The organism is Dyadobacter sp. CY351 (genome assembly GCF_021502625.1).
Classification (GTDB): Bacteria; Bacteroidota; Bacteroidia; order Cytophagales; family Spirosomataceae; genus Dyadobacter; species Dyadobacter chenhuakuii.
On the sequence record NZ_JAKFFU010000013.1, the window covers coordinates 57,672 to 228,534 of the forward strand.

Annotated in this window: 142 protein-coding genes and 1 tRNA gene (1 of these 143 running past the window's edge); 77 read left to right on the plus strand and 66 right to left on the minus strand. The window is 46.1% G+C overall.

The features are described from left to right. From L0660_RS22180 to L0660_RS22210, 7 genes are all read left to right on the plus strand, one after another. Window positions 1–841: the 3' portion of a T9SS type A sorting domain-containing protein gene (locus L0660_RS22180; protein ID WP_235161361.1), read on the plus strand. 1,208 nt of this gene lie to the left of the window's left edge; 841 of the gene's 2,049 nt are visible here — the last part of the coding sequence; its start codon lies beyond the left edge, outside the window; it ends in the stop codon at window positions 839–841. 87 nt (window positions 842–928) lie between these two features. Beyond that, the gene (locus tag L0660_RS22185; RefSeq protein ID WP_235161362.1) at window positions 929–1,987 is read left to right on the plus strand and encodes an endonuclease/exonuclease/phosphatase family protein; all 1,059 of its coding nucleotides are present in this window, start codon (window positions 929–931) and stop codon (window positions 1,985–1,987) included. A gap of 131 nt (window positions 1,988–2,118) precedes the next feature. Then, entirely contained in the window at window positions 2,119–2,901 is a 783-nt protein-coding gene (locus tag L0660_RS22190) for an EcsC family protein (RefSeq protein ID WP_233796078.1), read from the plus strand. Between the two features lie 48 nt (window positions 2,902–2,949). Continuing rightward, entirely contained in the window at window positions 2,950–3,738 is a 789-nt protein-coding gene (locus L0660_RS22195; RefSeq protein ID WP_233796077.1) for an ABC transporter permease, read from the plus strand. A 1-nt stretch (window position 3,739) separates the two neighbouring features. Further along, the gene (locus L0660_RS22200) at window positions 3,740–4,504 is read left to right on the plus strand and encodes an ABC transporter ATP-binding protein (protein ID WP_233796076.1); all 765 of its coding nucleotides are present in this window, start codon (window positions 3,740–3,742) and stop codon (window positions 4,502–4,504) included. 95 nt (window positions 4,505–4,599) lie between these two features. Next, window positions 4,600–5,517, plus strand: a complete 918-nt coding sequence (locus L0660_RS22205) for an MlaD family protein (protein ID WP_233796075.1) — start codon at window positions 4,600–4,602, stop codon at window positions 5,515–5,517. Between the two features lie 70 nt (window positions 5,518–5,587). Continuing rightward, a complete protein-coding gene (locus L0660_RS22210; protein WP_233796074.1) occupies window positions 5,588–5,959 on the plus strand; it encodes an Hpt domain-containing protein in 372 nt (123 codons plus the stop codon). Window positions 5,960–5,997: 38 nt separating this feature from the next. Here the strand turns inward: L0660_RS22210 and L0660_RS22215 are convergent, their stop codons facing one another. Both L0660_RS22215 and L0660_RS22220 read right to left on the minus strand, forming a co-directional pair. After that, entirely contained in the window at window positions 5,998–7,170 is a 1,173-nt protein-coding gene (locus tag L0660_RS22215; RefSeq protein ID WP_235161363.1) for a glycosyltransferase family 2 protein, read from the minus strand. 3 nt (window positions 7,171–7,173) lie between these two features. Then, window positions 7,174–8,091: a glycosyltransferase family 2 protein gene (locus L0660_RS22220; RefSeq protein ID WP_235161364.1), complete on the minus strand. Its 918-nt coding sequence runs from the start codon at window positions 8,089–8,091 to the stop codon at window positions 7,174–7,176. 186 nt (window positions 8,092–8,277) lie between these two features. Between L0660_RS22220 and L0660_RS22225 the strand changes: the two genes are divergently transcribed. Genes L0660_RS22225 through L0660_RS22240 form a run of 4 tightly spaced genes read left to right on the plus strand, consistent with a single transcriptional unit; the run spans window position 8,278 to window position 10,898 of the window. Next, a complete protein-coding gene (locus tag L0660_RS22225; RefSeq protein ID WP_235161365.1) occupies window positions 8,278–8,823 on the plus strand; it encodes a hypothetical protein in 546 nt (181 codons plus the stop codon). Continuing rightward, complete coding sequence (locus L0660_RS22230) at window positions 8,820–9,977, plus strand: SpoIIE family protein phosphatase (protein ID WP_235161366.1); 1,158 nt, start codon at window positions 8,820–8,822, stop codon at window positions 9,975–9,977. The genes L0660_RS22225 and L0660_RS22230 overlap by 4 nt, the downstream gene beginning before the upstream one ends. Window positions 9,978–9,983: 6 nt before the next feature. Further along, complete coding sequence (locus L0660_RS22235; RefSeq protein ID WP_026630339.1) at window positions 9,984–10,322, plus strand: STAS domain-containing protein; 339 nt, start codon at window positions 9,984–9,986, stop codon at window positions 10,320–10,322. A 3-nt stretch (window positions 10,323–10,325) separates the two neighbouring features. Next, window positions 10,326–10,898 (plus strand): anti-sigma regulatory factor, encoded by a 573-nt coding sequence (locus tag L0660_RS22240; protein ID WP_235161367.1) that lies wholly within the window; start codon window positions 10,326–10,328, stop codon window positions 10,896–10,898. Here the strand turns inward: L0660_RS22240 and L0660_RS22245 are convergent. From L0660_RS22245 to L0660_RS22260, 4 genes are all read right to left on the minus strand, one after another. Then, window positions 10,895–12,100 carry a glycosyltransferase gene (locus tag L0660_RS22245; RefSeq protein ID WP_235161368.1) on the minus strand — a complete coding sequence of 402 codons (1,206 nt, stop codon included), beginning with the start codon at window positions 12,098–12,100 and terminating at the stop codon, window positions 10,895–10,897. The genes L0660_RS22240 and L0660_RS22245 overlap by 4 nt on opposite strands. A gap of 92 nt (window positions 12,101–12,192) precedes the next feature. Continuing rightward, window positions 12,193–13,008: an alpha-1,2-fucosyltransferase gene (locus tag L0660_RS22250; RefSeq protein WP_235161369.1), complete on the minus strand. Its 816-nt coding sequence runs from the start codon at window positions 13,006–13,008 to the stop codon at window positions 12,193–12,195. Between the two features lie 27 nt (window positions 13,009–13,035). Next, window positions 13,036–14,388, minus strand: coding sequence for a flippase (locus L0660_RS22255; protein WP_235161370.1), 1,353 nt, complete (start codon window positions 14,386–14,388; stop codon window positions 13,036–13,038). Beyond that, window positions 14,388–15,344, minus strand: a complete 957-nt coding sequence (locus L0660_RS22260) for a hypothetical protein (protein WP_235161371.1) — start codon at window positions 15,342–15,344, stop codon at window positions 14,388–14,390. Before L0660_RS22260 ends, L0660_RS22255 begins: the two co-directional genes overlap by 1 nt. Window positions 15,345–15,521: 177 nt before the next feature. Between L0660_RS22260 and L0660_RS22265 the strand changes: the two genes are divergently transcribed. Next, the gene (locus L0660_RS22265) at window positions 15,522–16,328 is read left to right on the plus strand and encodes a glycosyltransferase family 2 protein (RefSeq protein WP_235161372.1); all 807 of its coding nucleotides are present in this window, start codon (window positions 15,522–15,524) and stop codon (window positions 16,326–16,328) included. 5 nt (window positions 16,329–16,333) lie between these two features. On the opposite strand, the gene L0660_RS22270 is transcribed toward L0660_RS22265, so the two are convergent. After that, window positions 16,334–17,197 (minus strand): glycosyltransferase family 2 protein, encoded by an 864-nt coding sequence (locus L0660_RS22270; protein ID WP_233796063.1) that lies wholly within the window; start codon window positions 17,195–17,197, stop codon window positions 16,334–16,336. Window positions 17,198–17,215: 18 nt separating this feature from the next. Further along, window positions 17,216–18,556, minus strand: a complete 1,341-nt coding sequence (locus L0660_RS22275) for a lipopolysaccharide biosynthesis protein (RefSeq protein ID WP_235161373.1) — start codon at window positions 18,554–18,556, stop codon at window positions 17,216–17,218. Between the two features lie 160 nt (window positions 18,557–18,716). Here L0660_RS22275 and L0660_RS22280 point away from each other — a divergent pair, with 160 nt between their 5' ends. Both L0660_RS22280 and L0660_RS22285 read left to right on the plus strand, forming a co-directional pair. Then, window positions 18,717–19,493, plus strand: coding sequence for a glycosyltransferase (locus tag L0660_RS22280; RefSeq protein ID WP_235161374.1), 777 nt, complete (start codon window positions 18,717–18,719; stop codon window positions 19,491–19,493). Between the two features lie 35 nt (window positions 19,494–19,528). Then, complete coding sequence (locus L0660_RS22285; RefSeq protein ID WP_235161375.1) at window positions 19,529–22,135, plus strand: ATP-binding protein; 2,607 nt, start codon at window positions 19,529–19,531, stop codon at window positions 22,133–22,135. Here L0660_RS22285 and L0660_RS22290 read toward each other — a convergent pair. The 5 genes from L0660_RS22290 to L0660_RS22310 all read right to left on the minus strand — a co-directional run bounded on the left by L0660_RS22290 (window position 22,130) and on the right by L0660_RS22310 (window position 29,000). Further along, the gene (locus L0660_RS22290) at window positions 22,130–23,305 is read right to left on the minus strand and encodes a glycosyltransferase (protein ID WP_235161376.1); all 1,176 of its coding nucleotides are present in this window, start codon (window positions 23,303–23,305) and stop codon (window positions 22,130–22,132) included. The genes L0660_RS22285 and L0660_RS22290 overlap by 6 nt on opposite strands. Window positions 23,306–23,334: 29 nt before the next feature. Next, entirely contained in the window at window positions 23,335–24,834 is a 1,500-nt protein-coding gene (locus L0660_RS22295) for an O-antigen ligase (RefSeq protein ID WP_235161377.1), read from the minus strand. 142 nt (window positions 24,835–24,976) lie between these two features. Continuing rightward, window positions 24,977–26,158, minus strand: coding sequence for a glycosyltransferase (locus L0660_RS22300; protein ID WP_235161378.1), 1,182 nt, complete (start codon window positions 26,156–26,158; stop codon window positions 24,977–24,979). Continuing rightward, complete coding sequence (locus tag L0660_RS22305; protein WP_235161379.1) at window positions 26,155–28,335, minus strand: lipopolysaccharide biosynthesis protein; 2,181 nt, start codon at window positions 28,333–28,335, stop codon at window positions 26,155–26,157. The genes L0660_RS22300 and L0660_RS22305 overlap by 4 nt, the downstream gene beginning before the upstream one ends. Beyond that, on the minus strand, window positions 28,332–29,000 hold the full coding sequence (locus L0660_RS22310; RefSeq protein WP_235161380.1) for a TolC family protein: 669 nt from the start codon (window positions 28,998–29,000) through the stop codon (window positions 28,332–28,334). The genes L0660_RS22305 and L0660_RS22310 overlap by 4 nt, the downstream gene beginning before the upstream one ends. A 319-nt stretch (window positions 29,001–29,319) precedes the next feature. Between L0660_RS22310 and L0660_RS22315 the strand changes: the two genes are divergently transcribed. Then, on the plus strand, window positions 29,320–29,727 hold the full coding sequence (locus L0660_RS22315; RefSeq protein WP_275978149.1) for an acyltransferase: 408 nt from the start codon (window positions 29,320–29,322) through the stop codon (window positions 29,725–29,727). A gap of 45 nt (window positions 29,728–29,772) precedes the next feature. Here the strand turns inward: L0660_RS22315 and L0660_RS22320 are convergent, their stop codons facing one another. The 4 genes from L0660_RS22320 to L0660_RS22335 form a co-directional block, all read right to left on the minus strand. Beyond that, window positions 29,773–30,990, minus strand: coding sequence for a sugar transferase (locus L0660_RS22320; protein ID WP_235176576.1), 1,218 nt, complete (start codon window positions 30,988–30,990; stop codon window positions 29,773–29,775). A gap of 13 nt (window positions 30,991–31,003) precedes the next feature. After that, window positions 31,004–31,393 carry a response regulator transcription factor gene (locus tag L0660_RS22325; protein ID WP_026630356.1) on the minus strand — a complete coding sequence of 130 codons (390 nt, stop codon included), beginning with the start codon at window positions 31,391–31,393 and terminating at the stop codon, window positions 31,004–31,006. Between the two features lie 420 nt (window positions 31,394–31,813). Next, complete coding sequence (locus L0660_RS22330) at window positions 31,814–32,824, minus strand: energy transducer TonB (protein WP_235161382.1); 1,011 nt, start codon at window positions 32,822–32,824, stop codon at window positions 31,814–31,816. Further along, complete coding sequence (locus tag L0660_RS22335) at window positions 32,811–33,401, minus strand: RNA polymerase sigma factor (protein WP_235161383.1); 591 nt, start codon at window positions 33,399–33,401, stop codon at window positions 32,811–32,813. Before L0660_RS22335 ends, L0660_RS22330 begins: the two co-directional genes overlap by 14 nt. 136 nt (window positions 33,402–33,537) lie before the next feature. On the opposite strand from L0660_RS22335, the gene L0660_RS22340 reads away from it, so the two are divergent. After that, on the plus strand, window positions 33,538–35,391 hold the full coding sequence (locus tag L0660_RS22340) for a von Willebrand factor type A domain-containing protein (RefSeq protein ID WP_235161384.1): 1,854 nt from the start codon (window positions 33,538–33,540) through the stop codon (window positions 35,389–35,391). Window positions 35,392–35,404: 13 nt separating this feature from the next. Here L0660_RS22340 and L0660_RS22345 read toward each other — a convergent pair whose 3' ends face one another. From L0660_RS22345 to L0660_RS22360, 4 genes are all read right to left on the minus strand, one after another. Continuing rightward, complete coding sequence (locus L0660_RS22345) at window positions 35,405–35,989, minus strand: DUF4202 domain-containing protein (RefSeq protein WP_235161385.1); 585 nt, start codon at window positions 35,987–35,989, stop codon at window positions 35,405–35,407. 28 nt (window positions 35,990–36,017) lie between these two features. Further along, entirely contained in the window at window positions 36,018–36,491 is a 474-nt protein-coding gene (locus tag L0660_RS22350; protein ID WP_235161386.1) for a hypothetical protein, read from the minus strand. 68 nt (window positions 36,492–36,559) lie between these two features. Continuing rightward, window positions 36,560–40,771, minus strand: a complete 4,212-nt coding sequence (gene treY, locus L0660_RS22355; protein ID WP_235161387.1) for a malto-oligosyltrehalose synthase — start codon at window positions 40,769–40,771, stop codon at window positions 36,560–36,562. Window positions 40,772–40,845: 74 nt separating this feature from the next. Further along, the gene (locus tag L0660_RS22360; RefSeq protein ID WP_233796047.1) at window positions 40,846–41,223 is read right to left on the minus strand and encodes a response regulator; all 378 of its coding nucleotides are present in this window, start codon (window positions 41,221–41,223) and stop codon (window positions 40,846–40,848) included. 294 nt (window positions 41,224–41,517) lie between these two features. Between L0660_RS22360 and L0660_RS22365 the strand changes: the two genes are divergently transcribed. From L0660_RS22365 to L0660_RS22385, 5 genes are all read left to right on the plus strand, one after another. Continuing rightward, a complete protein-coding gene (locus tag L0660_RS22365; RefSeq protein ID WP_235161388.1) occupies window positions 41,518–43,506 on the plus strand; it encodes an alpha-1,4-glucan--maltose-1-phosphate maltosyltransferase in 1,989 nt (662 codons plus the stop codon). Beyond that, window positions 43,499–46,852, plus strand: coding sequence for a maltose alpha-D-glucosyltransferase (gene treS, locus L0660_RS22370; RefSeq protein WP_409013458.1), 3,354 nt, complete (start codon window positions 43,499–43,501; stop codon window positions 46,850–46,852). Before L0660_RS22365 ends, treS begins: the two co-directional genes overlap by 8 nt. Window positions 46,853–46,862: 10 nt before the next feature. Beyond that, window positions 46,863–48,794, plus strand: a complete 1,932-nt coding sequence (gene glgB, locus L0660_RS22375) for a 1,4-alpha-glucan branching protein GlgB (RefSeq protein ID WP_235161389.1) — start codon at window positions 46,863–46,865, stop codon at window positions 48,792–48,794. A 30-nt stretch (window positions 48,795–48,824) separates the two neighbouring features. Beyond that, the gene (locus tag L0660_RS22380) at window positions 48,825–49,622 is read left to right on the plus strand and encodes an SDR family oxidoreductase (RefSeq protein ID WP_233796044.1); all 798 of its coding nucleotides are present in this window, start codon (window positions 48,825–48,827) and stop codon (window positions 49,620–49,622) included. Window positions 49,623–49,838: 216 nt separating this feature from the next. After that, on the plus strand, window positions 49,839–50,630 hold the full coding sequence (locus L0660_RS22385) for a LytTR family DNA-binding domain-containing protein (protein ID WP_235161390.1): 792 nt from the start codon (window positions 49,839–49,841) through the stop codon (window positions 50,628–50,630). A 1-nt stretch (window position 50,631) separates the two neighbouring features. On the opposite strand, the gene L0660_RS22390 is transcribed toward L0660_RS22385, so the two are convergent. Together L0660_RS22390 and L0660_RS22395 are read right to left on the minus strand one after the other, a co-directional pair. Beyond that, on the minus strand, window positions 50,632–51,018 hold the full coding sequence (locus tag L0660_RS22390) for a DUF3037 domain-containing protein (RefSeq protein ID WP_310589065.1): 387 nt from the start codon (window positions 51,016–51,018) through the stop codon (window positions 50,632–50,634). Then, window positions 50,993–51,790, minus strand: a complete 798-nt coding sequence (locus L0660_RS22395; RefSeq protein ID WP_235161391.1) for a HipA family kinase — start codon at window positions 51,788–51,790, stop codon at window positions 50,993–50,995. The genes L0660_RS22390 and L0660_RS22395 overlap by 26 nt, the downstream gene beginning before the upstream one ends. A gap of 174 nt (window positions 51,791–51,964) precedes the next feature. Here L0660_RS22395 and L0660_RS22400 point away from each other — a divergent pair, with 174 nt between their 5' ends. Further along, complete coding sequence (locus L0660_RS22400) at window positions 51,965–52,339, plus strand: hypothetical protein (RefSeq protein ID WP_235161392.1); 375 nt, start codon at window positions 51,965–51,967, stop codon at window positions 52,337–52,339. 73 nt (window positions 52,340–52,412) lie between these two features. Here the strand turns inward: L0660_RS22400 and L0660_RS22405 are convergent, their stop codons facing one another. Next, the gene (locus L0660_RS22405) at window positions 52,413–52,814 is read right to left on the minus strand and encodes a DUF1801 domain-containing protein (RefSeq protein WP_235161393.1); all 402 of its coding nucleotides are present in this window, start codon (window positions 52,812–52,814) and stop codon (window positions 52,413–52,415) included. 155 nt (window positions 52,815–52,969) lie between these two features. Between L0660_RS22405 and L0660_RS22410 the strand changes: the two genes are divergently transcribed. The 3 genes from L0660_RS22410 (at window position 52,970) to L0660_RS22420 (ending at window position 57,527) form a co-directional block, all read left to right on the plus strand. Then, window positions 52,970–53,863, plus strand: coding sequence for a LysR substrate-binding domain-containing protein (locus tag L0660_RS22410; protein ID WP_026630372.1), 894 nt, complete (start codon window positions 52,970–52,972; stop codon window positions 53,861–53,863). 121 nt (window positions 53,864–53,984) lie between these two features. After that, on the plus strand, window positions 53,985–56,636 hold the full coding sequence (locus L0660_RS22415) for a c-type cytochrome (protein WP_235161394.1): 2,652 nt from the start codon (window positions 53,985–53,987) through the stop codon (window positions 56,634–56,636). A 42-nt stretch (window positions 56,637–56,678) separates the two neighbouring features. Further along, window positions 56,679–57,527: a hypothetical protein gene (locus tag L0660_RS22420; RefSeq protein ID WP_235161395.1), complete on the plus strand. Its 849-nt coding sequence runs from the start codon at window positions 56,679–56,681 to the stop codon at window positions 57,525–57,527. A gap of 26 nt (window positions 57,528–57,553) precedes the next feature. Here L0660_RS22420 and L0660_RS22425 read toward each other — a convergent pair whose 3' ends face one another. Continuing rightward, window positions 57,554–58,801, minus strand: a complete 1,248-nt coding sequence (locus L0660_RS22425; protein ID WP_235161396.1) for an ATP-binding protein — start codon at window positions 58,799–58,801, stop codon at window positions 57,554–57,556. A 160-nt stretch (window positions 58,802–58,961) separates the two neighbouring features. Between L0660_RS22425 and L0660_RS22430 the strand changes: the two genes are divergently transcribed. The 4 genes from L0660_RS22430 to L0660_RS22445 all read left to right on the plus strand — a co-directional run bounded on the left by L0660_RS22430 (window position 58,962) and on the right by L0660_RS22445 (window position 64,026). Then, window positions 58,962–59,912, plus strand: coding sequence for a DUF1080 domain-containing protein (locus L0660_RS22430; protein WP_235161397.1), 951 nt, complete (start codon window positions 58,962–58,964; stop codon window positions 59,910–59,912). Between the two features lie 517 nt (window positions 59,913–60,429). Then, window positions 60,430–60,960 (plus strand): gluconate 2-dehydrogenase subunit 3 family protein, encoded by a 531-nt coding sequence (locus tag L0660_RS22435; RefSeq protein ID WP_235161398.1) that lies wholly within the window; start codon window positions 60,430–60,432, stop codon window positions 60,958–60,960. Between the two features lie 40 nt (window positions 60,961–61,000). Further along, entirely contained in the window at window positions 61,001–62,716 is a 1,716-nt protein-coding gene (locus tag L0660_RS22440; RefSeq protein ID WP_235161399.1) for a GMC oxidoreductase, read from the plus strand. A gap of 173 nt (window positions 62,717–62,889) precedes the next feature. Beyond that, on the plus strand, window positions 62,890–64,026 hold the full coding sequence (locus L0660_RS22445; protein WP_026630378.1) for an MFS transporter: 1,137 nt from the start codon (window positions 62,890–62,892) through the stop codon (window positions 64,024–64,026). Between the two features lie 13 nt (window positions 64,027–64,039). Here L0660_RS22445 and L0660_RS22450 read toward each other — a convergent pair whose 3' ends face one another. Continuing rightward, window positions 64,040–65,173: a BamA/TamA family outer membrane protein gene (locus tag L0660_RS22450; RefSeq protein ID WP_235161400.1), complete on the minus strand. Its 1,134-nt coding sequence runs from the start codon at window positions 65,171–65,173 to the stop codon at window positions 64,040–64,042. A gap of 149 nt (window positions 65,174–65,322) precedes the next feature. Between L0660_RS22450 and L0660_RS22455 the strand changes: the two genes are divergently transcribed. Both L0660_RS22455 and L0660_RS22460 read left to right on the plus strand, forming a co-directional pair. Further along, complete coding sequence (locus L0660_RS22455) at window positions 65,323–67,425, plus strand: family 10 glycosylhydrolase (protein WP_235161401.1); 2,103 nt, start codon at window positions 65,323–65,325, stop codon at window positions 67,423–67,425. 67 nt (window positions 67,426–67,492) lie between these two features. Beyond that, window positions 67,493–67,966 carry a group II truncated hemoglobin gene (locus tag L0660_RS22460; RefSeq protein ID WP_235161402.1) on the plus strand — a complete coding sequence of 158 codons (474 nt, stop codon included), beginning with the start codon at window positions 67,493–67,495 and terminating at the stop codon, window positions 67,964–67,966. Here L0660_RS22460 and L0660_RS22465 read toward each other — a convergent pair. From L0660_RS22465 to L0660_RS22485, 5 genes are all read right to left on the minus strand, one after another. Then, window positions 67,956–69,512, minus strand: a complete 1,557-nt coding sequence (locus tag L0660_RS22465; protein ID WP_235161403.1) for an SMP-30/gluconolactonase/LRE family protein — start codon at window positions 69,510–69,512, stop codon at window positions 67,956–67,958. The two genes, L0660_RS22460 and L0660_RS22465, sit on opposite strands and share 11 nt — an antisense overlap. A gap of 70 nt (window positions 69,513–69,582) precedes the next feature. Next, the gene (locus L0660_RS22470; protein ID WP_235161404.1) at window positions 69,583–70,773 is read right to left on the minus strand and encodes a DUF1624 domain-containing protein; all 1,191 of its coding nucleotides are present in this window, start codon (window positions 70,771–70,773) and stop codon (window positions 69,583–69,585) included. A 100-nt stretch (window positions 70,774–70,873) separates the two neighbouring features. Further along, window positions 70,874–71,773 carry an ROK family protein gene (locus tag L0660_RS22475; protein WP_255699033.1) on the minus strand — a complete coding sequence of 300 codons (900 nt, stop codon included), beginning with the start codon at window positions 71,771–71,773 and terminating at the stop codon, window positions 70,874–70,876. A gap of 81 nt (window positions 71,774–71,854) precedes the next feature. After that, the gene (fucP, locus tag L0660_RS22480; RefSeq protein ID WP_235161405.1) at window positions 71,855–73,099 is read right to left on the minus strand and encodes an L-fucose:H+ symporter permease; all 1,245 of its coding nucleotides are present in this window, start codon (window positions 73,097–73,099) and stop codon (window positions 71,855–71,857) included. A 65-nt stretch (window positions 73,100–73,164) separates the two neighbouring features. After that, the gene (locus tag L0660_RS22485) at window positions 73,165–73,998 is read right to left on the minus strand and encodes an alpha/beta hydrolase family protein (RefSeq protein ID WP_235161406.1); all 834 of its coding nucleotides are present in this window, start codon (window positions 73,996–73,998) and stop codon (window positions 73,165–73,167) included. Window positions 73,999–74,165: 167 nt separating this feature from the next. Here L0660_RS22485 and L0660_RS22490 point away from each other — a divergent pair, with 167 nt between their 5' ends. Continuing rightward, on the plus strand, window positions 74,166–74,330 hold the full coding sequence (locus L0660_RS22490; RefSeq protein ID WP_157486687.1) for a lmo0937 family membrane protein: 165 nt from the start codon (window positions 74,166–74,168) through the stop codon (window positions 74,328–74,330). A 94-nt stretch (window positions 74,331–74,424) separates the two neighbouring features. On the opposite strand, the gene L0660_RS22495 is transcribed toward L0660_RS22490, so the two are convergent. Further along, complete coding sequence (locus L0660_RS22495) at window positions 74,425–75,108, minus strand: arylesterase (protein WP_409013465.1); 684 nt, start codon at window positions 75,106–75,108, stop codon at window positions 74,425–74,427. A 108-nt stretch (window positions 75,109–75,216) separates the two neighbouring features. Between L0660_RS22495 and L0660_RS22500 the strand changes: the two genes are divergently transcribed. From L0660_RS22500 to L0660_RS22515, 4 genes are all read left to right on the plus strand, one after another. Continuing rightward, window positions 75,217–75,885, plus strand: a complete 669-nt coding sequence (locus L0660_RS22500) for an ABC transporter ATP-binding protein (protein WP_233796029.1) — start codon at window positions 75,217–75,219, stop codon at window positions 75,883–75,885. Beyond that, the gene (locus L0660_RS22505) at window positions 75,882–78,428 is read left to right on the plus strand and encodes an FtsX-like permease family protein (protein WP_310589640.1); all 2,547 of its coding nucleotides are present in this window, start codon (window positions 75,882–75,884) and stop codon (window positions 78,426–78,428) included. Before L0660_RS22500 ends, L0660_RS22505 begins: the two co-directional genes overlap by 4 nt. Before the next feature lie 332 nt (window positions 78,429–78,760). Then, complete coding sequence (locus L0660_RS22510; protein ID WP_235161408.1) at window positions 78,761–81,844, plus strand: SusC/RagA family TonB-linked outer membrane protein; 3,084 nt, start codon at window positions 78,761–78,763, stop codon at window positions 81,842–81,844. 10 nt (window positions 81,845–81,854) lie between these two features. Next, window positions 81,855–83,549 (plus strand): RagB/SusD family nutrient uptake outer membrane protein, encoded by a 1,695-nt coding sequence (locus L0660_RS22515; protein ID WP_235161409.1) that lies wholly within the window; start codon window positions 81,855–81,857, stop codon window positions 83,547–83,549. 78 nt (window positions 83,550–83,627) lie between these two features. On the opposite strand, the gene L0660_RS22520 is transcribed toward L0660_RS22515, so the two are convergent. The 3 genes from L0660_RS22520 to L0660_RS22530 all read right to left on the minus strand — a co-directional run bounded on the left by L0660_RS22520 (window position 83,628) and on the right by L0660_RS22530 (window position 85,608). Beyond that, window positions 83,628–83,918 (minus strand): helix-turn-helix domain-containing protein, encoded by a 291-nt coding sequence (locus tag L0660_RS22520; RefSeq protein WP_235161410.1) that lies wholly within the window; start codon window positions 83,916–83,918, stop codon window positions 83,628–83,630. A 7-nt stretch (window positions 83,919–83,925) separates the two neighbouring features. Then, window positions 83,926–84,264 (minus strand): type II toxin-antitoxin system RelE/ParE family toxin, encoded by a 339-nt coding sequence (locus tag L0660_RS22525; protein WP_235161411.1) that lies wholly within the window; start codon window positions 84,262–84,264, stop codon window positions 83,926–83,928. 312 nt (window positions 84,265–84,576) lie between these two features. Then, window positions 84,577–85,608, minus strand: coding sequence for a LacI family DNA-binding transcriptional regulator (locus tag L0660_RS22530; RefSeq protein ID WP_235161412.1), 1,032 nt, complete (start codon window positions 85,606–85,608; stop codon window positions 84,577–84,579). A gap of 127 nt (window positions 85,609–85,735) precedes the next feature. Between L0660_RS22530 and iolB the strand changes: the two genes are divergently transcribed. The 8 genes from iolB (at window position 85,736) to iolE (ending at window position 95,666) form a co-directional block, all read left to right on the plus strand. Then, window positions 85,736–86,602, plus strand: a complete 867-nt coding sequence (iolB, locus tag L0660_RS22535; protein WP_235161413.1) for a 5-deoxy-glucuronate isomerase — start codon at window positions 85,736–85,738, stop codon at window positions 86,600–86,602. Between the two features lie 28 nt (window positions 86,603–86,630). Further along, entirely contained in the window at window positions 86,631–87,638 is a 1,008-nt protein-coding gene (gene iolC, locus L0660_RS22540; protein WP_235161414.1) for a 5-dehydro-2-deoxygluconokinase, read from the plus strand. Between the two features lie 78 nt (window positions 87,639–87,716). Then, window positions 87,717–89,183, plus strand: a complete 1,467-nt coding sequence (locus tag L0660_RS22545; protein ID WP_235161415.1) for a CoA-acylating methylmalonate-semialdehyde dehydrogenase — start codon at window positions 87,717–87,719, stop codon at window positions 89,181–89,183. A 41-nt stretch (window positions 89,184–89,224) separates the two neighbouring features. After that, a complete protein-coding gene (iolG, locus tag L0660_RS22550) occupies window positions 89,225–90,253 on the plus strand; it encodes an inositol 2-dehydrogenase (RefSeq protein WP_235161416.1) in 1,029 nt (342 codons plus the stop codon). A 50-nt stretch (window positions 90,254–90,303) separates the two neighbouring features. After that, the gene (locus L0660_RS22555; protein WP_235161417.1) at window positions 90,304–91,917 is read left to right on the plus strand and encodes a sodium/sugar symporter; all 1,614 of its coding nucleotides are present in this window, start codon (window positions 90,304–90,306) and stop codon (window positions 91,915–91,917) included. Between the two features lie 8 nt (window positions 91,918–91,925). Next, entirely contained in the window at window positions 91,926–92,870 is a 945-nt protein-coding gene (locus L0660_RS22560) for a class II fructose-bisphosphate aldolase (RefSeq protein WP_235161418.1), read from the plus strand. Between the two features lie 24 nt (window positions 92,871–92,894). Then, entirely contained in the window at window positions 92,895–94,760 is a 1,866-nt protein-coding gene (iolD, locus tag L0660_RS22565) for a 3D-(3,5/4)-trihydroxycyclohexane-1,2-dione acylhydrolase (decyclizing) (RefSeq protein WP_235161419.1), read from the plus strand. 3 nt (window positions 94,761–94,763) lie between these two features. Next, window positions 94,764–95,666, plus strand: coding sequence for a myo-inosose-2 dehydratase (gene iolE / locus L0660_RS22570; RefSeq protein ID WP_235161420.1), 903 nt, complete (start codon window positions 94,764–94,766; stop codon window positions 95,664–95,666). Between the two features lie 13 nt (window positions 95,667–95,679). On the opposite strand, the gene L0660_RS22575 is transcribed toward iolE, so the two are convergent. Together L0660_RS22575 and L0660_RS22580 are read right to left on the minus strand one after the other, a co-directional pair. Continuing rightward, window positions 95,680–96,003 carry a DUF5615 family PIN-like protein gene (locus tag L0660_RS22575; RefSeq protein WP_235161421.1) on the minus strand — a complete coding sequence of 108 codons (324 nt, stop codon included), beginning with the start codon at window positions 96,001–96,003 and terminating at the stop codon, window positions 95,680–95,682. Beyond that, entirely contained in the window at window positions 95,987–96,226 is a 240-nt protein-coding gene (locus L0660_RS22580) for a DUF433 domain-containing protein (protein ID WP_233796015.1), read from the minus strand. The genes L0660_RS22575 and L0660_RS22580 overlap by 17 nt, the downstream gene beginning before the upstream one ends. Window positions 96,227–96,400: 174 nt before the next feature. On the opposite strand from L0660_RS22580, the gene L0660_RS22585 reads away from it, so the two are divergent. Next, window positions 96,401–97,855, plus strand: coding sequence for a S41 family peptidase (locus L0660_RS22585; protein ID WP_235161422.1), 1,455 nt, complete (start codon window positions 96,401–96,403; stop codon window positions 97,853–97,855). 237 nt (window positions 97,856–98,092) lie between these two features. Beyond that, window positions 98,093–100,084, plus strand: coding sequence for a gliding motility-associated C-terminal domain-containing protein (locus tag L0660_RS22590; RefSeq protein ID WP_235161423.1), 1,992 nt, complete (start codon window positions 98,093–98,095; stop codon window positions 100,082–100,084). 83 nt (window positions 100,085–100,167) lie between these two features. Here the strand turns inward: L0660_RS22590 and L0660_RS22595 are convergent, their stop codons facing one another. Next, on the minus strand, window positions 100,168–101,151 hold the full coding sequence (locus L0660_RS22595) for an acyl-ACP desaturase (RefSeq protein WP_233796012.1): 984 nt from the start codon (window positions 101,149–101,151) through the stop codon (window positions 100,168–100,170). 140 nt (window positions 101,152–101,291) lie between these two features. Between L0660_RS22595 and L0660_RS22600 the strand changes: the two genes are divergently transcribed. Both L0660_RS22600 and L0660_RS22605 read left to right on the plus strand, forming a co-directional pair. Continuing rightward, complete coding sequence (locus L0660_RS22600; RefSeq protein WP_233796011.1) at window positions 101,292–102,029, plus strand: 1-acyl-sn-glycerol-3-phosphate acyltransferase; 738 nt, start codon at window positions 101,292–101,294, stop codon at window positions 102,027–102,029. Between the two features lie 130 nt (window positions 102,030–102,159). Further along, the gene (locus L0660_RS22605) at window positions 102,160–102,558 is read left to right on the plus strand and encodes a hypothetical protein (protein ID WP_235161424.1); all 399 of its coding nucleotides are present in this window, start codon (window positions 102,160–102,162) and stop codon (window positions 102,556–102,558) included. A gap of 145 nt (window positions 102,559–102,703) precedes the next feature. Here the strand turns inward: L0660_RS22605 and L0660_RS22610 are convergent, their stop codons facing one another. After that, complete coding sequence (locus L0660_RS22610) at window positions 102,704–104,062, minus strand: acyl-CoA dehydrogenase family protein (RefSeq protein WP_235161425.1); 1,359 nt, start codon at window positions 104,060–104,062, stop codon at window positions 102,704–102,706. A gap of 168 nt (window positions 104,063–104,230) precedes the next feature. On the opposite strand from L0660_RS22610, the gene L0660_RS22615 reads away from it, so the two are divergent. Further along, window positions 104,231–104,443, plus strand: coding sequence for a hypothetical protein (locus L0660_RS22615; protein WP_233796008.1), 213 nt, complete (start codon window positions 104,231–104,233; stop codon window positions 104,441–104,443). Window positions 104,444–104,447: 4 nt separating this feature from the next. Here the strand turns inward: L0660_RS22615 and L0660_RS22620 are convergent, their stop codons facing one another. After that, a complete protein-coding gene (locus L0660_RS22620; protein WP_235161426.1) occupies window positions 104,448–106,217 on the minus strand; it encodes a glycoside hydrolase family 9 protein in 1,770 nt (589 codons plus the stop codon). Window positions 106,218–106,241: 24 nt separating this feature from the next. Next, window positions 106,242–106,655 (minus strand): Dabb family protein, encoded by a 414-nt coding sequence (locus tag L0660_RS22625; RefSeq protein WP_235126062.1) that lies wholly within the window; start codon window positions 106,653–106,655, stop codon window positions 106,242–106,244. Window positions 106,656–106,826: 171 nt separating this feature from the next. Here L0660_RS22625 and L0660_RS22630 point away from each other — a divergent pair, with 171 nt between their 5' ends. After that, window positions 106,827–107,267: a cupin domain-containing protein gene (locus tag L0660_RS22630; RefSeq protein WP_235161427.1), complete on the plus strand. Its 441-nt coding sequence runs from the start codon at window positions 106,827–106,829 to the stop codon at window positions 107,265–107,267. Window positions 107,268–107,286: 19 nt separating this feature from the next. Here the strand turns inward: L0660_RS22630 and L0660_RS22635 are convergent, their stop codons facing one another. The 8 genes from L0660_RS22635 to L0660_RS22670 all read right to left on the minus strand — a co-directional run bounded on the left by L0660_RS22635 (window position 107,287) and on the right by L0660_RS22670 (window position 117,880). Continuing rightward, window positions 107,287–107,442 carry a hypothetical protein gene (locus L0660_RS22635; protein WP_233796005.1) on the minus strand — a complete coding sequence of 52 codons (156 nt, stop codon included), beginning with the start codon at window positions 107,440–107,442 and terminating at the stop codon, window positions 107,287–107,289. 33 nt (window positions 107,443–107,475) lie between these two features. After that, entirely contained in the window at window positions 107,476–107,958 is a 483-nt protein-coding gene (locus L0660_RS22640; protein ID WP_235161428.1) for a DUF6934 family protein, read from the minus strand. A 93-nt stretch (window positions 107,959–108,051) separates the two neighbouring features. Further along, the gene (locus L0660_RS22645) at window positions 108,052–109,089 is read right to left on the minus strand and encodes a PmoA family protein (protein ID WP_409013466.1); all 1,038 of its coding nucleotides are present in this window, start codon (window positions 109,087–109,089) and stop codon (window positions 108,052–108,054) included. 21 nt (window positions 109,090–109,110) lie between these two features. Next, window positions 109,111–110,451 carry a Gfo/Idh/MocA family protein gene (locus L0660_RS22650; protein WP_026630409.1) on the minus strand — a complete coding sequence of 447 codons (1,341 nt, stop codon included), beginning with the start codon at window positions 110,449–110,451 and terminating at the stop codon, window positions 109,111–109,113. A 123-nt stretch (window positions 110,452–110,574) separates the two neighbouring features. Continuing rightward, on the minus strand, window positions 110,575–111,942 hold the full coding sequence (locus L0660_RS22655; RefSeq protein ID WP_235161429.1) for a DUF1080 domain-containing protein: 1,368 nt from the start codon (window positions 111,940–111,942) through the stop codon (window positions 110,575–110,577). Window positions 111,943–112,127: 185 nt separating this feature from the next. Next, the gene (locus tag L0660_RS22660) at window positions 112,128–113,789 is read right to left on the minus strand and encodes a RagB/SusD family nutrient uptake outer membrane protein (protein ID WP_233796001.1); all 1,662 of its coding nucleotides are present in this window, start codon (window positions 113,787–113,789) and stop codon (window positions 112,128–112,130) included. Between the two features lie 41 nt (window positions 113,790–113,830). Next, window positions 113,831–117,013, minus strand: coding sequence for a SusC/RagA family TonB-linked outer membrane protein (locus L0660_RS22665; protein WP_409013463.1), 3,183 nt, complete (start codon window positions 117,011–117,013; stop codon window positions 113,831–113,833). Window positions 117,014–117,490: 477 nt separating this feature from the next. After that, window positions 117,491–117,880, minus strand: a complete 390-nt coding sequence (locus tag L0660_RS22670; RefSeq protein ID WP_235161430.1) for a hypothetical protein — start codon at window positions 117,878–117,880, stop codon at window positions 117,491–117,493. A 286-nt stretch (window positions 117,881–118,166) separates the two neighbouring features. On the opposite strand from L0660_RS22670, the gene alaS reads away from it, so the two are divergent. Next, window positions 118,167–120,824, plus strand: coding sequence for an alanine--tRNA ligase (gene alaS / locus L0660_RS22675; RefSeq protein WP_235161431.1), 2,658 nt, complete (start codon window positions 118,167–118,169; stop codon window positions 120,822–120,824). Window positions 120,825–120,884: 60 nt separating this feature from the next. On the opposite strand, the gene L0660_RS22680 is transcribed toward alaS, so the two are convergent. The 6 genes from L0660_RS22680 to L0660_RS22705 form a co-directional block, all read right to left on the minus strand. Then, entirely contained in the window at window positions 120,885–121,754 is an 870-nt protein-coding gene (locus tag L0660_RS22680; protein ID WP_409013467.1) for a lysophospholipid acyltransferase family protein, read from the minus strand. A gap of 77 nt (window positions 121,755–121,831) precedes the next feature. Next, a complete protein-coding gene (locus tag L0660_RS22685; protein ID WP_235161433.1) occupies window positions 121,832–122,932 on the minus strand; it encodes a hypothetical protein in 1,101 nt (366 codons plus the stop codon). A 153-nt stretch (window positions 122,933–123,085) separates the two neighbouring features. Beyond that, window positions 123,086–124,909, minus strand: a complete 1,824-nt coding sequence (locus L0660_RS22690) for an STN and carboxypeptidase regulatory-like domain-containing protein (RefSeq protein WP_235161434.1) — start codon at window positions 124,907–124,909, stop codon at window positions 123,086–123,088. A gap of 15 nt (window positions 124,910–124,924) precedes the next feature. Beyond that, window positions 124,925–125,917, minus strand: a complete 993-nt coding sequence (locus L0660_RS22695) for a FecR family protein (protein WP_235161435.1) — start codon at window positions 125,915–125,917, stop codon at window positions 124,925–124,927. A 12-nt stretch (window positions 125,918–125,929) separates the two neighbouring features. After that, on the minus strand, window positions 125,930–126,499 hold the full coding sequence (locus L0660_RS22700) for an RNA polymerase sigma-70 factor (protein ID WP_235161436.1): 570 nt from the start codon (window positions 126,497–126,499) through the stop codon (window positions 125,930–125,932). A 117-nt stretch (window positions 126,500–126,616) separates the two neighbouring features. Beyond that, window positions 126,617–126,937: a hypothetical protein gene (locus tag L0660_RS22705; protein ID WP_235161437.1), complete on the minus strand. Its 321-nt coding sequence runs from the start codon at window positions 126,935–126,937 to the stop codon at window positions 126,617–126,619. A 172-nt stretch (window positions 126,938–127,109) separates the two neighbouring features. Between L0660_RS22705 and L0660_RS22710 the strand changes: the two genes are divergently transcribed. Further along, window positions 127,110–127,940: a KilA-N domain-containing protein gene (locus L0660_RS22710; protein WP_235161438.1), complete on the plus strand. Its 831-nt coding sequence runs from the start codon at window positions 127,110–127,112 to the stop codon at window positions 127,938–127,940. 123 nt (window positions 127,941–128,063) lie between these two features. Next, window positions 128,064–128,996 (plus strand): hydrogen peroxide-inducible genes activator, encoded by a 933-nt coding sequence (locus L0660_RS22715; RefSeq protein ID WP_235161439.1) that lies wholly within the window; start codon window positions 128,064–128,066, stop codon window positions 128,994–128,996. Between the two features lie 100 nt (window positions 128,997–129,096). Here the strand turns inward: L0660_RS22715 and L0660_RS22720 are convergent, their stop codons facing one another. Beyond that, a complete protein-coding gene (locus L0660_RS22720) occupies window positions 129,097–130,818 on the minus strand; it encodes a DNA polymerase/3'-5' exonuclease PolX (RefSeq protein WP_235161440.1) in 1,722 nt (573 codons plus the stop codon). 172 nt (window positions 130,819–130,990) lie between these two features. On the opposite strand from L0660_RS22720, the gene L0660_RS22725 reads away from it, so the two are divergent. From L0660_RS22725 to hslV, 13 genes are all read left to right on the plus strand, one after another. Then, the gene (locus L0660_RS22725; RefSeq protein WP_235161441.1) at window positions 130,991–132,265 is read left to right on the plus strand and encodes an AGE family epimerase/isomerase; all 1,275 of its coding nucleotides are present in this window, start codon (window positions 130,991–130,993) and stop codon (window positions 132,263–132,265) included. A gap of 141 nt (window positions 132,266–132,406) precedes the next feature. Then, window positions 132,407–132,604 carry a CsbD family protein gene (locus L0660_RS22730; protein WP_026630426.1) on the plus strand — a complete coding sequence of 66 codons (198 nt, stop codon included), beginning with the start codon at window positions 132,407–132,409 and terminating at the stop codon, window positions 132,602–132,604. Between the two features lie 129 nt (window positions 132,605–132,733). Then, window positions 132,734–133,717: a 3-hydroxyacyl-CoA dehydrogenase family protein gene (locus tag L0660_RS22735; protein ID WP_235161442.1), complete on the plus strand. Its 984-nt coding sequence runs from the start codon at window positions 132,734–132,736 to the stop codon at window positions 133,715–133,717. 130 nt (window positions 133,718–133,847) lie between these two features. Beyond that, a complete protein-coding gene (locus tag L0660_RS22740; protein ID WP_235161443.1) occupies window positions 133,848–135,161 on the plus strand; it encodes a cytochrome ubiquinol oxidase subunit I in 1,314 nt (437 codons plus the stop codon). 96 nt (window positions 135,162–135,257) lie between these two features. Then, the gene (locus L0660_RS22745) at window positions 135,258–136,280 is read left to right on the plus strand and encodes a cytochrome d ubiquinol oxidase subunit II (RefSeq protein WP_235161444.1); all 1,023 of its coding nucleotides are present in this window, start codon (window positions 135,258–135,260) and stop codon (window positions 136,278–136,280) included. Between the two features lie 123 nt (window positions 136,281–136,403). Further along, window positions 136,404–137,153: a LytTR family DNA-binding domain-containing protein gene (locus tag L0660_RS22750; protein ID WP_235161445.1), complete on the plus strand. Its 750-nt coding sequence runs from the start codon at window positions 136,404–136,406 to the stop codon at window positions 137,151–137,153. 100 nt (window positions 137,154–137,253) lie between these two features. Continuing rightward, window positions 137,254–138,507 (plus strand): L-fucose:H+ symporter permease, encoded by a 1,254-nt coding sequence (fucP, locus tag L0660_RS22755; RefSeq protein WP_235161446.1) that lies wholly within the window; start codon window positions 137,254–137,256, stop codon window positions 138,505–138,507. A 33-nt stretch (window positions 138,508–138,540) separates the two neighbouring features. Further along, complete coding sequence (locus L0660_RS22760; RefSeq protein WP_235161447.1) at window positions 138,541–139,329, plus strand: SDR family oxidoreductase; 789 nt, start codon at window positions 138,541–138,543, stop codon at window positions 139,327–139,329. A gap of 38 nt (window positions 139,330–139,367) precedes the next feature. Further along, on the plus strand, window positions 139,368–140,384 hold the full coding sequence (locus L0660_RS22765) for a zinc-binding alcohol dehydrogenase family protein (protein ID WP_235161448.1): 1,017 nt from the start codon (window positions 139,368–139,370) through the stop codon (window positions 140,382–140,384). Window positions 140,385–140,578: 194 nt separating this feature from the next. Next, window positions 140,579–142,366: a translation elongation factor 4 gene (gene lepA, locus L0660_RS22770; protein WP_233795976.1), complete on the plus strand. Its 1,788-nt coding sequence runs from the start codon at window positions 140,579–140,581 to the stop codon at window positions 142,364–142,366. A 137-nt stretch (window positions 142,367–142,503) separates the two neighbouring features. Next, a complete protein-coding gene (locus tag L0660_RS22775; RefSeq protein WP_235161449.1) occupies window positions 142,504–144,213 on the plus strand; it encodes a pyruvate dehydrogenase complex dihydrolipoamide acetyltransferase in 1,710 nt (569 codons plus the stop codon). A gap of 33 nt (window positions 144,214–144,246) precedes the next feature. Then, on the plus strand, window positions 144,247–144,720 hold the full coding sequence (locus tag L0660_RS22780; protein WP_235161450.1) for a hypothetical protein: 474 nt from the start codon (window positions 144,247–144,249) through the stop codon (window positions 144,718–144,720). A 101-nt stretch (window positions 144,721–144,821) separates the two neighbouring features. Beyond that, window positions 144,822–145,361: an ATP-dependent protease subunit HslV gene (hslV, locus tag L0660_RS22785; protein WP_026630438.1), complete on the plus strand. Its 540-nt coding sequence runs from the start codon at window positions 144,822–144,824 to the stop codon at window positions 145,359–145,361. A 1-nt stretch (window position 145,362) separates the two neighbouring features. On the opposite strand, the gene dacB is transcribed toward hslV, so the two are convergent. Continuing rightward, window positions 145,363–146,835, minus strand: coding sequence for a D-alanyl-D-alanine carboxypeptidase/D-alanyl-D-alanine-endopeptidase (gene dacB, locus L0660_RS22790; RefSeq protein WP_235161451.1), 1,473 nt, complete (start codon window positions 146,833–146,835; stop codon window positions 145,363–145,365). A gap of 120 nt (window positions 146,836–146,955) precedes the next feature. On the opposite strand from dacB, the gene L0660_RS22795 reads away from it, so the two are divergent. The 5 genes from L0660_RS22795 to L0660_RS22815 all read left to right on the plus strand — a co-directional run bounded on the left by L0660_RS22795 (window position 146,956) and on the right by L0660_RS22815 (window position 152,798). Beyond that, window positions 146,956–148,380: an MBL fold metallo-hydrolase RNA specificity domain-containing protein gene (locus L0660_RS22795; RefSeq protein ID WP_235161452.1), complete on the plus strand. Its 1,425-nt coding sequence runs from the start codon at window positions 146,956–146,958 to the stop codon at window positions 148,378–148,380. A 34-nt stretch (window positions 148,381–148,414) separates the two neighbouring features. Continuing rightward, window positions 148,415–149,368 (plus strand): acetyl-CoA carboxylase carboxyltransferase subunit alpha, encoded by a 954-nt coding sequence (locus tag L0660_RS22800; protein WP_233795971.1) that lies wholly within the window; start codon window positions 148,415–148,417, stop codon window positions 149,366–149,368. Window positions 149,369–149,376: 8 nt separating this feature from the next. Next, on the plus strand, window positions 149,377–150,012 hold the full coding sequence (locus tag L0660_RS22805; RefSeq protein WP_235161453.1) for an HAD family phosphatase: 636 nt from the start codon (window positions 149,377–149,379) through the stop codon (window positions 150,010–150,012). Then, window positions 150,002–151,204 (plus strand): site-2 protease family protein, encoded by a 1,203-nt coding sequence (locus tag L0660_RS22810; protein WP_235161454.1) that lies wholly within the window; start codon window positions 150,002–150,004, stop codon window positions 151,202–151,204. The genes L0660_RS22805 and L0660_RS22810 overlap by 11 nt, the downstream gene beginning before the upstream one ends. Before the next feature lie 556 nt (window positions 151,205–151,760). Continuing rightward, window positions 151,761–152,798, plus strand: a complete 1,038-nt coding sequence (locus L0660_RS22815; protein WP_235161455.1) for a phosphotriesterase — start codon at window positions 151,761–151,763, stop codon at window positions 152,796–152,798. A 22-nt stretch (window positions 152,799–152,820) separates the two neighbouring features. On the opposite strand, the gene L0660_RS22820 is transcribed toward L0660_RS22815, so the two are convergent. From L0660_RS22820 to L0660_RS22855, 8 genes are all read right to left on the minus strand, one after another. After that, entirely contained in the window at window positions 152,821–154,116 is a 1,296-nt protein-coding gene (locus tag L0660_RS22820) for a PAS domain-containing sensor histidine kinase (protein WP_235161456.1), read from the minus strand. Beyond that, a complete protein-coding gene (locus tag L0660_RS22825; RefSeq protein ID WP_235161457.1) occupies window positions 154,113–155,486 on the minus strand; it encodes a sigma-54 dependent transcriptional regulator in 1,374 nt (457 codons plus the stop codon). Before L0660_RS22825 ends, L0660_RS22820 begins: the two co-directional genes overlap by 4 nt. A gap of 64 nt (window positions 155,487–155,550) precedes the next feature. After that, entirely contained in the window at window positions 155,551–156,717 is a 1,167-nt protein-coding gene (locus tag L0660_RS22830; protein WP_235161458.1) for an ABC transporter permease, read from the minus strand. A 17-nt stretch (window positions 156,718–156,734) separates the two neighbouring features. Next, window positions 156,735–157,979: an ABC transporter permease gene (locus tag L0660_RS22835; RefSeq protein ID WP_235161459.1), complete on the minus strand. Its 1,245-nt coding sequence runs from the start codon at window positions 157,977–157,979 to the stop codon at window positions 156,735–156,737. 78 nt (window positions 157,980–158,057) lie between these two features. Further along, window positions 158,058–158,720, minus strand: a complete 663-nt coding sequence (locus tag L0660_RS22840) for an ABC transporter ATP-binding protein (protein WP_235161460.1) — start codon at window positions 158,718–158,720, stop codon at window positions 158,058–158,060. A gap of 3 nt (window positions 158,721–158,723) precedes the next feature. Next, a complete protein-coding gene (locus L0660_RS22845) occupies window positions 158,724–160,169 on the minus strand; it encodes a TolC family protein (protein ID WP_235161461.1) in 1,446 nt (481 codons plus the stop codon). 5 nt (window positions 160,170–160,174) lie between these two features. Next, window positions 160,175–161,419: an efflux RND transporter periplasmic adaptor subunit gene (locus L0660_RS22850; protein WP_233795960.1), complete on the minus strand. Its 1,245-nt coding sequence runs from the start codon at window positions 161,417–161,419 to the stop codon at window positions 160,175–160,177. 176 nt (window positions 161,420–161,595) lie between these two features. Next, entirely contained in the window at window positions 161,596–162,858 is a 1,263-nt protein-coding gene (locus L0660_RS22855) for an asparagine synthetase B (RefSeq protein ID WP_235161472.1), read from the minus strand. Window positions 162,859–162,964: 106 nt separating this feature from the next. Between L0660_RS22855 and L0660_RS22860 the strand changes: the two genes are divergently transcribed. Together L0660_RS22860 and L0660_RS22865 are read left to right on the plus strand one after the other, a co-directional pair. Continuing rightward, complete coding sequence (locus L0660_RS22860) at window positions 162,965–164,209, plus strand: ABC transporter permease (RefSeq protein WP_233795959.1); 1,245 nt, start codon at window positions 162,965–162,967, stop codon at window positions 164,207–164,209. 116 nt (window positions 164,210–164,325) lie between these two features. Beyond that, window positions 164,326–164,409: transfer RNA gene (locus L0660_RS22865), tRNA-Leu, on the plus strand. A gap of 301 nt (window positions 164,410–164,710) precedes the next feature. Here L0660_RS22865 and uvrA read toward each other — a convergent pair. After that, window positions 164,711–167,257: an excinuclease ABC subunit UvrA gene (gene uvrA / locus L0660_RS22870; protein ID WP_235161462.1), complete on the minus strand. Its 2,547-nt coding sequence runs from the start codon at window positions 167,255–167,257 to the stop codon at window positions 164,711–164,713. Window positions 167,258–167,535: 278 nt separating this feature from the next. Between uvrA and L0660_RS22875 the strand changes: the two genes are divergently transcribed. The 4 genes from L0660_RS22875 to L0660_RS22890 all read left to right on the plus strand — a co-directional run bounded on the left by L0660_RS22875 (window position 167,536) and on the right by L0660_RS22890 (window position 170,348). After that, window positions 167,536–167,829: a putative quinol monooxygenase gene (locus L0660_RS22875; protein WP_019945777.1), complete on the plus strand. Its 294-nt coding sequence runs from the start codon at window positions 167,536–167,538 to the stop codon at window positions 167,827–167,829. Window positions 167,830–168,053: 224 nt separating this feature from the next. Beyond that, entirely contained in the window at window positions 168,054–168,176 is a 123-nt protein-coding gene (locus L0660_RS26250) for a hypothetical protein (protein ID WP_310589641.1), read from the plus strand. Between the two features lie 92 nt (window positions 168,177–168,268). Beyond that, the gene (locus L0660_RS22885; protein WP_235161463.1) at window positions 168,269–169,975 is read left to right on the plus strand and encodes a PAS domain S-box protein; all 1,707 of its coding nucleotides are present in this window, start codon (window positions 168,269–168,271) and stop codon (window positions 169,973–169,975) included. 4 nt (window positions 169,976–169,979) lie between these two features. Further along, window positions 169,980–170,348, plus strand: a complete 369-nt coding sequence (locus L0660_RS22890) for a response regulator (protein WP_235161464.1) — start codon at window positions 169,980–169,982, stop codon at window positions 170,346–170,348. Window positions 170,349–170,863: the final 515 nt, after the last annotated feature.

Genomic DNA, 170,863 nt, shown 5'->3' on the forward strand with positions numbered 1-170,863 from the left:
GGTCTTCGATGAAGGTCAAGAGCTGGTGTATCCTGAGCCTTACAAGCCCAATGGCCAAGTTACCCTGGACATGAAGGATTTTTTCTATTTCAATGGTGAATCCGGTTCTGTTGCCTCTGCAAAAGCAGATGGTAACCGCATAATCCTGGAATTAAAAGCTCCTCAGCAAGCCACAACCATGGACCTGATGCCTATGTACACGCCTGAAAACGGCCCTTACTATCCGCTGAATGGTCCATTTATCAAAAATCAATTGGGCATGCGCGCTTTCACTTTCTTCAAGGTGCCGATTGGCGAAAGTCTGGCAACACCCGAGCTGGCAGCCGAAATTGAATCCACCGGAGGCAGCGTAAAACTCTCATGGAAAAAAGTGAATGCGGTTGCTCAATTTGTGCTGGAAAGAAAACGCGACGACGAGCCTGATTACGAGACAATTGCAACATTGGACAGCGCAACTTATATTTATCTTGATAAAAATACCGCTGAGGCAAAAAAAATAAATTACAGATTAAAGGGTGTAAGCAGCGCTTCTGAATCAGCAGATTACGGTTATGCAGAAGTTGAATACGAACTGATAACCGGGGTTGAAAAGGATGATGAAGCCATGTTCACAGTGTTTCCTAACCCTGCCCGTAAAGGCGAACAAGTGACGGTCAGAATGAAAAAGCCGGTCGATGGAACATTGTCATTAATCAATGTTAATGGCCAGTCACTGAGCGACGAGCGTATCTTGCAAAGTGATGAAGCATTCATCCGCATTCCCGAAAATGCAGCAGGCAACCATATCGTCAGATTGAAAGCCGGGGACAAAATCTGGTCCAAAAAAGTGCATGTGCGATAGCAAGGCGTAGAAAGGGGCATAACAGGCCGAACAATTTGTTTGTGGGAAATTAAAAACGATATTTAGAAAATTTTTTTGCACCCATAAATGCACTCTTTTAAATACGCACTGGAAATCTTCGGCGCTATAATCGTCTTGTTTTCCGTTATCCCGCTCATTCGCAACGACTTCTGGGCATTCCGGGTTTTTGAATATCCCAGGATTCAAAAATTATTCATCAACCTGTTGATCGTCATCCTTTACATTTCGCTGTTCCGGATGGGCGGCACTTTTGAAAAAATTTTTACAGCTGTCATCATTGCGAATGCGCTTTATCTGATGTATCAGATCTTTCCATTCACATTCCTGGCAAAAAAAGCGCTCCTGAAAGTTTCCAAACAGGATCCGGATAACCAGATCAGCATCATTTCGTCCAATGTTTTTCAGGACAACAAAAACACAGCCGGATGCATTGCTATGCTGAAAAAGCACGATCCTGATCTTATCCTGCTGCTTGAAACAGACCAGTACTGGAACGATGGCGTTCAGGAGCTTAATGAGAAATATCCGCATCAAGTGCTTGTGCCTCTGGAAAATACCTATGGTATGCTGCTGTATTCCAAACTGGAACTGGTGGGCGCAGAAGTCCGCTATCTTGTTGATGAAGAGATCCCTTCCATTAAAACGCAGGTAAAACTTGCCTCCGGAAAACTGATCCAATTGTACTGCGTACACCCTACTCCGCCAGTGCCGGGAGAAAATATGTACTCCACCGAAAGGGACAAAGAATTGCTGCTGGTTGCCAAGGAAGTAAAAGGCAAAAATGCCCCTATCATTGTCGTAGGAGACCTGAATGACGTCGCGTGGTCGTATACGACGAATTTATTTACAAAAATCAGCGGATTACTGGATCCGAGACGCGGAAGAGGCTTTTTCAATACTTTTCATGCCAAATATCCTTTCCTGAGATTCCCCCTCGACCACGTTTTTTGCTCCACCGATTTCAAGCTGCTGCAACTGAAAAGGCTCGAAAACTTTAATTCTGACCACTTCCCTATCCTCATTGCATTGCAGTATGAAGAACTGGCGGATCTGCAACAGGAAGAACCGGAAGCAGATCAGGAAGAAAAAGAGCTCGCGGAAGAAAAGATTAATAAGGTTACCTGATAACGTGGCTGTACATCGCAGGAGTAAGTAAATCCTGCTTGCAGCGGGATTGGAATGATTTTTGTAACAACGCTTCATGATTACATGAAGTATTGATTCCCTTCTATCCCACTTTAATCTTTTGTTTAAATATGCATTACCAGACATATGAGGAAACAATAACGCCTGAATTGCATAAATGGCAGCAAAAGATGCAAAAGCGGCCAAATCTGGTAGATAGGACATCGAAAGCGGTTCAGGACAAAATCAATGACATTATTCCGGATAAGGTTCATGCCGTTATCACTTCTACAATCAAACAAATGACGCGTGCGGTGCTCACCGGAGCAGAATTTACCACAGCGCTGCCGGCACCCAAGAACTCACTGGAAGAAATTGAACGAGAGGTTTCCAGGCGCATTGAATTTTATAAAAAAGCAGGAGCCGCAGAAGGCGGCATCATCGGCGCAGGGGGATTTGTACTTGCACTGGCAGAATTCCCGATCCTGATCGCCATTAAAATGAAGCTTCTGTTTGAGATTTCCGCATTATACGGGCATTCAGCGGAAGATTACCGGGAACGACTTTTTATCCTCCATATTTTTCAGCTGACATTTTCCAGCCAGAAACAGCGCCAGAAAGTGTTTGAGCAGATCATTCAATGGCAGGAGAAAAGCCAGGGGCTTCCTTCCGACATTCACCAGTTCGACTGGAAAACATTTCAACAGGAATACAGGGATTACATTGATCTCGCGAAAATGGCGCAGCTGATTCCCGGGATCGGTGCAGCTGTGGGCGTCATTGTGAATTACCGGCTCCTGAATCAATTAGGCAAAACAGCGATGAATGCTTACCGCATGCGCTGGTTTGAAGAGCGGACGTTACCGGCTGCGAGAAGACAAGAACAATTGCCGTCACCGGCTCAGAACCAATAAAGTATACCAATAAGAGTTACCCTTTGATCCACTTTGCATAAAAATTGAATGAGCGCCAATCAAAAGGAAAAAGTTTATACAAAAGGCCTGGATTCGGCTTTACTGGCAGTTTACAACGGTTACATGTTTTTCCTGCGGTTTTTCAGGGAAGCCTTTCGCGGCCGGATGGAATTTCAGGAACTGGTCAAGCAATGTTACGCGATCGGCAATAAATCATTGTTGCTGATCGGGCTTACAGGCTTCATTACCGGGATGGTATTTACCAAGCAATCCCGCCCGTCACTGGCCGAATTCGGCGCCGTGTCCTGGCTGCCGTCATTGGTTGCGATCGCCATTGTGCGCGCCCTGGCCGCATTGGTTACGGCGTTGATCAGTGCGGGGAAGGTTGGATCCAGCATTGGTGCCGAGCTGGGTTCCATGCGCGTGACCGAGCAGATCGACGCTATGGAGGTTTCGGCTGTTAACCCTTTCAAATTTTTGGTCGTGACCCGCGTGCTCGCATCTACGATCACGATTCCGATCCTGATGTTTTATTGTACGGGCGTAGCGCTTATGGGTGCTTTTCTGAACGTCACATTGAACGAGGGCACGAGTTTCAGGGCGTTTTTTGAAAATGCTTTTGAACAAATCACTTTCCTGGATGTAGGAACCTCACTTGTAAAAGCGATTGCTTATGGCTTCACAATCGGGATTGTGGGTTGTTACCAGGGTTACAATGCGAGCAAAGGAACGGAAGGTGTGGGTAAGGCTGCGAATTCGGCAGTCGTAATTTCCATGTTCCTGATCTTCATCGAGGAGGTCATTATTGTTCAGGTATCGAATTATTTCAGAATATAAAATGGCAGAAATCAACCAAAACGAAGAGCCGGTCATTGAGATCAAAGATCTTTACAAATCATTTGGTGATCTGCACGTGCTTCAAGGTGTCAATTTGAAGGTGGATAAAGGCGAGAATGTTGTGGTCCTCGGCCGGTCGGGAACGGGTAAGTCAGTTTTGATCAAAATCATTGCAGGGTTATTAAAACAGGACAGCGGCGTTTGCAATGTCCTGGGCCGGGAAGTTGCTGAATTAAATCAGAAGGAGCTGACAGACATTCGCCTGAAAATCGGTTTTTCATTCCAGAACAGCGCATTGTACGATAGTATGACGGTGCGGGAAAACCTGGAATTTCCGCTGGTAAGGCATGTTAAGAATCTTTCAAAAGCGGAAATCAACGAACAGGTGGAATATGTGTTGGACGCTGTTGGCCTGTTGCAGACCATTAACCAGGTTCCTTCGGAGTTGTCGGGCGGACAGCGGAAGCGGATCGGCATTGCCAGGACACTGATCCTGAAACCCGAAATCATGCTTTACGATGAGCCTACCGCGGGACTTGACCCTATAACCTGCCTGGAAATTAACCAGCTGATTAATGAGGTGAAGGAAAAATATCACACAAGCTCTATCATCATTACCCACGACCTGACCTGCGCCCGCGAAACCGGAGACCGGATCGCGATGCTGCTGGATGGCAAGTTCCTGAGACAGGGCACATTTGAAGAAGTATTTGCCACAGACGAAGAAAGAATCAAAAGTTTTTACGATTATAATTTTATTCAATAATGGAAACATCAGCCAGAAAACGCTCCATAACAGTCGGACTTTTTGTTATAATAGGCTTAGTCATCTTCATAGTAGGGATCCTTACGATTGGAAGTATGAAGAAAGTATTTTCTTCAACAATCTCCGTCAAAACGTTGTTCGATGACGTGAACGGGCTGAAACAAGGCAACAATGTCTGGTATTCGGGGGTAAAGATCGGGACAGTGAAGACCATTCGCTTTTTGTCTAATTCCAAAGTCGAGGTTATCCTTCACATTGAGGAAAAGTCGCAGGAATTTGTCCGCAAAAATGCGAAGGCCAAGGTTAGCACAGACGGACTGATCGGTAACAAGATCATTGTCATTTACGGCGGAACGCAAAAGGTGCCTTCCATTGAAGATGGCGACGAGCTGGTGGTTGAAAAAATGGAAAGCACGGAAGAGATGCTGGCCGTTTTGTCTGAAAACAACAAAAACCTGCTGGGCATTACGAGCGCGTTCAAAACGATCAGCAAGAATATTCTTGAAGGAAAAGGAACGGTGGGAATGCTGCTGAACGATGAGCGACTATATAATGATGTGGATCAAACGCTCGCCGCACTGAAAAAAGCATCTGTGAATGCACAGACCATGACAGCTTCCTTGTCCGGATTTACAGAAAAACTAAATCAAAAAGGCGGTCTGGCAAATGATTTTGCAACCGATACAGTCATCATGCGGGACCTGAGGACCACTATTGGCAGACTGAACGAAACAGTAACTTCTGCAAACGGAATGGTCGACAACCTCAAAACGGCGAGTGAGAACCTTAATTCTAACAGGACAAGTCCGTTAGGCGTATTACTACACGACGAGACGACGGCGAGCAATTTGAAAGGAACATTGCAAAACCTCGAAAGCAGCACCGAAAAGCTTGATGAAAACATGCAGGCGCTCCGTTCCAATTTCCTATTCCGCAGGTATTTTAAGAAAAAAGCCAAGGAAGAGGCGAAACAACCTGAGAAAGAGGCAGTAAAAGATTCAGTGAGCCAGTAAATAATTTCATATTTTTGTAAATATATTTCGTAAACCACAGCTCAATTGAAACAACTATAACCTCTAATTAATGGACTTACAACTTAACCCTGCTCTGGATCTTACTTACATTGACCAAGTTTACGGAGATGACCCTGTAATTCTTTACATGATTTTTGATGCTTTTATGAGCGATTCGGTGCCGCGGTGGCATTCGCTCCGCAATGCATTGGAAACTGAGGATATGAAGGAGGCGGCGAGCATTGTACACGGACTGAAACCGTCGTTCACCATGGCTGGACTTACGTGGATAAGGCCGAAAGTGGAGGTGCTTGAAAAAGCGATTAAAGATGACGAAACGCCGGAACAGCTGATGCACATGTATCAGACAATTTCAGCAGAACTGAATGAATTGCTGCCGATCATCGAACAAGAATCGGAGCGTTTGAAATCACTTCAATAAGACAACAAAAATGATAAGAAGCGAGCGTGTGGCATTAGCTACACGCTTTTTCTTTTGGATTTATCCCAGGCAGCACTCTGATTTCCTTTGTAAAAGCGGATAATCCCTGCCATTACCGCATAGTTCATCACACAGAAATAGTAAGGAACGAACAATGCCTTCACCTTGATCTTTCGTTTTTCCAGAATCCATCCCGCAAGCGCGGCACCGTAAAAAGCAACCTGCGCGAAAAGAATCAACCCATACAATGCATTCCCGTCATTGACCACAATGATAATGTTCAGCAGGAATACTAGGATCATTAAAAAGGGCGTAATCGTCCACCGCAGCACCCGGTGGCTAATGTATTGAAATGATAAAAGCGGATAATTGAATGGGTTAAGGAGCTTTTTAAGCCGTAAAATCGACTGGATCCCGCCTGCTGCAATCCTCACCTTCCTTTTCAGTTCCTCCTTAATGTTCTCCGACGAAAGTTCCGATGCATAAGCCTCGGGTTCATAAATAATGCGGTAACCTTGCTGCGCAATGAGCATGGAAATCATAAAATCGTCGAGGATCGTATCTGGCTCCACCTGCCGGTAAAGTGAGTGCCTGACGCTGAAAAGCTCTCCCGCTGCGCCCACCACCGAGTAAAGCTCCGAATCCCACTTTTTAAGCGTCGATTCGTATTTCCAATAGAAGCCCTCCCCCGCCGTGGCGTCGGACACGGCATCCTGCATCACCCGTTTCTCTCCTGATACTGCCCCCACTTTTGGGTCGGCGTAATGCCTGGCTATGAGCAATAGTGCATCCGGGTTCAGATAGGTGTTGGCGTCTGTGAATACAACTACTTCTGTGTTAACCTCATACATTGCGCGGTGCATAGCCAGGATCTTTCCGCTTCGGACGGGCGTGTGCAGCAGCTTGATCTGGCTGTAAGCGCTCACGAGCTCTGGTGTACGGTCGGAGGAACCATCGGTAACAAAAATCAGGCTTAGCTTGCCGTGCGGATAGGAAAGCGCAAGCGTGTTCTGAATTTTTTCTTCAATGATGCTTTCCTCATTGTAGGCAGCAATGACGAGCGTTAATGTTGGCATATCCTGATCAAGCGACGGAACGGGCCGTTTCCCTTTTACGGCACGCCGTATCCTGACCAAAACGTACAGGATGATCCCATAACCAAGGAATGTATAAAAAACGATGAAGAGACTGAGCCAGAAGAGTATTTCCATAAATTATCGTGACAGGGGGAAGCCAAGGTTATTGCTATCCGCCTTATTGGTGAAATGCCAGGTGATTGCTTTCAGAAAAACAGGGATGAAATTGTATTCTTTATTTTTTATGTATTGAATAAGATTCCTGGGCACCACTGCCAGCAGGAAATAGCAGCAGAAGATCAGAAATTGCATGGGGGAGCCATTTTTTCGGATAAATAAAATGCGGTTCCGGTTCATAAAAAACTCCTTCAATGCGGACCTTTTGCCTACCGCAACGGATTCTTTATGGTATATCAAAGCAGAAAGATCAACGTGGATTTCATAACCTGCATTTCTGATCCGCTCACACCAATCCAGTTCTTCATAATATAAAAAGTAATTTTCCGCCATCCCGCCCGCCTTTTCGAGCGCTTCCCGGCGGATCATCATAGCGGCCCCATGCGCGTAGCCCGTAATGCCACTCAGTGAATCATACTGGCCTTTGTCCTGCTCAAACTGACCAATACAAGCATTGCGTGCGGTGTAGTAGTTCATGGGCGTATAACCAGTATACTGCAACATTCCCGGCTGGTCGTAATAATGTATTTTAGGCGAAATCATCCCGATTTTCGGGTTGGCATCCATTGTGGCGACCAATGTGCCGATTAGCTCCGCGGTAACTTCGGTGTCGTTGTTAATCAGGAATAAATACTCACCCGTAGCATGTTTCAGGCCGATGTTATTGCCGCCTGCAAAGCCCGTGTTTTTCTCCGATCTGATGAATTTAATGTGAGGATAGCGTTCTACCCAGCCTGGCACGGGATCGGGTTTGCTTCCGTTATCCACCACCACGATTTCAAGGTTCGGATATGTATTGACTTCTTCCAGTGACCTCAATAAATCTTCTGTAATCTTAGGCTGATTAAAATTGACAGTTACAATGGAAACACTTTTCATCGGTTCGGAGCTGGGCACTGGGAAAGTCTGAAATGAGGGAATTTTTTTATTGGCTTGTAGAACTATTTCAAAATTAACAATTTAAATATAGCTTTAAACAAAATGTAGTTTTTGCGGTTATAAAATGTTCGCAGCCCTGCTAAAAGCCTCTACTATCTGACTAAAATCTAATTCGATATTTACAAAGTGAAAATACCGCGTCTGCTAGATATTAAAAAAGTTTCCCGCATCCCGGACGCTGCCAAACTTTCTCCCGAAATGCCCCTCATCAGAAAAAAGGTAGATGAACTCATTGAGATCATCGCACATTCAGCCGTTAACAGCACACAGGCGAGCGCCTACCAGCAGGAAATTGAAGAAGCATTCAGGCGCTCAGCGCTTAAAGCAAAAGCGGCTGCGCCTTTCCGGGCACTGGACCAGGATAATAATCTTTCGCGGGAAGAGCTTCTGGAAGGGTTGGAAAAATTGCTTTCCGAAAACAAAATCGACAGCAAGATCAGCAGCTCGAAAGGGCGGAGCAATGCAGCTCAAAAAGCAGTAATGTTCATTCTGGCTATTTTATTGATCGTTGTTGGCTTCGCTATGATCATTATGCCGGCACCGCCCAGCTTTGAAATCTTCACCGTTTATTATTTCAATGCAAATGACGGTGTTACGATCATGGATCTGGTGTCATTACTCATTATTTTTGGGGGAGTGCTTTTATTCGTGCTAAACTTCAATAAAAAATGATCTCGTTTCCGGAGCCGCCGACCAGTGTTAAAAAAATCTTGCTGGTAGAGGATAATCTCATGTTTCGAAGGGTGTTTGAAGCGTCCCTCATTAAAGCAGGATACAGCTGCGTGGCTTGCGAGTCGGGCACGGAAGCACTGGCTTTGCTGGCAGTCGAAACGCCGGACCTGATCCTTTCCGATTATGATATGCCTGTCATGAACGGTTTTGATTTCCGGCAGGCGATTTTGCTTAATCCCAAAATCAGTGACATTCCGTTTGTGTTCCTCACTTCCTTTACGGATAACTCCCTGATACTGCAAGGTTTGAGCATGTATGCCATTGATTTCATCAATAAGGAAACACCTATTCCGGTGATTATTTCCAAGCTGGGCAACATCATTAAATCACTCCAGAATGAACACGTCAGGTCCGTCCGTGAGTTGCGGGTAGCAGCCGAGACGCTCAATGTCAAATCTATACCCACACACAGCCCGGTCCTTCCCGGCTTCCGCGTCCATTTTTGGCATAAAGGATATCTGGGTTACCCCGGTGGCGATTTTATCGATTTTGTACAGGCAGATCAGCGGTTTTGCTTTGCATTTCTGGGGGATATCATGGGAAAAAAGTGGACCGCGTGGTTCTTTACTTTCGGCTTCCTGAGCTATATCCGTGCCGCTATCCGCTTTTGCGTACTCGATAATGACCTGACGATAGACAACATTGTTCAGAAGATTAACAAGCTGATCTGTATGGACGAAAGTTTACAAAATATCCTATCCAGCCTCTCGCTCCTCTTGTTGGACAGTGAGACCGGTGAGGTGCATTACACAGGAGCGGGCGACCTGCCCCTGATCAGTTTCAGCTCGGAAACAGGCAAACCCGTAACCGTCCTTTCATCCGGATTGCTGCTTGGCCTGATGGAAGAAGGATTTTATGACAAGCAGGTTATTAAAATGAAAACGGGCGATCAGCTGGTCATCTTCACCGATGGCATGATCGATATTCCGTCTGCTGGCTCGAAGAAGAGCGACTATCCATTTTTTGTTTCCAAAATCACACCTTATCTCGGCGGGCAGGACAGCTTTGGCAAGATCAAGACCCACGTACTCGAAAGCATCAATGACAGCAATCAAATGGATGATGCAAGCATTATTTTTATTGAAAAAACATAATCCCTCATGATACTAAAAGTAAACGAAATCAACCACGTAGCACAGGCAACGATCTTGCCGCAGGAAGCAAGCCTTGCCAACGCCGAAATGTTCAAAGAAGAGATGATTACCCTTGTAGCCAATGGCGCACGGCTAATTGTAGTGAACTTCGAAAATGTAAATTATATCGATAGTTCATTTCTCGGCAGCCTCGTGGTCGCGCTGAAATATGCAATGCCCAGAAACGTCGATATATACCTGGTTTCCCTGAAGTCTGATGTAAAAGACCTGCTTACACTGATCAGGATGGATAAAGTTTTCAAAATCTTTAAAGACTTCGACGAAGCAATGGAAGCATCACAATAATTTATGGAGCACGATCGGATAAGAATTCACTTTACCAGCAACCGGGAAGAAATTCCCGGCATATTAAAGATCTGCCTGGACCATGTCGTGCAAAACACAAAAAACGCATCCCCATCCCCAGATACATTTTCAAAAATTAAATGGGTGATTACGGAGTTACTGACCAATGCGGTAAAGCATTCAGGAACAAGAGATTGCACATTAAACATTAAGGTAGACAACAACCGCCTTTTTCTTGAAAAAGAAGATCGTGGAAATCCGTTGTCACTTATCGGGCAAGACACGGGTAAAATATTTACCTGGCCCATCAAGGGGTTCACCAACAGGGTCGAATTTCAGATCTATCATAACGGCGTCGATTCGCTGATCGTGAGATCGGACGATGCACATTCAGCTAAATTCTATGTAAAAGAAATGACGGGCCCGGACATGCCGCGACTGCTGAATGATTCCAGCGAACATTTCGGTTTGCTGATCCTGACAAAAGCTTCTCACGAATTTTATTACGAATATGATCCCGAAACGCAAACCAACAGGTTTACCAGTGTTTTTCTATTCGCTGAAAAAACCGGTTAAGCGGGTTTGAGATTCTGGAAAATGATGTCGGCAATGGTGTCAACTCTTTTTTCCCATGTATTTTCAGCCGCAATGGCCAGACGCCGCGATTGTAATGCTTTGCTATCCGTTGCCAGCGCTTCTTCGATCGCAGCCGTAAAACCTTGTGCGTCTGTGCAGAAAGGCACAATGTCTTCGGTGAATTCTTTCAGGTCAGGATTGAAGTCAATGGCAACAACCGGCTTGCCTGCGCCGAGATATTCGAATAGTTTGAGCGGGAAAATGCTGCTGCTCACCTCATCTTTTTTGAAAGGGATCAGTGCAACGTCGAATCCTTTGATAACGGCAGGCATATCTGCATAGTCGATGGCACCCAGGAAGAAGACATTGGGAGCCGTAAAAAACCAGTCGGGAACAAATTCCTTCGCTACCGGCCCCACGAAAACGAAGCTCTTATCAGCATTATGAGTAATTACTTCTTTGAGGAGGTCGTAGTCAATGCGCCTTTCTATGGCGCCCAGGTAACCTATAATCGGCTTTTTGATTTCCAATAATTTCGGAAAAACAGGCAGCTCGGGTCTCAATGCCTTGCTGCTATGCGTGACATCAGCTGCGTTCGGCACAAAATAGGACTTGGGATTGAACTGCTTTTTTTCAAGATACAGCGCACGGCTGCTGCAAATCACCACATCGCTTTTCCGTACGAGAATATCTTCGGATACAACGCCATGCCGCTGGTTAAATGGCAGGATCATCGGATCGAGACAATGGTAAACCGTTAAAGCAGGCGACAGCCCGTTGACTAATGTAGGATAATGGAAGTTGAAGGAATTAATAAAAATGTAGTCCTTAATGTTATGCGCCTCAATGATCGTCCGCAATTTCCGCCGGATCATCGATTCATTGATCTTCAATATTGACCTGAAAAAACCGCTTTCGGGTAAAAAATTAATGGATAGCAGCAGCGGCGGGATAACAATTTTAAGATTCGGTGTGTCCGTATCAATCAGCTTTCCGCTCCAAACAGACAAATGATTTTTCCGGACTTTGAATTCAGGGCCTTTTCTCAGCTTAAAATAATCTCTTACTGTAAATGGGTTTTCGACGTAGTACACCTTATTTTCCCTGGCCAGTAACCTCGCCGTGGTGTAATTTGTAGATTCAATGGTCGAATCAAATCGGGGTAAGCCAAAGACGATGATTTGGTGTCCTTTCAGTTTCATTGATCAAATAAGAATGCGGGTATTGCTGTTACGATAGAGGTCTTTTTAATAAAAGTGGGGGTAGCCGTCTTGGTTATTCAAATATATGTGAATCAGTCGGTAATAACCTCTTTCCATTCAAATTTGTCCGTCATAATGCCTTTGGGATGCTCGCGGCCGATCCGGAAACCGAACCAGTTCTTTGGGGCAATCACACGATTCTCTTTTTCGCACAGGTAAGCTGCCCACCAGGCAAATGTACTGTTTGATATAATCGCAACGTCAGCATTCATAATCAGCTGAAAATCAATAATTTCAGAATTCTGAGAAAAGATAAAATTGGGTTTTTGAGGAAAAGATTTTTTAACAAAATCCATATCATCGCTCACAAAAAACACCTGGTACTGATCCAGATCGTGAATGGCGTAAAGCTCTCGCTGGAAGTATTCGACGGGAAGGGAAATGTCCCTTTTTCCGTAAGCCAGGTAATCCGTGCGGCGAATGTGCACTACAATGGTCTTATGCTTTTTGAAAACGGCTCCGAACTGCTTTTCAAACTGTTCCTTGAATTCACGGTGAAGGCGCGGCTTGGAAGTTTCGGGTAAATGTTTGATATAATAATCTGACTGAAAATAGCCATTGTAGATCGTGCCGTTCTGTGGTGTAAATTCTTTGGGACTGAAAAAATTTTGCACGTAAATGTCCTTGAAACTAAAAACCTTCGGCAGCATTCTGGCGAACACCGAATAGAGTTTGGACTGCAATGTTACATTATGAAATGCACCGAGATCGAAATATCTGGCCAGATATGCATGGTGTGGATTCGGAAAAAAATAGGTCAGCTTGCTGTTTCTGCTTTTGAGATACATTAAAAAAAAGTACTGAAAAAGCTGATTACCCAGTCTGCCGGAAAACTTTACGCCAACCATAATGCACCATTATTAAAGTGATTCTTCTTATTTCAAGGCCCTGTTTTTCAAAAAAGGCTTAATGTACTTTTCGAGGAATTCGGGATAAAACCGGAACATATACATCCATGTGTTCCCTATGCTCACATCAATCTCTCTTTTCAGGATCACCTGCGCTATAATAAAGCCGACCACATTGGAGCATAATGTTGCATAAGCCGCGCCCATTACACCAAAAGATTGGATAAAGAAATAGTTAAGGACAAGGTTCAATGTGGCTGTAACGACTACAACAAAGAAAGTAACCTTCGTTTTGCCGATGGAATCGAGGATCGTGCCGAACTGGCGACCGTAGGGAATCAGCAAACAATACAAGAGCGTGATTTGCAGCAGCGGAATGGAATCATTGTATTTCTCTCCTGCTATCAGGTGGATTACAATGTCCGAAAACAGATATAAGAATACAACCACGGGAACAACCAGCGCGAGCGTTGTGCCAACCGACTTTTCATACAAATACTTTATGGCCGATTTCCCCTCCGTTTCCATCCGCTTGGCACTTTGCGGAAAAACGATCGTCGCCACCGCATTGCCAGGAATGTCGATCAGGTTCGTGATCCGGACTGCGATGTTGAAAGCCCCGGAAGCAGCAGGAGACAGGAGCGCACCCAGCATCATCTGGTCAACGGTCCCCGAAAGCAGTGAGCTGATCAGTGTTCCGAATGCGTATTTGCCATAGCCAAACAGCTTCTTAACCCACATTTTACTGACCTCGTACGATATCTTCAGATGTCTGCGACAATAATAGAACGCCAGTGACATGCCCAAAATGGCACTTATGATCTGCACCCAAACCAGATAGATCAATTTCACTTCTACCGAAAACAAGTAGCACACAACTACAAATGTGAAGAAGGAACCCTGCCTGATAATGGTCGTCAGGAATATGCCGTTGAAGCGCAGATTGGCCTGTTCAATGCCGTTGAATTGTGCCTGCAAGCCAGAAAAAAAATAGATTGCTATGTATAAATACAGCATCTGAACTAGCTCGGGAGAGTCCCAAAGCCTGCTCAGAAACGGCGCGAAGATCAGAATGGCGGCGATGCAAAAGATGGATACAAGCCCGCTTATGGCAAATGAAGCCGTAATAATGTCAGGATGCTCGCGCTCATCCGAAGCAGAAATAAACTTAACCAGCGCGTTCTGAAGCAAACCGCTCCGAATGGCTTCTAGAATGGTGGTGGTAGAAAGGAACAGCGTCCACACCCCGAAATCGTGCTTGGAAAGTAATCTTACCAGCACGTAAAATCCGGCAAAGCCAAAAAAGACCCCCGAGAAATTCTGGAGAATATTGATAAAACCTGACTTGATCCAGTAATGATCCTTCGGCTTGTCGCTCATTATCTTTTGACAAAATATGCCTCCACGAAATTTTTCACCTCATCATCCGTCTTTGCATGCAGGATTTTGGCACCGGAAAACTTCGGATACAGGTTTTCAAAGCAGTGAAAGTGATGTTCCGGGCCTTTTTTAGACAAGATCAGATTGGTGCCGCCGAAGTAACTTGCCAATGTTGCCGTGCCGCCATGAATCGATATAAATTTGCTTGCATTGGCATAAACCATCAGCTGCAAATGATTGAAATTGTTGGCTTTACCTTTGTTTTCCTTGAAAAGATCTTCCATCAGGATCACATCCGGATGCACTCTTGCAAGCCATTCATATTCGTCCATATCATAAATATCACTGTTATCCATCGTGATATTGTGTGGCTTAGGGCGGTTGTAGATAATGGTATAATCGTTTTTAAGTTTACCAACGATGAATTCCAGCAATTCCATGCTGTAAAAGCTCACCGGTGGTCCGTCCCACTCCATGTTGTAGCGGTTGGCAATGATCAGGATCGGCTTCTCGAACTGGTAAACCGGGTTGGCGAATGTTTCTTTTAAGGGAACAGGCAGCCATTTTTCGATGTCGTAATCCTGGCTGTACAGGATCCGTGGCATTTCAAAATTGAAGTTCCCTTCGTTGGACCTTGTTTCAAAAGACTCTTGATGGTCCGGTGAAAAAAAGTAAAGCTCCCGGGTATATTTGGATGATTCGGTGCTGAGAAGCGTTCCGTTTTTATAGTGCCAATAGGCAAAGGGAAGCACAAATTGGAGCTCCGGCGCAAACTCTCCCTGAAAGGACAGGCGTTTATACTTTTCCTTTGTTACATAATCCTTCACAACATATTTCAGTTGTTTGAGCTGGCAATAATAGGTGTGCCTGTAATAATATCTGACGTCAATGGTTAAATCTCCATATCGGGCCCTGACGACAAAACTAAGAATTTTGTTAAGTAGTGTTTTTACCATTCGTTTACAAAAACAACTTGAAACTTCCTTTCGGAATGCTAGCGGCGCAGTAGCACTTTGTGAAGGTGTATTTCAGGACAAAAGATTTAACCGTTTCAAATGTAGAATTAATTTTGCACTAATTTCACGCCTCAAAGAGATATAACTTGCCAAAATAATTAATTTGCATCGACCTTAATGTTAGATAGAAAGATGGCAGAATCGAACCTGTTCAGTGATGTTTCCCTGTTGATTACCCATTACAATAGAAGTAGTTCCCTCGAACGACTGCTCCAAACGCTGAAAGACCAGCAGATCAGCTTTGGTGAAATCATAGTTTCTGATGATGCGAGCCAGCCTTTGCATTTGGATTACATTAAATCATTGCACAATAAGTTCGACTTTACCCTCATCACCACGCCTGTCAACAAGGGCCTGGGAAACAACATTAACAAAGGTCAGGCGGCTGTCAAAACACCTTATCTCCTTTATATCCAGGAAGATTTTGTTCCGCTTCCTAAATTCCTCGGTGCATTCAAAGACGCCCTGCAATTCATGCGTGAGCGCTCCGAGCTGGACATTGTCCGTTTCTACGCCTATTCCTCTTTTCCATATCTGAAACCTTTCCAAAAAGGCTTTTCTGAAATGTTATATCAACCTTGGTATCTCGAAACGCAGAAAATTTACATGTACAGCGATCATCCGCATTTGCGCAGAAGCACCTTTGCAGAGCGTTTTGGCACATATACCGAAGGCATCAAGTCTGACAAAACGGAATATAAAATGTGCGTTTCCTTTATTCAAAACAATGGTAAAGGGCTGTTTTATAATGATTTCAGCAGCTTACTCAGCCAGGAAAATTCATCCGCCGAACCCAGCACGGTAAAACGCGCAAACTGGCGTCAAAGCTCAAATCCACTCGTCGCCATGGTCAGGTCTGTTTACAGGGTTTTCAAATACAATTACGACCTGCACGTCGACACGAGGTTTAAAAGACCCCGATAGGCCGATCAGGACGGCTTTTTGTAGGAACCTTCCTCCGGCAAGCGGGAGTTGAAATTGGCCAAAAACCTTTTCCGCTCCTTATTGATCCGCGCCATGAACACTTTGGTAAATGTGTCACCGTCGCGCTGCAATGTGCGGATTCCCGTCCAGGCCCTGGCCTTATTGGACCTCACCTGCCTGATCTTGCCATATTTCATCAAACCCAGGCACAGCTGTCCGTCATCTCCCCAGAAATTGTCATTGATAAAACCCACTTTCAGGCCCAGCTCGCGAATGTAGCCCATGCTGATACCGTAGGCGTTGTAATAAGGGCGGTTGATCTGCCTTACCTCCGAGATAATGTCTTTTCCCGTTTCCAGCAGCCCAAGTTTCCATCTCGGGAATCCCTGCTCGCTGATGAACGAATAACGCCCGTAAACACAAACAACATCGGGTTTGCTCAGCACACGGATCATTTCCTGCACCCAGCACGACGGGTAAAAACAATCAGCGTCAGCCAGCAGCACGTATTTCCCCTTGGCATTCAGCTGGCCGTGCTGCCGTGCCGGGCCGCATCCCTGCTTTTGCTCAAAAAGGCCCTTAACAGCCAGTTTGTCGATCGTGTCCTGCGTCCGGTCCTTGGAATTGTTGTTCACAACAATGATCTCTAACGGATAATCGCAAACAGTTTTGGAAAGGCTTGAAATACAGTTCAGAATGTTGATCTCTTCATTCCAGGCCGCAATGAGCACAGTCACTACCGGCTCGTCGCTAATGATCTTTTTAAGGTCCTTGTTAATGGAATCGAACACATGCTGGGGTATTTCTTCAAACTTTTTATAGCTTTTGCTATAATCGGTCAGCCACTCCGGATTTTCGCTAAGATTCATACAGTTATAAGTTATCATTCACCTTGCGGCGAATTTGAGCCAATACGTTTTAACAATGCCAGCCGCTTCCGCGTAACCGGTTGTGATCACGCTGCCGATCGAGAAAGGATGAAACCGGTTCAATCCCCAGTAACCCACGCCAACGCCTATTAATGTGGGTATAATGCCTGCAATGGCAACCCCATACACATTATGCGTGATGGCAATGCCCAGAAAAGACGAGCAAACGCTCGCAATGAGCATGACGACCACTTTTATAAAATTGATTTTCGGCTGATGGATTACGTCCAGGGTAAGCGCAAAAAATCTGTCCATGGGATACAAAAGGGCGAAAGTCATGAACAGCCGCATGATGTTGGCAGCTTCGGTATCCATGTATTTTTTGCCTCCGATAATGCCGATCGCTACATCCGCCAGCAGCAATGCCCCAATGCACACCGGCACAAGCGCGCAGGTAAGCAAGCCCGTATATCTTTTCATGATCTCGATCACCCGCTCTTTGTTGCCTGCGTTGTATGCCGCAGAAAGTTCCGGCATCCCGGTTGCCGCAAAGCTGCGCAGGGGAATTTCGATAATTTCCATCAGGCGCTGGCCCAGGTTATAGACTGCGAGCGCGGCAGGCCCGAGCGTAAAGTTAATGATCATCGTGTTGGACGTGCCAAACAGGTTGGAACTGAGCGTTGTGCCCACGCTGTATTTTCCAAAATGAAACAGCTCACTGATCCCAGCTTTCGTACGGGAGCCAAATGCAGCAATGCGTGACCAGCCCATGAAGATGGAAAACAGGCTCGTTGCGATGGCTGCGGTAAGGTAAGCGTAGATAATGTTTTGCAGACTGGCCGTTTTTGTAACGGCCATAATGATGACCAGCAGGATAAAAACACCCTGATTTACAAACCGGATATATAACAAATGATCAAAGCGCTGCTCTGCCTGGACCACACAAGTGGCGATAAAGTAAGGAAGTGAAGCAACATAAATAACGCCAAACCATTCTACAAACAGGATCAGCGAAGGATTTTCGAGATAAGGCGAAAAGAAATAAGCAGGAACATTCAGGACAACAAGGATGGCCGTGATGGCGCCGGCTATAAACCAGGTTGAACCCACCACTTCGGCTTTTCTTTCCGGCGTTGCGCCCGCGTAAAACTTAATAAATGCGGTGGTGATAAAACCCGAACGGAAAGTGTCAACAAGCAGTAAAACAGAGAGAAAGAAAACCCACATCCCTATGCTGGCCACCGAAAGCGTCCTGTACAGGATAATCATATTCAGCATACCCAGAACGGACATAATGCCGTTTCCCGCCAACGATAGAAAGTGCTTGTTTTGTACTTTTTGTAAAAGTTCGAATCCCATTTAATAATGACTGAGGAAATCGGTATGGCCGGGTTGTGTAGACACAAATATGGAATTTATTTAATAATATATTGTTGATTTAGCGAATTAATTTTACAGATAAATTAACTAATTTTCCACCTTGTAAGGACCGCATGTGACAACATAATACACATCTTTTATGCAACATAATTTTCCAGAGACTACTTTGCTGATAACCCACTACAACAGAAGCGGTTCGTTAGAGCGATTGTTAACAACATTCCAGAACCTGGGTTGTCAGTTCGCCTCTATCGTAGTGTCTGATGACGGAAGCAAGCCCGAACATCTCAACAAACTTGTTGCATTAAAGGACCGTTTCACCTTTGAGCTGGTGACCACGCCGGTAAACAAAGGCCTCGGTGATAACATTAACAAGGGCCAGGATGCAGTAAAGACGCCTTATACCCTTTATGTGCAGGAAGATTTTGACCCGACGGAAAAATTTCCGGAGACTTTCAAGGACGCGCTGCAGTTTATGAATGAGGACAAAGGGCTCGACATTGTCAGGTTCTACGCGTATTTTGCCCATCCCAAACTGAAACCTTTCAAAAAAGGATTTTCGGAAATGATATTTTCTTACTGGGACCCGAGCCACCTCAAATTTTACATTTACAGCGATCACCCGCACCTGAGACGCAGCAATTTTCTTGAAAAATTCGGACGCTATCCCGACAAGGTAAATATCAACCTCAGCGAATATACCATGGCCATCAATTTCTTGCATAAGAAAGGCAGAGGCCTGTTCTACAACGAGTTCACGACCATTTTTGAACAAAAAAACACTGCGCAGGAGCCCAGTACGCTGGACCGGAGGAGCTGGAAGCTAAGTGAAAATCCACTGGTGCTGCTTACGCGCTTTTTTTATCTGCGTTATCGCTGGCTGAAAAACAGCATGGATCTTGCGTTGAAAAAGTAATTTAGGAATCGATCGAGGAGGCAATAATCCAATTTATGTTAACCAGTCCGGCTACAAAGTATTTTAGGTTGTATTACGCAGGCATTTATCTTGGATTAGCCCTGATATTCGGCTCTCAATACTTTACTTACCGGAATGTCAAGGACCTGTCCCTGAACAACGAAAGGCTCAATGTCACGATCGGCGTTTTGAACCAGACGGCGAATTTTGGGCTGGTTACCAAGGACTTTCAGTCCAATATGCGGGGATTTCTGATCACGGAAAACAAGGATCTGCTGGCCGACAATTATAATAAAAAAGTGCAGCTGGTAGAGATCAGCGACACGCTTTTTAATCTCGTCAAATCCAATCCGGTTCAGACGCAACGGGTTCAGGAATTATTAAAGATTTCAGGTGATATTGTCGCCTATACCCAGAACATTATCACAATTTACAGGACTGTCAGCGCAGATTCTGCGTTCAGCGAGATCAAAAAGGGAGAAGGAATCCGGCTTAACAGCCTGCTGAACAATCAAATCAGGCAGATTGAACAGCACGAACATTACAACCTGAACAAGCGCCGGCAGCTCGTTTCCACTACGCAGAAGAATTCAGAATTTTTCATTTTCGCAACCAGCGGTGTCGGATTTTTGCTGACATTGTTTGCCATTTTTTTCCTGAACAGAGACAAGCGCAAGCAGCATCTTTTGCAAAAGGAACTGAATGAAAAGGAGCGCCTTTTGAACCAATATCTTGAAGCGATTCCCGATGGCGTAATGGTGGTGAACCAGCAAAAGGAAATTGTGCTGCTCAACCAGTCGGGGATGGAAATATTAGGGATCAAATCGCGCAAGATTGAGACCCTCGAGGAGGAAGTGCAGCAGCTCGTGCTGCGTGACCCAACCAATTACCACGTTCAGTTTACGGCTGAAACCTTACCCGTTGCAAGAGGCCTGGCCGGAGAAAAGCTGACCGGCAACAAGATTGACCTCATCAAAGCAAACACCATTTACCACCTCGAAAGCAATGTGCAGCCGGTGGTAGGCATTGACGGTGAAATCACAAGCGCCATTACCGTGTTTCGCGACATTACCGAACGCGCGAATTACGAAGCTACGCTGGAAAAAGCGCGGATACTTGCGGAAAAGTCGGTAAGGGTGAAGGATATATTCCTCTCCAATGTGAGCCATGAGATCCGGACCCCACTTAATGCGATAACCGGGTTCACCAACCTGCTGGTTAGCGAGCTTACCGATCCCAAGAGCCTGGAATTTCTTGGTTACATTCAATATGCCAATAAAAATCTGCTGGAATTGATCAATGATATTCTCGACTTTTCCAAAATTGAAGCCGGACAGGTGCATCTTGAAAAAGGATCTGCCTCAATCAGGGATTTGATAAAGTCCATATCAGCCATTATGAGGCAACGGGCTGGCGAAAAGGGCATTTCCTATGAAGCTATCCTGGCCGATAATGTTCCGGAATTCATTGAAACTGATAAACTCAGGCTCACGCAGATCTTGTTGAATGTTTGTGGAAATGCAATCAAGTTCACGGAAACCGGCGGTGTAAAATTACGCGTAACCCCTGTGAGCGATCTGGTTAATGGCGTTCAGACGATCCGGTTCCAGGTGGAGGACACAGGGATAGGGATTGAAAAGGATAAGCTGGCAAGCGTTTTCAATCGGTTTGTACAGGCTACGGAAAGCACAACCCGCATTTTTGGAGGAACTGGGCTTGGGCTAAGCATTGTAAAATCACTCGTTGAGCTGTTCGACGGAAAATTGACGCTGCAAAGTGAGGTAGGAAAAGGCTCTGTTTTTACCATTGAAATCCCACTTAGAATAGCCGAGCACGCCGCTCCTGAGGCGGAGATCGAAAATGTGGATGACATCAGCAAGACGGTGTCATCACTACATATACTCGCAGCCGAAGATAACTTATTGAACCAAAAATTGCTTTCCGCTATATTTGAAAGAATGAAGATCCCGCTGACCATTGTCAACAATGGCCTGGAAGCAATCCAAAGCCTGGAAAAGGGCGGTTTCGACATTGTGCTGATGGACATTCAAATGCCTGTAATGGACGGATATACGGCGATTAAGGAAATCCGGCAGTCCATTTCGAAGACAATTCCGATAATCACCATGACCGCACATGCCATGATTGGTGAAAAAGAAGAATGCCTTAGCATCGGCGCAAACAGCTATATTTCGAAGCCTTTCAAAGAAAGCGAACTGTTGTACACGATTGCCCATTTGGGAAATAAAGAAAATAATAAAAAAACAGCACCTGCTCACGACCAGCCTCTTACTAATAACACAATGACCAACAGTATCCTAAATCTCGAATATCTAGCCGAAATAACCGGAGGTGACCGCGAACTCCGCGACGAACTCATAAGCATGTTCGAAAATGATAGTAAAATACAGCTGAGCGCTATCCGGGAGGCGTCAAAAACGCGTGATCTGGAACAAATGAGACAGGCCATTCACAAATTCCGGTCGTCACTGTTCTCTGTGGGGCTGCTTACCACTGCCAATCAGTACAAAGATTACGAAGCGAAGTTAAAACAGGGGATCTGGGACGAAGAGGACAACCGCAAATTATTGCAACTGGAGGCCGATTCCACGCAAGGCCTGGCGGAACTGAAAATGTTATAATGCGTTGATCGCCTTGTAGATTTCAGCAACGCTGTTTTCCCAGCTATGTGAATGGGCAAAGGCCTGCCGCTTTTCCGCTTTGGCGCCTGAATCTTCGGCCAGAGCTTTTTCTATCATTACAATATATTCTTCCTTGTTTTCGGCCAGATACACGTAGTCGCTGAAAACATCCATCGCATTAGTCCTTGTGGCTACAACAGGCTTACCGAGAGCAAGATACTCATCTATTTTCCTGGGATAATTGCCTATGGTAAGCTGGTTGAGGAGCTGGGGATTAAGGCATACGTCGAATGAATTGATATAAGCCGGAAGTGTTTCTGCGTTTTTTGAGCCCGTAAAGATTACATTGTCAAGTTGGTGCAGCGTGCTTTCCTTAAACACATCATCCTCCGGTCCAACGAGCACAAGCTGCCACGCCGGGCGTGAAACAGCGATATAATGCAGCAGTTCCAGGTCCAGCCGTAAATTTTGCAAAGCCCCCACATAACCGATCCTTGGCCCTGGAATAGATGCAATGTCAGCTGGTTCGTCAGCGCCTATACCGGAGCTGAAAAGTTCGAGGTCACAGCCCTGCCCTACGTAAAAAGTATTGGGATTATATTGTTTGCAGTAAGCGGCCAAATACGTGGAGTTAGCAACACAGATGTCGCTTTTCGCGATCAGCTCCGGTTCAAGCTTAGCGCCGTGCTTAGCCCAGTACTCCACCCCTATCATGTAATCACGCGAGTAATATACGGACAGCCGTGGTTTGAGATAATCCTTTATGTAAAAACTCCGGAAAATATCATTGTCATTAAAATGTATGACATTCTCGAATCCAAGCTTTTTGAGCGCCCTGGCAATCGAATCGACAAAAATCCGGTTGTTCCTGGCATTGAACATTTTAAAGATATCGTCGAAAGAGATCCAGTTTATCGACTCGATCATGCGATCGGGATACAGCACCCAGAGATTTTTTTCTACTTCTTCCAGGCCACCCTCCTGCTTTTGAAGCACGCGCAGGCGCCTGACGATTTTCGGATCGGCACTATGCCGCATGGCAGTAATGCGGTCCAGCGGCGCATTGACATATAAAACCCGGTGCGACTTACTGAATTCCAGTGCGATATTTTTACAGTTACTGCCAATCTCCACATCCCATGCCTGCTGTCCCGTGATAACGATATCCATATCTGATCGTAGTGAGTGAAAGAATCTGGTTAGGATGTGAGCCTTTTTCTCTCCCGCTGATCCAAAATCCTGGTCACCGAAATAATGGCAATGGTTAACGAAAAATAAATGTTGGCAGGAAATTGCACAAGTGCTTCCTGCGGGTAATTCCCTAAGTTATATGCAAATACAATCAGAAGCATGCACAAGCAGTACGTTTTTAATTCCGGGTTACGGATCTGGAAATAATTATCGATCCCGACCTTCAGGATGGTGAACATCAGGCAACAGAATATAAAGAGTCCTACCCACCCCAGCTCCACGGCAACGCGGACGTAACCGCTATCCGGCGGGAATTTGGCCAGATAAGAATTGGGAGCAAACCGCACGCCCCAGACACCCGTCGCCCCCAGCCCGCCGCCAAACGGATGCGATTGAATGAAGGGCTGAATGCGTTTCTGATTGATTGCGCGTGTATTGAATGAAGCATCGTCCGAAGGCTTGAACGCCGACTGAAAGCGAAACAAGGTTGGATCGGATGTGGGCATAAGCACAAGCACCACGGTCAGCGAAAATGCGAAGACCGCAAATACGAGAATCTTCTTGCTGAATTTAAGAATACAAAACATGATAAGCCCTCCGGGAAGGAGCACATAAGCACCACGTGTGCCGGAATAAAGCATAGCCATCACGAAAATGACAGCCATCACACCCAAAACCACTTTTTTCCACATTTTAAGATCCCCCGAAATCAGGCCTACGCATAGCAATGTGCTCACCACCATGTGATAGGAAAACGCAACCGGATCCGAAAAGATGGAGAACTTACGCCAATGTCCGTTGATAAAGAGCAGATCGGAAATCAGGGGATCAGAATATAAATACTCATTTTCTGCATCCGAAAAGCCGATGAATTCCTGCTTGAAGCCATATAAAGCTCCTATAACCGACAATCCAAGCCAGAGTTTCAGGATCAACCTCAGAAACTGGATCGTATTGATCTGATACACGAAGACGAAATATGTAAGCATGACAATAGCAACCGACCGGATCGTATACACCCACGCAAGGCGCGATTCGGCCGTAGGATTCCCCACCTGAAGAAAGTTATAAAACACCCAGATGACAATGATGGTGCTTACCGGCCCTTTCAGGATCTTCCAGTTAGGGTTTTTCTTTTGCGAGATAAAAAAACCAAGCATTAACAGAATTTCGACGCCGTCGACAGCCGTTCCCCACGGAAAGTTAATGCCCAGCCGGATAATTGAAAAGACAAAAATGGCGAGCATGAGCAGGATAATGATGCCGAATTTGGGATACGCCACAATTCCGTACAGCACGAGCACGCCAACAAGCGCGGCAATGATCAGCACACCAACTTTAAGTCCGAACACTGCATTTGCCCAACCAAAACCGACAGAGAAAAGCAGCAAAAAGAGCATTCCTGGAATGTTCTGCAACTTTTCGTCCCAAAAGATCCGGCGCAGATATCTTCTAACAGGACCGGCAGAATCAGGGCTGGAAGGTGTTGATATTTGATGAATTTCCACTAAAAGAAGACTATTTTAAACAAGAAAATGAACACGCTTACGAACGCCAGAACCAATGCAGCCTGCCGTACTTTTTGTTCAAAAGGGGGCAGCTCATCGAAACTTTCCTTTCTTTTCTTGCCGAACTTAGATGGATAGATTTTCATAATGTTCGCTCTTGCGATCCTGAACCATGTTTTGTGGCAACAGAAATCTGATTGGCCTTACCTGCTTTCAATAGTGCGAGTATCTGAAAAGATATAAACTTCGGAATATTCACGAGCGACTGATAGATCCGCGGGTCCGTTGCTGAGCTTTTCAACGAGATGTAAAACCCAATCACAAATGTGCAAAGCGCGGCAAACCAGGCTAATGCAATGCCGGGCGCTATAAACAAATTGATCAGCATAAACAGCACGGAAAGCAACAGGAAAATAAACAAAGGCGGTCGCAACAGCACCAGGCCAAACAGCGTCTGGTTCCAGTTGAAATTCGCCAATCCTCTGAAAAAGACGCCGAAACCCAGCGCAAAATACTTGAACCAGGTGTTGATCCACCTTGCCCGTTGCTTCACCAACTGGTCTGTACCCGTGGTTTTCTCATCGTATACAACGGCCCGTTCAGCAAATGCAATCCGGTATTTCCTTCGTACAATCGCCTCCTGCAGCACTTTATCAAAACCGGCCCCGGTAACATCCAGATGTTCCAGACATTCCCTGTAAAGCGGAACCGTAAATGCCATTCCCGAACCTGCCAGCGTTGCCGAAGAGCCAGCCCCAAAAAGCACTTTTCCATCATAAAAATGATAGTAAATGTCCCTGGCAGCATCCAGACACGCATAAGTGCTATCCAGGTTCTTAGCATCCCGAACACCTTGCACTGCATGGAAACCCCGACTGAAATAAACATTCAATTCGTCGAGATAACCCGGATCGGTCAGGTTGTCGCTGTCGATAATGGTCAGGTGAGAATGCGGCCGGATGAAGTTCCTGATCGCGTAAAAATGGGAACGGGTGTTGCTGCCGAGGACCGTTTCCGGCCGGAGCAACGAAACCTTGTCCGAGCCAAAATGCAGATTGCTGATATCGCATTTATCTGCAACCACATAAATATGGAAATTGGGATAACGGACCTTTAAAAATGCGCTCACAACTGCCGGCAGCTGTTGCGTTTGCTCATAAGCCGTCACAATCACAGCGTAGTCGGGGCTCGTGGTCACCGTGTTTTTCGAACGCCCTTTAACCGACCTGCGCACCGTGTAAATCAGCAGCAATGTAACCGGAAAGATCAGGTTGAAGCCAATAACGCATTGGATAAGCAGCCATATGTATCCAATGATCATCATACTTCTACGGGTTTGTCAATTTTGCCTGCCTGCTCCGGAATGTCTTCTGTGTTGGTCAAAACCCATCCTGAGAACTTTTCTTCCAGGCTGTTCAGATACTGGATCTTGGATTGATCCTCGCCTGAAATCGTTTCCCCGGCGGAGAATACAGCAACCACGCGATCCGTAAAGCTGATCCACTCCTTCGCCTTGTTCATAGAAGTAAGCGCATCGGTTTCGATGAGGACAATGTCAAATTGGGTTTTCAAAACCTGGATGCGCTGCGCGATCATCTTCTCATCCGAAAGTTCAAGTAATGAGACATCTCCGCCTTTATTTCCCAGAATGCTGATTTGTCCCGGGACCGCTTCCAGCAAGTCGTTTTGTTTCAGATAATTTTCAAAAAGCCTCGATTCCGGATTCAGCTTGGTAATGTCGGGCTGGTTAAAATTGCCGTCAATGATCAGGACCGTTTTGTTGATCTTGGAAAACGCCCAGGCCAGTGCGACCACCAAGGACGTTTTACCAACATCATTAGAAAGGCTTGTTACTGCAATGATTTTCGGATCGCTCAGCTCGCTGTCCAGTTCGTAGCGGATAGAACGAACGAGGTTTTTATACAACCGGATCGCCTTGCCGTCGGAGGAATTCATGCCCGAAAAGCTCAGGCCGGAGTCCTTACCCAGCGAATTGAGATAACCCAATACAGGCCGGTCCGTCGTGTTCGCCAGTTGGAGCGGATATCTGATGGATTTGTCGAGATAAAAAAGGATGAAGAAAACAAACACGCAGAATGTAAAGCTGATAACACCTGAAAGCACGATCAGCACCATCTTTTTAGAAGCCTGAACCGTTCCCGGCATCGCTTTCTCGATAAGCCTTAAATAAACCGGAAAACTGAATTCCAGACTCGCATCATTATATCGCTGCAAAGCTTCAATGTATTCTTTGCTCGCAATGTCGATACTGGTTTCGTATTCCTGGATCGTGGCTTCATTTGGCACAAGTCCGTCAAATTTTTTGTTCAGCCGGTTCAGCTCGCCCTGGATGGAAGCCACACTGTTTTTAGCCATTTCCAGCGAAATTTCCATAGTCAGCTTCTTCCCTACAAGATCCTGCTTAGTCACCATCGGATTGTAAATGTATTTATCCGAGGCCGCATCTATCTCAGCCGAAAGAATGTTCCTGACCGAGTCCATGCTGGCTTTCAACTTCGGGTTGAAATTGCTCGCGATATAGCGTTCATTCAGGTCTCTCAGCGCCCGTTTATCGCTCACAATGCTTTGATTAATGCTCGTTAACGCACTTTCAAAGTATTTTCTGTCCGCAGGATTAAATTTGTTGTCAATGTTCTTGATAGCAGCATCGTATGCGATAATTTCCTTCTGGGCAACTTCCCTTCTGGTTTCATAATCTGCCATTTGACCGTAAATGCTTCTGGCCTGCTCATTCAGGTTCATCACCCGGTTCTTGATCTTAAAATCCCGGAGCTTGTTCATCCTTTCATTCAGAGCGACCTGCTTTGCAAGCATAAAGCTTTGTAGGAAATCAATCGTTTTCTTGTTGTTTTCAACCACGCGTGACGAATTGAAACCAATGGACTCCTGGCTCACTGCGTTCACCACATAAGCAGCAAGATCCGGATGTTCTGCTTCGTATTCAATATCGATATAGTCACTGTTCCCTGCGCGGTAAACGACCAGCTTCTCGCGGATTGCGGCAGCATCATAGCCCATGTCTGTGATGATGTTGTTAAGGCTGTTTTCATAAGCTTTTGAGAGATCAAGGCCTTCGCGCGCTTTGTATTTTTTGGTCAGGAAGTTGATGGCCTTCGCCTTATCCGCCTTACTCATGCTTTCAAGCTGGTCCACAGGCTCCCGCCATGTCGAGTCTTTCAAATCTTTCAAATCGTTGATCATCAGCCGGTAAGATACCAGATCGAGATTGCGTTTCAATGTCATCATCTGGATAAGGCTCTCAAACTTGCGGTTGATCTGAGACTCCTGCTCGTCCTTTTCCTTCGTAACGACCTGATCGGTTTTATCAATAAGGCCCGTTGCAATCCGTGCACGCGACTCGAAAGTGTCGGGCAGCTTCTGGACCAGGAAATAACAAATAATAACCGTAATCAGCGGAACCAGGATGAGGGTGATCTTATTCCGTTGTAGTAATCTTAAAAATTGCAGCACTTCGCTCATTTGATATCTTCCAGTTTTTGTCCAATGATTTCTTCCAAACTACTTTTCGCCACCAGGACCTCGCCCTCCGCATTCACAATGTTCTGACTGTAATCCGATTGTACGATCAATGCCTGGTTGTAGTTCTGTAATGTTTCTTCACCTTTTTCAAACCGGTGTCTGGCGTTGGTAACCGCATCATTGATATCCAAAATAGACGACGACCTTATCCGCAGCACGGCAACCTTCTGCATATAAGTGAAATAGCGCTTTTTTACTTCTGCCTCCATGTTGAGATCAAAAGCCTGTTTGTCGTATTCGGCCGCTTTGAATTCACTCTTGGCTTGTTTTACCTGATTAGGCTTTTGCAGGATAGAACCAATGTTGGCAAAAAAACCAAACTGGTAACCGCTCAGTAAATCAGGCGAAACAGAGCGGTTATTATTGTTAGGACTGTACAGATATGAAAATGAAAAGATGTCAAAATAAGAAAGCTTGGCCTTCTTGATGCCGTTTTCAGCAATGTTGACCCGCGCTTCGTACATTTTGACCCGCGGATAATTTGTCTTGCAGGCGGCGATTAACTTTTCGAGATAAGCATAGTCCACATCTTTGCTCAAAGACTCCTGTGCGTGCGTTGTGAGGGTAATCAAAAACAAAGGAATTAAAAACACTGCGTATCTCATTGACATCAATTTTTAAAAAAATAACTTATTTAAAATGAATATTGCTTGATTATGTAGTTATAAAAAATACATTTGACTAAAATTACTTCTACTTTTCCTGCCTTAACAAATGGCCTTTTCTGACCGAATCAAGAGTAACCCCCGTCTAAAAAAGTTCTTTCACTGGCTTCTTATCCCTACTAATCAGGCTCGTCCGAGGCTTTGGGTGAGAGTGATACTGAACCGGTTTTATCATCGAAAAGGTAAAAATGTCATCATCAGGAGCTGGGTAAGAATGGATGTATTGCCATTCAATCCCTTCTCAATCGGAGACAATTCTATGGTTGAAGACTTTACGACGATCAATAATGGTGTGGGAGAAGTTAGGATCGGCAATAACTCGCTGATTGGGCTGGGTAATGTGATCATCGGCCCGATTACGGTTGGGAACAATGTGATCCTCGCGCAGAACATTGTCGCCAGCGGATTGAACCACAACTACGCCGATATCAGACAACCTATTCACCAGCAAGGCGTTAGCGTAGCGCCAATTGTGATTGAAGACGATTGCTGGATCGGCGCCAACACCGTTATCACGGCCGGGGTAAGGATAGGAAAACATTGCGTAATTGCCGCCGGGGCCGTTGTCACTAAAAATATCCCTCCCTACTCTGTGGCTGTGGGCAACCCTGCGCGGGTTATCAAGCAGTACGACGCGTCCAGCGATGAATGGATCAAGACCATTTAACATAAGCGTGTAAAAGTAATTTCGATAATGTTATGATAAGGAGGGTTATACGTTTTCTGATTGCAAGAGGGCCGGGAATGTTTTCAAGATAATCTGCATATCCATTTTAAAGGAAAATTCCTTGGCATAGGTAATGTCCAGCTGCGTCCTTTCTTCTTCCGACATGTCCGCCTTCCCTTTTCCGCGCTTGGTCACCTGCCATAAGCCGGTAAGACCTGCCGGGCCGGCGAAGCGGAGGATTTTATCGTCGGTCGTCATTTTTTCGGCTTCGTAAAGCGGAAGCGGACGGTTACCCACCAGCGACATATCGCCTTTCAGAATGTTGATCAACTGCGGAAGCTCATCCAGACTGCTGTTTCTTAGAAACTGTCCGAAACGCGTGATCCGCGGATCATTCTGGAACTTCATAAATGCTGCTTTCTGATCTTTCTGAAAGTGATAAAGCTTTTCACAAATTTCTCTCCCGTCATGGAACAATAAGCTTTTGCATTGATTTCCTGCTACGCATTCGTCGCATAAACCGTTGCTTTCTATCTGATTGGCCGCTGGCTCGGCGACCTTATTGTACATACTTAATGCAGCCATCTTCCGGATGAGCTGGTCGGCATCTGTACGCATGGTGCGGAATTTGTAAAGGTCAAAGATCTTGTAGCCGCTCCCTACTCTTTTTGATTTGTAGAAAACAGGGCCTTTTGAATCCAAACGAATCAGAAGTGCAATTAACAGGAACACGGGAAGCAGCAGGAGCACCGCACCACCGGTCGAAATAACGTCGATCGACCTTTTCCACAACGGCGTGCGCGTGTTTTCCGCGCTGATTTTTTGCGAAGCTTTGCTGGCCACATACCATTGCCGTTTTTTGAAATAACGGATGCGGGTAATGAGGTCGCCATCATCGAACCGGACCGAGAAAACGTCGTCGGCGTGATGCTTGCGGGCCGTTTCGATCGCCTCGCTGCTGAGCTTATCCACCATCAGCACGAAAGGAATGTTACCGAAACCAGCCGTGTTCCGGATCGTGTCCAGCAGTTCAAGGCCGCCGCTCTCGCTGTGCGCGAGAATGATATCCGCAGGATAATTTTCTTCGAGGGCATGCAGAACGCCCTCTTTTGAATCGAAATATTCAACCTGCAGCGTATCCGAATATTGTTCGGAAAATTTCAGATACTGTTCCAGATCCTTGTTCAGATAAATTACCCTGAACAAAGCAACATAGGATTTTGACTCAACAACCATTCCTCCGGACGTGCTTGCCAATTCCATATAATATTATTGATTAAGAGTAGCGTTTACTTCGGCGGAGGATCGCGTTGATCTTGGCATGAACCTCCATAGGATTGAATGGCTTTAACATAAAGTCGTCGGCACCCAGGTTGAGGCACTGGATACGTTCGCTGCTTTCATCAGATCCCGAAAGGATGATCACAGGGATATCAGCATACAAATTGCTGGCTTTCGCGACCTTTAAAAACTCTTTCCCGCTCAGATTCGGCATATGCAGGTCCGCGATGATGAGGTCGGCCTGGTTTCCCTCTTCCAGCCACAGCATCCCTTCGGACCCGTCATTTTTAATTACAACATTAAAGTCCTTTTTCAAAAAATGCTCCAATATCTTGGTAATACTGGGTTCGTCATCTAAAATCAAAAGATTTCTTCTACTGCTCATAGGTGGGTACAAATTATTCAAATTATCAAGGCCTGTTAAGGTGTTTCGGATTATGGCTTTCGCCTGGGTTGGGATGGTTGCCTCCTAAACCTATAAAATAATAGCTAATTATTCCGTAGAATTAATAATAATACTTTCCATTGCAAAATCTATCCGGAAATATTATCAGGAGACCCTTATTTCTGCGCATCAGATCATATTAAAAGCATCAAATTTTGGTGTTATCAATCGATTTCCAGAAATTATTATACAGGGTAAATGTATGAAGGGGCGTGATGATGCTGATAGTAAAATTAAGTACTACAATCGAATTCACAAAAGATAAAGGTTCTAAATTAGAAAATATTGCAAAGTAGTTCTACGACAGGCTTGTAACCGCTATATCGCCAGGGATTTACAAGTCAAATTTTGAAATTTTACCTATTTTCTGAACTGCAACCGGAGCGTTGCAGCCGTGCTGACGGCGGAATCATTTTGTTGGGCAGGAAACCATAGCGGCCCTCCGCTGATGATGCGGATAGCCTCAGGTTGTAAAGGTTTTTTCCCTTGGGCTGTGAAGTCGGTTAATGAGCCATCCGCATTTATTTTAAAACTGACGATCACCTCACCATTGCGCCGGGCAGCGCGGGTTTGCTCGTCCAGGTAAGCATTGTAAGCATCCCAGCCCATTAGCGGACGGGCCTTTACCGGATAAATTGATTTGAATGCTGCAACTGATGGTGCCGTTCGCAGCGTGGATGCAGTTTCGGGCACAACATGATTGCTCTTTTTATACTTGGGTTTGTCACTCAGGCTGTTGGCCGCAGATGACCTGAGCGGGTCGCGGGCCGAATAGCTGAATGCCTGTTCCTCCGGCGCAGCCGATGCGGGAACGCTCACCTGATCAGAATGCTCTGCAATCCTTACTTCCTCATTAAGATTAACTTCAACCTCAGCAACAGCCGGTTCCAATTCTTTGGCACGTCTCGGTTTGGACTCAGCCTTCGGTGTGGATTTTGAAGCTGAAACAGCAACCTCGGGTGTATTGGACAAACTCGGTTGAGCTTCCGGAGTGGGCTTGGTCAACGGCTTTTCCACTGGCTTTTGACTGATTTCACGGATTATTTCTTGTTTTAGGTCTGAAACAAATACAAGCCAGCAGGCGCCCAATGTAATGATCAGCGATGCTGCAGCGCCATAAGCCCAGAGCGGCACCGTTCTTTTACGGCTGGCAGAAGTTCTGTTTTCTAATCTTTCACGGAGCTCTTTGTTAATGTTGGCAAAATCGATCTGATTATTTTGCAGTAAGAGAAATCCCTCATAGGCATCTGCAAGCAAGCGATTTTCAAGCATTTCCTTTTCCAGCAAATGCCGCTCACGGGAAGACATCTCGCCGTTCTGATAGCGGCGAAAATCTTCGAATCCTGATGTATCGGACCTATTTGCTTTCATTTTTTTCAATGCAAATTTTCAGGTTACGCTTACCATTCTGAATATAACTCTTCACCTTGCTGGCTTCGAAACCAGTCTCTTCGCTGATTTCTCTGTAACATTTTTCCTCTATATAAAACAGCTGGATTGCCTTCCGCTGAGCGGCCGGCAATGTGCCCAGACACGTTTCCAGTGCCTCGAATTTCCTTTCTCCAAAAAGTGGCTCGTCCTCTTCATATGAAACCATTATGGATTCAACATCCTCACTGTCAGCCTGATCTGCCGTCACAAATGTCCTTCTAGCCCGCAGCTGCATCAGGCAGAAATTCCGGGATACGCTGTGAAGCCAGCTTTTGAAATTTTCCACTTCATGACTTTTTAATTCAACCAGCAACTTTTCAAATATCTGCATAACCGCATCCTTGCTCGCATCTTCGTCCTGCAAATACTTGTAACACAATGCAAAAACCATATCCATATAAGGCTCGTAAAGCTTGCCCAATAAGCCAGCGTCCCCCGAGCTGCGGTAAGCAGCGAGTTGCTGAGCTTCTGAAAGCGGTGCTACGATGTCTCTTTTGAATATCTTTAAAAACTTCACATGAGTCGAAAATAGAATGACCTCCGTTTGTTAACCCTTAGATGCAGCTTTTTTAAAATTCCATAAAAAAAACTGAAAAACTTTTATGGAATCGTCCTGGTGCGTGCATCCAGCTGATAAACAAAATCTATTAGCCATGAAAATCAAAATTGTATTGCTCCTCATTGCCGCCCTGAGTGCATTTTCAATGCTCCAGACCAGGAAGATTTCCGGAGTTGTAACGAATGAAAACGGAATACCACTGGCAGATGTCATGGTTATGGTGGAAAAAACATTGCCGCACACTAAAACCGATTCGCTAGGAAGATATGAAATTCAGGTTCCGGCTTATGCTGCCTCGCTTACGTTTGTAATACCCGGCTATACATCCAAAAAAGTAACATTAGGGACTTCAAATGTTGTGAACATAACCTTTGCAACCGGCAAAACGGACTTGACGGATGTTTTGACCAAAAGCCGTTATCCTAAGCATAAGGTTACCGGCATTGTTGCCAATATGGAAATGAGCACGGCCACCTTCGCAGTGCCTGCCCAGCGCCACCAGCCCCTGGAAACGGAAAATTATAATCCGGTTAATGAAAACGGCTTCCAGATTGCATCCCAAACGCCCGTCACCGCATTCTCGGTTGATGTGGACAGGGCTTCATATAGTAACACACGCCGGTTCCTGAATTCAGGCCAGATGCCTCCCGTAGACGCGGTGCGGATCGAAGAAATGATCAACTATTTTGATTACGAGTATGTGGGTCCATCCGGGGCTCATCCCATCGCTGTTTCGACCGAAATGACCGAGTCGCCATGGAATCCGGGTCTTAAACTGCTGCATATCGGCTTGCAGGCGAAGCATATTCCCATGAAAGAGCTGCCTGCCTCCAACCTCGTTTTTCTTATCGACGTGTCCGGTTCCATGTCGGACCAGAACAAGCTTCCCCTTTTGAAACAAGCTTTCAAGCTACTCGTTGACCAGCTGCGGCCGCAGGATAAAGTTTCGATTGTAGTATACGCTGGCGCGGCCGGTGAGATTTTGAAACCTACATCCGGAAGCGAGAAAATGACCATCAAGGAAGCGCTCGACGGACTTGAAGCGGGAGGATCAACGGCTGGCGGCGAAGGCATTGAACTGGCCTACAAACTTGCAAAAGATAACTTCCTGAAAAATGGCAATAACCGGGTTATCCTGGCAACGGATGGCGATTTTAATGTGGGTGTTTCCAGTGAAGCAGCATTGCAGCGGCTTATCGAAGAAAAACGCAAAGAGGGCATTTTTCTAAGCATTATGGGATTTGGAATGGGAAATTACAAAGACAGCCACATTGAAACCCTGGCTGATAAGGGCAACGGAAACTACGCTTACATCGACAACATTCAGGAAGCCAGGAAAGAATTTATCCAGGAATTCGGTGGGACGTTGTTCACGGTTGCTAAGGATGTTAAAATCCAGATAGAATTTAATCCAAGGCATGTAAAAGCTTACCGGCTGATTGGTTACGAAAATCGCGCGCTTAAAAACGAAGAGTTTCATGACGACAAAAAGGACGCAGGCGAAATGGGCTCGGGACACACGGTAACAGCATTGTATGAAATCGTTCCAGCAGGCTCCGAAAGCCATTATCTCGCTAAAAACGACCCGCTGAAATATCAGAAAACGGATGCTTCGGAGATAGGCAAGACGGATGAAATGCTAACATTGAAGATCCGCTACAAAAAGCCCGATTCGGAAGTAAGCACACTGTTCGACCTGCCTGTCAAAAATGCTTCCAAACCCTTTGCTTCCTGTTCTGAAAATCTCCGGTTTGCCAGCGCAGTGGCGGAGTTTGGCTTGTTACTGCGCAACTCTGAATTTAAGGGGAAGGCTGATTATAAAGATGTGCTTGCCCGTGCGAAAACGGCACTTGGAAAGGATGAGGAAGGCTATCGCGCGGAATTTATCCAACTGGTAAAAACTGCAGAAGCACTGGACGGCAGGAAAGAGGTTGTCAGGCGGGATTAATTATGACCTTGCATCAGGCGGCGCCTAATGCAAGGCCTATAAGGCGCTTTCCTTCATCACTATAATGGAGAGAAAGCGCCATATTTCTTCCCTGATCACTCATTTTTGCCCAGGTTTTCTGTAAAATATTGACCATTTTTTCCTCGCTGGTTTTCGCGATCAGGTCGTCGTATTGGAATTGCAGGAAAACAAGGCACAGTGCATTCTCCATGGTTTGCACTTCCTCATCGTCTTTGATGCGCTGCTTGCGGATGATCTGCTTCACGCGCTGGATGATTTCATCCTCATAACCGACGGATTCCAGTATTTCTGCTGCCTTTGCAGCGTGAAATTTAGATAAGTCAGTGCGCCATTTGAGATAACCTACCCTACCCTCCGGATAACTGCTGCGTGCGATTTCCCAGCGCCCGATATGCTGTGCGCGGGATGCGAGTAACAGGCTTTCGCTCGCTTCGGGGTCCAGTTTCGTAACCCATTCATGCAATTTCAGCGCATAAAAATATTCTGACGGATAACCAGTTCCGTCATAGGTCAGATGTTCGGGGGCATTACGGTTATAATCGTCAAAAAGCGTGAATGCTTTTTCCAGGTTTGTCATTTCAAAATGTGTTTCAGAGGTGGTGGGTCTACTTTACAGCTTTAAATTTCAGTGAAATCCGGGTCATTCTTGGGTAATCGTAAGCGGTGCTCTGCGTTTTCATGGTAAAAAACTCATTGCTTGCGTCTTTTGGATCAATGGTCCATTCACCACCCTTCACATTTCCATCAGCGGCTCCTACTGTCAGGTTTTTGTCAGTTTGCCTCCATTTCAGGATAAATGGTTTGGTATCACCCTTAAATACACCCGAAAATGTGCCGTCCTTACGAAGCTCAACCATTTCCATATAGCGCTCGAAATCAATTCCGCCAAATTGCTTGGTCATTTTTCCGTCCTTGAAAGTAACCGCGTCATTGACCGCGATCTCATCGATTTGCCACTGTTTCACCTCCGTGAGCAATGCAGCCGCATCCGCAGGACTATCCGCTCCGCTTTTGCAGCTGCTGAAATTGATCAAACAAAACCCAACAAGGATTGAGAAAACCGCTTTTTTTAAATACATAGAAACACCTGATTGCTGTATTTCACAAATATAGCCACAACACAACATTCACAATCATTTTCCTGAACCTAGTCCCGGTTATACATGGTTGTCAGGTTCAGCAAATACTGTTGGTGCTCGTCTGTGATCTGGCCTGGTGTAAGCCGCCATGACCAGTTATTCTCGTTGGAGCCGGGAATGTTCATAATTGCAGTCTCATCCAGCCGCAGCACGTCCTGCAAAGGCAGTATGGCCGCTTTTGCCACTGAGGAATAAGTAAGACGCGCCAATACATCACAAATGTTTTCTTCTGTTACCTCATAACCAACGTATTGCCCGATCAGCTCTTTGATATCATCGTCCTTCGCCGCCTTAAACCAGCCTAATGTGGTGTTGTTATCATGCGTGCCCGTGTAGGCATAAAAATTAGCGTTGAAATTGTGCGGAATGTGATCCGACTGCGCCAAGTTTTCACCAAAAGCAAATTGCAGCACTTTCATCCCCGGCAGCTTGAATTTGTCCCGCAGTTTATAAACCTCCGGACTAATTTCTCCCAGATCCTCCGCGACAAAAGGCAAATCCCCTAGTGCGGATTCTATCTTTTTGAAAAATTCCTCGTCAGGGCCCAGCTTCCATTCTCCATTTACGGCTGTTTTTTCATCACCCGGAACTTCCCAATAGTCGGCAAATGCACGGAAATGATCCAGTCGCACAATGTCAAACATTTCAATGTTTTTGGCCAGGCGGTCCACCCACCATTTGTAATCTTGCTTTTTCACCGCACCCCAGTTGAATACAGGCATTCCCCACAGCTGCCCGTCATCCGAGAATGCGTCAGGCGGCACGCCTGCAATGCCGGTGATCTTGCCCTCTTCGTCCACGCAGAAAAGCTCAGGGTTGGCCCAAACGTCCGCCGAATCATAGCTTACATAGAAAGGAATGTCACCCAGGAGTTTGATATCCTGTTCATTACAATAGGATTTCAGCTCTTTCCACTGCTTATCAAAAATGTATTGCTGCCACTTGATAAATTCAATTTTATCCCGGTCAATTCCGGCCAGCGCATTTGCGTCACGCTTTCTGAACTCTTCCGGCCACGTATACCAGGGCTTGCCATCGTGCTTTTGTTTGAGGGCAATATAAATGGCAAAATCTTCCAGCCACTCTTCATTTTTTTCACAAAAAGCCTGAAATGCTTCCTTCGCCTCAGCAATGTCCAGCGAAAGGAATTTCTCATAAGCTTTTGACAGGAAGTCATGTTTTAATTTCCCTGCCTGCTCGTAATCGGCTTTGCCATTCTGCGGAAGCACAAATTCAGTCAGACTATCCAGTTCCAGAAGTCCTTCATTCGCCAGCATTTCCGGGCTGACCAGTAGCGGATTTCCCGCGCGGCTGGAAAGTGCGCTGTATGGCGAATTGGATTGCGCCGCTTCTACCGGATTAAGAGGCAAAATCTGCCATAATTTCTGTCCGCTTTTCGCAAGGAAATCGGCGAATGCATATGCCTCAGATCCAAGGTCTCCGATCCCGAATGGGGAAGCAAGGGATGTAATATGCAGCAAAACACCTGCCTTACGCTCATTATCGGGCTTCTTCCCTTTCAAAACCGCAATAGGCAGACCATTGAATATTTCTGCTGGGGTTAGTTTCCCTTCATAGTTGGCTTCCTTTCCGGTGAGCATTTCTGTCCAGGCGGCCTCCATATTATCCGGCAGCACTATGGACGTATCCTTCCAGTCGAGGTCAAAAAACGCCTTTCCCTGCTCTTTGCATAGCATTGCACTGTGCAGCGGAATGGCTACAACCAGGAATTCTTTTTTATGTTTCCGGGCAAAAGCCAGAATATGATCTTTATAGGCACCGCGGATTTTCAGCGGCACATACTCCCCTTCTGAGAAAAGGACAGGATTGGTTTTTCTGAGATTGTAAAGCTGGTGTGTAAGCCATAGTTTGATCTGCCCCGAATTTCTTGTTTCCCACAACTTTTCCAGCAGTCTTTCGGTATCATAATCCTCAAATTCCTTTAACCAGGTTTTGCGGATTTCATAGTCAAACGGCCTGCGATTGTCAGGATCCACAAGACTCAAATCCCAGAGTTCGGTTCCCTGGTAAACATCCGGAATGCCCGGACATGTAAATTTCAGCAGCACCTGCGACAAGGAATTCACTATTCCTGCATCGGTAATCGTTTTTAAATACTCCTGGAAATCCTGAAAGAACGGCGACTGCGGATCGAGCAGGGCAAGTGCAAACTCCTCCGTACTTTTCTCATAGGCCTCATTGGGCTCAGCCCAGGTTGTATCTGTTTTGGCTTCGCGAAGTGCTTTTTTTAGATAATCGCCCAACCGTTCGGCAAAGTCGCTTGCATCCTCGCCTGGCATCGGATAAGCTCCCACCAATGTCTGATAGATCAGATACTCGTCATTATCCGTTGGTCCGTCCGCCTTTTTCAGCGGGGCATTTAGTTTCCGCCATTCGTTGACTTTGGCGATCCACTCTTCGGGCAGGTCGGTGAGCACATTGAGCCTCGCTCTTACATCCTCACCCCGCTTCGTATCATGCGTGGAAGTGGTGTTCATTGATAATGGCCATTCCTTCCGGCGCACCCGCATTTTGTGATGGAAATCCTTTACCGACATCCCAAAGCGGTCTGGAAAATCTCCCACATCATTATGTCCGATGAAGCGGTTATAAGTATACATTAATGTATCCTCTCCCCCTTTGGCCATCAGCGGCCCGGAGAACTGCATCCAGCGCTGATAAAATTCCAGCGCTTTGGCATTATACGCATCATCATTGTCAACCGTTTTCTTCAAAATAGCCTCATCAAGCATTTCTGCTGCGTCCGCCAGATCGGGATGATGCTCCTTAACCTCGGTCAACACAGCCCTTACTGCTTCGATTTCAGTCTGTGATAAAGGCATTTCCTTACCATAATAACGGTAAATAGGGCAATGGATCAGAAATTCGCCAATGGCTGCTTTAACATTGTCTTTACCAACAGTTTCCAGTTCGTGCAGATCGACCAATTCCAGATCCGTAAACAGTTGGTAGAGATTATCCAGCTCCCCGCCCATGTGGTTGTTCAGGATTCCAGACTTTTTTTCCAATAACTGCTCCCTGATGGTGTCATCCGTTTCGGTAAGTTCGTGGTAAAAATCAGAGAAGAGCTCTTCCGCCCCGGCATTGGTAAGAACATTGTTCACATCGGCCAGAAACTCATAGCCCGAAGTGCCTTGAATCGGCCATTGCACAGGCATGGACTCATCTTTTTCAAGAATTTTTTCAACAATAAGATAGGTGTCCTGGCCTGCGAGTTCGCGAAGCTTATCCATATAGCCCGCGGGGTCGTAAAGCCCGTCGATATGGTCTACGCGCAAGCCCTGGAAAATACCTTCGTCTACAAGTTGCCTGATAAATTGGTGATACTTTTCGAAAACGTCATCCCGCTGCATATTAAGGCATATCAGGCCGTTTACAGTAAAAAATCTACGGAAATTAATTTTCGAATCGGTTTCCTGCCAGAAGCAAAGTAAGTATTCCTGCCCTTTGGCAATCGAAGTCAGTTTCTCCTTATCCGCATTGACCGAGGCTATGACCTGATCGATCCAGCCTTTGATCTTTTCGTTTTTCATCAGAGAAGAAAGTTGAAGCAAAAACTCACTCCAACGCTGCGAAAATACTTTGGCATCCTCGGCCTCGTGAATTTCGTTCAGCTGGGTGACCAATTGCTGGATCGTCTCAGGAGCATTCTCCTGATCTGTGCCGAGCAGGTTCATGTAAGAACGGATATTCAATGGAAATGTCGCCCCTTCGTAATTGATAACCAGCTTGTTTCCGGCATATTCCAGTTTTAGCTGCTCATTTTCAATCACTTCTTCGAGCGTAGCGCCCAGAAATGGGACCATTAACTTACCCTGAAACAACTTACTATTCCAGGCAATATCAAAAAACGAAGCATATTCCGACTGCTGCCCTTTTTCGAGCACATCCATTAACCACTCATTTTCTGAATGGAATGCCATGTGATTGGGAACAATGTCCTGCAACCAGTCTATATCCAGTTGCTTCAATGTTTCGCTTATTTTTTTTAATTGCTCGATAGTTCCTATTTCCGGATTGATGATTTCGGGGCTGATGCCGTCGTAACCGTGCGTGCTGCCCTTTGTCGCAGCCAAAATAGGAGAAGCGTAAATCGTCCGGACGCCCAGTTTCTGTAAATAAGATATCTGGTTCTCGAAGTCTGAAAAGGAAAAATCTTTATGAAATTGTAACCGATAAGTAGCTGTTGGATTCTTCATAATGGCTGAATGTTATTTTTCCATCCGCATTAAATATTGTGCCACCCAATTTACTTACGGGCTATCAACCCAATTTACTGCCCCAGCAGTGCCCTCAAAACAGGAATTTCCAGCGGTTTGGAAAGCAGGTGCATTACGTAGGGATTCGAACGGACTCTGGCAATGTCGTCTGTGTCCACGGTTGAAGAAATCATGTAGATCCTGATCCTGCGTCTCAGGCTTTCGGGGAGATGTGCATATTGCCGGGTAAACTCGAATCCGTTCAGGCCGGGCATCTGGATATCGAGCAGAATGATGGTTTCTGGAAAATGTTCTGTTTGATTTTCAAGAAAATCCATGGCAGATTGGGCAGAACTGAATGCTTTGACGGCATGCGCAAGACCACTCTTTAAAAGCAGCTTTTCTTGCGTAAACAAGTCAAAAGCACTGTCGTCTATCAAAATAAACTCCATCGGTCCGGCTGGGAAAATTATGGATCTGAATAAGCTATAAACACTAATTCGTGTAAAACTCAAAAAAAAATAACTAAATACAATCAGCATCTACGGCCAGATTGCGTCGGGCCGGAACTTGAATTGATGAAATTGTGGCGGTATAAATTGAGAAGTCGCTGAAATTTACGCGATTACAAAAATTAATCCAAACCGGAAACTAGAAAATAACTGCAATATTAGCGGCTATTGACCTCAATTATAAGCTTCTGGACATTTCTCCAGGCATGGTTTTGATTGATTCAACAGGCATTCATGAACGGAAAACTAAAAATCGGATCGATGCATATTCAGGACGGCAGAAAGCGGGTCGTGATTTCCAACGTTACTCCCCAGATTGAAAGTGGCAGATTTCCTGCTAAAAGAGCCATAGGAGAAAAAGTGGTTCTGACGGCAGACATTATCGGGGATGGCCATGACGTGGTAGCGGCAAGCGTAATTTACAAACACGAATCAGCAACAATGTGGGACGAAGTTCCCATGAAATACATTATCAACGATCAATGGGAAGCAACCTGGAAACCAGAAAAAACGGGTTTCTACGAATATCGTTTTACTGGCTGGATCGACCATTTTACAACATGGAAAAATGGCCTGGTTAAAAAATACGATGCAAACCAGGACATTTCGGTTGAAATACTGATAGGCGCAGAACTGCTTGAAGAAGCGATGCAACTCGCTGACGAAACCGACAAACCTGCATTCACTAAATGGATCGAAGCGCTCAAAACAGGCCAGAACCCCGAAGCTGCGGTAAATTTGTCGGTGAGTGACGAGGTGGCCGATGCCATGAAAAAGATCCGCTACACGGATCGGATCACGGTGTACGAGCATACTTACAAACTGGAAGTGGAGCGCAAAAAAGCCGCTTTCAGCAGCTGGTATGAGCTTTTCCCAAGATCTGCCTCCGCATTGCCGGACACCCACGGAACATTCAAAGACGTAATCAACCTGTTGCCGCTGGTTTCGAAAATGGGTTTTGATACGCTTTATTTCCCGCCGGTTCACCCGATCGGTGAAATGAAAAGGAAAGGAAAGAACAATTCACTTACACCATCCGAAACGGATCCGGGTTCGCCCTGGGCAATCGGTAACCGGCTTGGCGGGCATAAAGCGATCCATCCGGAGCTGGGCACAATCGAAGATTTTGTGGAGCTGGTCTCGGAGGCAAAAAACCTGGGCATCGAGGTTGCTATGGACATTGCTTATCAATGTGCCCCGGATCATCCTTATGTGAAAGAACATCCACAATGGTTTAAATGGAGACCGGACGGGACGGTTCAGTATGCCGAAAATCCCCCCAAGCGATATGAAGATATCCTGCCTTTCGACTTCGAAACACAGGATTGGCAGAACCTTTGGATAGAATTGAAAAGTGTCATTGACTTCTGGATCGGTAAGGGGGTTAAAGTTTTCAGGATCGATAATCCGCATACAAAAGCATTTGCATTCTGGGAATGGATGATCGGGGAAGTGCGGAAAGTAAACCCCGAAATCATTTTCCTTGCTGAGGCATTCACCAGGCCGCGTGTGATGGAACGGTTGGCAAAAATCGGTTTTAACCAGTCATACACCTATTTCACATGGCGTAACAGCAAATGGGAAATAGAAAAGTATATGGAAGAGCTTACCAAAACCGATCAACAATACTATTTCCGTCCCAATTTCTGGCCGAATACACCGGACATTCTGCCGCATCATCTGGCAGAAGGTGGCGAGAATGCGCACATTATGCGTCTGATTCTGGCTGCTACATTATCATCCAATTACGGATTATATGGACCTGTGTATGAATATGGGGTTAACAAGCCGCATCCGGGAAAGGAGGAATATACCGACAATGAAAAATACGAGATCAAGCAGTGGGATTGGAAACAATACAGCCGCACGCGCGAGATCATAACGCGTGTTAACAGGATCCGCAAGGAAAATCCGGCATTGCAATCCACCTGGAACATTGATTTTGCGGAGACCACCAATGAAATGGTGATCAGCTATATCAAGCAGGACGAAGAGTCGAACAATGCATTGCTGATATCCGTGAATCTGGACGTCTTCAACACGCAAGGCGCCCACGTTAAGGTGCCTATTCATCGCTTCGGCATTCATCCTGATCAGACTTACCTGGTCAGCGATATGCTTAGCGGTGAAAAATATTACTGGCGGGGAGAATACAATTTTGTTCAACTGAACCCATACGAAATGCCTGCACACATATTTAAAATTGAAACGCTCAATGGATAAAATAATGGAAGACAAAAACGGAATACTTGATAAGAACCTGCATTGGTATAAAGATGCCATTATATATGAATTGCACATTAAAGCATTTAAAGACGGCAACTGCGACGGGATCGGAGATTTCAAGGGGCTTATGGAGCAACTTGATTATTTGCAGGACCTTGGCGTAACGGCCATCTGGTTATTGCCTTTTTATCCATCACCGCTCCGCGACGACGGTTACGATATCGCTGATTATTATTCGATCAACCCATCTTATGGCGATCTGACGGAGTTCCAGGATTTCCTGAAAGAAGCTCATCAGCGCGGCTTGAAGGTAATTACCGAGTTGGTTATCAACCACACTTCTGATCAGCATCCCTGGTTTCAGCGTGCAAGAAAAGCACCGAAAGGGTCGCCGGAACGCGAGTTTTATGTTTGGACAGACGATCCTAAGCAATTCAAGGATGCCCGGATCATTTTCCAGGATTATGAAAAATCCAACTGGACGTGGGATAGCGAAGCAGAACAATATTACTGGCACCGCTTCTTCCATCACCAACCGGATTTGAACTACGACAGTCCCCTGGTACAGGAAGAAATCCTGAAAATACTGGAATTCTGGTGTGAAATGGGTGTGGACGGTTTCCGTCTGGATGCTGTTCCTTACCTGTTTGAACGGGATGGAACAAACTGTGAAAACCTTCCTGAAACGCATGAGTATCTTAAAAAACTGAGATCTTATGTAGACGAGCGCTATCCGGGTACATTGCTGTTGGCGGAAGCGAATATGTGGCCGGAAGATTCAGCTGCGTATTTTGGCGACGGTGATGAATGTCAGATGAACTATCATTTTCCAATCATGCCGCGCATGTTCATGTCGCTGCAAATGGAGGACCGCTATCCTATCACTGATATCTTTGACCAAACGCCTGAAATTCCTGAAAACTGCCAGTGGGGAATATTCCTGCGGAACCATGACGAGCTGACGCTGGAAATGGTAACCGACGAGGAACGTGACTATATGTATAAAGTATATGTCAAAGATCCGAAGGCAAGAATCAACCTGGGAATCAGGCACAGACTTGCTCCTTTGATGGAGAACAGCCGGAAGAAGATTGAGCTGCTTAACTCGCTGCTTTTCACATTCCCAGGCACACCTATCATTTACTATGGTGATGAAATTGGTATGGGCGATAACTTCTATCTCGGCGACCGCGATGGAGTAAGAACGCCTATGCAATGGAACCCCGACCGTAATGCAGGCTTTTCGCAGGCCAACCCGCAGCGGCTTTACTTACCATTGATCCTGGATCCGCAATATCATTATGAATCAGTGAATGTGGAGTTGCAGGAGCGTAATTCATCCTCACTATTGTGGTGGATGAAAAGGGCTATAGCTACCCGGAAAAAGTACGATGCATTCAGCCGCGGGGATATTAAGTTTCTCAATTCAGAGAACTCAAAAGTGCTGGCTTTCACCAGAACTTTCAAAGACGAAACTATGCTGGTGATCGCGAACCTGTCGCGATTCCCGCAACCCGTGGAGCTGGATCTGGACGCATATAAAGGTTTCCAGCCGGTGGAAATATACAGTAAGAACAAATTCCCTTCGGTTAAGGATAACACACCCTATTTCTTCACATTGGAGGCATATGCTTGTCAATCCTTTGTAATGCAAAAAACGCATCCGGAAATTGATCAGAACGAGGAGCTTCCGCTGCTTGAACTGAAAGACTGGAGCGATTTGCTTAAACCAGAGGTTCTTGAAAAGCTGGAAAACAAATTCCTGCCTTCCTACCTGATGAAAATGAGGTGGTTTGGCGGAAAAGGAAAAGGCTTGGACAGCATTAAGGTGGTTTCGCAGGCTACAATCCCGTTGGGACAAAACCCGCCGGCTTACATCCTGTTGCTTGAAATGGCTTATCAAAATGATCTGCCTGAAATGTATCAGCTTCCTGTGGCTTATGGCAAAGAGCAATTCTCAAACCGTGTGAAGGAGGACTGTCCGCAAGCTGTAATCGCCAGGATTAAGATCGGTGGCGAAGAGGAAGGCGTGCTGTTCGACGCCATTTACGGACTGGAAATGCAGCAGGCCTTGCTTGTTAATATGGGTGAAAATGTAAAACTGAAAGCCAAAAACAGTGAGATCCATTTCACAGGAAATGCAGATCTAGCTGCGCATATTAAGGAGAATGACAAGTTTAAACCACGTGTGCTTTCAGGAGAGCAGAGCAATACTTCCATCACCTTCGACGGCAAGTATTTCTTCAAACTGTATAGAAAAGTGGACCGGGCGATCAATCCTGATATGGAAATCACTCATTTCCTTACGCATGAGGCGCAGTTCAAAAATATCCCGGCATTTGTGGGCGCAGTGGAGTGGAAACACAAGAACGACAGCATGGTGCTGGGTATGATGCAGGAGATGGTTGTCAACAGCACCGACGCCTGGGGCAACATGCTGGACAGACTGGATAGCTTCAACGAAAAAATCCTTTCGACCAGCGAAATACAGCTGCCTACCGAACTTGTGGGCACATTGACAAACCCGGTGGGTTACGAAGACATTCCGGAGGCATTGAAGGACTTGCTGGATGTTCCCGTAGCGGAACAGGTTGCATTACTTGGAACCAGAACGGCTGAAATGCACCTGGCGCTGGCATCAGGCAAAAACAATCCGGATTTCAAACCAGAAGAATTTTCGCTGCATTACCAGCGCTCGGTTTATTCTTCGTTGCAATCACTTGTCCGCGTTGCATTCCAGAGTCTTAACCGCAACACCAAGAAACTTACGCCGGAAGCACAGCAGGAAGCTGCGGACGTGTTACAAATGAAAGACGAAATCCTGACGGAACTGAAAAAAGTATATAGCCGCAAAATTGACACGGACAAGATCCGGATCCACGGTGATTATCACTTAGGCCAGGTCTTATTCACAGGAAAAGACTTCATTATTCTTGACTTTGAGGGCGAACCAGCGCGTAGTTACAGTGAAAGAAGGCTGAAACGCTCCGCATTGAGAGACGTTGCGGGCATGTTGCGTTCGTTCCATTATGCGGCTTATGGCAGTTTGCATCTGGACAATCAGGTACGTAAGGAAGACATTACGAAACTGCTTCCTTTTGTGGAACAATGGTATCATTACATGAGTGGGTTTTTCATGAAAGCATATCTGGAAACGGTTAAGGACAGCCCGATCATCCCGCAGAAAAAGGAGGACCTGGAAGTGCTGTTGCAGACATTCCTGTTGCAGAAGGCCATTTACGAACTGAATTATGAGGTCAATAACAGGCCTACATGGGTGATGGTGCCGTTAAGTGGCATAAAGTCACTCATGCACAAATCCGAACCTCAGGTAACAGCTTAAAATTTTGACCATGACAGATCAGCGCAGCGATGCATTGCCAATGCTTTCCGGATTTGACATTGACTTGTTCAAGTCCGGAACACATTATCATATTTATAATAAACTTGGCTCCCACATTATCGAACGGGACGGGGTCAAGGGGACGCATTTTGCCGTTTGGGCACCTAATGCGCAGCAGGTTTCAGTGGTTGGAAATTTCAATGGCTGGAACAGGGAATCACATCCCTTAAATGGCAGAACGGACGGTTCCGGCATTTGGGAGGGCTTTTTACCGGGAATTGGCCGCGGAGAATATTACAAATATTTTATCCGCTCCAATAATGGTTACGAAGTAGAAAAGGGAGACCCTTACGCATTTCACTGGGAAACCCCACCCCACACTGCCACCGTGGTATGGGACCTTGATTACCAATGGAATGACGCGCAATGGCTGGAAAAACGCCGTAGCGCACCTCCGCTCAGCCAACCTATTTCTGTTTACGAAATGCACATTGGCTCCTGGCGGAGGGTAGATGAAGAAGAGGGCCGTTTCTTAACCTACCGCGAACTGGCAGCCGAGTTACCGGAATATTGCAATTACATGAATTTCACACACGTGGAATTTATGCCGGTGATGGAACACCCGTTTTACGGATCGTGGGGTTACCAGCTCACTGGTTACTTCGCTCCCAGCAGTCGTTTTGGAACACCTCAGGATTTCATGTTCCTTGTTGACTCGCTGCACCAGGCCGGCATCGGTGTGATCCTGGACTGGGTGCCTTCCCACTTCCCGACCGACGAGCACGGGCTGGGCTATTTTGACGGAACGCATCTCTACGAGCATGCCGATCCTAAAAAGGGCTTTCATCCGGACTGGAAGAGTTTCATCTTCAACTACGGCCGGAATGAAGTGAAGGCATTCCTGATTTCAAATGCTATTTACTGGCTGGACAAATTCCACATCGATGCCTTACGGGTTGATGCCGTTGCATCTATGCTTTACCTCGATTATTCCAGAAATGAAGGAGAATGGATCCCTAACCAGTATGGCGGACGCGAAAACCTGGAAGCACTGGATTTTTTAAGGGAATTCAACAATGCGGTGCATACCAATTTCCCCGATGTTCTCACCATTGCAGAAGAATCCACCGCCTGGCCGGGCGTTACCAGCCCCACAAACAATGGTGGCCTGGGCTTTGACATGAAGTGGATGATGGGCTGGATGCACGATACATTGTCGTATTTCCAACTGGACCCGGTTTACCGCTCCCATCATCAGGGACAGCTTGCATTCAGCATTCATTATGCGTTTTCTGAGAAATTTACTTTGCCGCTTTCACACGATGAGGTGGTTTATGGTAAAAATTCGATGATCAATAAAATGCCTGGCGACCATTGGCAGCAGTTTGCCAACCTGCGTTTGCTTTATGGCTACATGTTCGGTCATCCGGGTGCAAAGCTGCTTTTCATGGGCGCGGATTTTGCACAACGGCACGAATGGCGACACGATTTCAGCCTGGACTGGAACGAAAACAACAATCCGTCCCATACAGGCATCCAGCTCTTGCTAAAAGATCTGAATGGTTTCTATAAATCGCAACCGGCTCTTTACGAAAATAATTTTTCACAAGAGGGTTTCGAGTGGATCGATAACCAGGATGGTGTAAACAGCATCATGAGCTGGATCCGGAAAGGAAAAAATGAAGAGGACGATCTGATTTTTGTCGGAAACTTCACGCCGATTGTTAAGAGCAATTACCGGATTGGAGTTTCGAAGCCTGGATACTATCAGGAAATCTTTAATACGGATGATCTGAAATATGGCGGATCTGATGTGGTTAACCGGGAAGAACAGGAAAGTTATCCTGTTCCAAAACACGGAAGAATTCACTCACTACCGCTCGTTTTACCACCCCTTGGCATTGTTGTATTAAAATATGTCCGGGGTTTTGACTGGTTGTAATTTAATCTTCATCAATAAACTACTTTAATTATGTCATCTAATGGAAAATATGCGCTAATCACAGGCGCAACAAGCGGCATAGGCTACGAGTTGGCCCTGCTGTTTGCAAAAGACCAGTATAACCTGGTGATCGTATCGCGCGACGAGCAGCAGCTGGAAGTGAAGGCGCAGGAGTTCAGGCAGCATGGTGTGGAAGTGATCACAATTGCGAAGGACTTTTTTAACCGGGAGGAAACCTTGTCAGTCTATGACGAAGTGAAAAGCAAAGGGATTACCATTGATGTGCTGGTGAATGATGCCGGCCAGGGCGTTTACGGATTATTCCAGGATAATGAGCTGGACCGCGAACTGGACATTATTGAGCTGAACATTTCAGCTGTAGTGATCCTTACCAAGCTTTTCCTGAAAGATATGCTGGCAGCGAATTCCGGTAAAATCCTTAACCTGGCCTCTATTGCCAGTAAAACCCCGGGCCCATGGCAAGCGGTTTATCACGGGACAAAAGCATTTGTGTTGTCGTTCAGTCAGGGGCTGCGTGAAGAATTGAGCGAGACGGATATAACCGTAACCGCATTGTTACCAGGCGTTACCGACACCGATTTCTTTAACAAAGCAGACATGAACAGCAGTAAAGCTGTGCAGGACGAAGATTCCAAAGCTGATCCCGCGGGCGTGGCCAAGGATGGTTACGACGCATTGATGTCGGGCAAGGATAAGGTGATATCCGGGCTTAAAAATAAATTACAAATGGGTATGAGCAATGTGACGCCCGATAGCATGGTCGCGCATAACATGAACGAAATGCAAAAGCCTGTTACTGAGGATTAATTTCCAACATTTCGACTTTACGGCCATATCATCGCAGGGTGATATGGCCTTTTTGCGTTTAGCCTTTAAATAAATCTCACCGGCCTTTTAATGGTTGAAAAAGCACATTCTTCTTCTTTTCTTTTAATTATACTTCCGGTTAAAAACAGATCAGCGTTTCCATGATAATCACCTGGCCTCACCGGGTAATGCCTGGCCAAGCGTCGATCAGTTTATGTGTCCCACGTCACCCTTTACAACATTAAAGACATTATGATAAACGCGCTGATTATCGATGATGAAATCAAAGCCCGTCACATTCTTGCCAATTATCTGGAAACAATGATCCCGGAGGAAATGACCATCAGGCAGGCACGATCGGTGGATCAAGCAGTGGAAGTGATGAAAACATTCAAGCCCGGACTCATATTCCTGGATGTGGAGATGCCGGGAAAGTTTGGTTTTGAATTGCTGGCCGGCCGAAAGAATCCTGACTTCGATATCATTTTTATAACCGCATTCAATAAATACGCCATCCAGGCAATCCGGTTCAGTGCGCTGGATTACTTACTAAAACCCATTTGTGTGGAAGAATTGAGATCTGCCATTGAACGGCATATCGAAAAAGTGAAGGAGAAGAATGCCCGCCCGAGTCAGGTGCTTCTGGACAACCTGATGGACAATATTAAGAAGAAGGAAATTAAAGATTTTCGTCTGGCCGTCCCTTCCAGCGAAGGCGTTTTCTTCTTTATGCTGGACGAAATCCTGAGGCTCGAAGCAGACAAAAATTATACATCCATACATTTGGTTGGTAAAAGACCGTTCGTTTCCAGCAAAACCTTAAAGCACTTTGACGAAATGCTGGCCGACTTTAATTTCATCCGCACGCACAAATCACACCTCGTTAACTCCCGGTACATTAAGCAAGTGTCGCACAACAGTCAGTATGTGCTCCTTTCCGACGGATCGCAGGTGGAAGTATCAAGAAGAAAGAAGGAAGAAGTCCAACAGCAGCTGAACCTGCGCTAAGTTATCTGACCATTTGATCAAACAATTTATCCAAACTCACTTCCGGTTCCCGGCAAAAGCCCGGATGCACTTTTGATGATTGTACAACAGTGCTTCGCGTGGCGGTAAGCCAGCGGAAACGCGATGCAGGCGGCAGCCCAGCAATGGTGCCGCCTTCTTTTTTGCCCAAACAAATCAACTTCAATGCATTCAGGTAAGCACTTACCTCATCGAGGTCCAGGCTTTCGGACAGTACACGCAACTTGGCAGCATTCAGCTCAATGGTGCATTCCAGAAAACGCTTTGACGGACAAAATAAAATAACACCCACATTCACAAATTCTTCGCGCTCGACCCTGGGCACGACGCGAATTACGGCGTACTCAAATAAGTGCTGCTCTTGCATCATTAGCTCCTTTAACAAATACATCCGACACGGAGAGCCGCGACGCTAAAAATTTCACATAAGCCTGCCGATGTTCTTCGTCAGTTTCAAAAGGCGCATCGCGCAGCAGCCAGTCATCCGGGATCAGCGATACAACGGCCTCAATTTTCTCAACATCTAAAATGGACTTGAATTCGGCATCAACAGACTCGATATCAGCAGCGTAACGAAGCAGCACATGATCTTTTACTTGTGCAAACGGCCGCTTAGCCTGCTCTTCCCAATTATCCCACGAATGATGAAAATACAATGCTGCGCCATGGTCTATAAGCCATAACTCTTTGTGCCACATGAGCATATTGGTGTTCCTCGCCGTGCGGTCTACATTGGTAATGAGGCTGTCGAGCCATACGATTGCGGATGCAAGCCGTGACTCCACGTCGGTTACCACGGGATCAAAAGTAATGGCGCCGGATAAATAATGGATGGCCAGATTCAACCCCGTGCTGGCGCGAAGCAGATCCTGAATTTCTTCGTCGGGCTCTGTCCTTCCGAACGCCTCGTCGAGATTGGCAAAAACGATTTCAGGAACTTTCAAACCCAGCAATCGCGCAATTTCCCCTCCTATCAGCTCTGCAATCAGCGCTTTTGTTCCTTGCCCGGCCCCGCGGAATTTCAGGACATATAAAAAATCGTCGTCGGCCTCGGCAATAGCAGGCAGCGATCCGCCTTCCCGCAGCGGGGTAACATATCGGGTAACATTTACAGTTCTGGGTTGAAGTTGTTGACCATTCATTACATTATACTAACGGTTCAAAGCTGTCAATATAGAGATTTTTCATTAAACAAGTCCATTTCAGCCATCACCTGCGCCATCAGAAGGAGGCTTTACTCACATCCGCTCAGGTTGGAACGGTATTTGATACTTCTCTTAATATTAAACAAACTGGCAACCCAAACGACCAAGCGCATGAGACGGTTAAAAATATTAATGATTTTGATGGTGTTAGCTGCACCAACGATTGCCTTTTCACAATCGCGGGATAACAAAACGGAATCAAAACGCTCTGAGCGAACATTTCAGAAAAAATCTTCGAGGCTGAGCTCTTCGACAGACACATCCGATGTCTCCGCAATCGTCAAGGATTCGTCCAACGCCGAGAGCGGACCTATCCTTAATGACAACGGAACCGTGAGCACAAACGGGACGATCAACGGAAGAAGCAGCACCGGTCGCCCCGATGCCGACACCACGACATCTTATTCAGTAAAACGCAATAAGAAAACGATCCGAAGCGGTGGCGCCGCAATGCCCGACACGACCAAGAGAAGAAGCAGGCCTTAAAAAAGTTGACCATAACCCCGATCCAGCGTCGGGGTTTATTTTTGCCTTTGTATCAAAAAACCGCAAAACATTGCTAGCCGGCAAGCTTCGTATAGGTTTTCAAAATTTCCTCCAAATCACCTTTTTTAGCCTCCACATCGGCCATATCAGTAAAGTACATCATTCTCCGGTCTTTGTAATCCCCTTCCAGAAGTGCTGACTTAATTTGTACAATGGCAATGTGATGAAAGATCAAATGGACTTTTGTTTGCAGTCTATGATTAAATGTAAGCAGATCGGCCGATGTATAATAGCTGGGCGCATTCCATTTAATCCTTTCTTTGATTTCAGGATCAGCGTTTTTTATAATGTTGCGGACCGCTTCGATTTCCGCTTTCAACGGATGCTCCAACTGCTCCATATACGCCTCCACCTGCGCTGCGTCGCTTAATTTTACAGGTTTCGCTTTCGCTTCTTGATCTGTTTTTTTGGCCATGGTCGCAGGTTAGATTAAGGTTACTGCAATTACGGCAATTGCTTATTTTTTGCAATGCTTTATCCAAACAATTAACACCTTCCAGTGCGGCACATGCCTCGAATGAGGCATCTTTGCTGTCTTTGAATTTGTAATTTTAACAGCGAACTTGCAGCATGGTCTTCGATTTTCGGTTACAGGTTTTTAACACGGTCGCCCGCCGGCTCAACTTTACAAAAGCGGCTGCGGAGCTTTATATCACACAACCAGCCGTAACAAAGCACATTCATGAACTTGAAAATCAGCTAAATACCAAGCTTTTTGAGCGTAACGGCTCACGTGTGAAGCTTACCCAGGCTGGCGAAATTCTCCTGCACCATAGCGAACAGATCTTTGAGATTTACCGTAACATTGAGTTTGAGATTAACAACCTGGCACAGCGCCAGGGCGGAAAGCTGCGGCTCGGCGCCAGCACCACGGCCGCGCAATACATTCTCCCTCCTATCCTGGCGGCTTTTCACAGGAAGTTTCACAACATTCAGGTAACCCTCACCATTAAGAATACCGAAGAGATTGAGCAAGCCCTGCAAAACAAAGAGATTGACCTGGGCGTAATTGAAGGTTTTTCCAAAAACGCTGCTATAAAGTATATCGAGTTTTTAAAGGACGAAATTGTTCTGGTGGCTGCCAGTAAAAACCCGACTGCCATGACCGGCACCGTTTCACCCGAAAAGCTCAAAACCATCCCGTTGCTCATGCGCGAACCCGGTTCGGGGACATTGGAAGTGATCGCCCATGCCTTAAAGACGATTGGCGTCAGCATTGCCGAGCTGAACATTGAAATGCAGCTGGGCAGCAGCGAAAGCATGAAACTATATATGCTGCATTCGGATTCCATGGCGTTACTATCCGTTCATGCCGTGCTGAAAGAGCTGCAAAGCAAGGAATGCCGCATTGTGGATGTGGAAGGGCTGAACATTGAGCGCTACTTCTATTTTACGATCCTGCACGGACAGCACGAGGCATTACCCGACCTTTTTATGAAATTCGCCCGCTTTGTTGCGAAGTAGACGTCCCAAATGAATTGAGGCTTTTTTGAGTAGTTATTTCCGAATATCCCATTTATTAAGTTGAGTTTGTATCCATATTTTTCATCTGAAACAAGATGAATTGTTTTTCTGAAATCCCATTATGTTAAAGATTACTCTGAGTCTCGTAACTGCCTTCCTGATCCTTTACTGGAATAATGCAGCGATCGACCGTTCTGCATCCGTTAACAGTTCAACCCGCTCTGTAACAGCGGATTCTCTTCCCAATGCAGCTGCCTGGCCTGCCGAGCTGAATGTTACTCATTTTGCCGGATCAGACCTTACGCCAAGTCCGGCCTGCCTTGCTGTTGCAGCCAGCGGAGAAGTTTTTGTGGGCGTTGACATGATCGGATCACTGGGGAAAACGCCCGGAAAAGGACGCATTGTGCGCTTGGTCGATACGGATCATGATGGGAAAGTTGATAAACATACCACATTCGCAGAGGTCGACAATCCGCGTGGGATCATTGCGATGGGTGATCGCGTGTTTGTTTTGCACACCACTTTTTCAAAAGAAACACAAAAGGCATCAGGGATGGACCTGGTCGTTTTCGAAGATAAAAACCGGGATGGCGTGGCCGACGGAGGCCCTTCTCCTTTGATCCAAAGCATAAGCTCACCAAAATTCCTCCAAAGCCGCGGAACGGATCATTCAACAAACGGGATCCGGATGGGGATCGATGGCTGGATTTACATTGCTGTCGGTGATTTTGGTTTTCATGACGCCGTCGATAGGTCGGGCAAAAAGCTGACCCAACTGGGTGGCGGAATCGTACGCGTCAGACCCGACGGGACTGAGATGGAGGTTTTCACCCACGGTATGCGTAACATTTACGATGTGGCGATTGACCCTTACATGAATATTTTCACAAGAGACAACACCAATGACGGCGGTGGCTGGAACATTCGGTTCAGCCATCAGATACAATCAGGTGAATATGGGTATCCTGTTCTCTTCAAGCATTTTACAGAAGAAATTATTCCAGCGCTCGTCGATGTAGGCGGTGGCTCGGGAACGGGGTCCTTGTTTATGGATGATCCCAACTGGCCCGCAAAATACAATCAGGTGCCTATGATGGCCGACTGGGGCAGAAACCAGCTCTACATTCATAGGGTGACACCCGACGGGCCTACGTTCAGGCAGAAAGAAGAGGAATTCATCAAGCTTGCCCAGATTACAGATATTGATATCGATGCGGCAGGAAGCGTTTACTTATCCGCCTGGGATGGCGCGGGTTATTCAGGGAATCCGGGCAAAGGTTTTGTGGTTCGTGCGGTGCCCAAAACTTGGCAGTACAAGCCTTTTGCTGACCTTAAAAAATCCTCTGTAAAAGACCTGGCTGCATTGCTGACGAATGCAAGCGCTGTGCAACGCCTCGCTGCGCAGCAGGAGCTGCTTACCCGGAAAGCAAAAGATGCCGGAAAAGCGTCCTTAGCCATTGCCACGAACAAAAAACTTCCGCTTTACGCCCGTGTTGCCGGGATTTTCACATACGCCCAGGTTGCAGGCACTTCCGGCCAGGATAACCTCGTTAAGCTCACCGAAGATATTGATGTGAGGGAATTTGCCCTCCGCGCATTGGCCGATCGCCTGAAAAATGTTTCCAATGTCCCTGTTGAGCCGTTTCTGAAAGGTTTGCAAGACGGATCTCCGCGCGTCCAGCTTGTATCGACGGTAGGATTAGGCCGGTTGGGCCGCCCTGAAACGGCAGACGCATTGCTGAAAGTTAAGGTGCCTGCATCATTCGTATCACCTGCCAAAGGAACAGAAGGACCGCACGCAACGCCAAACTCACCCATTATAGCCCCGCACATTGCCGTTAGAGCACTTGTTGCGCTCAATGCTGTGGATGCATGCGTGAAAGCCATCGGAACAGAAAATGCCACGCTCGCGCTATGGGCACTGCGTTACATGCATGATCCCAAAGCAGTATCAGGGCTGATTTCTGCTTACGGACAAGCAAACGACGATGCATCCAAAAACCAGATAATGACCACATTAGCAAGGCTTTACAAAAAAGAAGCACCTTATGACGGCTCCTGGTGGTGGAGCACCCGCCCAGACACGCACGGCCCTTACTATAAGGCCGTTACATGGGAATCGTCGGATGCGATCAAAGGATTTTTGATGGAGGAATGGAAAAAAACGGATGAAAACGGAAAGCAGCGCTTTGCCGACCTGAATGGTAAACTGCGCATGGGAATCACCGAATTCGGCGGTGAAGAAGTGGTTGCTGCCAAAGAAGAAGTGAAAATTGATTTAAATAAAATCCGAAATAAAAAAGGGCAGGTGGGCGAATCTTCCATTGAAGACGTCATGCTGGCGATTGCCAAAATCGAAGGTAATCCTGCTTTGGGAAAACAGCTTTTCACCAAGCAGGGATGCATTGCATGCCACAGCCTCAGCAAAGGCGAAGTCATGAAAGGACCATTTATGGGCCAGATCGGCTCCATTATGAACCGCGAACAAATCGCCGAATCCATTTTGAAGCCCAATGCATCAATTTCTCAGGGATTTGCCTCGGTGTTGATCAATGCAAATGGGGATAAGACTTACATGGGATTCGTTTCCGAAGAATCTGCGGAGAAGGTCGTGATCCGTGACATTACCGGACAAGTAACGGTTATAAAGGCATCCGATATCATTTCGCGGAAAGAAATGGAGACGTCAATGATGCCTCCGGGGCTTGCTAATGAGCTTTCTTACGAGGAATTTGCTTCGCTGATCACATTTTTATCTCAGCAACGGAAATAGCGGCAGTCGTTGCAGCCCGGTTCAATCTTAAACATTCCATTCATGAAAAAACATCTGGCGTTTCTTTTCTTGCTTGCACTGGGATCCTGTAACGACGATAAAAACCAGCCCACGCCCTACCCGGACCCTGCGGTGCTGGCGAAGCAGCAGGCGCCTTTTGGTTCGCCGCCCGTAGATGTAAAATTGAAAAAGCTGCTGTATAACGGCAAGCTGGCCGCGGAATACATTTATGAGGGAGATTTGCTTCGCGAACAAAAAAAGTTCCTGTTTTTTAATGTTCCGGGGCATTATCAAAGCGGCAATTTCGTAAGGAACGCGGGGGTTACAGAGTCTTACGATGTAGTCTCCGCGGCTTGGAACGGCGAAGCGCAAACCGTTTCCGATGTTTTCAAACCTGCGTATTCGATCCGGTTCAATAAACCTGATAATGATTCATTGCGGGAAGTAACGGAAGAGAACCTGATCTTCCTGGAAATTTTTTACAGAACCTATGCAATTGATAAAGCAGGTTTTATCACGCGCCAGGAATTTACCGAGAAGACCAACACAGCCAACGATTTTTCAATATTCTACATCCGGAATGGGCAGCATAATATCGCCAAAAGCTGGGTCAAATATGCCGAACAAACTGCTCCCGGCAATTATGTCGAATACGAATTTGATAATCATCCGAACCCGTTCTTTAAGCTTGGCCTGGACCGGACCGGGCAGCTGGCTGCACATGCAATGAACCCGAACAATGTGGTGAAAGAGACCGTAAGCGATGCCAATGGCCCGATTTATTCTATTGATTACAAATATGAATACGCTGCAAATGGCTATCCAAGCAAAGTCAGCGTCGGATCCAAAAGCCCGGCTTTCACTCCCTATACGATGGAATTTAACTATTAACAGAGCGAGAACATTGCCCTAATTGCTTAACTGCGGGCACGGATGGGTAAGATGATGGAAAATGCAGTGCCTTGGCCAGGCTCGGATTCTGCTGCAATGCTGCCGCCATGATTGCGGACTATTTTGCGGCAGTAAACCAGCCCCGAGCCATCGCTTTTTTCAAGTTCCTCGTTGATCAGATTAGGGAAAATGTCGAAGATTTTTTCCAATTGTTGTTTTGAAAAACCTGCTCCGTTGTCCTGGATCATAATTTCGATCAATTCAGCATCATTCTGCACCGGCAGCTGGGGCGTATTTTTTTGCGTGATTTCCTTCGAGCCGATCGTAATCTCATGCTGTCCGTCTCTTTTCGAATGTTGGAAAGAGTTGGTGATCAGGCTATAAAAAAGCTGTTTCATCTGTGAAAAACTCGCATTGATGACGGGTAACTCGTTGATTTGCACCCTGACATTCTTTTCATCCAGCTCCTTACTCAGCTCCCCACACACCTCGGCCACCAATTTCCTCAGGTCAACCAACTCAAAATCAGTGTCACTATATAGTTCCGAAAATTCAGACAACTCCTTCACAAGCTCTGAAAACTTCCGGGCACAATCATCAATTTTACCCGCAAGAAACTTGATCTTCTCCACATCGCCCGCTTCGCCTGCCTGCACCAGCATGCTGCTGAAAACACGCATTTTCCGCAACGGTTCCTGCAAATTATGATTTGAAATATACTTGAACTGGCGGTTTTCAATCACCGAATCCACCAGCTTGTGGTTCATCTCGTTCAATGCCGTTTTGCTCTGCTCCGCGACCTGCAACGTTTCAAGATGAAAGGCGATCAGTTCAGCAAAAAGATTGAACATGCCAACGGTTTTGGCATTGTTAAGCAACGCAGGTTTGGGATCGATAGCGCATAATGTTCCGAAAAAGTCACCATTGCGAAGGATAATGGGGATGGAAATATAGCTTTGAAAACCATACATCTTCGGCGTGTGGTGATCGGCAAAGATTTCACTTATCTGTACATGGTCGATGATAACGGCTTGCCGGTTGTCCCGGATCTCATTGCATATGGTGGTTTCTATCTTCAATTCGCCTCCCGGCACCAATCCGAAAGAAATCTCATCCCGTACGCTGCACGCAATCCACCTGTCCTCGGTGACCCTGGCAATGGCAGCAAAACCCATTCCCGTTGATTTACAGATCACTTCAAGCATGGTAGATACGATCGGGATATTTTTTACATTTTCAATGTCTGATAGCAGGGCCGCCTCGGTATTATCCATCCTTGTTTTACATTTCGTATCCTTTCAAAGTTAGCCAACATATCCGCTATTTTGCAAAGTTTTTAATCCATGCGGCAGCGACGGTCACCGGCTGTGCGTTACCGGAGTCTTTTGTCGAATTTTATATTTAAATTGTCACCCTTAACTTTTTATCAAAAACATGAAAAAATTAATACAAACCTGTCTTTTTGCATTCGCATTATTGCCAGGCGCTTTCGCAAACCAAGCAAATCCGAACCCCTCAGCCCCTGCCCCTGCGCCTATCGAAGGCCGCTGGGACATTACCGTAGATATGGATGGCAAAAAGGCCCCATCATGGCTGGAAGTGCGCCATTCAGGCAACCATACATTGATTGGCCAGTTTACAAGTGTCTCGGGAAGTGCCCGCCCTATTTCAGAAGTCATCTTTAAGGATGGCCAGTTTAGCTTTGAAATCCCACCACAATGGGAAAAAGGCGATGGCAATTTGAAGCTCGAAGGAACGCTGACAGGAGAAAAGATCGCAGGAAGTGTAAGCACACCCGATGGCAAAAAATACAATTACACAGGCGTTCGCGCACCCTCTTTACGCAGGACAACAGCACCCGTGTGGGGCACGCCGATCAAGCTGACCGGCGGAAATGAGATCAAAGGATGGCATGCAGCCGGTGAGAACCAGTGGATCGCTGAAAACGGCATTTTACGCAGCCCGAAATCCGGCGCTAACCTTATTACAGATCAGAAATTCAATGATTTTAAACTGCATGTGGAATTCCGCATTCCAAAAGAAAGCAACAGCGGCGTGTATCTGAGAGGCCGTTATGAGGTGCAGGTTACCGACAGCAAAGGCATGGAGCCATCTCTGGACCAGCTGGGTGCAGTTTACGGCTTTCTGGTTCCAAGCGAAATGATGGCCAAAGATCCGGGCGAATGGCAGTCTTTTGACATTACACTGGTTGGCCGCATGCTGACACTGGTTACCAACGGCAAAACGGTGATCACCAATCAGGAAATTCCCGGCATCACAGGTGGGGCGCTGGACAGCAACGAAGGCGAGCCAGGCCCGCTTTACATCCAGGGCGATCATGGCCCGGTGGAATACAGAAATATTGTGATTACTCCCGCCAAATAATTTCAATCATTCAAAGCGGATTTTTATTGGATCAAACAAAAAAAAGTGGCAGGGAAATTCCCTGCCACTTTCACTATACACACACTGTCATGACCCTTGGGTCACCTCTTAAAAAACAGATGCATTTTAAGGCATCTGGCAAGTCGATTATTAGCTAGGTTTGAAAACATGGTTTGATACATTGAATATGCCGTTCAGGCTTACCGTCTACTTTAGAAAAAAATAACTTTCCTGAAAATCAGGAAAGTTATCCGCATTATTTACTCAACGTTCCTCTATTACTTAACCTTTAAACTTATCCGCCAGATCGAAGAATCTGACGAATGCCTAAGCTTTGGTTCAGAATATTGATCAAATATGGCAGGTTGGAGGCGACCAAGACAAATGCGATGATTAATCGGTGGACCTGAGTTAATTTACGGAAAATTTTGGCCTTAAATGGCAAAAATTCTGGACAGGTTGTTATATTTAAAGGTTAATTTTAATTAATTCCATTCCCGACTTAAATCCTTGACTAATGAACCGTAGAGAAGCTGTTCAAAAAATAACCTTCCTGCTTGGAGGCACACTCTCCGCCCCTTTAATGGCAGGTATCATGGGTGAAAAACTGAACTTTGGCCCTTCACTGGATATATCTGCCGAACAGGAAGCACTTTTGGCCGATGTTGCAGATACAATTATCCCAACTACCGGAACGCCGGGGGCCAAGGCGGCGGGCGCAGACAAGTTTATCACCAGGATCATGCGCGACTGCTACGAAATGGCGGATCAAAAGAAATTCTATTCCGGACTGGATAAAATAGATGCGCAAAGCAAAGAAGTGTACAGCAAAGGGTTTACGGCCCTGGATGCAACGCAGAAAAATGACATTATCAAACGCACGACGGTTTCGGATAAGCCATTTTTCCTGCAAATGAAAGGTTTGACCGTAACCGGTTATTTCACTTCGGAAATCGGCGCAACGCAGGCACTGGATTATTTGCCGATCCCGGGACGCTTTGACGGCAGCTGGCCGATGCCAAAAGGCCAGAAAAGCTGGGCGCTATAAATGACTATCCCTGACCAAATCATTAATAATATCCCTTATAATGGCGAATTTAAATATTGACGCAGTAAAAGAAATTACCTACGACGCAATCGTGATCGGTTCCGGCGTATCCGGTGGCTGGGCAGCAAAAGAGCTGACCGAAAAAGGGCTGAAAGTGCTGATGCTCGAAAAAGGCAAAAACCTGGAACACGTTACCGGCTACGATAACGCCCTGAAAGCGCCCTGGGAAACGCAATACAACGGCCGGTTGACGGTAAAGCAAAAAGAAACGCACCCATTCCTCTCCCGCGATTATCCGTATAATGAAATGACGGAAAAATACTGGATGAATGATATGGACTCGCCTTATGAGGAAAAGAAAAGGTTCGACTGGTTCCGTCCCAACATTGTTGGCGGGAAATCGATCATGTGGGGAAGGCAGTCGTACAGGTTAAGCGACATTGATTTTGAAGCAAATTTAAAGGACGGCATCGCAGTCGACTGGCCGATCCGTTATAAAGATATAGCGCCCTGGTACTCTTATGTTGAAAAACATGTTGGGATTTCAGGCGAAAAACTGGGGCTTCCTCAGTTGCCGGACAGCGATTTCATTCCGCCTATGGACATGTATTTCGTTGAAAAAGAAGTCAGAAAAAGACTTGAAAAGCAATTTCCCGGCCGCACAATGACCATTGGCCGCGTTGCGAACCTTTCACAGCCTACCAAAATCCAGCTTGAAGGAGGCCGTTCTCCATGCCAGTATCGTAACAAATGCTCACTGGGCTGTCCTTACGGCGCTTATTTTAGTACGCAGTCCAGCACGCTTCCGCCAGCAGTAAAAACCGGCTTGCTAACCTTGCGCCCGGATTCGGTGGTGCGGGAAATTACTTATGACGCAAAATCGAGTAAAGCCACAGGTGTAAAAGTGGTGGATTCGGTAACATTGCAGGAAAAGGAGTATTTCGCAGGACTGATCTTCGTTTGCGCCAGCGCGCTGGGTTCAACAGCTGTGTTGCTCAACTCAACCTCAGACCGTTTCCCGAACGGAATGGGCAATGATTCGGGCGAGCTGGGACATAACTTGATGGATCACCATTTCAGAACAGGCGCAAGTGGCGTTTGGGAAGGTGATTTGGATAAATATTATTTCGGACGCCGTGCCAATGGCATCTACGTTCCCCGTTACCGCAACATTGGTTCGGATAAAAGGGATTATCTGCGCGGGTTTGGTTACCAGGGTGGCGGTGGCCGTCAGGGATGGCAGCGCAATGTAGCCGAACTTGCTTTCGGTGCTGACTTCAAAGAAGAACTGACAACTCCGGGCAACTGGACAATGGGCTTCGGCGGTTTTGGCGAAACATTGCCTTACCACGAAAACTACATGTATCTGAACAAAGACAATAAGGATAAATTCGGCATGCCTGCGGTTGTATTCGATGCAGAACTGCGCGAAAATGAGAAGAAAATGCGCGTGGACATGATGAATGACGCAGCCGAAATGCTCGAAAAATCAGGTCTGAAAAATGTGAAGACGCATGATAACGGTTCGTATCTGGGCATGGCCATTCACGAAATGGGAACAGCCAGAATGGGCCGTGACCCTAAAACTTCGGTTTTGAATGGAAACAACCAATTGCATTCCGTTAAAAACGTGTTTGTTACCGACGGCGCAGCCATGACTTCGGCTTCCTGTGTTAACCCATCGCTGACTTACATGGCATTAACAGCCCGCGCGGTTGATTTCGCTGTGAAAGAATCGAAGAAGAAGAATATCTGACAAGTCACTTACATTAGCATATCAAAAACTATCCGGGCTCATCAAAGCCGGATAGTTTTTTTTTAACCCAAATGCTATAACGCAAACATTTTGCAGTTTTTTGCAACATTTAATTTAGTTATCTCATTAATGTTGCATATTATTGCATCATAATCCTTTGTATTAGTCCTTTTATGCAAGAAAAAGCAAAAATAAGCGCTGCAAGAAAAGCGGTATTACTCATTTTCCTGGTCTGCGGCATCGGGTTATCCAGCTGGGCCCCGATGGTGCCTTTCGCTAAACTTGCATTAGGGCTCAGTGAGGCTGATTTGGGCGTCGTACTGTTAGCATTGGGAGCAGGCGCGATTCTGACAATGCCTATAACCGGAATCTTAATCAATAAATACGGTAGCCGCCGGATTTCCCTTCTCTCTGCGCTTATTATCGCTATATTCTTGCCCTTGCTCTTACTGGCCAGCACACCTTACGAACTTGCGGCAGCATTATTCGTATTTGGAGCGGGTATCGGCTCGGTTGATGTGGCTATGAACGCGCAGGCCGTTTTGGTCCAGGAAAAACACGGAAGCCACATTATGTCATCTTTTCACGGAATGTTCAGCGTAGGTGGCTTGCTGGGTTCCATCGGGCTCGGTTTCCTTATCAAGGCCGGACTTTCTCCCACGGTTGCGGCGGTGAGCATATCCGCATTACTGGTTATTATCGCAGCCACACAGTTCAAATATCTACTCCCCCATTCCGAAGAAGCAAAAATCGACAAAGCGAGTTTTATTCTTCCAAAAGGCCCTGTGCTTGTGCTGGGACTTATGTGCTTTATCCTATTCCTGGCGGAAGGTTCGTTGCTGGACTGGAGCGCGGTATTTTTACAGTTTTCCCGGGACTTTGACCCTTCCCTCTCCGGCGTTGGTTATGCTGTATTTTCTGTTGCCATGGCCATTATGCGCTTAACCGGCGATAACCTGATCCACAAGCTCGGACCTTCCAAGGTTGTGTTCTACGGAACATTTCTGGCGGGAGCCGGCTTCCTGCTTGCAGTAGCAGTGCCCTGGGCGCCAGCTGCATTGGCCGGCTTTGTTTTGGTTGGTCTGGGTGCCGCTAACGTTGTTCCAATCTTCTTTACAGCCGCTGGTCGTTTTCCCAATGTACCGCCGTCCGTTTCGCTTCCTGCTGTGACAACATTAGGCTACGCAGGACAACTGGCTGGTCCCGCATTGATCGGTTTTATAGCCGAATTCACCTCCCTATCCATCGCATTGGGCTTTGTGGGCGTGCTTTTGTTCATCGTGGCTTTCACTTACAAGCACAGGGATTGATTTTGAAATAACATTAAAAGGCTTCTCCTGTAAACAAATAAAATCCTGGCCCGTCTTTGGTAAAACCAACGTCCAGCCTGAGGAAAATGTCCTTTTTGGGAAAAAGCAAATAACGCAAGCCTACACCACCAGAGGCCCTCACGTGTTTGAATGTGAATGCATTGAGCTTCGGTGCTACAACGGCAGTGCCGGCAAAAGCCACTGCACCGAAACGCTTGCTGAACCCAAATGGCAGCCAACGATGCTCCACCTGGCCTGCAATCATATTTTTATCCCGGTAACGGCCATAGTAGTAACCCCGCATGATCATTTCGCCGCCCATTAACGCAAGCTGGTTGAACGGAACATTACCCGAATAAAAATTGCCCAAAACCTGCCAAGCCAGCACATTGCGCGCGCTCACGGGGTGTGATGAACGCACATCCAGATTAACGCCCTGAAAATTAAAGTTACTTCCCAGTGCGGGGCTGTATTTCAAAAATGATATTTCCCCGAAAAATCCTTTACGGACATTGAGCACATTATGCCGGTTGTCGTAAACCAAGGCGCCGCCCAGCCCTATATTTCGCGTCCCGTCACTGCCCAGCGGCTTGTCATAGGTGTGATTATCAGGTTGTTCAAAATCTGTGTTGTATAGTTGCTGGTAATCAATTTCAGGCCCGGCGAAGAAGTTGGGCTTTATTTTTCTTAAAACCCTTTGTTTAAAAAGAATGTAATTCGCGTCGATCAGCGCCGGGTCCTTACCCACTGTTTCAGGTCCTATGCCGTAATAAAGCAGCGGAAAACGCTGGAAACGCGTTCTACCGAGGAAAAACCAGTTGTCTTTGTCTCCATAAATGGCATTATCAAGCCAGATGCCGTATTGTGCTTCCAACGTGACAAAAGTGAAAGCCTGCACTTCGCTTAACCGGTTGAGTGTGTCTTTGTTAGCCTGAAAGATCAGCAAGGAGGACAATCCGAATTCAAAACTGGTTTCGGGCGAGTAGCCCAATGTAGGATAGATCCGAAAGCTGGATTCGCCGGGAGCGGTTGTATCAGAAACGGTTTTTTGTACAAATCTTTTAAACCAGCCCTCCTGTGCCTCAGCACGATGGCCCGCCGCCACATAAAGAATAATGAGCAGCGCCGCGACTTTAACCTTATCCAATTCCGGTAACTTTTGATGAGAAAGATTTTATATAACAAGAGATATAAAAATTGCGCCAAATGCCGGGAACCCATTTTCCAAAACGATCGAAAACCGTTAGTAGATCACAATTACATCATTGCTTTCCCTGTAAACGACATAAACTCCTGATGAAAAAATTAACGGCGCTTATCTTATTTCTGTTTTTGACCAATACGCTTTACGCACAAAATACAAAAGATCTTTGGTGGAAAAGGAACAATCTGAGGGTGATCCAGATGAACCTGCCTTCCTACGAAGCCGCCACGATAAACGCTGATTCTATCGTTGCAGATTTGATAACCTATTCTGCTAACACATTGCTGATCAATGCAGGCGGCATCATGGCTTTTTATCCCACAAAGCTCGATTTCCATTATACCAATCCTTTTATGAAGGAAAATGTGCTGGGGGATGTTATCAAAAAATGTCATCAAAACAACATTAAGGTTATCGTCCGCTTTGATTTCAGCCGTGTCCACGAAAGCATTTACAAAGCGCATCCCGAATGGTGCTACATTTCTCCAAAAGGTGAGCGGATCATCAACACCGACATGTATGTGGTTTCCATTAATGCGCCCTACGTGCAGGAAAAGGCCTTTAAGATCATTGAGGAAGTGATCGACATGTTCGCGATCGACGGTATTTTTCTGAATATGCCGGGTTACCAGGTTAACAATCCATACGAAGGAAAATACCACGGCATCGATCAGAATGAATTTGATAAAAAAGCATTTGCCGCCTACTCGAACGGAAAAGTGCTTCCTGCCGAAGAAAATAAAGCCGATTCACTTTATCAGAAATATCTTGCGTTTAAAAAACACACAGTGGAAGATTGGTCGGAAAGGCTTCATAAACTGGTAAAATCCAAAAATGAGCAGATCGCCATTTGCACTTACTCGGATAAGTTCGTTGACATTATCCGGCACGAATCGCAGAGCATGACAACCCTGCCCTACTGGCCTTACACGGCTTCCGACAATGTCAGCAATGCCGTTAATTCCTTTCCGGACCACATTATCAGCAACGCCAGTATTCAGCAAATCTCTTTTCAAGCGCGCTATAATGCTGTGGAACCACAGGAAGTTCAGATCCGGCTTTACGAGAACATTGCCAATGGTTCGGGCCTGGACCTCAGCATGATGGGTGATATGCGGGGCTATGAAGACGAGCGCAATTATGGGGTGATCAAGAAGGTTTATGACTTTCATAAGCAGCATGAGCAGTATTTTGGCAAATATAAATCCCTGGCTAAGATCGCCATCATTGCGCCCGGCGCCTGGCCGAACGGCGAGCCGATGCAGGAATATCGCGGCGTCCAGCTCATGCTACGCGAGGCGCACATTCCGTTTGACATTATTGAGGATGGTCAGATAGGAAACCTGGCTGAGAAAGTGAAGGGTTACAAGCTTGTCATTCTCCCCGAAATCACCTATTTAAAACCCGAAGCCATTCAGGTCCTGAAAGATGCGAGCAAAGCAGGCACTCACCTGATCGCCACAAACCGCACCATGTTTGACAGTCCGGCAACGTTGCATGAGCTGTTTGGAGCTAAAATTGAGAAAAAAGATAATGACGGCGCCGGAAATTACCTCGTTCCCGACAACCGCAACATTTTTAAAAGTTTCCCCGGTCAGAAAATGCTGTTCTGGAAATTCAATCTTGGACTTTACGACCTCTCGGGCACAGACCAAAAACTCCTTCCCATCTTATCCAAAGGCCGCCCCGGCCCACCCGAAATCATCGGCGGCCACGAACCGACGGGCTATTATGCATTGGGGATCAAAAATCATGAAAAAAGCAAAGCACTCATTTTCCCTGTCAGCCTGGGCAGGATCTATTATATGCACGGCTACCAGGAGCACAAAAATCTGCTGCTGGACGCTATTAGTTACGTTTTACCAAATGCAAAAGAAGACATTCAAACCAATGCTCCGGAAAGAATTGAAGTTATTTTAAAGGAATTTACGAAGAACAACGTCAGTAATAGAGAGCAGACAAAAAGTGACGGTTTAATCATGCATTTGATCAATCTGACAGGTTTCAGCGGCAACACCTATTTCGCACCGTTGCCCGTCTACAACCTGGATTTCAAAATCAAATCACAAAAAAAACCAATCAAAATCTTCTCCCTGAGCACCGGTCAGCCTATTAAGTTTACTTACGCCAATGCGGCGATTAACTTGAAGATCAGCAGGCTGGATGGTTTTGATGGGATTGTGATGGAGTATTAAATGCTACATTTGAGCGTCGACTTTTTTGATGAATAAAAAGGATTTGAAAGTCAAGCTATATTTCAATATGGAACAAAAACCAATCCCTACTTTATACGAATGGGCTGGCGGGATGCCGGTGTTTGAAAGATTGACGGAGCTTTTTTACAGGAAGGTTCTAGCTGATCCGCTTTTGGAGCCGGTATTCAAGCATATGTCTACGGAGCATCAGCTGCATGTGGCGCACTTTATTGCGGAGGTTTTTGGTGGTCCTGAAATGTATAGCACGGAGGAAGGAAGCCATTTCAAGATGATCCAGAAGCATTTATCCAAACACCTGACCGAAGCGCACCGGAAACGCTGGGTGGCACTGCTGCTGGAAACGTCCGACGAAATCAACCTCCCCGACGACCCCGAGTTCCGGTCCGCATTTGTCGCCTACATTGAATGGGGCACACGCATCGCAGCCCTCAATTCCAATGTCGATGACCTGACCATGAACCCCGAAGAACCGATGCCGAAATGGGGCTGGGGCGTTCCGGGCGGGCCGTTTATAACTTAGGCGCATCAGGTTTGTTGGGTGTATCGCGGCTGTTCGCTCCTTTCACATTCAGTTTGCGGCGATAGACCTTTTCACCAGCAGTCGCATAAATTGTGTCAAAATTTTCGCCGCCGAATGTAATCCTGGAAGCTGCGCCGGCGGGCGTTGGTAATATGGCATTTACACGGCCGGTTTGATCTAAAACCTGAATCCCCATATGCGTTGCCACATATATGCGCCCCTCCCTATCGCACGTAACGCCGCGTGCGCCGGCATTATCGTCATCGTCACGGACATGGAGCCAGCCGTATTTTTGCTTGTGGGTTAATTTTCCGTCCGGCTGGATCTGGTAAGCCCAAACCCAATGCGAAGCTGATTCCGTGGCATATAGCAATGTTTGATCCGGTGATAATGCTATGCCGCCGACAGATAACAGGCCTTTGTCAACAAGCACTTTTTTTCCATTGCGTGTGATTAAAAAAATGCTGCCGGATTTTTCCGGGCCATCTGAAATTGTAACGTATGCATTGCCATTATGCGCAACTATTGAATCGGATTTCGAAAGGTTTTTGGTAATTTTCTGCTTCTTATTTGGCTCCTTCTTCTCTTCCGAAGTAAGCTCCCAATCCTGCCCGGGAATGAGTATGGCACCTAGCATTTGATTCTGTGAATTCCCTGCTTTCACGGGTTTAGGCCAATCCTTCCACAAAAACCGCATGGCTTCGGGGAACAACGCGGTTCCGTGCTTGCCATTGTGGCCGCCTTCGCCCCACTGGTGTTGCACTTCGTAACCTGCGAATGTCAAAGCGCGCAGCATGGTTTGGTTAGCCATCCACCAGTCGCCGGCGTAAATGTTGAGGTCATTGGCACCGTCTTGAAGGAAAATCCGGATGGGCTTGGGTTCGTATTTCCTGACCAATGTATGGTAACGGTCGGCACCACGCAAGCCCACATACGTGCCTATGGCGCTGTAAACGCGGGTAAATGCATCCGGACGCTCCCAGGCTGCTGTGAATGCACAAACGGCCCCGCTGCTCGATCCGCCTATCGCCCTATCATTGCCATTTTTAGACAAACGGATTACGCGTCCGTCGCTGGTTTTCTGCTTTTCTACTTCCGGGAGAATTTCTTCAAGGATAAATCGTGCATAAGCATCCCCTAACCCATCATATTCAAAATTGCGGTTAAAACGATCATTAGCCTCACTTGCATTAGCAGCTCTCACTTTTCCGTGCATTACGAAAACGCCGATTGTGACAGGCATTTCGCCCTTATGGATCAGATTATCAAACACAACCGGCGCTTTCCACTGTATGCCGTCCTGGTTAATGTAAACACAAGCAGGCGTGTCAGGCTTATATTGTGCAGGCACATAAACCCAATATTCCCGCCATGTTCCCGGAAAAATTTTTGAATGTTCGAAGGTGAATTTCAGAACCTCCCCTTTCGGCACACCAACCTGCTCTTCCGAAGCAGAATCGACCGGATAATTCTCAGTGGGCGCCTGCGCGAAAAGTGTGTTTATTGAGATACAAAAAATAAAAGCAAACGTGCGTACAATGTGCATTTCAGAGTTGGGTTTTTGATAAGAATAAATCCTCTGCCGGATGAATGAAAGCGAGTGGGAAATAACAATGCTATAAATAGCTCAGCCACCATTTCTTGTTCCGCTCACGGTAATTCCCAAACCACCGGCATGGATAATAGAGCGCGAGGACAATGGAAATCCATATCACATACACCATTCCAAGGCTGTAACCGAAATCGTTCGGGCGGAATTTGAAGAAAAGATCCGGTGCAGTCGCCTGCGCCCAGGTGTAGCCCGAGGACAAAACGGCGATCATGGTCAGCAAGTGAATCAGATAGAAATGCAGCATAAAGTAGAAGAACGGGACTTTACCGTAAACGGTAAAAAACCGCGTCAGCGCATTGTCGGCATGTTCCGTGAAGGCAAGCAAAATAAGGATCGGGCCCAGTGTCATGAGGGTAAAAATGAGTGAGGGCGGATATTTGGACGCATTCATAAATGATAAAAACGTCCTCATCCCTTCCGATTGAGGGCTCCATAGCGATTGATCTCCGTAATAATTCACGAAGCGCAAAACCAGGAACAGCACAATGGCGGCAACGCCCGATTGCAGCAATATTTTTCTGCGTTTTTGTCCGGGAAAAGCACGGTTATAGATCGTCCCCAACCCATATCCCGACATCATAATCCCCGCCCAGGGCAATATCACATATAAGAAAGCAATGTTCCCGCCATCGCCCCTCGGCACGAAACGCCCGGCGCCAGTCATGAAAATACCCAGGAAAATGTCGAGCCCCGAGCCGGGGGCAGCTTTTACCAGATCAAAAAGGTTATGTCCGAAGATCAACACCAAACCGGAGATCAGAATCGCCTTTGGAGAAAGGAAACGTACGAACAATCCCAAAACCAACATACTCGTTCCCAGCGCCCAGAGCACGGCGAGAAATATGGTTTTAAATGTTACGTCAAACGAAAAGGCAAATGTCATAAAGGTTATTTCAACCAGAATCAGCCACAGACCGCGTTTCAGGAGGAAGGAAGATGTGTCAGCGGTGGTTTTGTTCTGGCCGGACAGATAGGCCGAAATCCCGGAAAGCAGCATAAACGACGGTGCGCAAAAATGCGTGATCCATCTTGTAAAAAAAAGGGAGGGATTGGTTGTGGCCGGATCGAGCGGATCGGCGGAGAATGCCGTAATGTGAAAATAGTCCCTGACATGGTCGAGCGCCATGATCACCATAATGAGCCCACGGACTGTATCAATGGACTTTATGCGCAAGGAGATTCCGTTCGTTGACATAGAACCTTGTTTCCGATAGAGTGATTTAATTCACTAAGAAGCTCCGGAACATGCTGGTTTACTGGTTATAACATGCCGGAATCACCTTGCTAAGCATATTTTACAAAAGTGCTGCACCGAAAACCCCGGCGCTGTCGCCCAGCTTCGGTTTCAGGATCGGAGTGGTCACAACGCCCTTGTTGAAAATGTATTTTTTGATCTTTTCAAAACCCGCTGTGTAAAGCAATTCAACATTGCCAACGCCGCCGCCAATCACGATCAGTCCCGGATCCAGGACATTGATCAATGTCGAAATAGCACGGCCGTAGAATTCCAGCAAGCGTTCAATGGTGGCTTTCGCAAACTCGTCATTGCCCTGGTGATAACGGTCAAGGATTACTTTCATCGTCAGCTTTTCACCACTTACTTTTTCGTAAAAACGTTCCAGCGCCGGGCCGGAAATGACCTGCTCTACGCAGCCTGCTTTTCCGCAATAACAAGGTTCACCATTCTCTTCCAGAATGTTATGTCCCCATTCGCCGCCAATTCCATGATGTCCGGCAATGATCTTGTTGTTCACCACCAATCCGCCGCCAACGCCCGTACCCATGATCACACCAAAAACAACTTCCGCTCTGGGATAATCCTTTCCGGCACCGATCAATGCTTCGGCCAATGCAAAACAGTTGGCATCATTCGCAAGCTGAACGGGAATGCCTAATATTTTTTCAAGATCCGCTTTTAATGGCATGCCATTGAGACAGATCGTGTTAGAATTTTTCATCAACTGCGAATCCGGCTCCAAAACACCCGGCGTAGCAAACCCGATCTTGGTTGGCTTCTCACCCACCTGCTCTGCAACCTGATCGATCAGTTTTTTGATCTGTGATAAAATATGCTCGTAACCGTTCGCAGATTCGGTCGGAAGGCGCATGCGTACAACTACTTCCAAATTGCGCTCGGGATCCAGCACCGCGCATTCTATTTTTGTTCCTCCTAAGTCAATTCCCCAGAGTTTCATAATATTAGGGCTGTCGGCCGCAGGCTTTCAGCAATCGATTTTGTTATTGATTATTGATTAAAGTTTTTGGAGCAAACCGCCTTAAAGCACTTTATAATATTTGTATCCAAACATGAAAATCACTGCATAGCAAATGATCGGCAAATAATAAGCATGTGCCACATCCGACTCGGCCACAGCGCCCATAGCGAACGGGAAGAACGCACCACCGACAACACCCATCGAAATAAAGGATGAAGCCTGTTGCGTATGCTTGCCCAAGTTTTTCAATCCCAAACTAAAAATGGTCGGGAACATGATGCTGAAAAAGAAGTTAAGCATCAACAAGGCGATGAATGAAGGCCAGCCGAGACTCTGCGCGATGATAAGGCACATAACAATGTTACAAGCTGCAAAAATCGCCAAGATCGTATGCGGCGCTACGAAGCGCATCAGGAATGTTCCAACAAAACGACCTGTAAGCATTAACACAAAGAACAGGATCATGTAATTACCAGCCACGACGTCGGTAAAACCCATTTTCTCGTGACCGTAATTGATGAAGAATGCCCAGGTTCCGGCTTGTGCCGCTACATTGAAAAACTGTGCGATAACCGCCCATTTAAAATGTCTGTGATCAAAAAGCCCTTTTTCAGGATGCGTGTCCACATTCGCCGCAGCAGGATCAGCAACCACGTGCGGATCCGTTAGCGCAGGCACTTTTACAAATGAGAACAAAACAGCGATCGTTGCGATAACGCTTCCGATCACGATATACAATGTTTTTACAGAAGTAAGGTCCGTGCTGCCTTCCACATTGTTCCTCAACAAAAAGTAGGAACCAACCGCCGGCCCGATGATGGTGCCCAATGCATTGAAAGCCTGTGCAAAGTTGATCCGCATGTCACTCGTGCGCTGATCACCGAGCGACGCTACGAATGGGTGCGCGACAGTTTCCAAAGTGGAGATTCCACAACCCAGGATAAATAATGCTCCTCCGAAGAATGGAAATGATGCTGCCGCAGCTGCCGGAACAAACAAGAACGACCCCAGTGCAAATAGCGATAAACCGAAAAGCACGCCGTTCTTATAGCCAAAGCGCTTCATGAAAAGACCTGCCGGGATCCCCATGACACCATAAGCGCCAAAAATGGCGAACTGTACAAATGCAGACTGGGTTTTGGTAAGACTTAATACGTGTTGAAAATGTTTGTTTAAAACGTCGCCCATCGTGATGGCAATTCCCCAGAACATGAACAGGGACGTTACGAAGATGAGGGTTATCAAATATCTGTTTTCAGTGAATCGGGCTTTTGTGGTTTCCACGGTTGAGGAATAGTTGCTCATTTAGCTGAATAGTAAAATTTAATGTAAGGTAGATTCTATTTTTTTGAAATGTAAATTAGAGAAATTTAATTGGAAGGATTTGGCTTTTTATTGAAATAGTTACTCATAAAAAGCAACTGATATTGTACTGCATTCGTCCAGTAAGGCCAATTATGGGCACCCGGCCGGACAAGATAATCGTGCGGGATATTTCTGTAAACGAGCTGTTCGTGCAACTTTTCATTCACCTTAAAAAAGAAATCGTCCACGCCGCAGTCGATGATTAAAGCCAGCGAGTTCGGCGTCAGCAGGTGCAGCATATTAATGACCGTGTTCTTCTCCCATCTTTCCGGCTGGTCGGCGTATTTTCCCAGTCGGTCGGGCATGTTCCAGTTATTCGGGAACGGCCTGATATCCACGCCGCCGCTCATGCTGCCCGCTGCCCCAAAAACATCCTGATGCCTGAAAGCAAGATAAAGCGCGCCATGCCCGCCCATGCTCAAACCCGTAATACCCCGACCAGCGCGGTCCTTAACGGTTTTATATTTTGAATCAATAAAGGAGACCAGTTCTTTGGAAACATAGGTCTCATATTGCGACTGCGCGTCCATCGGGCTATCCCAATACCAGCTGCTGTAACCGCCGTCCGGGCATACAATGATCATATTATAAGTATCGGCCGCTGTTTCAAAGCCTTTCGCCTTCGAAATCCAGTCGGCGTGGTTGCCACTGTATCCATGGAGCAGGTAAACAACCGGATAGGCTCTACCCGAATCATACTGAGATGGCCTTATAACGACTGTTTTAAGGCTTTTTTTCATGATATTACTATAAACCTGAACAGTGTCGACAGTGGCTGCCGGGGAAAAATGGCAGATAATTGAGCAAATCAGCAGAACTAAAAGGGTGGTTCGTTTCATATGGTTTGAGAAAAATTTCTACAACTTAAAGCTATACATGATATCAATTGATCAAATATTGTAGAATTCGGGGAATAATAACGCCTTATTTCCAATCTTAAAGGCTGGCATCCTAATTGATAAGATATTGATTATCGCAAATAACACTAACTCAAAAAATTAAGACAATGGGAAATCTTCTTTATACAATAGCTGTCATTTTGGTCATTCTGTGGCTAATCGGCTATTTCGGCTTTGCTAGCTTTGGAATGGGTAACATTATTCACATTCTTTTGGTGATTGCAGTTGTTGCAATAATTCTTCGATTGATTCGTGGCGACAGGGTTGTGTAAGGAAAACACCTAATGAAACAAAAGGCCCGGAATGTATGTTTTTTAACATATTTCCGGGCCTTTTTCTTGTTTTACTATGCACCCGGCTTGCCAACTAAAGCAGGTCCTTAATCCGCACCCAAACGTTTTCAGCAAGGATTTTGTGTCCTTCCGCAGTCGGGTGAATGCCGTCGGGCAGGTTTAGTTTGCTTTCGCCACCTACGCCTTCCAGTAAGAATGGAATAAGGGTAATTTTATTTTTCTCAGCAATCTCTGCATATACGGCTTTGAATTCCGAAGCATATTTCTGTCCCATATTAGGCGGGATTTGCATGCCTGCCAGTACAAGTTTAGCATCGGGATATTTTGCCCGCACTTTGTCCAGAATGGCTTGCAGGTTCTTCCTGGTTTCCGAAACCGGGATGCCCCTTAACCCATCGTTACCGCCCAGTTCCAGCACAAAAATATCCAGAGGCTGTTTCAGAAGCCAGTCGATCCGGCTGTTTCCGCCTGAGGTGGTTTCGCCGCTCACGCCGGCATTGATCACCTTATAACTGAGTCCCAGAGAATCAATGCGTTTTTGGATTAAACCGGCAAATGCTTGCGAAGGATCATCCAGTCCGTATCCTGCGGTAAGGCTGTTTCCAAAAAACACAATGGTCTTTTTGGCACTGGCAGGGGTTTTTGAAGTTGTTTTTACCGAATCCTTCTGTTCGGCAGTTTCTTTATTTTTACTGTTGCAAGAAGTCAGAATGGCGCCTATAAGCAGCATTTTGGCTATAAAAACAAAGCGATTCATCATATAATGGTATATTTATGTGCAAGCTAAATCCAAAAGAACCAAATTGGAGTAAATCAAGTTGCCCCAGTTTAGCACACGGGAAAAACATAAAATTAAAAACAATTGATGGATACCATACTCGATCTGCAACAGGTTAGTAAAATATATAAAAGTGGCGACCGTTCGCTGACCGTTTTAGACAATATCAATTTTTCAATCGCAGCCGGCTCAACGATGTCGATCGTGGGGCCTTCCGGAAGCGGAAAAACTACACTTCTGGGCTTGTGTGCAGGTTTGGACCGGTCTACATCCGGAACCGTTGAGCTGCATGGAACGAGGCTTAATGGTCTCAATGAAGATCAGCTGGCCTCCGTCCGGAACCAATATGTAGGTTTCATATTCCAAAATTTCCAATTGCTCCCTACGCTTACTGCACTCGAAAATGTCATGGTCCCGCTGGAATTACGAGGCGAAAAGAACATTAAGCCCCGCGCGCTGGACCTGCTCGATAAAGTAGGCCTTGCCGAAAGAAGCCATCATTATCCTACCCAGTTATCCGGCGGAGAACAGCAACGCGTTTCCCTTGCCCGGGCATTTTCCAATAAACCGCAGATCCTTTTTGCCGACGAACCGACCGGGAACCTCGACGCAGAAACCAGTGAAAAAGTGGTAAAACTGCTTTTCGACCTCAACCGGGAAGCCGGAACGACGCTTGTGCTGGTAACGCACGATCTGGAACTGGCTGCAAAAACGCAACGCATTATTCGCATTAAAGGCGGCAAACTGGTTGAATGATGAATCAAGATAAAATTAATTTCCCCTGGTTATTGCAAATGGCGTGGCGTGACAGCCGGAAAAACCGCTCGCGGCTGCTCCTTTTCATCTCATCCATTATCCTGGGAATTGCTGCCCTTGTGGCCATTTACTCCCTGGGCGATAACCTCAGATTGAACATTGATAACCAGGCGGCAACATTAATAGGCGCTGACCTGGCCCTTAATACCGGAAAACCTGTTGAAGGAAAGGCAAAAACGCTTGTGGATTCTTTGGGGAAAACCAGGTCTGAGGAGCGCAGTTTTGCCTCTATGATTTATTTTCCGAAAAATGGCGGAAACAGACTTGCTCAGGTCAAGGCCCTGGAAGGCGACTTTCCTTATTATGGAAAGTTCGAGACCATTCCCGTGACTGCCGAACAAACATTCCGGTCACGGCAAGAAGCGCTTGTAGATCAAAGCCTTATGCTGCAATATCAGGCAAAAGTCGGCGATTCGATCAAGATCGGTAATGTTACTTTTGCCATTGCCGGAATTTTGGAAAAAGCGCCTGGCTCTACGGGACTTACGAGCACAGTTGCGCCATCGGTTTACATTCCCATGCGCTATCTGGCGCAAACGGGTTTAATGCAGAAAGGAAGCCGCGTCGCCTACCGCTATTATTACAAATTCGCGCCGGAGACAGATGTTGAAAAGCTTGCCAAGCAGCTTGAACCCCGTTTTGAAGCCGGTGATCTGGACTATAAAACCATTCAATCCCAAAAAGAAGACACGGGCAGATCATTCAAAGATCTTACGCGTTTTTTAGCGTTGGTAGGATTTGTCGCATTGCTTTTGGGCTGTATCGGGGTTGCGAGTGCCATTCATATTTACATTCGTGAAAAACTCAACTCGATTGCTATCCTGCGCTGTCTGGGTGTAAAAGGCTCTCAGGCGTTTTTAATTTATTTGATCCAGATTGCAGGAATCGGCATCATTGGTTCTATACTGGGCGCTATCCTGGGCACGACCATTCAGCAATTTTTACCGATCGTGATCAAGGATTTTCTGCCTTTTGAACTTACTACGGACATTTCCTGGCTCGCAATCGGACAAGGTTTGGCTATTGGTGTGCTAATTTCAATCCTTTTTGCATTGCCTCCGCTTGTTTCCATCCGTAAGGTTTCGCCGCTGAATGTGCTGCGCGTTTCGCTGGATGCGGTGAAGATGGAAAGAGATCCGTGGGCGTGGGTGCTCTACGGCCTGATCGTCGTGTTTATTTACGGCTTCGCATTTCTGCAAATGCAAACATGGATAGAAGCGCTGGTCTTCACGGCCAGCATTCTGGCTTCGTTTGTTGTGTTATATGCATTCGCAAGTTTGCTTATGTGGCTCGTCCGCAAGTTTTTCCCTACGTCATGGAGCTATTTATGGCGACAGGGCCTGGCTAATTTATATCGTCCCAACAACCAAACTTCCATTCTGGTTGTCTCCATCGGTCTCGGCACTTGTCTGGTCTGCACCTTGTTTTTTGTTCAAACGATTTTGCTCAACCGGGTGAAAATGTCGTCCAGCGGAAACCAGCCGAACATTGTCCTTTTTGACATTCAGGGCAGTCAGAAAGAAGCTGTGCTGGCAATTGCAAAAGCGCAGAATATTCCTGTTAACCAGAACGTTGCGATCGTAAACATGCGGTTGGAAGAAGTGAATGGAAAAACAGCATCCGACTTTGAAGGCGACACCACAGCCGAGCAGTCCCGCCGAATCTTTGGCCGCGAATACCGCGTAACATTCAGGGATTCATTGAGTTCCACGGAAAAATTGACCAAAGGAAATTGGAAAGGCACTTACAAGAGCACCGACGGCCTCATCCCCATTTCTATCGAACAGGGATTTGCAGACCGGAGCAGGCTCAAATTAGGTGATACGCTAGTTTTCAATGTGCAGGGAACCATGATGTCGACCACCGTTTCCAGTTTACGCGAAGTGAACTGGGGCGAAGTCCAGACCAACTTCCTGGTTGTTTTCCCAACCGGCGTGCTGGAAGAAGCACCTCAGTTTCACGTTATGCTTACGCATGTGCCCAATCCGCAGGCATCGGCCGTTTTTCAGCAATCCATCGTGCGCCAGTTTCCCAACATTTCAATTATCGATCTGGCATTGGTACTTCGTGTTTTGGATGATATTTTCAATAAAATTGGCTTCGTAATCCGCTTTATGGCAGGTTTCAGCATTCTTACGGGATTAATTGTGCTGATTGCTTCCGTATTGATCAGCAAATACCAGCGCTTACAGGAAAGTGTGCTGCTCCGGACATTAGGCGCGAGTCGTAAACAGATCTTCTCCATTACGGCATTGGAATACTTTTTCCTGGGATCACTGGCCGCTTTTACAGGCATTCTGCTTTCGCTGATCGGGAGCTGGTTACTGGCAAAGTTCAGTTTTGAAGCCGAATTTAAGCCTGAGTTTTTACCTATACTTATTGTCTTTTTATTCGTGTCTTTGATGACCGTTTTCATCGGGCTTATCAATAGCCGGGGCATTCTCTCGCGCCCGCCGTTAGAAGTCCTGCGCCAGGACGTGTAGGCGCTCAGAAGCTGATTTAACAATTCCTTAAACTCAAATTGTTTTCGCAAGGAGCAATAACAACGACTTTTGCGTGCAATTGCCGGTTGTGGCTGCTTGTGGGTTTTTTTGGTGCTTTTCCTGTTGATTTCATCCTATAAAATCTTCTTATTTTTTCAAACGTTTGCATAAAATTTCAAACGTTTGCATAGCCTATAAAGTAATTTCTATTAAATATTTTAAAAATACAATTTGTAATCTTGCGTAACCAGAACCCTAAAATATCATTATATGCCCCTCTCTGCTTGCGCATCCTACCTTTCATTAACAATTCAACCCAATAATTTGATCTCATGAAAAAAACTTTGACTCTATTAGTCAAAACCGGGACACTTAGCATTTGCCTGTTGCAGGGCACGGCCATTTATGGGCCACATGCAACGGCAGCGGCTATATTGCCGGTTTCGGGAAGTTTATCGAGCCATTTCGGAGCCGACATGCGTGTAATGCAGGACGTTACGCTCACAGGAAAAGTGCTGACAGACGGCACGACAGACGGATTGCCCGGTGTTACGGTGGTTGTCACACCCGTTGGCGGCGGTTCAAAGCAAGGCGCCACAACAGACGAAAATGGTGTCTTCACCATTTCGAGCCTTCAAACAGGAGTTCGTTACAACCTGGAATTCAGCTATATAGGTTTTGAAAAACAATCTCTGAACGATTTTTTACTCACAGAATCCAATAACAGTTCGATTGAAATCAAACTAAAAGAATCAACATCCAACCTAAGCGAAGTGGTGGTTGTGGGTTACGGAACGACTGTTAAGAAAGACATCACGGGATCCGTTAAATCTCTGAAAAGCAGCGAATTCAATACGGGTATCATTAACTCACCGGAACAATTGCTGCAAGGTAAAGTTTCGGGTGTGAACATTACTTCGGCAACCGGTGAACCGGGTGCAAAAACCAGCATTACCGTTCGCGGGCCGGGTGGGATACGCACAGGAAGCACTCCGCTTTTTGTGGTGGACGGAATGGCGCTGGATAATAGCGGAACCGGCGGCGATACGAACCCGCTGAATTTCATCAATCCGCAGGACATTGAGTCAATGGATGTTTTGAAAGATGCCTCTGCGACAGCGATTTATGGTGCACGCGGTGCCAATGGTGTTATTTTAATTACAACTAAAAAAGGAAAATCGGGACAAGCCAGCGTGACCTATTCAGGATCATTGGGGATATCCAAGATGGCCCGTCCGCTGGATGTGTTATCAGGCCCGGAATTTCTTACCGAAGCTGCCAAACTGGGCGGTACGGTGATTGATGGCGGCGCAAATACGGATTGGCAAAAGGAAATATCCCGGAGCGCAACCACGCATAACCACAACATTTCAGTAGGTGGCGGAACAGATAAAATGACCTATTACGGATCATTCGGTGCGCAAAAACAACAGGGTATTTTGAAAGGCAGCCAGCAGGACCGTTACACAGGCCGCATTAACCTTTCCCAGAAGTTGCTGAACGACCGCGTTACATTGGATGTGAATCTGAATGCAACCAATACCAAAAATAGACGGCCTAACATTCAGGGAATGATAGGCGGTGCTATAACGGCGAACCCGACTTATGCGCCTTATGACGCGAACGGCGAACCATTTCAGTATCAGGATGGAACCAACCCGCTGATCCCGCTGAGATTATACAAAGAAGTTTTGAACACAAACCGTGTCCTGGCATCTATTTCGCCTTCGGTGACCATCATTAAGGGTTTGGTTTATAAGCTGAATTTCGGTCTTGATAATTCTACGGCAACCCAGGACAAGCAAACCTTGCCAAATGCTGTTCCGTTCGAGATCGGCCGTCTGGAAAATTACCAGACAAAAAACAGTAACAGCCTGATCGAAAATTACCTGACGTATACTGCAAATAGTAAGAACCACAGTTTCAGCGCACTGGTTGGTCACTCGTTCCAGCGCATTTCATTGTCCGGAAAGAATTTCAGCATTAATAAATTCCCGATTTCGGACATTGAGCCTATTAATAACCCGAACCTTGGGCAGGATTTGACATTGATCTTGAACGCTCCGGGCGGTTATGCTCGTATTAATGAGCTGCAATCGTTCTTTGGAAGGGTAAACTATGGTTTCAAAGACAGATATCTCGCAACGGCAACGCTTCGCGTGGACGGCTCATCCAAGTTTGGGGCTAATAATAAATACGGCTCATTCCCTTCATTCTCATTGGGTTGGAGAATTTCTGAGGAAGAATTTATGAAATCGTCTCCTTTCTCGGACCTGAAACTTCGTGCAGGTTGGGGATCAACGGGAAATCAGGAAATCCCTTCTAAAATTACACAGGCCCGTTTTACATCAGTTGTCTCACCCACAACAAGTTACCCAATCGGAACAGGCTCCTACCCTGCTGGAACCACCAATACCAGGCTGGCTAACCCCAACATTCAATGGGAAGTGTCGAAGCAAACGGATATAGGACTTGACTTCGCTTTGTTCAAAGGCGCATTGAGCGGTGAAATCGACTATTTTACCAAAACATCTGAGAAAATATTATTGGAAGTAATTCCTGCCGATCCTATCCAGCCAGCCGGTGTTTTCTGGACCAACGTACCTGATATGAAGATCAAAAACCAGGGGCTTGAAGTTGATTTAAATTACCGCGAATCACTGGACAATGGACTGCGCTACTCTTTTGGTGGTAACATTACATTTATCAAAAATAACGTAACCGGTTCTCCTTATTCTGTAATCCCATCAGGCGCTGCCCAGGGCCCGGGCCTCACGTCGGCGACCATTAACGGATACATTAACAATCAGCCGATCGGCACATTCTTCCTGAAAGAATTTACAGGTTTTGACGAAAAAGGAATCAGCACATTCAGGGACGTGGATGGCGACGGAATTGTGACAGACAAGGACCGCGTTGCTGCCGGGACGGCACTTCCTACCCGGATGTACAATTTCAATGGTAATGTGTCTTTTAAAGGTTTTGATTTGACAGCAAACTTCAACGGTGTGGCTGGAAACAAGGTTTATGACAACACAGCCAACTCTAACTTCTTTAAGCTGAGATTATCCAAAGGTTTGAATGTCACCCGCGAATCATTTGCAGAAGCAGCTGAATCGGTGAACAATTCGGCGCCTGTGTCAACAAGATATTTGAAAAACGGCGCTTATCTGAGGTTGAATAACCTTGCATTGGGATACAACCTGAATACCACGAAATTGGGTATCAACAAATGGGTGCAAACTGTGCGCGTGTCGGTTACAGGCCAGAACCTCGTGGTATGGACCAAATACACAGGTTACGATCCTGAGGTGAACAACGACCGCAATATCAATGAGATTACTTCTTACGGCGTTGATTATCTGAGTTATCCAAAGGCTAAAACAATCCTTTTTGGTCTAAACATTGGCTTTTAATAAATAAAAGATGAAAAAGAAATTATCACTCATATTTGCGGTTGCGAGCTTACTATTTGTCACAAATGCCTGCACCGATCTTGAAGAGCAGGTTTTGGACGAAACGCTTAAAGCCAATTTGTCTCCCGACGAAGCTGCAAACGGCCTGATAGCACCCGTTTACGCATTGCTGCCCAACTTGTTCCAGCATACGACCTATTTTGCGCTCAACGAAATATCCACCGACGAGGCCATCCTACCCTATCGCGGCGGAACCGACTGGGGCGATAACGGAATTTATCTGGCGCTGCACCAGCACAATACAACGGCTACGGATCCGAATGTTACCAGCACCTGGAACACATTATCGCAATCCATTTCCAGGTCGATCACGGCTATCACCGGTTTGAAAGATTCCAAGTCGACCACGGCGGCACTTTATGCTGCGGAAGCTCGGGGCATGCGTGCATATTATAACATGATTATGCTGGATATGTACGGCGTCGTTTTTGTGAAGGACGATCCCAATGTGGCTTCCGTGATCATCAGAGGTGACGAAGCTGTGAAATACATTGAAAGTGAACTCCTTGCTATTGAGCCGATTGTACAACCTAAATCTGTGGTTGGCCCTGGAAGGCTGAACCAGGTTGCCGTTTGGGGTCTACTAGCACGCCTTAATTTGAATGCAGCGGTTTACCGCAACATTTACGCACCGACGTTCACGTTTTCACCCGCGGATATGGATAAAGTAATCCAGTATACCGACAAAATCATTGCCTCAGGGCAAGCCAAACTGTCACCGGATTACTTCGCGATTTTCGGCAACCAAAACCATACGAACCAGGAGCTTATTTTCGCAGTGGACCAGCGTTCGGACTTGAATGGTCACAATCGTCTGGCTTATTTCTCCATATCGGGCGACCAGTTTCCACTAGCAGCATTTCCAGCGGCAAACGGAACGGACGGCCCCGCCATCACATCCGACTTTTACCAGTCGTGGGTGCAGGCATATGGCGCAGTTGATCCCAAACGAGATCCTCGGTTTTATCAGGAAAATATGTCTGTGTATTCCAACACAGCAGATACATGCGTGAAGGATTCTGATTACAAGATCAACCGTGGCATTCTGCGCGGTCAGCAATATGGTGCATTGCGTGTCAATGGCGCATTTGTAAGATGTCCGGATGGCAGGCTGAAAGTTGGTAAATTGGCCTACGTCACCCGTAACCGGGCCGACTTGCCTGTAAGTTTTGGCGAACTCGTTGACTTTACGACGGCTGGAAGTAATTACAACACAGGTTTCCGCGTTGCGAAATACGAATTCGGCAGCGAATCTAATACAGGCCGTAACAAAGGGGATGCAGACATTGTAATCCTGCGCCTTGCAGACATTTACATGATGCGTGCCGAAGCTAAATTGCGTAAAAGCAACGATGCCGCCGCCGCATTGGCAGACGTAAATATCGTAAGGGCATCCAGAACCGCCACCACGCCACCACCCGCATTAACAACCATGAACCTCGACCTGCTATTCCGCGAAAGAGGTTTCGAATTCTACTGGGAAATGCTCCGCCGCAGCGACATGATCCGTTTCGGCAAATACGAAGGAAAATGGACCGAAAAATCCAATGCCGACGTAAAGAAACGCATCTTCCCAATTCCCCAGGGCGCCATCGACGGCGCATCGAATACGCCTGGATATTTGGTACAGAATGAGGGTTATTGATATCTGAGAAGTTCAACGTTTATAAATGCAAAAAGCAGCTGGGGACCCGGCTGCTTTTTTTGCGTTTATAGGATTTGTTTAAAATTCTAGCTCAATCTTCACTTTCCCACCTAATCCCTTTTCAACTATATCAAAAAGTGTTTTAAGCGTCAGATTGCTTCCGTCGTTTTCAACTCTTGAAATATACTCCCGCTTCTTGTTAACGATTTCTCCAAGCTGAGCTTGGGTAAGGGCTTTGTCTTCCCGGGCTTTTCTGAGGAGTAATCCGATTTTGAAGCTTTCAAAATCCCTGTCTAACTGATCCCTCCATTCTGTCCCAACCTCGCCGTAAACTCTGTCTTTAATTTCGTCCCAAGTTGTTATATCCATTGTTATTTTATTTAGTGTGATAATATTCATCCATCAGTCGTATTGCCCTTTCAATTTCTCTTCTTGGCGTTTTTTGTGTTTTCTTCTGAAAGCCGTTTAAAAGTATCACAAGCCTATCTTGATCAAAAAAACAGAAAACTCGCCAAATATTCGATCCTAACTGTATGCGGGCTTCGTAAAGACCATTCGAACCTTGAATTTGCTTTAAAAAACTTGCTGGAATACGCTCTAATGTTTCAATTGCCAAAAGCACGCCATAAATTTTCTCTTTAACCTTAGGCGACTGTCGCTCAACGAACTCTTCAAAATAGTGTTTGTACCCAATAACCTTCCTAATCTTCGTCATGATAAAGGTAACTTTTAAGTTACGATGATGCAATAGCGCACCCTTGTTTAGACGTTAGACTTTTCTATCGGTCACAAAATTTATAATAAACTGCATCCGCAACGACCTCTTGCGTATCACCTTGGCCATTTCATCCCGCTGGGATTTATAACTTCAACATATATCACACTTGCTACCAATATTGCATCCCTCTGGGACTGTGCCAATTGCCAAATCGCGGAGCGATGCAATATTGGTAGTAAAAACAGATTTAATAACAATCGACTAATGCCGGAGGCATGCAATAACGTGCAGCGAGGATTGCAAACATCCTCAAATCCGCAGCGAACTTTCCCTGATTATCAACTCCGAAGGCAGCACGATGCTTTCATGTTTAAAGTCCTCAGCGCCATTGACTTGGTTGAGAAAAAGACGCGACGCTTCCATGCCGATTTTGCGGCCAGGGCGGCTTACGGTGGTTAAGGATGGGAATGTGTAGGCAGAGATGGGAGAATTATCGAAGCCTACCAGGCCGACGTCCTGCGGTATACGGAGGCCTTTGTCTTTAACGACCCGCATGGCGCCGATGGCGACCTGATCGTTTACGCCGAAAATAGCATCCGGTGGCGTGGCCATTTCCAGGAGCCGCTTTGTGGGTACAATGGCGCTTTCGACTTTGAAGTTGGTATTAATGATGAATTCTTCCTGAACGGGCATGTCATATTTTTTGAGGCAATCAATGTAGCCTTTCAAACGTTGTTCGCTGACCGTTAGGCCGTTAGGCCCTTTTAAATGGGCAATGTTCTTATATCCAATACTGAGCAAATGCTCAACGGCCGCAAAAGCGCCATGATAATCGTCCACCGTGGCCCGGCTGGTTTCGAAATCTTCATACTCGCGGTCAATAAAAATGAGCGGCGTTTTTCGCTGGATTACACTTTCCAGATGCTCGTAATAGCCTGAGTCATAAGTCTCCTGCGATACGGAAAGGAAAATTCCTTCGGTCCGGTTCGAAAGCAGTTTGGCGAGATATTCTTTTTCCAAAGCATAATTCTCATTGGTTACACAAATGTTAAGCGTGTAACCCATCGGCTGCAATGCCTGATGAAGACCTTCAATAACGGCGGTTTCATAGTAATTACTGATCGTCGGAACGACTACTCCCAGCGACGCCGTTTTTTTATTCAACAAACTCAAAGACACCTCATTCCGCTGGTAACCCACTTCCCGGGCGTATTCCTGGATGTTTTTACGGGTGTCTTCGTTGATGGCCGGATGGTCGTTAAGAGCGCGGGAAACGGTGGATGGCGAGCACCGGAAACGGCGGGCAATGTCTTTAATGGTTACGGGTCGGGGGGAATTCATTTGTATGATTATGGCAACTAAAATTTTAAAATTTTTTCAAACGTTTGCATTCAATATAAACATATTTACATTTTGTGTTTAATTTATACAACGCTATCATTGTGTACAAATGTAACGAATTACCACAATGAGTGACCTGCTAGTTAAGCCTGCGCCTGACCAAAAAACCTACCATTCCCTTACGAGCGATCAAGCCGGTTGGACTTACCTGAACTTCGAGGCTAAAATACTGGATGTAAACGAACAAATTTCAGGAAACACGGGCGAGTACGAATATTGCTTCGTTTTGCTTGGCGGAAATTTTAAAGTCGAAGCCGCCGGACAAACCTGGGAAACGAAAAACGGTCGCAAAGATGTATTCAGCGGAATCGGGCATGCCATGTATTTGTCGAGAAATACGGATTACGTTTTAACGGCACAATCACCTCAGACCGACATTGCGATTTGCTACGTAGCATCCGACGAGGATCACCCGCCGCGCATGAAACGCCCGGAAGAAGCTGCGATCGAATATCGAGGCGGCGACAATGCGAACCGTCAGATTAACAGCTTATTGGAGCCTGGTTTTGACTGTCATAAGATCGTTTGCGTGGAAGTTTACACGCCTTCGGGCAATTGGAGCTCGTTCCCTGCCCATAAGCATGATGTCCGCACAGAAGATGAAGACGGCAATCTGATTGAGGCGAATCTGGAGGAAATTTATTTTTACAAAATCGACAAACCGCAGGGTTACGCCATTCAGCAGGTTTATACTCAGGACCGTTCGCTGGATGAGATCGTGCGTGTACATCATAATGAAGCCGTACTGGTTCCAAAAGGTTACCACCCCGTTGTTGCCGGACATGGTTACAATATTTATTATCTCAATTTCCTGGCCGGAAGCGACCAATCGCTGGCCAACACCTCTGACCCCGACCATGACTGGATTTACGGAACCTGGAAAGGCTCTGATCCGCGCCTGCCGATTGTAACGGCTGAAATGAATGGCAAATAACGCCGCACCCCTTTTTTAATTCTCCGCAATGAAAAAATACGACTTACTGACCCTTGGCCGCTCGTCTATCGACCTGTATTCGGCTAATGTGGGCAGTCCTTTTGAAAAAATAGAAGCATTCAACGCATTCGTTGGCGGTTGCCCGCTGAACATTGCCACCGGCGCACGCAGGCTAGGTCTGGAAACCGCCATTTTAACGGGCATAGGCAATGATCAGGTCGGGAATTTTATTAAACATTTCCTTGATCAGGAAGGCATTGTGACGGATTGGGTGCAAACCATCGAAGGCACCAGAAGCTCTGCCGTAGTGCTGGGCATTGAGCCGCCGGATCGCTTTCCGCTCGTTTATTACCGCGAAAACTGCGCCGACATTAATCTTAACCTGGATCACGTTGATGCCATTCCGTTCGGGGATTTCAAAGCCGCTGCGTTTTCTGGAACGGCATTCAGCAAAGATCCGAGCCGCACTGCTATGTTCTATGCATTGGAACTAGCTAAGAAAAACAATGTGACCCGCTTGCTGGACATTGATTTCCGGGCCGATCAATGGTTTGATCCGAGGGCATTTGGCGTTACAATTCGGGCTGCTTTGCCCAGCTTCAACATTGTCGTAGGGACCGAAGAAGAAATCCTGGCCACATTCCTGACCGACAAAGAGCAGCTCCTGATTAAGCATCAGCAAATCTCTGCTCCTGAAATCCGCGGCAACATTGAAAACGCAATCCAGGAAATTATGGCTTCCGGTGTGGAAACATTGGTGGTAAAGCGTGGGAAAGATGGCGCTTCTATTTTTCAGCCTGGAAAAGAGGAGGTTAAGGTGCCTGGTTTTCCGGTTGAAGTGCTGAATGTGCTGGGTGCTGGCGATGCGTTTTGTGCCGGATTTTCTTTCGGGTTACTCAGCGGCTGGGACCTTTATCAGAGTGTAAGAATGGGCAATGCATGCGGGGCGATCATTGTGACGCGCGAAGGCTGCGCCAATTTTATGCCGACCAGGGCCGAAGTGGATGCTTTTGTCGCCGGTTACGGCGGCTTATAGCCTTCTGAATTAATGCAACCCAGGTTCCGATAATCGGAAAATCTGACCAAACTTTTGAATTAATACAATTTAGATAAAATGGAAAAATTACAGAATTACATCAATGGACAGTGGGTGGACAGCCATTCGGATCATTTCGAAAATGTGCTGAACCCTGCTAACCAGGAAGTGCTCGCGCAAGTGCCTTATGGCAATGCAAAGGACGTGGAAGACGCCGCAGAAGCCGCTGTTAAGGGGTTTCAGGAGTGGAGAAGCGCGCCCGTTTCGAAGCGCGTTCAATATTTGTTTAAACTAAAAACATTGCTGGAAGATAATGCCGACGACATTGCACGGACGATCGTGCTGGAATCGGGGAAGACGTTTATCGAAGCCAAAGCCGAAATGGTGCGGGCGATCGAGAATGTGGAAAATGCCTGTGGAATGCCTGCAATGATGCAGGGAGAATTTTCTGAAGACATCGCCAAGGGCATCGACGAATACATGATCCGTCAGCCGCTGGGCCCGTGTGCATGCATTGCGCCGTTCAATTTTCCCGGAATGATCACATTCTGGTTCCTGCCTTACGCGCTGGCTTGCGGGAACAGCTACATCATTAAGCCTTCGGAAAAAGTGCCGTTGACAATGACCAAAATTGTGGCGTTGATGGAAAGGCTCGATCTGCCAAAAGGCGTCCTTAACCTCGTTCAGGGAGCGCGCGAAGTAGTCGATGGCATTCTGGAACATCCTGCTATTAAAGGCATTAGCTTCGTAGGATCATCCAATGTTGCGAAATATGTTTATTCAAAAGGCGCTGCAAACGGAAAACGCGTACAAGCACAAGGCGGCGCAAAAAATCCCGTGATCGTGCTGCCCGATGCAGACATTGAAATGACTTCCCAAATCGTGATCGACAGCGTTTATGGTTGTGCGGGACAGCGTTGCCTGGCAGCTTCGACCATCATTACAGTTGGTGACCATAAGGACATTACGGAAAGTCTGGTGGAATCTGCCAAGAACAGAAAAACCGGTTTCGGACTCGATAGCGACGTGCAAATGGGTCCGGTAATTTCAGCTGAAAGCAAAAACCGCGTTCAGACATTGATTGACAAAGGGTTAAGCGAAGGCGGAAAACTGCTGGTTGATGGCCGCAATGCAAAAGTGGAAGGTTATGAAGGCGGAAACTTCATCAATCCAACCATTATCGAAGACATTCCATTAGACGGCGAATTGGCCGGAACAGAGATTTTCGGTCCTGTTTTGAGCTTGGTGCACATTAACACCATTGACGAAGCGATCCGCTTTATCAATGCGGGCAGATATGGAAATATGGCCTGCATATTCACAAGCAGCGGCTCCAATGCCCGCAAATTCCGTCACGAAGCAGAAGCTGGAAACATTGGCATCAACATTGGAGTAGCCGCTCCCGTCGCCCAATTCCCATTCTCAGGCTGGAAAGAAAGCTTTTACGGCGACTTGCACGGACAAGGCAAACACGCCGTAGAGTTCTTCACGCAAACCAAAGTCGTGATCGAACGCTGGCTTAAAGAGTGGAACAGGAAGTTTTAACGACTGCCGGAATAAACATTAACTCTCATATCAATTAAAAAATGACTAGAAAACTAAAGACCGGGGTGATTGGCCTGGGTCGGATTGGGCAGATACACCTAAGCAACCTTGTTCACCACATGCCTGACGCAGAAGTGATTATTGCTTCTGACTTGTCGCCTGCCTCGCATGAATTTGCCAAAAACCTAGGCGTGGCCAATGTAACAACTGACGCTTATGACGTTATCAATCATCCTGATGTAGAAGCCGTTATCATTTGCTCACCTACTCCATTCCACGTTCCTTACACGGTTGCGGCTGCGGAAAAGGGAAAGCATGTGTTTTGTGAAAAACCCTTGGACGTGACATTGGAAGCGATTCAGGCTGCGGAAAAGGCTGTGAACGAGAACAATGTGAAACTAATGCTCGGTTTCAACCGCCGTTTTGATGCCAATTTCAGCAACGTCCGCAGTCTGGTGGAAGCGAATAAAATCGGCGATCCGCACATTCTGCGCATTACGAGCCGCGACCCTGCGCCTCCGCCGGTGGAATATCTGAAAATCTCAGGCGGCATTTTCCTCGATATGTCGATCCATGACTTTGATATGGCGCGTTACATTGTGGGCAGCGAGGTGAAGGAGGTTTTTGTAAAAGGCGATGCGCTGATCCATCCGGAGATCAAGGAATTTGGGGACATTGACACGGCGGTGATCGTTTTGACATTCGAAAATGGCGCTATCGGCGTGATTGACAATAGCAGAAAGGCCGTTTACGGTTACGATCAGCGTCTTGAAATTTTCGGTTCAAAAGGCATGGCGAAGGCAGAAAACAACACGTCCGACACGCTCGTGCATTTCGACAGCAATGGCGGTCACATTTCTTTACCACTGCATTTCTTCCTGGAAAGATACGAAACAGCTTATCGTGTTTGTCTTAAATCATTCATTGACTGCGTGTTACAAGACAAACCGTCACCCGTGGACGCGCATGACGGACTCATGGCAACCGCCATCGGCATCGCTGCGATGAAGTCGCTGACCGAAGGCAGAAGTGTGAAAATCGAGGAGGTTTTGCAGTATGCAGTCGTTTAAGTTACTTCGTGCAGAAAATTGAATACCAATTTACCTAACCCTTTACCCGAATGTCCAATACCGGTTTGCAATCACTGGATTATGTTGTATTCTTTATTTATTTGATAGGCGTTTCTGCTTATGGTTATTGGATTTACAAAAAGAAAAGCTCCAAAGAAGTCAGCTCGACGGACTATTTCCTGGCCGAAGGATCACTGACATTCTGGGCAATCGGCGCCTCGATTATTGCCTCCAACATCTCGGCAGAGCACTTCATCGGGATGTCGGGTTCGGGTTTTGCGATCGGGCTGGCGATTTCTTCCTATGAATGGATGGCGGCGGCTTCGCTGATTGTGGTGGCGCTCTTTATCCTGCCGGTTTATCTCAAAAATAAGATTTATACCATGCCGCAATTCCTCCGGGAGCGGTATAATCCCACGGTGGCGACCATTATGGCCGTTTTCTGGCTGTTGCTTTACGTGTTTGTAAACCTTACTTCGATCCTTTACCTGGGTGCATTGGCATTGGAAGTAACTGCTGGTCTGGACTTTACGTGGGGAATTATTGGGTTAGGGCTTTTCGCAGTCATCATTACAATTGGTGGGATGAAAGTGATTGGTTACACGGACGTTGTACAGGTTATTGTGCTAGTAATGGGCGGGTTAGCAACCACTTACCTGGCATTAGATCTAGTTTCAACCCATTTTAACAGACCTGGAATTTTCAATGCATTAAGCTTACTTAAAGAACAGGCAGATTCTCATTTCCACATGATTTTGCCCAAAGAAAATCCTTTTTACAAAGACTTGCCGGGCCTATCAGTGATCATTGGAGCCATGTGGATCAATAACCTTGCCTATTTTGGCTGCAATCAATACATTATTCAAAGAAGCTTAGGCGCTGATTTAAAGACTGCGCGGAAAGGGATTTTGTTTGCGGCTTTGCTGAAACTGCTCATTCCGATCATCGTCGTTATCCCGGGCATTGCGGCTTATGTTTTGTACCAAAATGGCATGTTTCAAAAGGAAATGCTGGATGGCGTCGGCGTTGTAAAACCAGATCATGCTTATCCCGTTTTGCTCAATTTGCTTCCGGGTGGACTAAAAGGAATGGCCTTTGCTGCCTTAACCGCCGCAATCGTCGCTTCCCTGGCCGGAAAAGCGAACAGTATTTCGACCATTTTTACACTGGACATTTACAAACAATACATTAATCCGAACGCCAGCGAAAAACAGCTTGTGAAGATCGGCCGCTACACTATTTATGTAGCCATGATCATTGGCGTCATTATTGCGCCGCAGCTGCGTGTGCTGGATCAGGCTTACCAGTTTATCCAGGAATACAGCAGCTTCATTACGCCGGGTGTTTTTGCGATTTTCATTCTTGGAATGTTCTGGAAACGAACAACTTCCGCTGCCGCGTTGACCGCTGCATTGCTGACAATTCCATTGTCCACAGCCGGCAAGTTCATGGCACCTGAGATTCCATTTTTGGACCGGATGGGCATTATATTCCTGATTCTTTGCGCGGTAATCGTAGTTATGACATTAGCTGATCCGAAAAGCAAACACAACCCAAAAGGACTTGAAATCGACCGGAGCATGTTTGAACCAGGCAAAAGTTTCGTCATTGGCTCGATCATGATCTGTGGCGTGATCGCGGCGCTGTACACCGTTTTTTGGTAAAATAAATTATGCTTTTAACAACAAAACAACTTTTTGACAAATGCTATGGCCGCTATGCGATTCCGGCGGTGAATGTGTTTTTCATGGAAGAAATCCACGGCTTGTTCGCAGCGGCTCAGGAAGCGGAAGCGCCATTTATAGTGCAAACGACCCCGTTTGCAAGAGATTATGCGCACCCCGATATGCTGCTTTCTATGATCGCTGCGGCGGCCCGGATATATCCTGATGTAGCCTATGCAATCCACATGGATCATGGTTTTGAAGAACATATTTTTCAAGCCATTGAAGCGGGTGGTTACACCTCGGTGATGATTGACGCCAGTCATGATGATTTTGATCAGAATGTGGCTCGGACGAGGGAAGTCGTTGCGCGTGCGCATGCAAAGAACATTAGCGTGGAAGCCGAATTGGGTGTTTTGGCGGGTGTAGAGGACGATCTGACGGTGGATGCCGCACATTCTTTTTATACTAATCCGCAACAGGTTGAGGATTTTGTCAAAGCGACGGATTGTGATAGTCTGGCCATTGCGGTGGGCACGAGCCATGGCGCTTACAAGTTCTCGGGCGGACAGGGTTTGCAGTTTCACATTTTGGAAGGAATTCAGCAGCGGCTTCCGGGCTTTCCTTTGGTGCTGCATGGCGGTTCTAATGTGATTCCTGAGGTTGTGGAGCGCATTAACGCGGCGGGCGGCAATCTGAAAACGGATGCCAAAGGCGTTCAGGAAGACGAAATCCGGAAGGCGATCCCGCTGGGTGTTTGCAAGATCAACATTGCCACGGACACGCGGCTGCTCTGGACGATGGTGAACCGCGAATTTTTCCGCGACAAGCCGGAAGAGTTCGCTCCGACCACGCCGGGGAAAATTTTTATGGAAGAATATAAAAAATTTATGCTGAAAAAGTTTGACCTGTTCGGTTGCACGGGCAAGGCCGGCGATTTAAGTTTCGCCTGATAATTCAAGCAAAATCATCACAAAATGACCAGAAGACTTACAGTAGCGCAGGCTACGATCACATTTTTAAAGAACCAGTTCATCGAGCGCGATGGTGTGGAACAGCCTTACTTCGGCGGTTGTTTCGGGATTTTCGGGCATGGCAATGTGGCTGGATTGGGCCAGGCATTGCAGGAAAACCCTGATTTTCGTTACTATCAATGCCGCAACGAGCAATCGATGGTGCATACGGCGGTGGCTTATGCGAAAGTAAAAAACCGCCTCGGCGCATTCGTTTGCACGACCTCCATCGGTCCCGGCGCTACGAATATGATCACCGGCGCGGCATTGGCGACCATTAATCGGCTGCCCGTTTTGCTTTTGCCCGGAGATATTTTCTCAACCCGCGAGCCTAATCCGGTTTTGCAGCAATTGGAAAGCGCTTCGACACAGGACATTTCTGTCAATGATTGTTTTAAACCCGTTTCCAAATACTGGGACCGCATTAACCGCCCCGAACAGCTCATTTACTCGCTGCCCGAAGTGATGCGCGTGCTCACCTCGCAATCGGAAATGGGTGCAGTAACATTATCCATGCCGCAGGATGTTCAAACACATGCCTACGACTTCCCGGAAGAACTTTTCAGGAAACGAGTATGGCACGTCGGCAGGCCGAGACCAGATTTGACCACATTGCAGAAAGCTGCGGAATGGATTAAAACTTCTAAAACCCCTGTCATAGTTGCTGGCGGCGGTGCCATTTACAGTGATGCTTGTGGTGTGCTTGAAACTTTTGCAAGTAAAACGGGCATTCCAGTCGGTGAGACATTCGCAGGAAAAGGCGCGGTCCGTTATGACGCTCCTTACAGCATTGGCGGCCTGGGCGCAACCGGGACGAAATATGCGATTGAAATTGCGAACGAAGCCGATGTTGTAATCGGCATAGGAACGCGTTACAGCGATTTTACGACGGCTTCCAAGTCGATATTCAAGAACCCGGATGTAAAGTTTATCAACATTAATATTAGTGAATTTGATGCTTTCAAGCACGCTGCATTGCCGGTGATTGGGGATGCGAAGGCGGTTTTAGAGGAATTATCTAGCTTACTGGGTGACTATGAAGTTGATGCAAATTATCGCCAGCACATTGCGGATGTTAACAAAGCCTGGGACGACGAAGTAACCCAAATTTACGCTGAAGGAAACGGAACGGTTGTGCCTATCGATCAGGCAGTTGTGATCGGAACGTTGAACAGCTTTATGGACGACCGCGATGTGATGATCAATGCGTCGGGTAGTGCGCCGGGTGATTTACACAAGTTGTGGCGTGCAACGGATCCGAAAAACTTCCATCTGGAATATGGCTTCTCTTGCATGGGCTATGAGATCGCGGCTGGAATGGGTGCAAAAATGGCCGATCCGACGCGCGAGATTTACGTGATCTGCGGCGATGGCGGTTATCTGATGAACAACCACGAAATCGTGACCGCCATTCAGGAAGGCATTAAGTTCACGATCCTGCTTTTGAATAATAACGGTTATGCCAGCATTGGCGGTCTTTCAGAAAGCATTGGCAGTGAACGCTTTGGAACAATGTATAAATATCGGGATGAAAATTCGGGACAACTTTCAGGTGATTTCCTACCAGTGGATTTGGCCAAAAATGCGGAAAGCTTGGGCGCTAATGTAATCCGTGCGACAGATCGAGAATCGCTGGCAAATGCGTTGGCTCAATCCAAAACGGCCGATCGCACGACGGTTATTTACATTGAAACCAGTCTTTACCGCACCGTGAAGGGTTACCATGCCTGGTGGGAAGTACCGATTGCGGAAGTCTCTACCTCTCCGAGCGTGCAAAAGGCCTTTGAAACATATAAATCGAACAAAAAAGAACAGCGCATTTTCTTATAAGCCATGAATTTCGAGAACATTAAACTAGGCGTTGCGCCCATCAACTGGACCAACGACGATATGCCCGAACTGGGCGGTGAGAATACATTTGAGCAATGCATCAGCGAAATGGCGCTGGCCGGTTTCACAGGCTGCGAAGTCGGCAACAAGTTTCCACGTGATACGAATGTGTTGAAGAAAGCATTGGAATTGAGAGGTTTGCAGATTTGCAACCAATGGAATAGCTACGAGCTAACGACCAGAACCTTCGCCGAAAACCGCGAGAACTTCACCACATTGCTTGATTTCCTCGAAACAATGGGAGCGAAAGTGATCGGTGGCGGTGAAACGGGGAACAGTTGCCAGGGGCAAATGAATGTGCCCGTTTTCGAAGGAAAAGGTATGTTGCATACCAAGGAAGAATGGGGCAGCTTCACCTTCGGCCTGAATGAGCTGGGCAAAATCGCCCGTGACCGCGGCATGAAGCTGGCTTTTCACCATCACATGGGAACCTGCATTCAAACAATCGAAGAAACGGATCGCCTCTTAAATGAAACCGATCCCGAAAATGTGTTCCTGAATTACGACTGCGGACATTTCCATTTCGCAGGCGAAGATCCGGCAGTTGCGCTTCAAAAATACATTGGCCGCACGGCGCATATTCATTTAAAAGACGTACGCCCGAGCATTTTGCAACGTGTTCACGACGAAAAGCTTAGCTTCCTGACAGCCGTGAAAAGCGGCGTTTTCACGGTCCCCGGAGATCCCGAAGGCTGCATTGATTTCCCATCCCTTTTTGCTATCATCAAAGAAAGCGATTACCACGGCTGGATCGTCCTCGAAGCCGAACAAGATCCCGCCAAGGCGAATCCGTTGGAATATGCTATGATCGCGAGGAAGTTTTTTAAGGGATTGACAGGCATTTAAGATAAACAAAACATTACATGATCGCCACCGGCCCAAACGGAAGTCTTGATTTTTTGAGATAATCCCGGACCTGTGGCGATAATTTTGAAAGCTCTGAATAAGAATTGATTTTGGCAGATAAAACAAAAACGGTTACTGGGTAAGCTTTAAAGTTTTGCTGATAACGCATGTTCTTGTCGAAAGTAAGCAACGCATGAAAGCCGTTTTCTTTCAGTAACGCCAATAACTGCGAATCTTTGACACCGTTCCAGCCCATATCACCGATCGTAAAAATCTCGTGTTCGGGGAAGTCTTCTTTAAGTCTCTTTGGTAGATTCTCGTCAAGCAGCAGCTTCATAGAGTGCCGCAATGTTCTTTGAAGATGTTATTTTACTCGCAACCTCTAACAGACCAACGGCCTGTTCCTTACTAACGGTTGGGAAATCGTCGAGAAATTCGTCCAGCGAAACGCCCGCTTCCAGGTGATCAAATAAAGACTCGACAGGCACGCGGGTTCCGCTAAAAACGGGCTGGCCATTCAGAATGTCATTATCTATTGTCACAATTTGCTTGATGTCCATAAGTCCCGGCATTAACGCATGCTGTAAATTTAAACAAAATTCCCACTAATTAAATCTCAATTAAATTTCACGTATTTCCCCCGTTTGGAACGCTTCCCGCCGCCACGAAGTGCTTTTGACATACGTAATAGCAGTGTAGTTCGTTAAACAACTTAATTCAACAAACCTGCTAATATGTTAAATCTTAAAAAGTTAAACCTTCTTTTTGCGCTTGCACTGGGGATGCTGGTGGCAGGGTGCAAGGATAAAGATGTGGAACCGGACGTGCTCGCTGCGGCGGATACGACGTCGGTCTCTGATAGAAAAGCAATCAATGCCTGGCTGTATGAGGTGATGGACGATGCTTATTTTTGGTATAAGAAGCTCCCTACCGAGGCTAGCCTGGACGCTTCGGCAAGCCCTTATGATTATTTCGAAAAATTGATTTATCAGAGACAAACTGTCGATCGTTTTTCGGCTGTGACAGACGACATTGATGCGCTGCAAAACGAATTCAATGGTGTCAGCAAAATTTTCGGGATCAGTTATTCGCTTTCTTTTCTTGATGACGGTCAGTCGGACATCGGCGCTTTTCTGAACTATGTTGTGAAAGGAAGCCCTGCCGCGGCTGCGGGCCTGAAAAGAGGTGACATTATCCTGAAAGTGAATGGAACGCAGCTGACGCAAAGTAATTACGCCAGCTTACTAAGCGGAAATGAGACGATTAAACTCACCATGGGTGCGTTACAAGACGGTAAAATCATCGCAACCAATACGACATATTCCATCACAAAAGCGGAGGTTACCGAAGATCCTGTTGCCTTTTCTACCGTTATATCCAAGCCGACTGCTGGTAAAACGATCGGCTACCTCGTATACACGCAATTTGTTCCTGGTAATGAGGCTGATAAGAACAAGTATGATAAAGAACTGCGCCAGGTTTTTGCTGATTTCAAAGCAAAGGGCGTGAACGAACTGGTGCTTGACCTGCGCTTGAATTCGGGCGGTTATATCAGCTCCGCGAATACATTGGCATCACTGATTGGTAAAAACATCACGGCTTCCAAGATCTTTTACAAAGAGCAATGGAACGATAAATACATCGCTTACTGGCAAAAGCAAAATGGTGCTAATGCGCTCAACTACAATTTCCAGGCAGAGCCCAACAACATTGGCAGTAACCTGAATCGCGTTTTCGTTCTTACTTCAAACGGCACTGCCTCGGCTAGTGAGCTGGTTATTAATGGATTAAAACCTTACATGAATGTGGTCACCATCGGAGAGAACACGGCGGGTAAAAACCTGTTTGGTTCGTTGATCGATGACGATAAGGATCGCTGGAAGTGGGGAGTTTATGTTATGCTGGGTCAAACAGCCAATGCTAACGACGAGTCGGACTACGGAACCGTTGATGGCATTACGCCCAACTATATCGTGGAAGATTCAAAAGTCCCTTACAGCGCATTCGGGAATGAAAACGAAACCCTTTTCCGTAAAGCGCTGGAAGTGATGGGCGTACCAGCCGTTGCAAACAGCAGAATAGCAGCTGCGAAAACCGTGGAGCCATTCAGGAAGTTGCTTCGCGATGATCTGCAAACCAGAAAAAATCTGATGATCAAGGACGGTAGTTTGAAAGCTGTTAATCAATAAGTCGATCTAAAATCAATGCAGTTAAAGAGGTTCCGGTTACGGGGCCTCTTTTCTTTTTAAACATTTCCCCTGTCAAATAATGGGCTGCTAACATCTAATATGTGGGATTTAGCGTAATTTTAGTATAAAAACCATTACAACTTAGCCGCTTCAAAGATTCCGACATAAATCGGGCTGTTTACCGTTTATAGATTTATCAGCGTCACTCACGTTCTTTACTTCCGGCCTCGGCTGAATATGAAAATACGATTACTATTACTTTTTCTTTGCGCATTCCCCTTTCTGTCAACCTCTTACGGCCAGACTGTTAAGCATACTTACCGGTTTTACGAGACATTCGACGTGGCAGCTCCCGAGTGCGGGCCCGCGCTTACGCCTGCGAAAGCACTGGGCGCGTGTGGCGCTCCGGCTACTGGTGGCGGATTTGTAAATGATGTTTTACCATGCGGCGTGCGGCGTACAGTTTATCAAAATAATCTGAACTGGGGCCTCATGTATCCCAATACAGAAGGAGCAATAACAGACAACTACACCATCCAAATGTATGTCAAGCCCACCGATTGGGGCAAAACGTGGGCGCGGATCATTGACTTTTCAAATGGTGTATCCGATCAGGGAATTTATTTCAAAGACAAGAATGGCTCCGCGGACCGCTGCATTGATTTTTACCCTTACGGCATCGCAGGTGCCTGTCCGTTTTTTAATACAAACACTTATTATCTGCTGACATTCACGCGAAATGGTCAAACGGGCATTATGGATGTATATGTAGATAACACGCTTTTTGCGTCTTATAATGATGCCGACGGCAGATACGTTGGCAAAGCAGGAACGCCTATTTATATTTTCCGGGACGATCAGTCGGTTTCCTGTGAATCGGGGCAGGCTAATTTTGGATATTTGTCGTTTACGGACCGGTATTTTTCTAAAACGGATGTGGATAAGACATTTACCGATATCTGTTTTACAGCTAACATAAATCCGAACGCAGACTTCTCAACCGTGCCGTTCAACATTTGCAAAAGCGACCAGATTGTTGAAATAAAATACACGGGCACCATCCCGGTCCCCGGCGACGGCTACAAATTCGAATGGGATTTTGACGGTGCACAGGTTATTTCGGGACGAGATATGGGTCCTTATATGGTAAGATGGAACAGCGCAGGAAAAAAAGATGTGCAGCTGAAAATTACCAATTTGCTATGCCAAAACGAGATCACCAACATTAAGCAAGTGGCTGTCAGTGACCTGAGCCTTACCACCACGCTACAACCCGGAACCTGCGATGGCAACAGCGAAGGAACACTTGCAATCACCGGAAAAGGCGGCACGATGCCGTATCAATATTCGATAGATTCCGTTAATTATCAGGCAGATGCAACATTTAAACTCTTTCCGGCCAACTATAAAGTTTTCATGAAGGACGGCGATGGATGCGTGGTCAGTGAGCCCGTGAAAGTTGAATTTTCAAGCAATATCAATGTTCAAACCATTCCCGACACGGTTGTTTGTGCAGGTGAATCGGTGCAGCTTTTCACAACCAGCAACGCGCAAACATTCACCTGGGAAACACAAGTGGGCCTGGACAATCCAAACTTAAAGGATCCGGTTGCAAGTCCCTCAACCACAACACAATATATTGTAAATGCATCGCTAGGTGTGTGCAATCTGAGAGATACGGTTACGGTTCAGGTGGCCCCGGCGATTGAGGTGCGCACCACGCCTGATGCATTGATAGACGTCAATGTTCCTTTTCAACTAGTCGCTTCATCGCCGCAAGTCACGAACCTGAATGACGCCACCTTCACGTGGTCGCCGCCGGATGGGCTTACCAATCCTTCGAGTCCGAGCCCGCGGGCGACGCTGCAGGCAGATCAAAGTTATACCGTCTTCATTACTTCAGGGACGGGTTGTACGGGAAAAGCAACTGTTAATCTGCGGGTAAGACGACGCGAAAACCTCAATGTTCCGACAGCATTTACGCCGGACGGTGATGGTAAAAATGAGATCTTAATGCCGGTGATTAATGAGATTACCAGCCTTAATTATTTCAAAATATACAATCGATGGGGGGAATTGATGTTTTACACCAAAGATATGAATAAGGGCTGGGATGGCACATTTGCAGGAAAACAAGCCATTTCCGGGACTTATGTATGGATGATTGAAGGAATCTCCAACGAGGGAAAGGTGATGCGGAAGAATGGATCCGTAATGCTGATCAAGTAGAGTGTTTTAAATGAACTAATGAACAGTTCATTTAAAACACTGTCCGGCTGAGCGGAGCCGAAGCCCTCGCTCAGTGTGACAAGCTACTTAATCCAGCTGAATTCATATTGCAATTCCGGAACTCTTGTCCGGTCTGCAATTCTCTTTAATCTATCGGGCAGCGCCATCAGGTAATCTCTGGCTTTCTCAGCCTTTTCGTTAATATTCCGAACGGCGCCTATCTCCCACTCTATCAACAAACTATCAAGAATTTCGATGTAATCATTGGTTGTATATACCCCGAGCCTTTGTGCTGCATCGGAGAAATGAGAGAATGTGTCACCCATTTTCACACCCGATTCACGCAGGAAATGTGCAGGCATTACGATCTTTTTACGCATCATATCTTCGAGGGCCAGAAGTAGTTCCGAAGGATCCACCTCTAAAATACGCCTTACAAAGTCCTTGTATGCTTTTGCATGACGCATTTCGTCAGAAGCGATCACACCACAGATTTTGGACAAGTGCGGGTTTCCGAATTTCTTGGCCAATGTCGCCGTTCTTCTGTGCGAAACATTGGTTGCCAGTTCCTGGAAAGAGGTGTAAATGAAGTTCCGGTAAGGATCACGGTCTGTCCCGATATCAAAACCATCTGCGATCAGAAACTGCGTTGAAACCTCCATAGCGCGCATATTCACACGGCCAGACAAATAAAGATATTTATTCAGAAGATCACCGTGACGATTTTCCTCCGCTGTCCAGGCACGCACCCACTGGGACCATCCGGACGGATTATTAACCTGATCCACGCCAATTACATCCATTAACCAGGATTCATAAGTAGGCAGCGCTTCTTCGGTAATGGTGTCTCCGATCAGCACTGCAATGTAGTCGTAAGGTAATTCGCGGCAGCTTTCCTGCAATAACTTGACTTCGCTGAAAAAATTTTCATCGCTGGAATCCGGCAAAAAATCCTGCGGTTGCCAGTTCTCCTCAATTGGTTTTAAATATTCCGTCATAAGCACATTCAGGTCCTTTCCTACATGTTGCATGACTTCGAGTCTTTCAGCTGAAAGTGCGGTATCCATTATATTTCTATTTTTAGCTCTGTTTGTTAATTTACAAATTACGTGAATTTAATGTAAGTTTTGAATGACTTTTATCATTTCACAGCTGATAAATTAGCATAATCGAAGCAGTTTTAAACTATTTTTGCAGAAAAAAACGGATGAAAAAAATTCTCGACTATGTTCTTAGTGCTATTTACCTGACTCATTTTGGCCTAACCCTTCTCGTCTTTCACGTTTTACAGGTTATTGCATTTCATGTTTTTGGCAAAAAAGTACACAAAGCCGTTGTCGACTATCTCAACTTTTTCCTTACCTACGGCTTGTATCTCACCGGCTCCCGCATTACGCTGCAAAATCTGACGCAGCTGCCTGATAACCGCCCTATTATTTTTGTTGCCAATCACCAAAGCACATTCGATATTCCGGCGATCATCTGGTTTTTAAGAAAATATCACCCGCGGTTCGTATCTAAAATAGAACTATCAAAAGGCGTTCCAAGCATTTCTTATAACCTGAGAAAAAGCGGTGCAGCGCTCATCAACAGGAAAGATGGCAAACAAGCTGTAACGGAGATAGCGCGGCTGGGTAAACTCATCCACGATGAAAAAACATCTGCCATAATCTTTCCGGAAGGAACACGCACAGCCAGTGGCATCATGAAACCCTTTGTCCCGGGCGGCGTAGCCACATTGCTGAAACGCGCCCCGGATGCATTGATCGTTCCGATCGCGATTAATGGGACTGGCTCATTTAACCCCAAAGGAATTTTCCCTCTCAAATCATTTTCCCACCTCTCCTGGACCGTGCTTCCCGGCATCGAGCCTGCCGGAAAAAAAGCAGAAGATATTCTGGCAGAAGCAAAAGAAGCTATCCAAAATTCGATTTCAAAAAGTTAAGTATCTCAAAATCAAATCGTCCTGTACAGCGTTTAAACGGTTGTTTTTTCCTTAACAATCATTAACAAGCGCAATTTAAACCTATGTCTTTTGTGGCCCTCTAACCCATGAACTTAAAAATTTATTGGTCATGAAAAAGATATTTTTTGCAGTCGCACTGGTCACATTAGGATTTACAAGCGCATTCGCCCAATATGGTGCAACACCTCACTCAGAACGGGGTGACCGCCGTCACTACGAGTATCGTGAGCGGGGCGGATCTGAGATCAACTATCTCCAACGCGAAGCGCGCCAACGCATTGCGGCCGGAATCAACCGCGGCACATTGTCTTCCCGGGAAGCTAACGCGCTGATGAACCGCTACGAGCGTATCGAGGCCCGCGAGAGAGAATACAGCCACCGCGGAAGGTTGTCACCAAGAGAAACCCGGATCCTCCGTGAAGATCTGGAAGGATTAATGGCCGACACACGCAGAATGAGCGATCGCCGCAGCGATGGCTGGGCCCGTGACAACAGAGGCAGATATTAAGCAATTAAATGGCAGTTGAAGGTTTAGGGTAATTTGGAAAACATCCGGTCGGTTGACCGGATGTTTTTTTTGATCATGATTACAGGTGACCCGTTTCTGCCGTATAACAGCTTGCCTGACTGTGATTTCTGCCGTTTTTAAAATTTTAAACAAAAGCGCTTTCCCCTGTAATGGCGCGCCCGACAATGAGCGAATTGATCTCTTTGGTTCCTTCGTAAGAATAGATCGCCTCTGCATCCGCGACGAAACGTGCAATGTCATATTCCAGCAAAATCCCGTTTCCGCCGAACAGCTCCCGCGCGTGATCCACAATTGATCGCATGCGCAATGTGCTGAAAACCTTTGCAAGGGACGCATGTTCGTCGGTAAGCACGCCGCTGTCTTGTAGTTGAGACAGTCTGTAAACCAATGTTTGCATGGCCGTAAGATCACCGAGCATGGTTACCAAAAGATCCTGTACGAGCTGGAATCCGGCAATCGGGCGGCCAAATTGTTTTCTTTCCAATGTATATTTCAATGCAAGCTCATAAGCGCCGCGTCCGCAACCTACTGCCTGCCAGGCCACGCCAGCGCGGGTCATGCGCAACACATTGGCCGTATCTTTAAACGAATTAGCATTTTGAAGGCGGTCTGTTTCCGGCACTTTACAATCCGTCAAAGTGATCAAAGCATTCTGGACCGTCCGCAGCGCCATTTTGTCCTGCATTTTCTCCGCTACAAACCCTGGATTTTCTTTTTTTACGATAAACCCTTTTACCTGATTATCAGCCAGATCTCTCGCCCAGATGATGGTAATGTCCGAAAACGTTGCATTACCGATCCATTTCTTCTGACCATTGATAACCCATTCATCCCCAATGCGTTCACAGGTTGTAGTAAGTCCGCCTGCCACTCCCGATCCTACTTCCGGCTCGGTTAATCCAAATGCCCCGATAATTTCCATCCGCTGCATAATCGGCAGCCAATGTTGCTTCTGCTCCTCCGAGCCGCATAAGTAAATCGAACCCATCGCCAGTCCGCTGTGGACGCCGAAAAAGGTTGAAATGGATGAATCCACACGTGCCATTTCCATCGCTACAAACCCTTCCAGCAAAGCGGATTTGCCTGCGCAGCCGTAACCCTTATAAGTAAGCCCGCTGATGTTCAGCTTAGCCATCAACGGAATAATGTGCATCGGAAAATGGGCTTTATTCCAATACTCGTTTGCGATGGGCCTGATTTCCGTTTCCATAAAGTCACGCACTTTCAGCTGAATTTCGCGATCCTCCCCTGTTAATGTGGCGCTAAGCTCGTAGAAATCGCCATTAACAACCGGCGGCGCCTTCTTTTTGCCCGATCCCGCTTCCATGAACTTCAACATTTTCCCAAGATCTTCCTCACTCATTTTAGACACGACACCCATCATTCTATTTAGGTCCACCTTCTTGGAAAGCTTTCCCAGCGCATCCAGATCAATGTTTTTAAGTAATGTTCGTATGTCGGAAAATGATTCAAGAAATCCCATAATGCTGATTTTAGTTGATTGCAATTTTTCTTTCTAGACAAAGTCCCGTTTCCCGGGAATCTATTCCATCCGAAAGAAATCGTTTCAATGTGTAGAATTTAATAATCATCGGAAACGTATAGGCCTTGGGTATGAAAATTGAGCATTAACCTGAAAAATCAGACGAATATGGCAACGCAAGCAAATAAAGAAAATGTAGAAGGCGGCTCACCGACACATGGAGGACCAAAAGGCAAAGAGAAGCAAAAAGACGACAGCGCAAAACCTTCGAAAACCCTTTCGAAAGAAGCGGCCAGGGAGTCGGAAGAAGAAAATATGACGGGCAAGAAAGGTTATAACGAAACGCCTCCAACCGTGCCCGTCAAATCAACTAAACAATAAGCTGTCATTTCATCTCCGACAATGCTTCCAATGCGGCGGCGAGGTAAACCATGGGTGCATTCCAGTTGATCGCAATCTCATTGGAAGCATAGGAACAATCGTCATCCGTGAACGACTCATCTGCAAATTTGCTGGTATAGGTCGTGCACTTGTCCTGCTGAGCCGGATTGGGACCACCTGATAAAAGTCCCGGAACAGGATCAACGACGCCATCGGCAACAGACAGCCGATGGTGCGGATGCATAACGCGTTTTGATCCAAATCCCGTCAGAAATGAGTATCCCGTTGCATTCCTGCCCAGCAAATAATCCAGGTTTCCCTGTGCGGCCAGTGCGTATTTCGGATTTTTTGTGAGTTTAAAAGCGTAAAGCAATGCTATTCCCTGGTTGGCCGCCACTGAACTGCTGCCCCAAGCATAATCCTTGGCCGTTTTGCCCATGACCGTGTGATATGGTTGCTTTTCCAGGTCTTGAAGCAGATTATCTGCAAAAGAAATAATATTCGTTTTCAGGCTTTTGGTTAATGCTGGATCAGTTTTGAGTTCATCCGCAAACCTGATCATCGTGTAATAACCCAAGGTTTTGACCTGACTCCAAGTGGGCAACGGCATGGGCTGGTCGGCTTGAAATGCAATGTCTTTCAAGTAGTCGGATTTTTTAGTGAGCGCGTACATTTCCGCCGCAGCCCAGATCCATTCATCATTCACATTCCGGTCGCCATATGCGCCTGTCACAACGTCCGGATCAAACTTTTTATTCATTTCATCCTGATTATAAAGCACCGCACGATTCTTTTTGGCCCACTCCCAGCCTGTCACGGCGGCAGTAACACAGGAATCGGAAAGACCTGGAAATTTATTGTCAAAATTCTTGAAAATACGCCCCGATTGGGCCATAACAGCAACAAAATCCAATGTGGCAGCCGTGCCTTTCTGAACAACATAACGCGGATTTTTGCAAGCATCGGGCATGACCATGCCGTCAAACCTTGGATTTGTTAATTTGTGGTAAACCCCACCATCCGCAGGATCCTGCATTGTTAGCATCCAACGCAAATTGTACAGTGCTTCGTCCAGCAGGTCGGGAACACCGTTGTTGCTCTCGGGAATGTTAGTGATGAAATTTTCGCAAAAAGACGGATAATCTTCATACAATGACAGCAGCGTGCCCATTGTGATGCCGGAATTGACGATGTATTTATTATAATCTCCTGCATCATACCAGCCTCTTGTTGAGCTGATTACTGCGTTCTCCGCCTTTCCCTCAGAAACAGCAGAAGCGTGGATCAAAACCTTATCGTCGGGGTGTCCGGCTGGGCGTGACCACTTACCTGCAAACTTTTTGGGCAACTCCACAGAGGCCCGCTGGTAATAAAAGCCTTTAAGCGATGCAGCGGCAACATCTTTATAAACATGATCCCTGATTTCAAATGGCGCAGATTTGCCCAGAGACGGAACTTCCAAAACATATTTCCCCGCCTTACGAACGTTCGAAAAATTTGCGATCCGGCTCATTTTCCCCGAATGCTGATTGGTCCGGGGCTCGCTCAGTTTACCTTTGAAAACCGTTTTCCCGGTTGCAACATCTTTCAGTTGAAAAGCCGTTTGTTTCTCACCAAGTACAACGGCAATTTTCTCTGCATCAGGATAAAATCCGACCTGATTTAAACGTACCGGATCGGGCACATTCTGACCGGAAGCAGGCAGCGCCAAACCAATAATTGAACAAATGAAAACGAGGGCAATCTGGTATTTAAAGAGCGGGAACGGCTGCATGGACTTAATTTTTGACTGATTGTGCTACCCTACTTTTTTTGGTCCTACCGAATCGTAAACAACCACTTTTTCCCACAAATGCGCATAATCCTTAACAAATTCCAGGTGGATCGGGTGCGTCTGATAGATTTCCTCTTCGATGATATTTTTAAAAAAACACATCCATGAAAATGTGTAATCTCTTACAATAACAGACCGGTTTGTCTCTGCAGGTTTCCCGATATGTACATATTGGATCGTCGGGACTTTTGCCAGCTTGTTTAAACCTTCCAGCAATTTCGCCTCATCCTGTGCATTATGAGGATCTTTCAGGTAAAAATAAACGTGGTGAATAAACAGCTCCTTTACTTTTTCCGGCTCGGCTGCGAGTGGGGAAATTGAAGCGATTGTGGCCAGTCCGGCATTTTGCAAAAACTTCCGTCTTGATTTGTCTTCCATGTTATTAAGCGAGTATCCCAGTTCTGATCGGGAAGGATTTAAAAATTAGCAATTCCAATGTTAATCAACACCAAGAATACAACTTCTTTCCAATCTTTTCAAACCAGGCGTTCATGGTAAGATTTAAAAAAGCAGGTCTTTATGTAAAAATACATCAGACCTGCCAACATCATGTACATCACGAAAAGGGATTTGGGCATTGCGGCTTTCACAGCCTGCCTCACCATAACCTGCATATTCGCTGCCTCTCCCAGGGCCATCCTCGACTCGTCCATTTTTGACTGGAATGATATGGAGGCAAAAACCACCAAAACCGGAGCGGTAAGGACCGTCTTTCGCTCACAAACAGCGACATTGGACGAACTGGAATGTCATATAACAACATTAAACCCAGGCGACAGCTCGCACCCGCCGCACAAACACCCCGAAGAAGAAATTATCATTATCAAAGAAGGGACCGTTGAAGCGCTGGTCAACGGCAAAATGAAGCAAGTAGGCCCCGGCTCCGTCATTTTCCAAGCCTCCAACCAAATGCACTCCATCAAAAACGTAGGCAAAACGCCAACGACATACCATGTATTTAGCTGGCACTCTGCTGGGATACGGAAGTAACTAGGTGATTATCGGATTACTACTTCTTTAAAAATTTTTCAGGGACAGGGTAAGCTTCCAAAAGCGCCCGCATCTTTTCTGATTTTTTCTCGAAGTGGGCAGTAATTATTTCGATTTTTCTTGCAAGTGCCTTTTCTGCCTCGGCGTCTTTTGTTTTTTCAAGTGTTGTGTCCATAGTGATTAGTTTTGTTTAAGTAAAAATATAAAATCATTTGAGGGATAGCAAAAAGGCGTCGTAATTCACTCCTGGTTCTAAATTTTGCCATTCACCCTGCCAGTCGGGAATAGCTCCGATACGCGCATCGGGACAATGTATGTCCAATACCAAACCCTGCACTTTGTAAATTTCCTTTAAATCCCTTAAATGTTTGTTGATACCCATTTGGTATTTCCGGGTTCGCATTGGGCAGCTGCCAGTCGCGTAAATATTAGCTTCGGGAATTTCACTAAGAAAATTCAGAGTTGTATGAGCTACAGTTCCAAGAATCTTGTCCGTGTCACCATTACGCGTTTCAATGGAATCATCGACCTTCTCGAGTAACTCATTCCAAACACCAAATCCTAGATTGTATGCATTGTCGCGTAGCGGCGTAAAGATAATGATCATTTCAATGTTCCCACGAACGCCATCGCTATGGAATTGATAGATACGCGCACTTAGCCTCTCGACTTGATAATTCTCAACCTTCATAAAAAATCATAGTGTGTAATGAGCCACAATAATACCAAAAAAGCGCCACAGAATACTGCGACGCTTTTGGCAAGAATAAATTAATGGACTTTACTACTTCGTCTTCGCGTAGTCTGCTGCCATGGTGTTGATCGCTTCGTCTTTTAAATGCTCTGAGGCGATTACCAGGCGATAACGGAATGTGGTGGATTCGCCTTTTTTTAGTTTGAAATTCAGTGTTTCTTTTCCGTTGCTCAGGGCTTTCATTCCTAATGGATTTACGGCGAAAAGACCGTAGCCGCGGGCGTGCCAGTAAGCTGGATAACCTACGTTTTTCGGGTGATCGATCATGGCGACGCTGATGTTTTCGTCTTTGATCTTTCCTGTGAGGTTGCACCAGATGGCGCGCTCGCCCCAAACATCCTCTCCCTCCACTCCATTGCTGTTGCGGTAATTTCCACTGATTCCTTCGTTGTTCATGACCGGAACCTTGGTGGCAATGCCGCTGGCGTCTGTGAAGATCTCAGGTTTGTTGGAAGGCAATTCCAGCTCGCGGGCTACACGGATCGCAAACATTCCGTCCTTAATGTCGGGCATGGCCACTTCGTCCAGCACGGCGGTTAATGTTGTGGAGCGGTCTATGATGCGCTGATCGCCTTTGCCGCTGAAATGATAGGTTGTGGTTTCCTTTAATGTGAGGACACCATTTTTATCCTTCCAATCTGCGGTTACCGTCAGCTCACCTTTGTCTTTTCCACCTTTCATGGATTTGATGCCGGTGTGAACAATGGTCCCGTAAGCACGTTTTGCGTGGTCAACGGCGTCGGAATTATTCCAGTAATCATTGCCGTTGACATCCTCATAATTGAGCCAGATCCCGACATGGTGCGGGTGATCGACGCGCTCACCCGGTCTAGGATCGAGTGGCCAGCCTCTGGTAATGAGTGTGCCTTTTGCCGTTTGAACGGGATAGAGCACCGCTTTTTTCAATTTATCTTCACCCGGATAGAAATAAGATGTAAAAGCTTTGCCGTCGATTTTGACTTCAACCTTCTTTTCCTTCTCATTATTAACCAGATCCACTTTTTGAGCTTGCACCAACCCACCTGCTGCAAAAACAGAAAGCGCGGTTACTGCAATGCCCTTCGTTATAACGTTCACGTTCAATGTCGTTTAGCTTAAAACAATGTCTTTCTTCTTAGGATCCCAGCTCACGCGCTTGCCTGTATGAAGCGCCTGGGTGGCCATAATGTTCGCTACCGAGTGATTGAAGCCAACACGCGCAGGCGCATTGCTTTCTTTACGGCTGCGGATACATTCCATCCAGTTGCGCATGTGAAGTGAAGTCATCGGATCTCCGCCGGTGTTGGCGTCTGTTGCAATTTTATCGCCTGCTTTCAACGACATTTCCGTCAGCAAGTTGGCTTCCATGCCCATTCCTTTGGCATCTTTTGCTTTCAAACCGCCTTCGGGAGTGATCTTGTTGGTGTCGAGGTTGATCATTCCTCCATTAGAGTAGTAATATTCCTTCACGCCGCCTGCTTCGTTATTGAAACGGGATGAATAAATCACCTGGAAGCCTTTTTCCTTGTTATCAAATGGTCCGTATTCGAACGCGGCGCTGAATGTATCCACATTCGTGCGGCCATCTTTCCAGGTATAAACACCACCATTGGCTACAACATTCCGTGGTGCATCAAGTCCTGAGAACCAGTGTACTGTATCAATCTGGTGCGCCATCCATTGTCCTGGAATCCCAGAAGAATATGGATAAAACAAGCGGAATTCAAGATAGAAGCGTGGGTTCCATGCCACTTTCGGACGGTTCATCAGGAAGCGGTCCCAGTCTGTATCCTCTTTTCTGATTTGGGAAACTAGCTCTTTACGTCTCCACCGGCCAGGCTGGTTTACATTCCAGGTCATTTCCACCGTGGTAATGTCGCCAAATTTGCCCGATTTAATGTATTCATAAGCAGCCCAATAGTTAGGTGCACTGCGACGCTGCGAACCCACCTGCACAATTTGCTTGGACGCTTCAACAGCCTTCAAAGCGATTTTCGCATCTTCCAATGTTTCGGCAAATGGTTTCTCAACATATACATCACGGCCCGATTTCACGGCTTCCGCACAATGCAATGCATGCTGGAAATCTGCCGTGCTGATGATTACCGCGTCCACATCCTTACGACCCAGCAGTTCTTCGTTGTTTCTTGCTTTTGCAAATTCCGCAGATGCGTAAGGCTTTCCTTTCATAAACGCCTCAGCTTCATCACGGCGGCGGTTCCAAAGGTCGGATACGCCCATAAACTCAAAGTTCAGTTCTTTTGCATGATCAGAAAAGCTTGGGGCCAGCGAGCTGCGGAAACGATCGGAAAAACCAATAATCCCCACACGTACGCGATCATTCGCGCCCAAAATTTTCCGGTAACTTGCTGCGCTAAAAGCATTTGAACCAACCGCAACACCCGCCGAAGCCAGTGCTGCATTTTTTATAAAATCCCTCCTGCTTGTCATGATATTGATCTTAAAAAGTTAATTTTCAGTTAATGTGCCGCGAGTTTGGCGGGCAATCAGTTGTAAAAAACCTAAGGACTTTTATCTACTCTTGAAAAATATTCTTTTTTAAACCGGAGCGCTTTATTTGGTCTCCTTAATTTTCAAACTGCGGAAGGAAACATTGTCGCCGTGGTCCTGCAAAAGCAGATTACCTTGCTGAGACAAGCCAAATCCTTCGAAACCTTTGAACTTGGATTCGGCCACAAAATCCTTGAACTGCTGCGAACCACGCACGTATTCCACCACTTTATAACCGTTCAAAAAGTGCTGAACCGTTCCGTCCTTCTGCACCACAATCCTTCCCTGGTTCCATTCTCCAATCTTTTTCACAGCATTTCTCGGTCTGTCGGCAGGGATTACATCGTAAAACGACGCGATAGTACGGTTCCCGTTTTTGCCGAGCTTCGCATCCGGATGTTTCTCATCGTCCAGCACCTGATATTCACAGCCAATGCCTGATTTCCCACCCGAATTGAATTTTTGGTCTACAAAATATTTTACACCACTGTTAGCGCCTTCGGTAAGTTTAAAATCAAATTCAAACTCAAATGCCGGGCCGTATAATTTTTTGGTAACAATGTCATTTCCTGTTTCGGAACCGTCTGATTTTGAGATGGTAATCGTTCCGTCTGCATAATTCCAGCGTTTGGAAGGGAAATCCGTTCCGCCGTATGAGCGCCATTGATCGACCGTTTTTCCGTCATAAAGCAATGAATAACCCTGCGCTTTTTCCGCAGCATTCAGGGAATTAGGGATCAGGTTTACAATGCGGATGTTGGCTGCCGGGCTTGGCTTAAGATTTGAAGTTTTGATCCTTACATTTTTCCAGCTAACCTTTGTTCCTTCCAGGTCTTTGCTGCCAATGGCGTGCACTTGCAGGCAGATAAATCCGCTAGGCGTCATATCGTCAATCACGTGTGCAACGGGAACGCCGTTCAGGAATGTGCGTATTGAAGTTCCGATTGCTTCAATGCGGTATTTGTTCCAGGCGTCTTTTTTAAATGCTTTTTTTGCCTCCGGGTTCAAATCCAGCGGATATAGCCACCCGCGGCGTGCTTCGTCATAAAGTCCGGCTGAGTAAGCGCGGTCGCTCGGGTCGATTTCAACCTGGTAACCATGCACGCGGCCGTTTTGATATTCTGGTTTGGACAAGCTCCTGATCTGAATGCCGGAGTTGAGCTTGTTATCCACTTTAACATCACATTCAAAAATGAAATCACCGTAATCCTTCTCAGTTGTAAGGAAAGAATTAGGCGTATCGCTGACAGACGTTCCAACAATGGCGCCGTCTTTGACTTCATATTTAGCTTTTCCATTCAATTGTTTCCAGCCGGTAAGGTCTTTTCCGTTGAAAAGATTCTCCCATCCGTCTTTCGATTTTTGCGCATTCGCGAATGTCAGGGTGACCAAAAGAAGTAAAATGGTCAGCGGTAATCTTTGTTTTTTCATTTTAAAAGGAACTCTGTTTGATAAATGACCTAAGTAACGGACTAAAATGGACTTCCGTACATTATCAATGTAACGATATTTTGCATACGTTACCCTTACTTTTTAACAAACATTCCCATCATCCAAAGGACCTTTAAATCCTCTGACATGACGGGAATGTGCATTTTCAAAAATTCAACTCAATATCAGTAGCCCGGGTTTTGCGGGAATGCTGTTGCACCGCCTTCCGTTCTGTCGATCTGCGTTTGCGGGATAGGACGCAGCAAATGGATCGCTTTAACGTTAGGAGCTGCCTGCGGATTGTATTTCTGAACCCTTTCAACCAGGTTACCCCAGCGTTTCAAGTCCATCCAGCGGATCTGCTCTCCAAGTAATTCACGTCCACGCTCTTCCATGAGCATTTCCATGTTCATATCTGCCTGCTTGATCTCCATGGCGGCTGCTTTGCCAGCAAAGGCTGCACGGCGACGCACCATATTGATAGCGTCCGTGGCTTCTTTCACCTTGCCTGTCAGCAATTGCGCTTCGGCTAGCAACAAATAAGTATCTGCCAACCGGAAACACATGAAATCGCGGCTTCCCGGCTCGTAAGTACGGTCTGGGCGAAGGGGATCAAGGAATTTACGGTTCACAGGGAATAATGCTTCATCGTAACGACTTGGCACCAGCACCTGATAAGGCTTTTTCGCACGCTCTGCCAAAGGCATTTCATAGCCAGGAATGAAAATCGCCGTATCCCCAGCTTTGAATGTTACTTCCGTTTTCGAGTTGTCAAATACGTTTGTAAACTTGCCCGGGTTGTTGGAAAGCCATGTATCCTTAAAGGTCTTCTTGTAACGTGAATCATTCACACGGTCTGCAAAAACGGTTTCCAGACAGTATTTCGTCGGACGCATGCGCTTGAAAGGACGACCATTCAAAATATCCCGCACCATGCCGGCCTGCACGTCATATTGCATTCCGAAGTAAAGGTGCAAGCTGTTTCCTGTGCTGTTCGTCAATGGATCTGTGGTATACTGAACTGCAAACACAACCTCGTCATGGTTTTGATTGGCCTGATCAAAAACGCTTGCGAAATCCGGTAACAGCTTGAATGTATAGTTATTGATCACATTGGAGGCATACGTTGCTGCTTTGGCATAATCGTCCGCTGCTTTGGAAGTTGAATTGCCTTTTGCCAAAAATACCCTGGCAAGCAAATGCTCCGCCGCTGGCTTTGTGGCACGACCGTAATCAGTGGCTTTCGATTTTGCTTCCAGGTCCGGCAAAGCGGATTCCAGGTCAGCAATGATTTGCTTGTAAATTTCCGATTCAGGCGCGCGGGTAGTTTTCTTGGTGGGCAAAATGGTTTCAGTCAACCGCAGATCGACCGGGCCATATTGCTGCATCAAAAGGAAATAATAATGCGCCCGCAGAAATTTCATTTCAGCAACACGCGCTTTTTTGATCGCATCGGAAACAGTCGCAGCTGGCGCCCGTTCGATCACGGCATTACAAACGTTGATCCCGCGATAAGTTTCATCCCAAATGGTGGCCAGGTAATCCACAGTGGGCTGCAGCTGGGCATCATAAAAGTGAAAACCCTTGTAACCACCGTCCGCACCCGTCGCATAAAGGTCTGTGCCGAATTCAGTCATGGTAATGCCTTGCTGCGTTCCGTAGTAATTTCGCAGCGAAGAATAGGCCGATTTGGCAGCGTCTTCAAAACCTTTCGGTGTATTAATGTAGTCATTGCCGATGTTGGAAATGACCTCTTCTTCCAGCAAGTCGCTGCACGACTGGCCCATGAGCATCAAAGCCATTAAGCCAATGTATTTGTATGATTTTTTGATGTATCTAAATGTCATTTTCGTCAATATTAAATGTTTTACCAAACCTTTCAGCATGCTCAGAACTTCACATTAAGTCCGATCGTGGATACGCGCGTAGCTGGCGTTACACCTGATCCGATGGTTGTCTCTGAGGTTTCAGGATCCACACCATTGTATTTGGAGCGATATTTCGACCAGATCTTTGGCTGCTGGATACTTGCAAACAAGCGAAGCGATTCCAGACCCAGTTTCTTGGTCAGATTATTAGTGAAAGTGTAACCGAAGTTGATGTTACGGATCTTCACAAACGAACCATCGTAATAGATAATCGCCTGATTATTAACCGGGAACTCCTGGTCTTTGTTTGGCTGAGGGAATTCGTTGGTTGGATTGTTTGGCGTCCAGTAATCCACATACATTTGCTGATAACGGCCAGCCAATGCATTGTTATCGCGGTGGAACCCGCTGATGATCATCTGGCCTTGTCTTGCGTAGATGAAGAAAGAAAGGTCAAACCCTTTGAAATTGAAACGGTTGGTAATACCACCACTCCAATCCGGCACATCTGAACCCAACTTTTGACGGTCATCTGCATTGATCTTACCATCTGGCTGTCCGGTCAACTGTCCGTCCGCGCTGCGGCCATTCACGTCGGCAACTTTAATTTGCCCTACACGGCTTCCGTAAGATTTGGCTGCATCCGCTTCGTTTGTCTGCCAGATCCCCGCTTTTTTGTAATCAAAAAACTCAGACAAAGGATAGCCGATAAACCATTTGTTACCCAAATCATCCACCGCACCATTATAAAGCGAAATGATCTCTTCGGTGTTTTTGGTGAACTGGAAATCCGTAGTCCATTTAAAACCGTTTTTAGCATTCACGTTAATGGTAGAAACACCCAGCTCGATTCCGCGGTTGCGCGTTTCACCTACGTTACGTGTCACGGCATTGAATCCGATGGAAGCAGGCAGCTGATCGGAAAGCAGCAAGTCGGTTGTATTGGTTTCATAAAGTTCAAGAGATCCCTGAACGCGTCCTTTGATAAAGCTGAAATCGATACCCACGTTTTTGGTTGCAGAAGACTCCCATCTCAAATCCGGGTTTCCGATCGTATTGGGGCGATATCCGTAAGCGGGCGTGTTATCCCAGGCATAAATGGTCCGGCCCAGCAAACCTTGCGTCTGGTAAGGTGCCACACCCTGGTTCCCCACAGAGCCATAGCTTACCCGAAGTTTCAGGAGATCAAGCCACGAGACACTTTTCATGAAAGGCTCATTTGAAATATTCCATCCCAAAGCAACACCCGGAAATGTTCCGTATTTTGTATTCTCTCCAAAACGACTGGAACCATCCCGACGAGCAGTTACAGTTACCAGATATTTATCGGCATAGTCATAGTTAATACGCGCCATGTAAGAGTTCAACGTCCATGGAATCAGCACGCTACCCACGCCTAACACTGCATTGGCGTTACCCACACTGTAAAATTGCTGTGTTTCAGCGGGCACACCCTGAACTGAGATAGTATTAGCCTCAAAATTCTCGCGCTGCACCGAGTGAAGCGCTGTAATGCCCAGATTGTGCTTCGCTGCGAACGTTTTATTATAGGTGACAATGTTTTCCAATGTCCAGTTAAAACCAAACTGGTTATAGATAGAAGCTTGCGGGTCACCGCCTTTTCTTGCATTGGTTTGCGCACCAATAAATCGTCCGCCGCGTTCCACTGCAAAGTCGGGACCGAAATTGATACGGTATTTCAAACCTTCGATGATCTTTACTTCTGTATAGAGGCTGTTGAAGATCCTGTATTTTTTGCGTTCATCCACCTGAGCGCCTGGAACGATTTCAGCCAGCGGGTTGGTCAGAAGCGCATCGTTCGTTGGTGCGAAGATGAGCTTCCCTGCATCATCATAGGCTCGTCCCAGCGGGTTTTGGTTTAATGTAAATCCGTAAGGGTTCAAATCTTTACCATTTCTAACAGAATACATCAGGTAAGAAGATATCCCTACTTTCACGCGGCTGTTGATGTTATGGTCAATGTTGGCGCGCAGAGAAGTTCTTGTGTAATCCAGTCCTTCCGAAATCCCTTTATCCCTGAAAAACCCGCCGGAAATGTAGAATTGCGTTTTTTCGTTTCCGCCCTGCACCCCTACCGAATGGTTTTGCTGGAAACCCTGACGCAGGATCATATCCTGATAATCTGTCGTACGGTTTTTCGCGATCCCGTCCAATTCAACGGCCTCAAACAATTTCGAATCCGCAAAGGCATCCACCTGGCCCGAAGGAACCGGATTGCCATTCGCATCCTTATAAATGCTCCCGGATGCAATGCCACGGCGCGACTCGCGCATATATTCTGCAAATTCAGGTCCTGAGAAAAGACGGATTTTATCCAGCGCGTCCGTTACACCCACATACGTATCGTAGCTGACAGTAGTTTTGCCTTTTGTAGACTCTCCTCTTTTCGTTGTAATCAGGACAACGCCGTTGGCACCTCTTGCACCATAAATCGCCGTTGCCGTCGCATCTTTCAGGATTTCCATAGATGCCACGTCATTCGGGTTCATATCTTCATAACCTCCTGACACAAAATCAAACGGGCGAACAGACATTAATTCGTTCCGGTCACCTGCCAAAGGAATTCCATCCACAACATATAATGGGTTGTTACCGGCATTGAATGAACGTCGGCCACGGATAAGCACCTTTGGCGTAGAGCCAGGCTTACTTCCCGACTGGGAAACGTCCACCCCGGCCACACGGCCCTGCATGGCCTGGCCAATGTTGGTGATAGGCATTTCGCTGATCTGCTTGGCCGAAACAGATGAAATTGCTCCGGTTGTCTGGCTCTTTTTCTGGCTACCATAACCCACAACCACAACCTCCGAAAGCGCCTTCATATCAGACTCCAACTTGATGTCAACGACACTTTTGGCGCCTACCGCAACTTCCTGAGTAATAAAGCCAACCGATGAAAACACGAGCACGGCACCATTATCGGGCACGTCAATTTTAAAATTTCCGTCTGCATCTGTGTTTGTTCCGCTTCTGCTGCCTTTCAATACAACCGACACCCCGGGGATTGGCGTATTATCTTCTGATGAGGTGATTTTTCCTGAAACACTTTTGTCAATGGAAAAAACATGGGTTACGTTAGGCCGGTTCAGTGAAAATGCCTCGGCTGTGATGCCCGATACCATCATCGCTGCCATGGTCAGACGCAGGGCGCTTTGACCAGTACTGGTAAATTTTCTTTTCATACGCATGGATTGGTGATTGATAAAGTTCTGACTGCTTACTGCTTGACGAGGTTTTCTAAGCTTACCCCGATAAAAAATTATATTTATTATTAAAAAAGTTTTAATGTATATCAACGGTTACACTTATTCGGTGACAAAAGGTAAAATGGAAGCTGGTGATGGAAGTGTTGAGAAAAGGTTACCGCGATTTGCAAGCTGTTTTAGAACAATTCTGATAACAACATTTTTTGTACATAAAGTACAATTTCAAAGGCGGAATCGAGAATAGCGATAAGTGCCTTAACGCGGAAGTAAAAGCAGATTTTTATTTATGCAAACGTTATCGGGAACGTTGCCAGAATATTCAGTATCAAATATTTTATTGTAAAATATTACCAATCAGCTCACTAAGTGGAGTGAGATGCAGCGGTTTGTGGACTGCTGATTTTGGTACTATACCAATATTATTTAATCTAAATACGCCAGATAGAACGGGTACTAATTTATTATGGACAAGAAAAAGAAGGCAAGCAGAATAAGTAGTGCCATGGAAATTACACCAAGGATAATGTTACTTGAAGCCACCGGTTTTTTAAGGGCACCGGCGCTTGTTTGGGCGGGATCACGCTCGGTAATGATATCCAGAGAATTCCGGATCCTCCCCCAGATTGAATTTACCTCCTGGCTCGAAAGCGAATCAGGCTTCCAGTCGGACGCCACCAAAACGAGTTCCCTGGCTCTGGCAACGGTGTCTTTCATGGACGGATACTTCGTCATCCAGCCTTCCCAAAAAGAGCGGATAGGTGGATCATCGGGAAACCGGACCCATCTAATGAATAGGTTTTCCATCGCTAACTCTTCCGCCGATAACTCCGAAAACGGTTTCATTTCAAGCACATTATAAATTCAAAAGGCACATTCCCTTTGGTATAAAAATCAAAAATCCATTTGCAAAAATCCCTGCAAACAACAGCACCGCAGGATCAGTGAATTTTATAAAAAAGAAAATCCCGGCGGGTTTATACTCAAAATGGCTTTCCTAAAAGACTAAATGCTGATCACTGTAACCCCAAATTCTAATTTGAGAGATGAGCCTGGCTTACCGGCAACTAAACGCATTTTTTCCTTACATTTGCCCCCTGTTTCGTAGACTATAAGGACCAAAATATATACAATGACCTCGCATCAAATACGTCAGGCTTTTCTTGATTTTTTTAGGAGTAAACAACATTTAATTGTGCCTTCTGCACCTTTGGTGGCTAAGAACGACCCTACCCTCATGTTTAACAACTCGGGGATGGCGCAGTTTAAAGACTTTTTTCTGGGCAATGGCACGCCTCCCTCCCGCCGCATTGCGGATACTCAGAAATGCCTCCGGGTTTCAGGAAAACACAATGATTTAGAGGACGTTGGTTTTGATACTTATCATCATACCATGTTCGAAATGCTGGGTAACTGGTCTTTTGGCGATTATTTCAAAAAAGAGGCAATTACCTGGGCGTGGGAGCTTTTGACGGAGGTTTACAAACTTCCGAAAGACCGGCTTTATGTGTCGGTTTTTGAGGGTGATTCCAAAGATGGCGTTCCGTTTGATCAGGAGGCCTGGGATCTCTGGAAGCCGATCGTGGGTGAAGACCGCATTATTTTAGGTAATAAAAAAGACAATTTCTGGGAAATGGGCGATACAGGTCCGTGTGGTCCTTGCTCAGAAATCCATATTGATTTGCGCCCTGCCTCGGAAGTGGCGGAAATCTCCGGAAAATCGCTGGTTAATAATGATCATCCGCAGGTTGTAGAGATCTGGAACCTCGTTTTCATGCAGTTTGAACGGAAGGCCGACAGCTCGCTCGTTCCGCTTCCTGCCACGCATGTGGATACAGGAATGGGCTTCGAACGCTTGTGTATGGCGGTTCAGGCTAAGACTTCCAATTATGATACAGACGTTTTTCAAAATACAATTCAGGTTTTAGAAACATTGTCCGGCAAGCGATACGGCGTTAATGATGAGCCATTTGCGGACATTGCAATGCGCGTTATTGCAGACCATATCCGGGCAGTTGCATTTGCAATCACGGATGGTCAGCTGCCTTCCAACAACAAAGCTGGTTACGTTATCCGCCGGATTTTGCGCCGCGCAGTTCGTTATGGTTATTCCTATCTTGGTTTTCAAGAGCCGTTTTTCTACAAGCTGGTCCCTGTTCTGGCTGAGCAGTTTAAAGATGTTTTCACGGATCTGAAATCACAGGAAGAATTTGTGACGCGGGTGATCCTGGAAGAAGAAAAAAGCTTTTTAAGAACGCTTGAATCGGGCTTGAAACGACTGGATGTGATTGTGCATTCTTTGAAAGAGAAGGGCATTAATACCATAGCCGGTAACGAGGTTTTTGAACTGAGCGACACATTTGGCTTTCCGGTTGACCTTACCGCGCTTATCGCAAGGGAAAAAGGGTTTCAAATTGATGAAACAGGTTTCCAGGATGCATTGAGAGAACAGAAAAACAGGTCGAGACAGGATGCGGCGAAAGAGGCGACAGACTGGATCGAGTTGCGTGAGGCGGACGGCGTTGAGTTTTTAGGATACGATTTTGAAGAAACACACAGCCAGATTATCAAATATCGCAAGGTTAAGACAAAAACGGGCGAAGAATATCACATTGTCCTGGACCGCACACCGTTCTACGCTGAAATGGGTGGACAAGTTGGTGACACAGGCGTCCTGCTCCTGGATAACGGTCTGGCGGATGGTAAGAAAACAATCCGGATCGTGGATACCAAGAAAGAAAACGACCTGTTTGTACATATTTCGTTAGATAAAAATCTGGACGACGCATTACAAAATGCAGGAATTATCGTTGCTAAAATAGATAGTGACCGACGTGAAAAGATCAAAGCAAATCACTCTGCAACGCACTTGATGCTGTCGGCAATGCGGGAAGTGCTGGGCACGCACATCGGCCAGAAGGGCTCTTACCTGAACGACGAAGTGCTGCGTTTCGACTTTTCCCACTTTGCGAAAGTGACCGACGAGGAACTGCAAAAAATTGAAGACCGTGTCAATGAAAAAATCCGTGAGGACATTGCATTGGACGAAAGAAGGAACGTGCCGATCAAGCAGGCATTGGATCAGGGTGCAACGGCGACATTCGGTGAAAAATATGGCGATTTTGTTCGTCTGATCATTTTCGACCCGACTTACTCTTTCGAGCTTTGCGGTGGAACGCACATTCCATCAACGGGTCAGATCGGTGTTTTTAAATTCATTTCCGAAGGATCTGTATCCGCAGGCGTGCGCCGTGTAGAAGCGGTTACGGGTGCGAAAGCGCTTGAAATCATGCGCGATCAGGAAGCAACCCTGACCAGGATCAAAGATTTGCTCAAAAACCCAACGGATCTGATCAAGGCCGTGGAGAGCTTACTGGATGAACGCAATGCTTTGCAAAAAAGGATTGTTTCGCTTGAAAACGAAAAGATCCAGTCGCTGAAAACGACATTGATCGACAATATGAAAAAGCACAGCACATTCAACCTGATCGTAGAGAAAGTGGACGTGCCAAATGCTGATTCATTGAAACAATTGTCTTATGAATTGCGCGACCAGATCGAAAACCTGATCGCTGTTTTTGGGACAGAAATAGCTGGCAAGCCGCAGCTTTCGGTGTTTATTGCTGAAAATATCGTGCATGAAACGGGTTTGAATGCTGGTAAGATCGTGAAAGATCTTGCGAAGGAAATTCGTGGCGGCGGTGGCGGTCAGCCATTCTTTGCAACCGCTGGCGGTTCGGACGCAAGCGGCCTGGACACAGCATTGGATAAAGCGAAAGGGCTTTTCTAGGTAACTCAGTATGATAGGACGCAAAAAGGGCGACACCAAAATTGGCGTCGCCCTTTGATTTTACGACTGCGTCACACCTTTTGCTGAATCAACATTTATATGCTTTTGAGGTAAAGCGCCAGGAAAACCGAATTTCCATCTGTTGTGAGACCAAAGCCATAACTCCGGCTGGCGCTTGATACTCTTTTCCAACTCTGCATAATATAGTTTCATAATTTCTGTTTCGGTCATTTTTGCTGCGTCCTTCACTAGCAGGTTAAATCGAAAATTATATTTGTTCACGCCGCGTTTTTGTACATCCAGATACACCACGGCACTATTCCGTCGGATCGCCATGCGTGCTGCACCTGTCTGTATATACGTATTATGGCGAAAGAACTGAACGACATGTTTCCCCGCATCGGCGGGTCTCTGGTCCGCAATGTTGATAAAAATGGCGGGCTTCGTATCCTGCCAATTGACTACCGAGCGATACCAATGAGTCTTCGGGACCAGCTTCACGCCAAAGCGGCTTCTCAGCCCTTTCAGTTTTTCGTTCAACATTCTGTTTGAGACTGGCGAGTAAGCGGCAAGCACATTGCAATCGGTTAGCAGCGGCAGGGAAAACAAATATTCCCAATTGCCATAATGTGAGACCATGAGCACAATGTCCTTTTTCTCCTTTATCAATTGATGCAAAACGGACTGATTGCCATAGCTAACAAACTTTGCAAGGTCCTGCGGCGACAGTTTACGCACCAGGAAAGGCTCAATAATAAGATCCGCCAGATGCCTGTAATACCGATCGGCCAACCCAGCTGTCTCTGCATTTGAAAGTTCTGGAAAACAGATCGCCAGATTTTTGAGGATCACATTTTTGCGATAAGGCCAAATGTGCTTGAATATCAGATAAATCAAGCAAGCAATTGATCGCCATATGGGAACGGACAGGCTCGCGGTGCCCTTCCGGAAGAGAAAAGCGGTAAGTCCCCGCCTTTCTCTCCAAGGCAAAGTTTGCACGGCCCGTATTACAGAATAAACTGAATACCCGTATTGAACCCTAGGTGAACACCCTGGAAATCTTTTGAACTATCGTTTTTCCAGATATATTTCTTGACAAGATCGTAGTCATTTTCGCGCTTGTAACTTACGTAATTGATGGTCGGGCCAGCGAAAATTTCGAATTTGCTGCCAATTTTGTAAGCAGGAATAATGCGGAGTGAATTTTTAAAATAGTGAGCCTTTTTGAAGTTCGAAAGTGAATGACTCACGGCTTCTAAATTAAGCCTGAAATTGCTAACCAGCTTAATGTGTGCTCCCAAACCTGCTTCCACAGCGTACAAATCGTGTTTGCTATCTTTCAAATTGTATCCAATCCCGGCAATCCCATACAAAACGCGGCCACCGGAACGGAATGAGGCAATGGTAGTCATGGATTCGTCAACCGTTAAGGCAATGGATTTTTCACCACTTTTGATAAAATTGAAAATGGCGATCGGGTAATCGCTGGTGTCGGCAATGTTGATCAAACCAGCCAGTTGGATGCCTTTTACATTCTTGGCAATGTTAGCAAAACCGGCAACCTGCCCATTGACATTCTTGCCCTTATTCAGAAATCCGCTAACCTGCAATCCCTTCGCATCATTGCGTGTAATGTTAGCAAAACCAGCCATTTGAACCGACTGCGAGTTTCCGGCCAGGTTCATGAAACCCGCAATCTGCGCGCCCTTTGCTTCATTCTTAACAATATTTGAAAAACCTGCCATCTGGATTCCGTTGGCATTATTCCCGATAATGTTAGCCCCTCCCGCGATTTGAACTCCTTTTGCATTGTTGGATATCAGGTTTACCGCGCCTGCCATTTGCAGCCCAGAAGCATCCTGCTTAATCATATTGGCAGCGCCTGCGATGGCCACACCGGTTTCTGATCTGGAAAGCCCGGCAATGGCGTGGAGCGAAAACTGGTTTGTATAAGATGCCGCGTGTTTGCCATTGGTGCTGAGCGGATAAATAAGTCCGAAGTGCACGACCGATGTGCTGTCATGCTGACCAAAAGAAACAAGGGATAAACCGAAAAGGAATATGCTGAGAAGTGCAGCTTTAGCCGCGCAAAATCTTAAATTTTTCATGTGAATGTATTTAAAAAGAAATCATTTAAACACATACAGTCCGCAGGAACCCCAAAATTGCAGGCCTTCAATCCGGTCCAATTGCTGTATGCAAAGTACCGACAACGAGATGCGGGGTTACCCTAAAATAATCATGAAAAAAGAGTATAATAATTAAAGGCCACGGCCATAACGCCAGCTTAAACCACCTTGCCAGCCGATCCAGGAAGTCATGTTTTTGTTGCCAATCTTGAAGTCGGGGTAACCTTTTGGGGGGAAGGATTTGTAGCCTTTTTCGGTTTGGAAGCCGTCGCTGTCGTAAATGTTGAATGACGGGCCGGCGAAGAGCACAAGGCGTTTATTCAGCTTGTAAGTAAGGGCAGTTTGGAAGCGGTAAATGAAGGGAAGCTTATCCCAGCTGGTGGTGTAAATGTTCTGGTTGAGGATTTCGGTGAAGAAGCCAACCTTTTTGAATGGAAAAAATTCCCGCCCTATTCCAGCACCGAAAGTAAGGACCTTGTTCTGTCCGCCTGTGGTGGAACCGACCATGAGTATGCTGTAAAATTTGTGCGTACCCATCTTCCAGGCCACATTCAAAGGCGTAACGTCATTGGCATAAACAGAAATATTGGAAGTACTTTTTTTGATAATATTGATCAACCCTAAACTCAAACCCGACGAACTGTCTGCAATGTTAACAATGCCCAGCTGCGTTCCGTGAAGCCGCCTGGCCACATTTATGGTCGCGAGCTGAAACCCGCGCACCTCACGCTTGCCTATGTTGATCCCCCCGCTAATTTGTCCCCCCGAAAGGTTTCCTTTGACTACATTAACCCCACCGCCAACTTGTACACCGTTGAAATCTTCCGAAGCGTGGTTATAAGCCCCCGAAATCTGCGCACCGCTCGATCTATCACCAAGAATGCTCAATGCACCTGACACCTGCACACCGCGCAACGGCCCTGCGGAACGGCTCAAAAATCCACTGACTTGCGCACCACGTACATTTTTTTTGACACTCCCAGCAAATCCGGAAACCTGGACGCCGCTCAGCGAGTCAAGAATGTGATTTAAAAACCCAGCCACCTGCGCGCCTTTTACATCACCCGAAACCACATTAAAGAGGCCCGCGATCTGGGCATAGCGCACATCCTGCTTTGAAATATTAAAGCCACCGGCTATTTCTGCGCCATTTACGCCAGCCGTATAACCGCCCAGAAGGTTAAGCGAAAATTTGTTCACAACCTGCGAGCTCATCCGCCCATGTGTTCCCAAACCTGGTGTGAATGACGCCTGGTAGGGCAATGCGACAAAGAAACGGCCAATGTTGCGGCTTTGCGCGCGAAGCTTTGCGGAAAGGAAAAAACGGCCAAGCCAGGTGGATTCGCCTTCGGAATAGCGGACGATGAGTGGATCGAGGTCAACCGCTTTTTGTAGAATATTGATCCGAAGATCTGCACTTTCCTCATGGATCACGATCGTCGTATCCCCATAACCCACTTTGCTGATTGTCAGGCTTAAAGGTAAGCTCCGGTCTTTGATGCGTATCCTGAAATGCCCGGCGTCGTCAGACAATGTTGAAACCAGTAACTGCCTTGAATAAACGCTGGCGTAGTCAATGGGCACATTGGTTTCCTGATCGAAAATATGACCGCTTATATAAAACACTTTTTCCTTCGCCGCGGGAAGAATGATCAGGTAATCACCTTTTTCCCTGTATTGATATTTGTTGCTGAACAACTGGTCCAAAACCTGCTTAACCGGTTGCCGGGCTACACTTAATGTTACCAGGCTATCGCCGGAAATGATGTTGCTGTTATATGAAAAGTAAAATTTTCCCTGGTCACTGATGTTTTTTAATACTTCTGAAACGGGTTGTTTTTGCGCGGATACGCTCACGGTTTTATTCAGAATGCCCTGTGCGTAGGTTGCACAGGGCATAATTAGCATGATAATAATGAATTTTATCGTGTTCAGTTTCGTAAAAGTCTGATTCATTCCGAAAGATAAGTGCTATTTCAAAATGATCTGCTCTCCTCTATGCTCAACTTTTATTGTTAATGTTTCACTAATCAGGCTCAATGTGCTGTCCAGCGACTTTGTATCAAATGTGGTGTTGATAGGCATGTTGTTCAGACGTTCATTTCCAATCACAATGTTTGCGTCGTAAGTTTCATTCAGTATTTCCACTAATCTCCACAAAGGCGTATCGTTGCAAACCAGCTTGTTTGTCCTGTAATATTTGTAAAAATCATCTGCCGTTTCATCCTTAACCAGTGCCGGATGCGATTTGAGCACTGTTGCTTTTTGCTTTGGACTAATACGGACGAACTCGTTGTTTTTAGCCACTTCAACCAAACCGGTTTCCACGATCACTTCTGTCTTCTTCGCATTGTCCTTCACATTAAAACTAGTCCCCAAAACCTTAACAGTCATATCATTCACAGCGATCACAAACGGTTTGGTCTTGTTTTTAGTGACCTCAAAAAACGCCTCGCCCGTTAATGACACCTCCCTTTTACTCCCAGAGAATTCGGCCGGATACGAAATGCTTGATTTTTTATTCAAAGTCACAATGGACCCATCGGGCAATGTATCGATCACCGTTTCTGCCCCTGATCGAACGGTCAGCATTTGCGGCTCCGCATTTTGGCCAAAAAATACATATGCAAGCCATCCGGTGCACAAAGTTGCGGCGATCATCGCAGCGACTCTGAGGAACGCGAACGACTTTTGGGGTTTAAAAAGCGGGATTACCGGCGCTTCTTCCCTACTCTTCTGCGTCCGTTTGCGGAACCGCTCCCAAGCCGCGTTTTCATCTACGGCGCTTTGCGCCGCGAGTTGCTTGCTCTGGTTCCATATCAGTTCAAAATGTTCAAAATAACGCTGGTTATCATCGCTGTCGGACAACCATTGGTTAATCTCGATCTGTTCTGCGACGCTCGTCTCATCCAGTAAAGCCTTGACAAGCAGGTCGTCTATGTTGTAATTCAGTTCTTTATTCATGACCGGCACGGATTAGCTGAGGAGAAATAAAAGTATGGATGCGGGCAGGAAATCAACCAGTTTCAGGCGCAGCAGACGCAGTGCCTTACCCATTTGATTTTCAACTGTTTTTAATGGCAATTGCAGGCGGTCGGCGATTTCCTGGTATTTCAGTTCTTCAAAACGGCTCATCTGGAAAACCGTTCTGCACTTTTCGGGCAATTCTTTAAGGGCTTTGTCCAGGCGCTGTTCAAGCTCTTTCAGTTCCAGCGGATGGGAGGTGTTATTGCTGTGTTCCATTTGGTTAATTGCATACGTTTGGTAGGCGTCCCTCACTTTCAAATGTTTGATATAATTAAGACTTTCATGATAAACCGAGCGGTAGAGATAGCCGCTGACCGATTCCTTGATTTCAATGTGATCTGTTTTTTCCCAAAGCCGGCAAAACACATTCTGCACCATTTCCTCGGCCATAATATCGTCCCGCAGAATGGTGCGGGCATAGGCATGAAGTCCCTTGAAGTGTGCTTTAAAAACCCGTTCAAACTCCGCTTCCCGATCCCTGCTTAAATATGTCACGTGATCCGCGATGGCTACGTTCATTGCAATGATTGATTACTGATAAAAAATAAGCGCCCGACTTAGGCTGTTCATTGGAATGACAACCAGTCGGGCGCTTACCCTAAATTTTCCGGAAAATAATTCCGGCATTTATTTGATCTATTGCTTTTTGGACGCTTTCAGTGAGTCGGCTTTATTGCTTTTGTAACGTTTGTCCGGCGTGCCGTCTTTTTTGAGGTTTTTGTTTTCGCTGTAACGCTTGTCCGGCGTCCCATCCGCTTTGAGTTTCTTGTTCTCAGCATAACGCTTATCGGGCGTTCCGTTGGCTTTTACCTTAATGGTTGTCTTGTCATTTCCGGTCTGCCTGGTGGCAACGGTCGTTTTGTTGGTAGCCGGTTTGGCTGGTGTTGCAGTTTGCGCAAATGACGGCGCGGCAAATGCCATAAACGCCAGCAAGACTAATGCGTTCAAGTTTTTCATTTTCATTGGATTAAAGTGTGACAAACGTGGATCATATTAAAGCAATTATAAAAAAATCCAGCCAGAGCTGTTCGATAAGGTGAATTTAATCATCATTTAATCCAAAGGTTTATCGATTAGCCGTTACTTTTTCCAATCAACAACGTCTCAATAGCATTTAACCAACAATGCTATGCCGACAAAAAACACAACCATTCAAGTTTCAGGGCAGGAAATCGCCCTTATGAACATTAATGACAACGATTTCATTTCCCTCACAGACATTGCCAAACACAAAAATCCTGAATCAGCCGGACAAATAATTTCAAACTGGCTCCGCACAAGATTTACGATTGAATTCATGGGACTTTGGGAGCAGCTGCATAATCCAGATTTTAAACTACTCGAATTCGATGAGTTTAAAAATGATGCTGGCAGCAATTCATTTGTGTTGTCACCCAAGCAATGGATTGAAAAGACGAACGCTATCGGCCTGATTTCCAAAAGCGGACGGTATGCCAGTGGCACATTTGCGCACAAGGATATTGCCTTTGAATTCGCATCCTGGATCTCTCCATCATTTAAATTGTACTTGATCAAAGAATTCCAGCGCCTGAAATCAGAGGAGAGCGATCGTCTGAAACAAAGCTGGAATCTGCAAAGAACACTGGTCAAGGTAAACTACACGATTCATACCGATGCAATCAAAGCTCATCTTATTCCAAAATCGCTGAACAGCGAGCAATGCAGTGCGATTTATGCAAGCGAAGCGGATCTTCTCAATATGGCGCTCTTTGGAATGACTGCCAAAGAGTGGCGTCATCAAAATAAAGGGATTATGGGCAATGTGCGGGATAACGCGTCCATTGAGCAACTAGTTATCCTCTCCAATTTAGAAAGCATTAATGCAATGCTCATCCAACAAAAGTTAAGTGCTTCGGATAGACTGGTTCAGCTTAATCAAATCGCGATTACACAAATGCGGTCGCTTTTAAACATTACGCTTGTGAAGAAGCTGAAATAGCAGCTATGCAATGGCTATGTCGATTATTTCAGAAAACACCTCAATTGCATCATAGACCAAAGCATTTAAATTGTATTTTTGCATAAATAAAATCTATTAATACTACTGACTCTGTTCTATCAAATGAATATTCAACAACTGGAATACATTGTAGCCGTTGATAATTACCGGCATTTTGTTCAGGCGGCTGAACATTGCAATGTGACCCAGCCTACGCTTTCGATGATGATCCGTAAGTTGGAAGAAGAATTAGCTGTAAAAATTTTTGATAGGACGAAGCAGCCGATTGTCCCAACCGGAATTGGCCGTGAAATAATTGATCAGGCCAAAACGATTTTGCGCGAAGCATCTCGGATGAATGAGATCGCCAAACATTTCAATGGTGATTTATCGGGCGAATTGCGGATAGGGATCATTCCAACCATTGCTCCCTATCTGCTGCCGCATTTTGTAAATCCATTTATCAGTCATTATCCGGACATTAAGCTGCATGTGTCTGAAATGATTACCGAAAGGATTATTAGTGAGTTAAAATTGGGAAATCTGGATGTGGGGATCATTGCATCGCTATCTGAAGAAAGCAGCTTGCAGGAAATCCCACTGTATAAGGAACGCTTTTACGCCTATGTTTCGGAAAACACTGATTTATATGCCAAAAAATACATTCTGCCAGCAGATATCGAACCCAATGAACTCTGGCTGCTGGAAGAAGGACATTGTTTTCGCACACAGATCCAGCGACTTTGTGAGTTGAGCCGGAATAGTCAGTTTGGCAGTAGTTTCAGTTACCGGTCGGGCAGTATAGAAACGTTGATCAGGATGGTTGAAAAGAACGGAGGCATTACTATTCTGCCCGAAATGGCGGTTATGGAGCTTTCTGACGTCCGAAAAAAGCATATAAGGAGCTTTCAGTTTCCGGAGCCAGCGCGTGAAGTTTGCCTGCTGGTGAACCGCGAACAAATGAAAACAAGGCTTATAGATGCATTAAAAACAGGAATTACTGCCTATTTACCGCAGGAAATTTTTGAAACAAATAAGGAAATAAGGATTTTGTAACAATGAGTATTGATCTCCGACTTCAATGAAACGGCAGCAAAACCCGGCCTAAGTTGAAGAAGTGCACGAATTATTCGACGGCAACGACCGGACGAAGATTTCAAGAAGTAACCCGAGCATGCCTACCACTCAAATACTCCTCCATCCGCTCCAACCCAAACGCATTGAATGTCATATCCTTCGTCAAACCACCTTTTCTTGCTACTGCTACACCGTAATGCATGTCGAAATAACCTTCTTTGGAGTGGGCGTCGGGGTTGATGCTGAGCAGGACGCCTTTTTCCATGCAGTAGGAAATCCAGCGCCAGTCGAGGTCGAGGCGCCAGGGAGAGGCGTTGATTTCTATGACGACATTATGCGCTGCACAGGCGTCGATGATGGCTTTGTGATCGATGGGATAACCTTCGCGGGAGAGCAGTAAGCGGCCGGTTGGGTGACCCAAAATGGTTGTATATGGATTTTCAATGGCTTTCAGCAAGCGCGTTGTAGCCTTTTCCAACGACATGGTAAGGTTGCTGTGCACAGATGCAACGATATAGTCGAATGAGGCCAGGATTTCTGTTGGATAATCCAGCGAACCGTCACCCAGGATATCGGATTCTATCCCTTTTAGAATTTTGAACGGCTTTTCCGGATTTTCGGATGCAAAACGTGCATTCAGTTTCTCGATTTCTTCATGCTGACGGATGACATCCTCTATTTTGAGACCCTGAGCATATGTGGCGGTTTGCGAATGATCGGCAATTCCCAGATATTCAAAACCCAGCTCCCGGCAATACAGCGCCATTTGTTCCAATGTATGCTGGCCATCGGAATAAGTGCTGTGGTTGTGCAAAATCCCTTTCAGATCGTCCCAGGTAATGAGCTGGTCCGCGGAATGTGTCTCAGCCCAGGTAAATTCGCCGGCACCTTCCCGCATTTCAGGAACAATGTAAGGCAATCCCGCTTTTTGGTAAATGGCTTCTTCATTCTCAACCGCTTCATAATGAGCTTGCCGCCAGATTGTGCTGCCGGATGATGTGGGATAGCCTAAATGTAATGCATCAGAAGTTTCTATAAATAATTCATTCACAACACGTTCCGGCTTTGAAGCGATAATTTCAATGCCAACGGCCACGTCCTGTACATTTCCCCGCCATACAAAAGGTGACGACCGCTTTTCATCCTGGACCAAAATTTCAATGTCACCAATAAATGTCTGCAACAAAGCAGGCGAATCCGTTCCGACCAGGATTTTAATGTTGTCGACAATTTCGGCGCGGCGCCGGATGTCTCCTGCCACTTCCACCTGATCAAAGTTTTTTTTCAGCTCCCTGACGATCATCTCAGCAATTACTTCTGCCTTGTCCATCCGCAATTTGCCCGCCTGATCTTTCAAAAATGCCAATGAATCAATGATCTTTTGCTGAATGCTCCCGCCAAAACCTTTGATCTTGGCGACTGAACCATTCAAACAAGCGAGTTCGAGCTCGTGCAGGTTGTCAATGCCCAGCTCTTGCCACAGAACGGCTATCTTTTTAGGACCTATTCCTTTGATATTGAACATTTCCATCACCCCCAGCGGCGTATTGCGCAGCAGCTCTTCGAGCTCGGGGAATGTTCCTGTTTTTGCGATCTGAACAATTTTCCCGGCAGTGCTTTTACCAATGCCCTGCAACTTGGTAAGCTCCTGTTCCGTCATATTTTGGAGCTCTCCTTCCTTATATTTATCCAGGTAAAAGGCCGCAATGGAATATCCTTTGATCTTAAAAGGATCCACACCATGCAGTTCCATCAATTTGGCGGTCAATTCCAGGATCTCTACAATTTCAGGATTACTCATATCATTTCAGGTTAAAGAATTCTTTGCGAATTACGAAGTATGTCTCAGCATTTGCAAATATCGGGTAAGTAGTCCATTTTTTCCTTTAAGTAGTTATAGTATCAGCTGGTCTTAAATAGAAAAAACTTTAAACAAAACAGCCCTTTCCGGGACATAAAATAGGATTTCCAAAATGAGCATTGATCAATTAAAAAGTTACCGCGACGAGATTCACAACCATTTGACAACTGAACTGCTTCCTTTTTGGGAAACCAGATGTGTAGACAAGGAAAACGGCGGCTTTATCACGCATTTCGACAATGCCGGAAATGACTCCGGTGAGGATGAAAAGTCGCTTATAGCGCAAACCAGGACCGTTTTTACATTTTCCTCTGCGCACAGGGCTGGCCATGGCGACGGTCGCTATGCTGCCATTGCAAGCCACGGCGTCGATTTTCTTATCAATAAAATGTGGGATGAGGAAAATGGCGGTTTTTACTGGCTCATGGACCGTAAAGGAAATGTTAAGATCGACGAAAAGATCGTTTACGGACACAGCTTTGCTATTTACAGCCTGGCCGAATACACATTGGCAACGGGCGATCCGAGGGGTTTGGAATATGCGGAAAAGGTTTTTGATCTGCTACAAATCCACGGCGCAGACACTTACTATGGCGGCTATTTTGAAATGTTCCACCGCAATTGGGAGCTGAAAGGCAACGGCCCGGCTGGCGGCGACCGCAAAACCCTGGATGCCCACATGCATTTAATGGAGGCCTTCACTACATTATATGAAGCGAGCCAGAAACAGGTGCATAAGCGCAAGCTGATGGAAATAATCGAGCTGCTTTTGCATAAAATCATGCACCCAACCTATAAAACAGGCATCCCGCAATTCTGGGCAGACTGGACGGTTGCACCGCAGATCAAATTCGACATTATCTGGGGCTGGGACCGGTTTTCGGAAGACGGCATGAAAAGCAGTGCCGAAGACAACACCAGCTATGGCCATAATGTAGAGTTTGCATGGCTGCTTATGCACGCGCTGGACATTGCAGGCGTGCCTTATGACGCTTATCAGGACCAACTGCTGGCTTCGTATGATCACGCTGTGGAACACGGCATCGACTGGGAGTTTGGCGGCGTGTATGTGGAGGGCTCGCATGCGGGTGAAGTTTATGACCGTGAAAAGGAGTTTTGGCAGCAAGCCGAGGTGATCATTGGCATGCTGGACGCTTACCGTGTTTACGGCGATGAAAAATATCTAAAAGCTTACGACGCAACGCACCGTTTTGTGTTTGATAAAATGATCCACCATGAAGTAGGCGAATGGCTGCCATTGCTGACACGCCAGGGAGAGCCGATCTGGAAGCATATGAGCCATTCATGGAAGGTGAATTACCATTCCGTGCGTTCTATGGTGCAGGGAATTGTACGCCTTGATAAGCTGATTGCACAATCTGCGTAAGATTTTCCATACAAAAGGTTGTACTGATCCTTGAAATCACTTAGCCAGGACGCAAAACACGGTTTGGTATGATGTTTGAACTGTTGTGTGTAGTTCAATGCTTCTAACGAGGCTACTTTTTAAATTTAAATAGAAAAAGTCATGAGTGCTTTCACACAACAAGTAAAAGGCAATTGGAACGAGCTGAAAGGCAAATTCAAACAACAATATGCAGATTTGACCGACGACGACCTGTTATATGAAGATGGAAAAGAAGACGAACTTCTTGGAAAGCTTCAAAAGAAACTAGGAAAGACCCGTGAAGAAGTGGAAAGTGAAGTAGATAGATGGTCACGATAGACCCGGTTTGAAATACAGAGTAAATAATAGGTTAAGAGCCCTGGAATTGCGATTCCAGGGCTCTTTTTTTGTAGTAGGAAGCTCTGCATAAGTCCTTTTTGTTTCATCTTTTATATAAATATTCTTGAAATGAATCCAAATGAAATACCGGTCGGCATAGTGGGTTTGGGATTAATGGGTTGCAGTATAGTGACCTGCCTGCTGATTGCCGGCCATCCCGTAATTGCCGTTGCGCCTGTGAGCGCGGATCTGCTTCATGCGGAAAGAAGGATTCGGGAACATCTGGAAAATGCAAAAGAAAAGGGACTCATTGAAAATGGCCCGGAATTCTATTTTAAAAACCTCATCATTACCGAGGATTACGCTCAGCTGAAACCGTGCAAAATTGTTAACGAATGCACGATTGAAGACATTGATATCAAGAATTCAGTATATAAAAAAGTTGAAACGGTTATTGCGCCGGATGCATTGTTGTCGAGCAACACTTCTGCTATTCCAATTAGTCAGCTGCAAAAATTAACGCTTCATCCTGAACGCTTCCTGGGATTGCATTGGACTGAACCGGCGCATACTACGCGGTTTCTGGAAGTGATATGCGGGGATGATACGGACATTAAAAATGCAGAATATCTGTATGAACTTTCTTACAAATGGGGAAAAGAGCCAATCCTGGTAAGAAAAGACATTGCCGGATTTATCACCAACCGGCTCATGTATGCCATGTATCGCGAGGCGATCAGTCTGGTAGAAAATGGTTACGCGACCATTGAGGATGTCGACCGCTCGTGCCGCAACAATGCAGGCTATTTCATGACATTGGTAGGTGTTTTCCGATGGATGGACCTGACTGGCGTGCCTGCCTATCACACAGTCATGAAAAACCTGCTTCCTACTTTAAACAACAACACCGAAGTCCCCGAACTGATCGATAAAGTAGTCCGCGAAGGCGGCCGAGGCATCGCCAACTCCCACGGATTCTACGACTACGAACCCGGCGAAGCCGAAGTCTGGGAAGAAACATTCAAAGAATTCACCTACGAAATAAGGCAACTCGCATTAAAATACCCGGCAGATGTTGTGAAGAAAAGGCTGGCTGAGAAGCGGAACGGGTAACGTTATTTCTCCTGATCCTTTTTACCAAAAAACTGGTTCTTGATATAAGACTTCACTAGTTTTGGATGGTGCCGGTTTTGGTGCCGCAAGTTTTTGGAGACCTCCAATTTTTTAGTAAAATAATTCCACAATGGATGATTTTATAGCTGCCCGATCTCAGATGGCCCTTTCGCTGGGTTTTCACATTATATTTTCCTGTATTGGCATGGTCATGCCGTTTTTTATGGCCGTAGCGCACTACTATTGGCTCAGGACTGACAACATTGTTTATAAAAACGTCACGAAAGCATGGAGTAAAGGCGTTGCGATCTTCTTCGCGACAGGCGCCGTCTCCGGGACGGTCCTTTCGTTTGAACTCGGGCTCTTATGGCCGGAATTTATGAAACACGCAGGCCCCATATTCGGAATGCCGTTCTCGCTGGAAGGAACGGCATTTTTTATTGAGGCCATCGCCCTGGGCTTTTTCCTTTATGGTTGGGACAGGTTTAATAAATGGTTCCACTGGTTCACCGGCGTCATTGTCGGCGTAAGCGGACTTGCATCGGGAATCCTGGTAGTGGCTGCCAATGCGTGGATGAACAGTCCGGCTGGTTTTGATTTTGTCAACGGCCAATACATTAATATTGACCCTATCGAAGCCATGTTCAATGACGCGTGGTTTTCGCAGGCACTTCATATGACCATTGCTGCGTTTGTGGCAACGGGTTTCGCGGTTGCGGGCGTACATGCATTCATGATCCTGAAAGGTGAAAATGTGCTTTTTCATACCAAATCCTTCAAAATAGCCGCGATATTCGGGTGCGTAGCTGCGATTTTGCAACCATTAAGCGGTGATATTTCGGCCAAGGACGTGGCCATTCGCCAGCCTGCCAAGCTTGCGGCGATGGAAGCGCATTTCCATACCGAAAAGTCGGCGCCTCTGATCGTCGGCGGCATCCCTGACGAAGAGAATAAAAAGGTGGATTACGCCATAAAATTGCCTGGCTTCCTGAGCTTTCTGGCACACGGTGATTTTGAATCAGAAGTGACAGGCCTCGATAAAATTCCCGAAGAAAACCAGCCTCCGGTAGCCATCACGCATTATGCGTTTCAGATTATGGTCGGAATGGGCATGGCAATGATGCTTGTCGCTGTCCTTTATTTTATTGCGCTTTGGAAAAAGAAAAACTGGCTCGCCAGTCCGTGGCTGTTGAAATTGTTCGTTGCAGCAACGCCGCTGGGCTTCATCGCCGTGGAAGCTGGCTGGACCGTAACAGAAGTGGGCAGACAACCCTGGATCATCCACAACGTCATGCGGACCGCCGACGCCGTAACCCCCATGCCTGGGATAGCCTACTCATTCTACCTTTTCAGCGCTGTGTATGTCTCATTAGCATTAGTTGTAATTTTCATGCTCTACCGTCAAATCAAAATGGTAGGAACGCTATACGACAAGCCGAGATAAGAATCCAACCAAGCAAATCGCCCGGCGACCCCGTCGCCCGGCGACCCGGTCACTCATTCAATCATCACCGGCAACCCGGTAACATTTTAAATCAAAATGCTCTACATAGTCATCACTTTTCTCTGGACTTCCATCCTCCTCTACCTGTTGCTGGGCGGGGCGGATTATGGCGCCGGGATCATCGAACTTTTTACTTCCCGTAAAAATAAGGCGGTGACTCGCAAGACATTGTACGGCGCTATCGGGCCGATCTGGGAAGCGAACCACATGTGGCTGATCATTGCCATTGTGATCCTGTTTGTAGGTTTTCCGGTGATTTATTCAACCATGTCTGTGCACCTGCATATCCCGCTGACCATCATGCTTCTGGGCATTATAGCACGCGGAACAGCCTTTACTTTCCGACATTATGATGCGGTTGTAGATGATATGCAGTATTTGTACAACACGATATTCGCCATATCGAGCTTCATAACGCCCCTATTTCTGGGCATCATTGCAGGAAGCGCCGTTTCCGGCCACATTGATCCACAGGCTGATACATTTCTTTCGGCTTATATTTTCAGCTGGCTGCATTGGTTCGGGGTTTCGGTCGGCCTGTTCACTGTGGCTATTTGCGGTTTCCTGGCTTCTGTGTATCTGATCGGTGAAACGGATAATGATCAGGACCGGTTGCGGTTTGCACACAAAGCGCAGTTTTTCAATATTGCTGCTGTCATATGCGGGATCCTCGTTTTTATTGCCGCATATATCGAACACATTCCGCTGATCGACTGGGTCTTTGGAAACTGGGTCGGGCGGATCGCCATTGTTTCAGCTACGCTTTCGCTGGTCTGGATGTGGTCGCTGCTTTACCAGGGCAAGCTTGTTCTGTTGCGGCCGCTTGCAGGATTTCAGGTGACAATGATCTTGCTGACAACCACTTACAAGCATTTTCCTAACATTGTGATCTTAAAAGGAGGCGGTTATTTATCGCTGCTCGAACACAGCGGACAGGAGAAAACGATGGAGGCTCTGGCACTCGCATTGCTGATCGGCAGCGTTTTTATTTTGCCTGCATTGTTCTACCTGATTTACAGCTTTCAGAAGAAACCTTTGGAGTACGGGACCGAACATTAGCCAATGAATCAACCATAACGGCCGTTCGCACATCCGAAAGGCGGCCTTTTCTCAATTACCAATACTTTGGAATGCGAGAAAAGTGCAATAGGCTTTGCATTAAAAGTGCCTCGCCCGCCTGGTATGATCAAAATTCTAATTGTTGATGATGAACAAAAGGCAAGGAGTTTCCTGCATCGGCTGATCATCGAGTTTGTCCCGGAAGTATCTGAAATCCGCTTCGCTGCCTCAGCAACCAAAGCACGGGAGCTATTGAATGACTATGAGCCTGATATTGCATTTTTGAATATCGAAATGGCTTATCAAAACGGGTTTCAATTGCTGATAAGTTTGAAAAACCCGCAGTTTGAGGTCATTTTCACAACCTGCCAGAGTAAACATGCTATTCAGGCTCTCCGGTTCAGTGCGCTGGATTATCTGATGAAACCCATTGACCCGAAAGAACTCGTCGGTGCGATCCAGCGCTATCTCGTGAAGCGCAATTTGAAGCCCAGAAGGCCAAAGACATATGAGCATTTCATAGGCAGCGCGGAGAAAAAAGACTCCAAAGAGTTCCGGCTGACGGTTAGCTCTAGTAAGGGCGTTTTCTTCTTCCCGCTTGCTGAGATTATCCGCATCGAGTCCGACCGCAACTACTCGGTTATCCATTTCACGGATCAGGTAAAACCTTTTGTTGCTACCAAAACGCTCAAATATTTCGAGTACATTCTCGAACAATTCAAATTCATCCGAACACACAAATCCCACCTGGTTAATGCTGAGCATGTTATCCGCATCTCCAACAGCAATGATTTTGTTGTGCTTTCAGACGGGACAAGAATAGAGGTTTCGCGGAGAAAAAGAGAAGTTCTTATAAGGTTGCTGAATGTTTAATTGGGTGATAAATTGCCAAAAGAATTCGGCCCTGGTCAAGTAGATACGCGGCGAAGCGACGTTACTATATCTTGTTATTAATTACTAACTACGGACCTCTATGACCGATCGTAAAACACGGCTGGCTATCATTCTCATTACTTCTTTATTTTTTCTTTGGGGCTTCGCCCTTAATTTAAACCCCATCCTTATTCCGCATTTAAAGAAAGCATGTCAGCTAAGTGACTTTCAATCAGCACTTATTGATTCGGCTTCCTATATCGCTTACTTTCTGATTGCATTGCCTGCCGGGCTTTTTATGAAAAGGTTCGGTTACAAAGCCGGGATCACCCTGGGGCTGCTTTTATTTGCATTTGGCACATTTCTGTTTTATCCCGCTGCCGAAATGAGGCATTTTGGCTTTTTCCTGTTTGCCTTATTCGTGATTGCCAGCGGTTTAACATTGCTGGAAACGGCTGCCAACCCATATATAACCGTTCTTGGAGACAGTGAGTCGGCGACGCAGCGACTTAACTTCGCACAGTCATTCAATGGTCTGGCTGCTTTTTTAGCGCCGTTAATGGGCGGAACTTTTATCCTCTCGGGAAAAACACTTTCTGAGCAGGAAGAGCAATCGATGTCTGCGGACCAGCTGAACAGTTACCTCAATGCAGAAGCCTCTTCGGTTCAAATACCCTTTCTGGTGATAGGAGTTGTGGTTTTGTTGGTTGCGGTAATGATCTGGCGCACGCAATTACCTGAAATCAAGGAGGAAGCGGACGACAGCGGCAAGATCAGCGGCTCAATCTGGTCAGAAAAAAACCTGATTTTAGGCGTTATAGCACAGTTTTTCTACGTTGGTGCGCAAGTTTGTATCAGCAGTTTCTTTATTCGTTTTTCGGACAAAGTCGCAGGCATTGATGAAAAAACGGCCGCATATGTGCTGTCCGGTGCATTTTTAAGCTTTATGATCGGCCGGTTTATCGGCACTTATTTAATGCGATTTGTTGCTCCCCCGCGCTTACTCGCACTTTACAGCATAATTAATGTTGCGCTGCTTATCCTGGCTGTCCTTACCGAAGGCATGGTTGCGGTGTATGCATTGGTAGGCGTGCAGTTTTTCATGTCCATTATGTTCCCGACAATTTTTGCGCTCAGTATCCGCGGACTGGGAGAAAAGACCAAAATCGGGTCTTCACTGGTTATTATGTCTATCGTTGGTGGAGCGATTTTCCCGGTTATTATGGGTCAGGTTTCTGATATTTCGTCGATACAAACGGCCTATATCGTTCCGGCGGTCTGCTTCCTGGTGGTTCTTTATTTTGCGATCAAAAACAATTCAATTAAACATGTGACGCTGGGTGCTTCCCATTAAAAGTCGTCCGTATTCTTGCTAACATTCTCTATTATGGATTTACAATTGAAAGATAAAGTCGTTATTGTAACGGGTGGCGCAAAAGGGATTGGTGAAGGCATTGTGCATGTGCTGGCCAACGAGGGCGCTATTCCGGTCATAGTTGGCCGCAATGCTGCTGATAATCAAAAATTGGTTGACGAGCTTTCCGCCAAAGGCACGTCCTCATTCCAGGTGGTTGCCGAGCTTACCAGGCCCGAAGCTTGCGAGCAGGCGGTTGCAGCCGTTTTGGAAAAATTCGGCCGCATCGACGGGCTGGTGAACAATGCAGGTGTAAATGATGGCGTGGGCCTCGAAAGTGGTAATTACGAAGCATTTATGGCTTCGCTGCATAAAAATGTCGTGCATTACTATCTTATGGTACATTATGCATTGCCAGCGCTGAAAGCCTCCAAAGGTTCCATTGTCAATATCAGTTCAAAAACGGCTGATACAGGTCAGGGAGGCACATCGGCTTACGCTGCATCCAACGGCGGACGCAATGCACTTACCCGTGAGTGGGCGGTGGAACTTCTGAAATATGGCATCCGTGTCAATTCGGTTATTGTGGCTGAATGCTGGACGCCGCTCTATGAAAGATGGATCGAAACGCTGCCCAATCCACAAGAAAAACTGGCTTCTATTACGGCGCACATTCCACTGGAAAACCGGATGACAACGGCCGAAGAAATCGCTAATATGACTGTTTTTCTGCTGTCGCAACGTTCGAGTCATACAACGGGCCAGCTGATTTATGTGGACGGCGGTTATGTTCATCTGGATCGTGCGTTGGCTAATTCTTAATATTCTCAACATAAATTAGAAGTTAATTCCATTCAGCTATGGAGGTTTTGGTTTGTACAACACCCGGGGAATTTGCTTATCAGCAGGCAGAAAAACCAGCGTTAACCCCGGGGAATACCATTATAAAGATTAAAAGGATCGGCATTTGCGGGACAGATCTGCATGCATTTGAAGGAACGCAGCCTTTTTTCAATTATCCGCGCATTCTCGGTCATGAACTGGCCGGGGAAATTGTCGAAACGGACGGAGCGCCGGGGTTTTCAGTCGGTGAAGCAGTTACTTTTATTCCTTATTTCAATTGTGGCAAATGCATTGCCTGCCGGAACAATAAGCCTAATTGCTGCACGAGTATCCGGGTTTCTGGTGTCCATATTGATGGCGGGATGTCTGAATATTTATCGGTTCCCTCCTATTCGCTCGTGCATGGAAATGGTTTGAGCTTTGACGAATTGGCGCTTGTTGAAATGCTTTCAATCGGCGCACACGGGATCAGGCGGGCAAATGTGGAGCCAAATGAAACGGTGCTGGTCGTGGGTGCCGGGCCGATCGGGCTAGGAACGATGGAATTCGCGCGCATTGCCGGAGCGAATGTGATTGCGCTGGACATTAATGATGGAAGACTCGCGTTCTGCCGTGAAAAACTGGGCGTAGCACATACGATCAATGCATTGAATGACAATGTTTTGGAAAAATTAGCCGAAATCACAAATGGCGACATGCCAACGGTTATTGTGGATGCAACGGGCAATCTGAGAGCGATTAACACCGCATTCAGCTACTTGGCACATGGCGGCAGATATGTGCTTGTGGGCCTCCAAAAAGGGGATATCAGTTTCAGTCATCCCGAATTCCACAAGCGGGAAGCCACATTAATGAGCAGCCGGAATGCTACCCGCGCTGATTTTGAGCATGTGATCAGCAGCATGAAAAACAGCTTTATAGATCCTACCACTTACATTACGCACCGGGTGGCTTTTAATCAGGTGAAGGACGAGTTTGAAGGCTGGCTGGATCCTGCGAATGGTGTGACCAAGGCGATGGTTTCTGTGGATTGAACCGTTTGTTTTATTGTAATTAAAAAATGCCTGACTGTTTTGGATCAGGCATTTTGCTTTCATTTAGGGTGCGTATTTGCGTTAAGTTTGAACTTCAATGAGAAAAGCTGTTGAAATATTAATTACCCTCGTAATTTTGCAGGTGTTTTGCCTCAGACTTTTACGAGCCAAACATTGGAACAGTAACTACTTTCATGAAGAAAATCCGTAATTTTTGCATCATTGCCCATATTGACCACGGGAAAAGCACACTGGCAGACCGATTGCTGGAATTTACAAATACTGTAAGCAAACGCGAAATGCAGGCTCAGTTACTTGATAACATGGACCTGGAACGCGAGCGCGGCATCACGATCAAGAGCCACGCTATCCAAATGACTTATCCTTACAAAGGAGAAGAATATACTTTTAACCTTATTGATACGCCGGGCCACGTCGACTTTTCTTATGAAGTTTCGCGCTCCATTGCTGCCTGCGAAGGTGCATTGCTGCTCGTGGATGCATCGCAGGGAACGGAAGCCCAGACGATCTCGAACTTATATCTGGCGATCAACCACGACCTGGTGATCATTCCGGTTTTAAATAAAATAGATTTACCGGGCGCTATGCCGGAGGAAATTAAGGATGAAATGGTCGATCTGCTGGGTTGCGATCGGGATGACATCATTCCTGCCAGCGGAAAAGAAGGAATCGGCATTGAGGCCATTCTGAATGCGATTGTAGAAAGAATTCCGGCTCCGGTAGGCGATCCGAAAGCACCTTTGCAAGCATTGATCTTTGACTCGGTTTTTAACTCGTATCGTGGGATCGAAGTTATTTTCCGGGTTAAAAACGGGACAATCAGAAAAGGCGACCGCGTTAAATTTATGGCGACGGGCAAGGAATACATTGCCGACGAGATCGGAACATTAGGTTTGGCACAAATCCCGAAGCAAGTGGTGGAATGCGGTGACGTAGGTTACCTGATTTCAGGAATCAAGGTTGCTAAGGAAGTTAAAGTAGGCGATACATTCACGCACATTGACAGGCCTGCAAGTGAAGGAATCGTTGGTTTTTCAGAGGTGAAGCCAATGGTTTTCGCCGGGATCTATCCGGTTGACACCAGCGAGTTTGAAGAGCTGCGTGAGGCCATGGAAAAGCTTCAACTGAATGATGCTGCGCTTGTTTGGGAACCAGAAACATCTGCGGCATTGGGCTTTGGATTCCGTTGCGGGTTCCTTGGTATGCTGCATATGGAGATCGTTCAGGAACGTCTGGAACGTGAGTTTGATATGACGGTTATCACCACGGTGCCTTCGGTGCAGTTCCGTGTGACGAATACAAAGAACCAGTTGTTGAACATCAGCGCGCCTTCGGAAATGCCTGATCCTAACCATATTAATTCAATTGAGGAGCCTTATATCAACGCACAGATCATCACGAAATCCGATTACATCGGCGCGATCCTGAACTTGTGTATGGACAAACGCGGCATTCTGAAAAACCAGGTTTACCTGACTTCGGAACGTGTTGAGCTTCAATTCCTTATTCCGCTTGCGGAGGTCGTTTTTGATTTCTTTGATAAACTAAAAACCATATCCCGCGGTTATGCGTCTTTGGACTACGAACTTGCTGGTTATCAGGAATCGGACATGGTGAAGCTGGACGTTATGTTGAATGGCGAGCCGGTTGATGCGCTTTCTGCCATCGTTCACCGATCAAAATCTTATGAATGGGGTAAAAAGCTTTGCGAAAAGTTAAGAGAGCTAATTCCGCGCCAGATGTTTGAAATCGCTATCCAGGCGGCAATCGGTCAGAAGATCATTGCGCGTGAAACCGTGAAAGCGATGCGGAAAGACGTTTTAGCAAAATGTTATGGCGGTGATATTTCCCGTAAAAGAAAGCTTTTGGAGAAGCAGAAAAAGGGTAAAAAACGCATGCGCCAGGTTGGTAATGTGGAAATCCCGCAGGAGGCGTTTATGGCCGTATTGAAAATCAATTGATTAAATCATAAATATTCAGCCGAGCGCTGTCTTGGTCAATTTTATGGCGTGAAAGGCAAGACCTATCCGCGTTTTGTTGTAATTTTGACTGAATTCAAATTTTTAGACCAAGAAACTAAAATACCTTAACAAGCGATATGGCAGAAGTAATTCGTATGCCCAAGATGAGCGACACCATGGAAGAAGGTGTTATCGCAGAATGGCACAAAAAAGTTGGCGATAAAATAAAATCAGGTGAAATTATTGCTGAGGTGGAAACCGACAAAGCAACTATGGATCTTGAGTCCTATTATGACGGCACTCTTCTATACATTGGTGTTAACAAGGGCGATGCGGTTCCGATAGACGGCATTATGGCGGTTGTTGGTTCCGAAGGCGAAGACTATAAGTCGTTGCTCGAAGGCGGAAGCACAAATGGTGCAGCGAAAGCAGAGGCAAGTGCAGAACCGGCCAAAGAAGAAGCAAAACCAGCCGCTGCCATTGAAACGGCGACGCCGGAACCTGCAAAGAAAGCAGCTCCTGCGGCCCCAGCTGAGAAAATCAACGCAGTCGTTGTCAGAATGCCGAAGATGAGCGACACGATGGAAGAAGGAACATTGGTGGGATGGCAGAAAAAGGTTGGAGATAAAGTAAAATCAGGTGACATCCTGGCCGAAGTTGAAACTGACAAGGCGACGATGGAGCTGGAAGCGTACGAAGACGGAACGCTGCTATATATCGGAATTAAAGACGGCGAATCTGTTCCTGTTGACGGCATTATCGCGGTTATCGGTGAAGAGGGTGCTAATGTGGAAGCATTGCTGGCCCGTGAAAACGGTGAAGGTGGTGCGGAAGTTGAAAACATTGATGCAACCGACGAAGGCAAAGCGGCTCCTGCTGCTGAGTCCGGTTCAAATGGCGTTGACAAAACGGTTTCTGTCGCTGATTCAGGTGACAGGATTAAGGCTTCACCATTGGCTAAACGCCTGGCAGACGAAAAAGGGATTGATCTGAGCCAGGTTGGCGGCAGTGGCGACAACGGTCGCATCGTGAAACGCGATGTGGATGAGTTCAAACCTGCTGCGGCAGCCCCTGCTGCAAAAACAGAAGCGCCTGCTCAGGCGGCATCTGCACCAGCTCCTGCTGCGAAATCTGAACAGTCTGCTGCAAGCGCCCCAGCAAATGGTGACTTCACAGATTCGCCTATCTCGCAAATGCGTAAAACCATTGCCCGCAGACTGAGCGACAGCTTGTTTACCGCGCCGCATTTCTATGTGACAATGGAAATCAACATGGATAAGGCCATGGCATTGCGTCCGCAACTGAACGAGGTGAGCCCTGCTAAGATCTCTTTCAATGATATGGTGATCAAAGCTTGCGCAGTGGCGTTGAAACAACATCCTGCCGTTAACTCAGCTTGGTTGGGAGACAAAATCAGAAGATACAATTACGTAAATATCGGTGTGGCCGTAGCGGTTGACGAAGGTCTGCTGGTTCCGGTGATCCGTGATGCCGACAAGAAAACATTGTCGATAATTTCCGGGGAAGTGAAAGATCTTGCCGGCAAAGCGAAAGACAAAAAGTTGCAGCCTAAGGACTGGGAAGGAAATACATTCTCGATCTCAAACCTGGGCATGTTCGGTGTAGATGAATTTACTGCGATCATTAACCCGCCGGATTCCTGCATCCTGGCCATCGGCGCGATCAAGAAAGTAGCAGCTTTCAAAGAAGATGGAACGGTTTACCCGCAAAACATCATGAAAGTAACCCTTTCTGCTGACCACCGCGTTGTAGACGGAGCATTAGGCGCTCAATTCCTGCTCACAGTGAAAAAGCTGCTTGAAGAGCCGATGAGTATGTTGGTATAAAAGAGTTATTTATTATTCAAACAAAAACACACTATGAATGCAGACAGAAGATTAGATCAGTTGGAGCCGGTTATTTCTGAACTATTAATAAAGCAGGATAGAACAGATAAGAAAGTTGACAACCTTACTTTTATGGTGTCAAACATAACTGAGTTGGTTATTACGCAAAATGAGAACATTACATTTTTGCTTAAAAATCAGCTTCAAATGTCCGGAAGGATTGGTAATATTGAAATTAGACTGGATGGAATGGACTCGCAGTTTAAAGACGTGCTCTCAAACCAGGACTCGTTAAAAGCGGCTCAAAGTTTAATCTCCGAAAAACAGGAAGCAATGTTTATTACACAGGAATCAATGTCGGCTAAGCAGGATTTTTTGTCTAGAATGCAAGAGTCAATGTTGACCGAGCAACAGATGATATCCGCTAAACAGGATTTCCTATCGAGAATGCAGGAAACTATACTTGCTAAGCAGGATTTGATCCTTGACTTCATTAAAAAGGAGTAGATTTCAATTGTAATGATTTAATAAATGTACAAAGTGTCAGGTTTTCCGACCTGGCACTTTTGTTTTGTGAGGGGTTTTACGAATTAGTATAAAATCAATTTATGGAAAAAATACATGCTACCACCGTCTTGGGGGTGCTTCATAACGGAACGGTTTCCTTGGGCGCGGATGGCCAGGCTACAATGGGTAATACAGTTGCTAAAAGCAATGTGAAAAAGATCCGGACGCTCATGGGCGGCAAAATTCTTGTGGGCTTTGCGGGGTCCACAGCAGATGCTTTTACGCTTCTTGAAAAATTCGAAGAAAAGTTGAATGCATACGGCGGCAATATGAAACGCGCTGCAATAGAATTAGCAAAAGATTGGCGGACAGACCGTTACCTGCGCAAGTTGGAAGCCATGATGATCACAGCCAACAAGGAAGAAATCCTCGTGATCTCAGGAACTGGCGATGTGCTTGAACCAGAAAACGGCATTGCAGCCATCGGATCGGGCGGGAATTATGCGTTGTCAGCTGCACAAGCATTGAAAAAACATGCAGGACACCTTACTGCGGAAGAGATGGTGCGCGAAGGATTAACGGTTGCAGCAGACCTTTGCATTTATACAAATCACAACCTGGTAATCGAAAAAGTGCAGTAAGTTATAATTCAGCCATTAATGTCATGATTTTCACCAGTGAATCGGAAATCATGCGGTTGCTGCCCGGCATGTATTTGTGGGCAATGATTGAAAAGCTGAGCAACGAACCTGATTTGGACGTGACATAACCGGCATAAGCGCGGGTTCCTTCAATAGACCCGCTCTTAACATGCATATTCCCAGCGGCTTTCGTGCCCTTACCAAGGTTCCGGACGGTGCCATTCAAGCCGAGGACGGCAATGCTCTTGTAAAAATCATTGAAACTGGCATCCTTGTTGGCGACGTTCAGAATGTCTGTCAGGCTGTGGGTTGTGATGGAGCCGGACGGTGACAGGCCACTCCCGTCTTTGATATAAAATCCCCTCAAATCCGCTCCTTTACCCGACCAGTAAGCTGTTATGGCCTTGGCTGCATCATCAAATGCTGCGTTTCCGGCAAGTCGTTTCCCGGCTTGCTTGAAAAGTGCGTCGGCGTACAAGTTAACGCTCCAAAAATTAGTTTGCTGGCAAAGATCACGCAACGGCGGTGACTCGTATTTGTCCAGCACAACCTTCGGGTTGGCAGACGCGGCGGGCATTCCGGGCTGCGGCACTTTGTTCTCTCCTATCCCGATCGCCGCATTTAACAAACTATTTTTCAAGGCAAAAGCCACATATTCAGCTGCATTGGGGATCGAACCTTTTACTGTAAACACTGCCGGGCCGGCAGGAATTGTGCCGGTAAGGACGACCGAATTGCCCAGCGGACTGCTGTAAACAATGGTCTTATCGCCAGAGCCTTTCTCACCCGTTGTTACCTTATTGACAAATGTCAGGTAAGGAATGGCTGGCTCGATGCCAACAAATGTGGTTGGATCGCCAAAGTCCGCGCCGGGCTTGAATTTAATTTTGTACAAATTTTCGTTGAAATTCAATCCTGAAACACCTGCGCCGTAATAATTCCCCAGATCCCCCCATATCCAGGTGCTGGCAACGGTTTCGGCATCGAAAAAGGAGGCGTCGGGAATGATACTGCCTTTGATATACCGGACGCCCGTTTTCTTAACCGCTGCAACCCAACGGGTAATGAGCTCGTTTGCTGTGGGATACCCCTTGAAACGCTCACTTCCCAGCGACGGATCGCCGGTTCCGTGAATGTATACATTACCAATTAATGTGTCATTTCTGATGATCCCGTCGTGTTCCAGAAATGTTTGAAATTTAAAATCACCACCAAAAACCGCCAGCGCTGTGGCTGTTGAGACTAATTTTAATGTGGAAGCGGATGGCAATGAGCGTTCCGCATTTAATGCGAAGACATTTGAGGCATCCTTTACTTTTTTTACACTCAGGGAAAGGGAACCGCTTCGCATCAATTCGCTGTTTTCGAGTTCCAGCACGGCATCGCGGAGGTTATTGAGCGCGATACTGTCTATATTTTGAGCATTGACATTTAAACAGAAAAAAAGAAAAAACAAAAACAGGCCGGATTTCATATTAGTTTAGCAGGGTGACTTTCGCACAGAAAGAGAAGATACCAAATCTAAACTAGTAAGTAATCTCCAAATCTCAGCCGGTTTTTGGTACTTTTGTAAGATACACCCCATTTCCAACGTATGAAATTGACATTTTGGGGAGCTGCGCAGCAGGTGACAGGTAGCATGTTTCTTTTAGAGACAGACGATTACCGAATTTTAATTGACTGCGGCTCTGACTTTGACTTAGACGAGATCGGTAGAAAAACCAGGTATGAGGAGCAAAAAAGTGTATTCCCATTTGATGCGAGTTTAATCAATACAGTACTTTTAACACACGCTCACATTGACCATTCGGGCAACATTCCGAATCTGTATAAATATGGATTTGAAGGAAGGGTTGTTTGTACTGAGCCTACCCTGGCGCTCACTTCACTTCTTTTGAGGGATGCCGCTAACCTGCATCAGAAACGCCTGAATGCACGCATGAACGGGTCTTCCAAGAAAAGAGGCAAGAAAAAGAAGGAAGTTCCGATGGATTATTTCGTTGAAAAGAACGTAAATGAGGCATTGGACAACTTCGTGCCGGTCGCTTTTGGCCAGCGCTATCGCATTGCAGATAATGTAACCATCGTTTTTTACGCGGCCGGGCATTTGCTGGGCGCGGCGCACATTGTGCTCGAAGTTTATGAAGATGGCGAGAAAAAGCGAATCTGCTTTTCGGGGGACATCGGCCGGAGCAATTATCCGCTGCTGATTGATCCCCAGGAAATCCCGCAGGTTGATTATTTGATCTGCGAATCCACTTACGGAAACCGTCTGCATGAGGACCAGGGCTCGCCTGCGGAAGCGTTAGCAGATGTGATCAAACGAACTTGCATTGATATTCCGGGCAGGTTAATTATTCCTTCGTTCAGCGTGGGCCGCACGCAGGCGCTCCTTTACACATTGAATAAGATCTACATGGATCACTCATTTCCAAACTTGAAGGTGTTCTCCGACAGTCCGCTGGCTCATAGCAGCACGAAAGTGTACCAGCGCCACGTGCGTCTGCTGAATAAGGAAGCACGCACTTTTCAGGATGATAATGACATGCTCTTTGATTTTGACAACCTTATCTATCTCGAAAGCTCCGATGCCAGCAAGGCTGTATCTAACTACAACGAACCCTGTATTATCATCTCGTCTTCGGGTATGGTCCAGGGCGGTCGTGTGGAGCAGCACGTGGAGGCTAATATTGGCAACCCTTATGCCACTATCCTGATGATCGGATATGCTTCTGAGGGAACATTGGGATGGCGGCTTCTGAATGGACAGGACACGATTTCAATTCGCGGAAAGCAGCTGCCCGTCTTGGCTAATATTGAAAAAATTGACGTATTTAGCGGCCACGGAGATCAGAATGATTTATTGAAATTCATCAAATTACAAGATCCGGAAAAGCTGAAAGGCATTTTTCTGGTACACGGAGAACAGCAAAGCATGGCTGATTTCCAAAGTAAAATTCAAGAAAACGGCTATAAATCGGTAGAAATACCATTGAGGGGACGCACTTACGAACTTTAAGCTGCCCCGCTGCCAAACAAACAAGAACCTGAATATGAGAACATACCTGGATTTCGAAAAACCTATGGCCGAGCTCGAACGCAAGCTCGAAGAAATGAAAACACTGGCGCAGAACAATAATGTGGATTTTTCCGGCGCCATTTCCTTATTGGAAAACAATATAACAGATCTTCGAAAGGAAATTTTTGAGAACCTTACACGCTGGCAGCGTGTGCAGCTCTCGCGCCATCCAGACCGTCCATATACGCTCGATTACATTGAGCTGATCTGCGACGAGTTCATCGAATTGCATGGTGACCGCCAGGTTCGGGATGATCCGGCTATTATTGGCGGGCTTGCCAATGTAGGCGGACAGTCTTTCATGCTCATAGGACAACAAAAAGGCCGGAATACAAAACAAAGGCAGCACCGTAACTTTGGTATGCCCAATCCCGAAGGCTATCGCAAGGCATTACGCCTGATGAAACTGGCTGAAAAATTCAACAAACCTATTATTACCCTTATCGACACTCCGGGCGCATTTCCTGGTATGGAGGCTGAGGAACGCGGTCAGGGTGAGGCCATTGCGCGCAACCTGAAAGAAATGTTCATGCTGAAAGTGCCGGTAATATGCATCGTGATCGGTGAAGGCGCGTCGGGCGGTGCGCTGGGAATTGCCATCGGCGACCGTGTTTTAATGTTGGAAAATACCTGGTACTCAGTGATTTCCCCTGAAAACTGTTCAGCAATCCTTTGGAGAAGCTGGGATTTCAAAGAGCAGGCTGCCGAAGCGATGAAAATCACGGCTAAGGATATGAAAAAGAACGGGTTGATCGACGGCATTATTCCCGAACCATTGGGCGGAGCACATTTAGATCACCACTGGATGGCCGAGAAATTGAAAATGGTTATCCTGGAAAACATTAACGAACTCGCTGCGATTGAGCACCAGGACAGGATTGACCAACGCATTGAGAAATTCTGTGCAATGGGTGTAGTTGTTGAATAACCGGAACAATGAAGAATAGCAAGATAAAGAATATCATTTTTGACCTGGGCGACGTAATTCTGAACATTGACGTGCCCGTTGCGTCAAAATCATTTGCAGAACTAAGCGGCAGGGAGCAAGCTGAAATCCTTGAACTATTCAGCAAAAATGCGCTTTTCCGGCAGTTTGAAACGGGCGAACTGGACGAAGCGGGTTTTCGCAATTATGTGCGGAAAATTCTGGAATTCTCTGATCTTTCCGACGAAGCCATTGATACAGCCTGGAACAGTCTCCTGCTAGATCTTCCTCCCGAGCGCGTGGAACTGCTTCAAAACCTATCAAAAAGTTACCGGCTTTTCCTGCTGAGCAACACGAGCTCGATCCACATTACACAGGTTAACAAAATTCTGGAAGCATCGACCGGCGTTAAAAAGCTGGATGATCTTTTCGAAACCGTTTTCCTATCCTATGAAATGGGGTTAATGAAGCCAGACCCGCAGATTTATCAAAAAGTGTTGGAACAGGCAGGTCTTAAAGCGGAAGAAACCCTTTTCCTGGACGATAACCGGGACAACATTGAGGCCGCTTCGTTATTAGGAATTGACACCATTCACGTCCAGAAACCAGTAACCATTTTGGAATATCTTAAAGACTATGCAGTCTAACACACGCACTTACATCATTCAGGCCGTTCTTTTTATTCTGACGATCATTACCACCACAATGGCTGGCGCTGAATGGATTTACGGCAACATTTTTGCTTTCGTATACGACTTTGCCTACTTCCTGATGGGCAGCGGGGCTGAAAAGCCTGTCACCGGTGAAACCGTTAAATTTCTCGGGTGGGCTGAATTCAAGCAGGGCTTCCAATTTTCAATCCCTTTTCTGGCGATCCTGACCATTCATGAGTTCGGCCATTATTTTGTTGCCAAAATGCATCGCGTAAAGGTTACGCTCCCCTATTACATTCCGCTTTGGTTTGGTATTTCAAACAGTATCGGAACCATGGGCGCATTTATTCGCATTAAATCCGTTGTCCGTTCGCGCTTAAAGTTCTTCGATATCGGCATAGCTGGTCCGCTGGCCGGTTTCATTGCTGCTTTGGTGGTTCTCTGGTATGGCTTTACCCATTTGCCACCGCCGGAATACATTTTTTCCATACATCCTGAATACGCGCGGTTTGGTTTGAGTTACCCGCAATTTGCTTATGAAAATGCCTCAGGTAACATTGCATTGGGTGATAACATTCTATTCTGGATGTTTAAAACCTACATTGCAGATCCGGCGCGCTTGCCGCATGCCTACGAAATGATCCATTATCCGTACATTTTCGCAGGATATCTTGCTCTTTTCTTTACATCCCTCAATCTTATTCCAATTGGTCAGCTGGATGGCGGGCACATTCTTTACGGCTTAATCGGCAAGAAAAAATTTGATATCGTTGCGCCGATCCTTTTCGGATTGTTCGCTTTTTATGCTGGTTTGGGTCTTTTTACGGCAGAGTCGTTTGCAACAGGAAGCAATGCTGTTTTCTATGAGCGTTTCTTCTATCTGGCCATCTACATTTATTTCCTATATATCTGTTTCAAAAGGGCCAGCGATAGTCCCATGACGGGCTTAATGCTAAGTTTGATTGTGGTAGTAGGGCAATTCGCCGTATCCTACATTCGTCCCGACTGGCAAGGTTCTACCGGTTTCCTGCCATTCATTTTCATCCTGGGCCGTTTCCTCGGCATCCGCCATCCCGACACCGACGAAAACGAACCCCTCGACGCCCCCCGTATCATCCTGGGCATCTGCGCATTAATCATCTTCATCATCTCATTCAGCCCAACTCCGTTTATTTTGATTGAGTAGTAAAGCTTTGGATCAGGGCAATCCCGAGTGATGAAACATTGTGCAGTTCGTCACATCCCTCCGGGATTTGTGAAATGCCCACTAATAACATATAGCTACCAACATTGCATCGCTCTGCGATTTGGGCGGTTGTGCAATCCCGGAGGGATGAAATATCGGTAACAACAACGATTGCGAACCGGAGGAAATCCCACGAGGGATGAAACATTGTGCAATTCGTGACATCCCTCGGGGATTTGTGAAATGCCCACGCATAACATATAGCTACCAACATTGCATCGTTCCGCGATTTGAGCGGTTGTGCAATCCCGGAGGGATGAAATATCGGTAGCAACAACGATGGCGAACCGGAGGAAATCCCACGAGGGATGAAACATTGTGCAATTCGTGACATCCCTCCGGGATTTGTGAAATACGCACGAATAATATATTGCTACCAACATTGCATCGCTCCGCGATTTGGGCGGTTGTGCAATCCCGGAGGGATGAAATATCGGTAGCAAAACGAGGAACAATGCGCTTTCAAATGAAGGATCAAAATTGCAACTTCACACATATGAAATCAGTAAACGTTAACCCAACCCCTATATTCTCCCGAAGGCAATTCGTTGCTGCTTGCGCCGGCGTGCCGTTTTTGGGGAAATTTTTTTTTGATGAGCCATTTACATATAGCGTCAAAGGAAAAATCAATGTTGCTGATCTTGGCTTGACGCTTATTCATGAGCATGTTCTCGTTGATTTTATCGGGGCGGACAAGGTTACACAGGATCGATGGGATCACGACGAAGTCATCAACAAAGTCCTTCCCTATCTGCTTGAAATTAAGAAAAGGGGCATCAAGAGTCTGGTTGAATGTACGCCTGCTTACCTTGGACGGGACGTTTTATTGCTTCAAAAATTATCTAAAAAATCCGGATTGAATATCTTGACGAACACGGGTTACTACGGTGCTTCGGATAATAAATATTTACCCCGATTTGCTTTCACAGAAACCGCGGAACAACTTTCAAAGCGCTGGATTAACGAATTCCGGAACGGCATTGACGGTACGAACATTAAGCCGGGATTTATTAAAACCAGCGTTAATGCCGGCCCGCTTTCCGAACTTCACCAGAAACTCGTCCATGCCGCTGCGCTTACTCATCTACAAACTGGATTAACGATCTGTTCTCATACAGGGCCAGCTCTCCCAGCCGCTCAGGAAATTGAAATATTGCAAAAAAATGGGGTTAGTCCGTCAGCTTTCGTCTGGGTTCACGCCAGCGGAAGCGATGAGGATTTTGAAAAAATCGCGAAAAGTGGTTGCTGGGTTAGTCTGGATGGCGTGAATGAAGATAATGTTGAGAAGATAGCCACACTGATTTTGTTTCTGAAAGCAAAGGGCTTTATTAAACAAATCCTCCTGTCACACGACGCAGGCTGGTATAAACCGGGCGAGCCAAATGGCGGAACATTCAGAGGTTATACCACCATTTCAGACAAGCTTTTACCTCTGTTGAAACAGAAAGGATTCAGCGAGTTCGATACAAAGCAGGTTATGCTTACTAATCCAGCCAATGCATTTACGATCCGTATCCGCAAGTCAAATGCATAAGCAGCATATTTCAACGGATTTCTCAGCCTTCAAATTCGATTCGAAATGCCGTCCAGCCATCTGGATTGGTCTGTAATGAGAATGTGAATCCGTGGTTGATGAGGATTTCTCTGGCCAATGTGAGCCCTATGCCCTGGCCGTCGTGCTTGGTGCTAAAAAATGGGTTGAAAAGCTGGGCCCCTACTTCGGCTTCGATGGGGCTGCCGTTGTTTTTAATGGTCAGATTATTTTCGGAAACCTCGATTCGGATCTCATTGCCAGGTTTGCACGCCTCGATCGCATTTTTCAGCACATTGACAAGCACGTGCTCCATCTGGCCTACGTCGATTTTTTTAGATACAACATTTGCCGGCAGTGATGTGTGAATTGAGACACCCCGGTGTGCGGCTGCCGGCTCCATGAAAATAGCTAAGTCTTTGACAAATTTATTCAAATCCGTAGGAACCGGCGCGGGTGCTGGGAGCCGAACGACGTCTGCAAAGTTTCGCATGAATTTCGTTAGCCTCCGGTTACGTTCAGAAGCAATGGTTAGCGCTTCTCGCAGTTCAATGTAAGAATCATCCGAAAGAATGTTTGTGGTTGTCTGCAAAATGGAATCCGTGGCGCCTAGTGTGTTGTTCACCTCGTGCGCCATCATTCGGATCACTTTGCCGTATGCATTCTTTTCCGATTCAAGTATCTCATTAGTAAGCTCTTCGATCATCAGAAACGAGCGACGGAAGCCTTGATCCATGAAATGCGAGCGCTGCACTTTGAATGTTACCACGCCATTAGTTTTCACAATTTTCGATTCTCCGTCCTGAATATGAGCCAGTTCAACCAGCAACGGATGATTGGTTTCCTCCAATAACAGCCCTTTCAAACCTTCCGCTTCGTTTTTGAAATATTCCTTTGCTTTGACATTGAACGAATCGATTTTTTCATCAAAATCGAGGATAATGATAGAAATAGGCGATGCGGCGATCAGTTTTTCGAGGAAAAAATGTTGCTCATGCAAGCGCGTCCGCTCCTCGCGGAGCTGGTCGATCATCAGGTTATAAACTTCAATCAATGTATCCACTTCTCCTTTGCCGGTCGGGACGAATTTGATGGAAAAATCTTTGTCCTTAATGGCCTCAATTCCCGATTTCACAAATTGGATAGGTTGCATAAAATTCTGATAAATCTGAATGGAAACGATGGCGGAAAGCAACAGAAACACCTCAAAACCAATGAAAAGCAATTTGTCCTGATAGAGAATTTTGTAAACCAGGAAAACCAGGACAGTGTGCAATACCAATATGTAAAGAATGTATTTTGCCTTCGTTGATAATCTCATACGTCCTCGAATTCGTAGGAAATACCATATTTTTCCAATCTACGATAGAGCGCAAACCGTGTGATTCCGAGCGATCTGGCCACTTTGCTCACTTTATTCTGGTGAAATTGCATGGCCTTGGTGATCATTTGATATTCCATTTCCTCCAAAGTGATCGCGCCTACTTCTGGAAGGTTTTTCTGGGCCGACGGCTGTGTGCCACCACTCAGATTACGCTGTAAATCTGCTATATCCAATGTATCCGAGCCGGAAAGCAACACCGTGCGCTCGACCAGGTTTTTCAACTGACGGATATTTCCCTGTAACTGCAATGTCCGGAGCCATTTCATTGCTGCCGGGCTTAGGCGCAGGTTGGGGCGTTGATAAATGGTTTTCAGGTTGTTAACAAAGAATTCAGACAGCAACGGAATGTCGTCCGGCCTTTCCCTAAGCGCTGGCAGCTTAACGGTGATCAGGTTAATGCGGTAATAAAGGTCTTCCCGGAATGTTCCTTGCGCGACCATTTCCTCCAAATTCCGGTTTGTAGCACAGATCACACGCACGTCCACTGTCCTGCTTTTACTGCTTCCCAACGGCTCAAAAGTTCTTTCCTGCAACACACGCAGCAATTTTACCTGACTTGACAAATCCAGTTCCCCGATCTCATCCAAAAAGATCGATCCCTTATGCGCCATTTCAAACCGGCCCAGGCGATCCGTTTTGGCATCCGTAAAAGCGCCACGAACGTGACCGAAAAGCTCGCTTTCAAACAATGTTGAAGAAATCCCGCCCAGATTCACCTTCACAAAGGGACGTGATTTTCGCTTGCTATTCATGTGAATTGCCTCGGCAATCAGTTCCTTTCCCGTGCCGCTTTCGCCCGTAATAAGCACCGCCGCATCTGTGGAAGCAACGCGGCCAACGGTCTCAAGAATATCAAGCAGTTTGGGATCCTGACCTACAATGTTCTCGAAATGATACTGTTGTTCCAGTTTCTTTCTACTGCCTGAAAGCGGTAATGTTTGTGACAAATTCAGAATGGTCCGCACCGATTGCAGCACATGATCATTCTGCCAGGGTTTGGTAATAAAATCAATCGCACCTTCCTTCATTCCCCTCACAGCCAGATCAATAGTCCCCCATCCCGTAATCAAAATCACAGGAATGGCAGGGTAACGTTTCTTGATTTGCTGCAAAAGCTGCATGCCCTCCTTCCCCGAAGTTTCAATCGAAAAGTTCAGGTCCAGCAGGATCAGCTCCGGCGTAACCGTCTTCAAAATATCGAAAGTCTCATCCGGCGACCCCACACCTCTAACCTCAAACCCCTCCTTTTTAAGCAGCAGGATCAAAGAAGTCCGTATCGCAAGATCATCATCGACAATTAGGAGCATATCACAATTTTACTTCGCAATCACTTTTCAACATTCAAACATTCAATCATTCCCATCTAAACCCTCACTCTTCATGCAACGCTATCGCAGGGTGGATCCGGGAGGCTTGCTTGCTGGGGAGCCATGCGCAGAGGGTAACGATGATGTAAATTACGGCAATGGAGGCGAAAATTGAAGTGATATAAATTTCACTGTCGAGATCAAACACATTCATCAGCGGAAATTGCACAGCGAAAAGTAACCCGATAATAAGACTGAAAGTCGCGATCACCCATATTTCTCCCAAAAACTGAATGGCCACTTTGCCTTCCGTGGCACCCATCGCCCTGCGAAGTCCGATTTCATTTTTCCTTCGCGAAATGTTGAGATTTAGTATCCCAAAAAGTCCCAGCGCTACATTAGTAAGCAAGAATGCGCTGATAATCAGAAAAATAAGCACTGGAACAAGCGTAAGGTTATGACGGTTTAGACGTGATTCTTTTAAATAACTCACTTCAATTCCCCAACCAGGCAGCATCATCGCAATGTCCTTCACAAGCTTGGCTTCAAAGTTTGCGTCCGTGCCGCGTTTGGTTTTAATCAATACATTGGAATTCCATACATCATCTTTGGCAAGCATTTCAAAAACGCCCGGATTGTCAGACATAAATTCGCCTTTGGCTTTGAATTTATCGATAACGCCGACCACTTTATAGGAGCTCTTATCGTCGATTTTGATCACCTTATTCAACGATGTTTCATTTAGAAAGAGCTTGTCTTCCAGCTTTTTATTAATCACAATCGGAATAAATTTCGCTACACGATCACCTTCCCGATACCAACGTCCTTTCAACAGTGGCAAATCGAGCGTTTTATTGAAGTCAGGGTCTGTATAGTAAAAATCCGCGCCGACCGTTACTTTATTATAAGTCATGGCACCACTAACCTGATTGGCTGAAAACGGCGTATTACTGCTCATTCTTGTAGCCGTTTCCACCTCTTTATAAGACCTGATCCGCTGCATAACGCTGGTAAGTTTGCGGGCGACTTCCACTGTATCCTGATTTTTGGCCAAGTCCACATTCCAGACCTGTTCATAGTTAAAACCAATGGGTTGCAAATAATTTCTGACATTAAAAACAATCAGCGAAAGCACTCCGAAAAGCACCAGAAAAGACGCCAGAATTTCGATAATAAGCAGGGAATGCGTGCCCTTTTTATTCCATATGAGCTTGAAAAGATGTTGAAGCATAATAGTCGATTTTAATGTTAAACTTTCAGCGCGTCTACGATTTTTAATCTTGACATCCTGAATGCGGGTAAAACGCCCGAAAGGAGTCCGAAAAACAGGCAGACAGCCAGGCTGATCACAAATACAGGCACATTGATCGTCAGGTCTGCGTAGGCGATCCAGCCGCTGGAATTAATGAAGTAAATGATCAGGTAAGAGAGCGCCAGCGCAAATGCACCGCCAATGAATGTGATGAAAATATTTTCAATGATAAACTGCCAGAGCAATGCCGCCGAAGGAGCACCAAATGCTTTTCTTACACCAATTTCAGAAGCCCTTTCCAAAATCCGGCTGACATTGACATTGACCAGATTAATGGCTGGCAAGCCCATAAACATTAAAACCACAAAACTTACCACGGTGTAAAACATGAACCGCTGCGTGCTGCTCCGCGCAAAAGTGTTGACGAAATGATCGAAATATTTGTCTGCTTTCACTTGCAAAACCGTCAGGTTTTTGTCGGTATGGATCTCCGAATACGGGATACGGGAAATATTGCTGTCAAATTCCGATTGGATTGCCGGCATATCCGTAGCATCCTTCGCAGTAGCGATGGCAATGAAACTGCCTCTCAGTCCCTTGTTTTGATAATTGCTCTTGGGGGCCGTATAAGGGAAATAAATGTCCGAATAACTGTAAATACGCGTTGGCGGGCTGCCTTTAACCACACCGATCACACGATAATTGATATTCTCGATTTCAATGTTCTGTCCTACGACAGACTTCCCGCCGGTATCAAAATACTGGTCGCGCAAAGCATCCGTAATGACCGCCACGTGATCTGAATTTTTGATGTTATTATCGTTATAAGGCTTCCCCTCCAAAAACTGAAAACCCATCACCTCCCAGAACTCAGCATCGGTATACTTGGTATTCAATTTGATCCTTTTCCCATTCACGTATGTATTTGAAAAGTTGAAATTGGACATAATAGCAACCTTATCAGCCGATTTCAGCGACTTCACATGCTTGGTCAAAAAATCGAAAGTTGCAGGTCCGGACGACATGGAAGTGCGCGCCGAATCGGTTTGGATGACCGTGGCAACATACAATGAGCGATCACGGTTAACTTCCGGGTAATGTGTCCCGAACAAATGGTCCAGGAATGAAGTCAGCACCATTAACACCGTAAGTGTGAGGCTGATGCCGAAAAGTGTAATAAATGTATAGAAAGGATGCCGCAGCAGCACTTTCCAGGCGATTTTGATATAGTTTAGAAGCATAATGTTCAATGAGTGAATGGGTGAGTGAGTGAATGAGTGAATGATCGAACCATGAATAAAACATTCACTCATTCAAAATTAAAGAACCTGCGTGCCGTCAAACAACCGTATCAGCCTATGCGTGCGTTTGGCCATGGCGTCGTCATGGGTTACCATCACGATGGTGGCGCCTCCTTCATTCAGGTTCTGCAGAATGCTCACGATTTCATTTCCCATTGCGCTGTCGAGGTTTCCGGTCGGCTCATCAGCTAAGATGATCTCCGGCTTCCCTACAATAGCCCTGGCGATGGCTACGCGCTGTTTTTGCCCTCCTGAAAGTTGCTTTGGGAAATGTTTCATCCGGTTGCTCAACCCCACTTTTTCGAGTGCTTCCTGCGCCAGCTCGCGGCGTTCTTTGGAGGAACTGGTCCGGTATAAAAGCGGAATTTCCACGTTATCAATCACCGAAAGATCGTTAATGAGGTGAAAGCTTTGGAAAATGAAGCCCAGTTTTTGGTTACGCAGACTTGCCAGCGATTTGTCCGTATATTTTTCAACCTTACTTCCATCAATCTCGATATGTCCCTTGCTAGGTTCGTCCAGAAGGCCCATAATGTTCAGTAATGTGCTTTTTCCGCAGCCGGAGGGGCCCATTATGGAAACAAATTCTCCCTTTTTAACATCGATATTGATGTTGTTCAGCGCGAGTGTTTCAATGGAGCTTGTGCGGTAAACTTTTTCAACGTTTTGCAGTTTGATCATGGCTCAGTATGTTATTTTTTTATTTTGTTCAAAATCGTATAATGTCAAGATCCTCAGGCTGTAATAGGCTTGCCAGTAATCCCGCAATGCTAAGATGTAGTCTCTCCGGGCAATGTCCTTTTCCTGCGTTGCGATGCCCAGATCGGTGACACTCAGGTCACTCAGGATAAATCTTTCTTTGGCGATCTGATAGCGGTCCGCGGCAATATTATCGGCCAGTTTGGTGAGTTTAACCTGCTTTTGTAACATTTGCAAAAGGGTAACCTGCGTAAAAATCTCCTGCTCAAATGTAAGCTTCTCCTGCTCCACCGATTGCTGCGCAAACTCCTGATTCGCCTTCGCCACCTCCGTGCGGGCCTTATTGCGGCCCCAGGTCATGATCGGTAATGTAAATTGCAGCTCCACAAACTCACGGTCCTGCGGATTCCTGTATACGTCGGAGGGCTGTGCACCTTGATTTGATAATCCGAAAGTCGCATTCAGCGAAGCATTCAAACCGTTTTCCTTCCTGGCAAACTGCACTTCCCGTTCGGCTTCCAGCAACTTTCGCTTAAAACCGACCGCCGCGGATCTGTTTGCAAATGCCTCATCCAATGCAAGTTGTGTATTGATTGCAAATTCCGCTGCTTCCAGTGGGATTTCCAGTTCAAGCTCCCTTTCATCCCGTGAACCCATGTACATTTTCAGTTTCAGGGAAGCTACTGCTGCTGCCTGCTGAGCCGATGCAAGGTCTTTCTGCGCTGTTAGCAGTCCCATTTGAAGTTGCAGAAGGTCATTCTGAGATATTTTTCCCAATGCCAACTTTTGCTGCGCGATCTTGTAAAGTGTATCATTATTGCTCCGGTTCTTCTCGGCGATCTGCAAATTTACCTGCGCAACCAGCAGCTCGAAATAATAACCCGTCGCATCCAGCGAAACCTGTTCGAGTGACTGGATAAATTGCTGATTGCCCTCCTGGTATTTCAAAGGCTGAATTTTCCGGTCCCATTTTAATGTATTAAACCGGAAAAGCGGCTGGGTGATGCCAATTTCAAATGGAATGCCGTTGTATCTGGTGTTATTTCTGGCAAAATCATCAAAACGCTGCGTCTGCTGCTGCACGTAAATCGTTCCACCCGTAAGCGCAATGCTCTGACTCAGAGACAAATTCAGCAAAGAGTTGTTGTTTGAAACCTGCTCAAAAGAAATCGTTCCGTCCGGTTGCCTGACCTCAATGTAAGATCTCGTAAAACCCGGAATTGTTCCATTCAGGCTAAGTTGCGGCCGGTAATCTGCCTGGAACGAGCGATATTGCCAATAGTTGGTTTTCCTGGCCGTAACCGCCTGTTTAGAAGCAACAGATTGCTCTTTGGACATGAGCACAACATCTTGCAGCGAAAGTATCCTGGGCTGTGCTAAAACCGGAAAAGTCACAAAACAAGCGAAAATGAATGTAAGAATGTTTTTCATAGCATTTATTGAATTGAAATTTCCTCCAAATGCTCATAATCATTCAAATCCGTCAGGATCACTTTCTCGCCCACCTCTAAACCGCTTTTTATTTCAACAAAATCGAAATTTGAAAGTCCGGTTTCAACTTCCCGGCGCAACGCTTTGTTGTCCTTCAAAACATAAACAAACTGCTTTTTCTTACCTGTAAATGCTGGTCCATTGGCAACGCGCACCGTATTGGAGCTGCTGCTGGTCACCACATAAACTTCCACCTTCATATTCGGCCTGAGCGATTCGCTTTTTGCGTTATCCAACTGGATCACAAACCCGATCACGCCGTCTTTCACAGCTGGTTTCACCTGCGTTATCACACCTCGTAATGTCACCTCATTCAGCCTGATAATCACGCTAAGTCCTGCTTTCACCTGATCTGCATAAATATCCGAGCAACTCCCCTCGACCCTGAAACTGCCCAGGTCAGCCACTTTTGCAAGCATTTCTCCTTCATTCACCGACGAGCCAATGTTCTCATTTACCCAGGTCAAAACCCCTTTCCGGTCGGCGACGATGTCCGCCATTCTCAGCTTATGCTGTAATTCTTTCAAATTCTTACTCTCAATCTGCGCGCCCAGTTCGGTCTCTTTCAAGCTCGCGCCCATCGATTCCCGGTTGTATTTTAGGTCATTCTCCAACTGCTTCTTTTCCAGCTCCGCAATTTTTAACGCGTTCTCTGCCCGGGTAATGTCTTCCGCCGTGCCCCCTCCTACTTTTTGAAGTCTTTTTGCATCTTCAAAATCAGCCCGGAGTTTGTTAATGTTCAAAGATTTGATGCGATCATTAATTTCAGCGTCATACAAGTCCTTGTTCAGCTTCATCCGCAGCTGCTCAATGCTGTTTTGCTTCAATTTCAGTTGGTCCTCATAACGTTCGGACTCGATTACAGTAAGCGACTTATCCAGCTCAACAATGGCCTCGCCTGGATTTACCTGCGTTCCCGGCGTCAGCAAAATGCGCTTGATGCTGGCGCGGATGGGGCTCGTAAAAATTTGCTCATAAGCCGGGATGACTTCTCCCGATGCAGTCAATGTGTTTTCAACATTCCCTTTTTCAACCGTTCCCGTACGGATTCTGCTGCTTTCCAAAGTGCTGCCAAGGGATTTGCGAAAAAAATAAAGCAATGTTACCGTTAAGATTATTCCCAGCGCGATGAAAAGCCATCGTCGGTTTCTGGTGGTTTTAATGTAGTCCGGCGCAACTTCCCGATCCATTGTTTTTTGTTTGGAGGTTAAATGTGTTTCATGGCTAATGTGCTTCTAGTTAATCCATTTTTGTGCCAACACATAAAACACTAACAATCAATGTTTTATATAAAAAATAAAAACAAAAAACCGTGCGATAGCGCACGGTTTGTGTGATTTGGAACTGAAAATTTAAGCCTTCGAAACTAGGTTTTCAGCTTCTTCTTTTTAGCTGCCGGAAACAGGATATTATTGAGGATCAGCCTATAACCGGCCGAATTTGGATGCAAGTTCAGGTCCGTAGGTTCTTCGCCTACACGGTGCTGGTAATCCTCCGGATCATGCCCCCCGTAAAAAGTAAAAAAGCCTTTTCCATGCGTGCTATGAATGTAACGCGCTTCCTTAGCAGTCTTATTTTCAGCCAGAATGATGACCTCAGGCTTGATTAGGCGATTTTTAAAAGCGGTTGTTTGGCCCAAGAAACCTTTGATAATGGTCTGGTGATTTTGCGTGAGCATGCTGGGCACCGGGTCCCATTTAGCAGAAAACTGGAACAGCGAGAAGAAATCGTTAGCCTCCGTCAGATTACGCTCTTCAGGCTGGTTATCAATGTCTGAAAACTCAACTTCATAAGGATAGGAAATGGTTTTGAAATCCTTGAAAGCAAATGTGTTATCATAATTTAGTTTACTATTAGCAGTCGGATCTACGGGCGTGCCATCGTACATAGCCTCCACAATATCCAGCCCTTCCGCGGCAAGTGTAATGTCAAATGTATCGGTGGCATTGCACATGGCGAACATGTAACCGCCACCCGTAACGAACTCCGAAATCCGCTTTGCCACTGCCAGTTTCATCTGTGGCACATTACCAAAATGGTATTTATTGGCCGTCTCTTCCGCCTCGCGCTTTTGCTCGCGATACCATGGAAAATCTTTGTATTGATAAAATTTACCAAACTGGCCCGTAAAATCTTCGTGGTGCAAATGCAGCCAATCGTATTCCGGAAGCTTATTGTTCAGCACTTCATCGTCATAAATCACATCATAAGGAATCTCCGCATAAGTTAGCACCAGCGTCACCGCGTCATCCCAGGGAAGCGTCGATTTGGGAGAATAAACGGCGATCTTAGGCGCTTTCTGCAATTTTACCGCATCCATATTCACATCCGGCGCACTGATCTGGCTCAGGATCTGACCCGCCTGCCCTTCCGAGATCACTTCAAAACTCACACCGCGAACCGTCATTTCCGACGCAAACTGCTGATTATAAGCGATCATAAAACTGCCGCCACGGTAATTTAGCAGCCAATCCATTTCCATTTCAAAATTTTTCAGGATCCAGTAAGAAATCCCGTAAGCCTTCAAATGGTTCTTTTGGCCCTCATCCATAGGGATAAGCAGCCGGTTGGACATGCTGTCAAATGATAATGTTAAAAAAATGATAAGCGGGATAAACAAGCGTATCACTGGTTTGATTCTTTCACGTTTCATGCGCAGCTTTACAAAGTCGGATTTTATTAAATATAAAAAGAAAACGATAGAAATCACATTATGGTGCACAAGCTTTAAAACCATGAACATCAGGGAAAATATTGACGAAGGCCTCCGCTCCATTCAAAGCAATCTGCTCAGAACCGTTCTCACTGCGCTGATCATTGCCATCGGAATCACGTCCCTGGTCGGCATCCTGACCGCCATCGAAGGCATTCAGAATTCGGTCAACAGCAGCTTTGCAGACCTGGGAGCCAACACTTTCACCGTCAAAAACAAAGAGGACGATGAATTTCGCAATGGCGGCCGCCGGAGCAAGCAATATCCCGCAGTAACCTATCGGCAAGCGCTTACATTTGCCAATCAATTTAAATCATCTTACACTGCAACCGCCTCACTTTCAGCAGACATAGGCGGAGCTGTTCAGGTAAATTATCTCTCCCAAAAAACAAATCCAAACACCAGCGTCGTCGGTTCCGACGAGCAATATCTAGGCATTAACGGCTACAAAATAGACCTGGGCCGTAATCTCGACAAGAATGATATGGAAAACGCGCTGAATGTTGCAGTGATAGGCCAGGAAATTGCCAAAAAACTCTTTCAACGCGTTGACCCGCTCAATAAGGACATTACTTTCATGGGCAGCCGTTACAAAGTTGTGGGTGTGCTGCAAAAGAAAGGTTCGCTCGGCGGACAAAATGACGCAGACCGCATTATCCTCATTCCCCTCGAAAATGGCCGCGGACTTGCCGCAAACCGCGCATTAACATACAACATTACCGCCTCTGCCCCGAACATTTCCGACGGAGATTTTATCGTAGAAGAAGCCCGCGGGATCATGCGCAGGATCCGGAACGATGCTTTGGGCAAAGAAGATTCATTCACCATCGACCGCGCGGATGCAGTCGCCAAGGATTTTGAAGAGGTGACCGGTTATCTGCGTATCGGCGGATTCGGCATTGGCATTATCACATTATTAGGCGCTTCCATCGCATTGATGAACATTATGCTCGTCTCCGTCACCGAACGAACCCGCGAAATCGGGATCCGCAAATCGCTCGGCGCAACGCCAGGTGTGATCCGTTTCCAATTTCTGATCGAAGCCATCGTTGTCTGCATACTAGGAGGAATAGCCGGCTTGATTCTAGGCATTGTCATCGGCAACGTCATTTCCGGCCTCATCAGCTCCGACAGTACATTTGTGGTTCCTTGGATCTGGATGGCGATGGGAATTCTCGTTTGCGTAGTTGTGGGCGTTCTTTCGGGGATTTACCCGGCCATCAAAGCCTCACGCCTCGATCCGATAGAAGCACTGCGTTATGAATAAGGAAGTTAAGTTTCGTGAATGTATTGCCATTATTTTTTCCAATGATTTTTTCGGCGATACGCTTGCTTAATATATTTTTCTCCCTACTTTTGCACTCCCAACAAGAGAAGATCAATGCCCAGATGGCGGAATTGGTAGACGCGTTGGTCTCAAACACCAATGAGGTTACACTCGTGCCGGTTCGACTCCGGCTCTGGGTACAAAAGCCCTTCAACGCAAGTTGAGGGGCTTTTTTGTTTTTTGAAGCTTGAAAAATTACCATTAAACCCAGCTCTTGTAATATTTTCCTGCCATTTGGATTCGACTCCGGTCGCCGCGACCAAACGGAACTTTTTATGCAAATCTTAAAACGAAAATAATATTTTAACGAACATTAATTTGATTATCAGCCTAATACAACTTACAATCCAAAATACTTTTCCGGTTCGACAACTATATGCTAACCGACTAGCACAAGCTAAAAATTTAGGCGTCGATTTATTAGCCAATCGGCATAAGAGATCATCCTGAATCTTTTAATGGCGTTTTCTCATTAAAATAGCTAGCTAAATATTTTCCCGTTTGACTGTCTGGTTCACCGGCAACAGTTGCTGCCGGACCACTTATAACGACTTCACCGCCTTCATCTCCGGCACCTGGCCCAACATCGATCACCCAGTCGCTGTTTGCGACAACGTGCATATCGTGTTCGATGACAATGACCGTATTTCCCTGATCAACCAACTTATTGAGCTGGACAAGTAAATTGTCCACATCGGAAGGGTGCAATCCTGTTGTAGGCTCATCAAGAATATACAATGTGTTGCCATGCTGCGCCCGTTGCAATTCGGTGGCCAGCTTTATTCGCTGCGCCTCACCTCCTGAAAGCTCGATAGCCGGTTGCCCAAGACGCAGATAACCCAGACCAACCTGACGAACGACATCCAGCGCCCGGTTGATCTGAGGTTCAGAGTCAAAAAAGTCAAATGCCTCATCCACAGTCATGCCAAGCACCTGGGCAATGTTTTTGTCATGGTATGTAATTTCCAGCGTCTTTTCATTATAGCGACTTCCGTGACAGGCCGGGCACGGAGTATAGACACTGGGAAGAAACAAAAGCTCAACCATTACAAAGCCTTCGCCTTCGCAGTTCGGACAGCGTCCTTTTGCGACGTTGAAGGAAAAACGACCCGCATCGTATTTTCGACTCTTCGCCATTTTGGTATTGGCAAACAATTTTCGAACGTAATCAAATAGGCCTGTGTACGTGGCCAGGTTTGAACGGGGCGTGCGTCCGATAGGTTTCTGATCGACTGGTATTAACCTCCGAATCTGACTTATGCCTTCCGAAATGTACCCGGTCGTTGTTTTTGGGTTCTCTGCCTGAAGCAAATTATCTTCCTGATCGTCTATGCCTGGTATTTGCTGTCCTAATTTCTCCAAAACAAGCTCAACAAGCGCCTGACTGATCAAACTGCTTTTCCCCGAGCCCGATATGCCGGTGACGCTGGTCAATACGCCTATTGGAAAGTCGGCATCCACATGCTTTAAATTATTTCGGCTTACGTCCCTGAGTCGAAGCCATCCTTTTGCCTCTCTTGCCGGCTTCTGACTTTGATCAACATTAAACAGATATCGCCTAGTTACCGACTTGCTGATTTTTTCCAATCCCTGCAATGGACCACTGTAAAGTATTTCACCTCCCTTTTCACCTGCTCCCGGCCCTACATCCACAACCCAGTCGGCGTGGCGGATGATTTCGACCTCGTGCTCAACAACAAAAAGCGAGTTCCCGGCTGCTTTTAAGTGGTCCAGGGCTCGAAGCAACGACTGTGTGTCGGCAGGATGAAGACCTGCGGATGGCTCGTCGAGTACATAGACGACGCCAAAAAGATTGGAGTGTATCTGCGTCCCCAGCCGCAGGCGTTGTAATTCTCCGGGGGAAAGCGTTGGGGTGCTTCTTTCAAGGGTCAGATAGCCAAGTCCCAGATCGATCAGTACATCCAGGCGGGATAAAAGATCCTGACCGATGCGTTCAAGAACCAATGTTTTTTCGGGGTGTTTCTGGTCTGGGTCGGTATTTCTAGCTTTTACGGATGAAGATATTATTTCACGTAAACTCTTGATATTGAGCTGATAAAATTCCGCAATATCCATTCCGGAAAATTTCACAGACAATGGCTCAGGACGCAGGCGCTTTCCGTGGCAGACGGGACATGGCGCGCTCAGCATAAATTTGGATACACGCTTTTTCATCGCCTGGCTCTGTGAATTGGCGAAAGTTTGCATCACATACCGTTTGACGCCGGTAAATGTACCCATATAACTAGGTTCCATTTTCCGCGCCAGGGCCTGTTGAACTTGTGCCATAGTAAGTCCGGAATAGACCGGAACAACCGGCTGTTCCTCCGTAAATAAGATCCAATCCCTGTCTTTCTTCGGCAGGTCACGCCAGGGAATGTCCACATTATAACCAAGCGTCATCAATATTTCCCGCAGGTTTTGCCCCTGCCAGGCGGTGGGCCATGCCGCGATGGCTTTTTCCCTGATCGAGAGGGAATCATCGGGCACCATCGAATGTTCCGTCACTTCATAGACAACACCCAGGCCGTGGCATTCCGGGCAGGCGCCTTCTGGAGTGTTGGGCGAAAACGATTCTGCATATACGATCGACTGGCCGGAAGGATAGTCTCCTGCCCTCGAATACAGCATCCGGATCAGATTCGAAATCGTGGTGACGCTGCCTACGGAAGAACGTGTACTGGTCGCTCCCCGCTGCTGCTGCAAAGCGATCGCCGGCGGAAGACCATCGATGCTGTCGACCTGGGGAATGGACATCTGATTAAAAAGTCGCCTAGCATACGGAGAGACGGACTCCAGATAACGACGCTGCGCTTCAGCATACAAGGTCCCGAAAGCGAGCGATGATTTACCAGAACCCGAGACACCCGTAAATACAACCAATGCATCTCTGGGTATTTCCAGATCAACGTTTTTCAGGTTATTCTCTTTGGCTCCCTGCACTTTGACAAAATTGGAGACCGGATGTGATATTAGTTCTTTTGACATTGGATCTGGGATAAAATGCACTTTGAAATAGTCCCAGCGCTTTCGTAGTAGTTTTTCTGGAAGCCCGTGTTAAGCAAAGCTCGCAACTTTATTTGATGGTTGCGTAATCGAATGTTAAAGTAGTTAAGGTTGGTGAGACAAAGGCAGAAGTACCGCACCGGATATTTTTAATTACTAACAAATACCAGCAGTATAATCCCAGAGATTACCGCTTGACTTTATACCATCTCATCACAAGGATGAATTAAGTTCATTTCATGTAAACTAATCAAACAGTTATGGTAAAATTGGCAATTTTGGCAAGGCTCGAAGCTAAGCCAGGTAAAGAACAAGACGTCGCGGACTTTCTCAAAGGTGCCTTGCCTTTGGCGATGGAGGAAGCAGGTACCATCAACTGGTTTGCCCTGCAAATAGGTCCTTCCACATTCGGAATTTTCGATACATTCGAAACTCAGGAAGGCAGGGCGGCACATTTGGGAGGCGGGATCGCCAAAGCACTGATGGCAAATGCGCCGGACCTGCTTGCAGTTGATCCGGTCCTTGAAATGGTCGACTTACTGGCAGTCAAGTAAAACATTGAGTATTACCCTTCATAATAATTGTGTTTAGGCTCTTCATAGAAAATCTAGATGCGGCAGTGATCCTATTTTCAAAATAAATAATTTATAAGCATGTCCACTTTCAAGATCTGTTAATCCTTGCTACACTCCTCTTTGGCGGTCTCGTTCACGCACAATCCAATTTTACAAGTAAATCCATCGGAGTCGGCGTCGTGGTAGCAGACATGCAACGCTCATTGGATTTCTATATAAAAGGGATCGGCATGGTCAACACACCTACGCCTCTGACGAAAGATTCACACTTCGTACTGGTCCAGGATCCGGACGGGACATTTGTGGAGCTGATCGGGCCGATGTAATCGTGAAGTTTTTTTCGCCCTGAAATCGTGCATTGATTAGGCCGGAGACCGTTATGTTCAGGTATGAAGAGCATGGAAAAAACAGTTGAGATATGGAAAACAACAAACATGACTTCAATAACGTGTTTTTCCAACAGGCTTCAGGATTGGCTAAAATTGGAAGTTGGGAACTTGATGTAGTAAATGACAAAATTTACTGGTCGACGATGGTTCACGAACTGCACGAAACAAATCCGGAAACGTTCATCCCTAATTTAGTAACAGCCCTTGGTTTTTACCGAAATGATTATCGATCAATTGTAAATGAGATTATATTAAAAAGTATCGAGACGGGTGCAGCATTTGACTTTGAAGCTGTGATAGTTACTAAAAAAAAGAAAGAAAGATGGATTCGGGCTATTGGAAATGTTGAAATGATTCATGGAAAATGCCAGAGAATAATCGGAAGTTTTCAGGATATCCATAGTTCCAAGTTGCTGGCGCTTCAGATGCGTGAGATTTTGGAAAGTATATCTGACGCTTTTTATGCAGTAGATAAAAATTGGAAATTTACTTATTTTAATAAAGAAGCCGAGAACCTGCTGTTAAAGAAGACAGAAGATGTTTTAGGCAAAAACATTTGGGAAGTATTCCCAGCAAGTGCAGATACTGTCATTCGGAAAATTTATCAAAGAGTTGCCCGTTCAAAAAAGAAAGAATCCTTTGAATACCATTATCCGGGGAATGGGAAATGGTATGAAATAAATGCATATCCATCACATGGTGGCATATCAGCATACTTTAAGAATATAGATGAACGTAAGCAGGCCGCAGAAAAACTCGATAAAGCCTATCAGGAAAAAATTAATATCCTGGAAAGTATCGGAGACGCTTTTTTCACAGTAAACAAAGATTGGGTACTAACCTATTTGAACAAAGAAACCGAAAAGGTTTTACACAGGAAAAGGGACACCCTTATTGGTAAAAACCTTTGGGACGAATATCCTGACGCAATAGAGACTGACTTTTATCGCCAATATCACAAAGCAGCAAAAACTCAGGAAAATTTGACTTTTGAAGAGTTTTATCCGGCATTGAAAGTATGGCTCGAAGTGACGGTGTATCCATCAAGCACCGGACTTTCCGTCTATTTTAAGGACATTACATTAAGAAAAGAGTCGGATCTACGCTTGCTTCACTCCAATGAACGCTTTGAAAAAGTCGCCGAGGCGACCCATGATGCGATATGGGATTGGAATATCCTAGAAGATACACTCTATTGGGGGCCCGGTTTCGGTAGTCTGTTTGGATACCAGGTTGAAAAGATTACTCCAACATTAAAGTCCTGGACAAATCATATCCATCCTGAGGATCGGAAACAGGTATTACAAAGTATTTATGGAACGCTTGAGAATCCTCGCCAAACCAACTGGATCTCCGAATACCGTTACAAAAAAAATGACGACACCTTTGCCAATGTGATTGATAGGGGTATTGTAATTAGAGATGAAAATGGAAATCCTACCCGTATGGTAGGTGCTATGAATGATATCTCAGAGCGAAAAAAATTTGAGATAAGCAGACTAGAATATGTCGGACAAATTGAAACACAGAATGAAAAACTAAAAAATATTGCGTGGACTCAGTCACATATTGTTCGGGCACCCCTTGCGAGAATGCTCGCAATTATGAATGCTATTGATGATAACAACAAAGATCTGGATGACACTTTAATGTGGTTAAAACATTTAAGAGATTCCGCTAACGAGTTGGATGAAATTATAAAGGACGTAGTTGAAAAGGCGCAACATTTAACTTGAAAAAATGAATAAAGCTATTGTCATTGTAGATGACGATCCAATTGTTAGATTAGTCATCCAAAGAATGGTGCACAACATTGATAGTTCAATTACTTGCCATCAATGCGAAAATGGAGAGGTTGGTTTATTGAGAATAGAAAAACTACAAAATATAACCGATTACATTGTTGTACTTTTGGATATTAATATGCCCGTTTTAAATGGATGGGAATTTTTAGACAGACTGCAACAACTAAATATTGTTGCCAGTGATAAATTCAAATTATACATGATCACCTCCTCTACAGATGCAAGTGACAAGATTAAAGCTCGATCTTATCCGGTGATTAAAAAGCTCTATCCCAAACCGCTTTCAAAACAAGATTTAAAGTAAATTCTTAGTTCTGATGAAATGCCTTAATTTTTAACATCGTTAACCTCGCGAGAAAATACGGTGCCATGACTTCCTCATCCCGTAGCAACCTCTGGCAGCTTCGCAAACACCCGCTGTGTAACAACCTCATGTACCAAGAGTTTAGTCTCAGTCAAGATACATTCGCAACATTATCAAATAACCTAATCTACTCATTTATAGATACTTATATCTGCCAACTTTTTTAAATCTATTAGCATCTGGTTCGACATTTGTTCCGTTGCGGCTACAAAAGCCCTTCAACGCAAGTTGAGGGGCTTTTTGCTATCAGGCTGTGCCAGGATTTCGCTGGTGAAAGTGTGTTAGGTGAAAAAGCTTGCCTTAACTAATTAAAAGACTGCCTAAACTCTGTATGTACCCCGATTTTCAGACAGCCATTTGTTGTTGTATTTCCTTTTTCAGCAGCAAGTCTTTCCATTCAAAAGGTGTCATATTGCCGAGTCCTTCATGAGGTCTTCGGTGGTTATATTCATCAA

Excerpts from the sequence above, each read along its gene's own strand:
- L0660_RS22560 (WP_235161418.1), top strand. The coding sequence starts at position 91,926 with ATGCTTTTAACAACAAAACAACTTTTTGACAAATGCTATGGCCGCTAT.
- L0660_RS22775 (WP_235161449.1), top strand. The coding sequence starts at position 142,504 with ATGGCAGAAGTAATTCGTATGCCCAAGATGAGCGACACCATGGAAGAA.
- L0660_RS22280 (WP_235161374.1), top strand. The coding sequence starts at position 18,717 with ATGCAACATAATTTTCCAGAGACTACTTTGCTGATAACCCACTACAAC.
- L0660_RS22320 (WP_235176576.1), bottom strand. The coding sequence starts at position 30,990 with ATGGAATTGGCAAGCACGTCCGGAGGAATGGTTGTTGAGTCAAAATCC.
- L0660_RS22660 (WP_233796001.1), bottom strand. The coding sequence starts at position 113,789 with ATGACATTTAGATACATCAAAAAATCATACAAATACATTGGCTTAATG.
- L0660_RS22650 (WP_026630409.1), bottom strand. The coding sequence starts at position 110,451 with ATGACAAGCAGGAGGGATTTTATAAAAAATGCAGCACTGGCTTCGGCG.
- L0660_RS22575 (WP_235161421.1), bottom strand. The coding sequence starts at position 96,003 with ATGAAGCTGCTGCTTGACGAGAATCTACCAAAGAGACTTAAAGAAGAC.
- L0660_RS22465 (WP_235161403.1), bottom strand. The coding sequence starts at position 69,512 with ATGCACATTGTACGCACGTTTGCTTTTATTTTTTGTATCTCAATAAAC.
- L0660_RS22715 (WP_235161439.1), top strand. The coding sequence starts at position 128,064 with ATGAATATTCAACAACTGGAATACATTGTAGCCGTTGATAATTACCGG.
- L0660_RS22630 (WP_235161427.1), top strand. The coding sequence starts at position 106,827 with ATGTACATCACGAAAAGGGATTTGGGCATTGCGGCTTTCACAGCCTGC.
- L0660_RS22340 (WP_235161384.1), top strand. The coding sequence starts at position 33,538 with ATGAAAATCAAAATTGTATTGCTCCTCATTGCCGCCCTGAGTGCATTT.
- L0660_RS22210 (WP_233796074.1), top strand. The coding sequence starts at position 5,588 with ATGGACTTACAACTTAACCCTGCTCTGGATCTTACTTACATTGACCAA.
- L0660_RS22620 (WP_235161426.1), bottom strand. The coding sequence starts at position 106,217 with ATGCAGCCGTTCCCGCTCTTTAAATACCAGATTGCCCTCGTTTTCATT.
- treS (WP_409013458.1), top strand. The coding sequence starts at position 43,499 with ATGGATAAAATAATGGAAGACAAAAACGGAATACTTGATAAGAACCTG.
- iolC (WP_235161414.1), top strand. The coding sequence starts at position 86,631 with ATGAAAAAATACGACTTACTGACCCTTGGCCGCTCGTCTATCGACCTG.
- L0660_RS22600 (WP_233796011.1), top strand. The coding sequence starts at position 101,292 with ATGAAAAAAATTCTCGACTATGTTCTTAGTGCTATTTACCTGACTCAT.
- L0660_RS22425 (WP_235161396.1), bottom strand. The coding sequence starts at position 58,801 with ATGGATAATACCGAGGCGGCCCTGCTATCAGACATTGAAAATGTAAAA.
- fucP (WP_235161446.1), top strand. The coding sequence starts at position 137,254 with ATGACCGATCGTAAAACACGGCTGGCTATCATTCTCATTACTTCTTTA.
- iolB (WP_235161413.1), top strand. The coding sequence starts at position 85,736 with ATGAGTGACCTGCTAGTTAAGCCTGCGCCTGACCAAAAAACCTACCAT.
- L0660_RS22410 (WP_026630372.1), top strand. The coding sequence starts at position 52,970 with ATGGTCTTCGATTTTCGGTTACAGGTTTTTAACACGGTCGCCCGCCGG.
- L0660_RS22875 (WP_019945777.1), top strand. The coding sequence starts at position 167,536 with ATGGTAAAATTGGCAATTTTGGCAAGGCTCGAAGCTAAGCCAGGTAAA.
- L0660_RS22520 (WP_235161410.1), bottom strand. The coding sequence starts at position 83,918 with ATGGATATAACAACTTGGGACGAAATTAAAGACAGAGTTTACGGCGAG.
- fucP (WP_235161405.1), bottom strand. The coding sequence starts at position 73,099 with ATGAGCAACTATTCCTCAACCGTGGAAACCACAAAAGCCCGATTCACT.
- iolE (WP_235161420.1), top strand. The coding sequence starts at position 94,764 with ATGAATTTCGAGAACATTAAACTAGGCGTTGCGCCCATCAACTGGACC.
- L0660_RS22265 (WP_235161372.1), top strand. The coding sequence starts at position 15,522 with ATGTTAGATAGAAAGATGGCAGAATCGAACCTGTTCAGTGATGTTTCC.
- L0660_RS22200 (WP_233796076.1), top strand. The coding sequence starts at position 3,740 with ATGGCAGAAATCAACCAAAACGAAGAGCCGGTCATTGAGATCAAAGAT.
- dacB (WP_235161451.1), bottom strand. The coding sequence starts at position 146,835 with ATGAAATCCGGCCTGTTTTTGTTTTTTCTTTTTTTCTGTTTAAATGTC.
- L0660_RS22485 (WP_235161406.1), bottom strand. The coding sequence starts at position 73,998 with ATGAAACGAACCACCCTTTTAGTTCTGCTGATTTGCTCAATTATCTGC.
- L0660_RS22255 (WP_235161370.1), bottom strand. The coding sequence starts at position 14,388 with ATGAGCGACAAGCCGAAGGATCATTACTGGATCAAGTCAGGTTTTATC.
- L0660_RS22345 (WP_235161385.1), bottom strand. The coding sequence starts at position 35,989 with ATGACAAACCTGGAAAAAGCATTCACGCTTTTTGACGATTATAACCGT.
- L0660_RS22595 (WP_233796012.1), bottom strand. The coding sequence starts at position 101,151 with ATGGATACCGCACTTTCAGCTGAAAGACTCGAAGTCATGCAACATGTA.
- L0660_RS22700 (WP_235161436.1), bottom strand. The coding sequence starts at position 126,499 with ATGAACGTAGCCATCGCGGATCACGTGACATATTTAAGCAGGGATCGG.
- L0660_RS22725 (WP_235161441.1), top strand. The coding sequence starts at position 130,991 with ATGAGCATTGATCAATTAAAAAGTTACCGCGACGAGATTCACAACCAT.
- L0660_RS22795 (WP_235161452.1), top strand. The coding sequence starts at position 146,956 with ATGAAATTGACATTTTGGGGAGCTGCGCAGCAGGTGACAGGTAGCATG.
- L0660_RS22245 (WP_235161368.1), bottom strand. The coding sequence starts at position 12,100 with ATGAAACTGAAAGGACACCAAATCATCGTCTTTGGCTTACCCCGATTT.
- L0660_RS22890 (WP_235161464.1), top strand. The coding sequence starts at position 169,980 with ATGAATAAAGCTATTGTCATTGTAGATGACGATCCAATTGTTAGATTA.
- L0660_RS22430 (WP_235161397.1), top strand. The coding sequence starts at position 58,962 with ATGAAAAAATTAATACAAACCTGTCTTTTTGCATTCGCATTATTGCCA.
- L0660_RS22315 (WP_275978149.1), top strand. The coding sequence starts at position 29,320 with ATGGTTGAAGACTTTACGACGATCAATAATGGTGTGGGAGAAGTTAGG.
- L0660_RS22270 (WP_233796063.1), bottom strand. The coding sequence starts at position 17,197 with ATGAATCTTAGCGAAAATCCGGAGTGGCTGACCGATTATAGCAAAAGC.
- L0660_RS22235 (WP_026630339.1), top strand. The coding sequence starts at position 9,984 with ATGATACTAAAAGTAAACGAAATCAACCACGTAGCACAGGCAACGATC.
- L0660_RS22455 (WP_235161401.1), top strand. The coding sequence starts at position 65,323 with ATGAAAAAATTAACGGCGCTTATCTTATTTCTGTTTTTGACCAATACG.
- L0660_RS22690 (WP_235161434.1), bottom strand. The coding sequence starts at position 124,909 with ATGAATCAGACTTTTACGAAACTGAACACGATAAAATTCATTATTATC.
- L0660_RS22495 (WP_409013465.1), bottom strand. The coding sequence starts at position 75,108 with ATGAATCGCTTTGTTTTTATAGCCAAAATGCTGCTTATAGGCGCCATT.
- L0660_RS22300 (WP_235161378.1), bottom strand. The coding sequence starts at position 26,158 with ATGATGATCATTGGATACATATGGCTGCTTATCCAATGCGTTATTGGC.
- L0660_RS22765 (WP_235161448.1), top strand. The coding sequence starts at position 139,368 with ATGGAGGTTTTGGTTTGTACAACACCCGGGGAATTTGCTTATCAGCAG.
- L0660_RS22710 (WP_235161438.1), top strand. The coding sequence starts at position 127,110 with ATGCCGACAAAAAACACAACCATTCAAGTTTCAGGGCAGGAAATCGCC.
- L0660_RS22475 (WP_255699033.1), bottom strand. The coding sequence starts at position 71,773 with ATGAAACTCTGGGGAATTGACTTAGGAGGAACAAAAATAGAATGCGCG.
- L0660_RS22580 (WP_233796015.1), bottom strand. The coding sequence starts at position 96,226 with ATGGACATCAAGCAAATTGTGACAATAGATAATGACATTCTGAATGGC.
- L0660_RS22305 (WP_235161379.1), bottom strand. The coding sequence starts at position 28,335 with ATGAGCGAAGTGCTGCAATTTTTAAGATTACTACAACGGAATAAGATC.
- L0660_RS22405 (WP_235161393.1), bottom strand. The coding sequence starts at position 52,814 with ATGGCCAAAAAAACAGATCAAGAAGCGAAAGCGAAACCTGTAAAATTA.
- L0660_RS22310 (WP_235161380.1), bottom strand. The coding sequence starts at position 29,000 with ATGAGATACGCAGTGTTTTTAATTCCTTTGTTTTTGATTACCCTCACA.
- L0660_RS22470 (WP_235161404.1), bottom strand. The coding sequence starts at position 70,773 with ATGTCAACGAACGGAATCTCCTTGCGCATAAAGTCCATTGATACAGTC.
- L0660_RS22815 (WP_235161455.1), top strand. The coding sequence starts at position 151,761 with ATGAAATCAGTAAACGTTAACCCAACCCCTATATTCTCCCGAAGGCAA.
- L0660_RS22740 (WP_235161443.1), top strand. The coding sequence starts at position 133,848 with ATGGATGATTTTATAGCTGCCCGATCTCAGATGGCCCTTTCGCTGGGT.
- L0660_RS22845 (WP_235161461.1), bottom strand. The coding sequence starts at position 160,169 with ATGAAAAACATTCTTACATTCATTTTCGCTTGTTTTGTGACTTTTCCG.
- L0660_RS22810 (WP_235161454.1), top strand. The coding sequence starts at position 150,002 with ATGCAGTCTAACACACGCACTTACATCATTCAGGCCGTTCTTTTTATT.
- L0660_RS22285 (WP_235161375.1), top strand. The coding sequence starts at position 19,529 with ATGTTAACCAGTCCGGCTACAAAGTATTTTAGGTTGTATTACGCAGGC.
- L0660_RS22325 (WP_026630356.1), bottom strand. The coding sequence starts at position 31,393 with ATGAGCAGTAGAAGAAATCTTTTGATTTTAGATGACGAACCCAGTATT.
- L0660_RS22230 (WP_235161366.1), top strand. The coding sequence starts at position 8,820 with ATGATCTCGTTTCCGGAGCCGCCGACCAGTGTTAAAAAAATCTTGCTG.
- L0660_RS22610 (WP_235161425.1), bottom strand. The coding sequence starts at position 104,062 with ATGGGATTTCTTGAATCATTTTCCGACATACGAACATTACTTAAAAAC.
- L0660_RS22705 (WP_235161437.1), bottom strand. The coding sequence starts at position 126,937 with ATGAAAAACTTGAACGCATTAGTCTTGCTGGCGTTTATGGCATTTGCC.
- L0660_RS22860 (WP_233795959.1), top strand. The coding sequence starts at position 162,965 with ATGAACATCAGGGAAAATATTGACGAAGGCCTCCGCTCCATTCAAAGC.
- L0660_RS22605 (WP_235161424.1), top strand. The coding sequence starts at position 102,160 with ATGAAAAAGATATTTTTTGCAGTCGCACTGGTCACATTAGGATTTACA.
- L0660_RS22490 (WP_157486687.1), top strand. The coding sequence starts at position 74,166 with ATGGGAAATCTTCTTTATACAATAGCTGTCATTTTGGTCATTCTGTGG.
- L0660_RS22260 (WP_235161371.1), bottom strand. The coding sequence starts at position 15,344 with ATGGTAAAAACACTACTTAACAAAATTCTTAGTTTTGTCGTCAGGGCC.
- L0660_RS22825 (WP_235161457.1), bottom strand. The coding sequence starts at position 155,486 with ATGCTCCTAATTGTCGATGATGATCTTGCGATACGGACTTCTTTGATC.
- L0660_RS22665 (WP_409013463.1), bottom strand. The coding sequence starts at position 117,013 with ATGAAAAGAAAATTTACCAGTACTGGTCAAAGCGCCCTGCGTCTGACC.
- L0660_RS22435 (WP_235161398.1), top strand. The coding sequence starts at position 60,430 with ATGAACCGTAGAGAAGCTGTTCAAAAAATAACCTTCCTGCTTGGAGGC.
- L0660_RS22850 (WP_233795960.1), bottom strand. The coding sequence starts at position 161,419 with ATGGATCGGGAAGTTGCGCCGGACTACATTAAAACCACCAGAAACCGA.
- L0660_RS22820 (WP_235161456.1), bottom strand. The coding sequence starts at position 154,116 with ATGAGATTATCAACGAAGGCAAAATACATTCTTTACATATTGGTATTG.
- L0660_RS22420 (WP_235161395.1), top strand. The coding sequence starts at position 56,679 with ATGAAAAAACATCTGGCGTTTCTTTTCTTGCTTGCACTGGGATCCTGT.
- iolG (WP_235161416.1), top strand. The coding sequence starts at position 89,225 with ATGACTAGAAAACTAAAGACCGGGGTGATTGGCCTGGGTCGGATTGGG.
- L0660_RS22190 (WP_233796078.1), top strand. The coding sequence starts at position 2,119 with ATGCATTACCAGACATATGAGGAAACAATAACGCCTGAATTGCATAAA.
- L0660_RS22545 (WP_235161415.1), top strand. The coding sequence starts at position 87,717 with ATGGAAAAATTACAGAATTACATCAATGGACAGTGGGTGGACAGCCAT.
- L0660_RS22830 (WP_235161458.1), bottom strand. The coding sequence starts at position 156,717 with ATGCTTCAACATCTTTTCAAGCTCATATGGAATAAAAAGGGCACGCAT.
- L0660_RS22390 (WP_310589065.1), bottom strand. The coding sequence starts at position 51,018 with ATGATGCAAGAGCAGCACTTATTTGAGTACGCCGTAATTCGCGTCGTG.
- L0660_RS22635 (WP_233796005.1), bottom strand. The coding sequence starts at position 107,442 with ATGGACACAACACTTGAAAAAACAAAAGACGCCGAGGCAGAAAAGGCA.
- L0660_RS22885 (WP_235161463.1), top strand. The coding sequence starts at position 168,269 with ATGGAAAACAACAAACATGACTTCAATAACGTGTTTTTCCAACAGGCT.
- L0660_RS22805 (WP_235161453.1), top strand. The coding sequence starts at position 149,377 with ATGAAGAATAGCAAGATAAAGAATATCATTTTTGACCTGGGCGACGTA.
- L0660_RS22500 (WP_233796029.1), top strand. The coding sequence starts at position 75,217 with ATGGATACCATACTCGATCTGCAACAGGTTAGTAAAATATATAAAAGT.
- L0660_RS22590 (WP_235161423.1), top strand. The coding sequence starts at position 98,093 with ATGAAAATACGATTACTATTACTTTTTCTTTGCGCATTCCCCTTTCTG.
- L0660_RS22670 (WP_235161430.1), bottom strand. The coding sequence starts at position 117,880 with ATGAAACCGTTTTCGGAGTTATCGGCGGAAGAGTTAGCGATGGAAAAC.
- L0660_RS22250 (WP_235161369.1), bottom strand. The coding sequence starts at position 13,008 with ATGGTTGGCGTAAAGTTTTCCGGCAGACTGGGTAATCAGCTTTTTCAG.
- L0660_RS22445 (WP_026630378.1), top strand. The coding sequence starts at position 62,890 with ATGCAAGAAAAAGCAAAAATAAGCGCTGCAAGAAAAGCGGTATTACTC.
- L0660_RS22625 (WP_235126062.1), bottom strand. The coding sequence starts at position 106,655 with ATGGAAGACAAATCAAGACGGAAGTTTTTGCAAAATGCCGGACTGGCC.
- L0660_RS22275 (WP_235161373.1), bottom strand. The coding sequence starts at position 18,556 with ATGGGATTCGAACTTTTACAAAAAGTACAAAACAAGCACTTTCTATCG.
- L0660_RS22350 (WP_235161386.1), bottom strand. The coding sequence starts at position 36,491 with ATGTATTTAAAAAAAGCGGTTTTCTCAATCCTTGTTGGGTTTTGTTTG.
- iolD (WP_235161419.1), top strand. The coding sequence starts at position 92,895 with ATGACCAGAAGACTTACAGTAGCGCAGGCTACGATCACATTTTTAAAG.
- L0660_RS22730 (WP_026630426.1), top strand. The coding sequence starts at position 132,407 with ATGAGTGCTTTCACACAACAAGTAAAAGGCAATTGGAACGAGCTGAAA.
- L0660_RS22745 (WP_235161444.1), top strand. The coding sequence starts at position 135,258 with ATGCTCTACATAGTCATCACTTTTCTCTGGACTTCCATCCTCCTCTAC.
- L0660_RS22440 (WP_235161399.1), top strand. The coding sequence starts at position 61,001 with ATGGCGAATTTAAATATTGACGCAGTAAAAGAAATTACCTACGACGCA.
- lepA (WP_233795976.1), top strand. The coding sequence starts at position 140,579 with ATGAAGAAAATCCGTAATTTTTGCATCATTGCCCATATTGACCACGGG.
- L0660_RS22215 (WP_235161363.1), bottom strand. The coding sequence starts at position 7,170 with ATGGAAATACTCTTCTGGCTCAGTCTCTTCATCGTTTTTTATACATTC.
- L0660_RS22735 (WP_235161442.1), top strand. The coding sequence starts at position 132,734 with ATGAATCCAAATGAAATACCGGTCGGCATAGTGGGTTTGGGATTAATG.
- L0660_RS22615 (WP_233796008.1), top strand. The coding sequence starts at position 104,231 with ATGGCAACGCAAGCAAATAAAGAAAATGTAGAAGGCGGCTCACCGACA.
- L0660_RS22720 (WP_235161440.1), bottom strand. The coding sequence starts at position 130,818 with ATGAGTAATCCTGAAATTGTAGAGATCCTGGAATTGACCGCCAAATTG.
- L0660_RS22655 (WP_235161429.1), bottom strand. The coding sequence starts at position 111,942 with ATGAAAAAACAAAGATTACCGCTGACCATTTTACTTCTTTTGGTCACC.
- L0660_RS22515 (WP_235161409.1), top strand. The coding sequence starts at position 81,855 with ATGAAAAAGAAATTATCACTCATATTTGCGGTTGCGAGCTTACTATTT.
- L0660_RS22530 (WP_235161412.1), bottom strand. The coding sequence starts at position 85,608 with ATGAATTCCCCCCGACCCGTAACCATTAAAGACATTGCCCGCCGTTTC.
- glgB (WP_235161389.1), top strand. The coding sequence starts at position 46,863 with ATGACAGATCAGCGCAGCGATGCATTGCCAATGCTTTCCGGATTTGAC.
- L0660_RS22780 (WP_235161450.1), top strand. The coding sequence starts at position 144,247 with ATGAATGCAGACAGAAGATTAGATCAGTTGGAGCCGGTTATTTCTGAA.
- L0660_RS22360 (WP_233796047.1), bottom strand. The coding sequence starts at position 41,223 with ATGGAGTTTATTTTGATAGACGACAGTGCTTTTGACTTGTTTACGCAA.
- L0660_RS22840 (WP_235161460.1), bottom strand. The coding sequence starts at position 158,720 with ATGATCAAACTGCAAAACGTTGAAAAAGTTTACCGCACAAGCTCCATT.
- treY (WP_235161387.1), bottom strand. The coding sequence starts at position 40,771 with ATGAAGAATCCAACAGCTACTTATCGGTTACAATTTCATAAAGATTTT.
- L0660_RS22400 (WP_235161392.1), top strand. The coding sequence starts at position 51,965 with ATGAGACGGTTAAAAATATTAATGATTTTGATGGTGTTAGCTGCACCA.
- L0660_RS22640 (WP_235161428.1), bottom strand. The coding sequence starts at position 107,958 with ATGAAGGTTGAGAATTATCAAGTCGAGAGGCTAAGTGCGCGTATCTAT.
- alaS (WP_235161431.1), top strand. The coding sequence starts at position 118,167 with ATGACCTCGCATCAAATACGTCAGGCTTTTCTTGATTTTTTTAGGAGT.
- L0660_RS22220 (WP_235161364.1), bottom strand. The coding sequence starts at position 8,091 with ATGAAAAGTGTTTCCATTGTAACTGTCAATTTTAATCAGCCTAAGATT.
- L0660_RS22240 (WP_235161367.1), top strand. The coding sequence starts at position 10,326 with ATGGAGCACGATCGGATAAGAATTCACTTTACCAGCAACCGGGAAGAA.
- L0660_RS22750 (WP_235161445.1), top strand. The coding sequence starts at position 136,404 with ATGATCAAAATTCTAATTGTTGATGATGAACAAAAGGCAAGGAGTTTC.
- L0660_RS22835 (WP_235161459.1), bottom strand. The coding sequence starts at position 157,979 with ATGCTTCTAAACTATATCAAAATCGCCTGGAAAGTGCTGCTGCGGCAT.
- L0660_RS22330 (WP_235161382.1), bottom strand. The coding sequence starts at position 32,824 with ATGAAAGCAAATAGGTCCGATACATCAGGATTCGAAGATTTTCGCCGC.
- L0660_RS22380 (WP_233796044.1), top strand. The coding sequence starts at position 48,825 with ATGTCATCTAATGGAAAATATGCGCTAATCACAGGCGCAACAAGCGGC.
- L0660_RS22685 (WP_235161433.1), bottom strand. The coding sequence starts at position 122,932 with ATGAAAAATTTAAGATTTTGCGCGGCTAAAGCTGCACTTCTCAGCATA.
- L0660_RS22800 (WP_233795971.1), top strand. The coding sequence starts at position 148,415 with ATGAGAACATACCTGGATTTCGAAAAACCTATGGCCGAGCTCGAACGC.
- L0660_RS22585 (WP_235161422.1), top strand. The coding sequence starts at position 96,401 with ATGTTAAATCTTAAAAAGTTAAACCTTCTTTTTGCGCTTGCACTGGGG.
- L0660_RS22525 (WP_235161411.1), bottom strand. The coding sequence starts at position 84,264 with ATGACGAAGATTAGGAAGGTTATTGGGTACAAACACTATTTTGAAGAG.
- L0660_RS22395 (WP_235161391.1), bottom strand. The coding sequence starts at position 51,790 with ATGAATGGTCAACAACTTCAACCCAGAACTGTAAATGTTACCCGATAT.
- L0660_RS22510 (WP_235161408.1), top strand. The coding sequence starts at position 78,761 with ATGAAAAAAACTTTGACTCTATTAGTCAAAACCGGGACACTTAGCATT.
- uvrA (WP_235161462.1), bottom strand. The coding sequence starts at position 167,257 with ATGTCAAAAGAACTAATATCACATCCGGTCTCCAATTTTGTCAAAGTG.
- L0660_RS22695 (WP_235161435.1), bottom strand. The coding sequence starts at position 125,917 with ATGAATAAAGAACTGAATTACAACATAGACGACCTGCTTGTCAAGGCT.
- L0660_RS22415 (WP_235161394.1), top strand. The coding sequence starts at position 53,985 with ATGTTAAAGATTACTCTGAGTCTCGTAACTGCCTTCCTGATCCTTTAC.
- L0660_RS22290 (WP_235161376.1), bottom strand. The coding sequence starts at position 23,305 with ATGGATATCGTTATCACGGGACAGCAGGCATGGGATGTGGAGATTGGC.
- L0660_RS22205 (WP_233796075.1), top strand. The coding sequence starts at position 4,600 with ATGAAGAAAGTATTTTCTTCAACAATCTCCGTCAAAACGTTGTTCGAT.
- L0660_RS22460 (WP_235161402.1), top strand. The coding sequence starts at position 67,493 with ATGGAACAAAAACCAATCCCTACTTTATACGAATGGGCTGGCGGGATG.
- L0660_RS22555 (WP_235161417.1), top strand. The coding sequence starts at position 90,304 with ATGTCCAATACCGGTTTGCAATCACTGGATTATGTTGTATTCTTTATT.
- L0660_RS22760 (WP_235161447.1), top strand. The coding sequence starts at position 138,541 with ATGGATTTACAATTGAAAGATAAAGTCGTTATTGTAACGGGTGGCGCA.
- L0660_RS22185 (WP_235161362.1), top strand. The coding sequence starts at position 929 with ATGCACTCTTTTAAATACGCACTGGAAATCTTCGGCGCTATAATCGTC.
- L0660_RS22365 (WP_235161388.1), top strand. The coding sequence starts at position 41,518 with ATGAACGGAAAACTAAAAATCGGATCGATGCATATTCAGGACGGCAGA.
- L0660_RS22505 (WP_310589640.1), top strand. The coding sequence starts at position 75,882 with ATGATGAATCAAGATAAAATTAATTTCCCCTGGTTATTGCAAATGGCG.
- L0660_RS22195 (WP_233796077.1), top strand. The coding sequence starts at position 2,950 with ATGAGCGCCAATCAAAAGGAAAAAGTTTATACAAAAGGCCTGGATTCG.
- hslV (WP_026630438.1), top strand. The coding sequence starts at position 144,822 with ATGGAAAAAATACATGCTACCACCGTCTTGGGGGTGCTTCATAACGGA.